Origin of the sequence: Prosthecobacter fusiformis (genome assembly GCF_004364345.1) — a bacterium.
Taxonomy (GTDB): Bacteria; Verrucomicrobiota; Verrucomicrobiia; order Verrucomicrobiales; family Verrucomicrobiaceae; genus Prosthecobacter; species Prosthecobacter fusiformis.
Genome location: NZ_SOCA01000004.1, coordinates 113,475 through 334,721 on the forward strand (window position 1 = coordinate 113,475; position 221,247 = coordinate 334,721).

At 55.4% G+C, this 221,247-nt stretch carries 152 protein-coding genes, 1 tRNA gene and 1 rRNA gene (1 of these 154 cut by a window edge); 62 read left to right on the plus strand and 92 right to left on the minus strand.

The window, feature by feature from the left end:
- The 3 genes from EI77_RS13200 to EI77_RS13210 all read right to left on the minus strand — a co-directional run.
- Positions 1-288 carry the 5' portion of a cysteine desulfurase family protein gene (locus tag EI77_RS13200; RefSeq protein ID WP_133795753.1) on the minus strand. The gene continues 885 nt to the left of window position 1, outside the view, so 288 of the gene's 1,173 nt are visible here — the first part of the coding sequence; it begins with the start codon at positions 286-288; the stop codon falls past the left edge of the window.
- A 30-nt stretch (positions 289-318) separates the two neighbouring features.
- Positions 319-876 (minus strand): DNA repair protein RecO, encoded by a 558-nt coding sequence (recO, locus tag EI77_RS13205; protein ID WP_133795754.1) that lies wholly within the window; start codon positions 874-876, stop codon positions 319-321.
- Between the two features lie 197 nt (positions 877-1,073).
- Entirely contained in the window at positions 1,074-3,188 is a 2,115-nt protein-coding gene (locus EI77_RS13210) for a M3 family metallopeptidase (RefSeq protein WP_133795755.1), read from the minus strand.
- Between the two features lie 136 nt (positions 3,189-3,324).
- Here EI77_RS13210 and EI77_RS13215 point away from each other — a divergent pair, with 136 nt between their 5' ends.
- Entirely contained in the window at positions 3,325-4,260 is a 936-nt protein-coding gene (locus EI77_RS13215) for a YHYH protein (protein ID WP_133795756.1), read from the plus strand.
- A gap of 11 nt (positions 4,261-4,271) precedes the next feature.
- Here EI77_RS13215 and EI77_RS13220 read toward each other — a convergent pair whose 3' ends face one another.
- The 11 genes from EI77_RS13220 to pseF all read right to left on the minus strand — a co-directional run bounded on the left by EI77_RS13220 (position 4,272) and on the right by pseF (position 18,903).
- The gene (locus tag EI77_RS13220; protein WP_133795757.1) at positions 4,272-5,738 is read right to left on the minus strand and encodes a protein adenylyltransferase SelO; all 1,467 of its coding nucleotides are present in this window, start codon (positions 5,736-5,738) and stop codon (positions 4,272-4,274) included.
- A gap of 63 nt (positions 5,739-5,801) precedes the next feature.
- Positions 5,802-6,272 (minus strand): lipocalin family protein, encoded by a 471-nt coding sequence (locus EI77_RS13225; RefSeq protein ID WP_166647232.1) that lies wholly within the window; start codon positions 6,270-6,272, stop codon positions 5,802-5,804.
- A gap of 129 nt (positions 6,273-6,401) precedes the next feature.
- Complete coding sequence (gene clpB, locus EI77_RS13230) at positions 6,402-8,993, minus strand: ATP-dependent chaperone ClpB (protein WP_133795759.1); 2,592 nt, start codon at positions 8,991-8,993, stop codon at positions 6,402-6,404.
- Positions 8,994-9,244: 251 nt separating this feature from the next.
- Complete coding sequence (locus EI77_RS13235) at positions 9,245-11,005, minus strand: hypothetical protein (RefSeq protein WP_133795760.1); 1,761 nt, start codon at positions 11,003-11,005, stop codon at positions 9,245-9,247.
- A 77-nt stretch (positions 11,006-11,082) separates the two neighbouring features.
- Complete coding sequence (locus EI77_RS13240) at positions 11,083-12,891, minus strand: hypothetical protein (RefSeq protein WP_208300349.1); 1,809 nt, start codon at positions 12,889-12,891, stop codon at positions 11,083-11,085.
- Positions 12,892-12,977: 86 nt separating this feature from the next.
- Positions 12,978-14,066 carry an NAD/NADP-dependent octopine/nopaline dehydrogenase family protein gene (locus EI77_RS13245; protein WP_166647233.1) on the minus strand — a complete coding sequence of 363 codons (1,089 nt, stop codon included), beginning with the start codon at positions 14,064-14,066 and terminating at the stop codon, positions 12,978-12,980.
- Positions 14,067-14,080: 14 nt separating this feature from the next.
- Entirely contained in the window at positions 14,081-15,352 is a 1,272-nt protein-coding gene (locus tag EI77_RS13250) for an ATP-binding protein (protein ID WP_133795762.1), read from the minus strand.
- Positions 15,330-16,301 carry a glycosyltransferase gene (locus tag EI77_RS13255; protein WP_133795763.1) on the minus strand — a complete coding sequence of 324 codons (972 nt, stop codon included), beginning with the start codon at positions 16,299-16,301 and terminating at the stop codon, positions 15,330-15,332. Before EI77_RS13255 ends, EI77_RS13250 begins: the two co-directional genes overlap by 23 nt.
- Before the next feature lie 3 nt (positions 16,302-16,304).
- Positions 16,305-17,126 carry a class I SAM-dependent methyltransferase gene (locus tag EI77_RS13260; protein ID WP_133795764.1) on the minus strand — a complete coding sequence of 274 codons (822 nt, stop codon included), beginning with the start codon at positions 17,124-17,126 and terminating at the stop codon, positions 16,305-16,307.
- Positions 17,127-17,128: 2 nt separating this feature from the next.
- Entirely contained in the window at positions 17,129-18,193 is a 1,065-nt protein-coding gene (locus EI77_RS13265; RefSeq protein WP_133795765.1) for an N-acetylneuraminate synthase family protein, read from the minus strand.
- Between the two features lie 2 nt (positions 18,194-18,195).
- The gene (pseF, locus tag EI77_RS13270; RefSeq protein ID WP_133795766.1) at positions 18,196-18,903 is read right to left on the minus strand and encodes a pseudaminic acid cytidylyltransferase; all 708 of its coding nucleotides are present in this window, start codon (positions 18,901-18,903) and stop codon (positions 18,196-18,198) included.
- A 539-nt stretch (positions 18,904-19,442) separates the two neighbouring features.
- Here pseF and EI77_RS13275 point away from each other — a divergent pair.
- Together EI77_RS13275 and EI77_RS13280 are read left to right on the plus strand one after the other, a co-directional pair.
- Complete coding sequence (locus tag EI77_RS13275; protein ID WP_133795767.1) at positions 19,443-20,099, plus strand: class I SAM-dependent methyltransferase; 657 nt, start codon at positions 19,443-19,445, stop codon at positions 20,097-20,099.
- A gap of 113 nt (positions 20,100-20,212) precedes the next feature.
- Positions 20,213-20,836, plus strand: a complete 624-nt coding sequence (locus EI77_RS13280; RefSeq protein ID WP_208300350.1) for a hypothetical protein — start codon at positions 20,213-20,215, stop codon at positions 20,834-20,836.
- Between the two features lie 23 nt (positions 20,837-20,859).
- Here EI77_RS13280 and pseC read toward each other — a convergent pair whose 3' ends face one another.
- Both pseC and pseB read right to left on the minus strand, forming a co-directional pair.
- Positions 20,860-22,041 carry a UDP-4-amino-4,6-dideoxy-N-acetyl-beta-L-altrosamine transaminase gene (gene pseC / locus EI77_RS13285; RefSeq protein WP_133795769.1) on the minus strand — a complete coding sequence of 394 codons (1,182 nt, stop codon included), beginning with the start codon at positions 22,039-22,041 and terminating at the stop codon, positions 20,860-20,862.
- Positions 22,042-22,049: 8 nt separating this feature from the next.
- Positions 22,050-23,066: a UDP-N-acetylglucosamine 4,6-dehydratase (inverting) gene (gene pseB / locus EI77_RS13290; RefSeq protein WP_133795770.1), complete on the minus strand. Its 1,017-nt coding sequence runs from the start codon at positions 23,064-23,066 to the stop codon at positions 22,050-22,052.
- Positions 23,067-23,281: 215 nt separating this feature from the next.
- On the opposite strand from pseB, the gene EI77_RS13295 reads away from it, so the two are divergent.
- The gene (locus EI77_RS13295; RefSeq protein WP_166647235.1) at positions 23,282-27,199 is read left to right on the plus strand and encodes a translocation/assembly module TamB domain-containing protein; all 3,918 of its coding nucleotides are present in this window, start codon (positions 23,282-23,284) and stop codon (positions 27,197-27,199) included.
- A gap of 386 nt (positions 27,200-27,585) precedes the next feature.
- Here EI77_RS13295 and EI77_RS13300 read toward each other — a convergent pair whose 3' ends face one another.
- The 3 genes from EI77_RS13300 to EI77_RS13310 all read right to left on the minus strand — a co-directional run bounded on the left by EI77_RS13300 (position 27,586) and on the right by EI77_RS13310 (position 31,524).
- A complete protein-coding gene (locus tag EI77_RS13300) occupies positions 27,586-28,185 on the minus strand; it encodes an OmpH/Skp family outer membrane protein (protein ID WP_133795772.1) in 600 nt (199 codons plus the stop codon).
- A 57-nt stretch (positions 28,186-28,242) separates the two neighbouring features.
- The gene (gene bamA, locus EI77_RS13305; RefSeq protein ID WP_166647236.1) at positions 28,243-30,621 is read right to left on the minus strand and encodes an outer membrane protein assembly factor BamA; all 2,379 of its coding nucleotides are present in this window, start codon (positions 30,619-30,621) and stop codon (positions 28,243-28,245) included.
- A 228-nt stretch (positions 30,622-30,849) separates the two neighbouring features.
- The gene (locus EI77_RS13310) at positions 30,850-31,524 is read right to left on the minus strand and encodes a hypothetical protein (protein ID WP_133795774.1); all 675 of its coding nucleotides are present in this window, start codon (positions 31,522-31,524) and stop codon (positions 30,850-30,852) included.
- Between the two features lie 127 nt (positions 31,525-31,651).
- On the opposite strand from EI77_RS13310, the gene xseB reads away from it, so the two are divergent.
- Entirely contained in the window at positions 31,652-31,990 is a 339-nt protein-coding gene (gene xseB / locus EI77_RS13315) for an exodeoxyribonuclease VII small subunit (protein ID WP_133795775.1), read from the plus strand.
- Between the two features lie 6 nt (positions 31,991-31,996).
- Positions 31,997-33,883, plus strand: a complete 1,887-nt coding sequence (gene dxs / locus EI77_RS13320; protein ID WP_133795776.1) for a 1-deoxy-D-xylulose-5-phosphate synthase — start codon at positions 31,997-31,999, stop codon at positions 33,881-33,883.
- 21 nt (positions 33,884-33,904) lie between these two features.
- On the opposite strand, the gene EI77_RS13325 is transcribed toward dxs, so the two are convergent.
- Complete coding sequence (locus EI77_RS13325; protein ID WP_166647237.1) at positions 33,905-34,498, minus strand: M15 family metallopeptidase; 594 nt, start codon at positions 34,496-34,498, stop codon at positions 33,905-33,907.
- 99 nt (positions 34,499-34,597) lie between these two features.
- On the opposite strand from EI77_RS13325, the gene EI77_RS13330 reads away from it, so the two are divergent.
- From EI77_RS13330 to EI77_RS13370, 9 genes are all read left to right on the plus strand, one after another.
- The gene (locus EI77_RS13330) at positions 34,598-35,761 is read left to right on the plus strand and encodes a prepilin peptidase (RefSeq protein WP_133795778.1); all 1,164 of its coding nucleotides are present in this window, start codon (positions 34,598-34,600) and stop codon (positions 35,759-35,761) included.
- Positions 35,762-36,191: 430 nt separating this feature from the next.
- A complete protein-coding gene (locus EI77_RS13335; RefSeq protein WP_133795779.1) occupies positions 36,192-37,223 on the plus strand; it encodes a TIGR02597 family protein in 1,032 nt (343 codons plus the stop codon).
- A 14-nt stretch (positions 37,224-37,237) separates the two neighbouring features.
- Entirely contained in the window at positions 37,238-40,135 is a 2,898-nt protein-coding gene (locus tag EI77_RS13340) for an Ig domain-containing protein (RefSeq protein WP_133795780.1), read from the plus strand.
- A gap of 124 nt (positions 40,136-40,259) precedes the next feature.
- Positions 40,260-45,242 (plus strand): choice-of-anchor D domain-containing protein, encoded by a 4,983-nt coding sequence (locus EI77_RS13345; protein WP_166647238.1) that lies wholly within the window; start codon positions 40,260-40,262, stop codon positions 45,240-45,242.
- 107 nt (positions 45,243-45,349) lie between these two features.
- On the plus strand, positions 45,350-47,149 hold the full coding sequence (locus tag EI77_RS13350) for a hypothetical protein (RefSeq protein WP_133795782.1): 1,800 nt from the start codon (positions 45,350-45,352) through the stop codon (positions 47,147-47,149).
- Positions 47,150-47,239: 90 nt separating this feature from the next.
- Positions 47,240-57,889 carry a choice-of-anchor D domain-containing protein gene (locus EI77_RS13355; protein ID WP_166647239.1) on the plus strand — a complete coding sequence of 3,550 codons (10,650 nt, stop codon included), beginning with the start codon at positions 47,240-47,242 and terminating at the stop codon, positions 57,887-57,889.
- Positions 57,890-57,928: 39 nt separating this feature from the next.
- Positions 57,929-61,480: a calcium-binding protein gene (locus EI77_RS23590; RefSeq protein WP_133795784.1), complete on the plus strand. Its 3,552-nt coding sequence runs from the start codon at positions 57,929-57,931 to the stop codon at positions 61,478-61,480.
- 39 nt (positions 61,481-61,519) lie between these two features.
- Positions 61,520-62,479 (plus strand): peptidylprolyl isomerase, encoded by a 960-nt coding sequence (locus EI77_RS13365; protein WP_133795785.1) that lies wholly within the window; start codon positions 61,520-61,522, stop codon positions 62,477-62,479.
- Positions 62,480-62,872: 393 nt separating this feature from the next.
- Positions 62,873-63,607: an RNA polymerase sigma factor gene (locus EI77_RS13370; RefSeq protein WP_166647240.1), complete on the plus strand. Its 735-nt coding sequence runs from the start codon at positions 62,873-62,875 to the stop codon at positions 63,605-63,607.
- 33 nt (positions 63,608-63,640) lie between these two features.
- Here EI77_RS13370 and sctU read toward each other — a convergent pair whose 3' ends face one another.
- The 30 genes from sctU to EI77_RS13520 form a co-directional block, all read right to left on the minus strand.
- The gene (gene sctU / locus EI77_RS13375; protein ID WP_133795787.1) at positions 63,641-64,687 is read right to left on the minus strand and encodes a type III secretion system export apparatus subunit SctU; all 1,047 of its coding nucleotides are present in this window, start codon (positions 64,685-64,687) and stop codon (positions 63,641-63,643) included.
- A 3-nt stretch (positions 64,688-64,690) separates the two neighbouring features.
- Positions 64,691-65,485 (minus strand): type III secretion system export apparatus subunit SctT, encoded by a 795-nt coding sequence (gene sctT / locus EI77_RS13380; protein WP_133795788.1) that lies wholly within the window; start codon positions 65,483-65,485, stop codon positions 64,691-64,693.
- The gene (sctS, locus tag EI77_RS13385) at positions 65,482-65,751 is read right to left on the minus strand and encodes a type III secretion system export apparatus subunit SctS (RefSeq protein WP_133795789.1); all 270 of its coding nucleotides are present in this window, start codon (positions 65,749-65,751) and stop codon (positions 65,482-65,484) included. The genes sctT and sctS overlap by 4 nt, the downstream gene beginning before the upstream one ends.
- A gap of 20 nt (positions 65,752-65,771) precedes the next feature.
- Positions 65,772-66,452 carry a type III secretion system export apparatus subunit SctR gene (gene sctR / locus EI77_RS13390; protein ID WP_133795790.1) on the minus strand — a complete coding sequence of 227 codons (681 nt, stop codon included), beginning with the start codon at positions 66,450-66,452 and terminating at the stop codon, positions 65,772-65,774.
- Entirely contained in the window at positions 66,449-67,246 is a 798-nt protein-coding gene (gene sctQ / locus EI77_RS13395) for a type III secretion system cytoplasmic ring protein SctQ (protein ID WP_166647241.1), read from the minus strand. The genes sctR and sctQ overlap by 4 nt, the downstream gene beginning before the upstream one ends.
- Positions 67,247-67,464: 218 nt before the next feature.
- On the minus strand, positions 67,465-68,631 hold the full coding sequence (locus EI77_RS13400) for a hypothetical protein (RefSeq protein ID WP_133795792.1): 1,167 nt from the start codon (positions 68,629-68,631) through the stop codon (positions 67,465-67,467).
- Positions 68,618-69,133 (minus strand): type III secretion system stalk subunit SctO, encoded by a 516-nt coding sequence (gene sctO, locus EI77_RS13405; protein WP_133795793.1) that lies wholly within the window; start codon positions 69,131-69,133, stop codon positions 68,618-68,620. Before sctO ends, EI77_RS13400 begins: the two co-directional genes overlap by 14 nt.
- 4 nt (positions 69,134-69,137) lie before the next feature.
- Positions 69,138-70,469, minus strand: coding sequence for a type III secretion system ATPase SctN (gene sctN / locus EI77_RS13410; protein ID WP_133795794.1), 1,332 nt, complete (start codon positions 70,467-70,469; stop codon positions 69,138-69,140).
- A 4-nt stretch (positions 70,470-70,473) separates the two neighbouring features.
- Entirely contained in the window at positions 70,474-71,079 is a 606-nt protein-coding gene (locus EI77_RS13415; RefSeq protein ID WP_133795795.1) for an HrpE/YscL family type III secretion apparatus protein, read from the minus strand.
- Positions 71,067-71,753: a SctK family type III secretion system sorting platform protein gene (locus EI77_RS13420; RefSeq protein WP_133795796.1), complete on the minus strand. Its 687-nt coding sequence runs from the start codon at positions 71,751-71,753 to the stop codon at positions 71,067-71,069. The genes EI77_RS13415 and EI77_RS13420 overlap by 13 nt, the downstream gene beginning before the upstream one ends.
- A 22-nt stretch (positions 71,754-71,775) precedes the next feature.
- The gene (sctJ, locus tag EI77_RS13425; protein WP_166647242.1) at positions 71,776-72,516 is read right to left on the minus strand and encodes a type III secretion system inner membrane ring lipoprotein SctJ; all 741 of its coding nucleotides are present in this window, start codon (positions 72,514-72,516) and stop codon (positions 71,776-71,778) included.
- Positions 72,517-72,563: 47 nt separating this feature from the next.
- Positions 72,564-73,004, minus strand: a complete 441-nt coding sequence (locus EI77_RS13430) for a hypothetical protein (protein WP_133795798.1) — start codon at positions 73,002-73,004, stop codon at positions 72,564-72,566.
- 7 nt (positions 73,005-73,011) lie between these two features.
- On the minus strand, positions 73,012-73,407 hold the full coding sequence (locus EI77_RS13435; RefSeq protein ID WP_133795799.1) for a hypothetical protein: 396 nt from the start codon (positions 73,405-73,407) through the stop codon (positions 73,012-73,014).
- 27 nt (positions 73,408-73,434) lie between these two features.
- Complete coding sequence (locus EI77_RS13440; protein WP_133795800.1) at positions 73,435-73,695, minus strand: hypothetical protein; 261 nt, start codon at positions 73,693-73,695, stop codon at positions 73,435-73,437.
- A gap of 32 nt (positions 73,696-73,727) precedes the next feature.
- Positions 73,728-74,012: a hypothetical protein gene (locus tag EI77_RS13445; RefSeq protein ID WP_133795801.1), complete on the minus strand. Its 285-nt coding sequence runs from the start codon at positions 74,010-74,012 to the stop codon at positions 73,728-73,730.
- Between the two features lie 2 nt (positions 74,013-74,014).
- Positions 74,015-75,424: an FHA domain-containing protein gene (locus tag EI77_RS13450; protein ID WP_133795802.1), complete on the minus strand. Its 1,410-nt coding sequence runs from the start codon at positions 75,422-75,424 to the stop codon at positions 74,015-74,017.
- Positions 75,421-77,454, minus strand: a complete 2,034-nt coding sequence (sctC, locus tag EI77_RS13455) for a type III secretion system outer membrane ring subunit SctC (protein WP_166647243.1) — start codon at positions 77,452-77,454, stop codon at positions 75,421-75,423. Before sctC ends, EI77_RS13450 begins: the two co-directional genes overlap by 4 nt.
- A 1-nt stretch (position 77,455) precedes the next feature.
- Complete coding sequence (locus tag EI77_RS13460) at positions 77,456-77,890, minus strand: type III secretion system chaperone (protein ID WP_133795804.1); 435 nt, start codon at positions 77,888-77,890, stop codon at positions 77,456-77,458.
- Between the two features lie 9 nt (positions 77,891-77,899).
- Positions 77,900-79,993 (minus strand): type III secretion system export apparatus subunit SctV, encoded by a 2,094-nt coding sequence (sctV, locus tag EI77_RS13465; protein ID WP_133795907.1) that lies wholly within the window; start codon positions 79,991-79,993, stop codon positions 77,900-77,902.
- A gap of 23 nt (positions 79,994-80,016) precedes the next feature.
- Positions 80,017-80,415, minus strand: coding sequence for a type III secretion apparatus assembly chaperone SctY (gene sctY, locus EI77_RS13470; RefSeq protein WP_133795805.1), 399 nt, complete (start codon positions 80,413-80,415; stop codon positions 80,017-80,019).
- Positions 80,416-80,419: 4 nt separating this feature from the next.
- The gene (sctX, locus tag EI77_RS13475; protein WP_133795806.1) at positions 80,420-80,818 is read right to left on the minus strand and encodes a type III secretion apparatus assembly protein SctX; all 399 of its coding nucleotides are present in this window, start codon (positions 80,816-80,818) and stop codon (positions 80,420-80,422) included.
- Entirely contained in the window at positions 80,815-81,207 is a 393-nt protein-coding gene (locus tag EI77_RS13480) for a type III secretion system chaperone family protein (protein ID WP_341806060.1), read from the minus strand. The genes sctX and EI77_RS13480 overlap by 4 nt, the downstream gene beginning before the upstream one ends.
- Positions 81,204-81,476: a TyeA family type III secretion system gatekeeper subunit gene (locus tag EI77_RS13485; protein WP_133795808.1), complete on the minus strand. Its 273-nt coding sequence runs from the start codon at positions 81,474-81,476 to the stop codon at positions 81,204-81,206. Before EI77_RS13485 ends, EI77_RS13480 begins: the two co-directional genes overlap by 4 nt.
- Positions 81,466-82,368 carry a type III secretion system gatekeeper subunit SctW gene (sctW, locus tag EI77_RS13490; protein ID WP_133795809.1) on the minus strand — a complete coding sequence of 301 codons (903 nt, stop codon included), beginning with the start codon at positions 82,366-82,368 and terminating at the stop codon, positions 81,466-81,468. The genes EI77_RS13485 and sctW overlap by 11 nt, the downstream gene beginning before the upstream one ends.
- 124 nt (positions 82,369-82,492) lie before the next feature.
- Positions 82,493-83,503, minus strand: coding sequence for a hypothetical protein (locus EI77_RS13495; RefSeq protein ID WP_133795810.1), 1,011 nt, complete (start codon positions 83,501-83,503; stop codon positions 82,493-82,495).
- 39 nt (positions 83,504-83,542) lie between these two features.
- Complete coding sequence (gene sctE / locus EI77_RS13500; protein WP_133795811.1) at positions 83,543-84,958, minus strand: type III secretion system translocon subunit SseC family protein; 1,416 nt, start codon at positions 84,956-84,958, stop codon at positions 83,543-83,545.
- Complete coding sequence (locus EI77_RS13505; protein ID WP_133795812.1) at positions 84,955-85,485, minus strand: SycD/LcrH family type III secretion system chaperone; 531 nt, start codon at positions 85,483-85,485, stop codon at positions 84,955-84,957. The genes sctE and EI77_RS13505 overlap by 4 nt, the downstream gene beginning before the upstream one ends.
- 30 nt (positions 85,486-85,515) lie before the next feature.
- The gene (locus EI77_RS13510; RefSeq protein ID WP_133795813.1) at positions 85,516-86,811 is read right to left on the minus strand and encodes a hypothetical protein; all 1,296 of its coding nucleotides are present in this window, start codon (positions 86,809-86,811) and stop codon (positions 85,516-85,518) included.
- Between the two features lie 18 nt (positions 86,812-86,829).
- Positions 86,830-87,150: a hypothetical protein gene (locus tag EI77_RS13515; protein WP_133795814.1), complete on the minus strand. Its 321-nt coding sequence runs from the start codon at positions 87,148-87,150 to the stop codon at positions 86,830-86,832.
- Between the two features lie 12 nt (positions 87,151-87,162).
- Positions 87,163-90,330: a hypothetical protein gene (locus EI77_RS13520; RefSeq protein ID WP_133795815.1), complete on the minus strand. Its 3,168-nt coding sequence runs from the start codon at positions 90,328-90,330 to the stop codon at positions 87,163-87,165.
- Positions 90,331-90,457: 127 nt separating this feature from the next.
- Here EI77_RS13520 and EI77_RS13525 point away from each other — a divergent pair, with 127 nt between their 5' ends.
- Positions 90,458-90,928, plus strand: a complete 471-nt coding sequence (locus EI77_RS13525; protein WP_166647244.1) for a hypothetical protein — start codon at positions 90,458-90,460, stop codon at positions 90,926-90,928.
- A gap of 6 nt (positions 90,929-90,934) precedes the next feature.
- Here EI77_RS13525 and EI77_RS13530 read toward each other — a convergent pair whose 3' ends face one another.
- From EI77_RS13530 to EI77_RS13540, 3 genes are read right to left on the minus strand one after another with little or no spacing between them, the layout of a single operon-like run.
- Positions 90,935-92,785 (minus strand): anthrax toxin-like adenylyl cyclase domain-containing protein, encoded by a 1,851-nt coding sequence (locus EI77_RS13530; protein ID WP_133795817.1) that lies wholly within the window; start codon positions 92,783-92,785, stop codon positions 90,935-90,937.
- Between the two features lie 24 nt (positions 92,786-92,809).
- A complete protein-coding gene (locus tag EI77_RS13535; protein WP_166647245.1) occupies positions 92,810-93,277 on the minus strand; it encodes a type III secretion system chaperone in 468 nt (155 codons plus the stop codon).
- Between the two features lie 23 nt (positions 93,278-93,300).
- Positions 93,301-93,726: a type III secretion system chaperone gene (locus EI77_RS13540; RefSeq protein WP_133795819.1), complete on the minus strand. Its 426-nt coding sequence runs from the start codon at positions 93,724-93,726 to the stop codon at positions 93,301-93,303.
- A 216-nt stretch (positions 93,727-93,942) separates the two neighbouring features.
- Here EI77_RS13540 and EI77_RS13545 point away from each other — a divergent pair, with 216 nt between their 5' ends.
- The 5 genes from EI77_RS13545 to EI77_RS13565 all read left to right on the plus strand — a co-directional run bounded on the left by EI77_RS13545 (position 93,943) and on the right by EI77_RS13565 (position 102,616).
- On the plus strand, positions 93,943-94,401 hold the full coding sequence (locus EI77_RS13545) for a type III secretion system chaperone (RefSeq protein WP_133795820.1): 459 nt from the start codon (positions 93,943-93,945) through the stop codon (positions 94,399-94,401).
- A 19-nt stretch (positions 94,402-94,420) separates the two neighbouring features.
- Positions 94,421-96,934: a protein kinase domain-containing protein gene (locus tag EI77_RS13550; RefSeq protein ID WP_133795821.1), complete on the plus strand. Its 2,514-nt coding sequence runs from the start codon at positions 94,421-94,423 to the stop codon at positions 96,932-96,934.
- Between the two features lie 36 nt (positions 96,935-96,970).
- Positions 96,971-97,294 carry a hypothetical protein gene (locus tag EI77_RS13555; protein ID WP_133795822.1) on the plus strand — a complete coding sequence of 108 codons (324 nt, stop codon included), beginning with the start codon at positions 96,971-96,973 and terminating at the stop codon, positions 97,292-97,294.
- Positions 97,291-98,967 carry a tetratricopeptide repeat protein gene (locus tag EI77_RS13560; RefSeq protein ID WP_133795823.1) on the plus strand — a complete coding sequence of 559 codons (1,677 nt, stop codon included), beginning with the start codon at positions 97,291-97,293 and terminating at the stop codon, positions 98,965-98,967. The genes EI77_RS13555 and EI77_RS13560 overlap by 4 nt, the downstream gene beginning before the upstream one ends.
- A 250-nt stretch (positions 98,968-99,217) precedes the next feature.
- Entirely contained in the window at positions 99,218-102,616 is a 3,399-nt protein-coding gene (locus EI77_RS13565) for a protein kinase domain-containing protein (protein ID WP_279586909.1), read from the plus strand.
- Positions 102,617-102,627: 11 nt separating this feature from the next.
- Here the strand turns inward: EI77_RS13565 and EI77_RS13570 are convergent, their stop codons facing one another.
- The 6 genes from EI77_RS13570 to acnA form a co-directional block, all read right to left on the minus strand.
- Positions 102,628-104,163, minus strand: a complete 1,536-nt coding sequence (locus EI77_RS13570; RefSeq protein ID WP_133795825.1) for a YifB family Mg chelatase-like AAA ATPase — start codon at positions 104,161-104,163, stop codon at positions 102,628-102,630.
- Positions 104,164-104,500: 337 nt separating this feature from the next.
- Entirely contained in the window at positions 104,501-104,974 is a 474-nt protein-coding gene (locus tag EI77_RS13575) for a hypothetical protein (RefSeq protein WP_133795826.1), read from the minus strand.
- A gap of 48 nt (positions 104,975-105,022) precedes the next feature.
- The gene (locus tag EI77_RS13580; protein ID WP_133795827.1) at positions 105,023-106,582 is read right to left on the minus strand and encodes a fused MFS/spermidine synthase; all 1,560 of its coding nucleotides are present in this window, start codon (positions 106,580-106,582) and stop codon (positions 105,023-105,025) included.
- 89 nt (positions 106,583-106,671) lie between these two features.
- Positions 106,672-107,076 (minus strand): nuclear transport factor 2 family protein, encoded by a 405-nt coding sequence (locus EI77_RS13585; protein WP_166647246.1) that lies wholly within the window; start codon positions 107,074-107,076, stop codon positions 106,672-106,674.
- Between the two features lie 58 nt (positions 107,077-107,134).
- Positions 107,135-108,034 carry a ParB/RepB/Spo0J family partition protein gene (locus EI77_RS13590; RefSeq protein ID WP_133795829.1) on the minus strand — a complete coding sequence of 300 codons (900 nt, stop codon included), beginning with the start codon at positions 108,032-108,034 and terminating at the stop codon, positions 107,135-107,137.
- Between the two features lie 284 nt (positions 108,035-108,318).
- A complete protein-coding gene (gene acnA, locus EI77_RS13595) occupies positions 108,319-111,120 on the minus strand; it encodes an aconitate hydratase (RefSeq protein ID WP_133795830.1) in 2,802 nt (933 codons plus the stop codon).
- A gap of 90 nt (positions 111,121-111,210) precedes the next feature.
- Between acnA and EI77_RS13600 the strand changes: the two genes are divergently transcribed.
- From EI77_RS13600 to EI77_RS13620, 5 genes are all read left to right on the plus strand, one after another.
- Positions 111,211-111,687 carry a hypothetical protein gene (locus EI77_RS13600; protein ID WP_133795831.1) on the plus strand — a complete coding sequence of 159 codons (477 nt, stop codon included), beginning with the start codon at positions 111,211-111,213 and terminating at the stop codon, positions 111,685-111,687.
- A gap of 160 nt (positions 111,688-111,847) precedes the next feature.
- Positions 111,848-112,075, plus strand: coding sequence for a hypothetical protein (locus EI77_RS13605; RefSeq protein WP_133795832.1), 228 nt, complete (start codon positions 111,848-111,850; stop codon positions 112,073-112,075).
- A gap of 68 nt (positions 112,076-112,143) precedes the next feature.
- Positions 112,144-113,904 carry an ATP-binding cassette domain-containing protein gene (locus EI77_RS13610; protein WP_166647247.1) on the plus strand — a complete coding sequence of 587 codons (1,761 nt, stop codon included), beginning with the start codon at positions 112,144-112,146 and terminating at the stop codon, positions 113,902-113,904.
- A 78-nt stretch (positions 113,905-113,982) separates the two neighbouring features.
- Positions 113,983-115,767 (plus strand): phosphoenolpyruvate carboxykinase (GTP), encoded by a 1,785-nt coding sequence (locus EI77_RS13615; protein WP_133795834.1) that lies wholly within the window; start codon positions 113,983-113,985, stop codon positions 115,765-115,767.
- 217 nt (positions 115,768-115,984) lie between these two features.
- Positions 115,985-117,211, plus strand: a complete 1,227-nt coding sequence (locus EI77_RS13620; protein WP_133795835.1) for an aspartate kinase — start codon at positions 115,985-115,987, stop codon at positions 117,209-117,211.
- 432 nt (positions 117,212-117,643) lie between these two features.
- Here EI77_RS13620 and EI77_RS13625 read toward each other — a convergent pair whose 3' ends face one another.
- Complete coding sequence (locus EI77_RS13625; RefSeq protein ID WP_166647248.1) at positions 117,644-122,839, minus strand: putative Ig domain-containing protein; 5,196 nt, start codon at positions 122,837-122,839, stop codon at positions 117,644-117,646.
- A gap of 470 nt (positions 122,840-123,309) precedes the next feature.
- Entirely contained in the window at positions 123,310-124,083 is a 774-nt protein-coding gene (locus tag EI77_RS13630; RefSeq protein ID WP_133795837.1) for a nitrilase-related carbon-nitrogen hydrolase, read from the minus strand.
- Between the two features lie 202 nt (positions 124,084-124,285).
- Here EI77_RS13630 and EI77_RS13635 point away from each other — a divergent pair, with 202 nt between their 5' ends.
- From EI77_RS13635 to EI77_RS23995, 7 genes are all read left to right on the plus strand, one after another.
- On the plus strand, positions 124,286-125,713 hold the full coding sequence (locus EI77_RS13635; protein ID WP_208300352.1) for an alginate export family protein: 1,428 nt from the start codon (positions 124,286-124,288) through the stop codon (positions 125,711-125,713).
- Positions 125,714-125,767: 54 nt separating this feature from the next.
- Positions 125,768-126,733, plus strand: a complete 966-nt coding sequence (locus EI77_RS13640) for an ABC transporter substrate-binding protein (protein WP_133795838.1) — start codon at positions 125,768-125,770, stop codon at positions 126,731-126,733.
- A 9-nt stretch (positions 126,734-126,742) separates the two neighbouring features.
- The gene (locus tag EI77_RS13645; protein ID WP_133795839.1) at positions 126,743-127,543 is read left to right on the plus strand and encodes an ABC transporter ATP-binding protein; all 801 of its coding nucleotides are present in this window, start codon (positions 126,743-126,745) and stop codon (positions 127,541-127,543) included.
- On the plus strand, positions 127,540-128,301 hold the full coding sequence (locus EI77_RS13650) for an ABC transporter permease (protein ID WP_133795840.1): 762 nt from the start codon (positions 127,540-127,542) through the stop codon (positions 128,299-128,301). Before EI77_RS13645 ends, EI77_RS13650 begins: the two co-directional genes overlap by 4 nt.
- Positions 128,302-128,382: 81 nt before the next feature.
- Positions 128,383-129,033, plus strand: coding sequence for a C40 family peptidase (locus EI77_RS13655; protein WP_133795841.1), 651 nt, complete (start codon positions 128,383-128,385; stop codon positions 129,031-129,033).
- Positions 129,034-129,038: 5 nt separating this feature from the next.
- Positions 129,039-129,524 (plus strand): GNAT family N-acetyltransferase, encoded by a 486-nt coding sequence (locus tag EI77_RS13660; RefSeq protein WP_133795842.1) that lies wholly within the window; start codon positions 129,039-129,041, stop codon positions 129,522-129,524.
- 76 nt (positions 129,525-129,600) lie between these two features.
- A complete protein-coding gene (locus EI77_RS23995; protein WP_279586908.1) occupies positions 129,601-130,077 on the plus strand; it encodes a hypothetical protein in 477 nt (158 codons plus the stop codon).
- 30 nt (positions 130,078-130,107) lie between these two features.
- On the opposite strand, the gene EI77_RS13670 is transcribed toward EI77_RS23995, so the two are convergent.
- The gene (locus EI77_RS13670) at positions 130,108-130,842 is read right to left on the minus strand and encodes a VC0807 family protein (RefSeq protein WP_133795843.1); all 735 of its coding nucleotides are present in this window, start codon (positions 130,840-130,842) and stop codon (positions 130,108-130,110) included.
- 199 nt (positions 130,843-131,041) lie between these two features.
- Between EI77_RS13670 and EI77_RS13675 the strand changes: the two genes are divergently transcribed.
- Both EI77_RS13675 and EI77_RS13680 read left to right on the plus strand, forming a co-directional pair.
- Positions 131,042-131,470, plus strand: a complete 429-nt coding sequence (locus EI77_RS13675) for a DUF5069 domain-containing protein (RefSeq protein ID WP_133795844.1) — start codon at positions 131,042-131,044, stop codon at positions 131,468-131,470.
- 83 nt (positions 131,471-131,553) lie between these two features.
- On the plus strand, positions 131,554-133,317 hold the full coding sequence (locus EI77_RS13680; protein WP_133795845.1) for an SLC13 family permease: 1,764 nt from the start codon (positions 131,554-131,556) through the stop codon (positions 133,315-133,317).
- A gap of 11 nt (positions 133,318-133,328) precedes the next feature.
- Here the strand turns inward: EI77_RS13680 and EI77_RS13685 are convergent, their stop codons facing one another.
- From EI77_RS13685 to infC, 4 genes are all read right to left on the minus strand, one after another.
- Positions 133,329-134,129: a biotin--[acetyl-CoA-carboxylase] ligase gene (locus EI77_RS13685; protein WP_133795846.1), complete on the minus strand. Its 801-nt coding sequence runs from the start codon at positions 134,127-134,129 to the stop codon at positions 133,329-133,331.
- Entirely contained in the window at positions 134,126-135,001 is an 876-nt protein-coding gene (locus tag EI77_RS13690) for a cation diffusion facilitator family transporter (RefSeq protein WP_208300353.1), read from the minus strand. Before EI77_RS13690 ends, EI77_RS13685 begins: the two co-directional genes overlap by 4 nt.
- A gap of 35 nt (positions 135,002-135,036) precedes the next feature.
- Positions 135,037-135,726 carry an HAD family hydrolase gene (locus EI77_RS13695; protein WP_166647249.1) on the minus strand — a complete coding sequence of 230 codons (690 nt, stop codon included), beginning with the start codon at positions 135,724-135,726 and terminating at the stop codon, positions 135,037-135,039.
- 102 nt (positions 135,727-135,828) lie between these two features.
- A complete protein-coding gene (infC, locus tag EI77_RS13700; RefSeq protein ID WP_243838854.1) occupies positions 135,829-136,710 on the minus strand; it encodes a translation initiation factor IF-3 in 882 nt (293 codons plus the stop codon).
- Positions 136,711-137,157: 447 nt separating this feature from the next.
- On the opposite strand from infC, the gene EI77_RS13705 reads away from it, so the two are divergent.
- Both EI77_RS13705 and EI77_RS13710 read left to right on the plus strand, forming a co-directional pair.
- On the plus strand, positions 137,158-137,502 hold the full coding sequence (locus EI77_RS13705) for a DUF433 domain-containing protein (RefSeq protein WP_133795849.1): 345 nt from the start codon (positions 137,158-137,160) through the stop codon (positions 137,500-137,502).
- A complete protein-coding gene (locus EI77_RS13710) occupies positions 137,502-137,846 on the plus strand; it encodes a DUF5615 family PIN-like protein (RefSeq protein WP_133795850.1) in 345 nt (114 codons plus the stop codon). The genes EI77_RS13705 and EI77_RS13710 overlap by 1 nt, the downstream gene beginning before the upstream one ends.
- Here EI77_RS13710 and EI77_RS13715 read toward each other — a convergent pair.
- From EI77_RS13715 to EI77_RS13745, 7 genes are all read right to left on the minus strand, one after another.
- A complete protein-coding gene (locus tag EI77_RS13715; RefSeq protein WP_133795851.1) occupies positions 137,843-140,383 on the minus strand; it encodes a DEAD/DEAH box helicase in 2,541 nt (846 codons plus the stop codon). The two genes, EI77_RS13710 and EI77_RS13715, sit on opposite strands and share 4 nt — an antisense overlap.
- Positions 140,384-140,444: 61 nt before the next feature.
- Positions 140,445-140,945: an RDD family protein gene (locus EI77_RS13720; RefSeq protein WP_133795852.1), complete on the minus strand. Its 501-nt coding sequence runs from the start codon at positions 140,943-140,945 to the stop codon at positions 140,445-140,447.
- A gap of 151 nt (positions 140,946-141,096) precedes the next feature.
- Positions 141,097-142,944 carry an acyl-CoA dehydrogenase family protein gene (locus EI77_RS13725; RefSeq protein WP_133795853.1) on the minus strand — a complete coding sequence of 616 codons (1,848 nt, stop codon included), beginning with the start codon at positions 142,942-142,944 and terminating at the stop codon, positions 141,097-141,099.
- A 38-nt stretch (positions 142,945-142,982) separates the two neighbouring features.
- Entirely contained in the window at positions 142,983-145,112 is a 2,130-nt protein-coding gene (locus EI77_RS13730; protein ID WP_133795854.1) for a 3-hydroxyacyl-CoA dehydrogenase NAD-binding domain-containing protein, read from the minus strand.
- Between the two features lie 34 nt (positions 145,113-145,146).
- The gene (locus EI77_RS13735; protein ID WP_133795855.1) at positions 145,147-146,424 is read right to left on the minus strand and encodes a thiolase family protein; all 1,278 of its coding nucleotides are present in this window, start codon (positions 146,422-146,424) and stop codon (positions 145,147-145,149) included.
- 89 nt (positions 146,425-146,513) lie between these two features.
- Positions 146,514-147,998, minus strand: a complete 1,485-nt coding sequence (locus EI77_RS13740) for a phenylacetate--CoA ligase family protein (protein ID WP_243838858.1) — start codon at positions 147,996-147,998, stop codon at positions 146,514-146,516.
- Entirely contained in the window at positions 147,961-149,004 is a 1,044-nt protein-coding gene (locus tag EI77_RS13745) for a patatin-like phospholipase family protein (protein WP_133795857.1), read from the minus strand. Before EI77_RS13745 ends, EI77_RS13740 begins: the two co-directional genes overlap by 38 nt.
- Before the next feature lie 250 nt (positions 149,005-149,254).
- On the opposite strand from EI77_RS13745, the gene EI77_RS13750 reads away from it, so the two are divergent.
- On the plus strand, positions 149,255-150,184 hold the full coding sequence (locus EI77_RS13750; RefSeq protein ID WP_166647250.1) for a bifunctional riboflavin kinase/FAD synthetase: 930 nt from the start codon (positions 149,255-149,257) through the stop codon (positions 150,182-150,184).
- Here the strand turns inward: EI77_RS13750 and EI77_RS13755 are convergent.
- Together EI77_RS13755 and EI77_RS13760 are read right to left on the minus strand one after the other, a co-directional pair.
- A complete protein-coding gene (locus tag EI77_RS13755) occupies positions 150,167-151,123 on the minus strand; it encodes an endonuclease/exonuclease/phosphatase family protein (protein WP_133795859.1) in 957 nt (318 codons plus the stop codon). The two genes, EI77_RS13750 and EI77_RS13755, sit on opposite strands and share 18 nt — an antisense overlap.
- A 17-nt stretch (positions 151,124-151,140) precedes the next feature.
- Positions 151,141-151,416, minus strand: a complete 276-nt coding sequence (locus EI77_RS13760) for a Sec-independent protein translocase subunit TatA/TatB (RefSeq protein ID WP_133795860.1) — start codon at positions 151,414-151,416, stop codon at positions 151,141-151,143.
- A 177-nt stretch (positions 151,417-151,593) separates the two neighbouring features.
- Here EI77_RS13760 and EI77_RS13765 point away from each other — a divergent pair, with 177 nt between their 5' ends.
- From EI77_RS13765 to EI77_RS13780, 4 genes are all read left to right on the plus strand, one after another.
- On the plus strand, positions 151,594-152,535 hold the full coding sequence (locus EI77_RS13765) for an ABC transporter ATP-binding protein (protein WP_133795861.1): 942 nt from the start codon (positions 151,594-151,596) through the stop codon (positions 152,533-152,535).
- Between the two features lie 73 nt (positions 152,536-152,608).
- Positions 152,609-153,310 (plus strand): ABC-2 transporter permease, encoded by a 702-nt coding sequence (locus EI77_RS13770; protein ID WP_208300354.1) that lies wholly within the window; start codon positions 152,609-152,611, stop codon positions 153,308-153,310.
- Positions 153,311-153,344: 34 nt separating this feature from the next.
- The gene (locus EI77_RS13775) at positions 153,345-154,835 is read left to right on the plus strand and encodes a GldG family protein (RefSeq protein WP_133795863.1); all 1,491 of its coding nucleotides are present in this window, start codon (positions 153,345-153,347) and stop codon (positions 154,833-154,835) included.
- Positions 154,836-154,846: 11 nt separating this feature from the next.
- Complete coding sequence (locus EI77_RS13780; RefSeq protein WP_133795864.1) at positions 154,847-156,697, plus strand: DUF4340 domain-containing protein; 1,851 nt, start codon at positions 154,847-154,849, stop codon at positions 156,695-156,697.
- A gap of 18 nt (positions 156,698-156,715) precedes the next feature.
- Here EI77_RS13780 and EI77_RS13785 read toward each other — a convergent pair whose 3' ends face one another.
- Both EI77_RS13785 and EI77_RS13790 read right to left on the minus strand, forming a co-directional pair.
- On the minus strand, positions 156,716-161,095 hold the full coding sequence (locus EI77_RS13785; RefSeq protein WP_166647251.1) for a cadherin-like beta sandwich domain-containing protein: 4,380 nt from the start codon (positions 161,093-161,095) through the stop codon (positions 156,716-156,718).
- A 246-nt stretch (positions 161,096-161,341) separates the two neighbouring features.
- Positions 161,342-162,055, minus strand: a complete 714-nt coding sequence (locus tag EI77_RS13790; protein WP_166647252.1) for a CHAD domain-containing protein — start codon at positions 162,053-162,055, stop codon at positions 161,342-161,344.
- A 553-nt stretch (positions 162,056-162,608) separates the two neighbouring features.
- Between EI77_RS13790 and EI77_RS13795 the strand changes: the two genes are divergently transcribed.
- The 9 genes from EI77_RS13795 (at position 162,609) to EI77_RS13835 (ending at position 172,145) form a co-directional block, all read left to right on the plus strand.
- Complete coding sequence (locus EI77_RS13795) at positions 162,609-163,688, plus strand: pyridoxal-phosphate-dependent aminotransferase family protein (RefSeq protein ID WP_133795867.1); 1,080 nt, start codon at positions 162,609-162,611, stop codon at positions 163,686-163,688.
- A 79-nt stretch (positions 163,689-163,767) separates the two neighbouring features.
- On the plus strand, positions 163,768-164,055 hold the full coding sequence (locus tag EI77_RS13800) for a zinc ribbon domain-containing protein (RefSeq protein WP_133795868.1): 288 nt from the start codon (positions 163,768-163,770) through the stop codon (positions 164,053-164,055).
- 3 nt (positions 164,056-164,058) lie between these two features.
- Positions 164,059-164,871 carry an LpxI family protein gene (locus EI77_RS13805; RefSeq protein WP_133795869.1) on the plus strand — a complete coding sequence of 271 codons (813 nt, stop codon included), beginning with the start codon at positions 164,059-164,061 and terminating at the stop codon, positions 164,869-164,871.
- Positions 164,872-165,019: 148 nt separating this feature from the next.
- Positions 165,020-166,663: a tetratricopeptide repeat protein gene (locus tag EI77_RS13810; RefSeq protein ID WP_133795870.1), complete on the plus strand. Its 1,644-nt coding sequence runs from the start codon at positions 165,020-165,022 to the stop codon at positions 166,661-166,663.
- Positions 166,664-166,748: 85 nt separating this feature from the next.
- A tRNA-Ala gene (locus EI77_RS13815) sits at positions 166,749-166,824 on the plus strand.
- A gap of 174 nt (positions 166,825-166,998) precedes the next feature.
- On the plus strand, positions 166,999-168,645 hold the full coding sequence (locus EI77_RS13820; protein WP_243838860.1) for a DEAD/DEAH box helicase: 1,647 nt from the start codon (positions 166,999-167,001) through the stop codon (positions 168,643-168,645).
- Positions 168,646-168,767: 122 nt separating this feature from the next.
- Entirely contained in the window at positions 168,768-169,523 is a 756-nt protein-coding gene (locus EI77_RS13825; RefSeq protein WP_133795871.1) for a CAAX prenyl protease-related protein, read from the plus strand.
- Positions 169,524-169,593: 70 nt separating this feature from the next.
- Positions 169,594-171,489, plus strand: a complete 1,896-nt coding sequence (locus EI77_RS13830) for an O-antigen ligase family protein (RefSeq protein ID WP_166647253.1) — start codon at positions 169,594-169,596, stop codon at positions 171,487-171,489.
- Positions 171,486-172,145, plus strand: a complete 660-nt coding sequence (locus EI77_RS13835; RefSeq protein WP_133795873.1) for a SanA/YdcF family protein — start codon at positions 171,486-171,488, stop codon at positions 172,143-172,145. Before EI77_RS13830 ends, EI77_RS13835 begins: the two co-directional genes overlap by 4 nt.
- A gap of 204 nt (positions 172,146-172,349) precedes the next feature.
- Here the strand turns inward: EI77_RS13835 and EI77_RS13840 are convergent, their stop codons facing one another.
- Together EI77_RS13840 and EI77_RS13845 are read right to left on the minus strand one after the other, a co-directional pair.
- A complete protein-coding gene (locus tag EI77_RS13840) occupies positions 172,350-173,885 on the minus strand; it encodes an arylsulfatase (RefSeq protein ID WP_133795874.1) in 1,536 nt (511 codons plus the stop codon).
- Between the two features lie 56 nt (positions 173,886-173,941).
- Complete coding sequence (locus tag EI77_RS13845) at positions 173,942-174,346, minus strand: FKBP-type peptidyl-prolyl cis-trans isomerase (protein WP_133795875.1); 405 nt, start codon at positions 174,344-174,346, stop codon at positions 173,942-173,944.
- A gap of 115 nt (positions 174,347-174,461) precedes the next feature.
- Between EI77_RS13845 and EI77_RS13850 the strand changes: the two genes are divergently transcribed.
- Positions 174,462-174,890, plus strand: a complete 429-nt coding sequence (locus tag EI77_RS13850) for a hypothetical protein (protein WP_133795876.1) — start codon at positions 174,462-174,464, stop codon at positions 174,888-174,890.
- A gap of 428 nt (positions 174,891-175,318) precedes the next feature.
- Complete coding sequence (locus tag EI77_RS13855) at positions 175,319-175,765, plus strand: hypothetical protein (protein WP_133795877.1); 447 nt, start codon at positions 175,319-175,321, stop codon at positions 175,763-175,765.
- Positions 175,766-176,158: 393 nt separating this feature from the next.
- Here the strand turns inward: EI77_RS13855 and EI77_RS13860 are convergent, their stop codons facing one another.
- From EI77_RS13860 to EI77_RS13870, 3 genes are read right to left on the minus strand one after another with little or no spacing between them, the layout of a single operon-like run.
- Entirely contained in the window at positions 176,159-178,240 is a 2,082-nt protein-coding gene (locus EI77_RS13860) for an FAD-dependent oxidoreductase (protein ID WP_133795878.1), read from the minus strand.
- A 38-nt stretch (positions 178,241-178,278) separates the two neighbouring features.
- A complete protein-coding gene (locus tag EI77_RS13865; RefSeq protein ID WP_133795879.1) occupies positions 178,279-179,016 on the minus strand; it encodes a hypothetical protein in 738 nt (245 codons plus the stop codon).
- Positions 178,997-179,437, minus strand: a complete 441-nt coding sequence (locus tag EI77_RS13870) for a hypothetical protein (protein ID WP_133795880.1) — start codon at positions 179,435-179,437, stop codon at positions 178,997-178,999. The genes EI77_RS13865 and EI77_RS13870 overlap by 20 nt, the downstream gene beginning before the upstream one ends.
- A 173-nt stretch (positions 179,438-179,610) precedes the next feature.
- Here EI77_RS13870 and EI77_RS13875 point away from each other — a divergent pair, with 173 nt between their 5' ends.
- On the plus strand, positions 179,611-181,161 hold the full coding sequence (locus EI77_RS13875) for a PQQ-binding-like beta-propeller repeat protein (RefSeq protein WP_133795881.1): 1,551 nt from the start codon (positions 179,611-179,613) through the stop codon (positions 181,159-181,161).
- 295 nt (positions 181,162-181,456) lie between these two features.
- Positions 181,457-200,731, plus strand: coding sequence for a putative Ig domain-containing protein (locus tag EI77_RS13880; RefSeq protein ID WP_166647254.1), 19,275 nt, complete (start codon positions 181,457-181,459; stop codon positions 200,729-200,731).
- A gap of 80 nt (positions 200,732-200,811) precedes the next feature.
- On the opposite strand, the gene EI77_RS13885 is transcribed toward EI77_RS13880, so the two are convergent.
- A complete protein-coding gene (locus EI77_RS13885) occupies positions 200,812-201,888 on the minus strand; it encodes a sugar kinase (protein ID WP_133795883.1) in 1,077 nt (358 codons plus the stop codon).
- A 235-nt stretch (positions 201,889-202,123) separates the two neighbouring features.
- On the opposite strand from EI77_RS13885, the gene EI77_RS13890 reads away from it, so the two are divergent.
- Positions 202,124-204,862, plus strand: a complete 2,739-nt coding sequence (locus EI77_RS13890; RefSeq protein WP_133795884.1) for a phosphoenolpyruvate carboxylase — start codon at positions 202,124-202,126, stop codon at positions 204,860-204,862.
- A gap of 60 nt (positions 204,863-204,922) precedes the next feature.
- On the opposite strand, the gene EI77_RS13895 is transcribed toward EI77_RS13890, so the two are convergent.
- From EI77_RS13895 to EI77_RS13910, 4 genes are all read right to left on the minus strand, one after another.
- Positions 204,923-205,420: a MogA/MoaB family molybdenum cofactor biosynthesis protein gene (locus EI77_RS13895; RefSeq protein WP_133795885.1), complete on the minus strand. Its 498-nt coding sequence runs from the start codon at positions 205,418-205,420 to the stop codon at positions 204,923-204,925.
- An 11-nt stretch (positions 205,421-205,431) separates the two neighbouring features.
- Positions 205,432-205,887 carry a cyclic pyranopterin monophosphate synthase MoaC gene (moaC, locus tag EI77_RS13900; protein ID WP_133795886.1) on the minus strand — a complete coding sequence of 152 codons (456 nt, stop codon included), beginning with the start codon at positions 205,885-205,887 and terminating at the stop codon, positions 205,432-205,434.
- A 139-nt stretch (positions 205,888-206,026) separates the two neighbouring features.
- The gene (locus EI77_RS13905; protein ID WP_133795887.1) at positions 206,027-207,193 is read right to left on the minus strand and encodes a diflavin oxidoreductase; all 1,167 of its coding nucleotides are present in this window, start codon (positions 207,191-207,193) and stop codon (positions 206,027-206,029) included.
- 191 nt (positions 207,194-207,384) lie between these two features.
- Positions 207,385-208,641: an NAD(P)/FAD-dependent oxidoreductase gene (locus EI77_RS13910; RefSeq protein WP_133795888.1), complete on the minus strand. Its 1,257-nt coding sequence runs from the start codon at positions 208,639-208,641 to the stop codon at positions 207,385-207,387.
- Positions 208,642-208,715: 74 nt separating this feature from the next.
- Here EI77_RS13910 and EI77_RS13915 point away from each other — a divergent pair, with 74 nt between their 5' ends.
- From EI77_RS13915 to EI77_RS13935, 5 genes are all read left to right on the plus strand, one after another.
- Positions 208,716-209,609 (plus strand): SDR family oxidoreductase, encoded by an 894-nt coding sequence (locus EI77_RS13915; protein WP_166647255.1) that lies wholly within the window; start codon positions 208,716-208,718, stop codon positions 209,607-209,609.
- Positions 209,606-210,634, plus strand: coding sequence for a serine hydrolase domain-containing protein (locus EI77_RS13920; RefSeq protein WP_133795890.1), 1,029 nt, complete (start codon positions 209,606-209,608; stop codon positions 210,632-210,634). The genes EI77_RS13915 and EI77_RS13920 overlap by 4 nt, the downstream gene beginning before the upstream one ends.
- Before the next feature lie 241 nt (positions 210,635-210,875).
- Complete coding sequence (locus tag EI77_RS13925) at positions 210,876-211,817, plus strand: ArsR/SmtB family transcription factor (protein ID WP_133795891.1); 942 nt, start codon at positions 210,876-210,878, stop codon at positions 211,815-211,817.
- Positions 211,818-211,956: 139 nt separating this feature from the next.
- Complete coding sequence (locus EI77_RS13930; protein WP_133795892.1) at positions 211,957-213,786, plus strand: alpha-amylase family glycosyl hydrolase; 1,830 nt, start codon at positions 211,957-211,959, stop codon at positions 213,784-213,786.
- Positions 213,787-213,929: 143 nt separating this feature from the next.
- Positions 213,930-214,898 (plus strand): TIGR03885 family FMN-dependent LLM class oxidoreductase, encoded by a 969-nt coding sequence (locus tag EI77_RS13935; protein ID WP_133795893.1) that lies wholly within the window; start codon positions 213,930-213,932, stop codon positions 214,896-214,898.
- A 23-nt stretch (positions 214,899-214,921) separates the two neighbouring features.
- On the opposite strand, the gene mdoH is transcribed toward EI77_RS13935, so the two are convergent.
- The 5 genes from mdoH to EI77_RS13960 form a co-directional block, all read right to left on the minus strand.
- Positions 214,922-217,063: a glucans biosynthesis glucosyltransferase MdoH gene (gene mdoH / locus EI77_RS13940; protein WP_166647256.1), complete on the minus strand. Its 2,142-nt coding sequence runs from the start codon at positions 217,061-217,063 to the stop codon at positions 214,922-214,924.
- Positions 217,064-217,065: 2 nt separating this feature from the next.
- Positions 217,066-217,644: a hypothetical protein gene (locus tag EI77_RS13945; RefSeq protein WP_133795895.1), complete on the minus strand. Its 579-nt coding sequence runs from the start codon at positions 217,642-217,644 to the stop codon at positions 217,066-217,068.
- Between the two features lie 108 nt (positions 217,645-217,752).
- A complete protein-coding gene (locus tag EI77_RS13950) occupies positions 217,753-218,700 on the minus strand; it encodes a polymer-forming cytoskeletal protein (protein WP_133795896.1) in 948 nt (315 codons plus the stop codon).
- Positions 218,701-218,781: 81 nt separating this feature from the next.
- Positions 218,782-219,618 (minus strand): carboxylating nicotinate-nucleotide diphosphorylase, encoded by an 837-nt coding sequence (gene nadC, locus EI77_RS13955; protein WP_133795897.1) that lies wholly within the window; start codon positions 219,616-219,618, stop codon positions 218,782-218,784.
- Positions 219,619-219,636: 18 nt separating this feature from the next.
- Positions 219,637-220,431, minus strand: a complete 795-nt coding sequence (locus EI77_RS13960; protein WP_133795898.1) for an SDR family NAD(P)-dependent oxidoreductase — start codon at positions 220,429-220,431, stop codon at positions 219,637-219,639.
- A gap of 735 nt (positions 220,432-221,166) precedes the next feature.
- On the opposite strand from EI77_RS13960, the gene EI77_RS13965 reads away from it, so the two are divergent.
- Positions 221,167-221,247 (plus strand): 16S ribosomal RNA (locus EI77_RS13965); the annotation flags it as partial.

The following is a 221,247-nucleotide window of genomic DNA, read 5'->3' on the forward strand; positions in this document are numbered from 1 at the left end:
TTCTACTGCACTGATGATCAACAGGGGATGCTCACGCCCCGTTTGATAGGCTGAAAGGTGCACACTGCTGATGCTCTCCGTTGCGCCGCTGGTGAAGACGATTTCCTGCGGCTCCGCTCCGATCAATACTGCCACCTGCTGCCGTGCCGCATCCACCGCCCGCCTTGCCCGCCGTCCTGCCGCATGGGCAGCCGATGGGTTTCCATAATGCTGAGTCAGAAACGGCAGCATCGCCTCAATCACCGCCGGATCCGGCTGGGTCGTAGCATTTGCGTCGAGGTCAATCATGGCATGAGGATACACAGATACGCTTGAGACTTACCCAGGACGCTGCTCGATCCAAGTCAGCAATTGCCTCCGCTGTACGGGCAGCCGTTTGTGGAAGCTCTCCTCAATGGCATGCGCCGCTTGGCTCCCCGCCGCGCCACCTTGGCCCACCAGCCCCAGATCCTCCGCCAGCCGCAGTTCAAAACGCTCCATAAAGGCCCGGCTGGGATCCTTCTCATTCAGGTAGTCCAGTGCTTTGATCAGCAACTCATGGATCGCGGGCAGCGGTGCATGCGGCTCTACAACCAAGGAGATCAGCTTCACCAGATAAGTCGCCGCTAGCACCCGTCCATAGCTGCTCCGCAGGCCCAGTCTCGGGTTCTGCCAGTGTGCCTCCACCAGCGTATGTAGGTCACTCTTGCGCGCATGAGTATAACTGATGTCTGCCGAGACGAACAAATCCAGCAGCCCTGCAAACACCGATTTCGGCCGCAGTGCACCTTTCGCGATCGTCCGGAAAAGACCCTGCTCCGCACTGCACCACTGGACGATCAGCGTCGTCTCCGAGTAGCGCATGCGCCCGATCAGGATGGCCTCCGTCTTCTCCATCGCGTTATCTCCCACTCAAAACTGCGCCACGCAAGTCCCCCTCTCCTCATCTTTGACCTGTTTGAGTCCCTTACAAAAGCCCAAAGGGCTTACGGAACTAGCCCAGGGTTGGCACAACCCTGGGATCAGGAAGCAGCATCATCATCGGCCCGCAACCCCAACGGGGTTCCGTCCTGGATTTTGGATTGATCGAATGCTCACGTCAGCGCCGCACGGATCAGCAGCGCCATCGGGTCCGGGTCACGGCCCATGAAATCACGGAACAGCTTCGCGGGATCCTCGGAGTTGCCTTTGCTCAGAACCTTGTCACGGAATTCACGGCCCACTTTCGGGTTCAGTACACCTTCATTCTGGAAGCGGGTAAAAGCATCCGCATCCAGCACCTCCGCCCATTTGTAGCTGTAATAACCCGCTGCATAACCGACCGGGCTGCTGAACAGGTGGCCGAACCGCCGTGCCATGGATGGCGTCTCCGTCTTCAGTGGCATCAGATACGGTTTCAAAAGCTGGCGCGAGAGCTGGTCCAGGTCCGCTCCCTCCTCAGTCGCATGATGCATGTGCAGTTCCAGGTCCAGCTTGCCAAAGGATAGCTGGCGCATGATGTCGCTCGCACTGCGGTAGTTCTTCGCAGCCAGCACTTTTTTCAGCAGCCGCGCCGGGATCGGTTCACCCGTCTCGTGATGGCGCGCAAAAAGATCCAGGCTCTCCCGCTCCCAGCAGAAGTTTTCCATGATCTGCGAAGGCAGCTCCACGAAGTCCCAGTAAACATTCACCCCGTTCAGGGAAGGGATCTCCACATTGCCTAACAATTGATGCAGCAAGTGGCCAAATTCATGGAACACCGTGCATACCTCGTCATGCGTCAGCAGCGCAGGCTTGCCGTCCACAGGTGGGGTCATATTTCCGCAGATTAGGCCCAGATGCAGCCTCCGGTCACGGTCACCGCTCGGCGGCACGCCGCCCTTCAAGTAGTTCATCCACGCACCCCCGCGCTTCGAATCACGCGGATGCCAGTCGGCAAAGAAGGAGCCGATGTGCACTCCCTTTTCATTGCGCACTTCATAAAACTTCACATCCGGATGCCAGACCTCCACAGGCCCCAGCTCACCCGGCTGCGTACTTGCCGGACCAGTTTCACCCGCAGGATAGTGCACCACATCCCGGCCCACAATGCGCAGGTCAAAAACCATCTCCGCCAGCCTGAACATCCCGCCCAGCACACGGTCCAGCGGGAAGTAGGGGCGCAATTCCTCCTCATCAAAATCATACTCTGCCTTGCGCTGCTTTTCCGCCCAGAAACCGACCTCCCAAGGCTGCAAAAGATCCGCAGCCTGCCCCACGGCATCCGCCCGGTACTCTTGCAACTGGATCGTCTCACGGTCGAATCCGCCCTTCACCTTTGCGTGCAGGTTCTCGATGAAATTCAGTGCGCCCTGGCCGCTCTTGGCCATGCGTTGTTGCAGCACATGATCCGCAAAATTGCTCTTGCCCATCAACTGCGCCTTTTCATGCCGCAGCCGCAGGATTTTCCAGATGAGCTCCGTGTTGTCGTGGTCACCACCACGCCCGATGCTTGCAGATCCTTCCCACACCGCTTTGCGCAGGGATTCATCTTCCGCATACTCCATCACCGGGATCATGGAGGGAGCCTTCAGTGTGATGCGGTAATACGGCTCCTCAGGCGTGCCCAGCCCCTTCGCCACTGCCTCTGCCCGTGCCGCCTCAATAGCGGAGGCTGGCATCCCTTTCAATCGCTCCACATCGGAGATGATCAGCTCCCACTTGTTGGTGGAATCCAGCACATTCTCCGAATACTTCTGCGTAGCCTGAGAAAGCTCAGATTCCAGCTCCTCCAGACGCGTCTTTTTCTCCGGCGGCAGGTTGGCACCGGCCTGGATAAAACTTTCCATCGTCTCCTTCAGCGCTCGTTTGCGTATTGGCGGCAGGTCTCTGGCCTCCTCCGTCTTGCTATAAGTTTCCAGCAGATCCCACAGATGTTCATTGAGCGGGATTTTGGCAAAGAATGAACTCACCAGAGGCAGCATCGCATTGTGCGCCTCACGCAGGGCAGGGGAATTGCACAGCGCATCCAGATGTTGCACCAAGCCCCATGCCTCATTGAGTGCGCGGGTGGACTCATCCAGCGCCAGCACCACTGTGTCGAAGCTCATCTTACCCCGGTCCTGATCCACCAGGCGGTTGATGTTTCCCTCCGCCCCATCCAGAGCGGTTTGGATGTCTGCCTGAATGCTTGCTGTATCCAGAGTGGACCAGCGGATGTGAAAGTCCTGGGTGAGAAACGGTTGGGCCATATGGGGGTGTTGGCGAAAGAACGGGCGAGTATCGGCAAAGGTGCCTTCCTGGCAAGAGCGAAGGCATGAGAAAGAATATTGTTAAGCGTAGGTAAATCCGCAGGCCTACGCCGCATTCACGTGTTGTATTCGTGGTATGAAACGAATTTGGTTCCTTTCGTCCCTCTTGATTCCCAGCTTATTGGCCCAAAATGCCCAGCCCGAAGTCACCATTCGAGAAGAAGGAGGAAAACGCGTCATCTCCTCCAACGGCATCCCCAATCATCCTACCGGAGATTTCCCCAATGAAGGCAATCCCAATGCCATCGCCCCACAAAAATACGAATTTCGTATGACCCTCCGGCCCAAAGTTGGCCCTCAACCCACTCCCTCACAACGTGCTTTTTTCGGCGTGGCGGTGAACGGAGTGCCTTTTGAACCAGGGACAGCCGAATTCTGGCAGCGCGATCCCCGCTCCGGCTGGGTGGCTGAAGCCAAGAGTGGCCAGATCAATCTCGGTCTGGATGGCAATGAGGCCCATGTGCAGCCCAATGGCGCCTATCATTATCATGGTCTTCCCACTGGTCTCATCGCTCAGCTTGGCGGTGTGGAATCCGGGAAAATGCTCCTCCTCGGTTGGGCTGCCGATGGTTTCCCGATCTATGCCAGCCGCAGTCATCAGGATCCACAGGATGCTACCAGCCCAGTCGTTTCGATGCGCACCAGCTACCGTCTGAAAACTGGCACTCGTCCGGGTGGCAATCGTGGCCCTGGTGGCGAATACGACGGTTATTATACCGAGGACTACGAATACGTCCCTGGGCTTGGCGACCTGGATGAATGCCACGGCCGTTTTGGTGTCACCCCCGAATACCCAGAAGGAATCTATCACTACTGCATCACCGATGAATTTCCCTATATGGGGCGGTTATGGAAAGGCGAGCCGGATCCTAGTTTTGAGAAGCAAGGCGGCGGTCCTCCAGGTGGCGGTCGTGGGCGTCGGGGTGGCCCTGGTTTCGGGCCTCCTCCCGGTGGCGGTCCCCCAGGCATGGGTCCTCCGGGTGGCCGCCGCCCTCCCGGTCCCGGCTTTTGACCTAGGTCTGTCTAAGTCCCGCAAAACGTCTGGTATCCGTCCGCGCCTGCGTCTAGAGGGGCACTGTATTCAGGTGCATCCACGCTATAATCATAGGGCTTCTTCAGGATGCTTAAAAGCCGCTCCATCACGGATAAGTCATCTCTTTCTACTGCCGCAGCCAGTGCCTCTTCCACCTTGTGATTGCGCGGAATAAAGGCCGGATTGTGAGCCTGCATTAAAGTCACGACTTCACTCATGGACTGCGGCTGACGTGCCAGCCGCGCCCGCCATTCTCCGTGCCAGATTTGAAAAGGTGCATCCATCGGCAGGGGGGTGTCCGCTGACAGACTTCGGAATGTCAGGGTATAGTCTGCCTTGGCATCCTTCATCCAGTTCAGCAGTCTTTGTATCAAGGCCCGGTCTCCGTCCTCCTGGGTATGCAAACCGAGCTTTTTTCGCCTCCCATCTAACCAATATTGCTCATAAATTCTGCCAAAGCTTTCGATGGCCTCATTCGCAAGCTCCACGGACTTCTCTTCATCAGCATGAAGCAGTGGCAGCAGCGCTTCTGCAAAACGAGCCAGATTCCATTTGGCGATCGAAGGCTGATTACCATATGCATAGCGTCCTTGCCGATCGATGGAACTGAATACCGTCGCCGGATCATAAACATCCATGAAGGCGCAGGGACCATAGTCGATGGTCTCGCCGGAGAGCGCCATGTTGTCCGTATTCATCACCCCATGAATGAAGCCAACCTGTAGCCACTTCGCGATGAGCGCCGCCTGCCGGTCTATCGCCGCTTTGAGGAATGCCAGATACGGTTCAGCACTCCCGACCACCTCTGGATAGTGACGGGCGATGGTATAGTCTGTCAGGGCCTTCACGGCAGCCGTATCCCCATGGGCCGCTGCCCACTCAAAGGTCCCCACTCGGATATGGCTTGCGGCCACGCGGGTGAGCACCGCCCCAGGCAGTGGTTGAGGCCTATAGACCGCCTCTCCAGTGGTGGTGACCGCCAGGCTCCGCGTCGTCGGTATGCCCAGCCCATGCATCGCCTCACTGATGATGTATTCCCGCAGCATCGGCCCCAGGGCTGCGCGCCCATCACCCCGGCGTGAAAACGGTGTTATGCCAGATCCCTTGAGCTGGATGTCATACCGTTCTCCAACGGACGTTAGCTGCTCGCCCAGCAAGATCGCACGCCCGTCTCCCAGCGTAGTGAAGTGGCCGAATTGATGTCCTGCATAGGCCTGGGCTAAGGGTTCAGCTCCACCCGGAATACGGTTGCCCGCAAAGATCTCCGCTCCCTCCTGCGTGTCCAGCGCCGATCCATTCAGTTCCAGTTCCCGCGCCAGTTCATGGTTGAAGACCTTGAGTGCGGGTCTCTTCACTGGCACCGGGCTGGCGCTTACGTGAAGAAGCCCCGGCAGCCGGGAATAAGTGTTTTGCAGATGCCAGCCAGCATCGTTCTTTGAGGATTGGGGATCGGGCATGGAAATGGGTAGCCTCAAAGGCTGCGCCTTCTGCTGCTGAATAGCCTTGGGCAGCTTTCGTGGTCAATGTAGATTTTGCGGGACTTTGACCAGCTTGTTCGGTTCGAAACCCTGTGCCTCCAGCCGTTTGAGGATGCCTTGATAGGTCGCCTCATCCAAGATCGGTTTACGGCTGAGCACCCAGGCGAGCTTGCGGTTAGGATAACCAATAACGCTCCATTGATAGTCCGGGTCCAGGTCGGTGATCAGGTACTTGGCCCGCAGTGGCCAGATAAACTGCACCCGCCACTCCGCATTGGTTTCCTTGTTATGCACCCAGGCCGTACCTTTCCACTGCTCCAGCGGAGCCTCCAGCGTCTTGCGCCGGAATAGGAATATGTTGTCCATCTTCCCATCAGGCCTCATGGCATATCGATCCAGCGTGCCCACTTTGCCTTTTTCGAGCGAGTAGGGAATATGGGCAAAGACATACCAGTCCCCCATGTAACGTTTAAGATCTACATGAGAGACGGTTTTTACGGGTGGCTGTTTCATGGCGGTAGAGCATGAGGTAAGAACTGCCAAACAGGTGATCAGCGGCAGGCAGAAAGGGAGATTCATCTCATGAACTACGGATCACGGCTCCCAAATGGAGCCGTGAAAGTGGCACCCGACCGATGAAAATTATGCCTTCAGGAACTCCACCCGTCCGTTATTCATGGTGGCGGTGATCTGGTCGCCATCTTTGAAACCGCCTTCCAATACAGCCATGCTCAATGGATCAAGCAGGTGCTTCTGAATAGCGCGCTTGAGCGGGCGAGCACCGAAAACGGGATCAAAACCAGCGTCTGCCAAGTAGCGAGTGGCATCGTCGGTGACGGTGAGATGGATGTTCTGTTTGGCTAGGCGGGTGATAACGCGCTGAAGCTGGATCTTAACAATCTTGTCGAGCTGCCCGGCATCGAGGCGGTCGAAGATGACGATCTCATCAATGCGGTTGAGGAACTCAGGGCGAAAGAACTGCTTCAGCGATTCACGCACCAGGGCATCGCGCTGCTCGGCATTCGTCACATCCTGGATGGCGCTGCTGCCGATGTTGCTAGTCATGATGATGACCGTGTTTTTGAAGTCCACCGTGCGGCCTTGACCGTCGGTGATGCGGCCATCATCAAGGACTTGCAGCAGGCTGTTGAAGACATCCGGGTGGGCCTTTTCCACTTCATCAAAAAGCACGACGCTATACGGGCGGCGGCGGACGGCCTCCGTGAGCTGTCCACCTTCATCATAACCGACGTATCCGGGAGGCGCGCCAATGAGGCGGCTAACGCTGTGCTTCTCCATGTACTCGCTCATGTCGATGCGGGTCATGGCGTTCTCATCATCGAATAGGAATTCAGCGAGGGCTTTGCACAACTCCGTTTTACCAACACCGGTCGGGCCGAGGAACAGGAAGCTACCAATGGGGCGGTTCTCATCCTGGATGCCAGCACGGGCACGGCGGACGGCATTGGAGACGGCAACGATGGCATCGCGCTGGCCAATGACACGGTCGGCCAAGCGGTCTTCCATTTTAACGAGCTTTGAGCGCTCGCCTTCTTGAAGACGTGAGACCGGAATGCCGGTCCAGTTGGCGACGACGCGGGCGATGTCGTCCTCGGTAACTTCTTCGCGCAGCAACGTGGGCTGGGACTTGGGCTTCTCGGTGGCTTCAGTGAGGGATTCGTGCTGGAGCTTCTTCTCCAGATCAGGGATGAGCCCATACTGGATCTCGCCCGCACGACCGAAGTCGCCACGACGTTGTGCCTGCTCAAGTTCCGTGCGTAGGCGGTCGATCTCCTCCTTTACCTTGCGACCTGCATCCACGGTTTCTTTCTCCTTAAGCCATTGGGCTTTCAGGGCGGCAGACTGTTCCTTTTGATCCGCGATTTCTTTTTCGAGCTTTTCGAGCCGGGCTTTGCTGGCAGGATCCTTTTCCTTTTTAAGGACCTGGCGCTCCATCTCGCCCTGCATGATCTGGCGCTCGATGACGTCAATCTCGGTGGGCATGGAATCCAGTTCAATCTTGATGCGGCTGGCAGCCTCATCAACTAGGTCGATGGCCTTGTCGGGCAGGAAGCGGTCGGTGATGTAACGGTTACTTAGAGTCGCTGCGGCGATGATGGCACCGTCCTGGATGCGCACTCCGTGGTGCACTTCATAACGTTCTTTTAAACCTCGCAGGATGGCGATGGTGTCCTCGACGCTGGGCTCGCCCACAAGAACTGGTTGGAAGCGGCGTTCGAGGGCCGGGTCTTTCTCGATGTATTTGTGGTACTCGTCCAGAGTGGTGGCACCAATGCAGCGGAGTTCACCACGGGCGAGCTGGGGCTTCAGCAGGTTGCCTGCGTCCATGGCACCTTCAGCCTTGCCTGCACCGACGATGGTGTGGAGCTCATCAATAAAGAGGATGATTTCCCCCTCGCTGCTGGTGACTTCTTTGAGGAAGGCTTTGAGGCGCTCTTCGAATTCCCCACGGAACTTGGCCCCGGCCATCATCCCGCCCAGGTCCATGCTGATCAGGCGCTTGCCCTTGAGGGAATCCGGCACATCACCGGCCACAATGCGACGGGCTAGACCTTCAGCAATGGCGGTCTTGCCGACGCCGGGCTCACCAATGAGCACCGGGTTGTTTTTGGTGCGGCGGCTGAGCACCTGCATGACCCGGCGGATCTCTTCATCACGGCCGATGACGGGGTCAATCTTTCCCTGTTTAGCACGGGCGGTGAGGTCGGTGCCATATTTTTCCAAAGTCTGGTATTTGCCTTCAGGGTCCTGGTCCACGACGCGCTGGCTACCTCTGACGGTGGCGAGCGTTTTGGAAACCGTATCATAAGTTAGGCCAGCCTGCTTGAGCAGGTCGCTGACGTCAGTCTTCGTTTTGAAAAGAGCGAGGAGGATGTGCTCGACGCTGAGAAAGTCGTCTTTGAGTTTCTTCTGCTCGTCCTCAGCCTTGGTCATCAAGTCACGGAATTCGCCGGAAAGGTAGAGACTGCCAGTGGCACCGCTGACCTTTGGTTGGCGCGAAAGGAGATTGGCGAGCTGGGACTCGAAGCTTGAAAAAGCATCTGGATTTACGGATGCCTTCTCAAAGAGAGGCGATGTAATGCCTCCTTCCTGGTCAAGGAGCGCAGTGAGGAGATGAGCGGCCTTGACCTCCTGGTGACCATAACGGGTGGCCACGGATTGGGAGGCATTGAAAGCTTCCTGGAGTTTGACGGTGAATTTTTCAGGGGACATGGTGTGAAAGCAGGGTTGTTTGCCTTTTCCTTTGCTTACACTGTGCCATGAAGTCGCAATGAAGCGTTAGTCCTTATTTGGCAAGGCTTCGGCCTGCATTGTAATTTACAAAAAACAAAAACCAATTTGCTAAGCTGTCTCGATTGCCCGACACAAATGTGTCAAAATGACGCTGATTGATTGGCGTTTGTTGGCCGTCGTGTACGTTACTACGCTCATCCTAACCCGTTAAAAAAACGGACGGATAAAGATCATGACAGACGACTCAGGCAAGTGCGTAGTCCATCTCCAAGAGAAAGTCCAGTAGGCCAGTAAACCTCCTGAAGATACCGTTTCTGATTTAGAATATGCGTATCACGCATGTCTTTGTGTGTCCGGAGTTCCTCGATTTTAGTGACCACCGCCTCCGTATTTTCTGCAACTATACAGGCATTAAAATCGTGAATCCGGAGATAAGTAGGGACTTCGCGTTCAGGGGCTTTCAAAAAGATAACAGGCACTTCCATTTCAAACGACTCGAGAGCTGCTGTAGAATTGTAGTTCAACAGAACAGATGTCTTCCTCAGCAACTGGATCAAATTCGATTCTGGATCCATGAGGCGTAGGTTGGCAGGAGGACAAAGCGCCCGTATATAGCGTTTACGAAGTGCCAGTTCTGTTTCATCAAAGGCAACAAATCCTAAATCAGCCTGTTTTTTTCCGCGTAAAGGGTGAAACTTGATAATGAAGTCGTGTTCGGGCAGTTTTTTGGCGGCCTCTACCACAATGTGGTAATAACGATAGCTGAAATTGGGGGCTGTGACAGAGGTGGTCCCTACATAATAGCTGTCGGCATATACAGCGAGTGGCCGAAGGGCTGGCTGCTGAGGGACTGGTAGACGCGCTTGCCTATGCGATCTGATATTTAGCAATGTTTCTTGAGGTATTCCGCGTTTGAGGGAAACTAAAGTTGTGCGGCCACTGTCACTGAGTACAAAGTCGGGCTTAAAGGAAAAACGCGGGTTGGGCAACTGATCGTAAACATATGCGATGACTGGAATTTTCAGTTCTTGAGCGGCCAGACTCCACATACGCTCTGGAGTGCCTACTTGAGTATCGCACAGCAAAATGCGCGGACGATGTTGTTGAAGATATTTTAACGCTTCATTGTAAACCCAGGCATAGCGTGGATAAACTTTATGCACAGCTTGAGTTCCGAGTGCATTTAAAATATTCCTGAAACCATAGGTTTGTATTAGGACCTTTTCAGGCAGGAATTTTTGTTGCCAGTTTTTCCACCAATGAAGAAAAAGTTGTTGGTTGCTGCGAATCTTTTTAACATCTTTTCTACTTCCCAGTTCAGGTAAAGGGGCAAAAGGCAGTCCGCTAATGGATGAGTCCTCGGAAAGCAGTCGGACGAGACGTTCGCTAGTGCAAAGGATGCTCTCATTGAGAGATGTTTTTGCTGTTGCGACAGCGTGCCTGAGCTGGGGTGTTTTAACCTTGAAAAATTGGGTGAATTTCCGGCAACCCTTTTTTAGCAGTCTATGCAAATCAAGAGATCTTGATTCGGGGTAAATAAAGCTGATAGGCAGGGATTGTGTACTTGCTGCTTCCTGCCATGCTGCGAAATGGATGCCACTGCCTGCGGTGACTATTATACGTTCAAATGCTGATGACTCAAGGGTATTGAGCGCAGTCTGAAGGCTGATCAAATAGGCAATGACCAGCCGTCGCGCATCTGTCGTCAGGCAGGCAGTTCGAAAACTCCGGTGGGTTGGAATCCCTTCTTGCGAGAGTTCAGCACTTAGAAATTCATCGAGTATATCGTCTGCTTTGCGATCAATGTCTGTGGCTTGCTCTTTTGAAATGACGTCAGTGTAGTCTAACCATTTTTTAATATTGGGATAGAGATGGCGATTCAGGTGTGTGTCAATTTCAAGGACCGTAGTTGATGAGGCTTCACAAGACCGCAGGTGTTTGCTCACTGATTTGCCTGCAAGTGTTCCAGATACTAAAAGAGTCCTTGTCATGCAGAAGAGCCGGTGTTGCGGAGTGTCGTGATTCCATGGTGGAGGAAATGTCTCGCACGCATGGTTTGCAGGCTTGATTAAAGCGGTATTTTAATATCGCTTAGTTGTGTAGTGGCGATCTCTGAGCGGATTTTGGCACTTATGGGTTTGCCTGCGGCGTCTACTATGGCGATACCTCCATCAATGATATCAGTGTTCCACGAGGTTGCATGGCGAAATTCCTCCCGGCATTCCCACAAGTATGGAGCTGCTAGGAAACCTGCAGCAAAAATCCGATAAAGTCCCTGCTGAGTGTAAGGTTCTGGAATGGCCTTCTCGATGGCTGCTATCATCACACGTACTTCTTCCAGAAGGTGGGTAGTGCGGTCGGTTAAATCACGGTTCTGACCCATGTGTGGCACCTTGCCTCTAGCACGAAGGAGACGATAATCCGTAAGGGCCGCACGAGTAATCTGGAGGCTTTCATTGATCACGTCAGGATCCGCTAGATGAGAGGCTTCGGAGTAACTGACCACATGAATCATCGGGGGACTGGAGGTGTCCTCAGGCTCAATGTCATCCATGAGGGCGGACACGGCGGCAAGCTGGGCCTTGGCCTTTTGCAGGTCCGGGGAGAAATAATCCAATCCCGCGCGAGGTTGTAGGATGACGCGGAAGGTATCGTCTTCCAATTCACGAACCAGTGTGAGCATGGACCGGGCCTTGGCAAGGTCTTGTATTCCCCATGTATATTTCGGGGTATTGAGCATGTTCTGGAGAATGAAGTATCGTACGCCCAGTCGTTTGGCTGTCTTAGCGGCGAGATAAGCGGAAAGTACATACGTGACATCGTCGCCTCCTCTGAAAGCGAAGTGATGAGGAATGTTTGGCTCAAACGGCTTATTGGTCGGGGCAATGACGCGCAGGGTTTCCAGGTGCTCTCCTAAATTATGGTAAACAGTATGAGGACCACGACCGTCCATTTGACTGAACCACCAAAATGACATGGCGTGCCAGGCAATGTTTAAGGAACGCTCATGGATCGTTGCGAGCTTTGGAATATTCGTGGTTCCCGCATAGGTGCGTACTAGCATGGGGGAGGCGGCTTCCCGAATACGCCGGTATTCAGCTTCGGAGTTAACAGGAACCCCTCCTCCATTGGGAGCGTCTTCCCAGTTTTCGCCAAAACGCTCCTGAGTTAGTTGTGATGTCCCAATCGATACCGTATCCAGAAGACCAGCTTTAGAAAGCTGGCCGAGCCAAATGATGAACTGCTCGATGGCCTCCATCCGATTCGGGCAGTAGGGGCCGACATGGACGCGCAACAGAGGTGATTGGCGGCGGGCCAGCATATGATCGAGACGATTCACCACATGGTCTGTACTGGTGCCATATCCTGGGTATCCTGAGCGGTCTTCAGCTTTTATTTTTAAATACGCACCGTCGGCGATGAGCTCATGCCCAAAGTTGAGTCGGAGGTTATCATAGGCTGAGTTTTTGGCGAGGGAAGCGGGAATACGGTGCTGGGGAACCCCCATTTTTTCCAGGCTTTCAGCTGGACTTTCATCTCCACAAAAGACAGGAAATTGCTTGCCATATTTGCTGGTGATAAGGTCACAAGCTGGTGGCAGGCCAGCGAAGTAGACGCCGCGTAATGGACCACCATGCTCGACCCTGAGTTTCTGGCTTTCGAGCAGATAAAGTAGTTTGCCAAAATATTCGGACGCCTGGGTGGGATCTAAACGATAGCTGAGACCTAGTCTTGTGATTCCCTCCGCCAGCACCCAGTCACGGATACAAATGATGCTGTCGGGATGGGAGATGAAGTTGACGGCATCCGTGATTTCTCGTGGAGCGATGATGGCCCGATACCCAGATTCTTTGATCAGTTTGGCCGCGTAACTCATGCCTAGGGTATGGCAGTCCACGGTGGGCCTGATCATGCCGATGATTTCGTGTGGCAGCAGTGGGAGCATATGGGAGAGAGGAGGAGTTAACTGGCCGCTCGTATAATGTCCTGTACATTGAGCCCCTGCAAATCCATGCTCTGCAGGTTGCGTCCTTCAGCCCAAAAGTCACGCTTTAGAAGACTGGAGCCAATATTGACTAGGCTGCGCATGAGCGGCATTTCCAGCCCGACGAGTTCCCCAAATGCCACCATGGGGACAAGTCCTGTCGGAAGATCCTCCGTCAATAGCCGGCTGTGAAGTTGTGTGGGGGAGGTGATGTCATGATAAGCTGGATTTCCACGAAAGCGCTCGCGTAAGGTATCCCCCGAGCTTTCAGGGTAAGCGGCGACAATCCATTCAAAAATAGACTTGAGATTTATCCCATAGCATCGGCCGAGCTTGATGCGCTCTTGATCCAGCTCCAAGAGAAAGTCCGAGACGAGGGGGGATATGTCTTGATAAAAGAAAAACTGTTCACCCCGCTCAATGGCAGCAGCATTGAATAAAACAATGGCCGGATGGAAAATGGCACCAATATTTTCGAAACTGGTATGAAGCAGACTTTCAGCCTCCCTCATTCCCGGCATAAGGCACCGTAGTCTGGGAACGATTTCCGAGGTTCGTGAGTAAGGCAATGCCGCCACGGGGACACATTCTTTAATACCGATCACGCGCACTTCGCATGCACTTGTGGCCCGGCAGGCGAAGATTAAGCTCTGGCTTTCGCAGATATCGATGCGATGGCCGGGCAAAAGAACGTTTAAGACCTTCCGAATCTCGAAAGCCCCCCCCGTGCGTCCTGGTTGTAGAAAGATACACGCATCCGCAGCGAGAAAAGGCGCAGCAGCCTCAATTACTAAACGGTGAGCATCCGCTGTCGTCACCAGCATCACTAAATCCGCATCACGTACAGCTACAGAGATATTGTCAGTCGTCTCTATATCTTCTGCCACGCCTTCGAGGGCGCCTGTGAGTTGTATTTTCCCGGTTGCGCGGAGCTCCTGTAAATGGTTCCAGTTCCTGTTCCAGAGTGTGACTGGCTGTCCTTGCATCCGGAGGGAGGCGGCGAGGGCACGGCCTCCATTACCAGCGCCGAGGATGGCCACTTTCCGAAAAGGCAGTGTTGGGAGCATTTTCTGCGCCTCTCTCATAAAGTGATTTCGCTGGAAAGGATGCGTGGTGCCACTGATTGGATGGTTTGGTCGGTAAGCCTGACTCCCAAATGGATCTGGGATGCTATCTGAGCAACTTGTTGCTCTGCTGTTGCGAGGTCAGATGCAATAAGGGAAAGATAACCGATGCGATCAACATTCGGACCGTCTGGTGCCATGTGACTTCCTACGGGCTTGCGCCATTGCATGCGTGCATCAGCAGGGATTGCTGGTAGTTGAATGCTGGTAAGATGTCCTTCCACAGGCGAGTAAAAAAATCGTTCTACTCCCACACCTGAAATGATTTTTGAGTTGATTTCAGGCTCTTCTCCCAAGGCTTGGCGGACAATAAAGTCCACCATATTCACTCCTGTTAAAGATGGAGCAAGGTGATGAATCATCGGCCCGCCTCCCAAACGTGGACCGACATCAATGACAAGCCATTTTCCCTCTGCCTGGACCAGATCCACATGAGAAGCCCCTATGTCGAGCCCCAATGCCTTATGCAATGCTGAAAGCTGATCTCGGAGCTCTTCTGTTTCGGTTTTACTTAAATCGGTGGGGACCGTGACTCCCGCCGTGCTGATACGCGGGTGACGCCTAACCATCTTTTCAGCAGAAAAAATGAGGTGGGTATGCCCTCGACTAATGAGAGATTCGGCCCCAATAACCCTAGCGTCTGGATAGTAACGCTCAACGACTACCAGTGCGTTTCTGGATTCACGCTGAGCGAGATCAAACCGCTGGTGTATTTCTTCCTCAGAGAAAGCGGGCTCAATTCCTCGGCATCCTGACGCATCAGCTGCCTTTAATAGGAGTGGGTAGCCGTGAATCTGAGCTACACTGACCGCCTCTTCAGCAGAGGAGCATGTTTCTCCAGCAGCCACAGGTACTCCAGCAGCCCGGCAGGCTGCTTTCATTGCATTTTTATCGGTGGCGTTCTCAGCAGCGGCACAAGAGACCGCCGGCAGCCCAAGTTGGGCTGCGACGTGGGAGACTGTGCGGGGCCCCAGGTTTGTTGCCATGGTGCAGATGCCTGAGATCTGATGCTGCCTCGCGGCAGTTGTCACAGCATCCAGATCCGAAGTATCGATGACCAAGGCCTCATCGGCGTGCTCCATGCCAGGTGCGGAAGGATTTCCATCGACGGCCAGTGTTCGACAGCCGAGTTCTCGTGCGCGATGAATCATTGGCAACTGATCATAGCTGCCTCCGATCACCATAAGGGTTCTGAAATGGGTCATGTTAGTTTGAAAAAGTCGACTCAATCAGGGAAGCTACGCGATACAAGCCCTGTCCGTCCACCAACCTCTGTGCTTGGGTGGAAAGGCTGGCGCGGAGGTCTTCATCTTGCAAGCGAACGAGCGTCTGACAGACTTCGTGAGAGGTTTCTGCCATCAATGCAGCACCGTGAGAAACAAATGTACAAGCTGCATCTCGTTGGAGGGGAGTCTGGGGGAAAATAATCATAGGCAGTCCGAGGCGGCAGCACTCATAGGCTGTCATCCCCCCACTGCAAATGACCACCTCCGCTCTCTGGAGCATGGTCAGCATGTCATTTGGGGTCTGATGCAAGGTTAAGCTGCTTGGCCCTTCTTCAAGGCGGCCTCGATATAAAGGTCCAACGACAACATCGAAAAGGAGGCTGGTCACCGTATGTGCACAATCCCGTCCCAGATTCAAACCACGGCCCTCTGCATCTCCTCCCAAAGTGATCAAGACTCGACTCAGAACAGGTGGGGGTAAGTGTGGAGATGCTTTTACAAAAACGTCACGCAGAATGACGAATTCGGGACCCAGATGCAGTTCTCTTCCGGTGAATCTACCATGGAAGTCCGGGCGCGGTATCATGCCATCTATCCGTACGTCCACTTCATCCCTACCCTCGCCCGCCCCGCCGATGCTAAGAACAAGGCCTCTCTTTTTTAACTCTATTACAAGAGGAAGTGGTGTAGCGATGAGATCCAGAATAAAGCCCTGAGGCTCGAAAGCTTGTTCTGCCAGCAATGAATGAAGTGCCTCGACGGACCATTCAGGCATCTCCAACCTGGGAATCCTTCGTGTGATAAGTTCTTGTTGGAGGCTTTCTGAAAGTGGCGGGGTAACCCATACCAAACGCAGGTTTGAAGCGAGCGCGCCAGTCAAGGCTATGCAGCGATGCCAGTGACCCAGCCCTGTCTTGGTGCCGACATCTAAAAATAGGAGCAGAGTTTTCAAATCTTAACTTTTATAGCCGTATACTATCCAGTCTGCATACGCATAGGATGCGGTCGGGTGTAAAATCTCCACATGTCCGACCTTAATATTTTGAAAGATGCTCATGGAGCGATTCACTCTTTCAAGATCAAAAAATTCCAGTTTCAATCCCAGTTGTGCTCCCTCGTTGACGATACGAACTGTCGGGGATTCTGGCTGTTTCGCGCCAGTTAGAAAACGACCATCGTGGTCAGATTTGAACGATACTAGACAGGTGCCTCCAGGCTTTAGAATTGAATACATCACAAAGATGCATTTTTGAATATCGTCCGAATTAAGATAAAAAATAGAACCGCGGTTGACGATAATATCCACGCTGTCTTTGTTTAGGAAGAGATGCTGCATGGGGGCGCACAGGGTAATGAGGTAAATTGTTTCTGAGTCTGCCCCTATACTACAAAGATCGAGAGGATCCATACCTCCAGAGGCCCGACGCTGAATGGCATATATACAATGATCGCCCGTCACTTGGATGTTACTGTAAAGCTCGGCTGCGTCTGTGAGTAGCTCTTGAGGAGTCACCTTTACTGCACCGTGATTACAAAACCAATCTGCCAGTGATTTAAGTCCTGAAGGAGCTAGGTCACTCGCAATGACAAAACCCTGACAACGAACCGAAAGGAGGAAAGGAATCAGATTCCGGCCACTACCTGCTCCCAAGTCTAGCCCTACGCTAAATCCACGCTGGCGACCGCATAAAGCAACGACTTCCTCATCTGGGAAGCGGCGGATTGCCTGTCCTTGAGAATAGAGTGATTCAAATGTGTTTGATTCATCAAGTGCCATAATCAGTTCGGTTTGAAATGAGACCAGGTGAGGGTCGTATTAATTTGTAGGGATTGGGCAATTTTCATACCGACCACTTGATCAAACATAGCTGGGGAAATGCCATTGCCAGGACGTACCACTTTGAGGTGATGTTCTTCAATGATAGTTCCTGCCTCAAGATTCTGAGCTAAAGTGAGCGAGCGGGTGGCTTTCTCACGGCCATTTGTTTCGCATGCCAAAATGCGTTTTCGCGAGGTGCCCATAGCCGAATGCACCCGTTCCATCAGTGTAATAATCTCACCGACCTCGCCAGTTTCTGCACTAAACCAATGGTCGGGTCCTTCACGCTTCCGACTTAGAGTCACGTGTTTCTCAATCAATTGGGCCCCGAGAGCGACAGATGCGATGCACATTTCATGACCCAAGCTGTGATCGGAAAGGCCGACACAGCATTCAGGATAAAGCTGCACCAAAGCTGGTATGGTGCGTAAATTCATCTCTTCGGCAGGTGCCGGATATGTGGCGACGCAATGCAAAATTGCCAGATCTGTGCAACCCTGATCGAGCAAGGTTGCTATGGCGGTATCAGATTCCCCGAGTGTACATTTTCCTAGAGAAAGAATGATGGGAAGGCCCATTTTGGCCAGATGTTTAAGGAAACGCAGATGCGTCACGTCTGATGCGGCAACCTTGAAACAACGTGCCCCGATCTCAGCCAGCTTGTCAGCCCCGGCTTCAGAAAAGGGCGTGGCGAAAGGCTCGATACCTAATTCCCGAGCTTGCTTGAAAAGGACAGCCAGATCGGGTAACTTGAGGCTCATCCTGTTAAACATGTCACCGACGGGTTCGCTTCGGCGGGCATCTGCCGGTCCCCATTCGACAATCCGTGCGGTGTCAGCCACAAGTTCTTCAGCGGTATAAAACTGAAATTTAGCCACTTTTGCGCCCTGGCTGGCAAGTTCAATCAGCATCTCAGCAGCGACCTGGGGATCACCATCATGGTTGGCACCGATTTCGGGGATGAATAGCGGGGGGGAAGAAGAACCGCCAACATGAACGTTGCCAACAAGGAATTGCGCGGCCATAATTACTCAGAAATAGGTTCTTTTTGGAGCAGAAGTTTAAAATACAACTCAGCTGTCTGCCAGTCTTCAGGGGTGTCTATGTCCTGAACGCGGTAACGGGGAAGAATGACGGGAATTGCGGCTGGGGAGTAAAATGAGACGCCTTTCATGTAAGGCTCAGTGCGGCCCCAATAAAATTGAGCAGCATCATGGTAGGCATGTTCCAGATCTTGGGAGCGTGTCTGCTGAAACTGCGGCTGGAACATTTCCATCCGTCCGTTTGGGTTGATCTTTAATGCCCGCTGAATAGGGAAAGGAAAGGTAGTTACGCTGAAGGCTAGATCTGCTGTGGAGGCCATAAGGGCCTCCCTTCCTGCACACAGATCCGCAGGCCTAACAAACGGAGCGGTGGCATACAGACAGCATACCAGATCCGGATGATAGCCGGATGTCTGTAATTGATGGACGGCATGCTGCACAGGGGCGCGGATCCCAGCCATATCATCGGCCAGTTCACTTGGGCGCATAAAGGGAATTTCAGCACCCGATGCGCGGCCGATATCTGCGATTTCCTCATCATCGGTGGAAACGATGACATGATCGAAAATGCCCGCAGCTTTTGCTGCCTCGATAGGCCATGCAATCATGGGTTTGCCACAGAATTCCAAGATGTTTTTACGTGGGATGCGCTTACTGCCCCCACGCGCTGGGATAATGCATACGCACTTCATTGGACGGGTTGGTTAATGCAGAAATTTGCTTTGGATGCCACCTCAAAAGAACAAGCTCGGATGATAACTTTTTTAGCCAACGAGCGTCCGTTCCATCCGCTGAAAAATTTCGGCAAAGGTGGATTTTGAGTGGCGAGCATGATGGATAATGTCTGGAAGCTTGCACTGGAAGCTAAACACGGCAAGAGCCATTTCTCTTCAGTCCGGGGCCTCGTAACTCAAAATAGATGCCCTCTGGTTTTGAAAAATGTTCGACCCAAAAGGGTATTGTGCACTCCTTTTGGTACCATTCTCAACGGCGCTGTTCCCATTCATAAATTTCATGCTGGCCGGGGTGGGGGTAAGTGTAACGCAGCGTAGCCACCAAGCATGGAACCAACTGCTGTGAATCTCAGCTTTTTTTTAAATTGACCGCCCTATGTGCGGCCTGATGAGGAGCATCCGTCTTTTGACTCAATAGTCCCTCGACAAGCTCTGATTGGTATATTACACCTTAATGCTTGTCCTGCGGACATAAGCCAGACAAAATTCCTGCTGTCATGCCATCCATCTTAAGAAAGCTTTTTCGCCAGTCCAAAAAAAATAAAGTTGGAAAAGAGCAGAAGTACAAAGGGTCAGTAGCCTTGACTTATCTGGAAAAACGTGCCCACAAGCCGGATTGGCATCAGGAGTGCTTATACTTGGCCAGCTTGATGAAACTATTGCCCGATGGCCTGAGGGTCTTAGACGTTCCTTTCGGTACTGGTCGCTTCCTGCCTTTTTACCTTTTGAAAAGCTGGGATGTGACAGGGGCGGATATCTCTGAGGACATGCTCTCCGTCGCCAGAGAATATAATCCCCCAAACTTGGTTTCCTATAAGGATTGCCTCAGTGACGTGGTCAGTCTCCCATTTGCTAAAGCTGAGTTTGACCTGGTAATTTCATTTCGCTTTTTGGGCTACATTTTGACCACGGAGAAAGCGGTAGAAGCAGTCCGTAAACTTTCTTCGCTCACTCGCAAGCATGCCATTTTTGGTGTGCAGCATTTGCGCGAGGGTGTGCCGATGGGGCCAAAAGATAAAATGGGCCACCGCATGTATTGGAAGGATGTGGAGGCGTTGCTTTTGGAGTGTGGTTTCAGCATTGTCAAAAAAGAGGAAGCCAGTAGCAGTGAGGAAACTTGCAACACGTTGGTACTGCTGGAAAAGCGTTCCTAATTCAGTTTTCTGCGACGGCGATGATAAGTTTAAGGAGGCTGTTTATCAGGCGTGCGCCGGCATCTTGGTGCCGATATCTTCCTATTCATGTGCCAGACGATGCCAGCACCTTAATGATGGATCCCTCCAAGCTGGAGTCCATGATAACGGTTTCAGATTTCAAAAAAGTATCCCGGTATGGGCTTTGGCTGCCTCATGGTTGGACCGACAAGGCGAAACCTGTGGGGCAGGAATTAGCGCTGCATCCCTCTTTACGAGCCATTTTTCATGATAAGATTTCGTACAAGGATACTGACCAATACCGCAAAATGCACCATGCGGTGGAGCAGTATCTCCATGGCAAGGTGAAGAGACCTTCCTTAGCAGGAGCCTACTGGTGCCGCAGCTATGAGGACATTGACCGATACTTTGAAATCTTGATGGGATGCTATGAAGACATCCGGTTAAACGGTTACAAGTCGCAAACGGAGCTAAGGCAGATTGATCCGACCATTGTGAGAAGCAACTTGGACGAGATCAAAATTGCAGTGGACTCGCAAGGCAAGGCTATCTTCATCGGGAAGGGGGGGAATCATCGATTCTCAATCGTGCGCAATTTGAAGATTCCTGTCATCCCGGTAATACTCGTCGGGGTGGATAAAGGGTGGGCGCGTAAAAATGTGACCCTCAAGGGATACGGCTCGGACGCTGCTTATGAGTCCGTACGATTAGTCGTGGAAGAACTGCTAAGGCCTTGATTCTGGCAGCTGGGGCAGAAGAATTAGGCTGCTGCATGCAATGCTTGGCAAAGTGCCTCTTTCACTCGCATTACGTCCAGGTCGGTCATGGCCGGAAACATCGGCAGAGTGATGCATTCTTCATAGTAACGCTCAGCCTCAGGGAAATCGCCTTTTTGGAAACCAAACTGACGGTAGTCCGGCTGGAGGTGAACGGGAATGTAATGTACATTCACGCCGATGTTTTGCGCCCTTAAGCTCTCAAAAACCTGCCTCCGAGTAAGTGGGGCAATCGCCTCGAGATCCAGCCGGATCATATAAAGATGCCACCCGCTGATGCCCCGTGGATCACGTGCCAGGGGGCGTAAAGGCAGTCCCGCGAGCGTGCGGTCATAGAGTTCTGCCAGTTCCTGCCGACGTTGGGCAAAGCGGTCCAATTTTTCCATCTGGCTGGCACCCAGAGCTGCCTGGAGATCAGTCATCCGGTAGTTGTATCCGAGTTCGATCTGCTGGTAATACCATGGACCATCGCTTTCCCCCTGCATGCGGGAGGATTCGCGGGTAATTCCATGGGTCCGCAGGGCACCAATACGCCAAGCCAGTTCTTCATCATTGGTGGTGATCATGCCCCCTTCGGCACTGGTGACGATTTTCACAGGATGAAAACTATGGGAGACCGCATCCGACCAGCGGCAGTTTCCTATGCGTTCTCCTTCATAACTGCCGCCTAATGCATGGGCTGCATCTTCCAAAATACGGAAACCATACTTCTGGCTCAGGGCATGGATGCGCGGCATGTCACATGACTGGCCGGCGAAGTGGACTGGCACGACGATCTTTGGCAGCCGACCCTGTTTTTCTGCCTGCTGGAGTTTGGCCTCCAGGCGGTCTGGGCAGAGACAGACGGTTGCAGGATCCACATCCACAAAGTCCACCTGCGCTCCGCAATAGCGCCCAGCATTGGAGGAGGCTACAAAGGTAATCGGGGAGGTCCATAGCCAGTCTCCCTTACCCAGTCCCATGGCCTGGGCTGCACAATGAAGCGTGGCTGTGCCATTAGAGAGGGCGATGCCATGGCGTGCACCGCACCAGTCAGCCACGGCTTTTTCAAAGCGGGGAATGGCTGGCCCCTGGGTCAAAAAATCGGATCGCAGCACATCTACCACGGCAGCGATGTCCGCCTCGTCCAGAGACTGACGACCATAAGGCAGGAAATCGGAGGCCATCGGGAAGATCAGGTCAGATCAAAAGACGGGTCCACGTGCTCGCGGATCAGAGCCCGGATTTCAGGAACGGTCATCCATTCGCTATTAGTGCCGGAGTTGTAGGCGAAGTCAGGGGGCACCGACGTACCATTGTGGTGATCACAAAACCTCTTTTTCGTTGCTTCCAGTCCCTGGTTGCTGCTGGGGAAGATGATGTAGTAGCGGTCCGTCATGATGGTCTGCATCGCATCTGTGGACGTGACCATTTCTTCATGGATTTTTTCTCCAGGACGAATGCCGACAATGGGCTTTACGCAGTCTGGGCCGATGGCTTCTGCAACATCGGTGATCCTGTAGCTGGGGATCTTTGGGACGAAGATTTCGCCGCCTAGGGCTTTCTCTAGCGCGTGTTGGACAAGGGCCACACCTTCTTCAAGGGTGATGTTAAAGCGGGTCATGGCCGGGTCCGTAATGGGGAGAACGCCTGTCTTCCGGCGGTCCAGGAAAAAGGGAATCACAGATCCCCGTGAACCCATGACATTGCCATATCTCACGACGCTGAAACGGATATCGCGGCTGCCCTTGACGTTGTTGGCGGCGATAAACAGTTTGTCCGAGCAAAGTTTGGTAGCCCCGTACAGATTGATTGGCGCGGCAGCCTTGTCAGTCGATAGAGCCACGACATTTTTAACTTCTGCATCGAGACAGGCTTCGATCAGGTTTTCAGCACCGAGGACGTTTGTTTTGATAAACTCCATCGGGTTGTATTCCGCGGCGGGCACCTGCTTGAGGGCGGCCGCGTGAATGACGGTGTCAATCCGTTCCAGCGCCCTGCACAGACGATTACGGTCGCGAATATCCCCGAGGAAGAAGCGCAGCCGGGAGTCCGTGAACTTTTGGCTCATCTCATACTGCTTGAGCTCATCGCGCGAATAAATGACGATGCGCTTGATGGATGGGTCGGCAAGGAGGGTTCTGATGCATTTCTGGCCGAAAGAACCGGTGCCTCCGGTAACGAGAATCGAGCGGGCTGATGACACAATAATGAAAATCCTGGGTTGGTGCGGGCGGGGAAGCGCTGAGTTAAGTCTTGATCAGTGATGCTGGCAAGACGGGATTTCATCTCAGAGTGCTTCATGGGCCCTTAATTCTGAGAGTTTGCAGGAGTTCTGTGTCAGGTGCCCGGCCAAGACATCGGTCAGAGACGAACAACATCTACACGGTCGTTGCAATCACGCGTCTTTCCGTGAATGAGTAACCCGTGTCGCAGCCGCCCCCGTCTCCGCCTCCTCGCCGCCGTTTTTGGAAATGGTGCAGGCGTGCATTGTATGCCACGCTCCTGCTGATCATCGTCCTGGCGGTCTTTCATCGTCCGATACTTCGGGCGGTCATCCGTTGGGTAGGGCCTAAGGCGGCGGCATCGCTGAATTTGCCTCTTAGCTGGCAGGTTGAAGGCAGTCTATGGGGGGATTTTAAGTTTGCTAACATCGAAACAGGCGGCGGTGAGGGGCATTGGTTGCCAGTTGCAAAAATCGGGGAACTGAGTGCCACTTACGACTGGAGACTGCTAAAAAAAGGTGATCTGGAGCATGCTGTTAACCGGGTGACTCTTCACGATGTGGAGGCGGAGTTGGATCTTGGAAAGCTGCCAGCTAGCAAGAAAGCTGAGCCAGCTTCTGCCAAAGAAAAAACACCGGGGAAATTGCCCATTGTCTGGCCTCGGACCATTGATATTAAGAATGTTAATGCAGCGATCACCCTCGCGGATGGCGGGAAATTGATCGTTCGTGGACTCACGTTGCAAATCGGAGAGGGGATGCCTGGTATTCTCGAATGTCGGGAAATTCGCCGGGAACCGGGGGATCTCGCGTTGGAAAATATCAAGGCCGATGTCGTTTGGGAATCTCGTCGCATCACCATTCAAAATCTAACGCTACCTAAAGCAGTCGTGTTAGAGCGGCTGGCTGTGAATCTTCAGGGACTGTGGGAAACGGATGCGTCGGCAGCAGTGGATATGCAGATTGGGCTTGGGGCGGCTCGTTTGGGAGTGGAAGCCTCAGCTTCCGGTTTGTTACAACCACCGCTCCTGTTCCAGGCGAAAATTCAAGGCCGTGATCTCCGCTCAGAAGAACTGCATACACTGGGACTTCCGAAAGATGTCTTTTTTGAAAACGGCACACTGGATTTACAAGCCGCCGGTGATGCACTGAAGCCTGTGGAACTGGGAGTGGATGTGGCCTTCTCGCTGGCAAACATCCGTTCAAAAGGGGCCACCATTGATGCGGTCTCCATGAAAGCAACGGTCAAGGATGGCCGGGCAGAAGTGATGTCTCTACAGATCAACCGTACGGAGAATCGCCTGGATCTCACTGCTGTTGCGAATCTCCCTGCGGATGTCAAGGATCTGGCCACGAGTCCTTGGACCGCGAGCTTGCAAGGCAGCCTTCCAAAAGTCACAGATTTTCTGGATCAACCGCCCCAGGTGTTAGGGAAACTGATGTTGAATGCCACCGCAGAAGGGAAGGGGAGCGTAGCAACGAAAGCACAGGGTGAACTCATGGGCGAATCCCTCGCTTTTCAAACGTATAAGCTGACCCAATTGCGCACCCTTTTCTCTCTGGATGGAAAGCAGGCCAGCGTGGAAATACCAGGCCTGGAACTCGGTGTTGGGAATTCCATTACCTTGAATGCGACCATGCAGATGGAGGATGCGATGCCCGTGAAGGCTTCCTGGCAGATTCGGGTTAGCGATCCTTCCGCTTTGATGAAAACCACGGGGCTGACTCCGCCACCCGAGCCGGTTGCTGGGGTCATAGAGTTGATCGGAAAGGCTTCCTTTAATATTCAGGATCTCAGTGCCAAAAACTATAACGGGCTACTGGCGGACATGAATCTTTCCGTCAACCAGGGCGGATATGGGGAGGGTCGAATCCAGGAGCTTTCACTACGCACGCATGTCGAAAAAGGCAGCGCCTTCCTGGATTCTGCGGATGTGCGCTTTGATGCCGAGAATGTGATCAAGCTCACCGGACAAACGCTCGTCCTGGAGCCCTATACTTTTCAGGCCAAGGGGGATATTAACATGGCCCAGCTCACAAGCCTCAATTCTTGGCTCAGGACTTTCAAAGCCCCTTTGATGGAGAGCGGCGGGCTTAACGGAGATCTGAACATCACGGGCCGGTTGCAGCCATGGCAATGCGTCGGCAAGGTGAATTTGAATGCCAGTGCAGTGAAGACCGTGGCGATGCCTGAGGCCGCCACTCTGGCTCTGGAGACTGCTTTTGAAGGCACTGTTGCCGATTTGAAACATCTGGAAGCTACTCTGGGGCCTTGGCGTCTTGCGGTTAAAGGGACTGTGGATGAAAAGCAGGCCCGTCTTGCCGAACTGAAAGTATGGCAAAACAAGACGGAACTGGTAAGCGGCAGTGCAACTATTCCGTTTGATCTTACTAAAGCAGACGGCGCTGATGGGCAGCCCATGCAGGTCTCGCTCTTGGCCAAAGACCTGCGAGTGGATGAAATCCTGGCTGCGGCAGGCATCACCAGTCTTCCTTCAGGCATCCTTAATGCGGATATCCGCGTGAACGGCCGTCTTGAAACCGCGGAGGGTCGGATCTTCGTCGAACTCAAAAATGTGAAGGTGCCCAATGGACCCAAGGCTTTTCAGCCAGCCACCCTACGATCTGAAACTGTATTGGAAAACAAGCGCATCAGGACCCGCAGTACCTTTTCGCAGCCACCTCTGCAAACGTTAACCGCAGAGGGGGATCTTCCATTGGACCTTCCCGCATTGATCAAATCTCCCGGTGCACTCAATGACACACCTCTGAATTTCAGACTCCAGATGCCGGAGAGTGACTTGAGCTTTTTACGCGAATACGCTCCTGACATGATTCGGTCCATCCCTGGCCGTCTTAAATTGGATGCGAAGATCGCCGGTACGGTTGGCAAGCCAGTCCTCACAGGTGGCGTGGATCTCGACATCAAGGAGGTGGCCTGGTCCAAGCCAGACCTACCCTCGGTTCGAAGTGTGCGCGCTTTGATCCGTGCCAATGGACAGAAGGTGGAAATCCAGGAAGTCTCGGCCGTGCTCGCAGGGGGGAGGGTGAAGCTTTCAGGTGCGGTTGATGCCACGGACGTGAAAAATCCAGGGTTGAATCTGAGCCTGGAAGCGCGCGAGGCACTCGTATTCAGGGATCCTACCACCTCCGTGCGTGCCAATGCTGACATCACATGCCGTGGTACGCTTCAGCAATCCACGGTTGCAGGGTTGGTTGAGGTGGTTCGTGGTCGGGTATTCAAAGAAATCGATCTTCTGCCAGTATTGAAGCTTCCTGTGGATGTCCCTCCCGTGCCTGTGAATACTGGCCGAAGTGAAGCCAAGCTAACTCTGCCACCGATCATTAAAGACTGGCTGTTCAACGTCAAAGTGCTTACCCGGGACCCGGTGCTCATCTCAGGCAATCTGGCCAGCGGAGCTGTCTCGGCAGATGTGAGGCTAAGTGGCACGGGAGCGTCACCGCAACTGACTGGGGGGGCCAATATTGACCGCCTTTTGTTGAAGCTGCCCTTTAGTACGGTCAAAGTGACCAAAGGAGTTGTTACCCTGCGGCCTGCGCACCCTTTCGATCCAGATTTGGATATTCGAGGTGAGTCTCGCATGGGCAGCTATGACATCACCCTTTATATTTACGGGGATTCGACCAATCCAAAGACTCGTTTCACCAGTTCGCCGCCCATGAGCGAATCGGATATTGTGACCATGCTAGCTACTGGTACCACCCTGGATGGGTCCGCGAGTGAGTTGGCATCCGAGGCTGCCACTCGAGCTGCCTTTCTTTTCCTCAGCGAATTTTACCGCAAGACTTTCAATAAAAAGAAGGTGGTCCGTGAGGAGCCTCCACGCTTGAACATGACCTTCAATCCTTCCGGTGCGGACCGCAGTAATGACAGTGTCCAGGCTTCTTATGACCTTTCGGAAAACTGGCGTGTGACTGGTCGCTTCACCCAAACGGGACGTATGAAAGCCCTGCTGGGATATGTCCTTCGTTTTGGCAAGGCGGCCCGGGCCATGGATGAAAGGCCTGAATCCAGCCTAGCCTCACCTGCCACAGTCAGTCCCATGGCTGATCCGGTGCCGTCGGCTCCCGAGCCGCCAGCTTCTGCCCCAGCACCTTGATTCGCTCCAACCTTCTGTCATATGACGTTCGTGCAGTAGGGAATACGAAGAGCCGACCGGACAAGACTGATCGCTCTTCCCTGGAACACTGCCGCTTATTACCAAGGCTTGAGCAATGGTAAAATCGGAGGACACGGAGACCGGTGTAAGCCAAAGTAGTCCAAGAGCTTAGCTCGCCAAACCCCCGCTTCTCATTCGACTCAATCTTGTCCACTTGGACGCAACTGCGGCGGGTTGTGCTTCACCCAGTTGGGCTTGTCTTTGATCAGCGCTCTTCCGATTAAGCTCGGTCACACGTTGAGACGTGACGGATGACTTGAACCCCAAATAAACAAAAAGGGCACGCCCGAATATGATTCGGCGTGCCCTTAAAGACGGAGAAAAGATTATTCCGTAGCGGCAGGTGCTGCTGGTGCAGGGCTGGCTTCAGCTGCTTTGTTGAGTTCTACAACGATCTGGTCTGTGATATCCACAGCGTCTTTGTAGTAGATAAGAACCGGAACCGTGGAAAGGCTCATTCCCGACTTGTCGAAAATGAAGTCATAACCTTCGACCTTGGCCTTATCGCGAACGACAACGAGGATCTCGTCATAGATGCCACGACGGATCTGAACGTCTTCCTGCTTGAGCTGGCTGGAGCGGCGGTTCTGCTGCTCTCCGATTTCCTGCTCAAGGGTGCGCAGTTCTTTACCCTTTTCTTCAAACTCAGCCGCTTTTTTAGCCCGCGCGTCAGGAGTCATGATCGGATCACTGGCTTCCTTTTTGAGCTTCTGCATGTCGTTCATCAGGTTCTTATAAACGGCCCAGCGGTCGTTCATTTCCTTTTGAGCCTTGTCCACATTGCCTTTGAAGTCCTCAGCGGCTTTTTTGGTTTTGTGGAACTCAGAGAAGGCTTTCGACATGTCCACCACGCCAAATTTCAAATCGGCGGCACTGGCAAGAGTCAGGCTGGTGGTCAGTAAAGCTAAAGTCAGAAGACGAATCATAGAATGGGTATATGTAAAACTAACAGGGAATGTGTTCAATTTGAGTCTGGAACAGGCTTAGAATTTGTAGCCCATGTTGAACTGGAAGCGTGGGCTGCCACCGACGAAATCGTCTTTCACGAGGGGCAGGCCCAGGTCGAGACGGATCGGGCCGATAGGCAGGAACATGCGCAGACCGATACCAACGTTGGAATAGATTTCGCCATCACCCACGATTGGGCCACCATTTTCGATGGTTCCGACGCTCCCACCTTCAGCCGTGATGTCCGTGGAGATGTAACCGACGTCATAGAAGACTGCCCCGCGCACTTTTTCGATGATCGGGAAGGTGTATTCAATGCTGGCGTAGAGGGAGACATTGCCGCCGATAGGCTCACCCGTGCTGTCTTTTGGACCAGCTTCGCGGAAGTCATAACCACGAAGGTTATTGGCACCACCCAGGAACAAGCGCTCAAAGATCGGCACATCACCGTTGCCTGTGGCGGAACTGCCCCAGCCATCCACCATGCGGGCCATACCCTCAAAGCTCAGGATGGTGTCACCAGGAAGGGAGAAGAACTGCTGACCGCCGATGTTGGCACCCCAGACCTCAACATCACCACCCAGACCGGAGGCCATCAGACCTGCCTCAAACTTGTGGCCCTTACGTGTGATAAACACGCTGTCGCGGGTATCATGCACGAAGCCAAAGTCCACTTTGCTCTGAACGAAATCACCGTCTTCGTTGCGGATGAGTTGGCTCGGATCTTCATCTTCCTGGACATCCACACTGACGTTCTGAAGCGTGTAGGTCGTTTCGAAATAAGCGTGCTCACCGATCGGTTTGCGCAGGCTGAGGGAAAGTCCGGCATTGGTCTGCTCATAACGGTTCTCGGTAGAAAGGTAGAACATGTTGCGGTAGAAAAGCTCAGTGGTGAAAGACAGCTTCTGACCCAGGAACCAAGGCTCCGTGATGGAGAGGTTGAAGTCCTGACGGCGTGGGCCGTAACGGATGTTCATGTTGAAGCGCTGGCCTGCACCGCGGAAATCGCCCCAGTCGGTGATGTCAAAGTTTGTCTGGGTCACGTCAATGAATCCGACGATGCTGTCAATCGAACTGAAGCCGGCGCCAAAGTTGACGGAGCCTGTTGGCTTCTCAGTGACATTGACTTCGATATCCTTAAATCCTTCCACTTCGGTCGAAACTGGGCGGATGGTCAGAGGATTGGCTTCAGATTTGCCTTCGAAGTAGTTCAAGTTTTCCAGACGGCTTTGGGCTGTTTCCAACTGGACAGTGTTCAGCTCGTCACCAGGGGACATCGGAAGTTCGCGGCGGATGACTTCATCTTCGGTCTTCATGTTGCCGCTGATGTTGACTTTGCGGATGTAGGACTTGGTGCCTTCATACACACTATAGGTCACGTTGAGCATGCCAGGGCCAGCGTCAGACAGGCGGGTTTCCACCCGTGCATCAGCATAACCACGGGAGCCGTAGTAATCCTGGATCATTTTTTCATCACCACGGACATCGCTGCCGGAGTATGGGAAACCAGCTTCCATGCGGATGGCTGGAGTCAGTTCATCCTGAGAGAAAATGGTGATGCCTTCGATGACCACTGCGGCTACGTCGTATTTGCCGCCTTCGGTGATTTCAAAAACGATGGAAACTTTGTCATCGCTCACCGCTTCCCGGCGATAGCCCACTCTCACATAAACATAACCTTCGTCCTGGTAGGCTTCCTCAATTTTGCGCACGTCTTCAAGCACGGCCTGATTGTCCAGCTTGCCAGCTTTGCCCCACAGGCGCCAGAAAGTCTTCTCTTTGGAGGTCAGCTTAGAGCGCAGAGTGCGGTCACTGATGGCTGTGTTTCCTTCAAAACGAATGTCACCGATCAGGCCACGACCGCCTTCTTCGATCTTGAACAGAACGGCTGAGAAACCTTCTTTGCTGGAGGGAGTTACGTCATAGGTCACCACCACATCGGAGAAACCTTTTTTGGAGTAAAGGTCCAGGATTTTCTGCTGAGCTGCGGTCAGCTTGGCATCATCCACAGGATCACCCACCTTGATTTCGATCTCTTTATTCAGCTTGGCGTTATCGAAAGCTGCGTTACCCAGGAAACCAAGCTCAGCGATGCCGCCACGTCCAGAGATGGTGACGATCACTCTTACGCCGCCCGGGACATTGACTGCATTGATATCCACGTTTTCCACTGCGCCCGTTGCATAAAGGGTGCGCAGGTCGCGCTCCACAGATTCATCTGTGTAGGGTTCGCCTTCGCGAGTGGACATTTGCGCACGGACACGTGCGGGGTCCATCGTTGCAGCCCCTTTGAATACAACATCAACTTCACGGACGATCTTCCTGCCGGTAGCAGCGGGGGAATCCAGGGAAACCTGGGCCTGAACGCCTATGGATGTGACGGACAGAAGAACAGCGACCAGGAAAGGGCGCAAAGCATTTTGGGGAGAAGAGAGGACTCCGTGAATCATAGCAGCTTGAGTGGGTTCGGGAGAAGGACTGAAGGCCTCCGGCCCAAAGGGACAGGAGTTGCGCAGTAATGCTGACCATAATAAGGGGCGTCAAGGTGTAAAAACAGGTTTGATCTCTAAGTTTAACAAAAGAAATCCCGCCGCGTCTGCTCAGACGAAGGCGGGAAACGGCAAAAAATGACGATTTATCCCTTAGCGGAACAGCTCGCGGAAGAATCCACGCGTCTCTTTCCGGGCGTTGTCGGTCCAGTCCCAAGTTTTGCGAGCTGCACGTTTTACAGCTCGTGCGGCACGCTCGCCTTCGTCACCTTCTGCATTGGCTGAGGAGGGAACTCTGGGGGACCAGTCCTGAAAACTAACCGCTCCAGTGGTTGCAGAGACAACGACAAAACCCACTTCGTAGCCCGTTTCGTCCTTCAGGGCCATACCCCATTCTGGAGCACCCGTCTCGGCATTGGTGGCCAACTGGTAATCAATGCTGGTAAAAGTGGTCTGTGCGAGAGCTGCGGATTTGGCGGCGACCACGCGTGCATCAGCACTACGATACAGCAGTTTGCTGAAATCAATGGCAGTGGCAGGTACACGGTCCAGGATTTTTGTGCCTGCTCCTGCCGGACTGGCTTTCCAGGCGATGCCTTCCATCGTTACACTAATGCGCAGAATGTCTGCCGGACGAAATGGGTCCCGGGCATAGGCGGTCCACTCAACTGGCTCTGCTGTGGTGCTGCTGCCTTTGATCAGCAGGATACTATCAGCAATGGCACTGCCAAAACTTTGGGTGACTGCCTGGGGCACCTCAGGGTTGGCTTGCAGGCTGGACAGAGCTGCAACAAACAAGAATGTGAGGCTCGGAATAAATTTTTTCATGGTGACGGGAGCTTAGTTACGGTGCGAAAATGAATCAAGACGGCTTTAATCATCCGCCTAACTTCGGTTTTCCTGCTTGCGGCTGCCTCCTGTGTCCTGATAATGCGCGCCCTTCAATCACCCTCTCATGAGCGCCCCCTCTCAATCTGAACCTTCCTTCGAACAGGCCATGGAACGCCTGGAGGAAATCGTTGTTTTGATGGAAGGCGACCGCATGCCCCTGGATGAAATGGTCACTAGCTATGAAGAGGGCATGGGCCTTCTCAAGGTCTGCCGCCAGCGCATTGATGTGGCTCGCCGTCGCATTGAGGTCATCACCGCTGATGCAGAGGCCAAGCCGATCGTTGCGGCCTTTGACCCGACCAGCGCCGAATTAATTGAAGAGAAATCCAAGCCTGCCGCCCCCGCCCGCAAAAAGAAACCGGCCGAGGTCGAAGAAGACACTGACGACATCCGACTATTCTGACACCACGTGGACACCACCCTGCCTGACATTACCTGCCCTGCTGATCTCAAAGCCCTGCCGCTGGACAAGCTCCCTGCGCTTGTTGACAAGATCCGCGCCACTCTGATCGAAACCCTCAGCCTTACCGGAGGGCACCTCGGCCCCAATCTTGGTGTCGTCGAGCTCACTATCGCTCTTCATCGCGTCTTTGATACCCCCAAGGACAAATTCGTCTTTGATGTCGCCCACCAGGGGTATGTCCATAAGATGCTGACTGGCCGCTGGGACAAAATCCACACCATCCGTCAGTATGAGGGACTGAATGGATTCCTCCTCCGCAGTGAAAGCGAGCACGATTGCTACGGTGCTGGCCACGCGGGTACCGCGCTTGGGGCTGCGCTCGGCATGGCCAGTGCACGGGATCTGAAAGGCGGAGACGAGCACGTCGTCTGTGTTTCCGGGGATGCTGCCTTTACCTGCGGTCCTGTTTTTGAAGCGCTCAATAACATCTCCTCGCATACCAATCGCCTCATCACCGTCCTTAATGACAATGAGTGGAGCATTGACAAAAACGTCGGTGCCATCGCGAAATACTTCAACACCATCGCCACTCATCCTGGCTTTGCCAACCTCCATGACAAGGCAGCTAAATTTGTCGAGTTCATGCTTGGCGGCGGGGCACGCAAGCTGGCTGAGCGGGTGGAAAATTCGGCTAAAGGGCTTCTTCTGCCTCAGAGTGAAGGTCCGCACAACCGCAGCACGCTATTTGAGGAATTCGGAATTCGCTATTACGGCCCCATCAACGGCCATGATCTGCCGCTTCTCATCCAGACTTTCGAATTCCTCAAAACCCAAAACGAGCCTGTTATCCTGCACATTCTGACGGAAAAAGGCCGAGGATACAAACCGGCCCTCGAAGATCCGGGTAAATTCCATGGTCTCGGCAAATACAACATCGAAACCGGTGAAGTGCAGGCTACAGACAAGCCGACGTATTCGCAGATTTACGCTCGCACCGTCACGGACTTCGCCAAGGAAGATCAAAAGATTGTCGCTATTACGGCAGCTATGCCGGGTGGCACAGGCCTCATGGCTTTCAAAAAAGAAATCCCAGAGCGTTACTTCGATGTCGGCATCGCGGAGGAGCATGCTGCCCTCTTTGCCTGCGGAATGGCCGTCCAGGGGCTCCGTCCTTTCCTGACCATTTACTCCACCTTCATGCAACGTGCCGTGGACATGATTCTCCACGACATGGCCATCCAGCACCTTCCGGTCCGCTTGTGCATGGACCGTGGCGGTCTCAGCGGTGACGACGGCCCGACCCATCATGGTCTTTTCGATATCGCTTATCTTCGCGGCATTCCTGGACTCGTCCACATGCAGCCCAAGGATGAAGACGAATTCGTGGACATGCTTTGGACCATGGCGAACTATGAGAAAGGACCCATCGCCATCCGTTATCCACGCGGAAATGGTCCAGGCGTTACCCCGAAAGCCAGGCCACAGATTCTCGAGATCGGCAAAGCCGAGGTCGTTGCTGATGGCACCGACGTCGCCTTGATCGCCCTGGGGGACATGTTCTCCATTGCTGAGCAGGCGAAAACAATTTTGGAGCAAAAAGGCTATTCGGTCGCCCTCATCAATCCTCGTTGGATCAAGCCTTTGGATAATGAGGTCATCGAAACCTATGCCCGCAAGGTCAAGGTTGTCTGCACACTGGAAGACCATGTGCTGATGAACGGCTTCGGTTGTGCAGTCATGGAGCAGCTTTGTACGGTAGGCATCACCACTCCAATTGTCCGCATCGGGTGGCCCGATGAATTTGTGGAGCATGGCACCCCCGCCATCCTCCGTCAGAAGCACGGGCTTTCTGTCGAGGCGACTGTCGAGAAGGTTCTCTCCCGTCTGGTTTAAGCTGAAGCGTTTTCTCGTTCTCTATCGGATCCGTATTCCCAGATCGCTTCCTGTGATCACAGGGACAGGTCGGTAGAGAAATTCGAGGTCATCAAAGTGCCACCACTCACCGGGTAGCACTTTGAAACCGGCCGAGGTCATTGCTTCATGAAGAACGGAGAGGTTGTGCTGCACTGTGAGATCCATGCCTTGATGGTGACCGGAGGTTTGATGCAACTCCTCATCAAAGGAGGTTGGCATCCTCATCTCCTGGCCTTTCCGGTTTACTAGAGTTGCATCGACGGAGACTCCTCCACAGTGGCGTGACCAACCCGAGGCTGGGTCTAGAAACATGCCAGTCTTGGCACTATGGTCATAGAGCAGTTGATGCGCCTCCGGCGGTCTCCACGCATCCCAGACACACAGTCCATATCCTTGGGCTTTCAGTCGGGCCTGTGCCCTCTTGAGTTTCTGCACCGTGGATGCACGCAGAAGGCAGGGCATCTTGGCGGGATAAATCGGTTTGCCAGTCACATTATTTGGAGTGGCATAGCGCAAATCTATCGAGATGCCGGGTATGGCCCGCCGGATGTCCACCAGCCCATGCTTATCCGCAGATGCGGTGCATGAACTCATTAACACGCAGAATACGCTGACCCGGAGCAGGGGAGACATTGTCTCTTTTTTTGCTTCCTCTCAGGCGAATGGCAAGCCAAGTTTCTCACTCTTCTGCTCATGATGCGTTACCAGATTCTCAATGCCCTGCTGCACTTCCTGTTTTTCTTCATCGGGGCAGGCATCGGATCCTTCCTGAATGTGGTCATTTACCGTGTGCCACGGAACATGTCCGTCAATAATCCTCGGCGTTCTTTCTGCCCGAGCTGCCAGTATCACATCCCTTGGTACCACAACATCCCCATTTTTAGCTGGCTCATTCTGCGGGGTAAGTGCGCCAGTTGTCGTTCACCTATTTCCCCTCGTTACATTGGGGTGGAAGCGTTTACGGGAATCATGTTTTACGCTGTACTGTGGCATTTTGGCGGGGAGTGGGATCAGATTGTCCAATGGGGTCCAAAGGTTCTCTGTCTGTGGATCTTTATGAGCCTGCTAATCGCAGGGACCTTCATTGATATCGAGCACTTCCTGCTGCCAGCGGAGATCACCCGCAATGGTACGATCGCCGGTATCCTTGCTTCTGTGTGGGTGCCATCCTTACAGGGGGAGGATATTTGGTGGCGCGCGGGCGTCATGTCTTTGGCCAGTGCAGCCATTGGCTTTGGAGGCCTTCGTCTCGTCGTAGAACTCGGTAAACTCGCCTTTGGCCGCAAGAAACTCAATTTCGAAAAACCGGAGGCCTGGAGCGTCACCCAGCCGGATGAGAATGAGCCGCCTATCGTCACCATCGGGGATGACAAAATCGAGTGGGTGGACCTTTTTGGCATGCAGCGGCCCACGGATCGCCTGCTCATCACCAGCCCTTCGTTACGCATCAATGATCAAAATTACACAGACGTCACCGTGGAGCTATATGTGGAGACCATGAAGGTCTTGGATGCTGCCGGGAAGGTGGAGGAATTTAACCTCGAAAATGTGACCACCCTGAAAGGGCAAGCGACCAGTGTCATGATCCCACGTGAGGCCATGGGGCTTGGCGACGTACATTTCATGATGATGATCGGCGCATTTGTAGGATGGAAAGCCGTATTGTTCACCATATTCGCCGCATCTGTTCTTGGAACTCTGGTCGCCGGTTTCACCCGCCTCACGGGCCGTGCACAGTGGGGGGCCAAGCTACCCTTCGGTCCGTATCTTGCCGCTGGGGCTGCTCTGTGGGTCTTCTACGGTATTCAGGTGATGAGTTGGTACCTGACTAAAGTGACAGGCAGCGAAGAGTTTTGATGCTTAGCCGTTTGAGCCTAAGTTTAGCATTTCTTGCCAAAGAACCCTTTGTGCAGCCATTTTCGCAGCGAACCGCAGTACCTGATAACCGTCCACAAAATCCTCCCTCCAAGCAGAGGGATCTCAGTCGGTCAATGTGTTGAAGATGCTTAATTTAAATAAGAAATAAGTGTTCCTTGAATTTTCCGTAGGTGAGTGTTTATTTTAAATATTCCCGTTTTTTAACTTATCATATGATACGGAATGATCTAATAAAAGGGCGGAGAATTTTTAATTCAGCGTGAATTTTTTGGAAATCACAAATTTCAATTGCTCGTTTGTTCCAGCACTGCGAGGGTAAAGGGAATATTCAGTAGAATCTGGTTCTTCCGCATATATCTCGCCGTTTCGTTTCTTTATACGATATGCGCGGTTTTAAATTCTCCCGACCATGAACACCTCAGCTTCCTGTCTTCTTTTTGTTTTGTCGATGCCTATGGTGGCTATGGCTCAGCTAACTGTTTATAGCGATGTCGCGGGATTCGACACAGTATCCGTTGCCGGAACAGGTGGTGCAGAGTCAAAGCTGACATTTGCAGCAACAGAATTCTTGCAGTCGGCTAAGTATTTATCCGTAGCCTCCGCAGTGGGTCCAAATACGCTCACTGATAGCTCTGCGACTTGGAGTGACGATGAGTTCAATGGCAACAATGGTTCACACTATGTGGAGATCATCAGCGTCAATGGCTCCAAAACGGGTGCTGGGGTAGGCGTGACTCGAAGCATTACGGACACGGAAGCAAATTCTAAGACAATCACCTTGGATGAGGCGCTGCCTGAGGGGCTGATTGCCCCCTTGGAATATCGCATTGTCAGCCATTGGACACTGGCTGCTATCTTCGGCAGCGCCAATATGGCAGGCTTGCAGGGCGGGTCCCCTCTGTCTGCAGACCATGTCCAGTTGTGGAACGGGACAGGCTATGACAGTTATTACTACCAGACCTCAGGAATCGGTGGCACCGGTTGGCGGAAGCTTGGAGATCAAAGCACGGATGCAAGCAATGCAATCATTCGGCCTGAGCAGAATGTGATCATCAAGCGTGTGGGGTCTGCGGGGCTGCCGATAGTGTTAAGCGGCTGGGTAAAGACTGGGCAGACCTCGTTCGATATCGTCCCCGGATTTAACTTTGTGCCAAATCCGTATTCGACAGCCATGACCCTGGCTAGCTCCGGGTTGTATAAGGGAAATGCAGCGACTGGGATTGCAGCGGGCAATGTTACCTCGGCCGATCAGGTGATGTTGTGGAACGGTTCTAGTTACGAGACATTTTATTATCAGACCCTAGGCCTTGGCGGAACAGGGTGGCGGAAGGTCGGTGATCAATCAATGGATGCCAGCGGGGCTAGCATTGCGCCGGGAAGCTCCATAATTTTGCGGCGCAAAAATCCTGACAGGTTCACTTGGGCGATTCCACAACACTAAGCAGCATTTTGGTTATGAAATTTTGGACTTTTCTACTTATCGTTGCGGCATCGCTCGCGTCCTCTGTCCGTGCTGCGACCATTAACTGGTCAGCCAGTATAAATCACGGCTTCAGCCTCGAAAATGGCAGTGAACTGCCAACTGGGTCGATGGTGCGTCTTGGATGGTTTCGAGATCCTTCCACCGGGTTGCAAATGACCGATACGGAAATTCAAAACCTAAAAACGACTCCTGTATTGTTGAACGATTACTTTGTCGAGGCTGGGCGCTCTACGATCGGGAGTGGTTTTACCCCTGCGCTTCCTGGTCACTTCGCAGCCGTAACAACGCTTGATAGCAGTGGTAGCGGGCCCTCATTTGCGGGTAAGCAAATGTATCTGTGGGTCTTGGATGCTTCTACCGTAGTCGCAGCCACACAGCAGGCTATCCTTTATTGGAACACTGCGGATACCACCACCAATCCCGATGCAACGTCTGACAAGCCCGGTGTTCGTTGGCGCTTCCCCGTTCAGGTGTCATTTCCTGGAACCACGACCATTGATGTGACCGATCTCACTGTGGGGACCGGATTTCTGGCGTCGGGGGCTCGGCTAGTGGTGGGGAGTTACTCCAATTCAACATCTAGCGCTACAAACATGGCAAACTTCAGCCTCGCAGCTTTGGAGCAACCCTTGGATGTAAGCACTCCCTCAGCTCTGGTCGGCGGCTCCGTTGGTGAGACCTATTTTAAATCGCTTGAAGCGATTGAGGGCAAGCCTGTATATGAATGGACAGTGATTGGGGGCACCTTGCCTGATGGCCTTTCGTTAAGTTCCGCAGGTGTTATTTCCGGACGTCCTACTTTTGCTGGTATCTTTAATTTTATCGTTCAAGCAGCGGATAAAACTCCAACTGCGGTCAGCAAGTCTTTCACCATAGTGATTGCGAAAATTCCGCTGGCCATCACAAATTCTTCACAGCTTCCTGATGCAGGCCAGCATGCTCCCTATGCACTTAATTTCACAGCTAATGGTGGCACTGCACCCTACACTTGGACTGTCGCCTCCGGTTCTTTGCCAGCGGGCATGTCGTTGAGTAATAGCGGCGTCTTGTCAGGAACTTCGGCTGTCACAGGAGTCGCGGAATTCACGGTGAAATGCACGGATGAGGGCGGCCTTGAAACGACGCAGGATTTTACGTTGAATGTGCATGGGGTCACAATCGTATCCTCCGCCAACTTGAATACAGGCTTCTTGAATCTGCCGTATTTGCAGATGCTTGACGCGGTTGGTGGCAAAGCACCTTACACCTGGACGTTGAGTGCTGGGGCACTTCCAGACGGGCTGAATCTTAGCTCAACTGGTATCTTGAGCTTTACCCCCACGGTGATGGGGTCAACAAGCTTTACTCTACAGGCGCGGGATGACCTGGGTTACACAACGACGAAGGAGTTTACTCTCAATGTCCTGGGTACACTTACCAAGCCGGGGGTGACTGCACCGACATTTCCTCCAGCCATTGTCGGAGGCGTTTACAGCTATCAGCTGTCCGCTTCCAACAATCCGACAAAATATAGCGCCAAGGGCTTGCCCTCAGGCCTGACTTTAAACACCAAGACAGGTTTGATTACCGGTCGGCCCAAGGTATCCGGTGTATTTGCAGTGCAGCTGACATCAACGAATGCGGCAGGGGTAAGCCCTGTCCGGACGGCAGGCCTGCAAGTGAGCGCATTACCAACGGGTGTGGTCGGAACTTATCTTGGGTTCATCGCCCACGATGTGAGTGTGAATGGAAACTTGGGAGGTCGCCTTGACCTGGCAACAACTAGTTTGGGGGCTTACACCTTGAAACTGACTCAAGGTGCCAAGGTAACGACGCTTAAAGGCCAGATGGATGTCGAACTGGACACGAACCCCAAGATTAACATCACTTCGGGACTTAACAAAGTCGCTTTGGAATTGGGGCTGAGCAATGATCTGCTGACGGGCAGCGTGACCAATATCGGCGTGGGTGGAAGCAGTGCCAGCGTTGGTGGCTGGCGTCGGGTGTGGAAAACCGCAACGAACCCGGCAAGTACACGTCATGGTTATTATAGTATGGGGATTGATCCCACAACCTTCACCAGTCCTAATCCGATCCCGATGGGAACGGGGTATGCGAGCGGTGTGGTGGGACTTGATGGTGGACTTAAGTTGACCGGGCGTACGGCTGATGGCAATACCATCACCACCGCAGGATTTATTGGCCCGAATGGTGAGGTCCTGGTTTATCAGATATTGTATTCAAAGTTAGGCTCATTGGCAGGCCGCCTTGCAATCAATTTAGAGGCTGGCAAAGGTTATGAGGAAAATGTGATCGAGGGCACACTGACGTGGATCAAGCCGCAGACGATCACACGGACTTATCCGAAAGGGTTTGGACCGTTGCCGATGGTCGTTTACGGGAAGTATCTGGCCGCCTCCTATACTTTTTGGAATTTGACGGGAATGCCTGATCCCTCGAAGACTGCCAAGTTGAACTTCGCCGATGGTGGCGTGGAACTTTCGGGAACGGTTCCAGATGTTGAATCATTCACTTTTACTGATGCGGGGAAAGTGGTCATGCCACTGGCCGGAAGCATAGAAAACCCTGGGCGGGCAACCTTGGTGATTCCGTTCAGCTCTAAAGCGACGTTTGGCCTCAATGGCAGCTTTAAAGGAACTTTCCGTTTGGTTGATGGCTCCCTGATACGAAATGTGACCTATCAAGGTATGTTTATTCGCACGAAGGACGATAAGGATAAGGACGATGAGGATGAGGACGATGAGGACGATGAGGATAAGAATTTTAAGTATAAGGCGTTTGGTTACTTCCTGCTGCCGCAGATTCCTAAGGGAACGGAGAAAACTACGACATCCCCTATCTTGTCAGGACAGGTAACAATCACCCAGTAAATCACGGACCCGGGCTGGCTACGATAATGACTCTCTCTTTAAAATGACCACAGAGCACAAAGGAGCTGAGACCTGCTTTAACACCCGTGCTGCCTGCGGCCAACTTCTTCCGGAAACCTTACTCATGATGACTCCATCCGCCTCGTGTGCCATATCCATTGGCAGCCTGATGCACACCCTCCGCAGGCAGGCGGGAGCATGGATGCTGCTGCTCTGTCTTGCGGGTGTGATTCCGTTGCATGTGGCCAGTGCGGCACCCTCCGCATTTGGCCCACCTAATGGTCAAGGGGTTTTCGACATCACCGCCACTGTCCCCGTAGTGCACGGTGCCGGTTTTTTCGAGATGTCCATCGATCCTGATTTTGGGTTGGTGGTCAGCACAAAGGCGGGGATTGCTGAAACTTCGGGACTGGTAAACGGATCGCTTGCAGTGGCTCAGTTCAGCAATCCAGGAGGTATCGCTCGTGATACCTTCGGAAATCTTTTCATTGCTGACAGCGGTAATAACAGCATCCGCATGGTGAGTTCCACTGGCTTGGTAAGCACGATTGCTGGAACCTCCACCTATGGCTTTGTGGACGGCCCAGGCTTCAGTGCACAATTTGCCTTTCCTTCAGCCGTGGCGGTCGGTCCCGATGGCAATGTCTATGTATCTGACACTAACAACACTTGTATTCGTAAGCTGACTCGCCCCTCAGTGGATGGTGCACCCTGGATGGTCACGACTTTGGCTGGAACGAATACGTCAGGTTTCTTTGATGGCAGTGGATCCGCAGCCCGTTTCAGTTCACCGCAGGGATTGGTGTTGGATTCATCTGGCAACGTGTATGTGGCGGATGCAGGCAACCACCGAGTCCGAAAGATTACCCCAAGCGGAGGAGTGTCAACGTATGCCGGATCAGGTTCGGGCGCTGGATTTGAAGATGGGGCTTCGACGTCTGCTGCCAAGTTCAACTCTCCCTACGGAGTTGTTCTGGATAGTGGCGGTAATCTGTTTGTTGCTGACCGGCTCAACCACCGCATTCGGAAAGTCACTCCAGGCGGTATTGTGAGTACTTATGCGGGCTCAGGCACTGCGGGTTTTGCTGATGGCTCGCTCACAAGCGCCACTTTCAATGGACCCGTGGCCTTGGCCATGGATGCATTTGATACCTTGTATGTCTCTGATGAATCGAATCATCTGATTCGCAGAGTTTCCCCTGAAAATGGACCTGATGAGGTGACAACCGTGGCTGGCAGCGGAGTTGATGGCTTTGCAGATGCACGCGCTGGACTTGCACAGTTCAATTATCCTGCGGGTCTGGTCGTGACCGCGAGCGGGGATCTGATTGTCGCGGATAGCGAAAACCATTGCCTGCGGCTTATCACCGCTTCAGTTGCAGTTGCCGCAGTTGAAAATCCCACGCTGCCTGAGGTGAAGGCGACCATCAACCCGGCGGCACTTGAGGTGCCTCCAGGTACTTATTACTTCCGCTGGAGGGCAGGGGACTGGACCATCCAGGATGAAGGGTTAAACCGGTACATTACAACGGTGGTTCCCTCAGTAGTTACAACGGCCGCCGATCCCGTGAACGCTGGAGAGGCGACATTCAATGCCAAAGTAAATCCTCGTGGTCTGAACGTGACCGGGGTCAAATTTCAATATTCGACAGATGCCGCATTCCTGGCTCCTCTTGAGGCAGCGGCCACATCTCCTCTCCCCGGCAGTGGTAGCTCAGATGTGGATGTATCTTATGTCCTGTCTTACCCGACAACCACTTTGCCTGGCACGATCTACTATTTCCGGGGCGTTGCTATCAATGATTACGGAACGGCCATTGCGACAGATATCCTCTCGTTTGAAGTTCCCGCCACTAGCGTAGTTACGCAGGCGGCCACTAGCATCATTCGGACTGGCCTGGTGCAGCACGAGGCGACTCTTAACGCTACAATTGACCCTAAAGGCAGTGCGATGACTGTCACGTTCGAGTATTCCACGGAGCCTCTTCTTTTCGACTCATGGCTGGTAAGCACGGTTGTTAACTCGCCCAATGCCAGCGGTGCGCGCGGCTTGGCCGTGGAGTCTGGCGGACATGCCTATTATTCCAGACGTACGCTTCATCGCATCGACCAGTTTCCTTCTGGACCAAGCATTGGCTCATCCACGGCCGGTTTTGCAGACGGTGACTTCGCTAGCGCTCGTTTCGATCATCCTGCGGCGGTGGCACTCTATAATCCAGACTCCTCCACCAAAGTCTTGTATGTGGCAGATGAGTATAACCACTGCATTCGAAAGATCGACCTCATCGCAGGGACAGTGGGCACTTTTGCAGGCTCTGGCATCGCCGGATTCGTTGAAGGTGCGGCATCTTCTGCCCGGTTCCTTTATCCGACGGGCGTCGCTGTAGATGCGGCTGGCAATGTCTATGTGGCTGATACGGGCAATCATCGAATTCGCAAAATCAGTGTCGGCTCTTCTATAGTATCGACTCTGGCTGGCACTGGCGTGGCCGGATTGACAAATGGTGCTGGCACGGCAGCCCAGTTCCGTTCACCTCAGGCCTTGGCTCTGGGTTCGGACGGTGCCATCTACCTGACAGATACCGGAAATCATCGGATCTGCAAAATCACAGCCTCTAATGAAGTGATTTCTCTGGCTGGAGACGGCACGGCTGGATTTCTGGATGATATTGACAGCGATCCCGATACCAACTCGCGATTCTCATCCCCCAACGGTATCACGGTTGATGCCTCCGGCATTGTTTACATTGCTGATAGCGGCAACCATCGCGTTCGTCGCATCGCTGTCGATGGTTCTGTAACGACGATTGCAGGTTCCGGAGTCGCCGGGAAACTGGATTCTCCGGTCAATGGCACGGGTTTGATCCCGGCCACCGCAACCCAACTTTCCGCGCCTGCGGCAATCGCCGTGGATGGTTCTGGAAACCTCTATGTGACAGAGGAAGGCAACAATCAGGATCTGAGAAAGATCACTCCTAGTACCTTAAGCACTGTCACAGTGACGCCGGACTTCATCGCCCATGGCGATCAGGCGGCGGCCAAGGCGACCCTTGTGCTATCCCCTGCAACTACCTATTACTACCGCGCTGTCGGTGACAACCGGCTTGATGGGGTGATCCAAGGTTCCATTGAGAGCTTCACGACTTACGCCGAACCGGCCATCCAGGTTTATAACGGTGCTACGACCACAGTTCCTGTCCTGAGCCAGCCCCAGGTAACTCCGGTGGATTTTGGTATCATGGCCATTGCCACTTCCAACGAAAGACAGTTCACCATTGCCAATGACGGCGGCTGGCAGCTAACAGTCAGCGCCATCCAAGTGCCTGCCGGATATTCTTATTCAGGTGGCACTGGTATTATTCCCCCAGGTGAATCCCTTACCTTTACGGTTGCCTTGACGGCCCCCGCGGCAGGCATCTACGAGGGGGACATCGTCGTGACCAGTGACGATCCAACACGTCTTAGTTTTGTTTATCCAGTGACGGGTAAAAAGGTGAACCCACCAATCATCAACTCAGTAGAACTCAGGAACCTGACTCTTACTCCGACTGGCGCAACACTCGTGGCTGATGTGGATCCTAACGGTGCGGAAACGACATTTGAGTTTGAGGTTTCTCCTGGCCCCGATTTTGAAGGTGTGCGGGTGACCACAGTAGCGGGTGCTACATCCGGTTATGCTGATGGCACCGGTACGTCGGCGCTGTTTGATGCTCCGAAGGGTTTGGTCACTGACAGTGAGGGGAATATATACGTTTCAGATACCCAGAACCACCGGATTCGCAAGATCACCGAAGCCGGAGTGGTCACTACCGTCGCAGGAACAGGAACCGCAGGCTTCATCAATGGCCCAGCTCTTTCAGCACAGTTCGATGGGCCTACAGGCATCGCCATCGGCAGTGATGGCACGCTCTACGTCGCGGATAGCAACAATCATCGTATCCGCGCCATTTCCCCCGCTGGAGAGGTGACAACATATTCCGGTACAGGCGAAGGCAGCTTTACAGATGGCCTGGGCACAGCCTCGCGCTTCTTTTATCCCATGGGCTTGGCGATTGATGCTGCTGGTATTCTCTACGTAGCAGACAGGGATAACCATCGCATCCGCAAAGTCGCCCAGGACGGCAGTGTGAGCACATTAGCGATTCTCGGAGCATCCTCCGCACCAACTGGAGTTGGCGTGAGTCATGATGGCAGTGTTTATGTTGCCGACGCAGGAGATCATGCCATTCTTAAAGTAACAGCGGCCGGATTGGTAACTGCCTTGGCTAATTCAGGTGTCGGCACCCCGACCGGGATTGCAGTGGATGATGAAGCTGGCAAAATATATATTGCTGATCAAGCCTCCCACGTCGTCCTCAAGATGACACTTGATGGAACTGTCAGCAATTTGGCAGGTATTGGAGATCAGGGAACCGTTGATAACCTTGGAACTTTAGCGAGCTTTGATACTCCGTTTGCCGTTGCTCTTCTGAAAAGTAGAACGGTTGTTGTCGGGCAGCTTGGTGGCTCAATCATCCGTCAGATCACACCTACTGTGATCAAGGTGCCTGCTGCAGCGCTGCTCACAGATCCCGCAGGAGTGGTGTCTCTGGAAATCACAGGCCTGGATCCAGGCATCATCTATTATTACCGCGCGATTGCAGTCAGCGTAGGTGGTCGCACGGTGAGTACCTTCCCGCATCTTCCTATCGGCACCGCCTTCACTCTTTGGCAGATTGACCATTTCGGTGCCGACGCAGCGAATCCTCTCATTGCCGGTCCTGGTGCCAGCCCTTCGGGAGATAAGATCTCCAATTTGATGAAGTATGCCTTGGGCCTCGACCCTAATGTCCGCTTGCAACCTAATGACCCAAATTTGCCTGTTCTTTGGTATGATCACGATACTGCCCCTGGTTACCTCACTCTGACAGTCCGTCCAGATCCTTCAGTAACCAATGTTCGGTTCTTTTTTGAGTCATCCGCAGACAAGGTTAACTGGTCTTCAGCCGGTATCCTGACCACTCCTGATGGAAGTGGCAATCTCAAGGGCGCTTTGCCTTATGCCCCCCCGCAGAATCCTTCTCCAAACCGTTTTCTGCGCCTCGGCATCGAACTTCTGCTGCCGTGATACCAAGACATTCATTCATGAAACGTTCACATCAATCGAACTTCAGGGCTGCCCTTGCAATCCTGACGGCAGTCTTGTTTCTCTCGTCATCAGCATGGGCTCAGGATGTGACACAAGCGGTCACGCTCAATGCGGGCTGGAACTCCGTCTGGCTGGAAGTTGAGCCTACTGGAGTGGATGGGTATCAGAAGGCTCCCGAACTTGTTTTTGATAATCCGGCTATCGAAATGATCGCCACACCGAAGCCTCTTTCCAGCACGGCGGAGTTTTTCGGTGATGATCCAGGGACCATTGGGACTTTCAATGAAGACGGCTGGCAACAGTGGAACCAGACTGACGCACCAGGCACCAGCAATCTCACCCTGGTTTTTGGCAATCGCCCTTATTTGATCAAGGTTGCCGCAGGCACAGCTCCATTCTCGATTCCCATCACGGGCAAAGTGCGCTTTTTCCGGCCCACATGGACACCAGATCGTTATAATTTGATTGGATTCAGTTTGGAAGGAACCCGGAGTTTTAACTCGTTCTTTGGCCCTGCGGGAGACAAGCACGCAGTTAGTAAAATTTTCCGCCTGAAGACCAATGGCGATTGGCAACTGGTGAATGGCAATGACACGATGACCTCAAACGAGGCATACTGGATCTTCAGCAAAGGGCCATCGACTTACATGGGGCCTGTGGCCGTGGACTTTGATCTTTCCAGCGCCGGTCGATTGGATTTCGGCGGGCCTTTTGATAGCGTGGGAGTGGGACCTGGTTCTCCTCTTCTGGAGCTAGATTTGGAAGAACTCGTCTTTACGAATCTTGGGTCTTCAGTTGCTACTCCTGAGATGGACCTCCTCGCGGTTAGCCCAGGTTTAGGTTCGCTTTCTCTTTATGTGGTGAATCCCGCAACCTCGGGATTGGGCTATGTGCGAGGAAACCAAGTGGATTCCTCGGTTGCGGCTGGCTCCAGTGCCTTGGCAGAAACCGTTCCAGCACTCAAGACCCGTATCCTCAGCCTCGGTGCTAAGCGTAACTGGACGACGGGAGCGGCTGGCCGCTTCAATCTGTATCGCATCAAGACCAGCTCGGTCGGGGCATCGTTTTACCTGCCGGTGACAGCCACCATCAATAATCTGGGATACTCCAGCAATCCAACCCCGGTCAGCCCAGCCTCAGAAAGAACGGGTCTTTGGATTGGTGAGGTGATTGTCGATTCTTCCACCAGCATTGTCGAAAACGGATCTCCGGTTAAGACGTCTGCTGTCAAGGCACCTGCCCGTATCATTATGCATTATAATGGCAGCACGGTACGACTCCTCTCCCAGGTCACCCTGATGCGCACCAAGAGCGCTGACCCTGAGGTGGCTCCCACCCAAGTCCTCGTGATTGATCCGGCAAGAATCCCTTTCTTTGAAGGAATTAAGGAACGTAATGGCAAGCGCGTCGGCTTACGGATGGAGTCCGTTGCTTTTGACATGCCGCGCAAGATGGATGCCACCAGTCAGGCTGCGATCCTCAATGACCCAGCTTATCCTGGCCTCACAGCGGCTGGAATTCCAGCTTTCCTCGTCTCACGCACCGTGCGTCCTCCCTCCTTGAAAGAAGTGTATGCCCTTAGTCTGGACTTGGCTGGTACTCTTGGACCCAGTGGCACAATATCCACCCTTGCAGGTAGCTTGAATCTTGACCCGTTTCATCGCAGCAACCCCTTTCGTCACCCATATCATCCGAACCATTCCTACGGTCCTGCCATTTACCGTGAATTGCGAATTGATTTCGATCCAGATCAGCCTCTGGGCGACATTCTCCGCGGTGCTTATTCGGAAACGATCAAAGGCCTCATCAACACCAATTTGACCCTCACAGGTCGCGTTGAACTCCGTCGCGTCAGCTCTGTCGCCACTCTCGAAGGAACCCCATAGGAACGCCCCATGACTTTCCAAGCATCAATTTCAGATCCAATGCACAGTGTGATGATCCCCCCCCCCTCCAGACGGATGTGGCAGAGTTTAGTGACCGCTTTCATCCTGGTGTTCTCCACGGCCACGGTTTTTGCCGCACCCAGCATTGCGGTAACCTCCGGCAGCGGCGCTTTTGGCAACGTGCCGATGAACACCACGGCTGATACCACTTATACCATTACGAATAGCGGTGATGCAGTCGCAACCATTACCGGCTTCACTGTGAGTGGGACTGGCTTTGCTTTACAAGGAGCTGCGCCTACTTCGGTTGCCGCCTCCGGCGGTACGGCGACTTTTACAGTCAGATTCAGCCCCACAGCGCGTCAGAGTTACACTGGCAGTGCTGTCATCACAAGTACTGGGTCCACAGGCTCTCCCATCACCGTCAACTTAACAGGGACGGGTGTAGCTCCAGAAATCGAAGTCAGTGAGAATGGAACGGTTATCAATGATGGTGGTTCTGCGGATTTCCCTGATGTGACTCTAAATGGTGGGCCGAATACCGCCAATAGCAGCCTGACATTCACCATTACGAACACTGGGACAGCTCAACTCAATCTTACCGGCACTCCGAAAGTGGTGGTCGGAGGCACTCATGCGAGTGAATTCAGCGTGACCACTCAGCCAGCCGATAATGTGGCCGCGAGCAATGGGACCACCACATTTGCAGTGCAGTTTACGCCTACAGCACGTGGCACACGATCCGCTACACTTAGCATCGCGAACAATGATCCTGATGGCGGAGAGAATCCGTATGTCATTACTGTGAGCGGTGTTGGTGAGGCTCCAGAAATCGCCGTGGAACAGCCTGTAGGAACGGATATTGCCACAGGGGGTACCAATAGCTTTGGCAATGTCGTTGTCGGCTATACCGTCCAGCAAACCTTCACTGTGAAGAATACTGGCAATGCCAATTTGAGCCTGACGGGCAATCCAAGAGTGACGGTGGACGGAGCGCAGGGAACGGAGTTTAAGTTGCTGACTTTTCCTACAGCATCTGTGAGCGGTTCAGGCGGAACTACCACCTTTGTGGTGGAATTCACGCCCGGAGCTCTGGGCACCAGGACTGGTGTATTGCACATCGCGAACAATGATCCAGACGGTACTGAAAATCCATTTAACATCACTCTGACAGGTAATGGGACAGCCCCTCCTTCCGGCACGGATGGATTTGGGTATCGCTTCACCCAAATTTCCCCCAATGCCGTCACGTTGAAATCCACGGATACGGATGTCATTAACGCGGGCGCACTACAGGGGGATGATATTGCCCAGGTCGTGAACTTGGGTTTCAGCTTTTCATTCTATGAAAATGTCTATACAAGCTGTTCGGTTTCGACCAACGGGCTAATCACTTTTTCTGGTGCTTCTACCCGCTATTCGCCAGATGTCACATTTCCAAATGGCAATTCCCCGGACAATTTGATTGCCCCTTTTTGGACGGATTTGCAGACCAAATCTGCGAGTAAAATTCTTTATACCACCAGGGGGGCGGCCCCTAACCGGGTATTCATTCTAGAATTCCAGAATCTGGCGGAATACAACAATAATAATGGCGATGTATCCTTTCAGGTACTGCTTTATGAGGGGAGTAATGCCATTGAATTTCAGTACAAGGGTTTCAGCGGATTTAATACGCCGCGCAGAGCTATCGGTATTGGTATCGAGGATTCGGCACATGTGAATGGTATTGCGATTCCTTTTCCGGGTAATTTTCCCTCCGCTTATAAGTTTAGTCGGCCCGTCATGGTAACGGTGGAAAGTAATTATATACAGCCAGGTGCCAGCACACCTGTCGCTGTGGGATCCCCCACCTTCGGGCTGAATCCTGGAATAGGAACAACAAAAGAAATCTACGAATCCACAAAGCGGTTTGAGGCCCCCAACTACATTTATCTGAGCCGATCCTTTGCAGAGTTGCCCGGGGCAGGTGATGTGAATGATCCGAACCCGAACAACATTGCCTGGTATCGGTTGTCCAACGACGGCTATGCGATCAATGGCCAAACCGTGCAGGGTGCTCGTACTTTTGTGGAAGTCAGCCTCAATCGAGACATGACCTTCGTCTGGCGCTGGGAGCTGGAATATGCCGTGAATGTCAAGTTTACCGGTGTAGGTAGTCCGGTGCCTATCGCTGGTCGTTCCTGGTATAAGATAAATACCCCTTTAACTGCTTCCGTAGACACTCTTGTCGATAGTGAATCCACAGGTGTCCGGTTGAAAACAACAGGCTATCAAATCACCACGTATGGCCCCACTGGACCAGGAACTCCCGAGCAAGTCTTATTTGTCGATAACCCTACCTTAAGTGTAGGTACCCGTGCTACCACTAAACCTCTGACTATTGTCGCACCTTTAGAGCTTGAGTGGTTGGTATCTGGCCAAGTACGTTACCGCTTCAATGCGGTTTCCAACGTGCTCGGACAGTCAGACACTGTTTTCGACGGTCTGCCATTTGTGCGTGTTTATAACCATACATCTACTCCTGTGACGACCTATGGAAGCGGCACGACCACGGATGTCTGGATCAATGTAGGGGCTGACAGACCGAGTAAAGTAGAGGTGGGGGCTTTTTACCGAACCTCTGACGATGCATTTACTCTGACGGATTTCACGGCTCCTCCTGGAGGCGATTTGGCACCGCTGGGCACAGACATTTCTGGCATGACGGACAACCCAATTCCTGAGCGTCCGCCTCTAACCGGCACCCGCAACGCGCGTGTCTATACACTTTCCTGGGGGCCGACAACTCGACCTTGGCCCACTGAAATTCGCTGGGTTTATCAGCCGACTATCTTCCGTGCCGAAGTCCCTCTGGGCATGGCCTTTGACCCTACTCAGACTATCCCCCCCCTCATCAGGACGGTGGCACCGCTGACCAATCGTGTCTTGAGCGATTCAGGTCCGAACGAATCTACCATGGAGCAGGTAGGTGACCTCCCGACGGGCAAGAAGTCTCCTGGGCAGCCACTGCGCTGGGACAAAGTAGATTTTAAACTTTATCCCGTCCATCCCGCCACTCATCGGATCAGTTGGGTCGATAAGAATGACCAGACGAAGAGCTACAAGATCGAAATTGTTAGCGGTTATCCTGGCCAGACAGTAAATCTTACCACTGAACGCGAAATGCAGGACGGGACTCGTGAAGGTTCAGCTCCGACGTATGTGCCGCAGACCACGCTTCCTACGATTGATGTGACAAATCCTGGGGTAGCTTTCCCTGGCGTGGCAGGAAATGCCCATTACAATCACCTGTTTGATACGACAGTCGGTCGGCGGCCACCAACCAAGTTGGACATCAGTTTGACGGATGAGTGGAAATTCCAAGATCTGACTTACACAGATAATGCCACTGATGCCACGGCTAACACTGCGGAAACTGGGGTGCCTTTCAATTCACAAACCGCTGGGCGCAGTGTGATCCTTTACAGTTATCGCCCGAATCCGGACGAGATTGCAGATGGTAATCTGAGCAGGGAGAAACTTGCCGTGCGTGTGATCCGCTCGACACTCATCACTCCGAACAGGATGGTTACTGCCGATGATGCCAAGTTGGTACTTGGCAGGCGTGCACTCGAACTTGGCGGAGGCACCGCAGATAATCGGGGTGCGTTTGGCGTCGTGCAGCCCACAGGCACGACGAGTGTTGGTTTGGGTACGAGTTTCTTGATGGATTTTTGGCTGAATGCCAAAGGCATGCAAGACTCACCCGTCACGATTGCCAATTGCATCACCGATGGTACCGATACCGTGACTTGCTCCAGCACGGCAGGTCTTGTGGCTGGCATGAACATCAGCGGTGCCACCATCGCGACCGGAACCAAAATTGCTTCCGTCACGGATGCGACCACTTTTGTCCTTAGTGAGGTTGCCAGCGATTCTGGAACAGGCCTGTCACTGACCGCCTCTGGCAAACCAGTAACCATCTTGACCACCAAAAATGACAATCTCAAAGTGGTATTGGACCCGACCACTCAAACCATCGCGGTGACTTACTTTGGCGCGACTCTAACCAAAGTGTATCCGACAGCGGGGGCCGCTTGGCGTCATCATGTCATCCATGTCTTTGCAAACCAAGTCTCCAATGGACCTCAGTCCACTGTCGTAGATTATTATGTGGATGGTGTGCGAGACGAAATTGGTTTTGTCACTACCACGCAGAAAAGTCTTATCGACATGGCTTCCTTCGATGTTGGGTCAACATTGACTGCAAACAGCCTGCGATTTGGAGTGGATGCCGATCCCGTCAGCCAGATGCAGATGGATCAGTTCCGTCTGTTCACCAATTTCCCGTTGGGCAGTTCCCCTGCATCTCCTGTGGACCCATGGCTATCTACAGCTGACGTGCATACATTGCGGGCCGTCAGAAGGCTGAGTTCGGGGCTTCGCGCCAAGCTTCCTGAGCTGTGGTTTAATTTCGACAAAGACGCCAAGCTGGGTTCCTCAACGACTTTAGCCAGTGCCTTTGGCAACTCCGGCACTGCCCTAGACATAGCTATCGGCCCGGTGACCAATGACACCACGCAAGTCTATGCAGGAACGCTGGCCCGTGTGGACCTTCAGGAAGTGGCGACACGCCTCGAAAGTACCCTTGATGATGCTGGGTTCAGCGGCAGTGGCTATGTGCTAAATAAAGTCTCAAATTACAATGCGAACATCTACAATCGGGATGCCGAAATCGGTGCCTGGGGTACGATCTTTCCAGTCAATGCTGATCTGGTCTTCACGGAGGCGACCAAGCGCCTTGAAGTGGCTTATTACGAGAATCCATACCGCACGGACCGGTTCTCCCACCCCAATGTGGCCTGGCCGTACGAGGTGGCAGCTTATACTGAGATGAAATTCCCGGCCTTCGGTCCTCATAAGGACAAGGCGATTTATATTGCTAGCCGGATTGGCTCGGAAGGGGTGGACCAGAAGGGTCGCGTCCAGAAGGTGTTCAGTCTCGATCAATATGCCAATTTGACGATCTATAACCAGCCGAATACCGCAGCAGCAGGGTATAACCCAAATGAGGAGCATGCACTGGTAGCCCCTACGGGTCGTGCAGCTTTAAAGCTGAAAAATCTGGGTGAGGACATCGACAATAATCCTCCTCTTGCCGCGTTTGCATTGCAGACAGATCTCAATGCCAAGAGTTCTCCCTATAGCTCCGATCCTTGGGTGCTGGTGCAGGTCAATGATTTGGCAACAGGTGAGCCTGACATGGCCGCCTATCAGGTCTTCAAGACCCGTCCAGGAACCAATGATACAGCCAAAATTGACTTCCCTCGTCCTGCGGACGCCGCAGTCAATGCCGTAGCGGGCCTTGCCTATGAGAGCGCTTCGACCCCAGAAGACCGTTTCCTGACCACGGATAAGACCAAGACATTCAATTTTAAATATGAATTCACCTACAATGCATTTGCGGGTGATCTATTGATCCCACCATACCCATTGAACATCGTCATTGGAAATGTGGCTATGGCCGATGCCCGGGGAAAAAGCATCCAGGTCAATGGCATCAACCAGAGAACGCTCTGGCGCGACGTGAACAAGAATGCCTGGATTGTCTCCGGTAACGGCAAATTCTTCCACCAGTATTTCTACCCTTTCCGGGCTGATTTCTACCTGCCCACAAACTCACCGGTTGGAACTCCTGTGGCATGGCTGCCGGATGCTGAATCTGGTGGCGGCAGAAACTTCACGGGTGTCGGTGCCAACCTCAAACCTGTGAAGGTGGTGTATGACACCTTTTGGCGCTCTGACTATCCGAAGCTCAAGCGCGGAGAGACCGTTACCTACCAAGGTGGCGAATACTTGGCTGAGACACCGGGAGCGAATGGTTTGCCCGCACTCGTGGCCATGAAGGCAACTGAGCTGGTTTATGACAGTGCTATCCCCAGCATGGTGATCGGTGATGCCACCACCAATCGGTATGACTTGAACGATGCTTCGGCACGAATTGTCCGCCCGTTGGACCGTCGTGAGAAGCCTTTCACGGTGGCCAAGATGGGCACCTCCGGGTTTACTCCAGCCGCCGATACAAAGATCTTCATTGTGGCTGAGCGTTGGTTTTTCAAACAGCTCCCCGGATCATTGCAGAAGCGATTCTACTTCGATTCTCTGGCCGAAAAACTCGTGTTCCGTGGTTATCTCAATGACAAAGATAGCGGCAACAAGGATCTCACTGTTGGACCAGATCCGCTCAACATCGTGGAGCCGAACGTCTTGACTAAATCCGACTACACATTGATTCGGGGTCTAGCTTCATCAACCGATTGGACCAGTGCCATCGATGCAATGTATCTGCTTTCCCAGAACCCTCATGAGGCAACGGGTGGCAATACATCGGCCTCCGCCACCATCAAGAATCTCCAAGGTTTAAAGACTAAGCCTACAGACTATCCGGCAGATTTGACAGAGTTCTGGCTTCCGAACTTGTCCGGCCCCGCTGCTTCTCCTTCGCCCACTCTCGTGCCATTGGACAGCTTCGGTGTGGGATCTGCGTTGATTCCAAATGCAAATCTACTGACTAAGACACCGACGGGTTCGTTGTACGTCACCATTGCTGAAAACAACCGGGCCGAGTTGAATGGAGCCCCTGTTAGCCTCCATATCATTGAAATCCTCCCTGACCGTTATCGTGGTGCCATCAAGGTGATTGAAGCGGCAGATGCTTTCAGTGAAAAAATTTCCCTTCAGCATAACGGCGAGTTCGGCGGCAATACCGGTGATCTTTATTATGAATGGTGGATTCGTGACGCGGGCGCATTGGACGATGTCGCCTTGGAAGTATTGGCGAATGGAACCTTGAAGCAATACGACTCCAGCGGGAATACTCTGTGGCAGGAATATCTGCCCAAAGACCGGCTGGAAAATACTTCGCTCACGATTGACGAGAAGCACCACGGGCTGAACTCGATTGTCTTTGAAGGGCGTCCTGATGTGGTACTTGCTGACAAGCTCGTGCTCATGCGCTACCGGCACAAGAATGAGGCCAGTTGGACGTTGGTGCCGTTTGAGGTCGCTAATCGTGTCACGGCCTGGAAACCGGGAACTCCTGCACCATTCCAGTGGGCCGGTGCAGCTAATTCCCCTCAGCTTCAGGCTGATGGTAGCAAGCGCTATATCCCACAGTTGGTGATGGGCTGGGTGAAGCGCATCCTGGACCGCATCAATCCTTACGAGGCCCGTTACACGGACTTCTTCAGCAACGAGAGCCCGGCCACTTACAGCAGCCAGATCCAGATCGCGGGAGCTCCTTATGTCGGCAATGTGGCACTTAACCCTGACAAAAATGTCATTGAAAACACCGGGTTAATTGAACTCTACATGACCGTATTAAATCGAGCCAAATCACTTTCCATCGACAATTCGACCAACGGTGTGGCCAGTGACGGCGTCAAACAGGCCCTTCTGCTGGCTGCTACCCGGCTTTCGGTGCTTTATGAGCTTCTGGCCAGCGAGGCTTACAGTGATGCACAGGATTCGACCATCAATGCAGGAGAAGATGGCTCGATGTTGAGCGTCGCCTCCCATACCCATGCTTTCCAAAACATGGAGGCAGATCTGATGCACGAGGAACTCGCACTGCTGCGAGGCTCTGATTTCCTCAAAAGTTATCCAGTCTATAACCGACTCTTCTGGAACTATGCCAAAGGCCTCGGGGAGGCGGCTTACAATGTTAACTATAACATTTACGACGCGAACTCCGACGGCTTCATCAATGAAAATGACGCGCGCAAACTTTATCCCCAGGGGCATGGGGATGCCTGGGGGCATTACCTCTCCTCTATCGGCATGCACTATACCTTGCTGCAACATCCTGGCTTCAGTTGGAAATCACGCTCGGAGCTTTATTCGCTCATGCAAAACGTCCTTGAGGTCGATTACCTGGATGAGAAGACGTTCGCCCGACTGGCAGCAGGCAAGGCACGCGCAGGACGTGACATTGTCCGGAACACCTACCGGATGAATTACACCCAGAACCCCGATGGCCAGTGGCAGGGCTACACCGATGGTGCGGATCCCGCTCGTGCATGGGGAGTCTCGGAATGGGCGCATCGTGCTGGTCAGGCGGCTTGGTTCGATTGTGCTGTGGCCAATGCCCTGCTCCCTGAGGATTCAGCAGGCAATAACCCGGAAAATCTGGACCGTATTGAGCGTTCGGCCGCCGTTGATGAAATCGGAGAAATCGCGGGTGGTCTTCACGAAATTCAACTCGCCATGGATGAAGCCAATGGCGGTGTCAATCCGCTCGGATTCGACTCTGATGCTTTGACTTTCGACATCGATTTAGGGTCCTATGATCCCGCTGCGGGAGGGGATTCACACTTTGAGCAGGTAGTTTCTCGAGCACAGGATGCCAGTGGCAACGCGCTCGCAGCTCTGGAATTTGCAACACAAGCGAGTAACAAGCTGCGCGCACTCGGGGACGACACAGATTCGTTGATTCAGGAGGCCATGAGCCAGGATCTAGACTTCCGGAATCGCCTCATTGAAATCTTCGGTCGGCCTTATGAAGGCACGATGGGTTTCGGAGAGCCTTACCCTGAAGGTTATGAAGGGCCGGATACTCTCCTCTTTGCTTATCTGGACAAAATCAAGATCGACAAAATCGTTCCACCGATGGCAGGCTCGGATAGCAAGACCATCACCTATCAGATGCTGGTAAGTAAGGCGACTGGATCAGAAGTTATGAATAACTCTGAAATGGTGCGGCTTTATAACAAAATGAATAATAATGGGAAAGAGTTGGCCTTTAGAACCATCCTAAATAGCACTGATAAGTACCGGTTTGGAACGGAAATGAAGGATCTGAGCCTTCCGTATAAGACTGCTTCCAGATATGGCTTTGAAGCATTGGAAGGTTGGGGCCAGCGCACAAGTTATGGTATCTTGCAAACCGCTTTGCATGACATGCTCACTGATGAAATTGAGCTGGATTCTGCCATGGCAGACTACGTTGCCTACCTGAAGGACTTTGAGGAAAAGATTCATCGTCTCCAAAGCGAGCTTGAGATCAATGCACAAAAGGAAGGCAATAAAGATGTCATTGTCGGCATCAGAGCGGGCTTCACTTCAGCCATCGCTGCAATTGATGTCGGTCTTGCCATCGCCAATATTGTTAAGAAGCCTGTCCTTATTACAGCAGAAGCGCTTGAGGCGGCGCTGCCTACGTCGATCGGGTTTTCAAACGACGTTACTTCAGCAGCGCGTGGTGCAGCCGCCGCAGCATCTCATGCTGCCGTTGAGGCCTACGATGCGGTTGATCAGGCTGCTACCATCGCCAAGACAGTTTTAGAACTCGTTCGCGATGAAGTCATTGCCAGGAAAGAACGTGATAATGAACAACTGGATTCCTTGCGTGAACTGGAAGGTATGGTCGAGGATCTACAGGGCCATCTGGGTGGCGAGCGCTCGCTACGCAATGCGATAGGATTGGCTCTTCAGAACCTGGAAGTACACCGCCAGGGCTATATCACCGCACAGGCAGCTGGGTTCCGACTTCTTCGTGAGCGCGAGGCCTTCAACAAGATCCTCGCCGTCAAAGTGCAGAAAAACCGCTACCAGGATATGGTCTTCCGCATGTCACGCACCCAGGCGATCAGCAAATATCAAACGGCCTTCAACAATGCCGCGCGGTACACTTGGTTGGCAGCCCGTGCTTATGACTACGAAACTAGCCTGGATCAAGGCCACCCTGCCGCACCAGGGACGCTTCTAGACAAGATCGTGAAGGAGCGCCAGCTCGGACTTTGGGATGAAGAGGGCGAACCTGCTATCGGTAACGGTGGCTTGGCCGAAATCCTGTCTCAGCTCAAAAGCAATTTCAGTGTGCTGAAAGGCCAGTTGGGAATCAATAACCCCCAGTCTGGAGCTGAGAAAATTTCTCTGCGCAGTGAACTGTTCCGAATCATGGGCTACGACCAGGAAGTGTATGATGCTTTTGATACTCCTGCCGATCAGCGCACCGAAGCTCAAATTGCTTTAGTCAATGACAATCCAGATGCACCTGCCAGCCGGGCCCGGTGGCAGGATACCATCAAGGCACGGATCGTCCCAGACCTGAATCAGATGCCAGAGTTTGTGCGCCATTGCCGACCTGTTGCCTCAGGAGTCCAACCTGGTATCGTCATCCGCTTTCCGACCAGTATTGAGCCTGGGCGTAATTTCTTTGGCTTGCAACTGGCAGCAGGAGATCACAATTATAGTACCGCCAACTTTGCTACCAAGATTCATACCTTTGGTGTGCAGTTGGAGCACTACGCCACCGCGGGATTAGCTACTTCACCCCGTGCTTATCTAGTACCCGTGGGCAACGATTACCTGCGGACATCCACTTCGGCACTGCCCATCACCCGTTCCTGGAGCATTGTGGAACAGCGTATTCCGACGCCTTTCACCATCAATTTGGCCAACCTGTCCTCTCCGAATTACATTCCATCACTCACTGGTGTCGATGGCGTATTCGGGGAACTGCGTCGGCATGGTGATTTCCGTATGTATCACGATGAAGGGGATCCTGAAGCTGGTGATGATGACACTATCACGGCAAGCTCCCGTCTCTTTGGCCGTTCCGCCTGGAACTCGGAGTGGATGTTGATCATCCCCGGGGTCAATCTTCACTATGATCCTAGCACGGGCCTGCAGAAGTTCGCAGATACCGTTTCCGACATTAAGCTCTATTTCCAGACTTACTCACATTCTGGGCAGTAGATGAACCCGCTGCCAAACTTTCTCCGTCAACGCCATCCGATGAGAACCACATTTGCATTTATCTCCGCCGCTGTTCTCGGCGTTCTTTTTGCCACACCCCCTACATCAACACAGGCACAAGGTTTCACCGAATCCGACGCCGTGTTCTTTGGGGAGGTTCGCAAGGCCTCTGGGGGGCAGACATTCCTCCTCCAATCAGGAGAACTGAAGATTACCTTCGTCAATCAGACGAATTCTGCCAACCGCGTGACGTTGACGACAAGTTTGACTCCGACGGGGAATGGGGATTACAAACCCTATTCATACGCATTGAAGGTGCCGCTAGCCTACCTGCCAGAGGCTGGCCGAATGCAGGAATTTTTGTCGATCAACACACTGGCCACGAAGTTCAAGGTTGAGCAGATCACCATTGACGGCATGCCTGCCACACTACCGGATGGCAGCTCGGATTTCTACGTGCTCAATTTTGCGAGCCGCGCCAGCCAATACCGTCTTGATCTGCTTGTTGCTGGAGAGAGCAACAGCACGGCCGAAGATGGAATTCCTGATTGGTGGAAAACACTTTATGGACTGGCTCTCAATGCTAACATTGCCAATGACGATCCAGACGGCGACGGGTGGTCAAACCTTCAGGAGTTCCTCCGCGGTGGCAATCCCAATAAGAGCAACCGCGTCCCGCAGATGGTTACTAGCGAATTCCTTGTGCCAGAGCTGGGCGAAGCTGGCGTTTACATGCAGTTTTTAGATTCAGATACACCAGATGCCCAAATCCAGATCTCGGTGTCCACTCTTGAAAACAGTGGCTTTGAACTCAAGCTGGACGGTGTCCCTCTGGATTCCGAAGGTCCCCAGAATCTCACGTTTGAAGACCTGAAGTCTGGCCGAGTAACAGTCGCTCATGTCAATCGCGCTGAGCGTGAGACCGCAGTTTTTATCCAGTGGAACGACGGTGGGGACATACTCACGGGACAGGTCGCTGTGCGCGCCATGATTCCAAGCACAGAAGATGGTGGCGAGTCCTCTTTGTGGCTGGACGGATACGATCTCCCGGCGGCAGGTTCAAAAATCACGAGTTGGCAGGACCGCTCTGGGCGTGGTCGATCTGCGATGCAGCCTACGCCAGAATTTCAGCCGGTAGTGACGGAACATGCTGCGGATTTTACCACCTCTAAATCAGCACATCTCTTCTTCCAGGACTCAAGCCTGCCTGCGGGTGATCACACGGTTCTGGCTGCCTACCAAGCTGCTGATTCTTCAGATACTGCGCAGACCGTTCTCTCGACCAATCGCGGATTCTTGCAGGTCGCCGCCACATCCCAGGCCATTTCATACCCTGGAGCTCCTGTTTACCAGATGGATGCCACCGCTGTCCGTGGCTATGAAAGCACCTCGGGAGAGATCACCACTTCGATCTTCCGGCGCCAGGCCAATGTGATGCAAAATATCTTTGGCCTCTCCTATGATGGTGAAGGCTCAGGCACCACCTCCATCGAACCTGTTTTGCCAACACTTGGGGCGAGGCGCTCTGCAGTTCCTGCGGATGTGAATCCTGTGGATCAAGCGTTGTATGGCCGGATTCAGGAAGTGCTTGTGTTTCCGACTGCCTTGCCTGAGCAAAAGCTGCGCGGAGTGAATGATTACCTCCAGTCCAAGTGGCGTGGTGCGGTGATCTGGAATTTCAGCACCGAAATGAAAAACGTGACCCTCACAACAGGGCAGGGGAGCAATCAGCGCATCGTTCGCGGTGGTTTCGGCATTGACCAACTCTCCGGCGGTCCTGGCGACGATATCCTCTCAGGTGGTGGCGGTGACGACACGCTGACTGGAGGCCTTGGCAAGGACACTTTCATTTTTGGTGCCATCGACCTGGGACGCGACACCATTTCCGACTTCGATCCTGCTATAGATACCATTGATGTCTCGGCGCTGTTCTGGGGACTGAGCGGGGACGCTCGCCAGTTCATCTCCGTCCGTCAGGAAAGCAATACGATCAATGGCGTGCCATCGCTGGACACAGTTCTCATCGTCCAGCGCCCAGATAGCAGCAAACTGGAGATCGTTTTGCGCCAGAAAGTCATCACGGCCACTCAGTTGATCCCGATGATTGCTGAAGGGCATATCCGTATGGGTGGGCTGAGCATCCCCACAGGTGTGCAACTCGCACTTGCCCCAGGTTCCTCGACCACCCCCCTGGACAAATCCGTGAATGGGACTTTTAAAATCAATGTGACCCGGAGTGGTGTGGGGGTTCCCGCCGCGCTTGACGTGCCTGTGGGCTTTTTCCAGGATGGAGCAGGTGGGCGTTTTGTTGTGGAAGGTGCGACCTCATCTGAAGGTTTAAGGTCTGTTGTAAGCTTTGCACGCGGGGAAACCAGCAAGACGCTCACGGTCCGCCCCTTGCCGGATCTTGATGCGCAGGGACTGTCAACCCTTCAGGTGGCAGTGCTGCCTAACTACAAGTATTCAGTGAATGGAGCTGCCGTGACCCAGGCCATTAACGACAATGCAAAAGTGTGGCTGGAAATCATTCAGCCAAATGCACTGGCCACGCCAGCTCAGCCCGCCCGGGTGCTTGTCCATCGCAACGGCAGCGTGGCTAAAAGTTTGATTGTTGACCTACAGGTGGCAGGCACTGCCGTAAACGGCGTGACCATGACGAAGTTGCCCGCCAGCGTCACTATTCCAGTAGGCAAGACATCTTTTGAACTTCAGGTTTTAGCCCGTGCCGCAGGATTGACTGCAGGTCCTAAGGTTGCGCTCATCAAACTTGCATCTCGGGACCGGTATCTTCTGGGCAACCCCCATGAAGGACTTGTTTATATCGGTAACACCGCACAAGAGACCAACGGTGCTGGCTTTGACCGGTGGTTAGGCTCCGTGAATGGCGGCTCCATGCAAAGCCACCAACTGCTCTCACTTACACCCGCTGCCATGCAAGAGTACGTTCTTGCTTATTCCTTGGGCCTCAACTCGGTTGAGCAACTTAAAAAACATCGAATGCGCTTTGATTTTATCAATTCACGGCCGGAGTTTTCAAACCTTGGTCCGCTGAAAGCCGCCGACCTTCGCTGGACGGTGCAAGCATCGACCGATAAAGTTCAGTGGAGCGACGCCAGCACGACCTTTGCTCAATTGCAGGATACCGGAGGCGTCCGGTTAGTGGGGCCGCCGAAGGGGCTTAGCGAGAAGAGGAAATACTATCGCCTCAGTATGACCATTGATCCTGGTGTGTCGGTAGATACCAGCATGGCGCATATTGCGGATGCAAACCGCTATGGGATGAGTGGTAATGCTTCTTGGGTCACTGATCCGCTGACAGGCGAACTGGTAAGTTCCGGAAGTAAAGCTGGGGAAACCAGCCTTCTTTTGGCTGAAGTTGAGGGCCCTAAAACGATTGATTTCGAAATGGCAGTTTCGGGAGCGGGCAGCAACGATTCCTTGGTGTTCTATATTGATGGTGTTGTGCAATCTCAGACGAGGGGTGCCGTGATCAGAGTCCAACGAAGCTTCACGACCCCTGGCACCCATCTCCTCATGTGGGAATTTAAGCGTGGCACGGGCAATGCATTGATTCGTAATTTTGCTCAGTAGTGCTGCTTTACCTTAGCAGCCACCTGGATCAAGAGTTTCATGTCATCGCGTTCTCCATTTTTGTTTGGCGGTCTCCTAGACAAGCATGCTGTCTTCATCCTGATGTTGCTCATCGGGATGTCCTCCTGCTCTCCTCAAAAGACGGAGGTGACTGGTGGATCACCTGATCTGGCAGATCCAGCCATCATCCAGGTCGGGTCCATTAGAGTCTCCGAATCAGACCTCGCACAGTATCTCAAAGAACAAGAAGCTGGTCGCACAGATGAGGAGACTAAAAAAAGGGGGATCAAGGAACTTGCCAGCCGCGCTCAACTTGTGCAGGCAGCTCTTGATGCGAATCTGGATCGCGACCCCATTGTTCGGGCAGAGTTCGCGAGAATTCTGGCCAATCGGTTGAAGGAGCAGCAGCTCTTCCCCAAGCTCAAAAGCATCGCCGCACCTCTTCCGGAGACACGTTTGCGCGAATTGTATAAGGCCGATGAATCTCGGTTTCGATCCAATGAAAAGCGCCAAGCAGCCGTTCTTTGGCTCAATCCCGGCAAGGACGAGAACAGAGTAAAACAATACGAGCAAAAACTGGTTGCCGCACGGGACTGGTATTTCAAGAGCAGTGATCTCGCTCAACACCCTGAGCAGGGGTTTTCGATGCTCGGCGTGGATCATTCAGAACATCAATCCAGCCGATACAATGGCGGCGTGTTAGGATGGCTTGAGCGCGAAGGCGGCATGGATGATTGGACGAAAGCAGTGGCAGATATCGTATTCTCATTGGACAAACCTGGAGACGTCAGTGAGGTGATTGTGCGTAATGAAGGCGTGTTTCTAGTGCGCTACATGGCCCTAAATCCGGCATTCCTTCGGCCTTTTGAATCGGTGTCTGAAGAGCTTGAAAAGGCTGAAATCAACCGGATGAGACAGCAAGCCACAAAGGATTTTATGGACTCTTTAGCAAAGGAGTATCCAGTCCAAAATTTGCTCCCACCCTCCGCTGGCAAATAAACCGGCTTTAGCACCTGCGTAGCTTTGGAGAATCAGCGGCTGATGGAATGAAGAGATCACCTAACTCCATTGATTTCTATCCAACTTGCGGTAGTTGGCTGCCACCAGCATTTTGTCACCGTCGATTTGTCCAAGCCATTCGTAAGTCTTGTCGCATCAACTTGAAGGTGCGTGTGCGATCAGACTAGAGGGCCTCAAGGTTGATGAGCTGATAAAACCGGTTTGAGCGATGTTCCGTCTCGGGGATGTGAAATGTTGCAAATCGCTATGGCGGGCTTCTTTTTTCAACCAGCTTAAAGGCTTGCATTCCAGGGTTCTTCGGTCTTTCAGTAACGAGCCTGAGCTGTTTCTCCGGTGACTATGGATTTACCGCTTCCCAATTCAAATAAGAACATGCCAGAGACCGTTGGAAAGCCAAAGGAAGCTTTTAGAACGACTCGTTGGAGCATGGTGCTCAGGGCTTCCGATTTGGGGAATGAAGCGGCGATGCAAGACATGGAGCATTTGTGTCGCGCCTGTTGGTATCCGATCTACGCTTTTGTACGGCGGCAGAATTACTCCCCCGAAGATGCCCAAGATTTGGCTCAGGGATTCTTCGCTCACGTTCTGGAAAACAATGTCCTGTCTCATGCTGATCCTGAAAGAGGGCGTTTTCGTTCCTTCTTGCTCGGTGCATTAAGGCATTTCGTGAGCAATGAAGCGCGTAAACAGAGAACCGAAAAGAGAGGAGGGAAGATCACTTTTGTGCCTTTGGAAATGGACGGAGGTGAGGAACGCTTCGAGCGTGAATTCGCTCATCCCGATTGTCCCGAAAAACTTTTTCAGCGGAACTGGGCCGAGAATCTCCTGCATCGCGCCGTGAAAGCCTTGGAAGAGGATTATGCGAGCTGTGGCAAGGCGAAGCTCTTCAATGCATTGCAGCCTTACCTCGCAAGCAGTGCCAATCCCAATTCTTATGAAGAATTGGCCAGAGAACTTGGCATGAGTACCGGCACTGTAGCTGTGTCTGTCTTCCGCATGAGGAAACGTTATGGTGAACTCCTCCGCTCGGAGATCGCGCAGACCGTTGAAGATCCCACGGACATTGAGCAAGAGATTCGTCTTCTGCTAGAGGCCGTGGCTTCTTGAACTCAGTCAAAACGGGCCGGTCACGGGGCTTTGTCAGTGCTGCTGTTCGTGAAACTCCTTCACCCAACGCAGCACCTCGGCCATCGGTTCAATCAGGTCTGCGGGCACAAAGCGGTCCATGTCCACCTTCTCATACAAGGCGCGGGCTAACGGGATGTGTTGCATGATGGGGATGCCCTCTTGCTTCGCCACCTCGACCATCCGCCGCGCGACATAGTCCTCGCCTTTGGCCAGGACCTTGGGCATTTGATTGTCTTCTTCCTGATAATAGATGGCGATGGCGAGGTGGGTGGGATTCGTCACCACCACACTGGACTTGCGGGTGCGCTCCATGGTGTCGTTCATCACCATTTCTTGATGGAGTTGCTTGCGCTTGCCTTTGATCTCGGGGTTGCCCTCACTCTCCTTATACTCGCGCTTCACTTCATCCTTGCTCATCTTCAACTGCTTCGTGTGCTGAAACTTCTGGAAGAAGTAATCCGCTGCGGCGATCACCACATAAACCAGTGTGATGTTCACTGCCAGAGCGCTGAGCATGGGCTTGAGAGATTGCATCACCCCTTCTTTACCTGCATAAGGAATGCGGGTGAGGGGATCAAGGGCATCCCTCGTCACGATGTAAATGAGCACGGCAATGATGATGACCTTGAGCGCGGACTTGCCAAATTCGACGAGGTTTTTCATCGAAAACATCTGCTTTGCTTTATCCAGGGGATTGATCTTTTTTAACTCCGGTTTGATCGGCTCAAACACGAGCATAAAACCAACCTGAAAAAAATTCACCGCTATCCCCACGATCATGACCACCCCTAGCAAAGGGGCGGAGAGAAGAAGAATTTTAAAGACGATGGCGTAGAGCACCTTATCGACCACTTCACGAAAAGGCTGCGTGTAAAATTCCGTCGGCAGCGTCATGAGCGCTTTGCATTCCTCGACATAGGGAAGCCATAAGGCGGAGATGGTCACAAAGCAGGCGATCGTCAAGGCCGCTGCGTTGACGTCCTGACTCTTCGCGACCTGACCTTTCTGGCGGGCGTCGCGCAGCTTCTTCGGCGTGGGTTGCTCCGTTTTCTCGCTCATATCTCATTTGAAAAAACCTTGGTAAAAAAAGTTCCACTTCTCTGGCGTCATGATCTGACCTTTGAAGAAGTTCAGCAGGAACACGAGGTAGAAAACAATTAGCAGGGAAGCGATGCCGCTTTTCACCGGCATGGCGAGAAAGAAGACATTCAATTGCGGACTGAAGCGGTTCATTAAACCAAGTCCAAATTCTGCGATGAACATGGCTATGATGATCGGCGCCGAGTAAGTGACGATGAGTCCCATGATGCCATCCAGAAGATTCAGGCTGGCCATGGCAAAAGTGGGTTGAAACTGTGGGAAGTAGGAAAAGACAGGCCAGGTCAGGTAGCTGTCATAGACGATCGTCAGAAAGGCGGAGAACCCGCCGCCGAGGAAGAACAGCACCCCGAGCACCTTGGTAAACAATACGCCAAATAGGGAACTGCTCCCACCAGACATCGGATCAAACATTTCCGCCATGGAACTTCCGCGCTGGTTATCAATAAAAAAGCCGGTTCCCTCAGCAATCCAAAAAACCAGCCCGGTGCCGAAACCGATCAACATGCCGATGGCAATTTCTTTGATCAATACTCCCAGCAGGAATAAAGGCCAGTAGCTATTTTCGGGCACTATAATTCCTGATTGCAAGGTAATAGGGATGGCCATCAGGCTAAGCGAGATGATCACTACCTGTCGCGCCATGCCTTGGATGAATTGATCACCAAAAAATGGAGAGATGAGCAAGGCCGACATCATGCGTGGCACTGTGAAGGCCACGATGAGAAAGATCGTTCGCACATCTTGCTCGTACATCATCGCCGGAGAGTGGGAAAGGTGTCAAAGATATGCAACGTGAACTTATACATCTCCGCCCCTGTCCACCCCGCTGTGAGCAGCAACACGACGGTAACAACGATCAACTTGACCGCGAAGCCCAGCGTCTGTTCTTGCACCTGGGTGAGAGCCTGGATCAAGCTAACCAACACACCTACCACCGTGGCCACGATGATGGGCGGCATAGACAGAATCAGCACCAAAATAAGGGCTTGATTGGTCGTTTCGAGAAGGAAGCTTTGGTTCATTTTAATAAAAAAGTAACGGACTACCCACCCCCGCCTGCGGCCGGGATCACATACGTGAGAACGAGTCCATGAATCAGACGCGCCCAGCCATCAATGAGCACAAAGAGCAAAAGTTTGAAGGGCAGGGAAATGGTCATCGGTGACACCATCATCATGCCCATCGCCAAAAGGATGTTGGAGACGATGAGATCAATCGCAATGAATGGCAGGTAGAGAAGAAACCCGATTTGAAAAGCCGAGGTGAGTTCACTCACTGTGAAAGCGGGAATGAGTACAAAGAAACTGCTGTCAGAAATCTCGATTTTCGATTTATTGCCCCACACGCGTCTAGCCGTATCGAGGAAAAACTTCTTCTCATGCGAGGAAGTGTGCCGATCAAGAAACTCACGAATGGGCGTGCTGCCCTTTTCTAAAACCACGCGCAGCTTGGCCGCATTGAAGTCTTTGAAATCTTCGTTTTCCACGGCGGCAAAGGTTGCCTGGCCCACCGGGGCCATGATGTAGATCGTGAGAATAACGGCGATGCCATTGAGCACCATGTTGGGAGGTATTTGCTGGATACCCAAGGCATTGCGCACCAGACTGAGAACGACCACCAACTTCACATACGAGGTCGCCATGATCGCAAAAAACGGGGCCATCGAGAGCACCGCCGTCAGCAAGATCAGCGTCAAAGGATCAGGGATTTGAAAAGAAGTCATGATGCAGAGAATTCTGTTACTCGCACTCCGAGGTGGTCTCCCACCTCAATGAGCTCGCCTCGACCAATCGTTTTACCATTGGCGCAAATGACCAGCCCCTCGCCGACGGAGATGGGCAACTCAAAGGTGAAGCCCGGAGCCAAGTTGCGCAGTTCTCCGACAGTGAGGGTGGTTTGGCCGACCACGAAGGTCAGTTCAATTTCAAGATCATTGACGGATACGGACGCGGCGTCTCCCATAGTGGTGGCGGGTTTGGAGGTCAGGTGTTTGAGGGTAAAAGTGTTGGCTTCTGCATGGCCCTTGCCCCATGTTCTTCGAGCTGCATTAAGTGTACACTCGCGCTGGATCTGGTAGCTCTTCAGGTCGGCCAGCAGCACATCGTGCAATTCCAAAGCATCCAATTCGGCCAAGCTCACACGCATCGTTCCCGCGACGAGATTTACCGGTACAGGAATACTCACATCGTCAACGTTTGGGGAAATGGGTGCACGTTCCATCAAGCTGGCAAGATGGGTCAATGCGGCATCATCCCCGGCGAGGCAGCCGTGCATCCAGTTCGTTTCATGACCTCTGTGGATGCTCCATTCAATAATCTCCTCCGGTGCATTGCGAAAACTGAAGGGTTCCATGCTTAGGATGCTGACATCAATCCCTGCTTTGGTGAGGGCGGTGAAGATATCTCCCAACGATGACTCAATTAAACCACAGGCCAGTTCGCCAGGAAGGCCATTCAGATCAATGCCGGCAAGTTCGGGGGAGACCCATGCCAGCTCTGGCAGACGATTGATTTCCACCCTCAATGGATGACCGCCCATACGGATCTGCATGCTCCAGCTTCCGCGTGGAGATTGCAGGATATTCGAGAAAACAAACTGCGTGGGCTGACCGTTCCAAGAGAAATGCAACGGGCGATTTTTTCCCGCAATGCGGTTAGCCAGTCGAATGAATTCCGGGCGCGCTCTGGACATGGGTGGGGGATGGAGAGGGGGACTCACTCAGGTATTGGGGTGAGTTATTGAGGGTCCTCTTGTCCTGTCACTTCCCAGGGCATGTGGCGATTGCGCGAGCGCCCATCTTCTGGCTGACCGCCTTGCTGATGCACGTTGACGATTACAGCATCTGGCAAGTTCAGTCGCTCGTTGAGACGCTGTGAGAGAAGAGGTGAGGCCTCATTGAGAACCCGTGCCCAATAACCGGAGGTGGTGTCAAACTCCACCCTCAGTTGTCCGCCTTCTGCACGCCAGACACGCACCTCGGTGCCAGTCATGATGGACTCTGCGAGCTGGATGCGGACTTCCTGGGTCTGGCCATGGAGGGGATCGGTGACGAGCACTCGGTCTGCCATTTCTGTCATTAATGCGCTGACCTGCTCTACACGCTCAAGATGCGCAGATTGGTTAACTGAGGCGACAACATTGGCGGAAGATGCGGACGATTGAGTGTCGAGAGATTGCAGGATCGCTTGCCCCAGATTGGGAATCTCCTGCTCTGACTTTTCAAAAATAGCAGTAGCCTCAGAGGAAACCTCAAAAGCCTCAGCAAGATGTGATTGCCCCTCAGGCGGCAAGGTTTCAATGAGCGCTCGAATCTGTGCGAGTGCTTCCGGTTGATGGTTCGAGTCTCCCTTTGTCTGAGTCAGTGCATCGCGAACTTGTATCAACAAGGGCAAGGAATCGCTCTGCAGTCTTTCCTCACTGAGCAAAGATTGAACGAGTTCCATCACGCGCATGGAGCCACCGTCTTTCCCATCATCCAGTGTGCTTTTGGATTGAACCGATGAAAAAGCTTGATCGGGGGTGATCAAGAGCGCACGCAGAGCCTCAATGAGAGCGGGGTCTGGGGATAGCGACTCAGAAGAACGCTCCACATCTGATTTTTCTGAAGGTGAGGGAGTTGTGGATTTTGAAGCAATGAAGGCTTTTAACTCCGTCACCAAAGAGTCTGTTAGGCCGGATGTGGGAGAAAAGACCTGCAACGTATGGTTCTCCTCTGGCAATAAATCCGAAGAAGATGCGAGTGGTGATTGCTTTACCTCCACTGGATGATTTTGCGGCGCAGCGATCAATGAACGCAGGGCCTTTAAGGCATCTGGATTAGGGGTGCCAAAAGTGGGTAACGAGCTATCCGCCTCATCCAAATGGCGCGATGTGAGGACGATGGACGATTCAATTGAATTCATAACGAGTGTTCTCTGGGTGCAAGTCGAGGTCGCTGTTTTGAGGGCCGATGAAGTCCTCGAGTTCGAGGTCGGCATTGCGCTCGGCCTCGTGGTTTTGTTCTAACTGCCAGGCTTCACGATGCTCCATGAGCTTTTCGAGTTCTTGGGTGGCTTTTTTGTAGGCCAGCTTGGCTTCTTCAAGTTCTTCTCTGGCGCGGTCGAGTTCCCCCTCAGCCTTGTGAACTTGATCCATAAAATCCAGCTCACGTTCACGCATGGCTGAGATTTCCAATCGCAGGTCTGTGATCTCACCCAGTTTTACGGGTTTGCGCATGATGGACTGTATGAGGCGTTCTTCCTCGGCGATTCGCCAATGGGTAAAGTCGGCCAGAGTCTTTTGCTTCGTCACCAAGTTTTCTTCGGCCTCTACCACTGCGCGGCGTGCGCGGGTGACGGCTTTGCTAGCCTTGTCCTCGCGATGCTCGCGGACAAAGACCATGTCTTGGAGGGGATAGCGCAGCATGGGTTTATCTTGCGAGTTGGATCATGGCCTGTTGAGTTTGCGCGAAGCTACTCGGCTCGTTCATGCCTTGTTTGAGGAAGCCGTTGATGGCATCGATCTTGGCGATGGCTTCATCTGCGGCAGAGTCACTGCCTTTCTTGTACTCACCGATACGAACGAGTAGCTCCACTTCCTGGTACTTGGCCATGAGGCTGCGGAGCTTGCCCGCAGCGCGCTGATGGTCTGATGTGTTGATGGCGGTGAACAGACGGCTCACACTGGCCAGTACATCAATGGCGGGATAATGATTGGCCGAGCCTAACTTGCGACTCAAAACAATGTGACCATCCAAGATCGAGCGGGTTTCATCCGCCACAGGCTCGGTCATGTCATCGCCTTCAACCAAGACGGTATAAAGGGCGGTGATACTGCCTTTGTCCGAGCAGCCTGCCCGCTCCATCATTCTGGGCAGCGTGGCAAAAACGGAGGGCGGGAAACCTCGGCGGGTGGGTGGCTCACCCGCCGCGAGGCCGATCTCACGCAGGGCACGTGCAAAGCGGGTGACGGAGTCCATCAGTAACAGCACCTTCAAACCTTGGTCGCGAAAGTATTCAGCAATCGCCGTGGCCACGTAAGCGCATTTTAAACGCTCCATGGAAGGGCGGTCGGAGGTGGCGATGACGGTCACGGCTTTTTTTACCCCTTCTTCACCGAGGTCACGCTCCAGGAACTCACGCACCTCACGTCCGCGCTCCCCAATGAGTGCAAGCACCACAATGTCGGCAGTAGTGTTGCGGATGATCTGGCTCAGCAGCGTGCTCTTTCCACCTCCTGCAGCGGCAAAGATGCCCATGCGCTGGCCCTCGCCACAGGTGAGCAGTCCGTCGAGCGCCCGCACGCCGAGGCTAATCGGTTGGGTGATCAATTGCCGGGTCATGGCATTGGGTGGATCGGCCGTGACGGCGTAATGATCTTCGATCTTAAAGGGGCCCTTGCCATCGGATGGATTGCCGAGTCCATCCAACACACGACCAAGCATTTCTTTGCCCACAGGCACTTGATGAATCTCTCCCGTGGGGATGACCTCAGTGGTGGAGGATATCCCCATGAGCTCCCCCAGGGGCGTGATCAGCGCGAGATTCTTGGAGAAGCCCACGACCTCCCCCAAGATGCCTTCATCTTCCCATGGATTCTTCAGACGACACAATTCACCGATTTTTGCGCCTGGCGCATAAGCTTTTAAGATCGTGCCTGTGACCTGCGTAACCCGTCCCCGCAAACTAAGTGGCTGCACGGAGTCCATTCCGTGCTGCAAGCGCGTCGTGAGCGAATTAAAGTCAAAGGTCGGTAAGTTCATGAAGTCATTTCATCGACCGAATGAGGGCCTTCTCGATGGCCTTGAGCTGTGTCTCGAGTGTGGCGTCCACGACTCCGATCTCTGTTTCTAAAATGCAGCCATTCTCAGACAGACGAGGGTCCGGCTGCACATCAAGGAATTGAATCTTCGGAAAGGTCTGCATGATCGCGCTGATGCGGTTTTTGATCCAATCGGCCTGACCGGGGGAGACCCGAATGGTGATCTGGCTCTCATTGCGGGTGCTTTCCAGGGCGCGCCGCACGAGCCGCTCCACCACATCTCGCTGATTCATTTCACCAATGACCTGACGCACCGCACGCATGACGAGATCCACCATGACGTCTTCCACCTTTGAAAAATAAACCGCACTCTGTCCCATGCATTCGATGATGTGCTCGGCGATTTTTGCCTTGCCTTCTTCTTGGCCTTTGAGGTAACCCGCTTCGAGTTTTTTTTCGGCATCGGTTTCTGCTTTTTGGCGAATGAGTGCGGCTTCGTGGCGGGCCGCTTCGAGGATGCGCTGCCCTTCCAGGATGAAGGCGTGCTCATCTCTCTTCAAAATCTTGGCGGTGGGCACCGCTTTGACGCCACTGTTCTCTAAGCAAAGCATTTGGATTCTCCCACGGTTAAAACTTCACGACTGATCTGACGAACTCGGTTCCAAGCCTGATCGCGCAATTCGGGGGTCACGTGCCACGTCACTTTTTTTGCCACCTGGAGCGGTAATTTAAGTGCCAGTCGCTCGCGGATAGCACCGCTTTCGTCGCCGCTAGAACTGGCCAATACGTTCCAGCCAATGTCCATCACATGGTCAATTAGTGAAGTTTCTTGTTTAGGCAAGATCGCCTCATTTTCCGGCACGATGAAGCGGGCACGCCGCAGGGCAAAAGCGTGGGCATCCTCACCGATGGACGCCTTGATTTCGTGGAGTTGCTGACGTCCGATGATAGAGGCGATGCGAGGCCAGCAAAGCGCGACTCCGGTGTAGCGAGCCAAGCGAGTGAGAGTCTCAGGGCTTAAAAGAGCGATGCGAAGACGTGATTCCTGAAAATCCCAAACTGGATCGTAGTCATCCAACTGAAGCACACGGGTGAGCCAAGACGCGAGGTGGTGATGACCATGAGTTCCGGTTGCGAGGACGCGGATCACTGCCGCCTCAGGAAAGCGAGCGATGACTTCAGGATGTAACCAGAACTGAGGTCGATGATTGAAGTCAAAGATGGCCCGAAACAAGTCCGGGTTGGTCTTTGCCTGGCTCGCATACCAGCCGCCGCGCGTGCTCATGAAGTAAAGGATAGAGGGATGCTCAGGATATGGCCTTTTTGCGGATCAGGCCTAACGATAGAAATGCGACTAGGAAACCCACGCCCGCGCTGCCTGCGGAGGTGACCCAGAAAGGGACCTTGGTTTGCCACTCTTCGAAGGTGTTGGTAGCCTGCGCTTTCGGAGGCGGTGGGATGGCATCGGCGGGACTCATAATGAGTTCCACATTTTCAAAAGTGAGGCCCTCGACAGACTTGGTTACGAGGTTTTTCAAATCTGGAGTGATGCTCTCGACATCATATCCCGCCCGGTATTTGATAAAGACCGAGGCGGATGCTGGCAGGGTGCTATCACTCAGCGGATCATTGTTGGGAAGGGCGATGTGAACTTTGGCCGCGACGACTCCATCCACTTTCATGAGGGTATCAGAGAGCTCCTGGCAAAGAGCATCAATGAAGCGAATGCGCTCCTCAGTGGGTGAGCTGACCAGGCCGCTTTTTTGGAAAACGTCCCCCATCTTCATGAGCTTTTGACGCGGCAAGCCCAGTGCTTGCAGCGTTTGCATCGCAAGAGGGAAGTCCTCAGGCGGCACCTGTAGAATCCACATGCTTTCCTTGCCTGCCAGTTTTACACAATCTATTTTCTGCTCCAGCAGGTGAGCCATTATTTCATTGGCTTCTTCTTCCCGGAGTTCACTGAATAGCGGAACCTTGTTACAGCCTGCAAGCAGTACAGTCAGGATTAAAGGTACCAGCCAACGGATTTTTGAGAGGTAGGATCTCACAGGTGAAATAATAGGGCGTTAGAATGTTTCCGGGGCACACCGCAGCCTCAGCCGCCTTTGCTGAGTTCCTTGATCGTGTTGGTGCCGGCCTTCGAGGCATTGTCCACGCCCATGACGGACATGCTCCAGCGTGCCACCTCGACCTGAAGGGCCATCAACTCGCCAAAATTGTTGCCAAGTTGTAAAGGATCGTTCGCGGAGATGTGTTCAAGTTTGGTGGTGATGTTGCTAAGGGAGTCGTTGTAGCCCGAATTAAATTTGGAGACGCCTTCCAGAATGGAGTCTCCCAGGGTGCGGAAGCCGCTTTCTTCGATCTTGTTCGCTGGCGGCGTGGGGCCTGCCTGAATATTCTCCCCTGTGGGCTGCACGCCTGCGACGAGTGAGCGGAGGCGCTCCAGATCTGCTGCCGATGAGCTCGCAAGAGTGACGGGCAATGATTGAGTGAGTGCGGCCGGGGTAGAAACAGCGGATAGGGCAACAGGAGTCATAGAAGTTTTAAATGGGTTTAAGCTGGTCCGGTGTCATGGCCAGGACATTGAGTGCCATGGTGGCAGCATCAGGGTCCGTGGTCTGCATGGCGACATCTTGGAGAAGCGCGCGGCCCTCGTCCTCCTCCCCGTGCAAACGCAAAGCCACCCCGAGGTGGGCACGTGCTAAGGCACTGTTGGGATTCAGATCGAGGGCTCCCTCTCGCAGTGTCTTGACCGCGATTTCGTAATGGCCCGAAAGCAAAGCCACGACAGCAGCTCCGATAACGGGAAGCTCACTCTCAGGACGCACAGCACCCACACCGTCAAAGATGGCAATGGCCTCCTGATGCAGGCCATTCCATGCCGCAGCATAACCAGCGCGCATGAGCAGACGCACCAGCTCTGAATCAATGTGAACCATGGTTTGAGGAGATTGGCTTAATGAGGATTAGCGCAGGTTGGAGACTGCGTTCTTGGAGGGCTCTTGAATCGCCTTTACCAAGTTTGACACGGCAGTGGCCGCGTTGGTGACTTGGTTCACACGCATCTGAAGGAGCACGACTGAACCAGGGTCGGAGAAGTCAGTGGTGCTGGCGTCGGTGATGACCTGGGTGGTCTCCGTATTGAGGGTATTGGCCATTCCCGTGATGGTGGTCCAGATTGGGGAATTGCTGCCAAAGAGAGGCGGATCGAAGTCGGTGACGGGCATAGAGGTAGTATGTTGGGTGTTTTGTTGGCGGTTTAGTTCTCGTGGGCTTTCTCCAGGTGGAGCTTTTGAAGCTTCACGAAAAATTCGAGGACGCATCCAGTTGTCTGGAGGCTAGTGGAAAGGCGGCTCAGATCGTCAAACTCACCGCGTGAGAGGCCCGCATCTTGATAGGATTTGATTTGGGTTTTCCAGGCGTCAAGATAGGCGGTGACATCCGCGTAGAAGCTGCCCTCGGCATCGGCTGAAAGGATTTCAACGAAATCGGCAGTGTCGATTCGAGCCTTCAATTCAGGATCTGTGAGTGGATCTGCGGACATGGTTAAGGAGCAGCAAGAGACTTGGATTTCATGGCCACATCCCCTTGATGGAGGCTGCGTGATTCGCCTTTTTCGATGATCGTGACACTCTCGGCCTCAATCTTAGCGACGGTGCCGCCATAGGGTAGCCGAGCGCCAACGAAATAGACGCCGCCCGTGCTGAGGCGGACATAACTGAGCCCCGCTTCATCCACACGAATAGTCGATATGGCTGCTTCAGGTGTGTCGATGGTATCGGCACTGATAAGGTAATCTGTGACAGGATCGGGCAAAGGAGCTGATGTCTGTGCTGAGATGGGATTCGAGGGGGGGATAGATGACGTCGGCAGTGGATTGGCTGCGGGAGGAGTAGGCGCATTTGGGGCTCCACTCGTAAAAGGGGGGAGGGACACGTAAACCGTGTTGGATGCGGCTGGTCGTGTGGCCTCGATTTCAACACTGTCCTCAATTTCGCTGACGCCGGGCACTTCCGAGAGGAGAAGCTTCCTCATTCTCATCCATGGATCTGCGGATGGGAGTTTACCGGAGATTTTCAGTTTACCTTCGCTGAGGCTGGAGACCGTCAAAGGCAAGTGCTGAGCATCAATGAGTGCTCGCGCACTTGAGGCGATCTTTTCCAGGCTGTAAATTTTAGTGCGCAGACCTGGAACAGTCGCACGAAGAGCTGCCTGAAGTTCCCTCTGCTTGCTTTCACTATCGACGTAACCTGCCGCAGTCAGGCGTCCAGCAGCTTCCTCAATCTTGATGGAGCCAAGCAGACCGAGCTCTTCCACGATTGATTGAGCGCGCACAAGAGGCCTATCGCTCACATCTGAGTTGTTATCGCCATTGCCATCATGACTGGAGAAGAAGTCATTGAAAACAACCGCCCAAACCAACAAGACAACGACGCCTGCGACAATGCCAAGAATAGGCCCGAGCTTTGAAGTCGGCTGTGGACGCGGCAAATAAGTCTCACCGTCGGCGATGATGGGTTTGAGCCCTGATGATGCAGCCGCGTTGACAGTTGGCTCGGCTGTTTCGGGTGGGCTTTCTTCAGCGGCAGGGGCCTCCGTTTCCTTTTCCAGTTCCGGAATGTCAGCAGCCGAAAGCAGTGGCCAGGTGCCCCCCACAGGCCCCAATACCAGATGAGAACCCCCGATGGTCAGGAAGGCAAAGTCGGGTAGCTTATGGCTGGCCTCACGCACGCGTTTGCCATTGATGAAAATCCGTCCCCCTAGGGCTGCGGCAACCATGCCTGAAGCCGATAAATCCAATTCCACATGCTGCGGCGCTATAAGCACATCATGCAGTACTACATCACACTCTCCATCGCTGCCGATCAAGGTTTTGCCACCCAATAGACCTATCTCCGCGCCCTGATGCGGACCCGCGATCACCTTCAGAAGCCATTGTTGAGATGCGGCGCTCATTGCCGGGATGGGTAAAAAGGTTTCGGGCTCTCATTGTTGCCAGAAGGGTTGCTTTCCAGCATGGACTCTGCCTTTGGAATATCGCTCAATGGAGGCAGCAAGGCATTGGGCCGCTTGCCGCTGGGGACGCTATCGTATTGCGAATGGCTTGTGCCCGCCGCCAAACGACGCGCCAGATCTTCGACCTTGTCGCGAGATAGTTGATCGTCAGAGAGGTGGCTTGGCAATGAAAGTTCATTGCCCGCCGTATCACTGTAATCGGCGGGATCTGTGGCTTCGCTACGTAGATCCACGATACGTGGAGTGATGAAGAAAAAGCGCTGGGTGCGCTCATGATTGCGCTCATTGCGAGAGAACAGTTTGCCCAAACCAGGCACTTTGGCTAGCAAGGGCACCTGGCGGGTATTGCGCACGCGGCGTTCCACGGAGTAACCTCCTAAAAGGAGCGTCTTATTTTCCGGCACCATCGCCTGGGTATTGATAGCGCTTTCGCGAGTGGAGGGGATCTCATCCACGCGAGTGTCCGAAAAACTGCCATCCGTGATGTCGATCTGGAGGCGGAAATCATTGCGTGAACCCTCCTTCACAATTGTGGGAGTCACGCGTAATTGAACGCCGGTTGTTACATCAAAGAGGTCCACTTGGAGATTGCCTTCTACTCTCACATAAACCTTCTCATCAGTGCGGATTACAGCCTGAGTGTTTTCCATCGTTAAAACTGAAGGGCTGGATACGATTTGCCCTGCGCCCACTTGTTCAACAGCGCGCAGACGTGTCAGCAGCTCATAACCGCCCGCACTGATCAAGGCGGTGGCATTCAAGCCTGCACCACGCGCCAGATCTGCGCTGTCAAAGAAGCTCGCTTGCTGGCCCTGTGTGTTGACGCCATCAAATATCCCTCGGTCCGCATCGAAGCCCAGCCTCCCATTGCTGTTGCCGTTTTTTCCGAGGCCGAGCAGCTCAATGCCCACGTTGCGCAAGTTGTCGGAGTCAATGTCCACGATGGCAGCGGTGATCTCAATGGCCTTCGTGGAGACATCCAGCATTTTGATCAGCTCTTCATACAGCGGCATACGGGCGGCGACATCGCGCACCAAAACCGCATTCAAGCGGACATCTGCCACAATCATCGGCGCACGCGGATCGTTGCGACTATCCTCTGCTGTGCTTGGGCTTCGATTGCCTGCGTTCGGTTGCTGAGAGCCCGTGGGATCATAAGGATTAAAGGGTCTGGGAGGTGTGGCGGCATCAGGGTTGCCTATCGCTGCCAAGCCCTTGCCTCGCAGACCAGGTCGCGTGACTCGATTCATTGTTTCTTCCACGCCGGTGGAAAGCAGGCTGCCCACCGGTTGATTGGTCATGAGATTTTGCAAACTTGTGACGACACCGGGAATGATGCGGCTGGAGCTGCCTGTGTTCACCGTGGAGTCACCAGCACTGGCATAGTTCAGCCGGAAGGTGCGCACGGTGATTTGCTCGTTGATTCGCTGATTCTCCTGACTGTCGAGATCGCGAGCCAATGCCTCAGTCGCCTGAATGAACTGTGGTCCACCGACCAGAAGCATGACGCCCTGACGGTGTCCCATTTTTACCTGCACTTCACGTCCCTTGGGGCCACTGGCATACCCGACGCTGAAGAGCACTTCATTCAGAGATTCCGGCGTCAAATAAGGCAGGGTAAGCGGACGTGAAAGCACCTCATCCGTGCTTTCAATGATCATGCGCACGCCGTCGTAGAACCATACAAGGTCATTGGACTCGCAAAGCAGATCAAAAAATCGCTGCGTTTCGACATCTTTGAACAGGCCGCTGGTCACGCCTTTGACGCTATCGCTGATGCTGATCGGCAGGTTTTGAAACGTGGCCAAATCTTTGAGAAGATCACGCACGGATCGCTGCTGGATGTTGAAGCTGACCCGCTTGGTACGCCAAGGAATGCGGTCATATTCTTGCGCACAAAGGCTGCCTGACAGCAGGAGTAAAAATGCCAGATAATGGCTGATGAGTGGGATTCGGGAGGAGTTCATCATCTCAAGGGTGAGCCAGCCAGTTTTTCCAAAACTCAAGTTCGTTGAGCAAAGCTTCTGCCGTCTGGAAGAAGGCTGGGATGGAGACATCTGGGCCGTCCAAAGAGTGCCAGAGGATCAGCTCATCCGTTTCAGGCTCAATGCTGAGAACTTCCTCGCGTCCGAGCTTTCCAAAGCGCACGGCCTGCAGAGTAAGACAGCCGGTGAGCAGGGCTTGACGGGATATCTGGCGTTGCGCGGCGATTTCATCAACTCTCCCAAGAACGCCAAGCAAGTAAACCCGGTCGTTATTGAGAAGGCTGAAACGCAGTTCCTGGCCCTCGACTTGGATGACAAAGACGCCCTGTTCGTTAGGCGGGGGAGTAGCGATCCCAAGCTCCTCACAAAGTTGAGCCACGGGCTCGCCTAGGGTGTCGTAAGATGACGATGCGGTTTTCATCACGAAGGATTAAGCGGCGATTCGGCCCAGGGGTTGGATGGTGATTTCTTCGGTGAGCTCCTGATGACTCAAGACCGGCAGTTCATAGAATTCTTGCTCGATGAGCTTCCTGGTGTAGCGCCGCACGTCGAGCGAGGTTAGCAAGACAGGACGTTGATTGCTTTCCAAGATGTCCCCGACCTCCTTGCGAACAGAGGTGAGAAGGGCCTTTACCGTCATTGGTTCCAAGGCGAGATATGCGCCGGCGGAAGTCTGCCTGACGGCCTTGCGGATCTTTTCCTCCAAGCTTGGCTCGAGGAGGTACACGGCAAGGATGTTTTGCCCTCGGCTGAATTTGTAACTGATGTAGCGTTTCAAACTCGCACGAACATATTCAGTCAGCAGCACGGCCTCTTTCTCCTTTTGGCCCCACTCAATGAGTGCCTGCAGGATGGTGCGCAGGTTGCGGATGGAGACCTCTTCTTGCACGAGACGCTGAAAGACCTCTGTGATCTTTTGAACGGGCAAGACACGTTGCACTTCCCTTACCACTTCTGGGAATTGAGCATCCATTTGCTCCAGCAAATACTTGGTTTCCTGAAGGCCTACGAAGTCCCCCGCATAACGTTTTAATATGATGCTGAGGTGATAGGTCAAGACCTGGGTGGGTGCGAGGTAGGGCACCTTTGCTTTCTCCAGATCATTCACGCGATCCTGTGGCACCCAGAGCGGCAGCAGACCGCGGAGAAAAGGTTTCTCCTCCATGAAAGGAATTCCCAACATTCTCAGGGAGTCTGCCCGTTCACGAGCCAGCACACAGTTCACCTGGAATTGTCCTTCAGCGATGGGCACTTCATGCAGCAAGATCTTGTATTGGCCTGCGGGGAGCGATTCATTGAAACGTAAATGGATGCCAGGAAAAGGCACGCCGAGATCGTGATACAGGGCTTTGCGGACCCGGATCAGCTCCTCATTCATGGCATTGGCATCCACGACCTCTTGGCTCGCGGCGGAAACATCCATGAGCAGTGGCAACGTGACTGAAAACTCATCGCCATCATCCCGCTTCTGTTTCAGCGCGGGCTTGGCCCCACTTGCCGCAGCAGCGGGCAGGTTACGTTTGTCATGCTGCACCGCGACGGGAGCATGTTGGGTTTGAAAATTGGCGTAACCGATGACCCCAGCGATGAGACCTAACATTATGAACGGAATTTTTGGAAAGCCTGGAATGAGAGCGAAGGCAAAGAGAAAACCTGCGGCGATCATCAACGCTTTTGGCTGAGACAGTAGTTGTCGGCCTACATCTCCACCGAGTGCACCGCCTTCCTCTTCATTGCCCACACGGGTCACGATCATACCTGCCGTAATGGAGATCAGCAGCGCAGGGATCTGGGAAACGAGCCCGTCGCCAATGGTGAGGATGGAATAAGTGGTGACCGCCTTGCCGATTTCCCAACCTTTTTGCAGAGTGCCGATAGCAATGCCAGCGGTGATGTTGATCGCCGTAATGATCAGACCTGCGATGGCATCGCCCTTCACGAACTTCATGGCTCCATCCATAGAGCCATGCAGCTGGCTCTCTTTCTCGATCATGCTGCGGCGCTTTTTTGCCTCTTCCTGCGTGATGTTACCTGCCCGCAAATCGGCATCGATGCTCATTTGTTTCCCAGGCATCGCATCCAGCGTGAATCTCGCCGCCACTTCGGCGACGCGCTCAGCCCCTTTCGTGATGACCACAAATTGGACGATGGTAATGATGAGGAAGATCACCACCCCGACGATGAAATTCCCCCCCACAACGAAGTTGCCAAAGGTATAGACAATGTCGCCCGCGTGCGCCTCCAACAAGATGAGTCGAGTCGTGGTGATATTCAGCGAAAGCCGGAATAACGTCGTCACCAGCAACATGGAGGGAAACGTCGAAAACTCCAAAATATGCGGCACATACATCGACAGCATGAGCAAAAGCATGGAGATCGAAAGATTCACCGCCAGCAGTACATCCAACAGCCAGGGCGGCACTGGCAAGATCATCATCGAGAGGATCATCACCACCACGACAGCCATGATGATGTCATAGTATTTTGTCCCCTTAGAAAGGACGTTTTGTACAGAGGAGAGCATGGCGGCCATGAGAGGGGGGCAGATCAGTGTCTTTCGTGGTTAAGGAGGCCGGCCAGGAAGTCCCGCGCCGCTTCTTCCTGGCCCTGCTGCCAGAGGGCTTTGGCAAAAATCAAACCCACCGGCACACGCAGAGGGGCTTCGCATTGTTTAAAAGCGCGCGTCGCCACACGTGCAGCGGTGGCGGGTGATCCAGCCAGTAACTCCGCAAGAGCCAGGCAGCGTTGGACCTCAGCGTCCTCTGGGAACGCACGATAAACGAGGCGCAGTAGCACGCGGGCTTGATCGGGCTTGCGCTGCTCCAAATGCAGATACGACATGGTCATCATCCAGTCGCGCTGACGCATAGTTAAAGCTAAAAAGACGCGCATGGACTCTTCCTTTTCAGAAGAGTGGCTGGCGGTGATATCGGGAGCGGTATTCATGATGTCAGCCCTTCAGTAGGGCGTAGCGATACTGTTCTCCCAAGTCATGAACTGCCCCGAGGTGGTCGAGCAGGTGAATCGCTGCGTGCAACTCTTGAATCACCGTCGGGTCTGTCTGCGCATCGGATTCCATGCGCAGTGCCTGCATGACCTCATCCCGCAAAGGATGAAACACACTCGGATGTAAAACGCCCTGATCCCGCACTCGCGGACGCAAGGCATCCAGTACCACTTTTTCAAAGGTCTCTGCCTCCAGCATCGCCTCTAACTGTTGCTCCACCGCTGCATTGATCGGCTGAAGATGCGAGTCATCCGGGAGCAGCGGTGCCGGAGACTCGTCCCCCATTTCGATGGAGGCCAGGCCGATGCGCGGCTGAAAGGCTTCTGGGAGGAGCTGCATCATCTGGGCCGGGTAAATGTGCTGCTTTGATCTTGCAGACTGGTGAGCCAATCGAGCGCTTGGTGCACGTTTGGCAGGGTCAACTCGTAGGAATCCATGCGGACCGCAAAAAACAGCTCCCCCTCACGAGCTAGGCCTGCCCGCGTCGGGAATGGTGCTGGGTTGCGATAGTGGCAAAGCTCCAGCAGACGGGCACAGGCTGCTGCATCGGGAGGCTCGATGCGCCTCATCAGACTTAGGGAGACACACTCGCGGCTCTCACCGATCAACTCAAAAGCAAGCGCGCCCAGTCTCTCCATGTCAAGGACCAAGGTGCCATCCTCACGTAGAGCTAAGTCACTCATTCCAATCGAGCGTCCAAACTCTGCCAATGTGTCGGATATGAGGGTCACGCACTCACCTCCTCACGTGAGATTTCCGTATCCATGGCCTGCTGAAGGGCATCGAGCATTTTTTCTCGCGTGTCGGTGGCGGAATATAGCTTCAAGGGAATCTGCCGCACTTGTTCGCGGAGTTGAGTGAGAAAGTAGATGCGCATCTCCGAAGATTTGATGCCGAGTTTGTTGGTGATTTGAAGGAAGGTAGTGGGGTCGATCCAGCGCTGCGTGGTCATCTCCAGCAACTCACGCATGAGGTCATGGGCTGTGTATTCATTGGCCATGCGTGAAGGAAAAGGATGGGGCGGTTGTAGAGGGGCGCACTTTGTCCACCAGATCGGCCAGCACACGGTAGAGGTTCCCCATCTGCTGAACGTAGTTGATGTTATTCACCGCAGTTTCGAGATGAGCAGATTCAATGGAAGGTCCCATCCCGTGAGCATCCAAGTCACTGCCTGCCGCTTGAATCAAAAAGTCCAGGGCCTGAGTAAAACGACTCTCACCATAGCGCCCCATGATGGCTTGATACATGTCTGAAACGGTCGGGCGACCAAGCACCGCGTAGCGGTAGAGGTCCCTCAATTTTTCCAGTTGTTCGAGACCCTGCTTGGAAAAGCTGAGTACATCGGTAGCGATGTTAATGCCTGCTCGAATAGCGGGTCCGGCCTCCTTGAGTAGCGTCTCCTTCACTGAGCTGACCTTGCCTAGCAGAGCGTCATGCCCGCCTTCGTTCTTCAGCGCTTCTTCAGCAAAGGCAATGGCTGCATACTGCTCGGAGACATCGCTAAACTCGCGCTTCAGCATGTCGCGGATATCCTGCTCGCTGGCCTTTTCCCCCTTTTGCTTTAGTGCGTCAAGAAACTCATGCAACTTGCGGGGTGTCTGCGAATCGCCCATCATGTTGACGTATTTATCCGCCAGCTCGGTGGCACTCAGGCGCAAGGATTCTTTGGTGCCGGCCTTACGCTCGGAGAGTTTCTTCTCCACCTTCTCTGAGGCGGCAAAGGTCATCTCTTCAGCGGCATTAGCCAGCGCGGTTGAGGCATCTTGTTGAGTGACTGTTTGGCCTTTGAAGTTGCCTTCCTGGCGCTGCGCCTGGGCAAGGCTGTCTGCCAATCCTTCTTTGCTTGAGAAAGAACTCACAAGCGCACGCACATCCGGGCCGATGGCACTCATGGTGTCACCTCCTGGCTCTTAAAATACTGATGTTGCGTAGCATCCCAAAACACGATCATCACTGATGTGCTTAACCTTTCCTTGCTGGCGGATTACATGCTCTGATGTTATTTCATGAGAGACTTCAAATGTTGGCCCTCTGAAGGATCTGATGCTGATTGGAAAGAAAATCTTGATAGAGTTTGAGCACCATATCAGAGAGTGTCTTGGCGATGTTGGCCAGCTCCTCCGTGATGGATTCGGCCTCCTGCAAAAGTTTCTGCGTCGCTTCAAATTTCTTTTGGGTCACGCCTGCAAGATCGGCTTCGAGTTTTAACACCGCAGCATCCTCCTTCATCTTGGCGGAGGCGAGACCTGCACCGCCGGAGACGATCTGGCCGAAAGCCTGGCCCACTCCGCTGCCCAGTTGGGCACCCATGAGGCCAGCCCCAGACTTCGCGCCGTAGGCGCCACCCCCTATGGTGCTGGCAATGGACAGCGCCCCGGAGATGATGCTGCCGATGGCCTCTGCGCGCGCAGCCTCAATTTCCTTCATGGTTGAAGCGTAGTTCTTCTCCGCCGCGATCTGCATCTGCTTTGCTTGGTCCAGCACGTTGTCGTATTGAGCCATCACCAGGTGATGTTTTGCTTCACCGGCGAGTTGACGCAGTTCCTGGGCAGCAATGAGCATCTTTCCAAGGAACTCGGCAAAGTCCGGGTAGGTGCTGCTGTTGATCATATCGAAGAGCTGCGTCTCCGCCTTCTTCGCTTGCTCCTCAATGCCTGTGAACATGTGGGTCAGCGCCACCGCATTTTCCTGAACGAATGACTTGCCGCCCTTGATCATGCTCGCTGCGAGTTCTCCCACCTGCTGATTGAGCAGCAGCACGGCAGCCGTAGTGGTCATACCTTTCAGCGCATTCAAATCCAGGTTTTTGAGCTGCTGCATGACTTCATTCAGTGCGATATCTTCCGGCCCAATCAGAGGGAAACTCAGCGTGATGGCGGGGGAGGATGTGCCTTGGGTATTCTCTGTGCCTGAGGTAATGCTGACAGTCAGCGTTTTGTTTGTCTGACTCGTTTGCTGTGTCTGGTTGGTGTCAGTCACCTGTGAAGGTGTGATGGTCGGCGTGGAAATGCTGAAGGAGACGTTCATAAGTCTGGCAGAAAGTTGAGGTTCATGGAACAGTGCTGATCAAGCGGCTTGGAAGCGCATCAGGTCCTTCATCGAACTGGCTGTTTCGTCAGCCGCATTGAATATGGAAGAGATTGTTTCCATGGAGGACTCCAGCATGTTTTGAAGATCCTCCTGAAGTTGCTCAATCGTCTTTCGCAACAATTCGATCATGGCCTGGATGGCCTTGGCCTGTGCTTCGGCCTCATCCGCTTTGCGCCTGGCCTCTGCTGCGTCCTCACGGATGTCCGCTACAATAACTCCCGCCACGCCCTGTGTGATTTGGGTGGAGCCTTGAATGATGGCGCTGGTGATGGCCTGCCGCGCAGCGAGATCCAACAAGGGCCGCAAGGCCTGAAACAGCGATTCCTTCATGATTGCACCGGCGGCTTCCAGGGCTGCATTCTTGGCAGCTTCTTTGACACCCGCAGAGGCACCGTCTTTGGCGGCCGCTTTTGCGGCGGCTGCAGCAAACTCCAATGCCGTTTCAGAGGGCAGCCGCTTGATGAGCTGCTCGGTTCCTTCTTTGAGGGCCTGCTTGCCTGCTTCTTCGATGCCCTCCTTCGTCAGTTCCATGGCAAGTTTCTGTGTGCCTTTGCTGGCAATTTCTTGGAACAGTTCTCCGCCCACCTTTGGCAACTGCTGCATGATCTCTTTGGTGGACAATTGGATGCCTTTCTCGGCCAGCTTGCCTGCGGCCATGGTGGCACCTTGCCGGATGCCACTGACCATCGCTCCAATACCACCGACCATCGCTGCGCCCATGGCGACATAGCCCAGGATTTCTGTGGCCTTGTTCATACCTTGAATGGCCTTGTCGCTGAGAAAACCACCACCACCGGCGGCCTTGACGACGGAATCTATCGCCATGACCAAGTTGATCACGGCTGAGGCCATGAGTGCCGCAGTTGCCGCAAATAAACCTGCTGCTGCAGCAACGTTTCCGGTAAGTGCATAACCGATGGCCGCAATCGCGGTAAAGACGGCGGAGATGATGTCAAAGATCGCTTTGAAGAAGTTGGCGATCGCTTGGAAGATATTCACTTTCTTGTCAGCCTCGCGCTTCTTCTCGGCTTCCTTCTCGATGTTCTTCATCTGGTCCTTCATCTTGTCGAGCTGCTCACGGTTCTCGCGGTTCAGTTCGTTTAGGCGACCTTCGATTTCGTTCTTAGAGACGGCAGTCATCAACTCATTCAGCGCATCTTGTAGCAGGCCGATGCGGAGGGTTAAATCGGCGGCGCTTAAGTTTACCTTCGGTGCGGACAGTTGCATCACGCCATCTTTGGGTGGCAGCATCCCGGTCGAATCGACCGTGGTCAGCAGGGTCAGCGCTTTGGTGAGGGACTCGGTGGCGGTCTTCTTGACTTCCTTCAGCGTGGTATGAAGAGAGCCTGGGTCGAAGCCGGCGACTGTGGATGGATTGTTAGTGATGTTCATGGCCTGACTCCAGCGTTTTCGTTTTTAGAGAGTAGTTCGAGAAGGTTTTCCGCCTGCTCCACGATCGCTGCATGCTGCGGCTTTTTTCCGGACACAAAAACACAGGCGTGGAGGGCCCCTTCGGCATCGGCGACCTTGCCTGCGGCAAGGAAGCACTTGGCCATCATCAGCGGTGGCAGAGGGTCTTCCATGTCCAGCATGGCCAGGTAACCATAGGCTTTGATGGCCAAGTCGTACTTCTTCTGCAATTCACGGCTGGCGGCGAGGCCGGTCCAGTAGCGACGTTCGAAGTGATTGAGCACGCTCAGCAGTTGGAAAATCCGCTCGGCTTCATCATATTTGCCCGCGTTGTATTGATTGTAACCCACCATGTAAATGACCTCCATGCTCTGTGGTGTGAGGTTGGTGAAGTCTTGGTAAGTGCGGCCATTGGCACCGAACTTTTCGAAGAAGTTTTTCCAGTCTTCGGGGGAATCAAAAGGCAGGCCGCCTGCTGCGGCTTTGACGGTTTCGTTGGGCATGGTCATGGTGGGAGGAGAGTGCGTTTATGATTAATATCAGGCCACGTTGCGGATTTGGCTCTTCACGAGGCCATCCATTTTTTCCTGAATCTTGCTCAACACTTCATAAGCTTGGTTGAAGCGGTTCAGTGTGGTCTGGTAGTCCAGCATCGCGTCCTGAGATTGCGTGGATTTGCGGTCGATGTAGGCCTTGAGGCTGCTACGGCTGCTGCCCCACTCGGAGTAGTTTTGCCGGTCGTCGTTGCCGTTGTTCTCGTAGAGCATGTCTCCCTTCGTCGCGTTGGTGGCTTCAAAGAAATCCATGTTCTGTGTTTCATAGCTCAGGTCGGGATTCACCGTTTTGCCATCGGCTGATTGGGCGCGTGTCTTGCCTGCCTGGGCTTCCAGATCGGCATAGGCAGAATTGGCCTTAGCCAGGTCATCGCGTATTTCGGAGGTGACCGCTTCTTTCATATTGAGCTGCCCCCGTAAAATCCGAATGCGTGCCTCAATGAAGTAGTAAAGGTACATACTCGGAGACAAGTTGACGGTGTTGTACTCAAAGCCGTAGGCGTTGTTGACCAGAGGTTGAAGATTCTGATCGACCTCGATGTAAATCGAGTTGGTGTTTCCATTCCCCGTCGTGGCAACCGTGGAATCAACGGCTTGACCATTGAGCGTTCCGGCAACGGTGAGCTTGTTGATATCTGAAATGGGAGCGCCTTTGGCGATGAGAAAGTAACGGAAAATGGGATTGCCATTCGCATCGACTTGGCCCGTTTTCTGAGTCGCCACTCGATCATAGACAACGTCGGGGCTGTTGGCCGTTGGCAGCGTGCGTTCTGAGATGGAGGTGACGACGTTGACCGATTCACCGGGATTATTTTTCATCTTGTTTCCCTCGGCGAACACGGCGTCGATCCACGACGAATACATGTCATAAACTGTGTGACCTCCTTCATTGGGCCCACTTTTGAGCAAGCTTTTTTGCTGATCCGGCGTCAGGTCACTGAAATTATTTACCACTGACCCGTTAAGGAGATATTGTCCGTCTGCGTTGTAGCTCACGCCGGGGTTGCGATAGTTTTCGCTCTTCAGCATCAGTGCGAGAACTTCTTCCATGAACTCCCGTTTCAAAAAGTCTGCATCATAAGGGAAATCTTCGTTGCCGACCTTTGCACCATCCGTAATGGCGTTTTGAAAATTGGCGATTCGCTGATCCAGAGCAATGATGTCATTCTGGATGGCTTCAGTACCGTTTTCGCGGAAGTAATTAAGATGGAGCTGTTCGGTGGCGTTGGCCCCATAATAAAGTGAGGCCAAGGTATCGGTTTTAAAATTGATTTCTGCCATGGTCTTGGGGAGTGAAAACTAAATTCGGTAGCGATTGCCGATTGCGCGGGTGCTTACAGCGACAGGTGCCGGTTTGCTTTTAAAGGGATCCAGCTCATCGATGCGTTGGTCGATCTGACTGAGTTCTGCGATGATTTTGGCAAAGATGATGCGGTGCCTTTCCGGCACTTGCTCGCTGAACAGCACCTGCTCTCCAACTCCGAGCACCAAGTCATGCTCGCGATAAAATCTGTCCATGCGTTCAATGGCTGCCTTACCTTGCGCTAGCAGTATATCCACCTGCGTTAGATGCGCTTGGATGCGTTCGGTCTCGCTCAGTTCTGGGGGGGCTTCACTCATGTTTGGAGGGGCTTACACCATCATGCCGGACTGAACCGCGCGGGAGACGAGGTTGCTCTGGCTGGCGGGTGTGTTGTCTTCGGTGCTGCCCCACTCCGTGCCCCAGTCTTTGCGGAGATCCTTCATGCGATCATCAAAGATCGCTTGCTGCTCATCGGAGAGATCATCGCTCTTCACCACTTCTCGCACGAGATCATCGGTCTCAATGAGCGAGACAAACTTCTGCACGATCTCCTGGGATTGGGTGAATAGCGTGCTGGCCTGACTGAGCTGCCGCTGCTGTGTTTGCAGCGCCTTACTCAGATTTTCCTCAATGATCTTCATCAGTTCAGGATCAGTCTGGAAATTGCCTGTGATGGTGCCGAGCGCTTGTGAATCACTACTTTGGAAAACAACGCCTGTTCCCGCACTCGTGCTGGATGATGTCGGACTGTTGTTACCCACAAGGCCATAGGTGCTGAGTGCCGAGAGAAGGTTCTGTAAACCGAGACGCATCTCGGGGGCGGACGGAGCCTCAGAACCGGATTGGCCCGTGCTTTGCCCTACGCCCGCAGAGCCCAGTGCTGCTAACCCTTGAAGCACCAGCATTACTTGCTCCGAGGTGCGTGAGAGGTCGCTCAATGTCCCCGATACGCTGCCCTGACCAGTGTTGGTATCCGCAGAGCTGTATTGAGCTTTTCCGGATAACATGTCCGCCACTTGCTGCAACACGTTCGATAGCTGTGGAAGTGTAGAGGCTGATTTCCCTGTCAACACTTCCAGCAACTGTTGCGCTGAACCCGGCAGGGGCGGGGTGGTGTTAGACGGAGTTTGAGTGGGCTGCTGTGGAAAGGTGAGCGGTCCTTCTTTCGCGCCATCGGCTTGCGCAAGAGTGGCTCCAAGCTGCTCCAAATCTCTCAAAAATTCTAGCAGTGAACTCGCTGTTGTTTGAGGTGAGGATGTCACAGGCGCCAGATTTGCGAGATCCCTTTGATCCGAGAGAGAAACGACACCTAGCTGTGCCAGCGTAGTCAACAGTGCCTCCAGCCCTAGTGATAGGTTTTGTGGGTTCACCATCGTTGGCGTGGAGTTATCGAGTGACGACAATTGAGTGAGCAATTCCGCCAAAGCATTGCCTGTTGGCGCAGCAGCAGACTCTGCGGTAATGGGCGGAGTCAGGGAAATGTCGGCCAAGTCTTGTGCACCTCCGTTGACTGGTGCCGGGCCAGCTTGAATCGAATCTTGGCTCGTTTCTTCAGGCTGAGCCTGGGGGGAGGGGAGGTTTTTGGATATCCCCATTGGTGTGCTGTTTTCCGACTCACTGGAATTTGCAGCAGTGCCTGGCAGGGCTGAATTTGGCCCTTCATTGCCCATGGCAGTTGGGCTGTTAACAGTTGGCTCCTGTGGTTTTGGGGGCAGCTCAAGAATGTTCAAGTTTCCTCCCCCGAGAATGCCGGAAAGCAGACGCCCTGCCCGGCGCAGACTATCGCCCAGAGGATCGTTAATGGGAGTGTTAGCTGACTGTCCTGGGGTGCTGCTCGTAGATATTTCAGCGGTGCCAGGAAGAAGTGTTGGCGGGATTTGGGGCAAGGTCGGCACTAGGCCACCGCTCTGTGTGAGGGTGTTGAGCTGTTCCAAGACATTGGTCGCGCTCGCTTCAATGTTCCCTTGTTGCGGATCAATGAGCGCATTCCCTTGCAACAATTGCAGAGCGGAAACCAGGCGTCGCTCAATGGCCTGAAGCTCGGCTTTGGCGGAGGCACTTTCTACCCCACGCTCTTCAGCGCTCTTATCGGCCTGCTTGCGCAGCAGTTCGATGATTTCATTGAGTTCATTGAGGGCTTGGTTAGCGGCAGCGATCCTGGCCAGAGCTTGTTCATAAGCATCTTGAATCTGCCGGATGTAGCTTTCGGTTTGAATCGCTACATCCATCAGCTCAATGTTGTTGAGCTTACCATCGCCATCGTAGTCGTAGTCCGAGATGCCCATCTCGGTGATGAAAGCCTGGAAGTCGGACGATATGGCCACATCCGTCGGGTCAAGTCGCAGCTCATTGCTGATGGGGGAGGTCGCAATGATTTCGCGCCCGCCGGCATCACCCAGAAAGTTGCCGTTGTTCCTCCATCGGCCCGCATTTCCATCTGATTCGAGGATGTATCCATCGTTGCTGCTGCGGTCCGCATTACGTCCATTGAGCTCAGAGTAAGAGCTCACATTCGGCCAGGCATTGCCATTGACATTACCAATGGTGAAGGCATGAACTCCGCGACTGATAAGCAAATCCCCAGGCGAACCTGGGTTGACCGTGATCTTCGTCTGATTCGGCAATACAAACGTGGATGTGTGATCGAATTTCCAGCCCGCCCCTCCCTTGAGATTGTCCACACTGCCATTGGGATGCACCAGGATGCCCTCACCCGAGGCATCCGCCATAGTCCAGTAACCTGAATTGCCCCAGGTGGAAAGAGAGTAGCCTCCGCCTAAATCATGGGTCGTCGGCGTCTGGCTGCGAATTTGTACAATCGGAGAGGTAGTGACAAAATTCAGGACGCTGTCCGCATGGTCGATCACCTTCTGTGCCTCTCTGCGAACTTCATTGGTGGCGTTGTAGCGACTCGTTGGAAATGGAGTCATCCCCGCAAGCTGACCGAGGAGCGTACTGGCATTGTCCCGGGCAGCTGTCGCGTTATTCAGCGCATTGGTAGCATGATATCGAGCTGCGTTAGGATCGGCCTGATTCACCAGATAAGCCGTGGCCAGCTCCAGTTCATCAGCGGCATGTTTCACACTGTTCGCATAACCCCGCTCAGGATTGGAAGCTCCCGTGCCGTTCACAGCATTTTGGGCAGTGGATTGAATGTTCTGTGCTGTTGTGCGATACGGCCAGCTCTGCGTTCTCATGCCATTCACCACCGCCGTGGTGTGCTGCGATTGAAGTCCTCCGGAAGCGGGACCAAAAGGATCCTTCAATGCTTCAATGTTGGCTTCCTCAATCTTCTGAGATGCTTCCTTCAAACTCTGGACAGCCTGCCCATAAACTCCCGTCTCCGATAAAGTTTGCTCGAGCCCCCGAAGACCACTGAGAGCGGACTGAGTGATCAGATCCTGGTGCTGAGTATAAATGCTGGAGTAGGCCAATGAGCCATCCAATGCACCTGCACGGGCAGCGACACTGAGTTGATCAATCTTTAGTATTTCCATGGCGTCAGGACAGCCCCGTTTTTCAAACTGGATCAAAAGGGCTCAAGAGTGAGTCCGCGAAAAGCGGCGCTGGATTACAAGAAAGTTGCCAACGCAGGCGAATGGGATGAGGAATCACACCTTCATCATGGCCCGCCTTTTTAAAGATCGCTTCACCCAGTGGCTGGAGGCGCAAGGCACCCCGCCGGAGATTTATCAGCCGGGGGGCATTTTTGGCTGCCCGCCCATGGGTTGGCAGCACACCCAGCACGGAACTTCCATCGTTTATGTTGTCCAAAAAGATGAACCCGAAGTGTTGCACATCATCATGTTCGAGCGTGAACAAGGCCGTGCCGGGCTGGGCAGTCCCTTTGCCCGTCTGATACGTTTCCTTCGCCTCCTTCACCGCAGTGATTCAGGCATCACTCATGTCACGGGCCGTATCAACGCCATCGAAGGACGGCCTGCGGACAGCCTGGAGACAGCTCGGATGAAGCCGTTTTATGTGAAGCACTTGAGTGGCCACTACTTCACGGATGACCAGGGCATTGAATGGGTGAGTGGATCGGTGGCTGGGGCGCTTGAGGCTCTGGCCGGTGTGCGTGAAAGGAGAAGCTGAGAAAGGTCAATTGGTCGTCAAGCCGAGATTGACCGCTGCTTGTTTCATATCGAAATCCAATCGCGTGCCGCTGAATTTATCCTTCGGATCTTGACCTGGATAAAAGGTTGTCTGTGTGGGCGTCTCGCCAGACTGCTTGTATGACCGGTTTGTGTAAGTCAAAAAGTCATCTTGTTTTGCCGACCACATGAAGGCTTGAGTTTGCTCCCAGCTCTGGGTCATGAAGGTGTCGCCATTGGGCATGATGACGAAGACTTTTTCGTCTTTCTCGGAGAACTGCGTATTGTCCTGCTCGGTGCCGTGCTTGACCAAGTCGCCGCCCGTGTAGCCATTCTCACCTTGCACGGAGTCGTTGAGTTTGGTGCGAATTTCCCCCTGCCATTTGGTCAGGCGTCCGAGCTCGGGGTCCACTTTCTGCCGGTCCTCCTGGCCGAGCAGTTTGCTTCGTCCGTTGTTGACGGTGGTTCGGATGATCTCGCGGCTTTTGGACTTCAGTTGATCTTTGAGTTCCGTGACAGAATCCCCGGTGGCCGTCTTGAGCTTCTCTTTCAAATCGCTACGTTCCTTCATCAATTGGGCGAGCACGGGATCTCGATCCAAAGCCTTGCCTGCAAGTTTTCCATCGCCCATTTTTGGCAGCATGGCGAACATGTCGTAGTCGGCAGTCAGTGGGATCGGGGCATCTTCTTTTTTGGTCTTGCCCCCCATGACCTCCAGTTCCTTCCATTCTTTCACGGTCTCTCCCACCACAGGCTGCTTCCCCTCCAGATTCTTGTAGGAGACTTTGAAGCCCCCTTGATCTGGCTCCAGCTTGAACAGGTAGTTTTCATTTTTGCCACCGTTGAGAAAGTAGCGTGGACCGTCTTCGGGGCTCTTTGACAATGGCTCGCCCATGTCATTGCAAGGGATGATGAGCTTGTTCTCGGTCAGGTAATTCAAACGGTTGTTACTCAAAGTCAGTTGTGAGGAGCCGACCCGATCCCCGTCATGCTCAAGGGAGTGTTGGTTGTCCTCAATGCCTTTGGTGATCGCTTTGGAGTCGTCGTGTTTTTTGCTCAGGTTCTGATCCCGTGCGATGTAGCCGGCCATGGGTCCCCAGTCTGAAGACTTGCCATGCACATTGAGCCCCTTTGCGGCAGTGCCCTCCTCAAGCAGGCCCGTGCTCATCTGATTCACCGGGCGGAACATCAGGATGGTGTTTGTGTCCTTGGCCACTTGCGTAAACTTTTCCACATGCGAGCCGACGAGGCCGGAATCCTTGATCGCCTGTGCACCCGTGATCATACCGTCTGACTTCAGCTTGTCGAGATGCCCGGAGAAAGACGATGAGACGGGGGCCAACGTTGCCCGCTGCGGCCCTGTGCTCTCTACCGTGACTTGCTGCGGACGAGGGCCGATGTCATCGATGATCATGCTTTGCGGCGGAGCTTGTGAGATGTCCTCAAGGGAAATCGAATGTTCAGTGAACTGTCCGCCCATTGTGGAAAAATCGTTGAACTCCAGGGTGTCCCGGGGCTGTGGCGGTACCCCCAGGTCCTCCTCTTCAAATCCATTGTTGAATTCCAGATCAATCTCTGACAGGCCCTCCAAAATGCTATCCAGCGTGTTGGTCCTGCCACGATTCTGGTGCTGGTCCACCCCGCTGCGGCGTTCGGGTGGATCTTGAGGTTCGACCTGGCGTGCGGTCAGCGCCTTGTGCAGCGCGACAAAAGGTTGCGCAATGATGTTGCCGAGTTGCTTGAGCGCCTGACCTGCACTGACCACCATGCCTTTCAAAGTGGTGGCGATGTTATGACCGATGTTTTGCAGGGTTTGGTTCGCGACGGCGAGCCTGCCTTGGAGTGCCTGGAGATTCATCTTTGGGAGAGGGGCGTGGAACGGTTAGACGCGCAGCATGGAGGACAAGGAAAGGTCGATGGGGGTATCGCTTCTAGGCTTGTTGGCTTCAGTTGCGGCAAGGCGCTGCTGCCAGAGCTTGGCGCTCTGCACCAAAGTCGCTAGAAGCTCCGATAACGACTCCAGATTCGCGTGTTCAGTGACCAGAGAAGTGTGCAATAAAATGCTGGTCTCCGTCGCATCCAGAGACAGCACCGCCCCACCGGTTGCCCGGCCCAGGTAGTTCCCTCGCAGCAGATGCACAAACAAGGCTTTGCGATTTTCGGCAGGTACGGAACCCACCAGCGCGTGCAAGTGCAAGAGGTCAGTACGCTCGATGTCGGGCTCCAAAGTCACATGGGTGTCCTGATCAAACAAGAGGCCACAAGAGCCATCGGGCTCGGTTGGCACATTGGTCAGGCCTAGGTGAGTTAACAGGTGGGCAATAGCATCGCGAGCACTGAAAGTAGCCATAAGCGGAGTGAATGAGTGATGGGTTAAGCAGCCAGCATATCCTGGTTCGTGCTGGAGGTAAGGTCGCCGCTCACCAACTGGTCTTCCCATCCCTCGAGATAGTTCACGAAGCGCTCGATCTCTTGAGTGAAGCCCGTGAGATCGATCGTCTCCATGTGGAGCTGACGCTCAAACAAGATTTCTCCCGCAGGGCTCAGCGAGAAATAAGCCCCCCCGGTTTGTGAACCCAGAACGTTCGCACGCAAGAGGGCTCCCAGGGAGGTCGCATCTTCGAGATCGAGAAGCGAGACGACGGAACTTAAGTGCAGCGTTTGACCGTCGGGCAAAAGTTCAAAATCCACTTCCAGCCGACCATCAAAGGCCAGGCGGCAGGTGCCATGTTCACTGAGCGCGAGACCAGGCTGACCAAGCAGAAGTCCGACTTCAAGAAGTGCGTCAGAGAGGTTCATGAGTGAGATTGTCGGTCGTGGTCAAAGGTTGTAGAAGCAAGCTGACATTGGCGGGCAATCGTTAGCCGCTTGTTTCATCCATAACCGTTCGGCGGCCTGACATTACCTCTGCGAATTTTTTTATCAGTATTTGGTAATCCGCGCAGAGCTGACGGGTGATAGCAGAGAAGACTGAGCACCTTGCCCGGTATCTCCACTCTCCCCTGCTTTTGATCTATGTCGCTGTCAGAAATACTCGCCTCATTACCTCCTGAACTCGGTCTTTCGGAACAGGCCAACGGTTCCAACGGCATCTGTGAAATCATCATTGATGGGCAGCTCCAGGTGATGCTGGAGATGGGTCCGCAGGAGGAGAGTCTGCATCTTTACAGCGTCGTGGCTCGGGTGCCTGATGGTGAAGAGGGGCCGGTCTTGAAAACCTTGCTTGAAGGGCAGCTTTTTGGTCGCGAGATCGGTGCAGGCATCACCTTCGGATTGGATCAAGTGACCGGCGAGATTTTGCTCTGGTCTGCACTGCGCGAGCGCGAATTGGAGCCAGACGCTTTCAGCGCAGCACTCACTGAGTTCGTAAACTGGACGGAGCACTGGCACCGAAAACTCAATCACTCGACGCCGCTGGAAGAGGATGCCGACTGGCAGGCCCCAGAGCCGACTGAAACCATGATGCGCGTCTAAATTCTCTTTCTTGAATTCTATGAACATCAAAGCTGAATACACGAACCTCGCTAAGGCCCTCTCCGAACAACAAGGCACTGCGGTCACTTCAAAACAAACGGGTCAGGGCATCAGAACCCATATTCCTGACAAGCAGCAGGTAACCCGTGCCGCGCAGACACATATTATCCAATGTTTTACCTCCAAGAAGCTCGCCGCCCGCGGGATCACGGTGGCCAATGTGATCAGCCGCGAGGGCATGAAGGCAACGCTGGGCAAGGCGGGCGTGTTGGCGAATATTAAGGACGGTCTTACGCGACTAAAATATCGCCTTTCGCACTCGAACCAAAAAGCAAGCAGCGAGCTGGGCAACAGCCATCGCGTCCTGATTCGTTTGGCGGGCCAATACCACACGTTAGCGACGAACCCCACGCCACAGAACAAGTCGGCACGTGAGCAATTGCTGGAAAAATTGGACACCAAGCTAAAGGATCTTCAGGGATCACTCGATATGAGCAATAGCCCTGCCGAGCGCCGCAAATATGTGGATGTGCGGTTGATGAAGGACTATATCACCGAAGAAAAGAGGCTGCTGCATAATGAAGTCCATCAGGACGGCCTGGAGATACCTCAGGCACCGCCGAATCCTTTGCAAAATCAGCCATTGAATCCGCAGGGTAACCAGGGCGAAGGTATCCAGTTCAAGGCGAATGGCCTCACGCGCGGCGATTTTCAAAACACTCGTGATACCCTAAAACCTACGGGCAACAACACCGAGAACCGGGTGCAGGAGAACCTGGAGCAAGCGCCTGAAGTGCCTGAGGGTTCAGGCCCCTCGGAGTACAAGCCGAAAGCACCCCTAAAATTCACCGTGGCGACCAAGGGAGACACTTTGGAGCAAGTGAAAAAGAACCTCACCGAACCCGTGAAAGGCACTGTGGTGAAAGATGGTTTCTCATCTGCCAGCAACATCGTTGGCAAGAACTCTCTGAAAGACCTGGAAGTGGCACTCGCCCACAGTACCCAGCCAAAGCCTCGTGGAGAAAGCAAGCCGATCAACGATCCCAGCATCAAAGACTTGTCAGGCTTCTCCTTTCAATCGCAGGAGTATGGTCAGTTGCGCGATCAGATGAAGGCTGCCGTTAAAAACGAGCCCAGCGCTCAGCCGACCGTTGTAATTGGCAAGAGCCTGGGTCAGCTTTTGATTCAGGAGATGAACAACCTCGGCGAGCAGGATAAGAAGAACTTCATGCTGGCGCTGACCACCACCCGCAGTGCGGCATGGATGGATGACATTCTGCAAGATGTGGGGAATGCCTTTCCTGAAAGGTTTCGTGATCAGTTCACCAGCCTGACTCTTCCTTCTAACAAGCAAATGAAAGAGATCCTTGAGGCAGCCTTTGACGAGCTTTTGACAGCGCTGCCGAATACATCAGAGCAGAATGGAAATCTCATTATCCTCAATGGTGTTCAGTATCAGTTCGAGGCACAACTGGGCGAAGGCGGGCTTGGCATCGTCTCCACCTACCGCAAGGTGCCCAATCAAATTGGTGTCGAACCAGAAGTCATCGCGATCAAGAAGAGTAAGGACGATGATCTGGGCTTTGACCAGCTCGCCAAGGAGGTGCGCAACCATGCCCAAGTCGGCGAACATCCCAATGTGCCGACTTTTAGAGGTGCAGTCAGGTCGCCCAATGGAGAACTGTTCATCGCTATGGACCTGGCACCGAGGGGGGACATGATGAAACTTGCTGGCAAGATCCAAGATGCAGTCAGCAGCGGGCTCATCTCCCAAACCACCGCGAATGTGATTCGGCTGACTCTCATGCAAGATGTCATCAAAGGTCTGCATCACCTGCAAGAGCAGGTGGGCATGGTCCATGTGGATTTGAAGATGCAAAACTTCTTCATCCAGAATGACGGCGTGGCCCAGATCGGTGACTTCGGGATCTCACAGACTTCACTAGACAGCACGGTGGAAGACACCAAACTCGATGCCGACTACAATAAAGCACCCGAGATCTTGATCCAAGGTGGACGTCAAAAAACAAGAGAGGGTGCAATCGTCAACACCCCAGAGAACAAGCCCTTCCGAGAAGCAGAAGTCAGTGAAAATCTCATCAAGCTCAACGAGAAGGTGGACGTCTTTGCCTTGGGTACGGCCGTCTATGAGTTGTTCAGCGGTCAGAGCTTCCTGGGCGACTTGGCGGGCGGACATGACTGGTATCGCGAATATATGGCCCTTCGCGAGTATGGGCTGGATCCCTCACGAACGGTGTCCACACTGGGAACTGATGGTAAAGGCAATGTCATGGGAACTGATGGTAAAAGCAATGTCATGGGAACAGGTGCCACTGCTTTGGACCGAGTGCTCAATGCTATGCTCAGTCCCGATCCTGAAAAAAGGCCCAGCATGAGCGAGCTGATGAACTATAGCTTGTTCAAGCAAACTGGCGTGGGCGAAGTGGGGGTGCGTGATCTGATAAAACTGCTCACTACTCCGGGTGTCGATCCGCAGGATTTGAAGCAGGCCAACGCTAACCTTGGACTGTAAGGTACCGGGCCTATCGACAAGCGCGCCCACCTTCCCATGACATCCGTCATTAAAGCCTTGTGGGGACGCATCCTTGCCGCAGTGATGATGGGCATCATCACTGCGTGCTTGTGGCCCGAATCGTCAGATGGATGGCGCAAGGTGGCCGGAATCATCCTCAGCGTTGGCCTGGGCTTCCAAATCACCACGGCCATCGGGGCGGCCAGGCAGGGGCCTGCCGCTGCGATCATGGCCTGGCTTGATTGCGCAGCATTTCCTCTCGTCATGGTGGCGTTCCTCCATCTGCCATCCCTGCAAGGCTGGCTGCTGCTAATCAGCGCTTGGGCGTGGCGTCTCTTGGTGAAGAACCTTTGGAAATGATCGCTAAAAACACCCTTGAACAGGCTCTCGAACTGCATCGTGCAGAGCGTATGCGGGAGGTCTCATTGATCAATGGCGACTTATTGGAAAGCGACCCGGAGCAAGTCACGGCACTGCAACGCCAGGCAACGGCCCATGCACAGCAAGGGGATTTTGCCACTGCGATGGAGCTCTATGACCGTGCGATCAAACGGATGCCGACCTTTGCGGAGGCGCATGCAAATCGCGGCAATGTATTGCGTTGTTTGGCGCGCTTCGCTGAGGCGTTGGCGTGCTATGACCTCGCTATCGAACTGAAGCCCGACTTCGCCGAAGCACACAATAATCGGGGCGTCGTGCTCCGAGATTTGAAGCGCCAGGACGAAGCCTTGGCGAATCATGAGAGGGCCATCGAAATCAAGCCTGACTATGCCAATGCCTGGATGAACCGAGGCATCGTGCTGCGCGAAATGGGGCGCTACCAGGAAGCGCTTTCCAGTTATGCACGAGTGATTGAATTGCGCCCTGAAGATGCGCAGACGTTCAACTATCAAGGCATGGTGCTCTATCGTCTCGAACGCTATGAAGAGGCTCTGGCGTGCTATGCACATGCCATCGAACTGAAGCCAAACTATGCCGAAGCCCTTTATCATCACAGCCTTGCACTGCGTGAAACCCTCGGGTTGACAGAGGCTATCGAAAGTTGTGATCGGGCGATTCAGGTCCGACCTAACTATGCAGAGGCATGGTGGAACCGGGCAGAGTTGCTGATCCTGACTGGCGACTATCCAAGTGGTTGGCGGACGCTTTGCTGGCGCTGGCGATCCGTCGAGTATGGGAAGGTGCTTCGTCAGTTCATTCAGCCATTGTGGGATGGTAGTCAGGACATCAATGGTAAGACTTTGCTCGTGACTCTTGACGGTGGTTTTGGCGACACCCTCCAGTTCTGCCGATATGTGACGCTGGCCGTCAAAAGAGGCGCACAGGTTATTTTAGAGGTGCAGGCGGGGTTAATGACACTACTGCAAGGTAGCTTTGATGGGATCCAAATCATCGCATATGGTCAGACATTGCCGCCCTTTGAATGCAGTTGCCCCCTGATGAATTTGCCAGGTGCTTTTGCTTTACCGGTGGACGATATCCCTGCCTGCCTTCCATATCTTCGTGCTCCAGAGAAGCATATTGAGACGTGGGCAGAACGGCTTGGTGAGAGGACCCGGCCCCGCATCGGCCTTGTGTGGTCTGGTAGTACGGAACATTCAAAAGATCGTCAGCGCAGTATGCCACTGGCAATCATGAAAGGACTGTTGAACTGTGACGCCGAGTTTCACTGTCTGCAAAAGCAGATTCGCGATGCGGATCTTGACGACATCCTCAACTTGCCGATTAAAATCTGGGTGAAGGAGTTAGCCGGCTTTTCAGACACCGCTGGTCTGGTCATGGCGATGGATCTCGTCATCAGTGTGGATACCTCGGTCGCACATTTGGCAGGTGCATTGGGGAGACCCGTCTGGGTTTTGTTGCCCTATGTGCCAGACATGCGTTGGTTATTGGATTGCGACGACTCTCCTTGGTATCCCGAGGTCATGCGCCTTTTTCGACAGTCATCTCGCGGGGAATGGGCGATGGTCATCGCTCGTGTCAGCGAGGAATTGAACTATTTTCTTCAATGCCTGAGTTCCCGGGATGAGTGATTTTTCACATCCGATGCAGTGAGCAATGGCAATACCATTTTTATACAAGCTTTCAAAGAAACCTCATTTAGCAGCGCTGTTTTGATTTATCTTTCAAAATTCACGATCTGACATGCCAGAAGCCTTCTCCAATTCCGATCCCTTAGCCGAAACACGCTGTGCTGTGTGTGATGCACGGATTCCGCCTGCCGGTACCTGTGCCCAGTGTCTTTTGCGCTTGGCCATCGATAGCAGCAGCAACGATGACGATATGTTGCTTAATACTCTCCGCTGGCAGGGATTTGGCGACTATGAGGTCATTGAGGAAATCGACCGGGGTGGAATGGGCGTGGTGTATCGTGCTCGGCAGCGAAGCCTGGAACGCGAAGTCGCGCTCAAGATGATCCTAGCCGGTGAGCTTGCAGGAAAGAAGGCACTCCGCATGTTTCAGACGGAAGCCCAGGCGGCAGCGAACCTGCATCATCCAAACATCGTCCCCGTGTATGAGATCGGTGAGCATGAAATGCAAAACTACTTTACCATGCGGTACATCCCAGGGGGCCTCACGGTGGCAGACTGGGCCGCTTCTCACCGCGGAGATTCGCGTGAAATTGCAGCCGTGGTGGCTAAGATCTCCCGCGCAGTGGCACACGCGCATGAGCGTGGAGTGCTCCATTGTGATCTCAAGCCATCGAATGTTTTATGGGATCCGAGGGGAGAACCCATGGTCACGGACTTTGGTCTCGCCAAGTTGTTGGATAGATCGGATCCTGCGGTGACTTACACGGCTGCGATTGCGGGCAGCCCGAGCTATATGGCTCCAGAACAGTTTGATGGGAAGGCCGGCAGCATCACCACCGCCACCGATATTTATGGGATCGGCTCCCTCCTTTATGAGATGCTTTCAGGGAGGCCTCCCTTCGATGGTGGATCGCCTTTAGAGATCTTACGAAAGGTTTCCCAGGAATCACCCCGAGCGCTTTTGTCCCTTCCCAAGGATCTTGAGGTCATCTGTATGAAGTGCCTGGAGAAGAGGCCTGAAGATCGATACTCCAGTGCGGCAGCATTAGCGGATGATCTTGAGCACTTCGTTCGCGGTGAGCCCGTTTCCGCCGTGCCTTTGACCTGGACTCAGGGCGTGTGGCGCTGGGCCTTGAGGAAGCCGCGTTCTGCAGCTTTATTGACTTTATGTGCCATTTCTATTTTGTTTGGCATGACGGGAATCATCATGCAGTGGATGGCGACTCAGCGTGCAAATCGTGTTCAAGCCGAAGCTCTCGAACGTGTCCGCTGGCAAGAGATTGAGCGTTGGCAGGAAGACGGGAACGTGTCTCAGGCGCTTTCTTATCTTGCTAACTTGGTGCGGCAAAGGCCCAGTCATTGGCAAGCCGCCATGTATGCCATGTCGATAGTGAATCAAACTTCCATTGCCGTCCCGGCCGGGCCAAACATCATCCCTCCAGCAAACTCCACGGCATCCGCTCGGTTGTCTTCCGATGGTCGGTGGATCTTCACGGCTGGCAGTGATGCCTGTGTGCGGCTATGGGAAACCAGCAGCGGAAAGGAAGCGCGCCACATTCAGATGCAGAGTTTGGTCACAGAGCTTGCGACAGGAAGTTTGGTGCCACTGGCACTAGCGACGCAGAATGGCGAAATTGCCGTTTTACCGAAGCTCGACGGAGAACTTTTTACTTTGTCGCGCACAGTATCCCTGCCTGCGAAGAAACTGAGCTTCTCTGCCAATGGACGTCTGTTGGTTGCCATGACGGAATCAAAGCTTGAGGTCTGGTCTGTGAAATCGTTATCAGCCGCCCCTCAAAGCCTGGATCTGGAAGAGGATATGAAGGGAATGATGATCTCAGCAGATGGATTGCACGTGTTAGGTTGGGGAAAAACTAAGGCTTGTATCTGGGATACGGCGGCTTTTGAAAAGCGATTGAACATTCGTGCCAACGAGGTTTTTTATAATGCCGCCCTATCGGCAGATGGTCAGAAGCTTGCCATCATCGATGGTTTTCACCATGTGAGAATTTGGAGCATTTCCCAAGGGGTTGAAGAAAACATCGTGGAGAGTCCTCTCTCCTCATTCAATCAGGTGTGTCTTAGCGGCGATGGCAGTCGTTTAACGATGGCAGGTAACGGGAATGATCTCTGGTTTTATGATACGAAATCTGGCTTGCCTGTGAATGTCGCCACAAGGCACCATTACAATGTCCGTAACTTGGTGACAGATAGCCAGGGGAAGTATGTTTACAGCTATGGAAATGATGACTCGATGTGTGTGGCTGATGCTGTTACTGGGGATTCCGTGATCGGCTCAGTCCAAATCGGACACGTTCAGGACGAAGCTGATATTCATCCATCAAACGATGGGCGCATCATTCTAGCCCATAGTCGGGTGAAGATGCCTTTCCATGAAACCATCAGCGTTTGGCAGGGGACTAACCGGATGCATCCGATCCGTCATCGGGTCGCCGGGGAGCGCGATTTTCATTTCAGTCGTTTGAGCCCTGATGGTCGTCTCGGTTGTTTAGGGCTGTATCCGGGAGATCGGTGCTATGTCTATGAACTCAGCAGTGGGCATGTTTTGTTGGATAAGAAGACCAATGGGAATGTGTATGTCACCCTTTTTTCCCCGGACATGACCAAGTGCTATGCTATGACGGCGAATGGCTGGATCCACGGTTGGTCGATGGCTACTGGAGAAGAGCTGTGGCCGCCTAACAATCAGCCTGGCAAGATACGTCCTGCCGTGATCACCAGTGATGGCACTCGAATTATTGTTGGACACAATGATGGCCACATACGCATTTACAATACAGAGACAGGGCAGGTCATGCAGGTATTGGATCATCCTGGCGAAATTAAAACGCTGCGATTAGCTCCCGGCGGCGGAGAGGTTTTACTTTCGGGATCTACAAATAAATTGGCTCATACCTGGGACCTGCGCACAGGCAAAAAGCTGCAAACTTTTGAAGGACATAGCCACACGATCATTGCCTCAGGTTGGAGTCCAGGGGGGCGATATGTCGCGACAGCATCCTATGACCGCACAGCTCGCATTTGGGATGTGATCACCGGGAAGTCTGTCGGATCACCCATGAAACATCAGGCTTGGCTTTCTCATTTGGAGTTCAGCCCCGATGGGCGTACCGTTGCCACCGCTTGCCGGGATGGCACTGCACGTTTGTGGGAGGCCAAAACAGGTAAACCGGCCTCCCAATGGATGGAACAAGGCTCTACTTGTGAAACAGTCCGCTTTACCAACGATGGTGCCGCGCTCCTTATCCGTGATCACGGAGGCTTTCGATTTTGGGATACCGAACGCGCAGAACCAATCACCATCCATTACAAGGAGCCTGTTTCTGGCGGCCTTGGCATGGATAGCGAAAGCCATCGTTCCATCATGAGGGAGGATGGTTCTCAGGTCTTTCTTGCCAGCAGTATGAACTATGGTGCGTTATGGGAAGTCCCTCAGCCAAGGGCGAGCGCACCATCGTGGTTTCCAGATTTTATTGAAGCGCTAGCGGGTCTGAATTTTGGAAATCCTGAAGAAGCCAACCATGTGCGAGCTAGATGGTTGCCACTGAAAACGAAGCTCCTTGAGAGTACCGATCCAGGGGTGTTTAGCGTCTGGGCACGGAAAACGCTCTCGATTAATCCTGAATGACTGGGACCTTTTTACGTCCACAAATTTCTATCCAACGTGCGATAGTTCACTGCCTCCAGCACACTATCACTGTCAATTTGTTCCAAGCCTTTAAGATCCGCGAGAGTTCTCGCTACTTTTAATATTCGGTCATGCGCTCGGGCACTGAAGTGCATTTCGCTCATGTTATGTTCCAAGAAAGCACTGCCTTCAGTATCCAGTTCACAGTGTTTCTTAATCAGGCGCGAGTTCATCCCGCTGTTGGTATGTATACCCTTTAATCCTTTGAACCTTGCCGCCTGGATGGCCCGCGCCTGTTCTACTCGTATGCGAATATTGGCGGAGGATTCACCCGGCTCCGCCTTAGTCAGTGCCTTGAAGTCCACCAGCGGCACCTCCACATGCAGGTCGATACGGTCCAGTAGAGGCCCACTAATGCGCTGGCGATACTTTTGCACCATCACGGAACTGCACCGGCAACTCCGGCGAGCATCCCCGTAGAAACCGCACTGACAGGGATTCATCGCCGCTACCAACATAAAGCTGGAGGGAAAGGTCACTGTCCCGACAGCACGCGAGATAGTCACCTTGCCATCCTCAAGCGGCTGGCGCATCACCTCCAGCGTACTTCGGCGGAATTCTGGCAGCTCATCCAGAAACAAAACTCCATTGTGTGAAAGGCTCACTTCTCCCGGTCCAGGATTGGTCCCTCCGCCCAGCAGGCCTGCATCGCTGATGGTATGATGGGGGGATCGAAACGGTCTTGTCGCGACAAAGGCTTGGTGCTCGTTTAGCAGACCACCCACACTATGGATCTTGGTCGTCTCGATGGCCTCTTCTTCCGTCATGCTAGGCATGATGGTGCCCACCCGCTTGGCGATCATGGACTTGCCAGTTCCGGGCGGGCCAACCATCAGGATGTTATGTCCGCCTGCCACCGCCACCTCAATGGCATGCTTGGCATCCGTCTGGCCTTTCACATCGGCAAAATCAATGTCGTAATGAGCTGCTGCCGCAAAGAACTCCGTTGCACGGCATGGCTCTGGAGCCAGTTCGATGTCTCCTTTTAAATACTCCACCACCTCGCGCAGATGGTTCACGCCGATGATGTCAATGCCTGCTACCACGCTGGCTTCGATGGCAGCCCGCTTCGGCACCAGCAGCCTTTTGCGCCCTTTGGCCCGTGCCTCCAATGCTACCGCCAGCAGCCCGCGCACAGGCCGTAGCTCTCCGTTGAGTGCCAACTCCCCGATCATCGCCGTCTCCGCCAGGATGGCGATGGGAATTTTCACCCGGTGCGCAATGAGGGAGATGGCGATAGGCAGGTCAAATCCCGGCCCCTCCTTCTTCAAATCCGCCGGTGCCAGATTAACGGTCGTCACCCCGTCATTCATCGCAAACCCGCAGGAAGAAATCGCTGCCGTCACCCGCTCCCGGCTTTCCTTCACTGAGGCATCCGGCAACCCCACGATGAACATCTTCTGCGTGCCTCCACTGTCATAGGATTCGATCTCGACCTCAATGGCATTGACGCCAAGGAGGGTAGCTGAGTAGGTGCGGGCAACCATGAATATTCACTATTCAAAGGCTCATTCCCACCTGCAAGTTGCGTTTTGCTGAAGTGTTGCCCAGGCATGCTCGCTCACCCCACGGCATGCTGGCGCAGGCGGCGGAGGGAAAAGAGTTCACCGCTGCATTCGCTGAGGCGCCTGGCTCCGTCTTTTCGTTTGGGGCCGAAGAGGTTGCGGTTCTCGGTAAAGACGCTTTCCACGGACTGGAACGCTCGGGGTGTAGGGCGTAAAAGCCCAGACCTCTGCACAGAGTTAGGGAAGCCCGACGCAGGAGAAAACTTATTTCGAAGTTTTGGTTAGACTGGCCTTGCAGCGTACCTGCTATGGGGTGTCATTATCCATCTCCCAACCGGGTGTATCGGATCCACAAAAAATATGACATGCCAGCTAAGGAAAGCCAGTTTCTTTCGAAAAAATCAAAATTGGAACATTCTATATAAACCTGCTTACGTTTAAGTTGTATGCTAACATTTATATCCACGATTTGTTGATGCCTTTTTGCTAGGCTGCAGATAAATGTCAAATCGGGCGTGTGTACACTAACACCGAACCATCCTTTTTTTCTAAAATCCCACTCAATAGTAGAATTGGTGTAATCTATTAATTTGAATGATGGTGGGCGTAGCCACGATCCTTTCTCCAGTATTGAACAAGAAGCTAGAATTTTTGCATCTGCATTGTATAAATCAAATTCCATCTGCGGATTTCTTGCCATAGCAGTAACATTCAAGTTCTTATTCGGAAATTGAATAACTAAAGAATATGGCGGATTCCATGAATCACAAATACCCAGGAGAGAGAATTTCATGTTAGAGTCCGACATTTGGATCTCTTGCGGCGAATGCAACCTGCTGCTTTACCGCATGAGACCACGTGCGATGATGGCATCCACGGGGTTGAAGTTATCGGTGAAAACTTGGCCTTCTACGGGCAGGAGATGGCGGGGGATATGGGTGCGGAGGAGCCGTGCCTGCCAGGTATTCGCAAGGAAACCTTGGTCCGCGATGAGCTTGGAAAGGTCGTGATGAGAGGCCAGGATGATGACGTTTTGGGGAATGTTGCGGGCACTGCCGACTGCAAAAACTTCCAAATGAGGGAAGACTTCTCGCAGGGTAGCCAGCATGCCTGCCAGCAGTTCAGACTTATCCCCCTGCACGGCAGAAATGACATTCATGGTATAAACACCTTCGGGAGTGAGATGATCCGATACGAGCTGGAAGAACTCCTTGGAAGCTAGGTGGGCAGGGATGGCTTCTTTGCCATTATAAGCATCACCAAAGATGAGGTCCCATTTTTGCCCCCCGCTGGTGCGCAGGTAATGGCGCGCATCGCCTGCATGAGCGTGGACCTTCGGGTGTTCATCCAGTTTGAAAAACTGCCGCCCGGTTTTGATCACCTCGGGGTCTAGTTCCGCCACGTCCACCGTTGCATCTGGGAAGGTGCGGGAAACTTCTTCAGGCATGCCAAAGGCCCCGGCGCCGATGAAGAGCGCACTTTGGATAGGCCGCTCCTGTAGCATGGCCAGCCGCCAGTAGTGCTGATAGTCCATGACGAGTGCTCCTGTATCCGCATTCATCCCGCCTTCGTAGGTGGAGTCTAATTTGAGGAATCGGCGCCGATTTGGGCTTACACCTTCTTCAATAACCTGGATGCGGTGGTAAAACGATTCATGTTCGTAGATCACGCCTTCCGCAGGAGTGGCGGAGGTCAGTGCTCCAATAAGACCTGCACCCAAGCCGAAGGCGATCACTTTGGACGATTGAGCCAATCTTTTGCCACTGAGGATGAACGCCAGGACAGCCAGCGCCAGCAGTAGCACTGCGGTGCCGACGAAGATGCTGCGGACGCCGAAGTTGCCGAGGAGAAAAAAGCCCGAGAGGAAGGTGCCCACGAAACTGCCTAAAGATCCGAGCATGCTGATAGTGCCTGCCGCTCCGCCGATGTGGCTATCGCTGGACGTGAGACTATACAGACGAACCGCAGCAGGAGAGATCGCCCCCAGGAGAGCACCAGGCACGGCCAGGAGAAATAGTGAAAACATGACGGGACCATCAATGAGACCCCCTTTTGCAAAGGATGGGCCAAACCAAGTGCTGAGCGCAGGTATAAAGAAGGTCAGGATGGCCACGCCTGCCAGCAGCCAGCCGAGGACGTCCAACCCCGCACGTTTATCCGCCAGCCTTCCGCCCCAGTAGCCACCGACGCTGAAGGCGATAAGGATGACGCCGATGAGCGCAGTCCAGGTATAAACACTATTGCCAAAGAGCGGCGAAAGCAGGCGTGCCGCACTGATTTCAATGACCATCATGGAAGCCCCGGAAAGGAAGCAGGCTGCACCCAGGAAGAGCCGTATCGGCAGCAGGTGGGCAGATCCCTGGGCGGGAATAGGGCTGGCAGGTGAGGGTGCTTTGGGCATGAGGGAAAGAAGGTGTTAGGAGACTAGTTAAAAGTGGAGGGCAGGTTGACGGCGTATCCATGGAATACCGTCCGGCATGTCCTGCATACTCAATCGTTGTAAAAAACCAGGCTGGCGATCTTCCATCCTTCACCTGTTTTCACCAACGTGAAATAATCGGTGCCGGTTACAGTTTCGCGGCCTTTGGTGAGCTTCCATCTCACTGCTGCCTGCGCCACGCGCTCATCCCCGGTGATCTTCATATCCGTCGGCACTTCGGTCATCGGGACGGGGGAGCGTTCATGGCCCAAGGTTTGGCCATGGATAAATTCCGTCAGGCCCTGGCTATCCATTTGTCCGCTTGCTCCCACAAAACTAATGCGCGCCTTTGGGTGAAAACAGCCGCTGTAGCCCGTCATGTCCTTGGCTGACCAAGTGGAAAAATAGCGGTTCAGAAAGCTGCTGATGGCATCCTCGTCAGCAGGCGATGCCTGGCTGCAGGAGAGCAGGAGCATACTCAGCAGGAGGGCGGATAGCTGGCGCATGGATGGCGGGCAGGGTAGGGGATCAGTTTTACATCTGCTCCTCTGGCACGCCCATGAGTGCCAACAGGCGGTTCAGGTCTTCGACCCCGTAATAATCGATCTCGATGTGGCCTTTTTTCTCCGAATGCTTGACGGAGATATTCGTGGTCAGGTGATGCATGAGGCGCTGTTCTACCGATTCAATGGCGCTGTTCACCTCATTGTCCGCCAGCACCGGTTTTGGGGCTGGGGGATTCAGAATGCCGCTCGCGAGTTTTTCTGCCGCACGGACGGTTAGGCCTTTTTTGACGATCTCATCCGCTGCCCGTTCCTGATGCTCCGCATCCTTGAGGGTAAGCAGCACCTTGGCGTGTCCCGTGCTGAGCTTTCCTGTTGAAAGAAGATGCTGGACCGGGGAGGCGAGGTCCAGAAGTCGCATCGTATTGGCCACGGTGGCACGGTTTTTACCCACGCGCTGGGCGATGTCTTCCTGCCGCATGGAAAAATCCTTCGCCAGCCGCTCGTAAGCTCGGGCTTCTTCGATAGGATTAAGATCCTCACGCTGAAGGTTTTCGATGAGGGCCATTTCCAGGACGTCCTTGTCTGACGCCTCGCGAACAATGACAGGCACCTCCTTGAGGCCGAGTTCACGGGAGGCCCGGAAGCGGCGCTCACCTGCGATGAGTTCCAACTTACCATTTACGCGGCGGACGATGAGTGGCTGAATAATGCCGTGCTCCTTGATGGAACCCATCAGTTCGGCCAGTTGCTCCTGGACGAACTCCTTACGTGGCTGGAGCGGGCTGGGTACGATCTGCTCCAGACCGACACGGTTCACCACATCCCCGGGGGCCGGTTGGGCCAGGGCAGGTGGGCGCGGCAGCCCTGATCCGGCCGGTTGTGCCGAGATCAATGCGCCGAGACCTTTTCCGAGTGCTGGTTTTGCCATAAGGCCGCGAGGTTAAAGACTCCTCCCCCAATCGCAACCCCGTTTTGGTCCTGAATAGGACCCGGTTTGTCAGAAATTGCTGACGGACCTCACAGTTTGGCGTGCAGGACCCGCACAGAATAAACTTTACCACCCACGAACTCTCCTCCCTGGAGACTGCAAAAGGGGCTCATTTCGACATCCTTTCCTAGAAACGGAATGTTAATGCACAAAAAATCCCACAGCCTCTCAGCTGTGGGATTTTTCATTTGTTCAGAGCAGAGGATTCTGCCCCTCAGGGATGGTTATGCGTTAGCACGCAGAATCTGCGCAAGCACATACGGCAGGATACCGCCGGCGCGGTAGTAATCGATTTCCACTGGTGTGTCGATACGTACCACCAGCGGCAGATCAAAGCTGCTGCCATCTGCCTGTGTCACGCGCAGAGTCGCTTCGGCCTGCGGCTTCGTGTCGTTGGAGATGCCCAGGATGCTGAAGGTCGCATCGGCCAGATCTTTCACCTTGTCGTAATCTGCCTTGTCCTTGAAGTTACAAGGCAGCACGCCCATGCCCACCAGATTGCTGCGGTGAATACGCTCGAAGGATTTTGTGATCACTGCCTTCACACCCAGCAGGCGGGTGCCTTTGGCGGCCCAGTCACGGCTGCTGCCCATCCCGTAGTCTTCACCACCGATGATGATCGTTGGCGTGCCAGCAGCCTGGTAGGCGGTGGCAGCGTCGTAGATGCTCATCTCCGTGCCGGTAGGCTGCAGGAGGGTGTCGCCACCTTCTTTTCCGCCCAGCATCAGGTTCTTGATGCGGACGTTGGCGAAGGTGCCGCGGGTCATGATGCGGTCATTGCCACGGCGGCTGCCATAACTGTTGAAGTCACTTTGAGCCACGCCGTTTTCACCGAGGAACCGGCCCGCAGGGCTGGTCTTCTTGATCGCGCCGGCCGGGCTGATGTGGTCCGTTGTCACACTGTCGCCAAAAATTCCCAGAGGACGTGCGCCGACGATCTCGACGATATCACTTGGGTCCATGCTGAAGTCTTCGAAGAAAGGCGGATGCTGGATGTAGGTGCTCGTCTCGTTCCAGTCATAGACCAGACCCGTGGAGCCGGGGATCTCATTCCACTTCGGATTTTGGCTGGCAAAGTCCGTGTAAAGAGCGCGGAAGACTTCCGGAGAAAGGGCAGCCTTGAGGGCATCCTGAATTTCCTGGAGGGATGGCCAGATGTCCTTGAGGTAGATCCCGGTTCCAGGAACGATTTCATCCTTGCTCAGGTCAATGTCCACGGTGCCTGCGATGGCATAAGCCACTACCAGCGGTGGGCTCATCAGGAAGTTCGCCTTGATGCTCTGATGCACGCGGGCTTCGAAGTTACGGTTGCCGGACAGCACGCTGGCTGCAACGATGTCTTCCGCCTTCACCACGTCTTCAATGCCAGCATCCAGCGGGCCGGAATTGCCGATGCAAGTCGTGCAGCCGTAACCCACAGTCTGGAAGCCGAGCTTGTCCAGTTCCACCTGGAGATCGGTCTTGTTAAGGTAATCGGTCACCACTCGGCTGCCTGGGCCCAGGCTGGTTTTCACCGCAGGCTTCACGGTCAGGCCCTTGGCGTTCGCCTTTTTGGCCAATAAACCAGCGGCCAGCATCACGCTTGGGTTGCTTGTATTCGTGCAACTAGTAATCGCAGCGATGAGCACACTGCCGTGGCTGATCACATCCTTTTCACCACCTTTGCTGTCCACTGTCACTTCCCAGAGAGGGTAGGCAGGCTTGTCACTGCTCTCCGTGATCACGCCTTCCTGCGCACCAAAGGCACGCGCCACACCACTGCCATCCGGGATGGAATCCAGCGTATCTGGCACATCCGGTGCTCCTGCGGTGGATACCTCAGGCAACTTGCCATAACCGCCAGGAGTCGCCTTCGTCAAAATCTCATTCCACGTGCCCTTCAGCGCATCCACGGTAATCCGGTCCTGCGGACGCTTTGGCCCCGCCACACTTGGCTGGATGTCTGCCAAGTCCAGAGACAGATCGCTGGTATATTCCACTTCACCCTTTTGCGGAATGCCGAACATCCCCTGTGCCGTGTAGTAGTTTTTAAACGTTGCGCACAGTTCTTCAGTGCGGCCTGTGCCGCGCAGGTAGTTCACGCATTCCTCATCGATTGGGAAGAAGCCCATTGTTGCACCGTATTCGGGAGCCATGTTGGCGATTGTCGCACGGTCCGGCAGCGGCAGGATCTCAGCGCCTGGGCCGTAAAATTCCACAAACTTGCCCACCACACCGTGCTTGCGCAGCATCTGTGTGCAATGCAGGGCCAAATCTGTCGCTGTCACCCCTTCGCGCAGGCTTCCGGTCAGATAAACACCCACCACCTCAGGCACCAGGAAGGTCACCGGCTGGCCTAGCATCCCTGCCTCTGCCTCAATGCCGCCCACGCCCCAGGCCACCACGCCCAGACCGTTGATCATGGTCGTATGGCTGTCAGTTCCCACCAGCGTGTCTGGATAAAACACACCGTCTTTTTCCAAAACTCCCTTGGCCAGGTATTCCAGGTTCACCTGGTGCACGATACCGATGCCGGGAGGCACCACCTTGAAAGTATCAAAGGCCTGCTCACCCCATTTCAGGAACTCATACCGCTCCCGGTTACGCTCAAATTCCAGCTCCAGGTTCTGGTTCAGTGCCGCCTGTGTGCCGGCAAAGTCCACTTGCACACTGTGGTCCACCACCAGATCCACAGGCACCAGCGGCTCGATCATCTTCGTGTTCTTGCCCATCTTGGCCACCGCACTACGCATCGCCGCCAAATCCACCAGGAGGGGCACGCCGGTGAAGTCCTGCAAAACAATGCGTGCGACTGTGAACGGGATCTCATAGTCCCCCGGGTTCTTCGCATTCCAGTTCGCCAGATTCGTCACATCCTTTTCAGTCACCTTCTTGCCATCGAGATTGCGTAGCAAGGATTCCAGCACAATGCGGATGGACACAGGCAATTTGGAGATCTTGCCAACGCCCTGTTTTTCGAGTTCTGGCAGAGAGTAAAACTTGCCAGTAGTGCCGGTTCCTGTGGTGAAAGTGCTGGGGGTATTCATCGGGTGAAGATCAGGGATAGCGAGGGTAGCACGATTGGCACCAAAATTTTTGCAGGTTTTAAAACTCCTTGAATGGCTTAGGCTCAGGCCATGCGCCCAGAGGAAATTCATGCAGCCCTGGAATTGATCAACGGAGAAGATGACCTGAATACCAAAGCCTTGCTACTTGCCGGAATGGTATCTGAACTTTTCCGAGAAAAAGGCTTCGAACCCATCGTGGTTGGCGGCTCGGCAATCGAGTTTTACACAGATGGTGCTTACATGTCCGGTGATACAGACATTTGCTGGACGGGCGTTCATCAGCCCACACGCAACGACTGCACTGACATAATGAAACAACTTCCAGGCATAAAAAACCAAGGAGGTAAAAGCTGGCAGGTCGCCGACCTTTGGATTGATCTCCTTGGCGAAGTTGACTATCTGGCCGAAAAGGATTTCACCAAATTAAAGACGCCAACTGGGTTTGTTGTATTGATTCCTGTGGAGGACTTGCTCGTTGGTAGAATCTATGCAGCAAGAAAATGGACCGATTTAATGAGGAAGACGACCTCTGTGCGAAAAAGCTAATGACCGCAATACTTGTTGGAAGCATACCATTTGACTGGTCCGAGGCTGAACGAATCGCAGCTTCTCCCAAATACCGTTGTGAATTTGAATTCTGGGCCGTCCTAAAAGAGACCCAAGAAGAAATGGAAAAACCGCAGAAATAAACGATGGTCAGTAAGCCGTGATTGATACCACCCTACCCATCAAACCCGAGCGCTGCTTCACTTGGGAGCAGTGGCAGGCAGGCCGTGCGGAGCGGCGGCGGGTCGGGAATTTGGTCGCCCCAGCGATCATCCGCCGCAAGGAAGGACCGGATGACAAGCGCTTGCGCGCCACCTACGGCGGCGAGCGTGGTCCGCCTTTTAACAAGCCATTTGATCCCCCAAGCCTCGAAGCTCCAAAAGAATAGGCAGCACGGGGCAGCCATCCCGCGTTTTTGCGAGTTGTATGCGGCGCGTTCCCCGCTTTCATCCGCGCATGCTCGAACTCATCAGCGTCTCTCACATCTTCACCCGGCCCTCGCAGGAAGCCCTGAAGGCCCTTGATCATGTGAGCTTCAGCGTTCCCACCGGTCACCTGCTCGCCGTCATCGGTGCCACAGGCAGTGGGAAAAGCACCCTCATCCACCTTCTGGCCGGTCTCCAGCGTCCAGGCGGCGGCACCGTACACTTCCGGGGGCAGGACATCACCCAGTCCCCCCTCCATCCCAATGATATCGGCTACGTCCCCGCCTCGGACGATGTCCTTTCCAATGTCCTCACGGTCCGGGAAAACGTCATGAGTGCTCTCATGCTTCGTGTCGCAGGGCAGACCAAGGATGAACAGGTGGATCGCGCCTCTCATCTCCTCGTCGGCGTCGGCCTGGAAAACGTCGCCAGCCAGCGCGTCGGCACCCTCAGCCCCACCCAAAAGCGCCGTCTCAAGCTCGCCCTCGCTCTCGTCAGCGATCCCGCTCTCGTCATTTGTGATGAGTTTACCGACGGCCTTGATGCCAAATCGCAGAGCGAAATGGCCGCACTCCTTAAATTCATCACTACAGATCACCCCGCACGCGTCGTCATCCACGCCACCCAGACCGCTGCCAATCTGGCTGCTTACGACACCGTCGTCATACTTCATGAAGGCCACGTCTGCTTCCATGGCCCCTCACGTGCCGTGACCCATTATTTCAGCATCCAGGCTATCGAAGAGCTTTATCCACGCCTCGCGAAACGGCCCGCTTCCCGCTGGGGGGAGTCCTGGATGCGCCATCGCGATTCCTATTACGATGCCTTCAAACTCGGCGTCACCGGCGAATCTCTCAGCGCCAAGGAAGACGGCGATCCCGCTGCCGATAGCCAGCACATCACCCTCCCCGCCAACGAAAAACCCGAAAGCAGCGAGGCGAAAAAAGAGACCTCCCTGCCACCCGCAGCCCCGCCGCTCCCCACTCTTACCGCCCAGGCGAAGCACCTCATCCAGCGCCGCTGGACCATCCTTCGTCGCACCCAGCGGGAGTGGACCTCTCAGCTCCTTCTCATGGTTCTGGCCCCCCTGGTCGCCTCCATGCTCATGCTGCCGAATGACCATTTTCTGAGTGAGGTCACCTCCGGCGATAGCTCTCCATCCGTCCTTTGGCCCGCTGCTTATACCTGCGCCATGGGCTGGCTCATTCTCATCATGCTCGTTCTTATCTTCGGCGTTCGCAGCGGCGCTCGTGAGATCGCTGGAGAGCGCGCGCTATATCGTCGTGAGCAGGCCGGTGGCCTCCGCCCCCTGGCTTACCTTCTGGGGAAACTTGGCTACGTCCTGCCTTTCGTTCTTTTGCAAACCTTCCTGTTAGGCCTGGTGGTGGAAATCCTCACGGGGGGGCTCCCCGGCTTCGCCTTTGCCCGGCTCATCCTGCTATCCCTCACCGCCATTTCTTTTAGCAGCCTTTGCCTTGCCATCTCCGCCCATAGCCGCACAGCGGAGCGTGCCCACAGCCAGGCCTGGGCCCTCGCCTTTGCCAATCTTTTCCTCAGTGGTGCCCTCCTGGGGTTCCCTCGCGTGCTCGGCGGCATCCTGCACCCCTTTATCACCGCTTACTATGGCTGGTCCGGCGGCATGGAGACCCTCAGGGACACCCCGCTCTATGAGCCACTCACCCAATACGTCCGCACTTGGTTCGCTAGTCCCACCCTGGCTATCGCCGCACTCCTCGTTCACTTCGGACTCGGTGTACTCATCACCCTTAGCGGTTTGCGGAAGAGTTCTTGACAAGCCTTTCCGCAACAACGGCATAAACAAAGCGATTTCGGCACGCCCCCTGCGTGGTAAGCTCGCCCCAACCCAAATATGACTGCTCACACGAAACTCTCGTCGTGGATCGAAGAGATCCGCACCCTCTGCCAGCCCGAAAACATCCGCATCTGCAACGGCTCCCAGGCTGAGTACGACGAACTCTGCGCCCTCCTCGTCTCCAGCGGCACCTTCAAAAAGCTCAACGAAAAGAAGCGCCCGAATTCCTACCTCGCCTGGTCGGATCCCAATGACGTCGCTCGTGTCGAGGACCGCACCTACATCTGCAGCGCTCGCAAAGTGGATGCTGGCCCGACCAATAACTGGATGCCGCCTGCTGAAATGAAGACCCGCCTCGCTGGCCTCTTCACTGGCTGCATGAAGGGCCGCACCATGTATGTGGTACCCTTCTGCATGGGCCCCCTTGGTTCCCCATTCTCCGTCATTGGCGTCGAGATCACGGATTCTCCCTACGTCGTCGTCTCCATGCGCATCATGACCCGCATGGGCCAGCCCGTCCTTGATCAACTCGGCGACAGCGGTGAATTCGTCCCTTGCCTTCACAGCGTCGGCAAGCCTTTGGCCCCTGGCGAAGCCGATGTATCCTGGCCTTGCAGCGATACCAAGTACATCGTTCATTTCCCTGAAGAGCGCAGCATCTGGAGCTACGGCAGCGGTTACGGCGGCAATGCCTTGTTAGGAAAAAAATGCCTCGCCCTCCGCATCGCCAGCGTCATGGGCCGTGATGAAGGCTGGATGGCCGAACACATGCTCATCTGCGGCGTGGAATCTCCCGATGGCCGTAAAAACTACGTCGCCGCCGCTTTCCCCAGCGCCTGTGGCAAGACCAATTTTGCCATGCTCGTCCCCCCCGCTTCCTACCGGGACGAAGGCTGGAAAGTCACCGTCGTGGGCGATGACATCGCCTGGCTCCGTCCCGGCCCCGATGGCCGCCTTTGGGCCACCAATCCTGAGGCGGGTTACTTCGGCGTCGCCCCCGGCACCTCCTGGGATTCCAACCCCAACGCCATGGCCTCCTGCAAGGAAAACACCATCTTTACCAACGTCGCCCTCACCGACGATGGCGATGTCTGGTGGGAGGGCATGACCAAAGAAATCCCCGCCTACCTCACCGACTGGCGTGGCCAGACCTGGGAGGCCGACTGCGGTCGTGCCGCAGCCCACCCGAACAGCCGCTTCACCGCCCCCGCCGGCCAGTGCCCCACCATTGATCCCGATTGGGAAAAACCGGAAGGCGTCCCCATCTCCGCCATCATCTTCGGCGGTCGCCGCGCCACCACCTTCCCCCTCGTCTTCCAGTCCTTTAACTGGACCCACGGCGTCTTCCTGGGAGCCAACATGGGCAGCGAGACCACCGCTGCCGCCGCCGGTGCCATTGGCAAAGTCCGCCGCGACCCCATGGCCATGCTCCCTTTCTGCGGCTATAACATGGGCGATTACTTTGCCCACTGGCTGCACATGCGCAAAAATATCAACGAACCCCCGCGCATCTTCCATGTGAACTGGTTCCGCAAAAGCAGCGAAGGCAAATTCCTCTGGCCGGGCTTTGGTGAAAACATGCGCGTCCTTGAATGGGTCGTCAAACGGTGCCGTGGCGAAGCCCGCGGCCACGAGACCGAGCTTGGGTGGATGCCTCGTTATTCAGAAGTCAACTGGGCCGGCCTCGACTACAGCCGCGAGCAGTGGAACGAACTGATGCACTTCGATCATCGCGAATTCCGTCAGGAGCTCCTCAGCACCGAGGAACTCTACCTGGACCTTTACGATGACATGCCGAAAGAGCTCTACTACCAGCGCGAGCTTCTCGCTGGCCGTGTGTAAAACCGTATGTCCGCAATGGCCTGTCGTTAGCCCCTTGTCACCAAGCGAGGCTGACGGCGGAGACGGGTGGCATTGACGTAAAAGGGGTATGAAAGAGCCGTGGCATCTAAAAGGTGGGCGACTTGCGGGAAAGAGGCCTGATGATTTGGCCTCGGGAAAGTGATTTCCCATTTGCACCCCCCGCAGGGCGTGCCACTTTCGCCGCCCTTTCCCAGCCATGGCCCTCATTGTCCAGAAATACGGCGGTACATCCGTCGGCAACCCCGAACGCATCCGTAACTGCGCCCGCCGCATCCTGGAGACGCAGCGTGCGGGGAACCAGGTCGTGGCCGTAGTCTCAGCTATGTCCGGTGTGACGGATTCGCTGATCAAACTTTCCAAGGAAGTCTCGCCTGAGCAGGAGCCGAGCGAGCGTGAAATGGATGTGCTGCTTTCCACAGGGGAGCAGACGACCATTGCGCTGACGGCCATGGCCATCAATGCACTGGGCGGCAAGGCCGTATCCCTCACAGGGGCACAGGCCGGGATATCCACCGACCGCATGCATACCAAAGCACGCATCGTGAACATCACGCCGGATGCAGTGCACAAGATGCTGGATGAAGGCAACATCGTCATGCTGGCTGGATTCCAGGGTGAAACGGCCAGCGGAGAGATCACCACACTGGGGCGCGGTGGCAGTGACCTGACCGCCATCGCGATGGCCGCAGCGATCAAAGCGGACCTCTGCCAGATCTATACGGACGTGGACGGAGTTTATACCTGCGACCCACGTGTCGTTAAGTGCGCCACAAAGATCGAAGAAATCAGCTACGATGAAATGCTGGAAATGGCCAGCAGCGGCAGCAAAGTGATGCAGAGCCGAAGTGTGGAATTTGCAAAGAAATTTGGCGTGCGTTTTGAAGTGCGCAGCAGCCTCAACAACAACCCTGGAACCCTTGTGAAAGAAGAAACCCCCGGTATGGAATCCGTCGTCGTGCGCGGCGTCAGCCTTGAGCGCAACCAGGCCAAGATCACCATTGACGATGTGCCAGACCGTCCGGGCATCTCTTCTGTGATCTTCGGTGCCATCGCCAGCGCGAATATCATGATCGACATGATCGTGCAGAACGTGTCGTTTGACGGTGAGACGGACATTTCATTCACCCTGAGTGCCGCAGACCTGCCAAAGGCGGAGAAGGCACTGCGTGATATCCTCAGCACTTTGGGTGAAAACGTTGCCCTGCGCACAGAATCCGGCGTGGCTAAGCTGAGCGTGGTCGGTATTGGCATGCGCAGCCACAGCGGTGTCGCGGCCAAGATGTTCAAAGCGCTCGCGGACGTAAGCGTAAACATCCTCATGATCTCCACCAGTGAGATCAAGACCGCAGTCATCGTTCAAGAGGCCGATATTGAGAATGCCTCCCGTGCCGTGCATACGGCCTTTGGGCTGGATGCAGCCTAAAAAAACAAGTGCGCTCATAAGCCAAACGCTGCCTTCGTGCCATGCAACCAGCAGCGCTGATGTGTGCCCTTTGGCATGCTGGCGCAGGTAGCATAGGGAGAAGATTTCACTGCTCTATTCGCTGAGGTGGCGAGTGACGTCTTTGCGTTTGGGGCCAAAGAGGTTCGGTTCTCGGTGAAGATACTTTCCTCGAACTCTTTGCTGCCTAGCGGTTCGGCCTAACGAGGCGTGTGAGAAAGCCTTCGGGTCCGAAAGGTGCTACTTTAGAACGAAACAAAAAAGCTCCAGAGGCCGGTGAAGGCGCTCTGGAGCTTTGAAGGGACCGAGTCGTTCGTGTGAACAAACTCGATGTTAGACTTAAACTTGACTGACTGACTTGACCAGCCCAACCGAGATCCGGTTAGGCCAGTTCGAGTCAGATCCTGTCACGAGTTAGTCGTTGATAAACGCGTCGAACGTGATTTGGCCCGAGTAGATCGGGGCAATTTTCAGCATCGCCGAAGTGGTGACTCCGTTGAGGGAAGGCAACAGGAAGAAACCTTGGGACTGTGTGGAGCCTTTGATCACCACGCCTTCGAAGCCCACAGTGCGGTTCAGCTTGGTATCTGTATTCGGGAACAGGATCGTGCCTTTATAAAGACCGGTTTTCGCTGTGAAGGTCAGCGTTTTGATGCTGCCTTTCACGTCGGTTGCGGGCAATATTTCGCCGGAGATCTTATTCAGACTGCTCAGTTTGAAGCTGGATTCGATAGCGGCTTCCCAATCGGAATGGATCAGATCCACATTGACCGTCACCGGGTCCGTGGTGGTCGAGGTGAGGCCAAACATCGTCTGACCGGACGCGGGGGCACTGTAGCCCTTGCCACTGACAGAGAGGCTGAGGGGAGTGTCCATACCGAAACCACCCTTGTGGTTGTACTCGCTGCTGACGGTCGATGCCTTTTTGTTCCAGTCCAGGTTGCCACTGACGTTGACATCCAGATGGGTAGGATCCACCGGGACGGGGGATTCACTCACTTCAGACGGCGGTTTCACCAAGGACACATTGCCCTGGACGGAGCCTGTCGCCTTGTAGAGATCTACATGAAGAGCAAAGGACGGACTGGTGCTCATGAAGCCCACACCCAGGGTGTTGCTACCCGTGATGATGCTGCCATCGGCCATTTTCCCGGTCCAGGTGACGATGCCGGTCTTGGAGACCGTTGCCGTCGAGTAACCGATCCCAGGGGGAGCGAGTGAAGGTTGGACGAGCGTCGGAGTGATCGTGCCAAATTCCTCTGGTTCTTCAGACTGGATCACTTGAGCGATTTTCCAAGTGTAGCTGCCTTCATAGGCAGTGGCTGGCTGGGCGGTGCTGAAGGCGGCGGGGAGGAGGGGGCCGCTGGTCTCCGCATTTTCCCCTACCACACCGGTATTTGGCGGGACGATCAGTCTGGCTGAAGTGCCAAAAAAGTTCGCACTCACTTCCAGAATCATCGGACTGGACTTCCCTTTGACGGTAATCTCGATGATGCCCTTGGGTCCCATCATCATCTCCGGGGGCTGCACATCTTTCAGGATGCCTTTGAGAGCATACGTTTTGCCGCCGTGGATGAGGCTGCCGGTGAGGCTGCCTGTGACCGTGGTGGTGAGTTTCACATAGCTGCCCAGATTCAGGTCGTCATCCGTATCCGCATTGCGCGCCAGGATGCCTTCATAGGTGTTCGCTGGGAGCACGGGGGTGACCATCCAGTCAAACGAAGCCGTCGCACTGCTGGCGGCATTGGTAACGGTGTAGATGACCTTGTAGGGTTTGTTCATTCCCTCTGTATCCAGTCCCAGGGCCGCTGTGACGGTCCCGCTGATCTTGCCTGTGGTGGCATTGATCTTCAGACCAGCAGGCAGACCTGTGGCCTTGAAGCTGGTGCCGGCCGCACTGCCACTGCTCTGGTCGGGTGCGGCGTCCACGATCACTTCGCCCACATAGGAGGAAACATTCGAAGGGGCTTCGACCCAAGGTGCAGTCATGATCGAGATCGACGTGCTGACCGCCCAGTAGCTGTAAGCCTTCCCATTCAGGGTGTAGGTCACGACACAGACGTAGTAGTTGGCATCTTGAGGTGTGAATCCCGAGATGGTCAGCTTGTTCGTTTTCGTGCCACGAATGTTATCCGTATCCTGCAGTTTTGTTTCATACAAAGCCCATTGATAGCTCAGCGTGCCGCCTTTAGGAGCGGTCACAGCTGCGGTCAGGGTGACGGTCTTACCTGGCAGTGTCAGCGTGGAGTTTGGGATAGACTGGGCGACGACGACATAGGCGTTGGCGCTGGTGGTGCTGCCGTTGGCATTGGTCGCGGTGACGGTGTAGAGGCCGGCATCGGTCAGCTTGGGAGAGGCCACGTTGAACTCAGAGGTGATGGATTCACCCTGGGAGGTCAAGACGACCTTCGTGCCCAGCTTCCACACGTATTTCGTGATGGCAGCCGTGCTGACGGCATTGGCATGCAGACTGAATGAGTTACCTGTGTTTCTGATGACGACTTCCTCTTCAATTTTCACGACAGGCTTGTCGAGTTCCGCGACGGCCGTGCCGCGAAGCTTCACGGTGTGAAGAGGTTCTTCGTTCTGGCTGATTGTCACGATGAGTTCCTTGGCTCCAGCCGTGGCAGGGGCAAAGGTAAGCGTGATCGCCTTTTCTTCACCACCTGCGATGGTTCCGGTAAAGTCACTGAGGGTGAACGCATCAGACTCAGGAGCGGAAACGCTGATGTTGTTGAGTGAACCCAGGCCGAGATTTTTCAGGCTGAGCGTGTAGGTCACGGTCGATTCAGGGAGCGGGGTCGTGGTTGGGAACTGCACAATGGTCTCCATACCGGCAACGGGGATGGCCGGATCGTTTGAATACGTACCCAGGATCACCTTTGACTCAAGCTCTGCTGTCGCTGTGTCGATGACAAACAACTCCTGGCCGACCGTTGCGCCTTTGCCAGAGAGGTAGATGCGGTCACCAATGGCGAGGACGCCCACGTCGGTATTTGCTGCCAGGGTGACACCCGGGATCTGAGTCAGCGTCTGCTTCACATCCTGTTCACCGTCTGAGATGAAGTCAATGGACTGAATGGCGAAGAGAGTCTTCAGGTCACCCTCTTGGGTGGAGAAGAAAACCGTGTTGCCCACCGTCTGGTGGAAATCCAGGCTCCCCTCCGTGCCAGCCGGACCATAGGCTGAAAGCAGCATCTGATCATAGCCATTGCGATAATAGTAGGCGCTCATCAACTGAGTGTAGCCGGATTCAAGCTTCGTGTAAAAAATCCGATCTCCCACCACAGGACCGAGCTCCATTGGGTAACTGCGATATTCGGCTACAGCCGTGCCGATCCCGGTTTGGAAACTGTTGCCATCTGTCGTCCAGAAATAAGTGGTGTTGTTAGGCTGGCTCGACTGGAAAACCACGATGCCGCTGAGGGACCGGAAGTTTTTCGGCATTTCGATGGCGTTGTTCATGGTCCGGATTTCCGTGACCGCCTGGGTCGTCGGATGGACGGAGTGGAGACGGTAAGGGTTGGTGCCAGAGATATTCTTCGCGAGGAAGAGTAACTTTGAGACCGACTCGGCCGTGATCGTGGTCATTTCGCCGATGGAATCAAAGGTGGAGCTGACGTCCGTGAAGGTCGTGCCATCGTAGCTCACCAGTTTCTGATTGCCCACAGCGCCGGATTTGAAATACAGCAGGCCTGCATTGACGGTCAGGGTGCTCGGATAGGTGCTGCCGTTTCCGACCACCTGATCCATGACCACCGTGCCTGATGGGGTGCCATCCGTGGACCACAGTTCTGAGCCATGATCGGCATCGAACGCGGCGAAGTAAACCTTGCCATTGTAGGAAACAAATTCCGTCTTCGAAGAACCTTCGAAGCCGCTGTCCGTTTCTGTCGAAATGTTTTTCAGCAGCTGGGTGCCATCGGGGGTGCCGTCGGTGATCCAGAGCTCGGTGCCATTTTCGGCATCGGTGGCGACGAAATAAGCGACCTGCTCATTGTCTTCGCCCGTGGTGAAGAAGCTGTTTGGATTCGAGGAGGCGCTGCCGACATTGATGTCCTTCAGCAGAGTGCCTTCATCGGTGCCGTTGCTGATCCACAGTTCACGACCATTGACGCCATTGTTAGCCGAGAAAAGGAGCTTGCCGTTGACGCTGGCGAAGTTGACTGGATTGGAGCCGAGTTCATTGATCGGACCCGCTTTGACCAGGGCGGTGCCTGCTTCCGTCGTGGTGCCACTGGACTTCCAGAGGGACTCCGTGCCATCTTTGGCCGCATTGAAATACACCTGAGGGCCTGCCGCCACGAGTTCAAGGTTCTCTGCCAGGTTGTAGCCCTCTGTAACGCTCTCTGCGCCTACTTTGAGGGTGGTCAATACCGTGCCTTTGGTGGCATAAATCCAGCTCGCCTCTGGACCGTGAACGGCGAAGAACGCCTGGGTGCCGTTGCTCACAGCCACTCCTAAGCCGCCCAGGGCGCCTGAGTCATAAACGAGGGCGTTTGTTTTCGTCTTCGGTGTGTAAGCCCACAGACCACCGTTGCGGCCTTCGGTGGATGAGCCAACGACCAGGAGGGTTTTGCCAAGGGGCAAAAGGTCAGAAAATTGAGAATGAATGGGTCCGGTGGTCAACTCGAAAGCCAGTGTGGTGCCTGCGAGGGTGCCGGTCGTTTCCCAGACTTCACGACCGTTCTCTGCGGTCGTTGCCAGGAAGTAACCTTTACCATCGACGGCGACGACTGGGCCTGGATCGAAGTTGTTTCCAGCGGTGCTAGGCTTCACCACGACGGTGCCTGCGGCGGTGCCATTGGTCTTCCAAAGATCGCGTCCGTAGTCAGCAACGGTGCTGGCGCTGAAGTAAACCGTGGTGCCGACAAAACCGAGCACTTTAGGCTCAGGGAGTTCGTTGGTGAAGGTTTTCAGAGCGATCGTGCCTGCGGTGGTACCGTTGGTTTTATACAGGACTCTAGCCTCCTCTGATTCAGTGACGAAGTAGAGATACGTGCCGACGACTTTCCAGTTTTCCTGGAAGTCGGTGGACGATCTTTGGTATTCACCCGTCACCTGAACCAGTGAGCGGGTGTTAAGTGGGGTGCCATCTGTCCACCAAAGGGTGAGTAGGTTTCTGGTATCGCTGCGTGCGACGAAGGCCACGCCTTTTCCGAGGGCAAAGAGGGAGCCGGGTTCTGCGCTGCTCTCATCCTGTCTCAGATTGACCACCAGCTGGGTGCCATTGGCCGTGCCATCGCTGACCCAGAGTTCCTGACCGTTGACGCCGTCATCGGCCGAGAAAAACACCTTGGTGCCATTGGCGACGATGCTGTGGATATTTGAACCAACCACACCTGGGCGGATGTCTTTGACCAGTTTGGTGCCCACAAGGGTGCCATCGCTGACCCACAATTCTTCACCTTCTGCGGTGGTTGCGGTGGTAAAGAAAACCTTTGTGCCGACTGCGGTTAAATTCTGCGGATTCAGGGAACTTGGACCGGTGTTCAAGTTGATGTTCTTGACGAGCGCGGTGTCAAAAGGACCGGCAACGGCTGAGACTGACGCGACGGCCAGACCGAGGGTGAGGGAGAGCGCAGCAAGGCGCTGAGGGAGACTTCGCATGACTCTAAAACGGGGGATAATGCAGGGTAGCATTTTCCTTCATCGCGCATGTATTCTCCATAATCCACTCATTTTCAGTATTTTACGCATTTAAAAATCGGGCATTTTGTCTATTGATGTAGCATTAACTAATATTTATGCTTATATGTGGAGATTGTGACAAGGAAGCCAGGGGGGGCGGCTAGATGGAACCAAATGTCTTTTTTATTTCGCACTTAAAGAACCCTGGATGGATAATTTTGCTGATAAGTAAATGGTTTATGTCTAATAAAGGTTAGCGGTATCTAAATGAATGAGGAAGGTGCCGGGTTTGGCGGATCTGAGGCATAGAGTGCAGAATGGTGACTCCCAAGTACTGTCGTGGGCAGGACTGGCATGCACTCGTTCTTCTCTCGGCATCACCAGGCTGCTGCATGGAGCGCTTCACAAACGTTATCAATATTAGGGATTTCCGACGATCTCGTTGGACCTCACGATGCAGCCCCACAAAAATCCCTAACTGCGGGGAATTCGTTTCTCCAGATTCGCACAGTCCCAGCGTCGGCTTCAGTGTGGAGCACTTTTTCACTGGAAGAGGCATCGGCAATTAGAATGCCTTGTGGGTCTGCGAGAACGGTGCGGCCACTGTAGGAGGTTTCAGGCTCTTGACCGCAGCGGTTCACGCCTAGAACGTAGGCTTGGTTTTCGATGGCACGTGCTTGAATCAGGGTGAGCCAATGTTGGATGCGGCGGGCAGGCCATGCGGCAATACAGATGAAGAGTTCCGCTCCCTGGTTTAGGGCGGAGCGGGCAAGCTCAGGAAAGCGCAAGTCATAACAGATGAGGGGTGCGATCTGGAGTCCCTGCCATTCGAAGACTTTGGTTTCCTGACCGGGGGCGTGCACCTCCGCCTCAGGTCCGTAGCTGAAGGGCCGCACTTTGGTATATCTCACCAGCTCGGTGCCATCAGGAGCGATGGCCAAGGCCTGGTTATAGCCTTTCCCTTCGGGGCCTGGAGTCACAACGCCACCCAGAACTGCGCATTGCCATTGGGTGGCGATTTCACGCAGGAAAAGTTCAGTCTCAGCGCCGATGGACTCCAGGGTGACGGCAAGCCGTGTGCTGAAGCCTGTGGCGAACATCTCCGGGAGGACGATGAGCGAGCCGGGCAGGGGAGGGGACTCATTCAACAAATGACGAACCTTGGCAAAATTCGCTGTCTTGTCCTCCCAGACGGAGTCGAGCTGAATGGCGTAAATGTGCATGAAGCAATGAGTGCAGGAGAAACGCTATCTCTCAACTAGTTGCGAGGAAAGCGGCCAATCATTTGGTCTGCCCGAGCACATGAAAAAGCAAAAAACTGAAGCCTGTTTAATTCATACTTGACTAGTGTATTATAATTCGATAGGAATATAAACGTTACCGTTAGGAACTTGGAAAAGTCGTACCTCGACCGCCTCACATTTTATGAATTCTCCTTTCATTCATAGGCTCGCCCATCTCAAGGCGATGACCCCTACCATCCTGGTGGTCGCAAGTTTTGTGGTGCTTGCTTCGGCTGAGGAAACAAAAAAGGAGAGCTATTACCGAGCTCCTAAAAGCTACAGCACCACCCGTGATACCGATGTGCCCAGGTATGCCCGCCGCGCTTCGGAGATCGGCTGGGATACGCTGAAGAATGCGGACTGGTTAGACCTGGGCCTGGACTATCGTTTTCGTTACGAGCACCGCGATGATGATCTGCGCCGCAATCAGGCCATCCTGGATGAGCCGCTGCTGCACCGCACACGGGCCTATCTCGGTATTCGGGACATTCTGGATCCCTTTCGTTTTGCCGTGGAGATGCAGGATTCAAGACGTTACAATGGCAACTTCCCCAAGGATAACCGCGACGTAAACGAGTTTCAGATCATCCGGTTGTATGCGGAGTTATACTTCGATGATGCCCTGGGCACGGACGCCTTCGGGAATAAGCGTCCATTGAGCATTCGTTACGGGATTCACAACTTTGAGTTTCTGGACCGTCGCCTCATCGGCAATAACCAATGGCGCAATACAGCCAACGCCTTTCAAGGTTTCCAGGGCGCACTGGGCCAGGAAAGCAATGACTGCCAGCTTGACCTCCTGGCCGTTCAGCCACTGGACCGCCTACTTTATGGCTGGGACCGTCCGGTCAAGGAACAGTGGTTTTATGCAGCCATCGGTCACTGGAGGCGCTGGTCAGACATCATCACTTTGGAGCCCTATTACCTGGCACTCAACCAATCCGCCTATGATGAGGTGGAGGAACGTCTCGTGCATTCTCCGGGTCTGCGGGGTTACGGTACGGTGGGCAAAACAGGATTCGATTATGACTTCAGTCTGACTTACCAATTCGGTTATAACGGTGCACGGGATGTGAAGGCCTATGCTGGGACGGCAGAGATCGGCTATAGCTTCAAGCAGCCCTGGAGCCCCCGGCTCAGTTTCTTCTACGGTTATGCCAGTGGCGACCGGGATCCCAACGACAATGAGGACAATCGCTTTGAGCGCTTCTTCGGTTTCGGCCGCCCATGGTCCGCGAATGACTACATCGTTTATGAAAACATCAGCACGCCAAAGCTGCGTCTGGAACTGACGCCTTCAAAAAAAGTGCGCATGGACTTGGGCTATAGCTACTACTGGGTGGCCAGTGACAAGGACCGTTTCTCCGGTGGCGGCTTACGTGATCCACAGGGAAATAGCGGCAGCATGATCGGTCATGAATTCGACGGACGGATACGCTGGCAGGTCACTCCGAAAGTCGAAGCCATCCTAGGGTATGCGCATTTCACCCCCGGCGATTTTACCCGCAATCAGGGTCGCCCCGATGACACCGACTTCGCCTATTTGGAAATCAGCATCAAAGCTTTCTAACCAACAGTGTTTCATCGCCCGTCTTTCTCTTAACTCAACATCCCCAATCATCCAATGAACCGCAGACACTTCCTCACCACTCTCGGAGCCGCTGGCCTCGCCTCTTGCAGCAAAAAACCTGTCGATGCAAATGCACCCCTTCGTTTCGGCCACTTTCCGAACATCACTCACATTCAGGGGCTAGTGGCTCATGCTCTGAGCCGACAGGGCAAAGGCTGGTTTGAACCCCGCCTGGGCGTGCCCGTGGAGTGGTTTGTTTACAATGCGGGCCCTTCTGCCACCGAGGCTATTTTTGCCCGCTCGCTGGACGTCACGTACATTGGTCCCAGCCCGGTGCTGAATGCCTATGCCAAATCAAAAGGCAGTGAGGTGCGCGTGCTCGCTGGTGCTGCGACCGGAGGCAGTGCTCTGGTGGTACGACCTGACTCAGGTATCAACACGCCAGCGGATTTCAGGGGCAAACGCATTGCCACCCCCCAGCTTGGCAATACCCAGGATGTGCAGTTGCGCGCCTGGTTGCTGGACAATGGCATCAAGGTTACGGCGACTGGTGGCGAGGCATCTGTCCTTCCGACCCAGAACCCGGATCAACTCGCTCTCTTCATCAAACGTGACATCGATGCCGTCTGGACTGTCGAACCCTGGGTGAGCCGCCTGGAAATGGAAGCTGGTGGAAAGATTTTCCTGGAAGACAAGAGTGCCTTTGCCACCATTCTGGCCTCCAGTGCCGCCTTCATCACCGAGCGTACGGAGCTGGCAAAAAAACTGATCGCCGCCCATCAGGAGCTAACGGAATGGATCCAGAAAAATCCAGCCGAGGCAAGAGAACTCATCAAATCAGAGCTGAAGGAATTGACGACAAAAGCGCCGGGAGATGAGCTCCTCGATCGTGCTTTGTCACGCGTCGTTCTAGCGACCGAAGTCAATCGTGCAGGCTTGGATGAAATGGTGATTTCCGCTCAAAAAGCGGGCTTCCTCAAAGACATTCCTTCTCTGGACGCCCTGCTGCCAAAACTTTGATCTGACCGCATGAGTATCCAAGAAGAGCTGGGAACCTCCAGCACTGCCAAGCTGAGTATCCAAAATGTGTCGAAGTTATACCGTGGCGCACGGCAGACTGTCAGTGCGCTGGAGGATATCAACATGGAGGTGGCAGACGGCGAGTTCGTCTGCCTCCTGGGGGCCAGTGGCTGCGGCAAAAGCACGCTCCTCAACCTCATCGCCGGGTTGGAAAAACCCACCGAGGGCAGCATCTACACCGATGGCCAGCCCATCACGGGGCCAGGTCGTCAGCGCATGGTCATGTTCCAGGACCATGCCTTGTTTCCCTGGCTGGATGTGATGGGTAATGTCCTCTTCGGGCTAAACCTGAAACCCGGCCTCACGCAGGCCGACCGGCGCGAACTGGCCATGTTTTATTTGAAGCTGGTGGGGCTTGAAAAATTCTCCCACGCCAATGTTCATGAGCTTTCTGGAGGCATGAAACAACGTGTGGCTCTGGCCCGTGCGCTGGCACCGAATCCGCAGGTGCTGCTGATGGATGAACCCTTCGCAGCACTGGATGCGATGACCCGAGAGCAGCTGTATGCGGATCTCCAAAACATCCAGCAAAAACGCCGCAAGACCGTTGTCTTTGTGACTCATAATGTGCGTGAAGCTGTGTGCCTGGGGGATCGCGTCATCCTCTTTACACCACGTCCTGGTCGCATCCACACAGAGTATAAAATAGACCTGCCGCGCCCACGCGACATCAATGATGTGGAGGTGGCCCAAGTAGCCCGCACCATCACCAATGACTTAAAACTTCACACCACCTCCGCTTCAGTATGATTCGCGCTCTTCGTTCCCTCATTTTCTTTGCCGTCATCATCGCCGTGTGGGAGGCGGCTTCGCGTGCCGGATGGTGGTCTCCCGTGCTGGTGCCAGCCCCGCTGGCCATTGGTGAATACCTCGTCACAGCGGTGAAAGACGGGTCCCTGTTTTCCGCAGGCTGTGTGACGATGAAAAGACTGGTTCTGGGATACCTCATCGGCTTGGGGGCTGGCATCCCTTTAGGACTTCTGACCGCCCGTTTCCGCTTTGCCACAGACACCCTCGGTGTACTGGCTCTCGGACTACAGACTCTGCCCAGCGTGTGCTGGGTACCGCTGGCCCTGCTTTGGTTCGGCCAGACAGAGACGGCCATGCTTTTCATCGTCATCATGGGCACGCTTTGGGCAGTGTTACTGGCCACGGATCACGGCATTCGCCAGATACCGCCTATCTATCGCCGTGCTGCTTCCACCATGGGTTCGGGGGGATTGCACCTGCTGTGGCATGTGCTGTTGCCAGCCAGCCTGCCACATCTGGTCAGCGGGATGAAGCAGGGCTGGGCCTTTGCCTGGCGCTCACTGATGGCAGCAGAAATCTATGTGACGGTACTGACTGGTTTTGGCCTTGGGCATCTGCTGCATTACGGTCGTGAATTGCAGGCCATGGACCAAGTGGCTGCCATCATGTTGGTGATCCTGCTCGTGGGCTTTGCGGCGGACAAGCTGCTGTTCAGTCCCTGGGAGTCCTTTTTGCGCAAGCGCTGGGGCCTGATCTAAGCGGGTAGGGCGGGCGGATTTCCCGCCCTGCATTTAATAATCTGCATGACATTTTTAAGGGCATGCTGTTAGGCTGCGCCCATGTCCCAATATCTCGTCCAGCCAGGAGACAACCCGACGAAGATTGCCAAAAAATTTGGCATGACGCTCGCCCAGTTTCAGAAAGCCAATCCGGGTCTGTGTGAATATGGGACAAACAACTGCAAAGTATTGTTTCCTGGCCAGGTACTGAACGTCGCCGGTGTCGTGACAGGGCAGCCGACAGAGGCTCCTGTAGCGCAGCCGACCAGCTTCAACGCACCCCCACCTTGGATGCAGATCGCCATCATGGAGCAGGGCGTGCAGGAATGGGCGGGGGCACGGGACAATCCCCGCATCCTGGAATATCTATCCAGTGTTGGCATCGGCGGCAGCCTGCTCAAGGACGAGACCGCCTGGTGCGCAGCCTTCACCTACTGGTGCCTTTGGAAATCAGGTTATCCAGGGCAGAAAAGCGCCCGTGTATCTGATTGGTGGAGCTGGGGTCGTCCAGTCGCCGCCACCTATGGCGCGCTTTGCATCCTTCAACCGCTGACGGTGGACCAGGCTGCCAGTGGGCACATCGGTTTCCTTCATGCGATGGACGCCAACAATGTCTGGCTGCTAAGTGGAAACTCTTCCAATCAGGTGCGCATCAGTGCCTACCCGAAAAGTAAGCTCATCCATAACTCACCCTATCGCTGGCCCTTTTAACCACCATGATTCCTGAACTCCCCGTCGCCATCCGGCATTATCGTCCCGAGGATCTGGAACTCTTGCGGCAGATCACTGTGGATTCCTTTGGTGCCGTCGCCTTTGACCAAATGCTGGAGGACCGTCTCGGCATCTGGAATGACCGGGATTGGAAAGCGCGGAAGGCCGATAACATCAATGACGATTGCGTGGTCAATCCCGATGGCTGTTTCGTGGCGGAGCGTGGAAATGAAATCCTCGGATACATCACCACCCGGGTGGACCGGGTGAATTCCATCGGTCGTATTCCAAATTTGGCGGTGGTGGAGGCTGCTCGCGGTTTGGGCCTGGGACGGCGTCTGATCCATCATGCTTTAGACTACTTCCGCGATCAGAAACTGCGCGTGGCCAAGATTGAGACCATGGCTTCCAATGTGATCGGACAAAATCTATATCCAAGCTGTGGTTTTGAAGAAATCGGCCGCCAAGTGCATTTTGCCATGCGACTTTAAGACTATCCTCCTCGTATCTAGATGAGGGAATGCAGATGCACTCATTCAGCCACCAGCCAACGTATCCCTTCCAGTTATGAATGCAAAATTTCTCCTTCGCGCCAGCCTGACGACGCTTTGTTTGGCCATGGCTATCGGCCTCACCAGTTGTACCTCTGCATTGGAGCGTCGCATCGCCCGGAATCCTGATCTGTATAACAAGCTGCCTACCAGTGATCGAATGCTGGTTGAGCAGGGGCGTATCCGTGAAGGATTCACCAAGGAATCGGTATTCCTCTCCTGGGGAAGGCCAGATCAAGTCTCTGAGGGCAGTCAGAAGGGGACCAAGATAGAAAAATGGACCTATGTGGGCACTCAGCCCGTCTATACAGATAGCTTTGGCTGGGGCGGTATGGGCTGGGGGAGAGGGTATGGCCGTGGTTACGGTTATTACGGTGCCTGGGACCCCTTCTGGGGCGGCTATGGACCGACTGTGACTTATGTCCCGTATAAGGCAGCATCCGTCACCTTCCGTGGTAACCGAGTGACTGAATACCTTCGTGGGCCTCAGTAACCCCCGCCGTGGTGGTTGCTTAGCCTGGCCTTATTCCTTTCTCGTTACCTGCGTTCGTACTGTGCTGCCGGGGTTCATCAAGTCATCCCGCTCCAGCCCAGTCAGCGCCTGGAGGCGTCTCAGCATCCAGAAGAGGAGCAGAAGGGTAGCCCCCATCATAGGCACACCGATGACGATGAATCCCACCCAGTTTTGCCGTCCGATGGCCTGTGTATAGGCCTCAGTACCCGGAACAGTACCTTCCAGGTAATACATCACCAGGAGCGCATTCGCCACGGCGGATAGCATCATGGTTCCTGCCAGAGCCCAGGATGCTTTGCCCAGCAACTGGTGATACGCCAGCTTTTTACCCTGCGTATCCAAGCTGCCCTGGAGGAGGGGATGGTTGATCACTTGCGGGTTGAGCAGCAGTTCAGTGACCAGGGGTTTCCTCCAATAATAGCTCAGCGGAAAAGCCAGGCCCAAGAAAACCGGGAACGCCGCCTCTTTCACAGCGAACCAGATCGCGCTCAGATTCAGTAGGCCCAGTCCCCCCGTCACCAGAATGGCCACCAGTCCTAGGACAGAAAAGAAATTCAGCCCGCGTTTTTTGACAAAGCAGTAAATCCCAAATCCCAGCGGCATCAGCAATGCTACCACCAATGCCCAGGCTGGCCCCAGACGCTCCGGTTTGCTCAGGGATTCCAGCACCACCGAGGGCAGGATGATCGTCAGTAAAAGATCCGCGAGGGGATGCGGCTGTTCTTTGGTTTGAATGGTGGGCATGCGAGCAGATGAAAATGGACAGAAAACGCAAATGGGAAACCACCAAGCACTAAAACTTCAGAACTGCACCCACCGACCTCACATTGCCTGGCGATTACCTATACGCGCGCCCCTTTATTTGTATCGCCCCCCTATTCGTTTCATTTCAACAAACGAGGCACCATTGACCCGCCCCCGGATCGTGCGCTATGAAATCGGCATGGCATTCCCTCTTCGTTCTCCTCGCGACATGATCGGCGGCATTATGGTCTTGGGCCGTATTCTCGATAAAATCCGCCTCAATGCAGTTAGCGGCTTGCCTCCAGGGTATCACCTGGACGTCATTCCTGGCAGCCGCACCTTTGATGACCGCATCTGCTGCCTGCTGGGCGTGGAATTCGCGGCACTCAGCGCACGTACATTGCAGGGTGGCACGGATGAAGAAGTGCTGGAGTGGTGTTTTGAAAACGGTAGGAAACCCGACAAGGAACACATCGAAATCTTCAATGGATTCATGATGAAACGCGGCTGGCGGGATGCTGCCACCAATGGCCTCATTCAACAGCGTGCCGAGGCCGGTCTGGCGCATCGTGAAGACATCGTGACATTTTTTGATCTCATGGATGTGGAAGAAGGACGCGCACCGTGAGGGCGAGCCGCGTTTAGTCTGGCAAGTATCGATTTAAATCGCTCGTCATTGGGCGCTTCCTGCCCATCATCGCGCGCTCATTCATGGAACCTTATTATGTCATCGGCCTGCTGATAGGGGCTGTCATTCTCTTCGCCACGGAAAAGATCTCGGTGGATCTGGTCACGCTCGGCCTGCTGAGCCTGCTGGTGATGATGGGCATACTGAATGTACAAGAAGCCTTCGCCGGTTTTGGCAATGAGGTCATCGTGATGCTAGGCTCCATCTTCATCATCGGTGCCGCGCTACGGGATACAGGGGTGCTCGATAGCCTGGGAGGCCTTTTGGCGCGGACAACTGGCGGCCATCCCCGGCGGGTGGCCGCAGGCATGATGAGCAGTGTGGGGGCCATCTCCGCCTTCATGAACAATACCACGGTGACCGCCATGTTTCTTGGCCCGGTCATCGGCATGGCGCGGAGGTTAAAGATTTCTCCCTCACGCTTGCTCATGCCCCTTTCATTTGCCTCCATTCTGGGCGGCACTTGCACCCTTATTGGCACCTCCACCAATGTCGCTGTCAGCGGGGCTATGAAGCAGCGTGGCCTGGAGGAGGTCGGGATGTTTGAAATCTCGTATATCGGACTCATTCTCTTTGGGGTGGGCTTGGCCTATCTCATCACAGTTGGCATGAGGTGGGTTCCGGAGCGGGATCGATCCGAGCATGATGATGAAGGTGGCCAGATTCGTGAATACCTGTCTGAAGTGGAAATCCTTCCAGATTCACCCCTCATCGGTCAGGTGGCTTTCAACTCTGACTTTTCCGTTCTCGAATTTCAGGTCGTTAAGTTACACCGGGGAGAAGTCGACCTGCCCATTGGTCCGCATACCCTTTTTGAAGAAGGAGATGTCATCCTGGTAGCAGGGAAGGTACAAAACCTCATTAAGGTGAAAAAGATCGAAGGCATCGACATTCGTGAGGACGTCCAACTGCGGCGCTCGGGTGTGGATACGACTGATGCCAGCGTGGCTGAGGTGGTGCTGACTCCTCGCTCCAGCATCGTCGGCCAGACTCTACGCGGCAGTAATTTCCGCCGTCGTACGGGCCTCTCAGTTCTTGCTTTGCTGCGTGGTGACCGGACGCTGAATGACCACATGGCGGATGTTGTCCTACATGCTGGTGACCTTTTGTTACTACAGGGGCCGTATGACCGGTTTCAGAAGTTTGAGCAGGAAGCCGAAATGGTCGTTATCACGGAGCACAGCTATAGCAGCTCTGCACGGAAGCGTGGCATCGCCCTCCTCATTGCCTTTGCGGTTGCTGTCGCAGCCAGCAGCTTTGGCTTGCTTCCAGCATCAGTGGCTTTTTTGGTGACAGCTCTCGTCGCTCTGGCCACTCGCTGCATCAGCCTGGACACCGCTTATGAAAATATTGACTGGCGGCTGCTCATCCTCATCGGCGGTATGACCGCCTTTGGCACTGCCATGGCTAAGTCCGGGGCCGATGATTTGCTGGCGGGCATGATTACCGGGGCTCTGAATCCATATGGACCCGTCGTCATGATGGCGGGCTTTTGCATTCTCACCATCTTGTTGACCCAGCCCATGTCCAATGCGGCGGCTGCTCTGGTCGTTCTGCCCATCGCTCTTCAGTCAGCGGAAAATATGGGAGTAAATCCTCGCGCTTTTGGCATCGCTATCATGCTCAGCGCCAGCATCTCAGTGCTCACTCCATTTGAGCCCAGTTGTATTCTCGTCTATGGCCCAGGGAAATATCGTTTCAGCGATTTTGTTAAAGTAGGCAGCGGCTTGACGGTCGTCACGCTCGCCGTGATTTTGATATTTGTACCCATCTTCTGGCCTCTTTAAAGCCACTCGCCCTAGGCAGATACCACCTGGCGCACGCCATCGGCACTCGTCAGCGTTTTCAGGCTGCCATCCGGCAGCGCCAGGATCAGATGCCCTTCCTGGTTGATGTCCAGCGCCCGACCAAAGATTTCCTGGCTGTCCACCGTCGCGCGGATCTGTTTCCCCACCAGCCAGCTACGAAGACGCACCTGTGATACCGCATCCAGAAAGCCCACGGACAAGTGCTGAAACTGCGCATCAAGTTCCCTCAGCAGTCTCACGGCCAGGGAGGGCCGGTCCAGTTCACGTATTTGCACATTGGGGGGCAATGCCAGGATCAGAGAGGTGGCGGTATCTGCCAGCGCGGGTGGAAACTCGCGGCTGTTCACATTTAACCCGATGCCCAATACCAGCGCCATACCTTGCGGCGTTGTCACCACTTCCGCTAGCAGCCCGGCGACTTTGCGACCCTCAATGTAAATGTCGTTAGGCCACTTGATCTCAGGCTGCAAAGGCAGCTCTTCCTCAATGGCGCGGCAGATGGCCAGTGCAGCCAGGGTGGTCAGGCGCGGCCAAAGGGCGACAGGCTCCGTCGGGCGTAGCAGAATGGAAAACATCAGGTCCAGTCCACGCGGTGTCACCCAGCGGTTCTCACGGCGGCCGCGGCCCGCCGTTTGGGATTCGGCAAAGACCACTGCGCCATGACTTTCACCCTGCGTGGCCGCCGTCCGCAGTGCATCGCTGGTGGAGGGGATTTCCTCCTCTACACGCACCCGCCACGGCAGCTCATGGGCTGCACATTCAGATTGGATCCACGCTGCATCCATGCTCATGGCAGGCGGTCATTGGGATGCAGTTCATCGTGATCCCCCACGCACTCCAAATGAGTGGTGATATGGACAGGTGCCTGCACGCTTTTTTCCACTGCGGCTTCGATCTCAGTCGCCACCCGGTGGGCATCGCGCAGCAGCATGTCATCAGGAAAAAGAAAATGCACATCCACATAATGAATCTCCCCGGCATCCCGGTGCCGCAAGGCATGGAAGGTAATTCCACGCTTGGTGGTTTCCCGCGCCAGCGCCTCATCCAGGGCTAGTGCCAGTGTCGGGTCTGCCTCATCCATCAGCCCGGTGACACTGCGGCGCACCAGGCCATATCCAGAGACGAGGATGTTTGCCGCCATTAGCAAACCGCACAGTGGGTCCCACCAAAGCTGGCCGGTGAGGTGCATCAGCCCTAGCCCCACCAAAGCTCCCAGGCTGGTCCAGCCATCGGTGAGCACATGCTTGCCATTGGAGACGAGGATGAGGGAGGATTGCTGCTTTCCCGTGCGGAGCAGATACAGCCCCAGGCCACCATTGATGATGATGGTCAGTACTGTTAGCAGCACACCTTTGTCCAGATTGGCCACCTCCAGTCCACCTGCCCAGCGGCGGATGGATTCATAACTGATGAAGACCGCCGCCAGAATGATCAACCCGCCCTCGACCCCGGCGGAAATAAAGGCGATCTTGCTATGCCCATAAGGATGGTTTTCATCCGCCGGCTGCTCTGTCAGCCATAGGCTGTACGCGGCAAAAATGACCGCCACCACATGCACAATGGATTCAGCCGCATCCCCCAAGATAGCCGCCGATCCCGTCAGCAGATAGGCTCCCATCTTCAGGCCAAGCATGACAAACCCGATGATCAGAGACCAGCGCATGGCCTTGGAGGCCGGCGAGCGTGAGGGAAGGGGAATCATGACAGCAGCAGTGCACACACTTTCTCCGCATCCGCCAGGTTTTCTAGGCTCTGCCAGGGCTGATGAGCCGCCAGGGAAGTGGCTGGAAAATGACCTGTGCCCACGGCCAGGCAGCGTGCATTCATCGCATGAGCACAGGAGATATCCTTGGGCGTATCGCCAATGACGATGACCTCACCCGCCGTATAGCTGCGCCCTGTCACTGCATTCATGCGCTGCAATGCCACAGGCCCCAGCAAGTTACGATCCTCCGCATCATCACCAAAAGCCCCTTCGAGAAAATACCTCTGCAAGTGGAAGCGTTTCAGCTTGGCATCAGCACCGGCGCGCACATTGCCAGTCAGTAGCCCCACGTCCACGCCATCCCGCCCCTGAAGCATAGGCAGCAGCTTTTCTATACCTGGCAGCACACGGCCCACAAAGCTTTCATGGTTTAACCGTGCATCCAGTCTTTTCAGATACACATCCAGGTATTGGCGGACCAGGGCATCTGTCAGATCATGTCCCGTCTGCCCAAAGAGCTTGCGCACCACCCCGCCATCCGTGGCTCCAGCCAGATCCAGCGGCGGTAGCTTTTCACGTGATACGCCCAGCACCTCCTCCACAGCATCCAGCAGCGACGCACCACCAGCGCCTCCGGTATCCAGCAGGGTACCGTCAATATCAAAAAGAAGAAGTCTTGCCATTTGGGGGGAGGGATCAGTGTCAGCACCCATGTGCCGATAAACATATTGGCCGTGGTTTTGGATAAAACCACGGCCAATCTTGATGAACCTTAGTTCGGTCTATTAACTCTGTGCTGGAGGCTGCGGGGCAGCGTGATCGTCATGGTGATCATCGTGATGCTCCTCATGCTCATCATGCTTGTCCTCACGCGGGTCATGCTCACCCTGGTGCATGTCCTTCTCTTCAGTCACACCCTTCAGGTGGGTCTTGAATTTACGATGGCGCTGACGTTCAGGCAGCGGGCTCATCTGCATGTTGATGTTACGACCGGCCATCTTGGGCTCCTGGTCGGCATGTCCCATGGTCAGAAGGTCGTTTTTGATCTTGGCGGCCAGGGCATGGCCCAGTTCCTGGTGGGCCATTTGACGGCCACGGAACTGAAGCTGGATGCGGACCTTGTGCCCTTCAGCCAAAAAGTCTTCCGCGTGCACGATCTTTATCAGGTAATCATGCGGATCAATGCCGATGCGGAATTTAAGCTCCTTCAGCTTGCCACCCTTTTGATGTTTGTGAGCTTCCTTCTTATGCTTTTCCTGGATGTACTTATACTTGCCGTAATCCACGATTTTGCACACCGGAGGCTCAGCACTGGAGGCCACTTCCACGAGGTCAAGCCCGCGCTCCTTGGCCATGCGCAGCGCCTGCTGCGTTGGCAGCACACCATACTGCTGGTTGGTAATGCCATCGACCACTCGCACCTTCGGCGCGCGGATACGCTCATTCACCCGGGTCTGGTCAGCATAACGGCTGTTATTGCGCTGGGGCCTGCCGCCACCACCACCTGGGCGGTTAAAAGGAGGACCGCCGCTCGGACGTGGCTGGTAGCCGCCTGCAGGTGCTGGGCGGTTGACCGGTGCGCTGGGGGTGCCAGCAGGAGCCCCTGCCGCAGGTTGCGCAGGAGTAGGATTGGTATTGGGACGGGCGCCGAATTGGCCGGCGCTCAAATTATTGAATGGATTGCTAATGGCTGACCTCCAGGTGTGTTCGGATCAAAGGGCGCAGTTTGCCCTTTGAAAATGGTTTTGTCGCTCCACGGGTCATCTCAAACATAGCTGACCGTAGGGGCTGTCTGAAGCATGGACGAGTCTTCCTTCACCCGATCATGCGGGCTTGGTAAAGAAAGGCTCAAACAAATCATGCTAAAAAAATGGTGGAAAATGAACGGCGTAGTGTCGCTCAGGATTCGCAAATGAATCCATGTCTGGTTCCCACAACGCTACAAATAATCAATTTCTTAGCACTGAGCAAGATGTTTTACGAGAAAGTCTGGTTGGAGCGATGGCAGACTATTGCTGAAAACGGGTTCAATAGGAATGCTTGATCCGCCCAATCACGTGACCTTGTCTTTCCTGCTCGCTTGCAGTATGTGGAGTGAGGGCGTAAAGTGATCTATGAGCGTGCTGACCCAGCGCCTGGTAAAGGAAATCGAATCGGCATCTGAGCCTGTACAGGCTGAGGTTCTGGACTTTGTTTTGTTTGTTAAAGGTCGGCATGATGCGAGCCTGGGCGAAAGAATCCAGCGAACGGCAGGCGTGTGTGGCGGGGAGGCTTGCCTCGGGAATACCCGAATCGCTATCTGGATGCTGGAAACCGCGCGGAGATCCGGCGTGAGCGAGGCTGAGCTGCTTCTCGATTATCCGGGCCTTAATCGGGCCGACTTGAGCGCTGCCTGGGATTACGTGATGAGCCATTCGACCGAGATCGAAAACCTCATCCGCCAAAACGAAGAAGCCTGATGGCCCGGCTCTACTCCAACGAGAATTTTCCATTGCGGGTGGTGGTCTGCCTTCGCAGTCACGGACACGATGTTTTGACATCCCTGGAATCTGGCCGCGCCAACCAAAAAGTCCCCGATGACGAAGTCCTGCGTTATGCCATCGAGCAGCAAAGGACGCTCCTCACCTTGAACCGGCTGGATTTCTTCCGCCTGCATCGTTCTTCGGAAGGGCTGCACTCCGGTATCATTGCCTGCACAAGTGACGGCGATCCTGTCCGGCTTGCACAGCGCATCCATGACGCCATTGACGGCTTGGATGATCTTTCGGGCCAGTTGATTCGCATCACAAGGCCTCAAGGTTAGCTTTCAACCACCGGCCCCAAACTCACCAGCCCGAGTCCTGGTTTTCCCTCGTCCCGTGCTTTGGCCAGGTCCACGGTGAAGACGGCCTGCCAGTCGTTCAGTCCTTCCAGGTCCACGAGCACTTGGGAGACTTTCCAGGCTTTCCCATCCTCACTGGGGTCCACAAAAGTATAGCGGCCATTGCGGGCTTCGTTGTCCAGCAGCAGGCGGTCGTGCTCATCGTAATAGGGCTCCATCGTGGTGGCCAGTACATCGGCCGTCCAGGGGGCCGCCAGGGGACCGAGGGCGGTGCTGGCCATCTTATAATCCTCGATCACGAGGCCGCGGAAGAAGCGGAAGATTTCGGTGCGGATGAGGGCGGTGAATTCGCGCCTGTTGCGGGTGATGTCCGGGGCTTCTTCCGGCTTCTCCTCCTCGGGTTTCCATTCCGGATTGCGCAGCTTTTCCCATTCATCCATCAGGCTGGAGTCCGTGCCGCGCAGCACCCCGGCCAGCCAGGCTTCCATCTCCTGCACGGGTTCAGTTTTAAACGTATCCGGCACTGTCTGGGCCAGCACTTTGTAAACGCTGGAAAGATGCCGCAGCAGCACGCCTTCGGTGCGGTGGAGGTCGTAATCCTGGATGTAATCGGTGAAGCTGCGGAAGTTTTCAAACATCTCCCGCACGATGCTTTTGGGGCGGATGTTTTCCTGGCCTACCCATGGATGCAACGCGGCGAATTCGTTGAAGGTGCTGTAAATAAAATCGCGGCAGGGTTTCGGATACTCCAGCTCTTCCAGCCGGGCGATGCGTTCCTCATACGGCACCCCTTCTTCCTTCATCGTCGCCATGGTCTCATCCTTCACCTTGCTGAGCTGGCGGCGTAAAATGAGGTCCGGATTTTCCAAGATGGATTCACACAGCGTCAGCACATCCGCCGCATAGTTTGGCGATGCCGGATCAATGACGGAAAGCGTATCCATCAAATACAAAGACAGCGTGTGATTGAGGGAAAAGTCATCCTGCAACTCCACATTCAACTGCAGTTTTTGCCCGCTGCCTTTTCGTTCCCGTGGCGGGATGATGGAGATGATTTTGCGCTCGACCAGGGCGCGGAAAAGCTGCCAGGCGCGTTCCTTGTGCTGCTTCTTGGCCGCCACCGTTTCATGGGAATCCGCGATCAAATGTTGCATCGCCATGCAGCCATCACCTTCACGGCTCAGCACCTGCAGCATCATGCCGTGGGAGACCTGGAAGCGCGATACCAGCGGCTCTGGCGCGGCGGTTTGCAGCTTCTTAAACGTGTCCTCATTCCAGCCGACGAAACCTTCCGGCGCTTTCTTCTTCACCATCTTGCGCATCTTCTTCACATCCCCCGCCGCCTTGGCTTCCATCTTGGCGTTTTCAATGATGTGCTCCGGGGCCTGGGCCACCACAAAGCCGATGTCATCATACCCCCGGCGGCCTGCCCGGCCGGTGATCTGGTGAAAGTCCCGCGCCGAAAGCGTGGCCACCTTTTGCCCGCCATACTTGCTCAGCCGCGTCAGCAGTACTGTGCGGATCGGCACATTAACACCCACGCCCAAAGTATCCGTCCCGCAGATCACCTTCAGCAGCCCGCGTTGGGCCAGCTTTTCCACCAGCATGCGATACTTCGGCAGCAGTCCGGCATGGTGGATGCCCACTCCATGATAAAGATACTTCTTCACCTCCTTGCCATATGGGCTGGTGAATTTGGCACCTTCCAGGCATTCCTTGATCGCCGTCTTTTCCGCTGCGGAGCAGAAGTTCAGGCTCATCAGATCCTGCGCTGCCTGCGCCGCGTCATTCTGCGTAAAATGCACCAGATAGACCGGCGTCTTTTTTGCCTCCACCAGCTCCTGCAAGGTGACATCCACGGAGGTCGTCGCATAGCTGAATTCCAGCGGGACCGGCCGGGTCTGAGAGGAGATGATCACACTCTCCGCCTGGGTCAGCTTCGTCAGCTCGCGCTGGAAAAAATCCGTCGCACCCATGGTGGCGGAAATGAGCAGGAAACGCGACTTCCGCATGGTGAGCAGCGGCACCTGCCAGGCCACCCCGCGCTCATGGTCCGAGTAATAGTGAAACTCATCCATGATCACCTCATGGAAGGGCGCTTTTTCGCCATCACGAAGCGCATAGTTGGCCAAAATTTCCGCCGTGCAGCACAGGATGGGCGCATCCCGGTTCACCGTCGCATCACCCGTCGCCATGCCGACATTCTCCGGCCCAAAATCCCGGCACAGCGCCAGGAACTTTTCATTCACTAGCGCCTTGATGGGGCAGGTGTAAACCGACCTTCTCTTCCGTGCCAGCGAGCGGAAATGCAGCGCCGTGGCCACCAGCGATTTGCCTGAACCGGTAGGCGTGTTGAGGATGACGTTTTTATCCTCAAACAGTTCCAGGACGGCCTCCTCCTGCGCCGGATACAGCTCCAGATTTTTCTCCGCTACATAATCCAAAAATCTCCCGAGCAGCTCATCATTCGAGCAGTCGGGAGATTCAGGCAAGCGGCGCAGCAGAGGATGGTCAGACATTCAGCCCCCAGTTTCCCGAGGCACCGTCGTCAGGCAATCGGAGAGTGCTGGTCAGGATCGTTTAAGCGACCACAACCTTGGTATCAGCAATGTCATCATGCAGCGTGTTACGTCCTGCGCGGAAGATGCATAGGGCATCTGCGATCAAAGCCAGATTCACCACGGGAATATTGGAAACCACCCAGACTGGCAAGAGACGGTGTGTAATGATGCGAGTGCGGTCAATCGGGCTGCCGTCTTTTCTGACGATACGAACCTTGAGCAGTTTCTTGCCAATCGTCTGACCTTGAAGAAGGAATGTCCAGTTGATGCCGATCATGATAGCGAGTTGGACTGGTGCCCAAAGAAGCGACTCCACAAACGATTGGCCTACCGATTCTGCAGCACGCGCCCAGTAGCCTGAAAAATACATCAGAGGCAGGAGCACTGCGGCTGAAATCAGGCCATCCACAAGCTGCGCAACCAATCTTATCCAGGGGGAGGCCAAAGGTTGGCCTAGAAGACTGGAAACTTCCGGGGTCAAGTCTGCTTGAGGCGGTGCGTAAGGATTGATTTCGCTCATGAAGATGTGGGTTTGAGGATGCAATGTCCGGGCGTCGAGGCAGATCCATAATCCGAGGGTGCGGATCGAAGCTGCCCTGATTATTATACTCGGTTTTCCACCTCAAGTTGCGTCTGGGCTGCACAAATAATCTGATAAAATCCTGTTATCTTCACTGCATCATATCACGGCTGACTTCCTTCGACTCTTTTTCCAACGTCTCTTCCAGTGCGCTGTAATGGTTGCGGAGCCGTTGGCGGGTCAGCTTGCCAAAGAAACGAACCTTGCGCACCAACTTGTCGATCTCTCCCGAATTGATTGCAGAATCGGTAATCTTCGTTTCAGCATAGGCCAGGGTCGTGGACCATACGAAAAGCTCAGCGCCGATGTCCACCAGACTGCCTAACAAAATTTGACGCCTTTCTAATGCAGGTCCGTTACGGACCATGGCGTGAAATAGAGTCCGGGCCAGTTTGCGGCTCTGTCCGGCGATGAACCTCAGATCCTTCTGGAGGTCAGGGTGTAGAGTGTCATTGGCATGACCCGTTCCCGCTGGCATCCACATGCGCGGATACCAGGTGGCATAGGCTCGTCCTGCGCGCATCGCAGCTTTTGCACGCACCTTCATTGGCAGCGTGGAGTTCACCACATCCGCCGCGATTTTTAAATGAGGATCCAGAATCTCCCGGGCGATGAACAATCGCATAATTTCACTGCTGCCCTCAAAGATGGTATTGATTCGGCAATCACGGAACAGACGTTCCACCGGGTCCGCAGATTCACCACGTGCCCGCAGGGAATCCGCCGTTTCATACCCGCGTCCACCCCGGATCTGCATCGTGTCATCCACGATCTCCCAGGAACGCTCACTGCCCCAAAGTTTGGCGATGGCAGCCTCCAGGCGCACATCTGCATTCTTGTCGCGGTCCACCAAGGCGGAAACGTATCTCACCATCGCTTCCATGGCAAAGCTGTCTGCACCCATCCGCGCCAGCTTGTCTGCCACGGCAGCATGCTTGCCCACAGGCTGTCCCCATTGCACACGCTCAGCCGCCCAACGGCTGGAGATTTCTACGCAGCGCTTGGACAAGCCCGAGCAGGCAGCTGGCAGGGTGATCCGGCCCGTGTTTAATGTGGTCAGGGCCACCTTGAGTCCACGGCCTTCACCGCCCAAAATGTTCTCACGCGGAACCCGCACATTTTCAAAACGGACGACGCCGTTATAAAGAGCCTTCAGACCCATGAAACGGCAGCGATGGATGATCTCTACCCCCGGCCAGGAAGTCTCCACAATGAAGGCCGAAGTCGCGTGCGGTTTTTCCCGTGTCGGAGTACGCGCCATGACCACGATCAGCCCCGCCTTCAGACTGTTGGTACACCACAGCTTTTCCCCATTGATGATGAAATGGTCCTCGCCATCCGGCACGGCCATGGTGGTCATTCGGGCGGGATCGCTGCCCACATCGTTTTCAGTCAGCGCAAAGGCGCTGATTTCTCCTCGGGCACAGCGTGGCAAATACTTGGCTTTCTGCTCGTCTGTACCAAAAAGGATCAACGGCTGAGGTGCCCCGATGGACTGGTGAGCGGAAAGCAGTGCGGCCAAGTTTCCGCATTCACCACCCAGCAGCATGGCTGCACGTGAATAGTTGGTTTGCGAAAGCCCCAGGCCTCCATATTTAGTTGGAATTTTGATCCCGAAGGCCCCCAGCTCAGCCAGCTCTTCCAGCAGACTGTCAGGGATTTCTCCCGTGCGGTCGATCTCATCTGGATCAGCATGATTCAGCACTCCGCGCAGCCGGGCTATAAAAGCATCCCCCTGATCGCTATCCTCGATGGATTGTTTGGGGAAGGGGATAAGCTTGTCAAAATCCGGTGTGCCGAAAAACAGTCCTGCTGCCAGTCCAGTATTGTTCCTTTCATCCCGCGCAGCCTCAGCCATCTCCAACGCCGCCTTTTGGCCGGCGGACATTTTGGACATGTCAATCATGGCTGCGGGTGGTGGGGCGAGGTTGGTTTTCATAAAGGTTGGGGAGTAAAGAGTTATTGTCCTATCATTTGTTAGACGTGGTGCAGACGTGCGGGTTCAAAAGAATGCGGGGAAGGTGTGGAGGCAGCCAGCAGGCGCAGTTCCACACTGGCATTGTCAGTGCCGTATTCATGCAACCAGCTCAGCGGTCCACCGCGTGAAGGCGGGTAGCCGGTGCCAAGGATCATCGCCAGATCAATGTCTGCGGGGGTTCGGGTCAGGCCTTCGTCCGCGCAGCGTGCAGCTTCATTGCTGAGCAGCAGCGCAAGCCTGTGCTGCACATGCTCCACTTGAGCATGGTCCTGTATGACTGGCTTTCTCACAGCGGCTCCTGAGTTGTGCTTATAAAATCCTTCGCCAGATTTTTTGCCCAATTTACCTTCTGAAACGAGTAGGTTCAGCAGGTCCGATGGAGCCATGCGGTCCGGGTAGGCAGCGCAGAGCGTGGTGGCCACGTGCGCGGCTACATCCAGGCCGATTTCATCCAGCAGGCGCAATGGCCCCATGGGCATGCCAAATTCCAACATCGCCTCGTCAATGACTTCGGCAGAAATACCGCTTTCATGCAATCTCACGGCCTCCATCAAATAAGGCATCAGGATGCGGTTCACCACAAACCCAGGGCTGTCTTTGACCACGATGGGCGTTTTACCCAGCTTCTGCACAAAGGTGACTGCCGTGGCAATGACGTCATCCGTCGTATCCTGCGTGACAATGATTTCCGCCAATGGCATGCGGTGCACCGGATTGAAAAAATGCAGACCGATCACACGCTCAGGATGTGGCAGTGTCTGCGCCAGCTCAGTCACCGACAGGGCCGAGGTATTGGTGGCCAGGATCGCATCCGGTCCGGCGCGTTTGGCCAGATCAGCAAAGATCTTTTTCTTCAGAGCCATGTCCTCCGTGGCCGCTTCGATGATGATGGGAAATCGTGTCAAGGGAACGGCTGTATGCTCAGGCGTTAGCCGGTCCATGCTGTCCCGCATTTCCAGCTTGGTCATGGCGTGGCGTTTCACGCCTTCATTCAGCAGGCCATGGATGCGTTTCAAGCCACTTGCCAGAGAGTCTGTGCTCACATCTTGCATGAGCACATGGTGCCCTTTGCTGGCTGCCCAATGGGCGATGCCAGATCCCATGACACCGGCACCGATGACGGCTACGTCATGCACCTGAAGGGCGACCCCGCGCGAATGCGGCTTCTTCGAGGCCTCTTCTTTCCTGAAGAAAAGATCGATCAGATGCTCTGTTTGCGGGGTCAGTGCCAGATCCATAATCGCATGTCGCTCCAGTTCCAGGGCTTTCCCCAGTGGCAATACAGAGGCTTGCGTCGCCACTTCAATGGCCCGCAGAGGAGCTTGATAAATGCCTCGCGTCTTGGCCATCACTTGGCCACGCACATGGTAGGCCAGCCCCTGGCGTATGCCGGGCATCTTCCAAAAAGCGTGGTTCAGCGGGGATACGCGATCAGGCAGACCGTGGGCCAGCATCTTGCGTGCTGCGGCTTCCAGATGCTCTTTGGGCACCACTTCATCCACCAGCCCCAGGCGTCTGGCGGCTCGGGGTTTGAGCTGCTTTCCCGTGACGATGAGATCCAGCGCTGTCGGCAGCCCTAGCAGCCTTGGCAGGCGAGTAGAGCCACCCCAAGCTGGGATGAGGCCGATCTGTGTTTCAGGCAGGCCAAGGCGGGTGATGTTGCTATCACTGGCGATGCGGGCATTGCAGGCCAACGTTACTTCCAGCCCGCCACCCAGGCAGGCTCCATGAATGAGTGCGATCTTTGGAAAAGGCAACGCTGCCAGGCGGTTAAAAACGGACTGGCCACGTTCGATCATGGTTTCCACTTTGCGCACCGGCGCATTGCGTACGGCCTTGAGATCCGCCCCGGCGATAAAGATCTTCTCCTTAGCACTCATCAGGACCAGCCCTTTGATCGTGGTGTCACGGCTGAGCGCTTCCAGACATAGGTCAAATTCACGCAGCGTGTGTTCATTCCAGATGTTGGCCGTGCTGCCAGCCATGTCAAAAGTGATCCAGGCTATGTCCCGCTCATCCGTGGTCAGACGGAAATTTTTGAGGGACTGGACCCGCAGGGCGGGTGTGGGGGGGCGGGGAACGAAAAAATCCTTCTCCGCCACGACATTATCGAGCAGATGTGAGTTCATGAGAGGGTTTGGGTAGGTGGTTGAATAAAAAAGGTTAGACTCTTTCGAGCAGCGCCGCGCCGCCCTGGCCTCCGCCAATGCAGAGGCTGACAAGAGCCCGGCGGCCCTGGGTTTCACGAAGCTGGTCGAGTGCGGTAAGAACAAGCCGGGCACCCGTTGCCCCCACTGGATGGCCCAGCGCGATGGCCCCGCCCCGCGGATTCAGGCGCTCTTCGTCGATTTCGCCCAACGCCGTTTCCAGTCCGGCACGGCGTGCGCAGGCGGTATCTTTGAGGCATTCCAAAACAGTCAGCACCTGGGAGGCAAACGCTTCATTGATCTCGATGGTGTCCATATCACCAATCTTGTGGTTAGACCGGTGCATCAGGGCATCCATGGCGCGCACAGGCCCCAGGCCCATCCGGCGTGGATCACAGCCGGTGTAGGCATAGTCCACCAGTTTCCCCAGCGGCTGCCATCCATGCCGGGCCACAGCCTCTTCACTGGCCACGAGCAATGCCACGGCTCCATCGGTGAGCTGGCTGGAGTTGCCTGCAGTCACGGAGCCATGATGACGCTCAAACATTGGCTTGAGGCGGCTTAATTTTTCCAGCGTGGTATCCACACGCACACCATTATCCGCCAATACCGGTTCGACCGATTTGCCCATGACATACAAGGGGGCCGTCTCACCTTGCAGACGCGCCGCAGCCACGGCTGCACGCTGGTGGCTGCGCAGGGCAAAGGCATCCTGCCTTTCACGTGAAATTTTGAATTCACGCGCAAGAAGTTCTGCCGTTTCGCCCATGTTCATATCCACCACCGGATCGGTTAGGCCGAGCTTCAGTCCGATGACCGGGGCGAAGTCCATGGGCCGAAAGGCGCTCATGGCACCCATCTTTTGGCCAAAGCTGCGCGCCTTCATCACGCTGCCAAATTTGCTCATCGCGCTTCGTGAGAAATACAGCGGCATGTTCGACATGCTCTCAGTGCCTCCGACGATGAACACTTCACCCTGGCCCGCGCACATCTTGGCATGCGCCGTGGTCAGAGATTCCAGGCCGGAGGCGCAATTACGATGTACCGTCATCGCGGGTTTTCCTTCTGGCAAACCGGCCCGCAAGGCGATTACACGAGCGATGTTCTGTGCATCAGCGGGCTGGCCCACACATCCAAAAATGGTTTCATCCACTGCATGCGGATCGAGGCCTGTGCGTGCTAGCAATGCGGAGACCGCAGCTTTTCCGAGGTCTGTCGCATCCATGCCCGCTAGGCTGGTGCCTGCACGGGTAAAAGGCGTGCGGATGGCGGAGACGATATAAAGAGGTTTCATGGCTTTTAAGTTGGTTGAAGCCCGTGAATTATCCTGGGTAGAACCTGTCACGCCCCTCAGCTTTGAAAGCTTGTGGGGCAGAGCCTGGTTCAATCAGGGTTCATCATGGATTCGGTTTTCGAGGGTTGGTTGCGCCTGTCTAAGAGCTTGACCTCCTTCAGCAGCTTACCCACACCCAGGCGCTCGCGGAGGTCTGGCAGGTCGTGGAAGTGGATCGCGTTAGGGTGAATTTCAGTCACCTCGGCAAAGCGGCGCTCAATGCGGTGCTCCAGGTCTGTTGAGTCCATGCCCGGCTCAGGAGCCACATGCAGGATCAGTTGATCCACTTCATGCGGATCATCATCACGCTTGCACAGCTCGATCTGCCAGGCGGCGACTCCTTTTTGGTCATCCAGCAAATGTTCCAGGATGTTAAAATTAACCAGGGTGCCTTTGATTTTGTCCAGGTGAAGTTCGCGGACCTCGCTCACCCGGCTGATGGGGCCCAGCAGGCGTGGGCAGGTGCGTCCACAGTGAGGGCAGCGCTTCCAGGTTATTCCTCCTTCGGCGATGTCTCCGGTGCGGTAGCGCAGCACCACCGTGCCTCGCGCATCCAGCGGAGTGAAGACAATTTCACCCGGGTGGCTTGGCTCCACGGGCTTGCCCGTTCGCGGATCCACCAGTTCGATGTAACCCAGATCTGGACTGATGTGAAAGCCGCTGGCCCCAGCTTCAGCCGGACATTCTGGAAAGGCCATCTTGGCTTCCGTGAAGCCGTATGTGCTGATCACATGCACTTCATCCCCGCCCATTTCATGGATCAGATTCACCAGTCGTGCCCTCAGACCTTCAGCCACTTTTTCACCACCCAAGACCACACGTTTGATGTTAGGCCAGCGTTTGCCATTTTCCAGCGCCTGACGCAGCAGATGATAGATAAAGGTGGGCATGCCAATGAGCACATCCGGCTGGATGCGGTCGATCAGGTTCATGTTGCCTTCCGTTCCCAAGCTTTTCCCACCGCCCGTGCTGACCATGAACGTGCCAAAACTCTGGCCTGCGTGATGGGTCTGCCAGAACGCAAGGTGTGGCGCGAAAGGGAAAGCATTCACATGCCGGAAATCCCTCTGGGAACGCCCGCATTCCATCAGCCGACGGCCTGCGGTGTCTAAATTCGCCAGATCATGCTTGGTGAAAAGAAACGGTACCGGGTCAGATGAGCGCCCCGTTGTGCTCGTCATCATGACGGGGCGGAATTCATCCTCCAATGCGTTCTTGGCAGCGGCCCGGCCATGCAGGACAGCATTCAGCATCACCGCCCACTCACGGCGCAGCACGGACTCCTCCGGCATCAATATAAACTCCCTTTGTTGTTCACGGGGAACAGTAAGGTCTGCTTTGGTTGTAAAAGGCGCGTTTGACCAGTCATCGAATGACTTGATGTCATTGACCTCCAGTCCGTGTTCTTTAAAGAGCCGGTTGTAATGGGCGCTGAAGGGCAGCACACGCTGGCTTAGGTAGTTCCGCAGTTGGCGGAGCTGCCAGTCGTGCCAGACTTCAGGCGGCGCAGAGTCCCACGCAGGGTTGGCGGACATTATTTTCATGGTTGTGTTCCTGGTTAGGGGTTGTCTGGCACAGCAACGCATAAATGCGGGGAAGGGCCTCTTCAGCAGCGCGTCGACCCGCGCGGATATAGCGGTCGAAGTTTTCGAAATCGAACCACGTGCTTTCACAAAAGAAGGGGTGGATGACCAGATCTGCGCTTCGGCATTCTTTCTCAGCCAGACCGAGCTGGGCACACATCAAAGCTCGTCGAAAAGTGTCCAGCACATTCCCGTGAGCCAGCAGGTTCACGGGACGCAGCAGGTAATTAATAACCCGGACGAGGACATTCTTCGGCACTTTGGGCGGCACAAAAGCCGTGTCTTTGCAGTGCAGTACATCCTGGGTGGTTGGCAGTACGTTGACAGCGATGACTGCATCCAGCTTAAACCGTTCGCGCAGCAGCCCCACTGGCAATGGTTCCGCAGCGCCACCATCGGTGAAGCGGCGTCCATTGAGATGCACGGGCGCACAGACGCCAGGGATAGCCGCACTTGCATGTACGGCTGCACCCAGCGGCCCACTGTCAAAAACATGCGGTGCCATCGTATCTAGATCGGTCGCCACCACTAGGAGTGGAATGTCCAGTTCTTCAAAGGTCCTCGCGCCCAAAGAGCGTTCAAGATGCCGACGGATTTTCATCCCACGAATGAGGCCCGATGTAGGAGGAAAAATGGGATCCATCAGCCGCAGTAAAGTCCGGCGATCCTTGATTTCACGGGCCAGGGACTCCAAATCTTGAGTGTTGAATCCGGCTGCATGCAGGGCACCCACATAGGCACCCATGCTTGTGCCAGCGACCGCAGCAATGGGGATATGATGTTCCTCCAAAACTTGCAATACGCCCACATGGGCCAGACCGCGTGCCCCGCCACCTGAGAGCGCCAGACCGATGCGTGGCTGCCCTGGTGCAGGCGTAGCTGCGCCGCCGTTATTCATCCCCGGATCTTCCGCGTTCCGCATCCACCCGGGGGAGGATGGATTCAAAGTGGGGTTCATGGTTGTTTACCTCCGTTCTTGCTATATCTGACCGGTTTATTGCCCGATTTGTTCAACTTTTGTGATCTAATCGGGCGCTTTTTGGGCGTTTTTTAAAAGTCATTCCATGCAGGTTGCGCTACACTTCATGTCTTCCTTTGCACAGCGCGTTCCAAGTCTGTCTTACTTGATAAAAACAGGGGGCTACCCTGTTTTTATTTCCTCTACAGGCAGCCTTTGCCAAACGTTCCCCCCTGCGCAAATTCAACCCATGCTGCAATTGCGTTCCATCCAAGATCTCGCCCAGGTGCCCGGCCCCGTTTCATTGGCCATTGGTGTCTTTGATGGGGTGCATCTCGGGCATCAAGAGGTCATTCGCGCCGCGCAGGAGCATGCCGTCCAGCACCATGGTCAGGCTGTGGTCATGAGCTTTGATCCTCATCCTCTCAGTGTCCTGCGCCCGGAATTGAAGCCCAAACGCCTGTGTGGAGAGCGCCAGCGTTCCCGACTGCTCGCTTCCATGGGCGTTGCGGGCACCCTGTTGTGTCCGTTTACCCGTGAAGTGGCGGATACATCAGCCGAAGAGTTTGTCGGTTCGCTCGTCGCAGCCTGCCACCCTCTCGGCTGCATCTCCGTGGGATATACCTGGAGCTTTGGGAAAAACCGCAGTGGAAACATCCATTCGCTCATGGACCTCGGCCAGCGTCATGATTTCGCTGTTTACGGTGTTCCGCCCATCCGGCTGGAGGGGGAAGTTGTCAGCAGCACGCTAATCCGGGATGCCGTGACCTCCGGGAATCTCACCCGTGCGGCGTCGCTGCTCGGCCGACCTTACTCTTTGTTAGGAACGGTGGTTTCCGGGCGGCAGCTCGCCCGGCAGCTCGGATTTCCTACCGCCAATGTCCAGCCGGAGGCGGAGGTGCTGCCCCCCTATGGAGTTTATGCCGTGCAGGCAAACCTAGGCGGTGAATGGTTTCCGGGAATTGCCAACCTGGGCCTCCGCCCCACAGTGGACGAAGGTGCCGCTGCGCCTTCTCTGGAGGTGCATCTTTTCGATTGGTCGGGGGACTTATATGGTCAGGAGCTTGAAGTGCGTCTCGGCACCTTTTTACGTCCTGAAAAGAAATTCACCGGCGTGGATGCCCTCCTGTCACAGATTCAGGTGGACGTTCAGCAGGCTCGCTCACTTCTTCCGGGCTGATATCTTGCGTTGTGGCAGCAGAGTCATCACGATGGGGCGGTGATCGCTCGCTTTATCAAAGTCGGCTGCGGTATAAATAAAGGACCCCTTCATATCCACCAGGGGCCGCAGACTGCGACTGACAAAGATGTAGTCCAGCCTTCCATACACATCCGCATCATCCCAGAAATGCGTCCACACCAAGCCATGGGCATCCCGCAGGTGTAGATCAAACATCAGTCCCGGGCCAGCCCGTGAGCCAATGATCTCACTGATGGCCGGTTCATTCCGGTGTTCATTGAAGTCTCCATAGCAGACGACCTTGGCGTCGGGTTCCTGCGCATAGATTTGGTCCATGTGCAGCCTCAGCAGATGCGCTTCGTTGCGGCGCATTAGGGTTTCATCCGCTTCGGGAATGGCGCGCTTCGACTTCAAATGCACCCCCAGAAATCGCACTTGCAGCTCTGGGGTAATGCTCACCGTGGCATCCAGGATACCTCTTTGCATCGGTAAAGATATCGCCCCCATCTGGTAATAAAGTCGGGTTTGCGAATAGACTGCCATGATCGGATACCGCGACAGCAGGCCAAGACTCCGCGTCGGGTCCCCTCCGGTGCATCGCGTTAGATGCGGCAGGTCCACCCCCGAACTGCGCAGACGCGTCTGGACCTCTTTAATATCCTCCAGGCTGCCAATTTCACAGAGGCCCAGGATGTCTGGCCGGATTTCGGTGAGAAATTCCACCACCTTCGCCTTTTCCTTCTCCGGCTTGGAGACTAGCGGCTCATCCGGGTCCCCAAAAGACCGCTGCATCAGCAGCCAGTTCTTCACATTGTAGGAGCAAAAGACGACCTCTCTGGCAGGTTCCTCCGCTGATAAATCCTGACAGAACCACAACAAACAAAAGAAAACGGCGGGGACGAATCCCCGCCGTTGAATGAAAAACTTTCTGGCGTGCATGGGCAGCCAGAAAACAATTAGATGTCCTTGGCCGATGTCACAGGCTGGCGCTTTTCAGCGGTAGCCGGGATCACGGGGGCCGGGGTCGGGCGCTCTGCCTCTTCCTGGGAACGGGTAAGCTCATGCTCAAATTCTTCACGTGCTTTTTTGAATTCACCCATGCTTTTGCCCAGGCTGCGAGCAAAGGTTGGAAGTTTTTTGGCTCCGAAAAGGACAAGTACGAGAATGGCAATGATGATCAACTCGGGCGTGCCCAGAGGACCAAAGGCGGCGAAAAGGTGTGCGGTGTTCATGGCTGGGGGATATTACGGTCAAAAGTACAACGGCGCAAGCCGACCTTTAGTTGGGTCAACCTACATTTGAACAGACGATTTGGTTGAAAGTCTGTTCAGGGTTGTCATCGGCTCTTCCGTGGTCTTTATTTCAAATCCACCGAAAAAACATTTCTTTCGCCCCCACTTTTATCGCTAATGATCTCAGTTCAAGACCTCACCAAGCATTATGCAGGACGCATAGCGGTGGATCACATCTCTTTTGATGTCGAGCCTGGTGAGATAGTTGGTTTCCTGGGACCTAACGGTGCAGGCAAGTCCACCACCATGCGGGTGCTCACCGGATTTTTGCCCCCGTCCTCAGGCAATGTGCGGGTGAATGGCTTCGATGTTTTCCGTGAATCTCTCGATGTAAAACGCTCCGTCGGCTACATGCCGGAAATGGCACCTCTTTATACGGAAATGAAGGTCAAAGAATACCTTCGCTTCCGGGGAGAGCTTAAAGGCTTGCGCGGTCGCAACATGCGCACTCGGGTTGGAGAAGTGATGGATCTCTGCTCCATCACCGATGTGCGCCGCCGCCTCATCGGCAACCTTTCCAAGGGCTATCGTCAGCGCGTCGCCCTAGCAGATGCCCTTTTACACGAGCCGCCCCTTCTCATTTTGGATGAGCCAACCAGCGGCCTGGATCCCGTGCAGATCCGCCAGGTGCGCGAGCTTCTTAGCAGCCTCCGGCCCAAGCATACCATCCTCCTTTCCACCCACATCTTGCAGGAAGTGGAGCAAATTTGCGACCGCGTCCTCATGATCCATCATGGCCGCCTCTTGGCCTATGATACCCCCGCCAACCTCACCAAAAAGCTCCGCGCATTGACCCAGGTCTTTGTCGAAGTGGACGGGAAGGGGGATATAGCCGCTGCCCTCGAATCCCTGCCCGCTGTCCGCAAAGTGATCGAGGAATCCAAAGACGGCGTCTGGACCCGCTATGTCCTGCGCGTCGAACCGGGAGTGGATGTCCGTGAAACCGTCATGAAAATGGCTGCGGACAAAAGCTGGAAACTGCGGGAGCTCCACCGCCAGCTGCCCAGCCTTGAAGATGTATTTGTGGAACTGGCTGCCTCTGAGCCTGTAAAATCCTGACACTGACTGACACGCGATGAGAATTTTCTGGGTGCTGCTAAAAAAAGAACTGCGCGCGTTTTTCGTGTCGCCGATGGCTTATATCGTCCTTGCCCTGATCATGGTGCTGAATGGTTTTTGTCTGCGTGCTGCCCTCTCTCTCCTGGAAAGCGCTCCTAGTGAAGGCTCCATCGTCACCTGGACCTTTGATGCCATCTGGTTCTGGCTCTCTTATTTCTTTGTCTTCCCCCTCCTCACGATGCGCCTCTTTTCGGAGGAGAAAAAAATGGGAACGTTTGAAACCCTCTTCACCGCTCCGGTCCGGGCCTGGCAGGTCGTCTGGGCCAAATACATCGCCTCCGTCATCATTTACTGCGTTCTCTGGGTGCCCAGTTATCTCAACTTTGAGCTTCTGGATTGGATTACCCTGGGACAGATCGAGATGCCCACCGGTGCCCTCAAAGGCAGCTACCTCATCCTTTTTGCCATGGGGTTATTCAACCTTGCCATGGGTTGCCTCGCCTCCGCGCTGACTTCCAATCAGATCATCGCCGCCATCATGTCCTTCACCGCCAGCTTGTTGCATTTCCTGGTTGGGCTTTTCATTAGCGTCATTGGTCGTCAAGTGAACGAAACCTTCGTGGACATCACCAACTACTTCGCCAGTCGCGAGCATATCCGCACCTTCACCAACGGTCTAATCGATACCCGCCCACTGGTTTATTATACCAGCCTCGCTCTCCTCTTCCTCGCCCTGACTCATCAGGTGGTGGAATACCGCCGCTGGAGGTCCTGACCCCCGGCCATCCTTTTCTTTGCCATACGCCGCAATGCCAGATTCTAAGACAGAACCCACTCCGCCTACCCAAGGTTCCATCCCGAAAAGATGGGGCATCGGCCTGAATGTGGCCTTCCAGGTCCTCCTGGTCTTGGCTCTGTTTTTCGGTGTTAACCGCATCAGCTACCGCTACCACACCCGTTGGGACCTCAGTCCCCAGCAAAGCTATACACTCAGTTCGTCCACGCTGAATTATGTCAGCAAGCTCCCCAAGGACGTTTTTATTGCTAACGTCTTTGCCCGTGATGCCAAAATTTTTACCGATGTCCAGGCTCTCCTGGAGGAATACCGCATCAATGGGCGCGGACGTATAAAACTCCGCTCCATTGACCCACTCCGCGACATCGAACGTGCCGAGGAACTCAAGGCTGAAACCGGCCTGCCACTGGACCAAAACGGCATCGTTATCAAAGTGGGCAATCTCACCCGCTTTATTCGTGAGGAGGAAATGGTCATCCGTGACACGGGAACCGAAACCACCCGCGCCATCAAGGCCTTCCGTGGAGAGGACGCCGTCACCTCTGCGCTCATCAATCTCGTCGAAGGTGGCGAACGGAAATTTTATCTCGTCGTCGGCAAAGGCTCCCGCACAGAGACCGCGCTTACCGATGCCATGACCGCCCTCGGCGAACTCGGCCGCCAGCAAAATTTCCAGCTCCTGCCTGTCAATCTCGCTGAAATCAGCCGCATCCCTGAAGACGCAGATGGCTTGCTTCTCGTCGGCATCCGCTACGATTTGTCTGAGCGTGAAATTGCCATGATCAAAACCTTTTGGGAAGGCAAGCGCGCCGGTCTTCTCGTCATGATGGACCCCGCCGGTGAAACCCCGCGCCTCCATGCCTTCCTCGGTTTAAATGGTGTCATTCCTCGTGAAGACCGTGTCCTGTATGCCGAAAGTACCGGCTCAGGCACCCGCAAAGAATTCTCTGTCCAGGGCCTCTTCGATAACGAATCCCCCATCACCCAGCCCTTGGCTGCCTCCACAGTCACTCTTCCTGGCCAGTCCCAGTCTCTCGATGTCCGCTTTGATGACGAATACCTGCAAAACCAGAGCATCACCGTCAATCCTCTCATCGGTGCCTCAGACCGCTATTGGGGGGAGAAAAATTACCTCGAAGACCTCCCGGTTGTGGATGAGGAAGACACCCGCCAGCCCATCTACCTCGCCGCATCTGTAGAGCGCGGCAGCGTGGCGGATCCCCGTTTGCGGGTGGACAGTTGCCGCATGGTCGTGGTTGGAAATGCCTCCATGCTGGATAAAAAATCGGCCTTGGCTGTGAATCGTGATTTCGTCGCCAGCAGTTTGAACTGGATCATCAACCGTGACCGCCTCAGCGGCACCCCGCCCAAGCTCAAGCACAGCTACCGTATCCAGCTCAATCCCCGGCAGAACGAACTCATTTTCTGGATCACCACCATTGCCATGCCTGGCCTCGTTCTCGGGCTAGGCATGCTCGTTTGGGCATCCCGGCGGGCCGCCTGATTTTCACCACCATGCATCTGCGCACCACGGTTCTTTTGCTGCTCCTCGCCCTCGGGCTGGGTGCCATCATTCTCGGCATTGAGCGCTACCTGCCCTCCACCCGCGAGCTTCGTGAAATGAAGCGCGGGCCAGTAAAGTTCAACCGCTCTGAAGTCACTCACTTTGAGGTGGATTCCAGCGGCGGTGACGGCGTCACCCTGGCTCGTGAAGAGGGCACCTGGTGGGTGCGCCGTCCCTTCAATGACCACGCGGATCCAGATAAAGTCACCAAGCTGTTTGATGAACTCCTCGCCATCGGCTGGATCGAGCGCGTCCACCGCGAGGAATTCGATGCTGCCGGCTGGGCCAAAACAGGTCTGGATCAACCTCGCCAAAAACTCCGTCTCAAGGCAGGTAAACAAACCGTTCTAGATCTCTGGTTAGGTGCCCCCTCCGCCCTGCAAGGTGGCCATTACCTCGGCATTCAGAAGATCCGCGAGAAAGACGAAACCGTCTATTACGTCGCCAAAACCACCCTGCCGGATCTCCTCAAGCCCGCTCCCAAAGAATGGCGCGACAGCAAGCTCGTCCGCCTTTCCGCCGAAAATGTCACCAGCCTCAAGCTCGTCCAAGAGGGCGGCCAGATTGAAATGAAACGCGTTGCCGGGACTGAGTCCTGGGTGCTTGTGAAGCCTCTCAATACCCGCGGCAGCAAAGAAAAAATTGGAGAGCTTCTTTCCACCCTACTCAATCTCGAAATCAAGGACGCTGTCGAGACCTCCGCTGGCTCCGCCACTGCCATTGAGTCGGGCACCGGCAGCACAGGAATCATTGCCCAGTCTCTCAAGGTCACCCTCACCAGTACTGCCGAGGACAAAACCTCAAAATCCGTCGAGATCACCCTCACCAAACCTGCTGCAGACGCCGTCGAAACCAAGGCCACCGCCAGCCATCGCCGTCCCGTCTTCACCGTTGTCTCCAAATCTCTCGGCGATCTCTGGTCACAGCCCAATGACCTCCGCGACCGCATGCTCGCTCGCATCGATGAAGACGCTGTCGCCGCCGTCCGCATTGATTCACTCGTCTTCGCCCCCGTTTTGCTGGTCAAAGAATCCGAATCCTGGTTCTTGAAACGCCACAATAAATTGGAACCTGCCAATGGCGATCGCGTTGCTCGTCTCTTTGAATCTCTCAATACCCATCCCATCCGCAGTTATGCCTCAGATTCAGCCGCCAATCTGAGCAGCTACGGTTTGGACAAACCTTTCCTGACTGTTGCCATGGTGACTTCAGAGTCCAAGCAGGCCAAAATCCTCTTTGGAGCCAATGCTGAGCGCACCGAATTTTTCGCCAAGTACGAAAGCGAGCCGAGCGTGTACCAAATTGATGCCACCCTGCTTCCCAGCATTCCGCAGGACGGCATTAAATGGAAGGGCCTCGGTGCACTCCGTTTCACCCAGTTCGCTCTCCGCCAGATCAGCCTTTCCCTCGGCACAAATCCACCCCTCATCCTCAAATACGATCCCACCACGGCCCAGTGGACCGGTGAGCGTGCGGGGCGGGACATCACCCCGATGATAGACCGGGTTAAAGCGGACCGCCTCGCCGGCTTGCTCGCCAAGCTCAATGTTCAGGACTGGTCGGCCGATGCCACCAATGCCATTACTGCCCTTCAAAAGCCCGCCCTGCGCATCGTCGTTACTTTGGGTGAGCCCGGCATTAATACCGGTCCTACCCGCGACATCACACTGAATTTTGCACCCACGCAGGAGGGGATGGAATCCACCGCCCTATACTTCGGCCAAGTGGATTCCGGACCGGATGTCTTCTATATCAGCCGCACGGCCTTGATGGAAATGCTCGAGTCAGTCTTCAAAGAATAGTCGCAAGCTTGGTTCAAATTAGTCCTCCACCGGGTCCGCAGTTCCGCTCACCGTCAGTCGTACAAACCGCCGTGTCATGCTGCCTGCGGGCATCACCGCTTTCACCGTTTCCAGGATGCCGTCATCCGTCAGCAGCGTTTCTGTCACACCGGTTCGGTTCCAGCTCACCTCCCGCAGACCGTCGTTCCATTCCACGTTGAAGCTGCACTCCTCCTTCGCCGCTTTCAGGCGTGTGTAAGTGTACTCAAGCTGGCTTCCATTCCGCACCAGTCTCCCCGGCATAGGTTGCCCGTTCCCAGTCGCACTCCGCATCCCCGTCGCGAATTCCAGCAGATTGGATAGCCCGTTAAAGTCCGGGTCAGCCGCATCCGCTGCATCCCCTTCATTCATCCAGTTTCCATAGTGGGTCATCCGCCAGTTGGACCGCACCAGGTAGCTATACGTCATCGGCACATCGAATGAACCCTGCACAGGATCGTTGCTCGTGATGTGCAAAGTCGCCGTTTGATACCCCACCGGCTGCTGGACCACACTCGGGGCACTGATGGTAAAACTTGTGCTGCCTCCCGGTTGGAGCGTGGTCATTCCCAGCGCCCCTGGCGTAAAGGATCCCGCATTGGGTCCCGTCACACTCAGGGCCAGATTCTTCAACGCTGCCGTGCCCGCATTGCGAATCACAAAAGTCTGGCTCGTATTTGACACCGCCGCCAGGGCCACCGTTCCGCTGCCGTGGACCAAGGCCCTTCCTGTCGGTTGCTCCACCACGATCACTGGCACCGGTGTTGTCAGACCGCTAAAGGCGATCACCGTTTCCACCATCCCTCCACTGCTGCTGTAAAACCCCCCATACGTCTTGCCTCGGGCACGTAGATGCCCGTTCGCGGGTAAAGTCAGATCGTCCAGTTGCCAGTTCGTGCTGCCCATTCTCACCGGCATTCCAGGTATATCTGAAAAGGTCGTTCCACCGTCCGTGCTGACTGCGAACTTCACCTGCGAGACCTCCGGTGCCGCTCCGCTGCGCACCCAGTTCACCACCGATGTGTTCGGCGCGGATAGAGTCGCCACTGCCGCCTCATTAGCCAGCCTAACTAGCAAATTGCGTCCCGTGCTGACGCCTGCCCCGTTAGCCTGGAGAGTCGTGAAATTTCCCCCTGCGACTATTTTTCCATCCGCCAGCAAGGTCACCGCATGCACCGTCCCATTGGCGCGAGGGTTAAATCCAAGGTCCAGCGTTCCGTCCCCATTCACCCTTGCCACATGGCTCCGCGCCGTTCCTACGGCAGCACCGTTAGCACGCAGCGTGGTGAAGTTTCCTCCGATCAAGATTTTGCCATTCGTTTGTCGCACCACACTGAAGACCGCCTGATCAGGCCCCGGATCAAAGTCGCCATCCACCGTCCCGTCGTCATTTAGCCTGGCCAGGTAGGTTCGTGGCGTCATGGCTCCCACACCACCCGGATGCAGGGTGGTAAAGGCTCCTGCCATTAAAATTCGACCATCCCCCTGCATGGCCATGGCATACACGACCGCATTCGCCTGCGGATCGAAAGCCGTATCCAGCGTCCCATCCGCATTCACTCTCGCCATATACATCCGCGCCGTGCTCCCTTCCGCACCATTAGGTTGTAAAGAGGTGAATGCTCCCCCCAGCAGTATTTTCCCGTCTGTCTGCTCCACCACGCTAAACACAGTGCCGTTAGTCCGTGGATCAAAGTCCATGTCCACCTCCCCCTGGGCATTCACCCGCGCGATCTTGCTGCGCGGTGTGCTGGTTACGCCGCCGTTCGGTTGCAGAGTGGTAAAGTCACCTCCTAGCAAGATCATTCCATCCGCCTGCACCGCCACACTTCGCACCACATTGTTAGGCTTCGGGTCAAAGGTGGCGTCCAGCGTCCCATCCGTATTCAGTCGTGCGATATAGTGTCTGGGAGTACTCTCCGCTGCTCCGTTCGGCTGCATGCTGGTGAAACTTCCACCCACCAGGATTTTTCCATCCTCCTGCACCGTCAGGCAGGAAATGATTCCCCCGCCAGCCTTGGGGTCAAAAGTAGCATCCAATGTCCCGTCATTATTCAGCCGTGCGATGTGGTTGCGTGGCACCCCCAGGACCGATGAGAAATTTCCCCCGATGAGCACCTTGCCATCCGCCTGCACTGCCACGGCATACACATCCGTACCCTCCAGTTCCACATCCATTTCATCCACATCTCCGGCAACTGCCGCCCCGCGTGTCACCGTTAGGGTATAAGTCTTCTGCGTCGTTTCATTCTCCGCTGTCACCATGACCGTGATCGTATTCATCCCCACGGTCAGCGGAATGTTGCTGCTCACCGCTCCAGATAGTACAGGCGCCCCGTTCACCGTTATGGTCGCATTCGGTTGCTTCAGCATTGGTGTCACGGTCAGGCTTGTATCCCCATACGGTACACTCGCCACATACGTCATCGTTCCCGCCGCAAAGGCCGGACTCAGTGTCCCGGCGCTCAGCGTCAGCCCGCTCAGGTTTGCATTTCCAGAGATCAGGCCCGTGCCCGTCACCTGGATCTCATAGGGGTTCTCATCCGCATCATTGCTAGCCAGCAGCAGCCGCGCCGTATTCGGCCCGGAGATTTCGGGGGAAAAGCGTACCGTAAAAGTGGTCTCGCCATTGGGCAATACCGGGGCCTGTGCCGGAGCACTCACCGTGAATGCCCCCGCATCCTCCCCGCTGAAAGTAATCCCCAATCCTGCCAGCGGATCCGTTCCGCTGTTCTTCACTTTGAATGTCCTCACAGTGCTTCCCGTGCCATCGCCACTGCTGGCTGCGCTGCCGAAGTCCACACTCCCCACCCCCGTCTCAATTTCCGTTCCAAAGGGATATTCCACCGCTATTTCAGCTTTGCTTTCGGTGGTGTTAAAATTCGCCACTAATTCTACCATCCCACCAGATCCGTTTTGGTAACCACCCACCGTTTTTGCCCGGGCCCTCAGTTGGCCGCTGTTAGGTAGAGAGACCCCTTGAAGCTGCCAGTTACTTCCCGTATTTCCCTCCCGTGTGGCCACCCCGCTTAACGGGGTATAGGTCGTGCCGCTATCCTGACTCACTTCAAAAGTCACCTGGGAGACCTCCGGAGCTGCTCCGTCCCGCTCCCACCTCACCTGGGTAATATCTGGCGCGCTCAGTTCCTGCGTCACTCCATCATTCATCAGCCGGGCGAAGCGGTTGCGTGTGGTATTCACCGAGGCCCCGTTAGGCTGAAGCGTCCCGAAAGTCCCGCCGATCAAGATCTTGCCATCCGCCTGCAAGCCGACCGAATACACATCGTTGTTCGGTTTGGGATCAAACTCGGTATCCAGCGTCCCATCCCCATTCACCCTCGCGATGCGGTTGCGCAGAGTGGACACTGCGGCCCCGTTAGGCTGGAGAGAAGAGAATAAACCACCCAGCAGGATTTGCCCGTTGGTTTGCACAGCGATGCTAAAGACACTGTTATTCGCCCGTGGATCAAAGCCCATGTCCAGTGTCCCATCCGCATTCACGCGGGCGATCCGGCTGCGCGCCGTACTCGCCAGCGCACCATTCGGTTGCAGGGACGCGAATAAACCCCCCAGCAGGATCTTTCCATCCGCTTGCACCGCCACCGTATAGACGATGCCGTCCGTTTTGGGGTCAAAGTCCGCATCCAGCGTCCCGTTCGCATACACTCGGGCGATTCGGCTTCGCAGCGTTGCCTCAGCCGCCCCATTCGGTTGCAGAGATCCGAAGGCTCCTCCTAGCAGGATTTTCCCATCCTCCTGCACCACCACACTCCGCACCAGATTATTCGGTTTGGGGTCAAAGCTCGCATCCACAGTCCCGTCCGTATTCACCCTCGCCAGATAATTTCTCGGCGTACTTTCTGCTGCACCATTGGGCTGCAGAGTCGTGAAAAATCCGCCCAATAAAACCTTACCGTCCGTCTGCAACGCCAAGCTGAAAACCGTTAAATTGGCCTTGGGATCAAAGCTCGCATCCACAGTCCCGTCCACATTCAGCCGCGCCACCCGGTTGCGTTCGATTGCCCCGCCCACTCCGTTCGGTTGAAAGCTCGTAAAATCTCCCCCCGCCAGGATTTTCCCATCCGCCTGCACCGTCACTGCATACACCCTTCCGTTTGCCTGAGGATTGAACCCCACATCCAGCGAACCGTTCGCGTTGAGTCTAGCGATGTGGCCGCGTCCCACGCCCAAGACCGAGGTAAAATCCCCCGCCACAATCATCTTTCCATCGGCCTGCATCACCGTCGCATGCACCGTGTTTCCCACCACGCTCAAATCAAGCGTATCCAGATCTCCTGGTGCCGCCTGTACCGGGCCTGATGCCCACAGTAATCCAGCCACCACCGCAGCCTGGAAAAGGTAAAAACAGCGCAATTTCATAAAACACCACATTGATTCCTAAAAATAATATTATTCGTAAAAATAATAAAGCTAAATTTAGACATTGTTCATGCTAATTTGGGCATGGCGTCTCCCTCCACCCCACGCCCGCCAAGATCTTCGATTTCATGATCCAGCCCTGACCGCCAGGCCCAAGGAGTCGGGGCGTCTCGCCCCGATATCGTCCGCTCTAATACGCCCGCAGCTCCCTAATCCCTCGTTCCTCCCGCCAATCATTTCCCCCAATCACCTCCTCATTCGCCCAAACTTGCTCGCAGGACGTTGATACACCTTCTCCCCCAGCTCCAGAGCTTGGGGGCGCACCTTGTCTCGGTTGGCTTTGATCACCCTCTTCCACGCCCGGTCCGGGCTGGGCGTCTGAGTTGCTTCTTCCAAAAGCGCCAGATCCTGCTCCCGGCCCAGCAGTCTTCCCAGGTCGCGGCTGCGCTCCAGTCTCTTCTGGACGTGAGGCAGATATTCCTCCAGGGCTCCGGTCTGATGATGCAGCACCTTCACTCGCTTGCGCCACTGGTGAAACGCCTCCGGGTCCTGGGTTTCTTCCGCCTCTCTCATCAGTCGCCGTCCTGTCCGATAGCTGGCCTCAAAGTTCTCCTGGATATCCTCCCAGCTGAGCTTTTCAAATGACTGTGCGGACAGATCTTTTTGCAACCGGGTCATCAAGGTCTTGATCTGTCGCATCCGTGGTTTCTCCAGGGGCAGGGGAGTCTCGGGCAAGCGCAGACCTTGTTTCCGCCCCAGTTCCCCCGCCAGCTTTTGCAGCACCATGGCATCCCGCTGATCACCCCCGGCATTCTTGACCGCCTTGATCTCAGCCCTCAGTTTTTCCCGCCGTTTCTTGCCCATCGCTCCACGGCTCAGTCTCAGCAGGGCCTCCATTTTTTTCATCCGCACTCGCAGTTGGTGCAGTGCCTCTTCCGGGTGGTCTTGCAGATCATTCACGGACATCTCTGCCTGCTCAGCTAAAAGCAATAACCGTCCTCTCAGCCACTCTCCGGCTGATGGTGGCTCGCTGGCGACCTTTCCCATACTCAAAATCAAGAGAATCTCACGGTGATGGCAAGTGACAAATGTCCTTCGGTCTCCGCTAACGACTGAACTTTTTTCGCCACTTGGCGCAAGTCCGGTCGGTACTTCCTTGTATCGCTGGCCCCGCCTCCGAACTTGTTCCCCTTTATATCATGTCTCGATTTCCTATAAACTTCTGGCCTGTTCATCCCCATCGGCAAGGGAGGGAAATTCCCCAAACTTTCCCCAAATCCCCAGATGGGGAAACAAATCCCCATGGAATCCCCATCGCAACACATTGGTTTTGAACGATTTGTTGCCCAAAATCCCCACATGGGGAAAAATTGAAATTCATCCCCATCCCCACGCTTTTCCTCGGTTTTGGGAATCTCTGCTGACTCCTTTGTATCCGCAGTTGCACGCGGGCGCGTTGCTTCTACGTTCGCAGCCCATTTTCATTGGCCTGCCGCAGGCCTAACCCAACCCCATGAGCACCCACGTCAAACTCTACATCCCTGGTCCTGTCGAAGTTAGCCCCGCCACCTTTGCGGCCATGTCCCAGCCGATGATGGGTCATCGTGGCAAGGGATTCCAGGATCTGTATGCCGAGATCCAGCCCATGCTGCAGACTCTCTTTGGTACCAAGCAGCAGGTGTTCTTGAGCACCTCTTCTGCCTGGGGCGTCATGGAAGGATCCATTCGTAACTTGGTCAAAAAGAAAGTCCTGAACTGCTGCAATGGTGCCTTTTCGGACAAATGGCTGGATGTCTCCAAGCGCTGCGGCAAACAGGCTGAAGCTTATCAGGTCGAGTGGGGCCAGCCCATCCTGCCAGAGGAAATTGACAAGCGTCTTGCCACCGGTGAATTCGACGCCGTCACCTTCATCCACAATGAAACGTCCACGGGCGTCCTCAGCCCCCTGACGGAAATCGCCGCGCTGAAGAAAAAGTATCCAGACGTGATGTTCATCACGGATTCCGTTTCAGGCTTCACCACTTTGCCGGTGAATTTCGACGAACTCGGCATTGATGTCCTCCTCACCGGCAGCCAGAAAGCTTTTGCCCTGCCTCCTGGTCTGGCGCTCTTCACTGCTTCCGAAGCCGCCATGGCCCGTGCAGCCACCATTGAAGATCGCGGTTACTATTTTGACTTCATCGAGTTCAAAGCCAATGGCGAAAAGAGCATGACGCCGAGCACCCCGTGCATCAGCCTCATCTACGGTCTGCGCCACCAGCTCAAGGCCATGTTTGCTGAAGGTCTGGAAAACCGTTATGCCCGCCATGCCCGCCTCAACGGCATGGTCCATGAATGGGTGCGCAAAAACGGCTTCGAATTTTTTGCTCCTGAAGGCTACCGTTCCAAGTCACTGACCTGCGTCGCCAACAATCGCGAGATTGATGTCGCTGCATTCATCGGCCTCCTCAAAAAGAATCACAGCCTCATCATTGATGGCGGTTACGGAAAGCTGAAGGGCAAGACCTTCCGCATCTCCAACATGGGTGACGAAACCGATGAAACCATCGGTGCCGTCATCGCCGCACTCGACGACAGCTTGGCCAAACTTTAACAGACAATTTGCCTGAGCTGGCGGTGGACCAAGTCCTGGACACCCCGCCGCCCGCTCCAGATTTCACCGCCCTCTCCTTATGTTCCGCCCGCCAGGTCAATGTCCCGCCTGTGGCGAGTGGGTGCCACGCGGAGCTGTTGCGTGCGATGACTGCGGAGCCTGTGACCGGTCCGGCTGGAAAAGTGAGCGGGCGGTTTATGACGGCCTCGATCTGCCGGATGAGGACTTCGATTACAACGAGTTTGTCGAGCGTGAGTTTGGCCAAGAAAAAACTGGCCCCAGAGTTTCTCGGGAAATCTTCTGGCGCTGGGTCGCCGCCATTGTTCTGGCCGTGATGATCCTCGGTTATATCATGTCCGCTTTTTGATCCATGTCCCCAGATCTCTCCACCATCGCCCTCATCGCCGGGAACGGCATCTATCCCGAGACCTTTGTCAAGGCAGCCCGCAGGGCAGGGGTGCAGAAGCTGGTGGTCGCCGCTTTTATCAATGAAACCAAACCGGAACTGGCGGACATGGTGGACGCCATCGAATGGTTCCGTGTCGGCCAGCTTAGCAAGATGATCGCCTTTTTTGTTAGGCAGGGTGTGAAGCAGACCGTGATGGTCGGGCAGATCGCTCCCAAAAATCTCTTCGATCTCCGTCCCGATCTTCGTCTCTTGATGATGCTCGCCCGGCTGAAGCAGAGGAACGCCGAAACCCTCTTTGGTGCCATCAGTGATGAAATGGCCAAGGACGGCATCACTCTCCTGCCTGCCACCACGTTTCTGGAAGACCTCATGCCGGCGCGTGGTCCGGTCGCAGGACCGGCCATTAAAAAACGCCGCTGGGAAGATGCAGATTATGGTTTCACCATTGCCAAGGAAAGCAGCCGCCTGGACATCGGCCAGACCGTGGTGGTGAAAAACGGTACCGTCCTCGCCGTCGAAGCCTTTGAAGGCACCAACGAAGCCGTGAAGCGCGGCGGTGCCATGGGCCGTGGCGGTGCCACCATGGTGAAGGTGGCCAAGCCTAACCAGGATATGCGTTTTGATGTCCCGGTCATCGGCCCAGATACCATTCGCACCGCAGCCGAGGCCGGCGTGGATCTAATTGCTGTGGAAGCAGGTAAAACCTTGTTGTTAGGCCTTGATGAATTGCGCCTGGAATGCCAGCAAAGAAAGGTTTCCGTCATTGCCCTTTAATACCGTTTTACCCATAGGAAAGCCTGCCCCCTTGGCAGAATTTTCTAAAAAGAGCGGTAAAGTCTTGATTTATCAGTGCGATTTCGGAAAAAATGAGCGCTTCCCGCTGAGGCGGGTCTAAAAACGAGTTCTCCAAAACCAACCCTATATGTTACTCACAGCCCTTAAAGTTAAACTTGCTGCCATGGTCGCCGTCGCCGGTATTGATACCGCCGAGATGTCGAACGTGAGTCCAGCTCTGGAATCCGTGCTGACCCAGCTCGCAGCCGATCAAAAGTCCGCCTCCGAACAGCCTGGAAAAGGCCCAGATGTCAACGCATCCTTCAATGCTGCTCTCGCCAAGGTCAAGGAACTCGCCCAAAACGGAGACAAGGATGCTCAATACGCGCTGGGTCACTGGGGCGTGCTCAGCAACAGCAACGTCAATGAGATCATTGAACTCTTCCGCAAAGCCGCAGCCCAGGGACAGACCCTCGCTAAAGTGGAGCTCGCCCAGGTCCTCCTCCAGGCATTCCCTCAGGATCAGGAGCGCGTCCTCGAAGCTGTCAAGCTGATCCAGGAAGCTGAAGCCGCAGGCAACAAAGTCGCCCGCCGTCTTCTGGCTAACCTTCACATCGCCGGCGTCGGTGGTGTGGAAAAGAGCGTCGATAAAGCCAAGGCTCTCCTTGAAAAAGGCAGCGCTGAAGGTGACGGCGAATCCACCCTCGGCCTCAGCCAGCTTTATGCAGCCGGCGTTCCCGGACTGCCTAAGGACGAGCAGAAGTCCCTCGATTATCTCATCGAAGCCACCAAGCAGAAAAACGCTGTGGCCATGAGCACCTATGCCGCACGTCTTTTTGATGGCGATCCAGCCGTCGAAGGCAGCAAGCAGCTCGTGAAGAAAGACCCTGCCACAGCTTTGAAGATGTTTGAAGATGCAGCCGCCACCGGCTTTGCTGCTGCCAACCGTCTCCTCGGTGCCATTTATGAAAATGGTCTCGGTGGTCAGACCAAGGACCTCAAGAAGGCTGTCGAATACTATACCAAGGCCGCTAACGCCAACGATGCCCAGGCTCTCTTCCGTCTCGGCAACTACTTCGAATCCGGCCTTAACGAAGGCGAAGGCGACAAGGCTGTCTCCGTCGTCCAGCAGAACGCCAAGAGCGCTCTGGACCTCTACCGCCTCGCAGCCCAGAACGGTTCTGCGGAAGCTTTCTACAACGTCGGTGTCTATTATGAAACCGGCACTGTCGTGGACAAGGATCCTGCCAAGGCCTTCACCTTCCATCTGCGCGCTGCTAACTCCGGTCTTGCCCAGGCCCAACATCGTCTGGCCGGTCTTTACCAGAATGGTACCGGTGTAGCTCAGGACGTCGTTGCCGCCATGGGGTGGTATCAGCGCGCTGCTGCTCAGAACTTCGCTGCCAGCCAGGTCGCTCTTGGCCAGATGTATGAAATCGGTGCCGGTGGTGCTGCCAATCCTGCCGCTGCTGCACAGGAATACACCAATGCTGCCGAGCAGGGTGCCCCCCTCGCTATGGTCCGCCTTGCAAGTCTGTATGAGCGTGGTCTTGGCACTGCCAAGAATGAGCCTGACCTCGCCCGCGCACTGGCTTATGCCAAGCTCGCTGCTGATGCTTCCGGCAACGCCGAAGTCGCCGTCAAATACCGCGATGAACTTCAGGCTAAGATGACCGCTGCTCAGATTGCTGAAGCAACGAAAATCTATGACAGCAAGAAAGCTTCCGCGCCTGCTGCCAGCGCTACACCTGCCGCTCCAGCGAAGCCTGCAACACCTGCTAAAAAGAAATAAAAAAGAGCAAAAATGACTTGCCTTAACTAGCCCAGCCGCTAGACTCCGGCTCCCCAGAACAGGGGAGCCGGTTTTTTTTATTTCCGGGGCATTAGCTCAGTTGGTAGAGCGCCTGCATGGCATGCAGGAGGTCAGCGGTTCGAACCCGCTATGCTCCACCAAAAAGGTGGCAATCAAACAAGCCCCTTTCTGCTAAACCGATCTGCCGTGAGCATTTGCATCACCCCTCTATTTGCATTGTGGTGCTTCGTGGCCGATAGAGCCAGCCTGACTACCTAACCATACCCATTGTGAGCGAACCGAGACCATCCGAGCCCAAGAAAAAAGCGTCCCTGATGAGCCGCCTGAAGTCAGGTATCAAAAAAGCCATCGGACTGGGCGAAAAGAAACCCAAGACACCCCCGGTCGAAGCCCGTAATCCGGCCAAGATGTTTCCTGATGAACCGGCTTCCCCGGCCAGGACCGGAGAGCGCCCCCGTCGTGATGGCCCTCGTCGTGACCGTCCTGCTCGTGCTGAAGGTGATGAACGCGGTCCACGCCCAGATCGTCCTGCCCGTGAGCCTCGTGAACCCCGCGGTGACCGCCCTCCGCGCGAGCCGCGTGGGGACCGCCCGGCTCGTGAACCTCGCGGTGATCGTCCTGCCCGTGGCGACCGTCCAGATGGACGTGGTCCTCGTCGCGGAGAAAAGCCTGCCCGTGAGCGTGATGCTGGCGATTCCAAGCCTCGCGAGAACTTTGAGGCTCTGCCTCCACCACCCGCACCTCCGGCTCCCGAAGGTCCATTTCCAGAAGCCTTTGAAGTGCTGGGCCTCAGCCCCGCCGTCCTCGCCGCCATTCGTGAGACGGGTTATGAAAAGCCTACACAGATCCAGGCCGAAGCCATCCCCGTCGTTATGGAGGGCCGGGATGTCGTCGGTGCCTCACAGACTGGTACTGGCAAGACCGCAGCCTTTGCTCTTCCAACTCTGAGCCGTATGGGTGCCCCAGGCAAATTCCGTTGCTTGGTTCTCGAACCAACCCGCGAGCTCGCTGCCCAGGTGGTGGAGCAGTTTGAAAAGTATGGCAAGCATACCGGCCTCCGTGTCCTCTTGGTGCATGGGGGTGTGGGTTATGAAAAGCAGCGCAAAGGTCTCCAACAGGGCGTCGATGTGGTCGTAGCCACTCCGGGCCGCCTCCTTGATTTCATGCAGGATGGCACCGCCAATCTGGAGAATCTGGAAGTCCTGATCCTGGACGAAGTGGATCGCATGCTGGACATGGGTTTCCTTCCGGATGTCCGCCGCATCGTTGAGCGCACACCGAAGTCACGTCAGACTCTGTTCTTCTCGGCCACCATGCCGCCGCAGATCAAGACACTGGCTGAGTTTGCCCTCAAAGACCCGACGAGCATTGAGATCGGCATCCGCTTCTCCCCAGCGGAGACGGTCAGCCATTACATGTATCCCGTGGCCAGTGACCAGCGTCAGGAACTCCTGCTGGCTATTCTGAAGAAGACCCACTTCGCCAGCTTGATGATCTTCACCCGCACGAAGGCGCAGGCGGATCAGCTTTATTCCGCCCTCCAGCAGGAAGGTGAATACAAGGTCGCCGTCATGCACTCCGACATCCGTCAGAGCGAGCGTGAGCGCGCCTTGAAGGGCTTCCGCGATGGTGAGTTTGAAGTCATCGTGGCCACTGACCTCGCCGCCCGCGGCCTGGACATCAGCGGCGTGACCCACGTCATCAACTACATGGTGCCGGAGAACTCCGAAGACTACGTGCACCGCATCGGCCGCACCGGTCGTGCTCAAAAAGAAGGCGATGCTTACACCATGTTCAGCGCCGAGGAACTGCCTTCCGTCGCCAGCATTGAGCGATTGATCAACCAGAAGATTGAGCGCAAAAAGCTGGAAGGCTTCACTTACAAATATACCACCGTTCTCGATGAAGAGGACAAGGCCCGTGCGATCCTGCATGGCCGTGGCAAGAAGAAGCGCCGGTAAACGCGATCTCGTTTTAATGAGGCTCATGCGACTTTGGTCTCATGGGCCTTTTTTATAGCCTGCATCCATCGCCTGCTTTGCCGCTTGCATGATGGATGGGCGATGCGACTCCGTCTGGCTGAATGTACGCCAGCCTGTCCCGCCTTCGTCAATCCGCCACTGCTGCACATGTGCTGCCGCTGGCAGTCTTCATGGCGATGACGGGTGTGGTCGGGTGGCTGCGGATCGAGAACTCGGAACTGCCCTGGTATCAGCGCGCGCCGGAGCATTGGCTATACCCGGTGCAGACGGTGCTGGTGGGGGTCATGTTGGTATACTTCGCCCGGCATTACCGGCTAGCCCCTTGGCGGGGTATAGGTTTGGGCATTGTCCTCGGGATACTGGGTATACTCTTCTGGATCGCCCCGGCCTGGGTCTATCAGAGAATGCAGGCAGCCGGTATAAGCCTTCCACAGTGGGTATCCTGGTTCGGGATGGAGGATAGGAGTGTGGGGTTTGATCCTGGCGTTTTGAGTGACTGGCCAGTCTGGCAAAAGGCGGGCATCGGGATGCGCTTCGTGCGCATGGTCATCGTGGTGCCATTGATCGAAGAACTCTTTTGGCGTGGGTTTCTGATGCGCTATGTCGCAGCAGGGGACAGAGACTGGAAGCAGGTGCCCTTTGGTGAGCCTTCTTGGAAGGTCTATATCATCGTGACCACACTGGTGATGCTGGCACACAATCCATCCGATTACCTGGGGGCTTTTGTATGGGGATCACTGGTTTACTTTGTTGCGGTGAGGACCCGGAGCCTGGCGGCCTGTGTGGTGATGCATGCCGTGGGGAATCTGGTGCTCGGGCTATACATTCTGCAGACGAGGCAATGGGGCTTTTGGTAGGCCAGAGGTTATATTCCCCTCAAGTGCAGCGTTGCATCCGGGCGCATTCAGCGGCAAAACAGGCCCACGTATGCAATCTGTCGTGCTGATTCTTTTTCTGCTGGGCCTGCTCTTTACCGGGGTGCTGGGCACAGAAACGCGGTTGCTGTTTTTCTGGCCCGGGGCGGCGTTGCTAGGTCTGGCTGGATTGCTGGCGACGCTGAAGTGGCGGCTGAGGGTGCTATTCCCTCCGGCGGATGTGTGTCTGGCTGTGATGTTGGTTTTCGCCGTTTATATCGCGGCGCGAGCTTATTATTCTCCCGTGGCGGCGTATGCGCGGGAGGATCTTTTTATACTCGCCGGAGCCTGGGTGACTTATATGCTGACAGTGACTGCCGCCAGCCATCCGCGCTGGCGTGTGGCGGTATTCGGTCTGCTCATGGTATTGGTGGTAGGGAATCTGGTGGTGGGGTTTGTGCACCTTTCCGGGAACTGGCAGTTTCATGTGGTGCCGAATTTCATTCGAACGGCTGCTGCGGGGCGCATTGGCGGCTTCTTTGCCAATCCTAATCACCTGGGGGCTTTCTTTTCCATGGTCCTTTTCCTGGCGGGTGGATTCCTCTGCTTTGGTCGTGGCGGGGCGATGCTGAAGCTGTGTCTCGGGTTCCTCATTGTGGCCATGACTCTGGGGGTGGCGCTGACTGCCAGCCGTGGGGCACTGACGGGACTGGCCACGGGTGCGATGATATTTTTCCTGCTCGCGATGGGGGTGGTCTGGCAGACGCAGCGGCATCTATTTTGGAGCCTGCTGGTTGGCAGTGTGGTCGTGGGCGGTTTAGGCGGGGCGGTGTTATGGAAGGTGAATGAGGAATATCTTCGTGGCCGCGAGATCACCAGTCCGATGGCCAATGATGTGAGGCTGGAGATCTGGCATGCCGCTTTGGTGCAGCATTCGCAGTCCCCTGTGATCGGAGCCGGGACGCGGATGTTTTATGATGGCAGTATCCAGTATCGCTCAGACAAGCTGTCGGCATATGCAGGGGAGGCTCTGTTTGCCCACAACGAGTATCTGCAAATGCTGGCGGACTATGGCTGGGCGGGCTTGGGGCTTCTGGGGCTGGTGGTACTGGTGCATGGATGGAACGGTCTGTCTTTTGTGCGCTGGTTTACCCAGCACCGGTTTCTGCAAACCGGGCGTGTAATGAGCAACAATTTGGCTTTGTGTCTTGGGGCGCTGGCAGCGTTGACGGCGGCTCTGGTGCATGCCGCATTCGAGTTTCAGTTCCACGTCGCGGCTCCCGCGATGACGGCTGCCCTGCTGCTGGCGCTGCTTGCCAATCCAGGATTTGAGGGCAGTGAGCATCGTGCGGCACGCCTGCCCACGGTCCGGGTGCTGACGAAACTCCTGCTGGCGGCTGCCTCGCTCCTGCTGCTGGCAGGTCCCTGGTTGCATGGCCGCAGTGACTATCATCTGGCGCGTGCACAAATCGCCGAATCGCAGAAGGATGAGTTCCTGCGCATTCAGGAACTGAATGCAGCGGTGGAGACGGATGCGACGAATCCAGAGGCCTTCTATCAGCGCGGGCTGGCCTTGCTGGAAAAGCTGACGGCTGAACAACGGCGTCCTGATCATCCTGTGCTGAAACGTGCGACGGCGGATCTGGAAAAAGCTGTGGCGCTGAACGGTCATCATTACCTTTATGCTCTGGCTCTGGCGGATGCTTATGATGCGCAAAGCCGACATGAGGAGGCGCTGGTGCAAATTAAGCGTGCGCTGGTCCAGGCACCTCTGCATGAGGAGTCGCGCATGGCACTGGCCGTACATTATCATCGGTTAGGCCAGTTCGCCAAGGCGGAGGAGGCTTATCTTTGGGCCAGTCAGGCTGGTGCCATGAATGAAGAGGGGACTAGCCGCTGGATTGACAATTACCGGCTTCTTCTCCAGCATGTGGTGCTGATGCGCCAATCTCCTGTCCCCCAGCCATGAAACGCTTCTTCTTCCGCCTGAGTTTGAAGCGTCTGTTCGTTCTTTTAATTCTGGGGTGTGCAGCCCTGGTCTTGACCGTGTGGGGCAGTCATGTCTGGGTGGAGAAAACGGCGCATGACCGATGCTATGATGACGTGGCGAAGGTGCCGCCGATGGATGTGGCTCTGGTGCTGGGCTGCTCACCTCGGATCGGAGGCCTGACGAATCTCTTTTATCTGTACCGCATGGAAGCAGCGGCGGCTTTGTTTAGGGCTGGGAAGGTGAAGGCCTTCATCGTCAGCGGGGACAACAGCACTCATCAATACGATGAACCCACGGCCATGAAGGAATCCCTTATCGCTGCCGGGGTGCCTGCCGAGGCGATCCATTGTGACTATGCGGGTTTTCGTACCCTGGATTCCGTGGTGCGCGCGGATGCGATTTTTGACCAGAAGCGCTTCATCGTCGTCTCCCAGCGTTTTCACAATGAGCGGGCGGTGTTTCTAGCGCGTCGCCGGGGACTGGAGGCTGTTGGTTTCAATGCAGAGGACGTGAGCCGCAGCATCGGGCTGAGCACGCATCTGCGGGAATACTTGGCGCGGGTGAATGCGGTGCTGGATGTGACCCTGCTGCAGACAGAGCCGAAGTTTTATGGGCCGAAGGTGAAGGTGCGGTGACGGGGATGCTGAGGTAAAAAGATTTGGGGGTAGAAAGATTTTGTGGATGCAATGGGGCACGCTTTTGAGGGCGGGAGATCGGATTTTGGGGGAGGTTTGGGAAGAGGGGATATTCTACTCCTTCGACGAAAGCGGTGTCGTCGAGGCAAGGGTGCCCTTGCCTCTTTGCCACCGCACTCCAGGACGCTTCGCGGAATTCGAGGGTTATTTCTTTTTGCGGCTGTTTTCGAAGGTCCAGGCTTTTTCGGGGTCCATGCGGGAGAAGTCGTCAGCGGTGGGGCCGCCGCCGAATTGTTTCCAGTATTCTTCGGCGAAGGGATTCAGCTTCGGGCCTTTGGCCGATTCATTGAGGTCGATCTGGCCTTTGAGGGAATCCCACCACTGGTCGTAGCTGGCGAGCATGGACTGGACGATCTCGGGCTTTTGGTCGGCGATGTTTTGCTTCTGTGCGGGATCGGCCTTGAGATCGAAGAGCTGCCAGCCCTGCTTCATGGCTGCGTTGGCTTTTGCTTTGGCCTTGGTGGGCTGAGGGCGCGGGGCCTCACTGACGAGCTGATACTGCGGGGTGCGGATGCTGGCATTGCGGCTCTTGGCCAGGTTGTAGTCCGTGCCTTTCTGCCAGCGGCCGGTGTGGCTGAAGAGGATGCGGTCGTCCCAGGAGGCATCGGGTTTTTCGAGCAGGGGGAGGAGGCTGCGGCCTTCGGCCTGGGCCTCGGCTGCAGGGGGGAGCGTGGCACCGGCGAGCCCGGCCCAGGTGCGGAAAATATCCACATGGGCCGTCAAGGCAGGGCAGTCTGCGGGGGCCAGGGTGCCGGGCCAGCGCCAGAAGGACATGGCCCGTGTACCGCCGAACCAGGGGCTGCCTTTGGACCCGCGCATGTCCGCATTGTAAACCTTCACACCGGCGGTGCCGCCATTGTCATTCATGAAAACGACGAGGGTGTTTTTGGCGATGCCCCACTCCTCCAGCCGGGCTATGAGGCGGCCGACGTTTTCATCGATGTTGTGGATCATGCCAAAGAAGTTGGCCACGTCATCATCCGGCACCTTGCCTTCATACAGGGCCTTGTCCTCTGGCCGGGCGATGTAGGGGCCGTGCGGGGCGTTGGTGGCGATGTGGCAGTAAAAGGGCTGGCCGCCTTTCACGGATTCCAGCCACCGGGTGGCCTGGGCAAAAAACACATCGGTGCAGTAACCCTTGGTTTTGACGAACTCATTGTTATGCAGGATGGCAGGGTCGAAGTAGGTATTGCCGGGTGCATCCCCGCAACTGCCGGGATAACTCTGGCCGATGCCGCCGCCGCCATGGATGAACTGCTCGTCAAACCCGCGGCTGGTGGGGCGGTAGGCGGTTTCATCCCCAAGGTGCCATTTGCCAAAAATGCCGGTGGTGTAGCCCGCCCCCTTCAGCACCTGGGCGATGGTGGTGGCCTTGGGGTCCAGGCGCTCACGCTCCAGGATGGTGTGGGTGATGCCGTTGCGGAATTCATGGCGGCCTGTGAGGATGGCACTGCGTGTGGGCGCGCAGGTGGGGCTGACCATGAAGTCGGCAAAGCGGACGCTCTCGCCACGCAGCTTGTCCAGATGCGGCGTCTTCAGGATGGGGTTGCCATGGGCGGAGAGATCGCCATAACCCTGGTCATCGGTGAGGATGAACAGAATGTTAGGCTTGCTGCCGCTGAGGCCGGCCAGGGCCGCGCTGGTGAAGCAGAGGAAGGTGAGGAGAATTCGGCGCATCATGTGAAGCGCTGAAACGCACTCAGTAGCCAAACATTGCGCCAAAATAAGGGCGGGTGTTAATCCTCCCAGACTTTCAGCAGCTCCACCTCAAAGATCAGCGTTTCATTCGGGGCGATCTCGATGCCGGAGCCACGGTTGCCATAGCCAAGTTTTGGCGGGACAAAGAAGCGGAATTTGGCGCCTTCCTTCATGAGCTGCACGCCTTCTTTCCAGCCCTTGATGACGCGTTTCAGGGGAAATTCCGCGGGTTCGTCGCGGCGGTAGGAGCTGTCAAATTCGGCCCCGTTGATGAGGGTGCCGCGATAGTGGACAACGACGGTGTCCTTGAGTGTGGGGCTTTTACCCGTGCCCTCCTGGAGCACCAAGTATTGCAGTCCGCTGGCCGTGGTGATGACGCCGGGCTGGGTGGCGTTTTCCGCAAGGAATGCCTTGCCGAGTTCGAGGGGAGAATGACCTGCCATGATGAATGAGAAAGTGGAGCCGGATTGCGGCGGGGAGATGGGTGAACCCTTTTCATGGCAAGGATCCGCAAAGTTTCAATGCATCCCGTGCGGGATGCGTTATTTTGGGCTGCGTATGCCGCTCATCTTCTTTTTCCATGCCATGATCACCTGGGCCTTGGTGGGGATGATCTGGCATGTGCAGCGGGTGCAGTACCCACGCTTTTTTCAGGTGGGAGAGGATGCCTTTGGCCGGTATCACATGGACCATTGTTTTCGCATCTCCTTCATGGTCGTGCCGCTCATCCTTCTGGAGGTCGCGACCGCCGGATGGCTGATTTGGGCGGGGCAACGGGGCACCCTTTTCTTGAGCAGCCTGGTGCTGATCGCCCTGGCCTGGATCTGCACCTTTGCTTTGCAGGTGCCCTTGCATAACCGGCTGACCGAAGGCGGAAAGTCAGATGAGATGATCACCCGGCTGATTAGTACGAACTGGCTGCGCACTGTGGCATGGACGATGAGAGGGGTGATGGTGGGGTGGATGTGTTTTGGCGGGGTGGGGTGAGGGGAGTGTGGGCCTTGAAGAACACCGCCCATCCATCCTCCAACGATGAAAACAGGCGGGTAGCATCGCTCCGCTCAGCATACCCGCGCTCCATCCTGCCGCGTCTTCGCAGGAGCGCGAGTATTCTACTCGCCTGACTTTCCTCCGATGAGGGAGGGTCTTGAAGAAACATCGCCTATTCATCCCCCAACGATGAAATCAGGCGGGTAGCATCGCTCCGCTCAACATACCCGCGCTCCATCCTGCCGCGTCTTCGCCGGAGTTCGGGCATCGAGGGGAGTGTGGGCCTTGAATGCACACGGGCGGCTACAGTCTGTCAATTATTTGTATCCTTACCGCGTTTACGTTTACACCGTTTGACCCGGTTTACATTGGAGGCTTTAGTCCGGGTTTCCTATTGGTAATGCCTAACCTGAGATCTGCCTTAAATGACAAGCGATGCCTCTCCTCTGACCATGGTTAGCCGGCATGTGAAAAGGCTGCTTCGTACTCCGTGGTTTCAACCCGAGGGATCGGAGTTTGAACAATGTGATACCTTTTTGGAAACCACTGAAGGATATGTCTGGCGGATTTTTGATCCTGATTGGTCGGGGCCTCCCATGACTGCTGGCGAGGTAGGCTGCTTACAGTTGGTTGAGGATAGTCTGGAAGACCATGTCAGCAGCGAAGTTCGCAAGTTGATTATCGGCTCTGAAATTGTTGCGGTCAGTGATCAAACTATATTTGGAAGCATGGGCATTGTTTTGTCCACGGGTGTCATGGTTGGAATGAATATCTATTGCTCTCGAATCGGATGGGACGCCATCCTCTTATCCGAACTGGAAAAAGAATACTTGGATGAGATGGTTACCGTAGCTGGGCGTCTTCCGATTTGAAGACATATCACTGGGTGAATACTGATCATCCTATGCCATGCTTGGAATCCGTTCGTTGAACTGGAAAATGTAAGGTCGGATTCTCTGACTTCTTTCTATCCGTCAAACCGCACCTCCATTATTTCCGAGGTTGAGCTAAGCCCAATGAGAGAATCCGTTATTGGTGAAAAACCGCGCCTTAAAAAAGGCGCAGTTATGAGACAGACGCCCCTCTGCGGCTGGGGAATGATCATTCGTTCGATAAGCTTCGTTGAAGCTCTGGCTTACAGCAAGAGGAGGTGGTGAAATCGTAGGACCTCCTGTGGAATGTATCCAGCGTTCCATGATCAGCGTTTTTGGAAAACAAAGCCCGGCTTTTCGGCCGGGCTTTGCATCACCGAAGATGAGGAAAACTTATTTGGCGATCCACTGGATTCCGTCGATGACGACGTAGCCGTCGGTGCCGGCGTTGGTGATGGAGACTTCGGCGTTGGTGTCGAAATCGAAGGTGCCGAGGGAAATGCCGAGGCCGTCCACGTCGCCTTCTTTTTTCTGGTTCACGGTGACTTTGGTTTCGCCGCCGGCGTGCTTAACGGTGACAGGGACGTTGCTGGCGCGGTTGTTGCTAGGCGCGTAGGCGAAGATGACTTCATATTTGCCGGCTTTGGGCAGGGTGGCCTTGAAGGTGGCGGCGCGTTCACCCTTGTAGGCGTTGCCATCATGGCTGTAGCCGTTGCCAATGAATTTTTTGGCAGCGCCTCCATTTTGCCAGTCGCCAATTTTGGTGGCGGTGGCATCGTCCAGGACCGTGCCTTTCATGCTCTTTGGGTCCACGCCGCGTGCGCTGGTGGGGCCGGTGTATTCGAGGATCTGGCCGTCTTTGACGAGTTGCTCGCGCAGCTTGTCATAAGGGACTTTTTGCACCGGCAGGTTGCCATCGATGGCGAGGACGGCGGCGCTGGCGGCGGACTGGCCGAGGATCATGAACACGGGCTCCATGCGGATGGAACCGTATGCAATGTGGCTGGCGGACATGGCCACGGGGACGAGGAGGTTTGACCCCTGGCCTTCTTTCGGGACGAGGGCACCGTAGGCGATGGCATAAGGGCCGTTGGTGCTGACGCCGATGTCGCCTTCATTCTGCACGTAGCCTTCGGCGGTGATGTGACGCTGGACGTTGTGGCTATCAATGGTGTAGCTGCCCATGCCGACGGAATCCGGGGTGGGCTTCATTTTGCGGAGTTCGTTTTCGGTCATGACGAAGTGGCCGATCATGCGGCGGGCTTCGCGGATGTAGAGCTGGTGGGACCAGTTGCCGTTGTCGGTGAACTCGTCCTTGGGCAGGCCCCAGGTGTTCAGTTCTTCCTGGACGTTTTTTGGGACGCGTGGGTCGTTGGCGACGAACCAAAGGAGGCCCTGCTGGTAGGTGCGGTGCTCGGCGATGATCTCGCGGCGGCGCTCATAGCTGGCTTCGGGGTAGTCGTAGTTATAGCCGATGTTGTCGAAGCTGAAGGGGCCGTGGTTGTTGGTATCCGTCTTGTGGTTGGGGATGGGGTCAAACTTGCCGAAGAATTCGCCCCAGCCGGTATTCAGGATGCGGAGGAGGAGCTCATACTGGGTGGCATCGTAACCTTCGGGCTTGGGGAAGGGGATGCGGTTGGCGGGATCGTTGGTGTAGCAGGCGCGGAAGCAATAGGCCTGGACGCGCTTGTCGCCTTCGCCTTTGACGCCGGGATCCTCCGTGCTGATGCGTGCGAGGACGCCGCTTTTGGGATCGCCCGGGATTTTATAAGGGCTGATGGGTTCCTTCACGGCACCGAAGTGGTGCTTGTGATGAAGCACTCCGACTTGCACACCGTTGTGCTCTTCGCCATAGACGCTGTTTGCCTCGCGCCCGACGTGGTAATCCACTCCGGCAGCGGCCATGAGGTCGCCCTCATAGGTGGTGTCGATGAACATTTTGCCGCTGTAGGTATTGCCATCAAGGGTGGTGATGGAGACGATTTTGTCGCCTTCCTTTTTCACGCCTTTGGCGCGGTCCAGCCAGGCATCGCGGACGACGGTGATGTTTTGTTCCTTGATCCAGGCTTCGAAGATTTTTTCCGCAGCGCTGGGCTCGAAGATCCACATGGTGCGGTTTTCACCGTCCATGGCTGGGGTGCCCTGGCCTTTGTTGCCGTATTCGCTTTTCTTCTGCTGCACCCAGGAGGAGTCCTTGTCGTAGTGCATGTAGATGCGGTGATAAAACTCGCGGGAGAGGCCACCGATGACGGCTTTGTTGCCAGTATCCGTGAAGCCGAGACCGCCGCTGCTGAGGCCGCCGAGGTGCTTATCCGGGCTGACGATGATGACGGATTTGCCCATCTTTTTCACCTGAATAGCGGAGGTGATGGCGGCGCAGGTGCCGCCATAGATCACGACATCGTGCTCCGCGGTGGCTGCCTGGGCGGCAAGATTGAACGACAAAAGGGCGAAGAGGCAGGTTGGGACTCTCATGAGGGGTGTATTGGGCCAGACGTAGGCGCTTTGTCAACCTACGGGGTGGAGGCGGGGGCACCTTTCCTTGGCTTTCGAAATATGAGACCAACCATGCCCCCGATGAAGACGAAGATGAGGATGTTAACGAGGTTCAGTCGCCAAAAACTGTGGGTGGGCGGGGGAGATGCAGGGGCGGGCTTTTGAAAAAGATCCTCCACGGCAAAACCGGTGTCATAGCTGTAATCCGGCTGGTGGGGGGTGAAGGGTACCTGCATGACCAGGGTCCCTTGCTCATAGCTGGCCTGGACGGAGGCCAGCTCACCGAGCTGCGGAAAGAAGGTGAATTCCATCCAGGCATTGGCGATGACCTCCGCTGAGGGGAGGGTGAAGAAGACATCCACTGAGCGGTCTGCGGTGCGTAGGTCCACGGGTTCGCTGCCGGGCCAAAGGGGCTCCCAACGGGCGATGGTACCCAGGCCTGTGGGGTGGTCATTGATGCGGATTAAAACGTGCTTCTGGAGGAACTGGGTGAGGGCGGGCTTGACGGCATTGAGTTCGGCCGGGGCCAGGAAGTGATCCTGGTCTTTATCCAGCGGCATCATGCGGGCGAGAGTGAAGAGGCTGAAGGTGAAGCGGAGCTCAAGCTGCTGCCGCTCCACCAGAATACGCAGCGGGGTGACATCGGCCGGGTGGGCGGATGCGGGGAGGGGGAGGATGCAAGCCAGAAGGAAGGCCCCCTTGATCAGCCTGGCCAGGAAGCATGAGCAGATAGGATCAAGGATGCTTCTTCGCATGGCGAATGGCGACATAAAGAAGAACCGCTCCGGGCACAGGAAAAATCACCTCGTCAAGCCATGTCTTATCCAAGCCGCCACAGAGGCATGATCTCAGCGACAGCCAAGGCGAAACCATGCCGCAAACAGCTGTTGCCATGGCAATGAGTGTCCAGCGGAAAATGCGGCTATGGACTTGTTCACTGGATCTGGCGCTGAGCATGCCGAATCCGAAGCCCATCAAGCCGATGCCCATCAGCATAGACAAAGGTGCCTCAGGCTTTAGATAGATGATGAGGCGGGTAAGGGGCGGCTGTAAGATGCTTGCAACAAAAGGGCGGGACGTTTCATTAAAATCGCCATGGTTGATCTCACAAACCAACGTATTTTCCATCCGGTAGACGATCATCCAGCCCATCATCAGGAGCCAAGAAATAGACATGCCCTCCAAGAGGGCCAGACTGCGTCTGCGCCATGCCGGGTTATTGCCTGAAGAAGGTCTATGTGGCGTATCCAATATCTGAGTCTGACATTTTAAACTATCCCAGCCAAGAATTTAATGAGGCTGCCTGTTTGAAAGTCCTCGGGTGAGCTCTTCGTTCATCATTAAATCTTATGCGCCTCGTTTCTACCCTGACCCTGCTTTCTCTTTCCACCGCACTGGCTGACTGGCCGCAATGGCGGGGGCCTGGCCGTGATGGGGTGTCCACGGATACGACGCCGATCGCGGAGAGTTTCCCGGAGGAGGGGCTGACGAAGGTGTGGGAGAGCGACTTTATCCCGAGTGATCACTTGGGGGGGCATGGCAGCCCGGTGGTGGCGGGGGAGCAGGCTTTTATTTCGGTGGTGTGGCATGACAAGGTGCCTTCAGAGCAGCGGGAGATTGATTCTGAGGTGATGCAGCAGATGAACTATCGAGGCACGTCGCCGGAACTGGCTAAAAAGATGGAGGCTGACCGCCTCTCCATGCCGGCCATGCGCGGGGCGAAGCTGGAGGAATGGCTGGTGGCGTGGCGCAAAGAAAACCTGAGCAAGAAGGAGGACCTGAGCCTGGGCAAGTGGGCGGAGTCCCGCTTTAAGGCAGGGAAGACGGCGCTGCCGCTGGAGGAGCTGGCGAAGGTCTCGAAGCGCCAGGGGAAACCCTTTGCCAATGTGGAGGAATTTAAGCTGTGGATGGACAAGGAGCAGCTCTCGCAGCCGGTGAAGGACAAGCTGATGGTGGCGGTGCCGAATACGATCAAGGTGGCGAAGGATGTGGTCGTGTGCCTGGACATCAACACGGGCAAGGAAGTCTGGAAGTTCGAGGCTGAAGGCAAGCCAACGGGCCGCAGCTCCAGCAGCACGGCGGCGGTGGTGGATGAAAAGGTGTATGCCGCAGGCAGCACGCATTTGTACTGCATCAGCCAAAAGGACGGTAAAATGATCTGGAAGGCACCGCTGCCGGCGGGTGGTCCAGCGGCCTCGCCACTGGTGGTGGGGGATGTGGTCTATATGGCGGCAGGCCGTGCGCAGGCCTTTTCTACAGCGGAGGGAAAGATCCTGTGGGAGCAGAAGGAAGCCAGCGGCAATACCGGCAGCCCGGTGCTGTGGACGCCGGAATCTGGTGAACCAGTGCTCTTAATCGTGGGTGCGAAGGCTCTCCATGGCCTATCTCCCAAGGATGGAAAAGTGCTGTGGGATGTAGAAGGTGGCGGCCAGTCCACTCCGGTCTCACAGGGGGACTGGCTGGTGATTTACAGCGGGGCGAAGGATGTGGGTCTGCGCGCTTATCAATATGTGAAGGACGCAGAGCCGAAGGCGGCTTGGTCGCACTACTGGGAGACGGTGCGCTACAGCGGCAGCCCGATCATCCATGAGGGCCATGTGTATCTGACCTGTGGCGGCAAGCACCAGTGCGTGGAGCTGGCCGGTGGGAAAGTGAACTGGCTGGAAAATGAGGTCAATAGCACCATCACGTCGCCGATTTTGGCGGATGGAAAGCTGATCGTGTATGAAAACAACGGCAGCCACCTGCGCATGGTGAAGGCGGAGGCGGGCGGCTATCAGCAGCTCGGCCGGGCCAAGGTGGAAGGCATGGGCTGCACGTCCCCGGCGCTGAGCAACGGCAAGCTGATCGTCCGCCAGCGGGAAAAGCTGGTGTGTTTTGACCTGCGTCCGAAGCAGTGAGGTGTGGCGGGATTCGCCATTTTGGAGGACCTTTGCGCTCTTTGACGAAGGGGCGGAGGTGGTTTTCGTCGTGATTCAAGGCTGAAAGAAAGCATTCTGGAATTTAACGGACGCTAATTATAAAGGCGAAAATTATTGAAATTATATTGAGTGTGATTAGAATGCGGCCATTCTTTATAAAATGGGCATTCTCTGTGGTTACTGGCGACACTTGGGCGACTCACCTTCGGGCGCGCTTAAGTCTGTTGCAGTAGGTGGCCGTGCAATCGCACGGGCAGCGAGCCTTTTTGTGCTCATGGGACTGGCCTGTACACAGGCCTCTGCGCAGACGGTGGGAACGCAGTATAAGGTCACGCGCGTGGGTAGGGATGTGCTGGGTGGACAAGGGTATTTTCAGTCCCAGAACATCATGGCGATTTCGCCGGACGGGCGCTATGCCACAGGGGTGCGCTTTGGCAGTACAACGCGCGCGTTTTTGATGACGACGACGCTGCCGGTGGTGACGGATCTGGCTAAAGTGGACTCCTCCCATCCGTATGCGTACGGCAAGGATGTGAATGATGAGGGTGATGTGGTGGGCTATGAAAAATGGACGGCGGGGAATACGGTGAACATTATCCCGTGGTTTTATGACCGCAGCGCGGGCACGGTGACATCGCTCTACAATGCGCTGAATCCCACGGCGACTGCCATCCCGACGGCGATCACGGCCGGGAGTACCCATGCTTTTGGAACGGTGGATGTGGACGGGCCTTTGGGGGCAGGAGCCAGCCAGGGTGTGTATTGGAATTTGAGCACACGGGCACGGACAAATATCCCAGGGGTTCGGGAAGTGCTGGACGCTTCGGCCGATGGCAGTGTGCTGCTGGTGGTGGACAGTGCCGGGCTGGGCAAGATCCTGCGCGGCAGTGTGGCCTCCGGCTGGACGACGACGGTGGCGAGCTTTGGCTATATCCACGGCGGCAAAGTGAGTCCGGATGGCCGCTATGTGGGCACGACGGAAGTGGAAAACGACTGCCTCATGGGCCCGCTGGTGTTTGATACGGTGGCAGGCACGCGGACGAATCTGGCGATGCAGTCCGGGGATACGCTGGGTGCGACGGTGGGTGCCATCAGCGATACCGGACGGGTGCTAGGCTCTGTGCAGACGACCAACGTTGCGGGCAGCTTTTCGGTGATGTGGTTAACGCCAACCAGCAGCTACACCACCTTCCTTAATGTGCTGGTCAGCGATGGCCATGCGGCGCAGGACTCGACCTATTATGCCTGGAATCTTTACAACGGTGGCGATGGCATTTCGGCCAATGGCCAGACGATGAGCATCTATGGACGGAACATTTCAGCGGTGGAGGATTCGATGCTTTTCCAGCAGAATTGCAGCACGATCACGCTGAATCCGACGAGCCTGAGCAATGCACCATTGGGCTCAGCGTATAGCCAGACTATTTCAGCCACCGGTGGCACGGCTCCCTATGTGTATAGTCTCAGCAGTGGCAGCATGCCTGCGGGGCTGACTTTGAGTCCTTTCACAGGGGTGATTTCTGGCACACGCACCACCCTGGATGCGACGAACTTCACGGTGCGGGCGGTGGATGCTATCGGATGTAGTGGATCACGCAGCTACAGCTTTGCACAGATTTGCGGCACAGTTACGCTTTTGCCGGTGTCGCCTGCCAATGCGGTGATCAATAGCAGCTATAGCCAGACATTCACGGCCAGTGGTGGCAACAGTCCCTATACCTGGGCGGTGACGGGCGGTTCTTTACCCACCGGGCTGAGCCTGAACAGCTCCACAGGTGTCATCAGCGGTACACCAACGGTGGCCAACAGCGGGGCAAATATCACGCTGAGGGCGACGGACAGCGTAGGCTGCCAGGGGACTGCGCAAGTAACATTGGTGGTATGCCCGACGATCACTATGAGCCCGTCTTCTTTTTCAAACGGGACGTTAGGCCTGAACTATACCGCCACCGTATCCGCCAATACGGGTACGCCACCGCATACCTTTACGGTTGCCAGCGGCAGCCTGCCCGCAGGGCTGTCTTTGAATTCGGCAAGCGGAGTGATCTCGGGGATGCCGACTACTGCGGCGACTGCAACACTGACGATGCGCGCAACAGATGCCAACGGTTGCACGGGCACCCGAGCTTATACATTAAAGATCAATGCGGCCGCATCCGATTTCGGGGATTACAGCCTGTTTGGTACTGCCAGCAGTACGGTCAACAGCCGTCTTCGCCTCGGTGCGCTGGTGGATGCAGAAGGCGGTGCTATCACGAACGAGACGGCTACCGGCGATGATGAATTTGGTTCGGACGATGAAGATGGGGTGACCTTTACCGAGCTTGTGCAAGGTCAGGCGGGGACGGCAACGGTGCGCCTCACCAACACCCGTGGCTCGACATCCCGCTTGAACATGTGGATCGACTGGAACGGGGATGGCACTTTGAGCAGCACTGAGCAGGTGGCGAGCAATGTGTCTATTTCCAACGGTACGAACAATGCCAGCCGCGCCGTCAACTTTACGGTGCCGACAACGGCTGTGGAAGGCCAGATCGGTGCGCGGGTGAGGTTGACCTCCACTTCCAATCCGGGCAGCACGGGAGCCAGTGGAATTGGGGAGGTGGAGGATTATCTCGTCACCGTCAAAAGCCTGTGCCCATCTTTTGCCGTCATCGTGGTGAACTATAACAACAACACGATGAGCCGTTTCAATGGGGAAAATGGAGCGCATCTGGCCACTTGGTCCCCCTCGGGATTGAGTGCGCCTAACTATGGATACCGTGTCAGTGACAATACGCTTTTGGTGGCGAACGGATCCGCCAGCACCATCACCAAGCACAACCCATTTACGGGTGCTCTTATCAGTACCCTAGTTCCAGCCGGGCGAGGTCTGAACTTCCCTTACCAGATGGCAGTGGCACAGGATACAAGCATCTACATTGCCAACCAAAACGCGAACAATGTGCTCCGTTTCAACCAGACGACTGGAGAGGTTTTGGGCACGGTGCTCACCACCACCACACCAGCGGGTCTGGTGTTTGATGAGTCTAACCGTCTGTTCATCACGCAGAACATCTCTGGTGGGACCCTGCGCATGTACAATAGCAGTGGCACCTTGCTATCCACGGTGGCGACCTGGCCCGCGGGTGAGTTTCCACGTGGTCTGGCCTGGGGGCCGGATGACCGCCTGTATGTCAACGTGCGGAATAACAATGCCAACAATGGACGCGTGGATGCCATCACAATCGCTACCGGGGCACGGAGCACCTTTGTCACCCTGGACTCTGGATCCCAACCATACACCGGCATCAAGTGGAGCCCAGATGGCAATATGTATGTGGTGGATTATGCAGAGAACGAAGTGGATGTCTTTTCATCCTCTGGCGCTCTACTGCGCACACTGAAGACAAGCCTGAACGGTCCTCATGCAGTGGCCTTTGCAGACTGTCAGCCTTCGACGCAAGACTTTGGTGACTATGCGGGTTTTGGTTCAGCTAACAGCACCTGGAGCAGCACCACCCGCCTGGGCAATGAGGCGGATACGGAAAGCCAGGCACGAGCGAACATGAATGCCAATGGTGATGACATTGATGACACGGATGATGAAGATGGTGTCACCATGCCTGCCACGCTCACCGCAGGCAGCACGGTCACGATCCCCGTCAAGTTCCTGAACACATCAGGGAGCACCGTTTATTTAAATGCCTGGCTGGATGCCAATCTCAATGGCGACCTGAGTGATGCCGGGGAGAGGGTGATTTCCAACCAGCCGGTGGCCAACGGCTCCAACGGGGTAACACAAAACATCTCGATCACAGTTCCGCAGACGATCACGCCAGGTGTTGCAGGCATGCGCTTCCGGCTTTCAAACGTGAGCAATGTCTCACCGACAGGCTCCGGCGGCACGGGCGAAGTTGAGGATTACATCGTCACCCTGCAATCTGCCCCGGTGGATTATGGCGATCATTCGCCGTTTGCCTCTGCGAGCAGCATTGTCAGCAGCAATCTGCGGATCGGGACTACTGCGACAGATTCGGAAACCTCCAATCCGGCGAACAGTACGGCGACAGGCGATGATGCGACGGGCGCTGACGATGAGGACAGTGTGATGCCCACCCTGACCATCGGCGCGGCCAGCACTCTAAATCTGAGCCTTTTCAATAACACCGGTGCCAATGCTTATCTAACTGGTTGGATCGACTGGAATAACGACGGCACGTTGGACAGCAGTGAGAGAATCATTCCCGAAACGACCCTATCTACCAGCGGCACTGTCCAGTCGCGATCCTTTACGGTGAATGTTCCAAGCACCGCTACGCGAGGGACTGCCATTGGCGTGCGTCTGCGCATTTCATCTCTGGCGTCCATTCCCGCAACGGGCAGTTATGGCTCGGGAGAAGTGGAAGATTATCAGGTGACTCCGCAGTGCGTCACGGTCACGGTGAATCCGTCGTCCCTGGCTGCCCCGGTGACGGGCGCGAACTATTCCCAAACTTTAAGCGCCAGCGGAGGTACAGCGCCTTATACTTTTACAGTTGTATCCGGTGCACTGCCTAGCTGGGCCCTATTGAATCCGAATACGGGTGCCCTGGCAGGGACGCCTAACACGACGGCGGCTGCTTCATTCACGATCCAAGCTTCGGATGCCAACGGTTGCACTGGTACACGCAGCTATACTTTAACTCCCAGCTGTCCGACGTTGGTGATCAGCACCACCAGTCTGCCTGCGGGGTCCGTGGGCAGTGCGTATAACCAGACCTTGAGCGTCACGGGCGGGGCCGCTCCCTATACCTGGACGGTGGCTTCAGGAACCCTTCCCGGCGGACTTTCCCTGGCAGCCTCCACAGGTGTTATCAGTGGCACCCCGACTACCGGAAACGGCGCCGGAGTTTCGGTCACTTTCCGTGCCACGGATGCAAACGGCTGTGCCGTCACACGCTTGATTGTGATGCGGGTTTGTCCAGTCATCAGTATGACTCCGAGCTCATTGCCTGTGCCAGTGGTGGGCAGCAGTTATAGCCAAACAGTATCTGCTAGCGGCGGGGCCACTCCGTATGTCTATACCTTGAGCAGCGGCAGTCTGCCTGCCGGTCTAAGTTTGAATAGCAGTTCCGGTGTGATTTCCGGTACAGCCACCGCCGTGAGCACGGCCAACTTCATTGTCCGCGCCACGGATGCCAACGGCTGTGTAGGAGACCGGGCCTACAGCGTCAGCCCATCGTGCCCATCCTTGACGGTAACTCCCGGCAGCCTGCCTGTAGCCACCGTGGGCGCGGCGTATAACCAAACGCTAACTGCATCCGGGGGCACGGCTTCTTATGCCTGGGCCATCAGCAGTGGTACCCTCCCAGCGGGGCTTTCTTTGAATGCCTCCACAGGGGCCATTACCGGCACGCCGACGACTGCCAACGGAGCGGGGGTCTCGGTCACGTTTAGAGTGACTGATGCGAATGGCTGCCAGGGAACAGCAGTGCTTTCTGTGAAGGTGTGTCCAGTGGTGACCTTGTCTCCATCCTCACTGCCGTCCGTTAATGCAGGGGTGGCTTATTCGCAGACGCTGACCGGTGCTGGTGGCACTTCTCCTTATACTTTCACTGTCAGTTCAGGTTCCTTGCCTACAGGGCTGTCGCTGAGCAGTTCCGGCGTCATCAGCGGGACTGCCAATGCAGGAACCTCTTCTAATTTCATCGCCAGAATTACCGATGCGAATGGTTGTACCGGCACTCGGGCGTATGCAGTGACGGTGGGTTGCGCGGCGCTCACCATTAACCCAGCCACCTTGCCTTCCAGCTTGGTTGGAGCATCCTATTCACAGGCTCTGAGTGGCGATTTCACTTCCGGGTTGCAGGGGCAATATTACCTTGGAACAAATTTCCAAACACTGGCGCTTACTCGTCAGGACACGGCCATCAATTTCACCTGGGGCAGCGGTTCTCCAGATTCCACGATCCCGACCGAAGGTTTCTCCGCCCGCTGGACGGGTACCATTTTGCCATCGGAATCTGGCAACTATACCTTCCGCACGACGACGGATGATGGTGTGCGGCTTTGGGTGAATGATGTGCTGGTGATCGACCGCTGGGTGGACCAGGGCGCGTCCGCCTACTCTGCCACGGTGAGCCTGACGGCCGGTGTGCCAGTAAACGTGCGCATGGACTATTATGAAAACGGAGGGGAAGCTGTGGCTGTGCTGGACTGGTCAGGCCCGTCGTTTGTGATGAAGTCGCTCACTGAATGGACGGCTTATGAGTGGTCGGTGGTCAGTGGCAGCCTTCCTGAAGGTGTGACCCTCAATCCGGCTACCGGACTCATCAGTGGGGTGCTGACTACGTCAGACTCAACGACCTTCACCGTCAGGGCGCGGGACTGGAAGGGATGTGAAGGCACCCGTACTTATACCATTACTGCTGGTTGTCCGGTTATCACGATGACGCCGCAGAGTCTTCCTGCCGCCGCCGTTGGGGTGCCATACAGTCAAACTTTGGTGGCAGATCCCTTGGTGGGGCTGACAGGGGATTATTATTCCGGGACGAATTTCACCAGCCTTCTGCTGAGCCGTAAGGATGCGGCCATCAATTTTGAATGGGGCAATGGCTCACCGGATCCTATTATCCCGAGTGACAAGTTCTCTGTGCGCTGGACGGGGAATGTGGTGCCTGCGGCAACGGGTACTTATACGTTCATGACCACCAGTGATGACGGCTTCCGTCTCTGGGTGAATAACGTCCTGGTCATCAACCAGTGGAATGACCACGCGCCGACCAACTATGCGGCAGCGGTCAATCTGACGGCGGGGACTGCGGTGCCGATCAAGGTCGAATTCTATGAAAATGCCGGCGGTGCCGTGGCGATGCTTTACTGGAACGGCCCAGGAATGGCATCCCAGCCAATCACTCAATGGCAGAGCTATACCTGGAGTGTGGCCAGCGGCAGTCTGCCTGCGGGCCTCACTCTGAATCCGGCATCTGGGGTGATCAGTGGCACGCCGACGAGCGGGCTGAACTCCGCTTTCACCATCCGGGCGACGGATGGCACCGGCTGTTCTGGAACACGGGCCTATACCCTGGGCCCTGCCTGCCCGACCATCACCATCACGCCGAGCACGGTGCCGGATGCTTATCTGGGTTCAGCCTACAGCCGGACCCTGACAGCGACCGGTGGCACGGCTCCACGGACCTGGACTCTTGCATCAGGAGCTTTGCCCGCAGGGCTTTCGCTCAGTGGGGCAGGGGTGATCAGTGGTACGCCGACAGCGATTGGCGCGGCCAGTTTCACCGTGCTGGTCACCGATGCTGCTGGCTGTCAAGCGACGCAAAGTTATAACATGACGGCGCGCAGTATGGGCCTTGGAAACTTGGTGTGGGTGGACATGAACAATGACGGTGTGCGCCAATCTTCAGAAAGTGGCGTCGCCGGTCTGCGGCTGGAACTCTGGACGACCGGCAGCAATGGTGTGCGCGAGAATGGCGGTGGAGATGATGTGAAAGCGGCTGCGGATGTACTGACGGATGCCAATGGTGCTTACCAGTTCATCAACCTCGCTCCAGGAAGCTATTATGTCAGGATCCCCACGCCGCCGCTGCACTTCCCACAAGTGAGCACTGCGGTGGTGACTCTGGACAACGGCGTGGACAATGACAGCAATGCCGTGCAGGCAGGTGGCAAGGGCACGCAGGTAGTTAGCCCGATCATTGTGCTCAGCCCGGCCAGTGAGCCTGCTACAGGTGTGGACGGTGATGGCACAGACATTGATGCGACGGTGGACTTCGGGTTTGCCAATCTGGATGCCTGCTACGTCACCAACTTTTTTGACAACCCGAGTTTTGAATTCCAGCAATTGGCGAACAGCACCGGCACCAATGCCAGTGTGCTGGGATACAACGGCACCGGAACCGGCTTGGGCGCAGGCATCAATGCATATCAGTGGACGGCGGGCAGCAATGCGACGAGCGGCCTGGGCGAGCCGATCCAGCGGGTGCAGGTGCAGGCGGGCAGCAGCGGTGGACAGGTAGCCTGGGTGGAAAGCCTGAAATCGCGACATGGCCGCCGTCATGTTCTCCTCCAAGGAACCAATGCGAAGGTGAGTCTCCGAGCCTCGGGCGGCGGAGGATGGAGCACGGCGCTCCAGGCAGGTCGTGAATATCAGCTCTCTGTCTGGGCGGCGAATGCGAGCTCGGCACCGGCTTCGCTGATCTGGGATCTGGGGGCCAACGCGGCCGTGTTCCAAGTCATCAGCGGGACAGCGCAGGGGACGTATTCCCAATATACAGTGCCGCAGTCTGAGATGGTCATCTCTGCAGAAGGTGAGCAGCAGTGCTGCGACCTGCCCATCACGGCGGGTTCCTTGAACAGCTTCGGCTCCTCTGACTATAACGGCTGGTCGGAAGCGGTGAACAACGGCCAGCAGCCTGGATGGCGGCAGATGACGTGGCGCTTTAGAATCGCTGCCGGGGCCACCCCTTCTCAGATTGATACGGCCAGCATTTTGCTGGGCGGAGCCACGGCTGGCGGTGCTGTGGTAGTGGATTACGTTTCACTCTGCCAAGTCTCCACCGTCAACACACTGGCAGTGGGCAATCTGGTGTGGAACGATATTAACAACGATGGTCTGAAGGATACCAGCGAACTGGGCCGCAGCGGTGTGACCGTGGAGCTTTATCGCAGCTCTGACCTGACCGCCGGGAATGATGACGATGTGTTCGTCGGTACGACGACGACATCCAGCACGGGCAGCTATCAGTTCTCAGATCTTTCGGAAGGCCGTTATGTAGTGAAGGTCACGCCGCCGACAGCGCTGCCGCTGACTGGCGGTACTCCGGTAACGTTGGACAATGGCGTCAACAATGACAACAACGGCAGCCAGCCTGGAGGCCGAGGAACGGCGCTTTTCAGTCCGGTCATTACCCTGACAGCAGGGCAGGAGCCTATCAATGATGGCGATGACAACGCTAATACGGATCTGAGTGTGGACTTTGGTCTGTTCAGCGGATTCACCATCGGTAACCAGGTCTGGGCTGACTTGAACAACAACGGTGTTTTTGACAGCGGAACGGAATCCGGCATCAGCGGAGTAACGGTACAACTTTTGAATGCTGCGGATACGGTGGTGGCGACGACAACGACCAACGGCAGCGGGGTGTATTCGCTGACTTCTGATGTCGCAGGAAGCTTCCGCATACGTATTCCAGTGCCGAATTCCACGTATCCGCTGGCCAGCGGTGTGGCTGACAGCAATGACAACGGGGAAGACAATGACAGCAACGGTCTGCAACCAGGCGGTGTGGGCACGGCTGTATTCAGCCCGTTCTTTATGCTGGCTGCCGGCAGAGAACCGGGGAGCAACGGTACTGGCAATGCAGAGAATACCCTGGACTTTGGTTTCCGTGCCTGCCCTACCCTGGTATTGAATCCTGCGGTGCTGGGCGCAGCGACGAGGAATCTATCGTATTCGGTAACACTGAATACCACAGGCGGCACGGGACCCTACAGTTACTCTCTCAGTACAGGGAGTCTGCCTGAAGGACTAACATTGAATGCTTCAGGGCTGCTTTCGGGCACCGTATCATCCTCGGCCTTCCTGGGCGATTATAACTTCACCCTGCGGGCGACCGATGCGACGGGGTGCTTTGGTTCACGTGCTTATACTCTGCGTGTCACTCAAGGGATCATCTCCATCAGCCCGCCGGTATTGCCCGGAGCTGTCCAGTATGCGGCCTATACGCAGGCGCTAACAGCCGCTGGAGGAACCTCTCCGTATGCATGGAGTGCCTCTCCAAGAGCTCCTACCGGGGCGGTGGCATGGTGGCCGGGGGAGAATAGCGCGGGGACATTGATCGGCATTGATTCCGGCACGGCCTTTGAGGGCACGTCCTATGGGACGGGACGTGTGGGCAATGCGTTTGTCTTTGATGGGACGAATGATTATGTGGCAGTGGGCGATGCGCCGGAACTGCGTCCTGCCTTGCTGACTTTGGAGGCCTGGGTGAATCCAAGCTATCCGATGAATGGAAACGCCTCGGTGATTTCAAAAACCACGTCATCGCTGGGAACGGACGGCTATGGCCTGGGGCAGCTAGGTGCGGACAATACCTTTGGCTTTTGGATCAATAACCGAAGCAGCAACCGGGTGACGACGACGCTGACCTCCGGCGTGTGGCAGCATGTGGTGGCCACCTATGACGGCAGCATGATGAAGCTGTACGTGAATGGGGTGTTGGTCTCCAGCCTGAGTTTCACAGGCGGCATTACGCACAGCACGACCTCTGTCCTGATCGGCGGCGGTGTGGCGGATGGTCCTTGGAAGGGCGGCGTGGATGAGGTGCTGATTTATGAGCGGGATCTGTCCCTGGCGGAAATCCAGACCCGATATAATGCGACGCAGACGGGCAATCAGGGAATGCCACAAGGGCTGAGCCTGAATGCATCCACAGGTGTCCTGAGCGGCACACCGACATCCATTCCAGGTGTCTATACCTTTACGGCGAGGGCGGTGGATGCGGTGGGGACATTGGGCCTGCGGGATTATACTCTGGTGCTAAATTGCCCAAGCCCGGTCATCACTCCTGAAACGCTTCCAGATGCCACGCGTCTGGCTGCCTATAGTGCCCAGACGCTGACTGCGGCTGGTGGCACGGCTCCGTATAGCTGGAATGTGAGTGCAGGCAGCCTGCCGACGGGCATCACTCTTTCCACAGGTGGTGTCCTCAGCGGTACCCCGACAGCCAGCCCGGAGACTTATAACTTTACCGTTCGGGCTTTGGATGCTGCGGGTTGCCAGGCTACTCGGGCGTATAGCCTGCGAGTCGTTTGCGGAGCACTGGCCATCAGCCCTTCCTCGCTGCCTGCTGCCCAGCAGTTTGTCTCGTATTCCCCTCAGTCTCTTTCCAGCAGCGGGGGGACGGGGGCGTATGTCTATTCGATTTCCACCGGTGCACTGCCTTCCGGCATGGCTCTATCCTCCGGCGGCAGTCTGAGCGGCACACCGAATGCTGCACCGGGCAGTTACGGGGTCACTATTCGTTCTACCGACAGCGTGGGTTGCTTCAGCACCCGGGCTTATGTGATCACGGTGGCCTGTCCGGTGATCGGCATCTCGCCATCCAGCTTGCCTGTGGGGAACCAGAATGTGGCTTATTCGCAACAACTGACTGCCAGCAATGGGAACGGCTCCTATACCTGGGCTATCGCTGCGGATTCGCTGCCTGCGGGGCTGACACTTTCTGCGGGAGGATTGATTTCCGGGACCGTGACGGCACCTTCTGGAAGCTATCCGGTGACGGTCCGGGTCACGGATGGCTCCAATTGTACGGCCACACGCAGCTATACCCTGGTGATAGCCTGCCCGGTGATGACGGTTGCCCCGGCATCCCTGCCTGCGGGTACGGGAGGCACGTTCTATAGCCAAACACTGACAGCAACGGGCGGTGTGGGGCCTTATACCTGGAGTGTGTTGGGTGGAAATCTGCCTAGCGGTGTGACTCTATCCAGCGGTGGTGTGCTTTCTGGAACGCCATCGGTCAGCAGCTTTGGCAGTTATACCTTTAATGTCAGGATCACGGATTCCCGCGCTTGTGTGCAGGATACCAATCTGACGCTGACGATCAGTTGTCCGGTGATCACGATGAACCCTTCCTCCCTGCCTGCTGGCAGTGTGGGCGTGGCCTATGATGCTTCCTTGAATGCTACAGGGGGCACGGGCTCGTATCTTTGGAGTGTGGTGAATGGCAGTCTGCCACCGGGGCTGCAACTTGTGCAGGGCGGCGGGACGCTTGTTGGCGCTGGCACGGCCTATGATGAGGTCTTTGACCCTGCGGGTTCCGTGACGGTGGATCCGCCGGATGCCGCTTCTGGTTCCCAGTCTCAAGGTGGCTCCGCTGGACCTGAACAGGTTGGCTATTGGTCCCTGTCCGCAGCGGGCGGAATCAGCCTGGATCATCCTACACTGGGCAACCTGGAAAGCGGTGCGCAGACGGCATTGGACGGCACGGCTTTAAAATTCCAGATCTCCAGCAATGCACCTACTCTGCTGGGGCAGTTGGATGATGAAGACACGGTGTCCGCCGTCTGGGACGCGACGGTTGTATTTGATGAGACGGATGCGGTGATTCAGTTGCAGCCTAACACCCGATATACTGTGAGCTTGCTGCTGGATGGCAGCCATGGATTGCTGGAACCGGATACGGATATCGAACCGACATTCACACTGGAACTGCTGGATGGAGCAGGCAATGCTGTGACCTCAATATCCTCTGGGACTGTCGTGGATCTACGGGATTTGCTGGCAGCGGAGACGACTGCTGGAACGGTCAATGTGACTTTTGCAACGGGTGCTGTGGTGGCTCCGGGTGCGGTGGGATTGCGGGTGAAGGGCAGTGCAATGCTGAACCGGGATGCCATGCAGGTGACCACCACTTTTGCCACGGTGAAGAATCTGCTGATCACCAGCAGCAGTGCGACGGGGAGCAGCGTGAGCGCGAAGATCGTCGGCACGCCTCTATGCAGTGATGACGAGCAGGGATTCACACTGCGTGCGACGGATGCCAATGGCTGTGCGGCGGTGGGTGATTACACCATCACTGTGAACTGTGCGCCAGTAACGCTGGTGACGACGGCACTGGATGATGCGGTGGTGGGGGAAAGTTATCTCCAAGTTCTCGAGGCTTCAGAAGGACTGGCACCTTACACATGGACACTGGCGGCAGGCTCACTGCCGACGGGCCTTTCTCTGGCACCTACCGGCGGCATTACCGGTGTGCCGACTGTGGCGATGGAAAGCACCTTCACTGTGCGAGTGACGGATGCCTGCGGATGCTCCGCCACGAGAGTGCTGACATTGACCAGTGGTTGTCCGTTCATCGATGTGACGCCAGAAGAGCTGCCGAAAGCTTATCTGAGCACGGCTTATAACCAGGAGCTGACGGCTACCGGCGGCACAGGGCCCTACCTTTGGTCCATCGAATCCGGTGAACTGCCGGATGGGCTGAGCCTGAGCGCCGGTGGTGTCATCACTGGTCAGGCCAGCGAGATCGTATCGGCCTTGTTCACAGTCGTGGTCACGGATGCGTATGGATGCTCCTCGGTGCGGGCTTATAGCCTCACTTCCAATGGACTGTCCCTGGGCAATCTGGTCTTCAATGATGTGAATTTGAATGGTCTCCGCGATGTGGGTGAGCCGGGGGTGGAGGGCGCGACGGTCCAGCTTTGGAGTACCGGGGCGGATCAGGCCATCGGCGGAAGTGGGGGAAATGCGGATGCCCAGGTGGGCAGCACGCAGGTGACAACGAATACGGGTGCGTATGCCTTTACCGGACTGGCTGCGGGTTATTATTATGTGCGGGTGATCCCGCCAGCTCTATGCCCACTGCCAGGAGGAAGTCCGGTGAATGAGGACAATGGCGTGGACAATGACAACAACTCAGCCAGCCAGCCAAGCGGCTCCGGGACGGTGATCTACGGCCCGGTGGTGCATCTGACCAATGGCGGTGAGCCGACGGCGGAAGATGGTGATGAAGATACTGATTTCACCCAGGATTTTGGTCTGTTCCGTGGGATGAGCCTGGGCAACCTGGTCTTCCAGGATAGCAATGACAACGGACTGCGTGACGGAGGTGAGCCCGGCATTAACGGGGTAACGGTCGAGCTATGGTCTCCTGGAACCGATGACCAGTTTGGTGGAACCGATGATGTGCGGCTGCAAACGACGACCACCACGGGTGGAGGAGTGTATGGGTTCACGTCTTTGCCGCCGGGACGTTATTACATGCGCATCCCTGCACCGCCGCTGTCGCATCCCCTTTCCAGCAGCAACACGGAGATGCGGGATATCGCGGTGGATAATGATGACAACGGGCACCAGCTCGCTGGCGGTTCCATTTATAGTCCGATCATCACACTGACAACGGGTGAGGAAACCACGGACGACGGCTATACAGATGACACGGTGGACTTTGGTCTGTGTAATGTACAGCCTACGGCTTATGTCTCGGCCACGACGGATGATGGCATCCAGCTATACGATCCGGTGCAGCGCCAGTTTAAGGGCGTATTCCACCATCCATTTGGCACAAGTCACAACCAGGGAGATGGCGACCCGTTTGATGTGCCGTATGACATTGAACTGGGGCCGGATGGCAACTTTTACGTCGCCCATTTCGGAGCCAGCAATATCCGGAGGATCAACGCCCTCGGCCAGGACCAGGGTGCCGTGTTGAATAACTCAGCGGCATTGGTCAGCTTTATTGTGTCCTTTGCTATCGGGCCTGATGGTAACTTTTATGTGGTGGATCACAATGGGCAGCGAGTGGTGAGATTTCATGGACCGCTGAGCACCACGCCGGGCGAACCGATGGGTGAGGCACCGTTTACACTTTTCACTCAGACAGGGATTCAGGATCTGAATTTTGGTCCAGACGGGAACCTGTATGCGGTGATTCAAAGCGGGGCGAACCGCGAGGTGCGGCGCTATAGTGCGACCACTGGTGCACTGCTGAATGTCATCGTTACGGATGTGCAGCTGGTGAACATGGTGCCAGGGGGCGAGCCTGTGGCCATCATCTCCGGCATCGATATCCATGGAAGCACGCTTTATGGGATTAACCGTCTGGACGGTGAAATTTTCCGTGTCAATCTGGCGCAGCCGTCAGCCCCGGGAGCGCCTGAACTGCTGGCGACTCTGGATTCCGCCGGGGTCGGTTTGGTGGAAGCGCGAGACATTGAGATGAATCCTGGAAACGGGAAGCTCTACATCGCCGGGTATAACTGGAGCAAGCCAGTGGTCGGTGGAACCAATGCGACGGGATCCGTCGTCGAGGTGGACATCAGCACGGCCCCCAACGGTACTGTGCGTGTCTTTGAAGCTCCGATCCCAACGCCGCCAGGGCCTAACAATGAGATTTGGTCCTGCCCGCATTCAATGGCGTTCGGGCGTCCGCTTGTGAAGCTGGCTGACAGTGTTTCCATCGGCAGTTTGGTCTGGAATGATGCCAATGCCAACGGTGTCTATGAAGCCGGTGAGCGAGGCATCCCGAGTGTGCGTGTGGAACTGTGGCACGATGCCGATGAGGATCTTGGCAATGGTGCAGAACTGCTCCTGGGCTGGACCTATACGGATGAGCGTGGGGCGTATTATTTCTCCGGGCAGGCTCCAGGCCGTTATCAGGTGAAAATTCCTGCCATCAACTTCTCCGAAGGGCTGCCGCTGGCCGGTTCAGGCTACAGCACGCCGTTTACCTCAGAGGAGGACAATCAGACCGACAATGATGACAATGGCATCCAGGCGGCAGACTATGCTGAAACCGTCAGCCCCATTATCACTCTGACGGTGGGTGGCGAACCGACAGGCAATGGCATCACGGGTGCGGAGCTGGGCAGTGGTGGGGACCTGGATAACTACTCTGGGGATGCCAACGGTGACATGACGGTGGACTTTGGTTTTGTGGAACCGGGCTACATGAGCATCGGCAACCTTGTGTTCAACGACCTCAACGGCAACCGCCGCTTCGATAGCGGAGAGGGCGTGAATGATGCGATCGTTCAGCTTTACTACAGAGGACAGAAGCCGGGTGTGGACCAGCCGCTGACCTCCACGGTGACGGCGGGGGGCGGTAAGTACCTCTTTGACGGATTGTGGGAGGGGCAGTATTTCGTGCATCTGCCAGCCAGACAGTTCCTCTCTGAGGGCGTGTTGAGCGGGCTTTTCAGTCTGGAGGACGTGGTGGCTGGTGATGATGACCAGGGGCAGGATGCCCTGGATGGAACTCATCCGACTGTGGAAGGTATCAGCACCGGATGGGTGACGCTGATCCGTGACAATGCACCTGTGGACTCTGGAATTGAGACCGGTTTTGCAGCCAACGATGACAATGGGGATGATGCTAATGGCGACATGACCGTGGACTTTGGCCTTTTCCGTCCGGTGGCGGTGGGGAACCTGGTGTTCATCGATAGCAATTCCAATGGCCACTTTGATGAAGGTGAAGGCGTGAGCGGGGTGACTGTGGAGCTTTATGCATCCAATCAGGTGCCTGGGGATGAGCCGGCGTTGATGACCACCGTCACGGACAGCCTGGGTCTCTACCTCTTTGATTTCCTGCGCACAGGCAGTTACATCGTGCACATCCCGGCAAGCATGTTCGCGAATGGTGGCCCGCTTTATCAGAGGGTGAGCCTTGATGAAGGACTTTCCGGGGATGACGACATTGGGGAAGATGGGATCAACGAAGGCAATCCAGCCGAAGTGGGCGTGAGCTCGTCCATCATCAACCTTTTCCCAGGCTCCGCCCCGAGTTTCCTGACTGGAGAGACAGGATTCAATTCCAACAGCGACAATGAAAATGACGCGGCAGTGGACCTGACTGTGGACTTTGGTTTCCAGAGTCCCGTGGGCGTGGGCAACCTCGTCTATATGGACACACCAGATAATGGTGTGGATGACGTTTGGGTGGAAATATACAGTGCTGACCAGCAGCCTGGGCTGTCCACACCGCTGTATCGTCAGAGGACAGCCAATGGCGGACGCTACTTCTTCGATTATCTCATTGATGGAGAGTATATTGTCCACATTCCGGCCTCCGAGTTTGGAGTCGGACGTCCATTGTTCCAGGCTGTTTCACTCACGGGTGCTCAGACTGGACCCGAGGACGATGACAAGGGGGAGGATGGCATCGACAATGCCAATCCGCTGCAAAATGGCATCAGCACACGGATGATCTCCCTGGCTGCGGATACATCACCCACCGATACGGACACAGAAACCGGTGTCTCTGCTGGCCTCGACAATTTCGACGACAACAACTTCGATCTCACGGTGGACTTTGGTTTCACCATGAGCAGCCAGAACGGCGTGGGCGTGGGCAACTTGGTTTATCGAGATGCCAATGGTAATAGTAGCTATGATGCGGACGAGGGTGTGGACGGCGTGCGCGTCGAGCTGTTCCCTGCGGATGCAGATTTGGAGACGAATTCCCCGATGGCCATCACGGATACGACGAATGAGGGCATCTACTTTTTCGGCGGCCTTGAGGCTGGAGATTATGTGGTGAGAATCCCTGCCAGCGAGTTTGCCCTTGGGCGGCCTCTTTATGGCTGGAATTCTCTGCCAGGGCAGGGCGGGGATGATGGCATCGACGACCATCTGGATGAAAACGGCAGCGATGCAGATCCAGTGCAGTTTGGCGTGGTTTCGGCCGTCATCCAGCTTGAGCCTGGAACGGAGCCAGAAAACAGCTCGGGCGAATTTGGCCGAGATGCCTTCATGGATGATGCGAATGATGCCAACGCTGACCTGACCGTGGACTTTGGTTTCGGCAAACTGGCTGCTGTGGGCAATCTGGTCTTCATTGATGAAAACGGCAATGGCCATGCCGATGCTGGAGAAGGCCTGGAAGGTGTGACCGTGGAACTTTTTGAGGAAGGTGCAGACCCTCTCAATGCTGAGCCTGTGGGCACGGCGGTCACGGATGTAGATGGCCATTACCTGATTTCAGAGTTGCAGCCTGGCAGCTACTTCCTGCATGTGCCCTTTGACACGTTCCTGTCAGGAAGTCCGCTCTATCTGCATCTGAGCACCACAGGAACATCTGTGGGCGATGATAATACGGGTGAAGATGGTGTGGATGATGCCCGGCCCGATCTCAATGGGATCAGCACGGCAGTATTCGCCCTGAGCGCCACGACTTCTCCTGCGGGGACGTCGGCAGAAGGTGGCTTGGGTGGTGCGTCTGACGATACCAATGATGCATCTGTGGATTTGACCCGTGACTTTGGTTTTGTGCCGCAGGTGCAGGTGGGCAATTTGATCTTCAGTGACGATAATGAGGATGGATACTTCGATATAGATACCGAATACGGTATCGAAGGTGTGACCGTGGAATTGTGGTCGAATGACCCTGGAGCCACGGAACCGCTAGCGACGACGACTTCCGATGCTAACGGCATTTATAGCTTCACGACCGTTCCGGGATCCTATCATCTGCGCGTGGATGCTGCCCAGTTCGCGGCAGAGGCGGTGCTGGAAAATCGGGTGCCTTCATCCATCGTCACACCGAATGAAGAGGATATCTTTGTGGATGATGACTTTGGCCAGGATGCCTATGCCACCGGCGATGTGACGGTCAGCGGAGTGCGCACAGCAGCCTTCACACTCATGCCGCAGGCAGCTCCTGGGGAGGAAAATGGAGAGACTGGATTCCTGTTCTATGAAGATGACTTGGTGGATCTGGACTCGGATCTGACGGTGGATCTTGGCTTTGTGCCGGGGGCTGGCGGATTTGGCATGGCTGGACGTGGGATGAGCATGGCTCCTGCCGCTAGCACTGGGACTGAGACAGGTGGTACCTGGGAGACGGCCTCGGCTGACATTGGCCCGCCTGAGGGAGACCTGGATGCGGACGGTGCAGCCAACCTGCTGGAATACGCCCTGGGCACGGACCCTGCATCAGGCATCCAGACACCGCATTTCTTCCTGCAAACGGATGCTGCTACTGGCCGTGTGGATGCCGTGGTGATCCGCCCTAGCGGTGGCCGTGCAGACATCATTTACCAGCCGGAATCTCGTCTGGATCTGCGCAGTGGTGACTGGCTGCGCCTAACGGCTCCTCCGACCATCACACAGAACAATGATGGCACCGAAACTCTTCGTTACACAGGTGTATCCGGTGTGGGTGAACTGGGCTTCCTGCGCTTAAATGTGAGCCTGGATGCTGATCTCAATGGACGTGCTGAGGCCACTGCTGCCACAGCCACTCACGCCTGGATACGCCGCGATATCACGGGCCAGCAAAGCTTCTCGATGCCGCTTCTGGATGCGGATGTTTTCCAGGGGACGAATATCTCCGGGGTGAAGAGCCGCCTGGAAAATGGACGTGCCTATTATGTGGAAGTCCTCAATGGAAGCCACGAAGGGCAAAGGTATGAACTGGATGAAGAGGCGACGAGCAACAATGCCCTGGCCTTTGAATCCACTACTCCAGATCTCAGCGGTGTACGTCTGGCCGTGCGCCCACACTGGACGGTGGACCGTCTCTTCCCGGCGGATGCCCTGAATGCAGGTGCAGATGAAAGCGTGGCTGACCGTCTCCTGTTCTTTGATACCGCCTCCGGGACCTTTGTCACAAGCTGGCTATCCGCCGATGGCTGGACGGGTGGTAGTGATGGCAAGCGCATCCTTGCCCCTGGTGAAGGTCTATTCATTCACGCCCGCAGTGGTACGGTTTCACTGACCCTGACTGGTGTGGTGAGAGACACGAAATTCGCGCTCCCTGTCTCGGCAGGTATGCAGCTCATCGGCAGCGGCTTCCCGGCGGCCCATACGGTGCAGTCCCTCGGCCTGACCACGGAGGCTGGATTCGCATCCTCCGAGACCCCGGCGCAGGCCACGCGGCTGCGGCTTTGGAAAGGTGACATCACCCCTGGGGACGGCAGCTACCGTAATTTGTATCTTCAGAATCCGGGCTCGGTTTGGCTGGATGAAGCGGATGGCACAGATGTCAGCACGCAGACTCTCTTTGAGCCGACTCGCGCCTGGTTCCTGGTTACTCCGGTGGCCGTGCCAGGGTATCAAGAGCCGTGATATGGTTTACATCAAAAAGCCCCGCAGACGATGAAGTCGGCGGGGCTTTCTTTTTGGAGCTAAGGGGATGCTAATGGGGCCTAGCGCTGAACTTTGGAGTCGCCGCCCTCGGCCAGCTTCTGCACTTCCACCAGGGTGGCCATGCTGGTATCTCCGGGAGTGGTCATGGCCAGGGCACCGTGGGCGGCACCGTAGTCCACAGCCTTTTGCGGATCGTTTTCCAAAAGCATCCCTGCCACCAGACCGGCGACGAAGCTGTCTCCGGCACCGATGCGGTCCAGGATATCGAAACGCGGGTAGTTGCGGCTGCGGTAGAACTGTCCTTCGTGATAGCAGAGGGCACCCCAGTCATTGACACTGGCTGTGTGCACTCGGCGCAGGGTGGCGGCGACGGTTTTGAGGTTCGGATATTCTCCGATCAGGCGCTCGATGGCCGGACGCAGCTTGGAGTCTTCGATGGCAAAGATGTCATCTGGATCTGTGGCGACGGCGCTGGCCACCGGCGGCTCATCACTGAGCACGCCGAACATCACATCAATGTAAGGGGCGAGCTGGCGGTTGAGCGCCTGCGCACCGGGAAAACCGCCGCGCTCCTGCCAGAGGGAGGGGCGGTAGTTGAGGTCATAGCTGACGGTCACGCCGTGACGCTTCGCGGCCTCGCAGGCCTGGATGGTCAGCTCGGCCGTGGATTCGGACAGCCCGGCGAAGATGCCGCCCGTGTGCAGCCAGCGGCAGCCCAGGGTGCCAAAAAGATGGTCGAAATCGAAGTCGCCCGGCTTCAGTTGTGAGGCCGCACTGTGGCCGCGGTCCACGCTGCCCTTGGCCCCGCGCACGCCAAAACCGCGCTCAGTGAAGTTGATCGGATTGCGCACGCGTTTGCCCATGCCGTCATACGGCACCCATTTGATGAGGTCGGTATCGACACCGCCTTGCAGGATCAGGTCCTCGATCAGGCGGCCGATTTCATTGTCCGCAAAGGCGGTCAGGATGCCAGTGCGAAGGCCAAAGCAGCGCCGTCCGCCGCGAGCGACATTGTATTCGCCACCGCCCTCCCAGGTGGTGAACTGGCGGGAGGTGCGGACCCTCCCCTCACCAGGATCCAGACGCAGCAAAACTTCACCGAGGGAGAGGACATCGTAGTACGGTTGGCGGGACATGAGAACGGTAGATATGAAGCGTACACGGGCGGGAGCAAGGGGGAAGCTGTATGGAGAGGTGGGGATTTGGAGCCCAGTGCTCTTTGTGAAGCGGCTTATGAGGCTTATAGGACTATAGGATGAATAGGACTTATCCAATGAGGCCAGGAATTGAGGTGAAATTTGAGGGTGGCATTCATTACCCTGCTTCACAGATCACTGGCACCCGGCATCCTTCCTGCTAAAAGTGCCCTGAATGATACCGACCAACCCTTTGCGGGAGCATGGCTTCCGCCTCCTTGAAGATGAACTGAAGTTCCTGATGGATGCTTTTGCCAATGTGCTGCGCCGTCTGGGCGAGCCTGCACTGGCTGAAAAGCTGCCTTGGGCAGGCAAATGCGAAGGGATCGGGGATTCACCGGACCGCGCTTTGGGGCAGGCGTACTCCATCGCCTTTCAGATGCTGAACATTGTGGAGGAGCGCGCGGCCGCCCAGGTGCGCCGCCTGCGTGAAAAGGACAAAGGCCCCCAGGCGGAAAAAGGTCTGTGGCCGGACAATCTGCGTGAGATGCAGGCTCTGGGCCTGAGCCAGGAGGAGCTGATCGATGTCCTGCGTGAGGTTTTGGTGGAACCCGTTTTGACCGCCCACCCGACTGAGGCAAAGAGGGAGACGGTGCGTGAACTGCATCTGGAAATCTACAGTCTGATGAACCGCCATGAGAACCCGGCCTACACGCCGCGTGAACAGGCGCGTCTGCAGACTCATCTGGAGACACGGCTGGAAAACCTCTGGCGCACCGGTGAGATCCACGTGACCCGGCCCACCATTGATGCGGAACTGCAAAACGCGCTGCATTACCTGCGTGAAGTATTTCCCGAAGCTCTTTCCCGCGCTCACACACATCTGCGGGAAGCCTGGATCTCAGCCGGATATGATGCGGCCTCGGTGGACAGCCTGCCGCCGCTGCTGCGCTTTGGCACCTGGATCGGTGGAGACCGCGACGGGCATCCCTTTGTCACCTCCGAGGTGACTGAGAAATCCCTCAGCTCCCTGCGGGCGAATGCGCTGCGCATCCAGCGGCGCTCCCTGGAGGCGCTGGCTTTCCAGTCGCCGCTCAGCTCTTTGTTTCAAAAAACGCCCCAGGCTCTTGAGGCGTTGATCGAGCGTCTAACCACCAGCCTTCAGGCCGAGCCTGCGGTGGACCTAGCCTATATCCTGGAGCGCAACAAGGAGGAGCCTTGGCGTGCCGCCATCTACCTCATGCGGGCGAAGATCGTCCTGGCTACGGATAAGCCGGATTCACCTGCTGCCTATACCGAGGCCCCGCAACTGGACGCCGACCTGATGGCCTATGCGGAGTCTCTGGAAGCGGTGGGCGCGAGCACCCTGGTGCAGGAGTTCATCGTTCCTTTCCGCAGGCAGTTGCTGGCTTTCGGATTCCATTCCGCCATTCTGGACATCCGGCAAAATTCCGCCTTTCACGAGAAGGCGCTGGATCAGCTCATGGGCACCGCCGGGCTGCTGGGCGGGCGTCCGCTCAGTGAGTGGTCACTGTCAGAAAAGCGTGCCTTTTTGGAAAAGGAGCTGCTGTCTCCACGCCCCTTTCTGGCTCCTGGCATGAAAGCGGGACCGGAGGCGGATACCGTGCTGGCCTGTTTCCGCGTGGTCGCCACCCACCTGGCTAAATATGGTCCGGCTGGCCTGGGGGCGTTGATTGTTTCCATGACCAAAAACGTCGAGGATCTACTGACGGTTTACATCCTGGCCCGCGAGGCCGGACTGACGGAATGGTCTGCGGAGGGACTGCGCTGCCCGTTGCCTGTGACTCCCTTGTTTGAGACGATGGATGACCTTGAAGCGGGGCCGGGTATCGTGGAGGAATTTCTCTCCCATGACGTCACTAAACGCAGTCTGAAGAAGGATAAAAAGACCTTCCAGATGATGGTGGGCTATTCGGATTCTAACAAAGATTGCGGCATTTTGGCCAGCCAGTGGGCGCTGCATCGTGCCCAGACTGCACTGGCTTCCACTTGCGCGGCCCATGGGGTGAACCCTGTGTTTTTCCACGGTCGCGGCGGTACAGTAGGCCGTGGTGCAGGACCGACGCACTGGTTCATGGAGGCTTTGCCGCAGGGTTCGTTAGGCGGCTGGTTGCGCATGACGGAGCAGGGGGAGACCATTGCTCAAAAGTATGCTCATTTGGGCTCCGCCGTTTACAATACGGAGCTGCTCATGGCCTCCGCTGCGGCTGCCACTGCTCGCCATCGCCATGCGAAGGGGGAGCCTCTGGCCATTCATTCCACGATGGACCGCCTCGCCGCCTGGAGCCGCGATGCTTATCGCGGTCTGCTGCATGCACCGGACTTCATGCGCTTTTACCGCGCGGCCACGCCGATCGATGCCCTGGAGCACGCCCGCATCGGTTCCCGCCCGAGCCGTCGCACAGGGCAGGCCACGCTGGATGATTTGCGCGCCATTCCTTGGGTCTTTTCATGGACACAGTCACGCTTTTACCTGCCGGGCTGGTTTGGTGCAGGCTCGGCTTTGGAAAAGCTGCGTTCCGAGGATACGGCTGCTTTTGAAGAACTGCGCACGCAGCTTCGCGGCTCTCCCTTCCTCCGCTACGTGCTGACCAACATCGAAAGCTCCCTCGTCAGTGCCAACCCGGATCTCATGCGCCTGTATGCAAGCCTGGTCCCGGATGACATGGTGCGTGAAACCTTCCTGGGCACCATCCTGGCCGAATACACCCGCACCCGCGAGCTGCTGGAAGACATCTTCCAGGGCACCTTTGCAGATCGGCGTCCGCGCCTAGCTTATACCCTGGATATTCGTGAAGAACCTCTGCGTGTCCTTCATCATCAGCAGGTGAATCTGCTGCGTGAATGGCGTGCCTGCCTGGCTGCGGGTGAAAATGAAGGCGCTGAGGCGATGCTGCCGGACATGCTCATCTCCGTCAATGCGCTGGCCTCCGGCTTGAGGACCACCGGATAGCCGCTGTGCGCTGGAAACAGAGTGCGGACGCCCTCGTCCGCATCCTTTCAATGCCGCATTTCAACAGCTCGTCGGCACCCGCTGGGCGAGCTTCACGGCGTGCGGGATCGCGCCTAACACAAAGTTTAGACACTCCACGGCACCCTGCGGTTTCCCCGGCAGGGCAATGACCAGCGCCCGGTCCACAATGGCGGCCAGGCTGCGGCTCAGGATGGCATTGGGCGTGATCTCCACGGAGCGCATGCGCATCAGCTCGCCAAAGCCCGGGATCTCCACCCGCAGGATGCCACGGATGGCCTCCGGGGTTACATCACGCACATCGATGCCGGTGCCGCCGGTCGTGAGGACGAGCCCGCAGCCCTGGGAAATCAGGGACTGGATGGCCGACTGGATGCGGGCCAGATCATCGGGCACGATGACCTCGCTAATGACCTGCCAGCCATAGCCCTCGGCGGCAGTCCGCAGCGCGGGGCCGCCCAGGTCTTCATACACGCCTTGGCTGGCGCGGTCGGAAACCGTGATGATGCCGACGGGGATGGGAGTGGAAACAGGAGACATGGGAAGGTGGATCAGGGCAGGGGAGTTTTGGTTTTGGAAAGCAGGCGGACATCTGTGATCTGGATGTTCTTGTCCACCGCCTTGCACATGTCATAAATGGTTAGGGCTGCAATGCTGACTGCGGTCAACGCTTCCATTTCGACGCCCGTGGCCGCGGTGGTCTTGACCGTGGCGGTGAGGTGCACGTTTTCCCCGGTGACATCAAAATCCACGGCCACCTTGCTCAGCGGGATCTGGTGGCAGAGGGGGATGAGATGCTGGGTCTGCTTGGCGGCCTGGATGCCGGCGATACGGGCCACGGCCAGGACATCGCCCTTTTTGAGGCCGTTTTCACGGATCAGGCGCAGAGTATCTGGATGCAGCAGGAGACGTCCTTCCGCGATGGCCTCGCGCAGGCAGGGCGTCTTGTCAGAGATGTCCACCATGCTGGCTTTTCCAGCATCGTCCAGGTGTGTGAGGGAGGGCATGCTTGTATGATGGCAAGGCATGCCCGGTGCTCAAATGGAAGTCTTGCCCCCATGCCTGAATAGGGCCTCGCAAGGTATGAAGATGTCCGTGGCGATAAGGCCAGGGACATCCTGTTGACGAGCGGCCTCAGGGGAAGGCTTAGTACACGTCGCGGCGGTAGCGTTTGGCTTCCTTGAAGGCGGTCATGTATTCCACGGCTTCTTCAGGGGTCTTGCCACCTTCTTTTTCGATGATTGTGTGGAGGGCCTTGTCCACATCCACGGCCATGCGGGCGGCATCGCCGCAGACGTAGAAGATGGCACCTTGCTCCAGCCACGCGAAGATCTCGGCGCTGTTTTCCAGCAACTTGTGCTGGACGTAGATTTTCTCGGCCTGGTCACGGCTCCATGCGGTGGTCAATTTAGCCAGAGTGCCATCGGCCAGATAGCCTTCAAACTGGTCCTTGTAGAAGAAGCAGGTGGCTTCGTTGACTTCACCGAAGAACAGCCAGGCTTTGCCCTTGGCGGAGGTGGCTTTGCGCTCTTCCAGGAAGGCGCGGAAAGGGGCGATGCCGGTACCTGGGCCGACCATGATGACCGGTGTTTCTTCTTCTGGCTCTGGAAGGCGGAAGCCTTTGCCATGGTTGACGAAAACGGGGACCTTGGTCACGCCTGTTTCGATGCGCTCAGCCAGGAATGTGGAGGCGACGCCGCCACGCTCACGGCCATGGCTGGAGTACTTCACCGTAGCGACGGTGAGATGTACTTCTTCAGGATGCGCCTTCTGGCTGCTGCTGATGGAGTAAAGACGGATGTTCAGCTTTTTCAGCACGCCCATGAATTCGACCGGCTCAAACTTGGCGTCTGGATTTTCCAAAAGGAGATCAATCACGAAGCGGCCCCAGAGGTAATCCTTCAGTGCCTGCTTGGTCTCTGGAGTGGCCATGTCCGCCAGAAGGGTCTGGCCGTTGGTTTTTTCGATGATGGCCTTGATCAGCTTGTTATCCACTTCCGTGAGCAGGCTGCCTTCGGTCAAGGCCTGGCGGATCGGCACCTGGGCGGCGGCGTTTTTCGGATGCGTGACGATCTCTTCACCGGTGAAACCGAGGGCTTCCAGGGTATCCGACACAAGCTGAGGATCATTCGTCGGCTGAACCGCCAGGGAATCTCCAGGTGTGTATTCCAGTCCGCTGCCAGCGAGATCAATTTCGTAATGGCGCGTGTTCTTGGGGGCACCGGGGCCGGAGATGTCATAAGCGACCTTCACCGTGGCGATGAATGGATTTTTGACATTGTAAACGGGTTTGCCGGGCGCGGGGGTACTCATTGAAGGGTCGGGTTTAGGGATAGAAATGGGCGCGGAGACTAGACCGCTGAGAATGGTTGTCAATTCGCCCTTAGCAGGGTGCGTGCCGGAGACGCGGGCGGTTGTCGGTAATTTGCGAGAGTTGGGCGGTGGTTTGACTGTTTCTACAATTCCCCAATCAGACCTAAGAGTATCTTTTGAAACCAATGAAGTTATGTGGCTGTTGCACCAATCACCGCTTCCGCAGCGCGGCGTCCGCTGATGAGGGCTCCGTTGATGGAGGCATCTTCACACCAGTCGCCGCAGCGATAGAGACCGGGGGCCAGGACGGCAGGGAGGGGGCCTTCGCCTAACCTGAGCTGGCGGCTTTCAGGCAGGGCGTAGCGGATCTGATAGCTGCGTAGGTGGTTCCAAAGATACGCGCTTTCACCAAACCAAGCGGCCATCTGGTCGCGCACGACGCCTTCCAGTTCTTCGCTGGAAGGAGCGCCGATGATGCTGGCGGAGATGAGATGCTGTCCGTTCGGCGCATAGAGGGGGGAGATTTTTGACAGCACACAGGCGCTGTTTACAGGACCTCGACCATCGCCATCCAGGTAGATGGTGGGGGTCTCGGGTACGGGTAGATCCGTGGTGAAATAGAGGCAGGTGGTGCTACGGGCTGGAAGCAGTTTTTCACCAAAAGCGTCCGGCAGTAGGCTCGCGGCTACTTCTTCACTCACGGCAACGATGACGTGATCCGGATGAATGATTTCACCGCTGGCCAGGGTGATCTCCCCAGCGCGGACTGATGTCACGGGCGTATTCAACCGCAGGCAGCCGGGAGGCAGGGAGATGGCCATTTGGTCAGGTATGGCCTGCATGCCATGCGCCGGCAGGGCGGCACCGCCGGTGCTGAACATGGAGTATAAAAACAAGAACATGCGCGCGGAGGTGCGCAGATCCTTCTCCAAAAACACGCCGCCAAAAAAGGCGCGGAAAAAGCGGTCGATAAACTCCTCGCTGAATCCAAAATCGCGCAGGTAATCCTCAGTCTCCATCTCGGGGATGCGGCGTTCGATCTTACGCGTCGTCAGCACCTCGGTGCGTAACACGAGGGTGCGCCATTTATCCATCCAGGAGACGAAAGGATCCCGACTGTGTTTGACCGCATCACTGGGATGGTTGACGGGGTCTGAGAGACGATGAAACTTGCCTTTGTAAAAGAGGTCGGCTCCGCGATAAAACGGCCTTAGTTTCAGTCCCTCATAGTCTAGCACCCGGCGTGCTTCAGGATACGAAGGCAGCAGTACCTGAAAGCCGCGGTCCAGGGTGAATCCATCCACCACGTCTGACCGCACGCGCCCACCCACGGCATCGGCCGCTTCATAGAGGGTGAATTTAAGTCCCGCTTTAGTCAAAATGCGCGCACAGGCCAGCCCGGAAAGTCCGGCGCCAATGATGGCAATGCTGGGCTGTTGAGTGCTCATAATGAATCTGCTGCACCATGAATGCCGGATTTCTGATTGCAAGAGGCAGCGGAGCCGTCTGTGATGTTCTTGTTATGCCAGACAGACCTCGTTTGCTCATTCTCGGTGCCACAGGCCGCCTCGGCGGGACTCTGGCGGCTCATTTTGTGAGGAGTTATGAGATCTTGGCCCCAGGTCGTCAGATACTGGATCTGAACCGACCGGAATCCGTGGCGCAAGCCTTGAACGACCTGGATTTTGACTTCGCCATCAATGCCGCTGCGGTGACGAGTCCAGATGTCTGTGAAGACGATCCTGCCCTGGCCATGCGTGTGAATGCAGAATCTTCCGGTGTGGTGGCCAATGTCTGTGCCAGCCGTGGGGTACGGTTCATTCACGTGAGCACGGACTATGTGTTCGCCGGAAACGGCTGCGTTTTCCTGGATGAAAAAGCACCTGCACAACCGGTGAACGCCTATGGTCGCTCCAAGCGGGAAGGGGAAAAGGCGGTGCTAAAAGCCTGCCCGGAGGCCCTCGTCGCCCGCGTTTCCTGGCTCTTTGGTCCGCAAGGTGGAGGTGTGCCGGAAACCGCGATCCAGCGTGCGCGTGAGGGTTTGCCCCTGGGGTTTATTGAGGACAAATGGAGCGTGCCCACCAGCACGGTGGACATCGCCCGATGGCTGGAGCGTCTGCTGGTGGAACTGGCCTCCGTCTCAGGCCTGCTGCATCTGTGCAATGCGGGTGTGGCCACTTGGCGGGACTATGCGCAGGTATCCCTGGACTTGGCGCATCAACACGGGCTGGTGGGCCGTTGTCATGCCACCCATGGACTGCGTCTGCGGGATTTTCCTCAGTTCAAAGCTGCCCGTCCACCCTTCACGGTGATGAACAATGCCCGGCTGAGTTTTCTCCTGGGAGAAACACCGCGAAGCTGGCAGTCTGTGCTAGAGGAGCATATCGTATCCCTGATTGTTAAACCCAGCGCATGAGCCCTTCTCGCCGCCATTTTTTGCAACTCCTCTCCGGTCTGGCCGCTTCGCCACTGGCTGCTGCTGAAGCCGCAGGCCTGAACATCTCCGCCGCGTCCAAATACGTGGCCAGCCACAAAGGCAACGCTCTGTTCATCAAGCAGCATGGCAAGGTCATTCATGAAAGTTACTTCAATGGGGCCAAGCGTGGCGAGGCGCGGCGCATCTACAGCGGCACCAAGGGCTTCTGGGGGCTGGCTGCGATGGCTGCTGTGGAGGACGGACTAATATCTCTGGATGAAAAAGTATCCGCCACCCTGCCGTCCTGGAATGAAGGAGGTAAAAAAGACATCGTCATTGAGCAACTCCTCGACTTCAGTTGCGGCCTGGAGCGCTGCCTGCGCCTGCACCAGGACGGCCTGAAGGACCGAAATCAGATGGCCGTGGACCGACCCTTGGTCGGCACACCTGGAAGAAGTTTTATCTACGGCCCGAGTCCCTTGCAGGTGTTTCATGAGGTGCTGAAAAAGAAGCTCACCGGCAAGTGGCGCACTGAATCCCCCACACACTATTTGGAGCGCCGAGTCCTGCGTCCGCTCGGTCTGGGGTCGCAACGGTATCTGGCCGATGCCAAAGGCAATCCACTGCTGGCCGCAGGTTTTTTGATGACTCCCGCTCAATGGGCTCGCATGGGCGATCTGCTCCTGGCCAATGGCCGCCCTGTATTGAAAGCCTCCTCCATGGATGCCTTGCTGGAAGGTTCCTCAGCCAATGCTGCGTATAGCTTTGGGTTCTGGAACAACCGCGCTGCCGGGAAACCAGGCGCACGTGAGATTGATATCGAAGACCTCCTGGAAGTGGATTGGGATCGCCAAAACTGGGCCCAAGTCTGCATCGCCAAAGACGTTCCCCAAGACCTCATCGCCTGCATCGGCAGCGGCTACCAGCGGCTTTATGCCATTCCTTCCAGAGGACTGGTCATCGTCCGACAGGGAGTGAATGCATCCTATTCAGACGGCCAACTGCTGCGGACGCTGCTGGGGTGATCAGTTGCAGTCGTGCGATCCGATGGGCGTTGCGACCTTGATACAGGGAGGTTGGACTCATGAGAATCTGGCCACGGGCATTGGTGTCGATTTTGAAAGGCAGGTCTTGAAACCTTTTGTCTTCACAGAGCTGTTCCCGGGTAAACATGGATTGAGTCTAACTTAATTTTTCAATTCATCCAGGTTCGGGCTTTAGACACTCAGCCATTGATACATCATCATATGTTGATACATTGGTGGCATGGCCTCAATTCTTAAATCGCTCAGCCTCATTGCCGACCCGACGCGGGTGCGGATTTTGCTGCTGCTGAAGAAGGAGGAACTGAGTGTGGCGGAGCTTCAGGAAGTGCTGGCGCTGCCTCAGTCGAATATTTCGGCCCAGCTCGCGAAACTAAAATCCGCAGGGCTGGTCACGGACAGACGCAGTGGCAAGAACCGACTCTATCAGCTCGATGAACCCAGCAGCAAGGACAAGGCGGCGCATGAGCATTTCATCGCCCTCATGGAGGCGGCAGGCGCGGAGCTGAAGGAAGCTAAAAAGGATGACTCCGCGCTAAAGGTGGTCTTGAGAAAGCGCACGCGTTCCGCGCAGGCTTACTTCGATACTCTGGCGGGTAAATTTGGTCGCCATTACATCCCTGGCCGTTCATGGAAAGGTCTGGGTGAAACGCTCTTAAAATTGCTGCCGCCTTTGGTCATTGCTGATCTTGGTGCCGGGGAGGGCACGCTTTCCCAGCTTCTGGCTCAGCGGGCGGAAAAAGTGATCGCCGTGGATAACAGTGAAAAGATGGTGGCTTATGGAGCTGATTTGGCAGCCAAGCATGGCTTTACGAATTTGGAATATCGCCTGGGTGACATTGAGGAGCCGCCGATCTCACCAGGCACGGTGGACCTCGTCTTTCTGAGCCAAGCCCTGCATCATGCGCTAAATCCTGACCGGGCTATCCGTGCCGCATTCACGATCTTGAAGCCCGGCGGCCGCATCGTCATCCTGGACCTGCTGAAGCATCAGTTTGAAAAGGCCAGGGAACTGTATGCCGATGTCTGGCTGGGCTTTTCCGAGGCTGAACTGCACGAGATGCTCAGCAAAGCCGGCTTCCAGCAGACAGAGACCAGTCTCGTTCATCGGGAGTCTCAGAGTCCGCATTTCCAGACGATCCTAGCGCTCGCGCAAAAGGCGTAATTGAAGCGATGGCATGACCTGCCAGAGATCATCCCAGGGGTGCTTTCGTCGGTAACTTGGCTTGCCGCACAACTCGACAGCTAACCGTACGTCCGTCGGTGGCAGGCAGCGCGATGAGTCTTGCCTGAGAGGCAATGCTATGAATGCACCTGATCTCGACCCCGCCGGTTTCAAATCCCTGTCACCTGCCGATATTGAATTTCGTCGGGAGGTCATCTACTTCATTGTTTTGGACCGCTTCCATGATGGAAATCCAAACAATCTATCGGGGGACAGTAAGCTGAATGATCCGTCCCGACAGGATTGGAACAAATACTGGGGTGGGGATCTCCAGGGCGTTTTGGACAAGCTGGATTATCTGCAGGAGACCGGTGTCACGGCCATCTGGTTGACACCCCTTTTTGAGCAGGTGGAGGGGTTGGAGGATGATAAATGCCGTGCCCCCGTGCATGGTTACTGGGCCCGGGACTTCAAGCGCATCAATGCCCGTTGGCTCAATGATCCTGGCGAGGCTTCGTTGTTCCAATGCAAGGACACTCTGTTTGACCGCCTGCTGGCGGAAATCCACAAGCGTGGCATGAAGTTCGTCCTGGATATTGTCTGCAACCACAGCTCTCCGGCCACCAGTGAGGGCAAAGGCAAGCTCTACGATGACGGCAAGCTCGTCGCCGACCATGAAAATGATGTGGATCATTGGTATCACCACTATGGCGACGTGACTGACTGGGAGGATGAATGGCAAATTCAAAATCAAGAACTGGGAGGACTGGCCACTTTTAACGAAAACAACATCCGCTACCGGCGCTACATCAAGGAAGCTATCAAGCTCTGGCTGAGCCGGGGTGTCGATGCACTACGAGTGGATACGGTGAAGCACATGCCGCTGTGGTTCTGGCAGGAATTCACCACGGACATGCACACGTTTAAACCGGATGCGTTTGTGTTTGGTGAATGGATCAACAGCCATCCTGACAATGAGAAGTCTATAGAGTACGCCAATGAGGATGGCATGAACATCCTCGACTTCGGCCTGTGCCAAGCGATCCGCGATTGCCTGGGGGAGCGGAAGCGCCAAGGGTTCCTTCTGGTGCAGGAAATCCTGAGCAAGGATGGCAAATACCGGAGTGCGAGCGAGCTGGTGACCTTCATTGAGAATCACGACATGCCCCGTTTCCAGACCCTCAACCCGGACCGGGAGTCGCTCCATCTGGCCTTGGTTCTTCTGCTGACCTTGAGGGGGATACCCTGCCTCTACTATGGCTGCGAGCAGTACCTGTATTCCAACCGTGAAGGTGGAGAGGACCCTTACAACCGCCCCATGATGGAAACCTGGGGGCAAACGGAAGCCCGCCGCATCATTTCGATCTTGAGCTGCGAGAGACGGCTCAACCCATCTCTCCAGTGGGGAGGTGTGTGGCCGCAATGCGTGGAAAAAGATGTTTATGTATTCATGCGACGTTATCGTGACTCCCGGTGCCTGGTGATCCTGAACCGGGGCAAGAAAAGAAAGCTCAAGGTGACGGGATTGGCATTGCCAGATGGATCCTACCGATGCCTGCTGAGCCAGCGGGAAATACAGGTGAAGAACAGCGGTATGAAGCTCGAATTGGAATCGATGGACATGCTGGTGTTTTCGATGCGGGGCAAAACTTGTGAGAATTGTACCGTCGTGCATGTGCAAGTGGACGGCATCCCTACTGAGGCTGGCGAGCGTGTGGCCGTTGTGGGGGATTGTCCAGAACTGGGTGAATGGGACCTGGAGCACATGCAGTATCTGGAATGCGTGAACGACAACACCTGGTTTGGTGAAGTGGGGTTCGATGCATCATCCGGAAAGCCCATCGCCTACAAGTATGTGGTGTTAAAGCCTGATACCATCGACGGTGCCAAGCGTGAGAATCGCACACCGCGACGTCGTGTCTTGCCCGAAAAGGGCGCGGCCAAGTGGCGTGACCGGTGGGAACGGTAATCATTGGGGTCTGAATTCTCAGCATATTTTCATCCGCTACATCCGGGGGTGTTTTTGGGCGCGAACTCACAGGCCATGAATCTGGGAATCCTTTCCGGGTCCATCAATGGCTGGGGCCACACTCCGAATCTTCTCAATTCATTATGTCACCTGGAGTACAAATCTGTTATCACGCCTCGCATGAGCAATTCCGGCCTAGCGACCTAGTGAAATGGGTCCAGCGTGCTCAGCAGGCTGGGTTCGGGGGCTTTTTCAGCTCGGACCACTTTCATCCGTGGAGCGAGGCGCAGGGCCAAGCTGGCTTCTCGTGGTCATGGATGGGGGCGGCGCTGCAGGCCACTTCCCTTCCTGGGGCCATGATTTGCTGTCCGGGCTATCGTTATCATCCCGCTGTCGTCGCCCAGGCGGCGGCCACGCTGTGCGAAATGTATGAGGACCGCTATTGGCTGGCTATCGGCAGTGGCGAGGCCATCAACGAACGCATGACCGGCCTTCCTTGGCCTGCTAAGGACCTGCGAAATGCCCGTCTGCGGGAGTGCGCCGATGTCATCCGCGCGCTCTGGGCTGGAGAGATGGTGACGCATCGTGGCCTTGTACATGTGGAGGAAGCCAAGCTATATACTTTGCCAAAGAAGCCGCCGCTTTTAGTCGGTGCCGCCATCACTGAGAAGACCGCGGAATGGCTGGGCGGGTGGGCCGATGCGCTGCTGACCACCTCCCGTCCTCCAGACGAACTCAAAAGAATGGTGGAGGCCTTTCATCGTGGAGGAGGGGAAGGCAAACCGCTCTTTCTTAAAAGCGGCCTGTCCTATGCGGACACGAAAGAAGAGGCCCGGCTGCAAGCCCACCAGCAATGGCGCAGCGTGGCCTTTGCCCCAGATCTTCTGGCTGAGCTGCGCACCCCTGCGGAATTCGATGCCGCAGGCAAGCGTGTACGTCCAGAGGACATGGACGAAATGATCCGTATTTCAGACAGCCTCGATGAACACGCCGAGTGGATCAGCAATGATCTCGCGGCTGGGTTCACCCAGATCGTGCTGCATAACATCGGCACGAACCAGGAGGAGTTCATTGACGACTTCGGCAGCCAGGTGCTGCCGCAATTTCAATAGACTGCCCCTGAGAATTTTGACTGCTAAGCCGCTAGAGTCTCCCGCTGTGCCAGCGTGTGCGTGAAGGGACTGGATGCCGCCAAGTTATACTGGCGGATCGCAGTGGCCCAAAAAGGTGCCAGTTCGTGATCACGCGCAGACCAGAGGCGATAGTGTAGATCCGTAACCGTCTCGGTATCGTGGATCATGGCTTTGATCTCCTGGGGATTCAGGCACTGTGGGCCTTCTTTGATCAGCCGCGTGGCGAGCTGGTCCAGATAGGTCCGCGAGACGTGGATGTTCTTGCGGCGGCGCAGGAGGCTCACGTGCAGTCCGTTGACATACGGGTCTAGGCACACCTGGAGCAGGCCGTGATGCTTCTCCAGCTCAGGTGGCAAATGGATGCGGCCTTTGATCTCCAGCAGATTTTCATTCATCATCGCCAGCACTCCTGGAGGGTCCGTTTCCTCCGGTGTGGTGAAGAGGCCAAAACGAGACCCTGAACTCCGCCCCGAGACGAGGATGGCCACGGGTATGGCCAGGAAGAGGGCACCTAAGATGGGGCTGATCCAAAGCAGGAAACTGTGAGAAACGAACCAGCCGATGACTCCCCACACAATGGAGATGAGGCACACGGGCCAGAAGGTGAAAAAGACTTCCGCCCAATCCACACCGCCGTCCACTTTACGCCTTTGCGTCACCCAGCGTACGCCTTTTCCCAACACAGTATAGACGACAAACTGCGAGTGGAAAATCATCAGCACGGGTGCCATCAATGTGAAAACCACTGTATCCGCCATGCTGCTCATGAAGGTCATGAGACGCCGCTTCAACGGTTTGAAAAGACGGCCTGTGAGCACCTCATCCAGCAGGATTGTGACCTTGGGTAAAAAGATCAGCATGATGGTCACGCCTAACAAAAGTTGCTCAGCCAGGATGGACTGAGGGTTGTCATGTGGCAGACGGGTCGCCGCCAGGAATGTCGAGAAGACCAGGAAGAAGAACCACAGCAGGCTGCTGGCATAGCTGAGAATGCCATGCAGGAAATTGAGCCGGCTCATTGGATGCCAGCCTTTGGCAAACAGAAGCCAGAAGTGCTGCATGTTTCCCTGGCACCAGCGGCGGTCGCGTTTCAGCATGTCCACCAGAGTGGGCGGGCCTTCTTCATAGCTTCCACGAATGGTATTTAGAAGCCGCACCGCATAGCCTGCTTTACGCATGAGCGCTGCTTCCACAAAGTCGTGGCTCAGGATATGCCCGCCGAAGGGCTCCTTGCCAGGAAGTGCTGGCAGGGCACAGTTTTTGATGAATGGCTCCAGACGAATGATGGCATTGTGTCCCCAGAAGTTGGCCTCGCCACACTGCCAGTAGTCCAGTCCTGCCATGAAGGGCGGGCCATACAATGCCTGAGAAAATTGCATCACGCGGCCCAGCAGGGTATCCGCTCCGATCTGCTTTGGAAACGTCTGTAGGATGCCGATGCCAGGATTCTTCTCCATGATGCGCACCATGCTGGTGAGCAGTCCACCGGACATGAGGCTGTCTGCATCCAGCACTAGCATATAGCGGTAGCGCTTGCCCCATCGGCGGCAGAAGTCACTCACGTTGCCACTCTTGCGGTTGATCGGCTTGCGGCGCTTGCGGTAGAAAATGCGGCCAAAGGCATTGAGCTGACGGCAAAGCTCCAGCCAGGCTGTTTCTTCCTCGATCCACTGGCTCGTCTGGTTGGAATCGCTGAGGATGAAAAAGTCGTAATTTTTGGACTGACCCGTTTGCTCCAGGGACAGATAAATGGCACGCAGGCCTTCAAACACACGCGTCACATCTTCATTGAAGACCGGCATGATGATGGCCGTGCTCGCCGTGATATCCTCCTCCATGTCCTCCGGCTTCAAGGTGCGCCAGAGATCTAGCGGGTCTGGGTGAGGCCGGTTCATCAGCCACACACCGAAGAGCGCCGTCCAAAAGCCGACATTGAGCTGGTAATACAGAGGCACAAAAACCGCCAGCAATCCCCATTCGGACCAGCGCATGCCGTGCTCAGAGAGATACACAAACATCAGCCAGACACCCACAATGGTGCCCAGGCCGACAAATGAAAAGAAAGTGGCGCGCCGGGTACGTGCGATTCGTGGCGGCGGCATCCCGGCAGTCAGATTGATATTGGCCGTGCTGGCTCCGGTCATGCTCATCCGAGTAAAAAGTATAGGTAACCCAGCACACCGCCCACGATGCTGACCAGGATGGAATAACGAATGATGGGGTGGCGACCCAAGCGGTCAAAGGTGTCTTCAGCCACTTCGGAAACAATGCCGAGATCCATATCGCGTGGCGTCATCTTGCTGACCTGCATTCCAGGACCAGAGGTGCGCACGGCGGAACGCATGGCCTCCGTCATGTCCTTGGGCAAGTTCTCCTTATCCAGGAAAAAGTTTGGCCAGCGGGTCGGCCCGCCGCTGAGGTGAAAGCCCAATCTGCCCGCAGCTTCAAGCTGAGACTCATTCAGATGCATGTCGCTATAGATTACCCCCAGCCATTCACGCATCATCACACGAGCCTGCTCGATGCTGTGCGCCGTTGGCGTCCGGGTAGGATCTTTACGGTGCGCATCAGCCGCTCGTCGCAAAGTTTCCAGGATGAGCTGGGTGCGGCGGATTCGGTTATGCAATTGGTAGGAACGGAAATAGTCAGCAAGACGGGCATACGCCTCGTTCCACTCTTCTTCCGTGCCCGTATCGGGTGCAAATTGGATATTGACAGCTTCCATGAGGGCTCACTTGCGAGCCGCCATTAAGATGCGCAGATTTTGCCTCTAGGGAAGCAGTTTTCAAAAGCACTTTAGTTTATACCTGGGAGCCAAAGGAAATCGCCACTTTTAGGTATGAGGCTCAAAGAATACGCCTGCGCAGCCTTCCTTGCCTTGGCCGTTGCTACAGCTCCAGTGCCAACGGTCAGGTTTCGTCACGAACGGCTCCAGGCTGCCTCCTTCCAAAATGCGGAATTGTCCGCGTAGCTCGCCCCCTTCCAGTACATTCACGGATCTGGCGGCGATGCGCCCGTCCAGCGTCCCTCCCGCCTGGATGGTGATGGTTCCATCGCACGAAAAATCCCCTGTGGCGTGACCGCATACCCGCATGGCCCGCGTCTGCACAGGGTATAAAAATTCAACCTCCGCCCCTGGGGCGATGTCCAGCAGATCACAGGTCACACACTCGGCATACAGCCCTCGGTCAGAAATGACCTGCATCTGTGGGGCTCGCTCCTGCCCGTCTGTATCCACCCGTTGCAGTTTCGCTAGGCAGACTGGGCAGGTCGGTTGTGTAAAGGCACCGGTTGTGGCGATGGTGAAGAATAGATCGCTTCGCTCTGGTGGCAGTGTTTTCAATAAGGAGCATAAGGCCGCCGCATCCACTGTTTCGATCCGGTGCTCCTGCGCCGATGTAAGAGCCGTGGCCGTAAATCCGGCCGGTGCGATCAAAATGCCACGCGTGTTGCTGGCCGTGCGCACTTCCCGCGCAAAATGATTCACACTTTCAGGCGTTGCGCCCCATTCGTTCCAGCCGGAAATCTTCACCAACGCACGCTGCGGATAGGCCGTGGTGGGTTGTTCGATCATCCCAAACACCAGCGCACCGTCTGGCAAGACGCGGGAGCCCGCTAGCTCACATCCTGCATGCGCCGCAATGGCACGCACCAGTTCCGCCAGCCGCATCCAGTCCAGGCTGGCGATCAGCTCCGGCGTCCAGACTCCAGGCTCAGGAACGCCTGCTTCATCCTTCGGGGAGAAGCCGGCTTCACTCAGCGTGATGAAGGGATCGAGCATGGGCGGTAACGTTACAGAGTACGCAACAATAGCCCCGGCGGGTAGTGCTTATTTCACCACCTGCCGATGCCCGCGCTCGTTTCACAGGAAGTCCAGACCTAAATCCAGAGCACGGGCCGAGTGGGTCAATGCACCCACAGAGATGGCATTTACCCCCGTCGCTGCGACGTCCCGGATTGTCTCCAAAGTGATGCCGCCGCTGGCCTCCAGCCATAGCCGCCCGCCATTCATTTCCACGGCTTCACGCAGTTTCACCGGCCCCATGTTATCCAGCAGTAGCATGTCCACCCCTCGCAAGGTCAGAAAGCCTGCCACCTGCTCCAGATTGTCCGCTTCTAATTGGATGCGCGTGTCTGGCCGGTCCTGCTTCACCCGGTCAATGGCTGCCTGTAATTCCTCCAGGCCTCCATTAGCCGCCAGATGATTGTCTTTCACCATCACATGATCATAGAGACCCATGCGATGGTTGGTGCCGCCACCGGCTTTAACAGCGGCCTTTTCCAGCAGTCGCCATCCGGGAGTCGTCTTCCGTGTATCCCAGATTTGCACCGGGTGTGGTTTTACTGCTTCCACATACCGCCTTGCCTGTGTGGCCACCCCGGAGAGGCGTTGTAGGAAATTTAGGGCTGTGCGTTCACCTGTCAGGATTCCCCGGGAGGGACCGGATAGTTCCAGCAAGACATCTCCGGCCTCGAAAGGGCTGCCATCTTTCAGCACCACCTTGGCCTCGATCCTGGGCTCGATCTCCTGAAAAACTCTCAAAGCCACTTCCATGCCTGCCACCACACCCGGCTCGCGGGCGGCGATCCGCGCTTTTGACACGGATTCCTCAGGCACAAAATAAGTGGCCGTGACATCGCCGTTGCCCACATCTTCAGCGATGGCAGCGCGGATCAATTGTTCAGTACTTGAGTCCATAGGTGGATATTTAAAAACTCACTTCTTCGGCAGTGCGCGTGTCGCACCCACAGAGATGCCGCCGTCCACCAGCAAAAGCTGGCCCGTTACATAACGACTCTCCTCCGATGCCAGGAAAAGCAGAGGACCTTCCAGGTCATCCATTGCGCCGGGCCGTCCCAGGGGGATGCGTTCCGTCAGATACTCCACCCAGCCCGCATCTTCATACATCACCCGGTTTTGGGAAGTCTTGAACCACCCTGGTGCCAGCACATTCACGGTGATGCCGTTCTTACCCCAGTCATGCGCCAGGCTCATCGTCATCTGCTTTACCCCACCACGGCTAGCCCCATAAGGTGCCAGACCCGCATAGCCCGCCACACAGGTTACGGATCCAATGTTGATAATGCGTCCGTATCCGGCAGGAATCATGAATTGCTTCGCCACTTGCTGCGCCAGGAAAAAGGTGCCGCGCAGATTCGTGTCCACCACCAAGTTCCAGTCATCCCAGGTGATCTCCGTCGCTGGCTTGCGGACGTTGCAGCCTGCGTTGTTGACCAGGATGTCAATTTTCTCCACTTGGCCCTTCGCCGCCGCCACCGCTGCGGTGATGCTTTCGATGGATCGCACATCCAGTTCTAAAGAGAGACATTTGCGCCCCAAGTCCGTCACCTGCTTTTCCATCTCTTTAAGAGAGGCCATCGTCCGGCTGGAGATAACCAGGTCCGCGCCCGCCTTCGCCAAGGTCAGCGCGAACCGCTCCCCCAGGCCGCGTGAAGTTCCGGAAACAAACGCCGTGCGGCCCGTCAGGTCAAAAGCATGTGGTTGGCTCATAGAGAAAGACTGAAATCGTGGAAAAGGGCAGGGAAGTCAATGTCCCTCCGCTGAATCCGCTACTCACGGCGCCATCAAAGAGTGAGATGAGCCCTTCAACTGGGGTTCAAAATCAAAATCCAGATTTTGTGCGGGGACTTTGGTAAATTTGGGGTCTCAAAAAGAGCGTATTGGCTGACTGAGGCGTCCCGGCAGCCACCCAATGAACTGTAATTTCATAAGAATCGAGAAAACGGTCGAGAAAAGCTGACTCGACAGGCTTTTGTGAATAACTCACCAAGGTTCATAAGGCTAAAAATGAGCCGTACCTTCGCACAGACGAACATACTCCAAGTTAGCCCGTAGAGTATAACAAAAAGATGATCGATAGAATGCGGTATTCCGGCCGTGGGGAAGGCCTCAAAAAGCGAAAAAACCTTCAAAAAAGAGCAGAAAGGAGTTGCGGGGATCTCGGGACTGGCCATACTGCCAATCCGCCACCGAAACAGGAGCGGCTGACAAAAACGAAGCGAGCAATGAAGTTGTTCACGGAGTGGAAATCAGAAAGTGATCTTTCAGAAAACAACATCTTCAGATTGGCGAGAATGAGCGAAGCGGAAGCTGAGTGAGTTTGAGTGATTTGGAGAGACAAAAACGAAAGCTAAATTGTGCGCTGCGTGTTATGGAATGCGCAGCTTGCCTGAAAGAATGGCAAGGTCAATTTAGCTGACTTAAGGAAACTAAAGTCAGCACCAATTTTTGGAGAGTTTGATTCTGGCTCAGAACGAACGCTGGCGGCGTGGATAAGACATGCAAGTCGAACGGGATATTTCTGGT

Excerpts from the sequence above, each read along its gene's own strand:
- recO (WP_133795754.1), bottom strand. The coding sequence starts at position 876 with ATGGAGAAGACGGAGGCCATCCTGATCGGGCGCATGCGCTACTCGGAG.
- EI77_RS13210 (WP_133795755.1), bottom strand. The coding sequence starts at position 3,188 with ATGGCCCAACCGTTTCTCACCCAGGACTTTCACATCCGCTGGTCCACT.
- EI77_RS13215 (WP_133795756.1), top strand. The coding sequence starts at position 3,325 with ATGAAACGAATTTGGTTCCTTTCGTCCCTCTTGATTCCCAGCTTATTG.
- EI77_RS13220 (WP_133795757.1), bottom strand. The coding sequence starts at position 5,738 with ATGCCCGATCCCCAATCCTCAAAGAACGATGCTGGCTGGCATCTGCAA.
- EI77_RS13225 (WP_166647232.1), bottom strand. The coding sequence starts at position 6,272 with ATGAAACAGCCACCCGTAAAAACCGTCTCTCATGTAGATCTTAAACGT.
- clpB (WP_133795759.1), bottom strand. The coding sequence starts at position 8,993 with ATGTCCCCTGAAAAATTCACCGTCAAACTCCAGGAAGCTTTCAATGCC.
- EI77_RS13235 (WP_133795760.1), bottom strand. The coding sequence starts at position 11,005 with ATGACAAGGACTCTTTTAGTATCTGGAACACTTGCAGGCAAATCAGTG.
- EI77_RS13240 (WP_208300349.1), bottom strand. The coding sequence starts at position 12,891 with ATGAGTTACGCGGCCAAACTGATCAAAGAATCTGGGTATCGGGCCATC.
- EI77_RS13245 (WP_166647233.1), bottom strand. The coding sequence starts at position 14,066 with ATGCTCCCAACACTGCCTTTTCGGAAAGTGGCCATCCTCGGCGCTGGT.
- EI77_RS13260 (WP_133795764.1), bottom strand. The coding sequence starts at position 17,126 with ATGGCACTTGATGAATCAAACACATTTGAATCACTCTATTCTCAAGGA.
- EI77_RS13265 (WP_133795765.1), bottom strand. The coding sequence starts at position 18,193 with ATGGCCGCGCAATTCCTTGTTGGCAACGTTCATGTTGGCGGTTCTTCT.
- pseF (WP_133795766.1), bottom strand. The coding sequence starts at position 18,903 with ATGAAGTGCGTATGCATTATCCCAGCGCGTGGGGGCAGTAAGCGCATC.
- EI77_RS13275 (WP_133795767.1), top strand. The coding sequence starts at position 19,443 with ATGCCATCCATCTTAAGAAAGCTTTTTCGCCAGTCCAAAAAAAATAAA.
- EI77_RS13280 (WP_208300350.1), top strand. The coding sequence starts at position 20,213 with ATGATGGATCCCTCCAAGCTGGAGTCCATGATAACGGTTTCAGATTTC.
- pseC (WP_133795769.1), bottom strand. The coding sequence starts at position 22,041 with ATGGCCTCCGATTTCCTGCCTTATGGTCGTCAGTCTCTGGACGAGGCG.
- EI77_RS13300 (WP_133795772.1), bottom strand. The coding sequence starts at position 28,185 with ATGATTCGTCTTCTGACTTTAGCTTTACTGACCACCAGCCTGACTCTT.
- EI77_RS13310 (WP_133795774.1), bottom strand. The coding sequence starts at position 31,524 with ATGAAAAAATTTATTCCGAGCCTCACATTCTTGTTTGTTGCAGCTCTG.
- xseB (WP_133795775.1), top strand. The coding sequence starts at position 31,652 with ATGAGCGCCCCCTCTCAATCTGAACCTTCCTTCGAACAGGCCATGGAA.
- EI77_RS13325 (WP_166647237.1), bottom strand. The coding sequence starts at position 34,498 with ATGAGTTCATGCACCGCATCTGCGGATAAGCATGGGCTGGTGGACATC.
- EI77_RS13330 (WP_133795778.1), top strand. The coding sequence starts at position 34,598 with ATGATGCGTTACCAGATTCTCAATGCCCTGCTGCACTTCCTGTTTTTC.
- EI77_RS13335 (WP_133795779.1), top strand. The coding sequence starts at position 36,192 with ATGAACACCTCAGCTTCCTGTCTTCTTTTTGTTTTGTCGATGCCTATG.
- EI77_RS13340 (WP_133795780.1), top strand. The coding sequence starts at position 37,238 with ATGAAATTTTGGACTTTTCTACTTATCGTTGCGGCATCGCTCGCGTCC.
- EI77_RS13345 (WP_166647238.1), top strand. The coding sequence starts at position 40,260 with ATGATGACTCCATCCGCCTCGTGTGCCATATCCATTGGCAGCCTGATG.
- EI77_RS23590 (WP_133795784.1), top strand. The coding sequence starts at position 57,929 with ATGAGAACCACATTTGCATTTATCTCCGCCGCTGTTCTCGGCGTTCTT.
- EI77_RS13365 (WP_133795785.1), top strand. The coding sequence starts at position 61,520 with ATGTCATCGCGTTCTCCATTTTTGTTTGGCGGTCTCCTAGACAAGCAT.
- EI77_RS13370 (WP_166647240.1), top strand. The coding sequence starts at position 62,873 with ATGCCAGAGACCGTTGGAAAGCCAAAGGAAGCTTTTAGAACGACTCGT.
- sctU (WP_133795787.1), bottom strand. The coding sequence starts at position 64,687 with ATGAGCGAGAAAACGGAGCAACCCACGCCGAAGAAGCTGCGCGACGCC.
- sctT (WP_133795788.1), bottom strand. The coding sequence starts at position 65,485 with ATGATGTACGAGCAAGATGTGCGAACGATCTTTCTCATCGTGGCCTTC.
- sctS (WP_133795789.1), bottom strand. The coding sequence starts at position 65,751 with ATGAACCAAAGCTTCCTTCTCGAAACGACCAATCAAGCCCTTATTTTG.
- sctR (WP_133795790.1), bottom strand. The coding sequence starts at position 66,452 with ATGACTTCTTTTCAAATCCCTGATCCTTTGACGCTGATCTTGCTGACG.
- EI77_RS13400 (WP_133795792.1), bottom strand. The coding sequence starts at position 68,631 with ATGAATTCAATTGAATCGTCCATCGTCCTCACATCGCGCCATTTGGAT.
- sctO (WP_133795793.1), bottom strand. The coding sequence starts at position 69,133 with ATGCTGCGCTATCCCCTCCAAGACATGGTCTTTGTCCGCGAGCATCGC.
- sctN (WP_133795794.1), bottom strand. The coding sequence starts at position 70,469 with ATGAACTTACCGACCTTTGACTTTAATTCGCTCACGACGCGCTTGCAG.
- EI77_RS13415 (WP_133795795.1), bottom strand. The coding sequence starts at position 71,079 with ATGCTTTGCTTAGAGAACAGTGGCGTCAAAGCGGTGCCCACCGCCAAG.
- EI77_RS13420 (WP_133795796.1), bottom strand. The coding sequence starts at position 71,753 with ATGAGCACGCGCGGCGGCTGGTATGCGAGCCAGGCAAAGACCAACCCG.
- EI77_RS13430 (WP_133795798.1), bottom strand. The coding sequence starts at position 73,004 with ATGACTCCTGTTGCCCTATCCGCTGTTTCTACCCCGGCCGCACTCACT.
- EI77_RS13435 (WP_133795799.1), bottom strand. The coding sequence starts at position 73,407 with ATGGTTCACATTGATTCAGAGCTGGTGCGTCTGCTCATGCGCGCTGGT.
- EI77_RS13440 (WP_133795800.1), bottom strand. The coding sequence starts at position 73,695 with ATGCCCGTCACCGACTTCGATCCGCCTCTCTTTGGCAGCAATTCCCCA.
- EI77_RS13445 (WP_133795801.1), bottom strand. The coding sequence starts at position 74,012 with ATGTCCGCAGATCCACTCACAGATCCTGAATTGAAGGCTCGAATCGAC.
- EI77_RS13450 (WP_133795802.1), bottom strand. The coding sequence starts at position 75,424 with ATGAGCGCCGCATCTCAACAATGGCTTCTGAAGGTGATCGCGGGTCCG.
- sctC (WP_166647243.1), bottom strand. The coding sequence starts at position 77,454 with ATGATGAACTCCTCCCGAATCCCACTCATCAGCCATTATCTGGCATTT.
- EI77_RS13460 (WP_133795804.1), bottom strand. The coding sequence starts at position 77,890 with ATGAAAACCGCATCGTCATCTTACGACACCCTAGGCGAGCCCGTGGCT.
- sctV (WP_133795907.1), bottom strand. The coding sequence starts at position 79,993 with ATGCTCTCCTCTGTACAAAACGTCCTTTCTAAGGGGACAAAATACTAT.
- sctY (WP_133795805.1), bottom strand. The coding sequence starts at position 80,415 with ATGAATACCGCTCCCGATATCACCGCCAGCCACTCTTCTGAAAAGGAA.
- sctX (WP_133795806.1), bottom strand. The coding sequence starts at position 80,818 with ATGATGCAGCTCCTCCCAGAAGCCTTTCAGCCGCGCATCGGCCTGGCC.
- EI77_RS13485 (WP_133795808.1), bottom strand. The coding sequence starts at position 81,476 with ATGGCCAATGAATACACAGCCCATGACCTCATGCGTGAGTTGCTGGAG.
- sctW (WP_133795809.1), bottom strand. The coding sequence starts at position 82,368 with ATGAGTGCCATCGGCCCGGATGTGCGTGCGCTTGTGAGTTCTTTCTCA.
- EI77_RS13495 (WP_133795810.1), bottom strand. The coding sequence starts at position 83,503 with ATGAACGTCTCCTTCAGCATTTCCACGCCGACCATCACACCTTCACAG.
- sctE (WP_133795811.1), bottom strand. The coding sequence starts at position 84,958 with ATGAACATCACTAACAATCCATCCACAGTCGCCGGCTTCGACCCAGGC.
- EI77_RS13505 (WP_133795812.1), bottom strand. The coding sequence starts at position 85,485 with ATGACCATGCCCAACGAAACCGTCAAAGCCGCAGCAGGCGGCCTGCCT.
- EI77_RS13510 (WP_133795813.1), bottom strand. The coding sequence starts at position 86,811 with ATGGCAGAAATCAATTTTAAAACCGATACCTTGGCCTCACTTTATTAT.
- EI77_RS13515 (WP_133795814.1), bottom strand. The coding sequence starts at position 87,150 with ATGAGTGAAGCCCCCCCAGAACTGAGCGAGACCGAACGCATCCAAGCG.
- EI77_RS13520 (WP_133795815.1), bottom strand. The coding sequence starts at position 90,330 with ATGGAAATACTAAAGATTGATCAACTCAGTGTCGCTGCCCGTGCAGGT.
- EI77_RS13525 (WP_166647244.1), top strand. The coding sequence starts at position 90,458 with ATGGCCCGCCTTTTTAAAGATCGCTTCACCCAGTGGCTGGAGGCGCAA.
- EI77_RS13530 (WP_133795817.1), bottom strand. The coding sequence starts at position 92,785 with ATGAATCTCCAGGCACTCCAAGGCAGGCTCGCCGTCGCGAACCAAACC.
- EI77_RS13535 (WP_166647245.1), bottom strand. The coding sequence starts at position 93,277 with ATGGCTACTTTCAGTGCTCGCGATGCTATTGCCCACCTGTTAACTCAC.
- EI77_RS13540 (WP_133795819.1), bottom strand. The coding sequence starts at position 93,726 with ATGAACCTCTCTGACGCACTTCTTGAAGTCGGACTTCTGCTTGGTCAG.
- EI77_RS13545 (WP_133795820.1), top strand. The coding sequence starts at position 93,943 with ATGTCGCTGTCAGAAATACTCGCCTCATTACCTCCTGAACTCGGTCTT.
- EI77_RS13550 (WP_133795821.1), top strand. The coding sequence starts at position 94,421 with ATGAACATCAAAGCTGAATACACGAACCTCGCTAAGGCCCTCTCCGAA.
- EI77_RS13555 (WP_133795822.1), top strand. The coding sequence starts at position 96,971 with ATGACATCCGTCATTAAAGCCTTGTGGGGACGCATCCTTGCCGCAGTG.
- EI77_RS13560 (WP_133795823.1), top strand. The coding sequence starts at position 97,291 with ATGATCGCTAAAAACACCCTTGAACAGGCTCTCGAACTGCATCGTGCA.
- EI77_RS13565 (WP_279586909.1), top strand. The coding sequence starts at position 99,218 with ATGTTGCTTAATACTCTCCGCTGGCAGGGATTTGGCGACTATGAGGTC.
- EI77_RS13570 (WP_133795825.1), bottom strand. The coding sequence starts at position 104,163 with ATGGTTGCCCGCACCTACTCAGCTACCCTCCTTGGCGTCAATGCCATT.
- EI77_RS13575 (WP_133795826.1), bottom strand. The coding sequence starts at position 104,974 with ATGAAATTCTCTCTCCTGGGTATTTGTGATTCATGGAATCCGCCATAT.
- EI77_RS13580 (WP_133795827.1), bottom strand. The coding sequence starts at position 106,582 with ATGCCCAAAGCACCCTCACCTGCCAGCCCTATTCCCGCCCAGGGATCT.
- EI77_RS13585 (WP_166647246.1), bottom strand. The coding sequence starts at position 107,076 with ATGCTCCTGCTCTCCTGCAGCCAGGCATCGCCTGCTGACGAGGATGCC.
- EI77_RS13590 (WP_133795829.1), bottom strand. The coding sequence starts at position 108,034 with ATGGCAAAACCAGCACTCGGAAAAGGTCTCGGCGCATTGATCTCGGCA.
- acnA (WP_133795830.1), bottom strand. The coding sequence starts at position 111,120 with ATGAATACCCCCAGCACTTTCACCACAGGAACCGGCACTACTGGCAAG.
- EI77_RS13600 (WP_133795831.1), top strand. The coding sequence starts at position 111,211 with ATGCGCCCAGAGGAAATTCATGCAGCCCTGGAATTGATCAACGGAGAA.
- EI77_RS13610 (WP_166647247.1), top strand. The coding sequence starts at position 112,144 with ATGCTCGAACTCATCAGCGTCTCTCACATCTTCACCCGGCCCTCGCAG.
- EI77_RS13615 (WP_133795834.1), top strand. The coding sequence starts at position 113,983 with ATGACTGCTCACACGAAACTCTCGTCGTGGATCGAAGAGATCCGCACC.
- EI77_RS13620 (WP_133795835.1), top strand. The coding sequence starts at position 115,985 with ATGGCCCTCATTGTCCAGAAATACGGCGGTACATCCGTCGGCAACCCC.
- EI77_RS13625 (WP_166647248.1), bottom strand. The coding sequence starts at position 122,839 with ATGCGAAGTCTCCCTCAGCGCCTTGCTGCGCTCTCCCTCACCCTCGGT.
- EI77_RS13630 (WP_133795837.1), bottom strand. The coding sequence starts at position 124,083 with ATGCACATTTACGCCATTCAGCTCGACTCCGTCTGGGAGGACAAGACA.
- EI77_RS13635 (WP_208300352.1), top strand. The coding sequence starts at position 124,286 with ATGAATTCTCCTTTCATTCATAGGCTCGCCCATCTCAAGGCGATGACC.
- EI77_RS13640 (WP_133795838.1), top strand. The coding sequence starts at position 125,768 with ATGAACCGCAGACACTTCCTCACCACTCTCGGAGCCGCTGGCCTCGCC.
- EI77_RS13645 (WP_133795839.1), top strand. The coding sequence starts at position 126,743 with ATGAGTATCCAAGAAGAGCTGGGAACCTCCAGCACTGCCAAGCTGAGT.
- EI77_RS13650 (WP_133795840.1), top strand. The coding sequence starts at position 127,540 with ATGATTCGCGCTCTTCGTTCCCTCATTTTCTTTGCCGTCATCATCGCC.
- EI77_RS13655 (WP_133795841.1), top strand. The coding sequence starts at position 128,383 with ATGTCCCAATATCTCGTCCAGCCAGGAGACAACCCGACGAAGATTGCC.
- EI77_RS13660 (WP_133795842.1), top strand. The coding sequence starts at position 129,039 with ATGATTCCTGAACTCCCCGTCGCCATCCGGCATTATCGTCCCGAGGAT.
- EI77_RS23995 (WP_279586908.1), top strand. The coding sequence starts at position 129,601 with ATGAATGCAAAATTTCTCCTTCGCGCCAGCCTGACGACGCTTTGTTTG.
- EI77_RS13670 (WP_133795843.1), bottom strand. The coding sequence starts at position 130,842 with ATGCCCACCATTCAAACCAAAGAACAGCCGCATCCCCTCGCGGATCTT.
- EI77_RS13675 (WP_133795844.1), top strand. The coding sequence starts at position 131,042 with ATGGCATTCCCTCTTCGTTCTCCTCGCGACATGATCGGCGGCATTATG.
- EI77_RS13680 (WP_133795845.1), top strand. The coding sequence starts at position 131,554 with ATGGAACCTTATTATGTCATCGGCCTGCTGATAGGGGCTGTCATTCTC.
- EI77_RS13685 (WP_133795846.1), bottom strand. The coding sequence starts at position 134,129 with ATGAGCATGGATGCAGCGTGGATCCAATCTGAATGTGCAGCCCATGAG.
- EI77_RS13690 (WP_208300353.1), bottom strand. The coding sequence starts at position 135,001 with ATGCGCTGGTCTCTGATCATCGGGTTTGTCATGCTTGGCCTGAAGATG.
- EI77_RS13695 (WP_166647249.1), bottom strand. The coding sequence starts at position 135,726 with ATGGCAAGACTTCTTCTTTTTGATATTGACGGTACCCTGCTGGATACC.
- EI77_RS13705 (WP_133795849.1), top strand. The coding sequence starts at position 137,158 with ATGAGCGTGCTGACCCAGCGCCTGGTAAAGGAAATCGAATCGGCATCT.
- EI77_RS13710 (WP_133795850.1), top strand. The coding sequence starts at position 137,502 with ATGGCCCGGCTCTACTCCAACGAGAATTTTCCATTGCGGGTGGTGGTC.
- EI77_RS13715 (WP_133795851.1), bottom strand. The coding sequence starts at position 140,383 with ATGTCTGACCATCCTCTGCTGCGCCGCTTGCCTGAATCTCCCGACTGC.
- EI77_RS13720 (WP_133795852.1), bottom strand. The coding sequence starts at position 140,945 with ATGAGCGAAATCAATCCTTACGCACCGCCTCAAGCAGACTTGACCCCG.
- EI77_RS13725 (WP_133795853.1), bottom strand. The coding sequence starts at position 142,944 with ATGAAAACCAACCTCGCCCCACCACCCGCAGCCATGATTGACATGTCC.
- EI77_RS13730 (WP_133795854.1), bottom strand. The coding sequence starts at position 145,112 with ATGAACTCACATCTGCTCGATAATGTCGTGGCGGAGAAGGATTTTTTC.
- EI77_RS13735 (WP_133795855.1), bottom strand. The coding sequence starts at position 146,424 with ATGAAACCTCTTTATATCGTCTCCGCCATCCGCACGCCTTTTACCCGT.
- EI77_RS13740 (WP_243838858.1), bottom strand. The coding sequence starts at position 147,998 with ATGTCCGCCAACCCTGCGTGGGACTCTGCGCCGCCTGAAGTCTGGCAC.
- EI77_RS13745 (WP_133795857.1), bottom strand. The coding sequence starts at position 149,004 with ATGAACCCCACTTTGAATCCATCCTCCCCCGGGTGGATGCGGAACGCG.
- EI77_RS13750 (WP_166647250.1), top strand. The coding sequence starts at position 149,255 with ATGCTGCAATTGCGTTCCATCCAAGATCTCGCCCAGGTGCCCGGCCCC.
- EI77_RS13755 (WP_133795859.1), bottom strand. The coding sequence starts at position 151,123 with ATGCACGCCAGAAAGTTTTTCATTCAACGGCGGGGATTCGTCCCCGCC.
- EI77_RS13760 (WP_133795860.1), bottom strand. The coding sequence starts at position 151,416 with ATGAACACCGCACACCTTTTCGCCGCCTTTGGTCCTCTGGGCACGCCC.
- EI77_RS13765 (WP_133795861.1), top strand. The coding sequence starts at position 151,594 with ATGATCTCAGTTCAAGACCTCACCAAGCATTATGCAGGACGCATAGCG.
- EI77_RS13770 (WP_208300354.1), top strand. The coding sequence starts at position 152,609 with ATGGCTTATATCGTCCTTGCCCTGATCATGGTGCTGAATGGTTTTTGT.
- EI77_RS13775 (WP_133795863.1), top strand. The coding sequence starts at position 153,345 with ATGCCAGATTCTAAGACAGAACCCACTCCGCCTACCCAAGGTTCCATC.
- EI77_RS13780 (WP_133795864.1), top strand. The coding sequence starts at position 154,847 with ATGCATCTGCGCACCACGGTTCTTTTGCTGCTCCTCGCCCTCGGGCTG.
- EI77_RS13785 (WP_166647251.1), bottom strand. The coding sequence starts at position 161,095 with ATGAAATTGCGCTGTTTTTACCTTTTCCAGGCTGCGGTGGTGGCTGGA.
- EI77_RS13795 (WP_133795867.1), top strand. The coding sequence starts at position 162,609 with ATGAGCACCCACGTCAAACTCTACATCCCTGGTCCTGTCGAAGTTAGC.
- EI77_RS13800 (WP_133795868.1), top strand. The coding sequence starts at position 163,768 with ATGTTCCGCCCGCCAGGTCAATGTCCCGCCTGTGGCGAGTGGGTGCCA.
- EI77_RS13805 (WP_133795869.1), top strand. The coding sequence starts at position 164,059 with ATGTCCCCAGATCTCTCCACCATCGCCCTCATCGCCGGGAACGGCATC.
- EI77_RS13810 (WP_133795870.1), top strand. The coding sequence starts at position 165,020 with ATGTTACTCACAGCCCTTAAAGTTAAACTTGCTGCCATGGTCGCCGTC.
- EI77_RS13820 (WP_243838860.1), top strand. The coding sequence starts at position 166,999 with ATGAGCCGCCTGAAGTCAGGTATCAAAAAAGCCATCGGACTGGGCGAA.
- EI77_RS13825 (WP_133795871.1), top strand. The coding sequence starts at position 168,768 with ATGTACGCCAGCCTGTCCCGCCTTCGTCAATCCGCCACTGCTGCACAT.
- EI77_RS13830 (WP_166647253.1), top strand. The coding sequence starts at position 169,594 with ATGCAATCTGTCGTGCTGATTCTTTTTCTGCTGGGCCTGCTCTTTACC.
- EI77_RS13835 (WP_133795873.1), top strand. The coding sequence starts at position 171,486 with ATGAAACGCTTCTTCTTCCGCCTGAGTTTGAAGCGTCTGTTCGTTCTT.
- EI77_RS13840 (WP_133795874.1), bottom strand. The coding sequence starts at position 173,885 with ATGATGCGCCGAATTCTCCTCACCTTCCTCTGCTTCACCAGCGCGGCC.
- EI77_RS13845 (WP_133795875.1), bottom strand. The coding sequence starts at position 174,346 with ATGGCAGGTCATTCTCCCCTCGAACTCGGCAAGGCATTCCTTGCGGAA.
- EI77_RS13850 (WP_133795876.1), top strand. The coding sequence starts at position 174,462 with ATGCCGCTCATCTTCTTTTTCCATGCCATGATCACCTGGGCCTTGGTG.
- EI77_RS13855 (WP_133795877.1), top strand. The coding sequence starts at position 175,319 with ATGACAAGCGATGCCTCTCCTCTGACCATGGTTAGCCGGCATGTGAAA.
- EI77_RS13860 (WP_133795878.1), bottom strand. The coding sequence starts at position 178,240 with ATGAGAGTCCCAACCTGCCTCTTCGCCCTTTTGTCGTTCAATCTTGCC.
- EI77_RS13865 (WP_133795879.1), bottom strand. The coding sequence starts at position 179,016 with ATGCGAAGAAGCATCCTTGATCCTATCTGCTCATGCTTCCTGGCCAGG.
- EI77_RS13870 (WP_133795880.1), bottom strand. The coding sequence starts at position 179,437 with ATGTCTATTTCTTGGCTCCTGATGATGGGCTGGATGATCGTCTACCGG.
- EI77_RS13875 (WP_133795881.1), top strand. The coding sequence starts at position 179,611 with ATGCGCCTCGTTTCTACCCTGACCCTGCTTTCTCTTTCCACCGCACTG.
- EI77_RS13880 (WP_166647254.1), top strand. The coding sequence starts at position 181,457 with ATGGGACTGGCCTGTACACAGGCCTCTGCGCAGACGGTGGGAACGCAG.
- EI77_RS13885 (WP_133795883.1), bottom strand. The coding sequence starts at position 201,888 with ATGTCCCGCCAACCGTACTACGATGTCCTCTCCCTCGGTGAAGTTTTG.
- EI77_RS13890 (WP_133795884.1), top strand. The coding sequence starts at position 202,124 with ATGATACCGACCAACCCTTTGCGGGAGCATGGCTTCCGCCTCCTTGAA.
- EI77_RS13895 (WP_133795885.1), bottom strand. The coding sequence starts at position 205,420 with ATGTCTCCTGTTTCCACTCCCATCCCCGTCGGCATCATCACGGTTTCC.
- moaC (WP_133795886.1), bottom strand. The coding sequence starts at position 205,887 with ATGCCCTCCCTCACACACCTGGACGATGCTGGAAAAGCCAGCATGGTG.
- EI77_RS13905 (WP_133795887.1), bottom strand. The coding sequence starts at position 207,193 with ATGAGTACCCCCGCGCCCGGCAAACCCGTTTACAATGTCAAAAATCCA.
- EI77_RS13910 (WP_133795888.1), bottom strand. The coding sequence starts at position 208,641 with ATGAGCACTCAACAGCCCAGCATTGCCATCATTGGCGCCGGACTTTCC.
- EI77_RS13915 (WP_166647255.1), top strand. The coding sequence starts at position 208,716 with ATGCCAGACAGACCTCGTTTGCTCATTCTCGGTGCCACAGGCCGCCTC.
- EI77_RS13920 (WP_133795890.1), top strand. The coding sequence starts at position 209,606 with ATGAGCCCTTCTCGCCGCCATTTTTTGCAACTCCTCTCCGGTCTGGCC.
- EI77_RS13925 (WP_133795891.1), top strand. The coding sequence starts at position 210,876 with ATGGCCTCAATTCTTAAATCGCTCAGCCTCATTGCCGACCCGACGCGG.
- EI77_RS13930 (WP_133795892.1), top strand. The coding sequence starts at position 211,957 with ATGAATGCACCTGATCTCGACCCCGCCGGTTTCAAATCCCTGTCACCT.
- EI77_RS13935 (WP_133795893.1), top strand. The coding sequence starts at position 213,930 with ATGTCACCTGGAGTACAAATCTGTTATCACGCCTCGCATGAGCAATTC.
- mdoH (WP_166647256.1), bottom strand. The coding sequence starts at position 217,063 with ATGACCGGAGCCAGCACGGCCAATATCAATCTGACTGCCGGGATGCCG.
- EI77_RS13945 (WP_133795895.1), bottom strand. The coding sequence starts at position 217,644 with ATGGAAGCTGTCAATATCCAATTTGCACCCGATACGGGCACGGAAGAA.
- EI77_RS13950 (WP_133795896.1), bottom strand. The coding sequence starts at position 218,700 with ATGCTCGATCCCTTCATCACGCTGAGTGAAGCCGGCTTCTCCCCGAAG.
- nadC (WP_133795897.1), bottom strand. The coding sequence starts at position 219,618 with ATGGACTCAAGTACTGAACAATTGATCCGCGCTGCCATCGCTGAAGAT.
- EI77_RS13960 (WP_133795898.1), bottom strand. The coding sequence starts at position 220,431 with ATGAGCCAACCACATGCTTTTGACCTGACGGGCCGCACGGCGTTTGTT.